The organism is Pseudomonas sp. dw_358 (assembly GCF_018449655.1).
GTDB lineage: Bacteria > Pseudomonadota > Gammaproteobacteria > Pseudomonadales > Pseudomonadaceae > Aquipseudomonas.
Map to the genome: position 1 here is coordinate 1 of NZ_JAAVUX010000011.1, position 169,829 is coordinate 169,829.

Consider the following 169,829-nt stretch of genomic DNA (forward strand, 5'->3'; position numbering starts at 1 on the left):
GCCATTTTCGTCGTACGGTGCCTATCTGGCCACGGAGACTGTTATTCACGCTCCTGCCTTTCTATGCAACGCCCCTTGGCATGGCTATCATGCCTGCCTCATTGTGAGGCGGAACAGGCATGCTGACGTTGTTGAAACTTCTCAAGGATGGAAAATTCCATTCGGGCCAGGATCTGGGCGTCGCTCTGGGGATCAGTCGGAGTGCCGTGTGGAAGCAGCTACAGCTCCTGCAGGCCGAATTGAATCTGCCCATTCACAAGGTGCGTGGTCGCGGCTATCAGTTGGCAGCGCCGTTGTCCTTGCTTGATGTCACGCAAATTCAGGGGGGCTATTGGCCGGTCCAGGTACTCGACTCAGTCGACTCCACCAATGCTGAAGCATTGCGTAGGGTGGATGACGGGTGCCAGGCCCCATTCCTCTTGCTGGCGGAGCGGCAGACCGCTGGAAGAGGGAGGCGTGGACGCAAGTGGGTAAGCCCCTACGGCGAGAACCTTTACTACAGCCTTGTGTTGCGGATTGAGGGCGGCATGCGTCAGCTGGAGGGCCTGAGTCTGGTTGTAGGGCTCGCTGTCATGCGTGCGCTGCGTGAGATGGGAATCCCTCAAGCCGGCTTGAAATGGCCAAACGACGTGCTCGTCGAACGCCGAAAGCTGGCGGGCATCCTGTTGGAGCTGGTGGGCGATCCCGCCGATGTCTGCCATGTGGTGGTCGGAGTGGGGATCAACGTCAATATGCAGGCCACCGAGGAAGTCGATCAGCAGTGGACGTCCATGCGCCTGGAGTCGGGGCATATGGTCGATCGCAATGCGCTGGTAACCTTGCTCAACGCGAGGCTGCACGAGTACTTTGATCGGCATCGGCGGGATGGATTTGCAGCGCTGCAGGGCGAGTGGGAGCAAAGTCACCTATGGCAAAACCGGCCGGTGACGCTTGTCGCAGGTGCGAATCAGATTCAGGGTGTAGTGCTCGGGATCGATGCCCAAGGTGCGTTGCGCTTGCAGGTGGATGGTCAAGAGCGTGTCTACAGTGGTGGAGAGTTGAGTTTGAGGCTGCGCGATGATTCTTGAGCTCGACTGTGGCAACAGTTTTATCAAATGGCGCGTGATCCTGTCCGAAGGCGGCGGTATCTTCGCTGGCGGTACGGTGGACTCGGACCTGGTCCTGCTGGAGGCCCTCAGTCGCCTGTCCGGCCTGGCCCTGCGTCACTGCCGGCTGGTCAGCGTCCGCTCCGAGGAAGAAACCACCCGCGTGATCGAGTTACTGGCGGGGCGATACAGTGTCATGCCGGTCTGTGCAACGCCCAGCGTGACATTGGCGGGTGTGCGAAATGGCTACCTTGACTATGGGCGTCTTGGTCTTGACCGCTGGCTGGCACTGGTGGGTGGCTACCAGCTGGCGCAAGGCAACTGTGTGGTCATCGATTCTGGCACGGCGGTCACTTCTGATCTGGTGTCAGCCTCTGGTGAGCACATGGGGGGCTACATCTGCCCAGGGCTGTCATTGATGCGCAACCAGCTGCGCACGCACACCCGCAAGATCCGGTACGACGATCAGGCCGCCGAGCGCGCCTTGATGTCCTACGCGCCGGGTCGCTCCACTGCCGAGGCTGTTGAACGGGGTTGTGCCCTGATGCTGCAAGGCTTTGCACTGACACAGCTAAAGTTGGCACAGGAATACTGGGGAGATGATTTCGTCGTGTTTCTGGCTGGCGGCGACGCCGAGCGCGTGCACGAAGTAATCCCTCAGGCCAGAGTCGTGCCCGATCTGGTGTTTGTTGGCTTGGCAATCGCCTGTCCTTTGTCCTGAGGTGTTTATGCGTTGGATGTTTCTGTTGTTGCTGATCCTCAACGTGTTCTATTACGTATGGCACCAGCAGGAGGCGCCAATGCAAGCGAAGGAAATCATGTCGCTTTCTCCCTACAAGAGTGGTCAGCAAGACATCCAGCTGCTCAGCGAGTCGAAGAAAGCGGCGGCTGCCAGCCAGGATTGCCTGTACCTGGGGGGCTATCCCACGGCACAACCTCTCGCTGTGCTGGTGCAACGCCTGGCGAATGATAAAATCCCGGCCGTCCAGCGCCAACTCAGGCCAGAGCAGGGCGGTGGTTACTGGTTGCGCTTGGGTGTGCCGGGCGAAGCGTTGCCCGATGAGGGGGTGGTGCAGCGCCTGTCCCGCGATATCAATGACTTGAAACATCAAATAATGCCGTGCGAAGGCATTGCATCGGGCGAATAGTTTGCATAGAATGGCGCCCGCTTCACAGGGATGATGTTATCCCGTTCGGTGTGAAGCACCTGTCGCAAGTAGCTAACCTCAAGATTTTAATGAGAAAATAGCTTGACAGGCCGGTGGCAAGCTGTAAAATGCCGCCACATTAAGGAGGGGTTCCCGAGCGGCCAAAGGGATCAGACTGTAAATCTGACGTCTACGACTTCGAAGGTTCGAATCCTTCTCCCTCCACCATTTAAGCGAGAGCTGCAAGCTCCGCGGGTATAGTTTAGTGGTAGAACCTCAGCCTTCCAAGCTGATGATGCGGGTTCGATTCCCGCTACCCGCTCCACGTTTGCTGTTGTTGCACAGTGTTTTGCTCTTGTAGCTCAGTTGGTAGAGCACACCCTTGGTAAGGGTGAGGTCAGCGGTTCAAATCCGCTCAAGAGCTCCATTACCCCAAAGGCAGATATGTATATATCTGCCTTTGTTTTAATGGTCTGGTACGCGGTAGCTTAATTCTTCCCTGGGGACGGTCTGATGGCTAAGGAAAAGTTCGAACGTAACAAGCCGCACGTCAACGTCGGTACCATCGGTCACGTCGACCATGGCAAGACCACCTTGACCGCTGCGCTGACCCGTGTCTGCTCCGAAGTGTTCGGTTCGGCAAAGGTTGACTTCGACAAGATCGACAGCGCCCCGGAAGAAAAAGCACGCGGTATCACCATTAATACCGCTCACGTAGAGTATGACTCGGCAATGCGCCACTATGCGCATGTGGATTGCCCGGGTCACGCTGACTATGTCAAGAATATGATCACCGGCGCTGCGCAGATGGATGGCGCAATTCTGGTGTGTTCGGCCGCTGATGGTCCGATGCCGCAGACGCGTGAGCACATCCTTCTGTCCCGCCAGGTGGGCGTTCCTTACATCGTGGTCTTCCTGAACAAGGCTGACCTTGTGGATGACGCCGAGTTGTTGGAGCTGGTAGAAATGGAGGTCCGCGACCTGCTGACTACCTATGACTTCCCGGGTGATGACACCCCGATCATCATTGGCTCTGCTCGTATGGCGCTGGATGGTCTGGATGACAACGAAATGGGCACCACGGCCGTCAAGAAGCTGGTAGAGACGCTGGACAGCTATATTCCAGAGCCGGTACGTGTTATCGACAAGCCGTTCCTGATGCCGATTGAAGATGTTTTCTCGATTTCGGGTCGCGGTACGGTTGTGACTGGTCGTATTGAGCGGGGCATTGTCAAGGTTCAGGATCCTCTGGAAATTGTCGGCCTGCGTGATACCACTGTTACCACCTGCACCGGCGTTGAAATGTTCCGCAAGCTGCTCGACGAAGGTCGTGCTGGCGAGAACTGCGGGGTGCTGCTGCGTGGTACCAAGCGCGACGACGTTGAGCGTGGCCAGGTTCTGGTCAAGCCGGGTTCGGTCAAGCCGCACACTACCTTCGAAGCTGAAGTGTACGTGTTGAGCAAAGAGGAGGGCGGTCGTCATACACCGTTCTTCAAGGGCTACCGTCCACAGTTCTACTTCCGGACCACTGACGTGACCGGTAATTGCGAACTGCCAGAAGGTGTTGAAATGGTTATGCCGGGCGACAACATCAAAATGGTTGTTACCCTGATCAAAACCATCGCAATGGAAGACGGTTTGCGTTTCGCCATTCGTGAAGGTGGTCGTACCGTCGGCGCCGGTGTCGTGGCCAAAATTGTTGCGTAAGTAGTTGAATTTGCTTTCTCGGGCCGGCATAATGGTCGGCCTGATTTTGTTTTTAGGTCAGTAGCTCAATTGGCAGAGCGACGGTCTCCAAAACCGTAGGTTGGGGGTTCGATTCCCTCCTGACCTGCCATATTCACTCGGTGGGTGTGGCTTTCTTTTCACAGGATCTTCCTAGATGACTCCCAAGGCTGAAGCCCAAGATACTCGCTTCGATTTGCTCAAGTGGCTTGTTGTAGTCGCCCTGGTGGTGGTTGGCGTGGTTGGTAATCAGTATTACCACTCGTCACCGATCCTGTACCGGGTGCTTGCGCTACTCGTCATTGCTGGTCTCGCCGCTTTTACAGCGCTGCAGACTGCCAAAGGCAAGTCGTTCTTCGTCCTGGCAAAGGAAGCGCGCGCCGAGATTCGTAAAGTCGTTTGGCCGACTCGCCAAGAGACCACGCAGACCACGCTGATCGTAGTGGCGGTCGTTCTGGTCATGGCGTTGCTGTTGTGGGGGCTCGATTCCCTGCTAGGCTGGCTTGTTTCCTTGATTGTTGGCTAAGGGTGTCCCGTGGCTAAGCGTTGGTACGTTGTGCATGCCTACTCGGGTTACGAGAAGCATGTTATGCGCTCTTTGGTAGAGCGTGTAAAGCTGGCTGGCATGGAAGACGGCTTTGGCGAGATTCTGGTCCCCACTGAAGAAGTGGTGGAAATGCGCAATGGCCAGAAGCGCAAAAGCGAACGCAAGTTCTTCCCGGGCTACGTGCTGGTCCAGATGGAAATGAACGAGGGTACTTGGCACTTGGTCAAGGATACTCCGCGCGTGATGGGTTTCATTGGCGGTACTGCCGACAAGCCCGCACCGATCACCGACAAAGAAGCAGAAGCGATTCTGCGTCGTGTTGCTGACGGTAGCGACAAGCCGAAGCCGAAGACCTTGTTCGAGCCCGGTGAAGTCGTTCGCGTTACCGACGGGCCGTTCGCCGATTTCAACGGCACGGTCGAAGAAGTTAACTACGAGAAGAGCCGGATCCAGGTCGCAGTGCTCATTTTCGGTCGCTCTACTCCGGTAGAGCTCGAGTTCAGTCAGGTCGAGAAGGTCTGATTGGAAACGGATCCCATACCCCGCAGGCGTAAGCTGCGGGGTTTTGTCGTCACTGGGATAAAACGCAAAGCAACTGGGGAGCCCAAAAGGCGCCTGTACCCAATAGTGGAGTAGCTCATGGCTAAGAAAATCACGGCTTACATCAAGCTGCAAGTTAAGGCCGGCCAGGCCAACCCAAGTCCACCCGTCGGCCCGGCTCTGGGTCAGCACGGCGTGAACATCATGGAATTCTGCAAGGCCTTCAACGCCCGTACTCAGGGTCAAGAAGCCGGCCTGCCGACTCCTGTGATCATCACCGTTTACAGCGACCGTAGCTTCACCTTCGAGACCAAAAGCACCCCAGCTTCTGTTCTGCTGAAGAAAGCTGCAGGTCTGACCAGCGGCTCCGCTCGTCCGAATACCGTGAAAGTCGGTACCGTGACCCGCGCTCAGCTGGAAGACATCGCTAAAGCCAAGAATGCGGACCTGACGGCCGCTGACATGGACGCAGCCGTGCGTACTATCGCCGGTTCTGCTCGTTCCATGGGCCTCAACGTGGAGGGTGTGTAATGGCTAAGCCGACCAAGCGTCAAAAGGCTATCGCTTCCAAGATCGAAGCTGGCAAGTTCTACAACTTCGAAGAAGCCGCCACCCTGTTGGCCGAGCTGTCGACCGTCAAGTTCAGCGAGTCGTTCGACGTCGCCGTGAACCTGGGCGTTGACCCGCGTAAATCCGACCAGGTCGTCCGTAGCGCTACTGTGCTGCCGCACGGCACTGGCAAGACCGTACGTGTTGCCGTTTTCACCCAGGGCCCGGCTGCTGAAGCTGCTCTGGCTGCCGGTGCCGATCGCGTTGGTATGGACGATCTGGCTGCCGAAATGAAAGGCGGCGACCTGAACTATGACGTTGTCATCGCATCGCCTGATGCCATGCGCGTTGTCGGTCAGCTGGGCCAGATTCTCGGTCCACGTGGTCTGATGCCTAACCCGAAAGTGGGTACCGTAACCCCTGACGTCGCCACCGCAGTCAAAAACGCCAAGGCCGGCCAGGTTCGTTATCGCACCGACAAGAACGGTATCATTCACACCTCCGTTGGCAAGGTTGGCTTCGACGCCATCAAGCTGAAGGAAAACGTTGAAGCCCTGATCGCTGATCTGAAGCGCATCAAGCCTTCCGCGTCGAAAGGTATCTACGTCAAGCGCGTTACCCTGAGCACCACCATGGGCCCGGGCCTGGTCATCGACCAAGGTTCGCTGGACGCGTAAGACCGTTCGAGCGCAAGCGATTGCGCTCGAGCATGCAAGATTGGGGTCCCTGCCTGGCGGGGGCTATCCAAGACCGTAGGCGACGCAAGTCTTAAACCTCAAGCCTACGCAGATGGTGCTCCCGGTTCCTTACCGAATCAGACACCAAAACGACATCCGGCTCCGGCCAGATGAAACGGTAACAAGCAGGAGTTAAACCCGTGGCAATTAAACTCGAAGACAAGAAGGCCATCGTCGCTGAAGTCAACGAGGCTGCCAAAGTCGCCCTGTCCGCTGTCGTGGCTGATGCCCGTGGTGTGACTGTAGGCGCTATGACCGGACTCCGTAAGCAGGCCCGTGAAGCTGGCGTATACGTACGTGTTGTACGTAACACCCTGCTCAAGCGCGCCGTTGAAGGCACTGACTACACCGTCCTCAACGACACGTTCAAGGGCCCGACCCTGATTGCGTTCTCCCACGAACATCCGGGCGCTGCTGCCCGTATTTTCAAGGAATTCGCCAAGGGTCAGGACAAGTTCGAGATCAAGGCAGCTGCGTTCGAGGGCAAGTTCCTCGCAGCTAACCAAATCGACGTGCTGGCAACTCTGCCGACCCGTGACGAAGCCATTTCGCAGCTGATGAGCGTGATTCAAGGCGCTACCAGCAAGCTGGCCCGTACTCTGGCGGCGATTCGCGACCAGAAAGAAGCTGCAGCTGCCTAAGGCACTGCTCGCTGCTTTCAATCAAACGTTTAATTTGATGGCCGCAGAGGCTGTCCCCTAATACAGGATTTACAGTCATGTCCCTGACTAACGAACAAATCATCGAAGCCATCGGCCAGAAAACCGTTCTGGAAGTTGTCGAGCTGATCAAAGCAATGGAAGAGACCTTCGGTGTTACTGCCGCTGCCGCTTCCGCTGGCCCAGCTGCTGGCCCAGCCGCCGTTGCTGAAGAGCAAACTGAATTCAACGTCATCCTGCTCGAAGCTGGCGAGAAGAAAGTCAACGTGATCAAGGCTGTTCGTGAACTGACCGGTCTGGGCCTGAAAGAAGCCAAGGCAGTCGTTGATGGCGCCCCTGGCCAGGTGCTGGAAGCTGTCTCGAAAGACGCCGCTGACAAAGCCAAAGCTACTCTGGAAGAAGCAGGCGCCAAAGTCGAGCTGAAGTAAGCATCGACCTTGCGTCTCCAGCCCGAGCGTCAAGCAAAAGGCTGATGGCTGGTGGCTCATGCCACCGGCCTTTTTCCGTTACTGGCGGTCGATCAGGTCGATGCCGGTAATGCGCAGTAACCACCCGAGGCGGTGGCGCGAATCAAGGGATTCGCAAGATTTTCTGGCTGCTCCCGTCGGGAGGGGCCACAAGCAGGTGACCAAGCTGGGGAACGCTGATGGCTTACTCATACACTGAGAAAAAACGTATCCGCAAGGACTTTAGCAAGTTGCCGGACGTCATGGACGTACCGTACCTCTTGGCTATCCAGCTGGATTCGTATCGCGAATTCTTGCAGGCGGGAGCGACCAAGGACCAGTTCCGTGACGTCGGTCTGCATGCGGCCTTCAAATCCGTTTTCCCGATCATCAGCTACTCCGGCAATGCGGCTTTGGAGTACGTTGGTTATCGCCTGGGCGAACCGGCTTTTGATGTCAAGGAATGCGTGTTGCGAGGCGTGACGTACGCCGTACCTTTGCGGGTAAAAGTACGCCTGATCATTTTCGACAAAGAATCGTCGAACAAAGCGATCAAGGACATCAAAGAGCAAGAAGTCTACATGGGTGAAATCCCCCTGATGACCGAGAACGGTACCTTCGTAATCAACGGTACCGAGCGCGTTATTGTTTCCCAGTTGCACCGTTCGCCTGGCGTGTTCTTCGACCACGACCGTGGCAAGACTCACAGCTCGGGCAAGCTGTTGTACTCGGCTCGTATCATTCCTTACCGTGGTTCGTGGCTGGACTTCGAGTTCGATCCGAAAGACTGTGTATTCGTCCGGATCGACCGTCGTCGCAAGCTGCCTGCGTCGGTATTGCTGCGTGCACTGGGCTACAGCACCGAAGAAGTCCTGGACGCCTTCTACACCACTAACGTTTTCCACGTGCAAGGTGAGAACCTGAGCCTGGAACTGGTGCCTCAGCGCCTGCGCGGTGAGATTGCAGCCCTGGACATCCTCGACAACGCCGGCAAGGTGATCGTCGAGCAGGGTCGTCGGATCACGGCTCGCCACATCAACCAGATCGAGAAATCCGGCTTGAAGACGCTGGACGTACCGCTGGACTACGTCCTGGGGCGTACCACTGCCAAAGCCATCGTGCACCCGGCGACTGGCGAGATCCTGGCCGAATGCAACACTGAACTGTCCACCGACCTGTTGGCCAAGATCGCCAAGGCCCAGGTTGTGCGCATCGAGACGTTGTACACCAATGACATCGACTGCGGCCCGTTCATCTCTGACACGCTGAAGATCGACTCCACCGGCAACCAACTGGAAGCTCTGGTCGAAATCTACCGCATGATGCGTCCTGGCGAGCCACCGACCAAGGATGCTGCCGAGACCCTGTTCAACAACCTGTTCTTCAGCCCTGAGCGCTATGACCTGTCTGCGGTCGGCCGGATGAAGTTCAACCGTCGTATCGGTCGCACCGAGATCGAAGGTTCGGGCGTGTTGAGCAAGGAAGACATCGTTGCCGTGCTGAAGACCCTGGTCGACATCCGCAACGGCAAAGGCATCGTCGACGACATCGACCACCTGGGTAACCGTCGTGTTCGTTGCGTCGGTGAAATGGCCGAAAACCAGTTCCGTGTGGGCCTGGTGCGTGTAGAACGCGCGGTCAAGGAACGTCTGTCGATGGCCGAAAGCGAAGGCCTGATGCCGCAGGACCTGATCAACGCCAAGCCGGTTGCGGCGGCGGTGAAAGAGTTCTTCGGTTCCAGCCAGCTTTCCCAGTTCATGGACCAGAACAACCCGCTGTCCGAGATCACCCACAAGCGCCGTGTTTCCGCACTGGGCCCTGGTGGTCTGACTCGTGAACGCGCCGGCTTTGAAGTGCGTGACGTTCACCCGACGCACTACGGTCGCGTGTGCCCGATCGAAACGCCGGAAGGTCCGAACATCGGTCTGATCAACTCCTTGGCCGCCTATGCGCGCACCAACCAGTACGGCTTCCTCGAAAGCCCGTACCGTGTGGTGAAAGACGCTCTGGTCACCGACGAGATCGTGTTCCTGTCCGCCATTGAAGAAGCCGATCACGTGATCGCGCAGGCTTCGGCGACCATGAACGACAAGAAAATCCTGATCGACGAACTGGTTGCCGTACGTCACCTGAACGAATTCACCGTGAAAGCGCCTGAAGACGTCACCCTGATGGACGTTTCGCCCAAGCAGGTAGTCTCGGTCGCGGCTTCGCTGATTCCGTTCCTCGAGCACGACGACGCCAACCGTGCGTTGATGGGTTCGAACATGCAGCGTCAGGCTGTACCTACCCTGCGCGCCGACAAGCCGTTGGTCGGTACCGGCATGGAGCGCAACGTTGCCCGTGACTCCGGCGTTTGCGTCGTGGCGCGTCGTGGCGGTGTGATCGACTCCGTCGATGCCAGCCGTATCGTGGTTCGTGTTGCCGATGACGAAGTGGAAACCGGTGAAGCCGGCGTCGACATCTACAACCTGACCAAGTACACCCGTTCGAACCAGAACACCTGCATCAACCAGCGTCCGCTGGTCAGCAAGGGTGACGTGGTTCAGCGCAGCGACATCATGGCCGATGGTCCGTCCACCGACATGGGCGAGCTGGCACTGGGCCAGAACATGCGCATCGCGTTCATGGCCTGGAACGGTTTCAACTTCGAAGACTCCATCTGCCTGTCCGAGCGTGTGGTTCAGGAAGATCGCTTCACCACGATCCACATCCAGGAACTGACCTGTGTGGCGCGTGACACCAAGCTGGGGCCAGAGGAAATCACTGCAGACATCCCGAACGTGGGTGAAGCTGCACTGAACAAGCTGGACGAAGCCGGTATCGTTTACGTAGGTGCCGAAGTCGGCGCCGGCGATATCCTGGTCGGCAAGGTCACTCCGAAAGGCGAGACCCAACTGACTCCAGAAGAAAAACTGCTGCGTGCGATCTTCGGCGAGAAGGCCAGCGACGTCAAAGACACCTCCCTGCGCGTGCCGACCGGCACCAAAGGTACGGTCATCGACGTGCAGGTCTTCACCCGTGACGGCGTCGAGCGTGATGCTCGTGCATTGTCGATCGAGAAGAGCCAGCTGGACGAGATCCGCAAGGACCTCAACGAAGAGTTCCGTATCGTTGAAGGCGCTACCTTCGAACGTCTGCGGTCGGCTCTGAAAGGTCAGATCGTCGAAGGCGGCGCTGGCTTGAAGAAAGGCACCGAGATCACCGACGAAGTTCTCGACGGTCTCGAGCACGGCCAGTGGTTCAAGCTGCGCATGGCCGAAGACGCGCTGAACGAACAGCTGGAAAAGGCTCAGGCCTATATCGTTGATCGTCGCCGTCTGCTGGACGACAAGTTCGAAGACAAGAAGCGCAAACTGCAGCAAGGCGATGACCTGGCTCCAGGCGTGCTGAAAATCGTCAAGGTCTACCTTGCCATTCGTCGCCGCATCCAGCCGGGCGACAAGATGGCCGGTCGTCACGGTAACAAAGGTGTGGTCTCGGTGATCATGCCGGTTGAAGACATGCCGCACGACGCCAATGGCACCCCGGTAGACGTGGTTCTCAACCCGTTGGGCGTACCTTCGCGTATGAACGTCGGCCAGATTCTCGAAACCCACCTGGGGCTCGCGGCCAAGGGCTTGGGCGAGAAGATCAACCGTATGCTGGAAGAACAGCGTAAGGTGGCTGAACTGCGCAGCTTCCTGACCGAGATCTACAATGAGATCGGCGGGCGTCAAGAACAGCTCGAGACCTTCACCGACGAGGAAATCCTCGACTTGGCGAAGAACCTCAAAGGCGGCGTGCCAATGGCCACCCCAGTGTTCGACGGCGCGAAGGAAAGCGAAATCAAGGCCATGCTGAAACTGGCAGACATGCCGGAAAGCGGCCAGATGCAGCTGTTCGATGGCCGTACCGGTAACAAGTTCGAGCGCCCGGTCACCGTCGGCTACATGTACATGCTGAAACTGAACCACTTGGTGGACGACAAGATGCACGCGCGTTCCACTGGTTCCTACAGCCTGGTTACCCAGCAGCCGCTGGGTGGCAAGGCGCAGTTCGGTGGTCAGCGTTTCGGGGAGATGGAAGTGTGGGCGCTGGAAGCATACGGCGCGGCATACACCCTGCAGGAAATGCTCACAGTGAAGTCGGACGATGTGAACGGTCGGACCAAGATGTACAAGAACATCGTGGACGGCGATCACCGTATGGAGCCGGGCATGCCCGAGTCCTTCAACGTGTTGATCAAAGAGATTCGTTCCCTCGGTATCGATATCGATCTGGAAACCGAATAACACGTGACGCGAATGGGAGCGGGCCCTTGAAGCCCGTTCCCTGCTCCGCCAGGAGGAAAGGCCTTGAAAGACCTACTGAATTTGCTGAAAAACCAGGGTCAAGTCGAAGAGTTCGATGCTATCCGCATCGGCCTCGCGTCGCCTGAGATGATCCGTTCGTGGTCGTTCGGTGAAGTTAAAAAGCCGGAAACCATCAACTACCGTACGTTCAAGCCTGAGCGTGACGGCCTGTTCTGCGCCAAGATCTTTGGCCCAGTCAAGGACTACGAGTGCCTGTGCGGTAAGTACAAGCGCCTGAAACACCGTGGCGTTATCTGCGAGAAGTGCGGCGTCGAAGTCGCCTTGGCCAAGGTTCGTCGTGAGCGCATGGCGCACATCGAACTGGCTTCGCCGGTTGCCCACATCTGGTTCCTGAAATCGCTGCCGTCCCGCATCGGCTTGCTGATGGACATGACCCTGCGTGATATCGAACGTGTTCTCTACTTCGAGAGCTACGTCGTTATCGACCCAGGCATGACCACCCTGGAAAAGGGTCAGCTGCTGAACGACGAGCAGTACTTCGAAGCCCTCGAAGAGTTCGGTGACGACTTCGACGCCCGCATGGGTGCCGAGGCTGTCCGCGAGCTGCTGCACGCTATCGACCTGGAACACGAGATTGGCCGTCTGCGCGAAGAAATTCCGCAAACCAACTCGGAAACCAAGATCAAGAAATTGTCCAAGCGCCTCAAGCTGATGGAAGCCTTCCAGGGTTCCGGCAACCTGCCTGAGTGGATGGTGCTGACCGTTCTGCCGGTTCTGCCGCCAGATCTGCGTCCACTGGTCCCGCTGGACGGCGGTCGTTTCGCCACGTCCGACCTCAACGATCTGTATCGTCGAGTGATCAACCGTAACAACCGTTTGAAGCGCCTGCTGGATCTGTCCGCGCCTGACATCATCGTGCGTAACGAAAAGCGCATGCTGCAGGAGGCGGTCGACGCCTTGCTGGACAACGGTCGTCGCGGTCGTGCCATCACCGGTTCGAACAAGCGTCCTCTGAAATCCCTGGCCGACATGATCAAGGGTAAGCAAGGTCGTTTCCGTCAGAACTTGCTGGGTAAACGCGTTGACTACTCGGGCCGTTCGGTTATTACCGTAGGTCCGACCCTGCGCCTGCACCAGTGCGGTCTGCCGAAGAAAATGGCTCTCGAGCTGTTCAAGCCGTTCATTTTCGGCAAGCTGGAAATGCGTGGTCTCGCGACTACCATCAAGGCTGCCAAGAAGATGGTCGAGCGCGAGCTGCCGGAAGTGTGGGACGTTCTCGCCGAAGTGATTCGCGAACACCCCGTGCTCCTCAACCGTGCACCGACCCTTCACCGTCTGGGTATCCAGGCGTTTGAACCGGTACTGATCGAAGGCAAGGCGATCCAGCTGCACCCTCTGGTCTGTGCTGCGTACAACGCCGACTTCGACGGCGACCAGATGGCGGTCCACGTACCGCTGACCCTGGAAGCCCAGCTCGAAGCCCGTGCGTTGATGATGTCGACCAACAACATCTTGTCGCCCGCGAACGGTGAGCCAATCATCGTTCCGTCGCAGGACGTTGTACTGGGTCTGTACTACATGACCCGTGAAGCGATCAACGCAAAAGGCGAAGGCCGTATTTTTGCTGACTTGCAGGAAGTCGACCGTGTCTTCCGCGCCGGCGAAGCAGCGCTGCACGCCAAGATCAAGGTTCGTATCAACGAAACCGTGAACGATCGTGACGGCGGCAGTGTGAGCGGCACCCGTATTGTCGACACCACTGTCGGCCGTGCGCTGCTGTTCCAGGTTGTGCCAAAAGGTCTGTCGTTCGACGTCGTCAACCTGCCGATGAAGAAAAAGGCCATCTCCAAGCTGATCAACCAGTGCTATCGCGTGGTTGGCTTGAAAGAAACCGTCATCTTCGCTGACCAGTTGATGTACACCGGTTTTGCCTACTCGACCATTTCGGGCGTTTCCATCGGCGTTAACGACTTCGTTATCCCGGATGAGAAGGCCGCCATCATCGGTGCTGCCACCGACGAAGTGAAAGAGATCGAAAGCCAGTACGCTTCGGGTCTCGTGACCCAGGGCGAGAAGTACAACAAGGTGATCGACCTTTGGTCCAAGGCCAACGACGAAGTGTCGAAGGCAATGATGTCGAACCTCTCGAAAGAGCGGGTTATCGACCGTCATGGCGTCGAAGTCGATCAAGAGTCGTTCAACTCGATGTACATGATGGCCGACTCGGGCGCACGGGGTTCTGCTGCGCAGATCCGTCAGCTCGCCGGTATGCGTGGTCTGATGGCCAAGCCGGACGGCTCCATCATCGAGACGCCGATTACTGCAAACTTCCGTGAAGGTTTGAGCGTACTTCAGTACTTCATCTCCACTCACGGTGCTCGTAAAGGTCTGGCGGATACCGCGTTGAAGACGGCGAACTCCGGTTACCTGACTCGTCGTCTCGTAGACGTGGCGCAGGACCTGGTTGTGACGGAAGTCGACTGCGGTACCGAACACGGTCTGCTGATGACGCCGCACATTGAAGGCGGCGACGTGGTCGAGCCATTGGGTGAGCGCGTACTGGGTCGAGTCATCGCCCGCGACGTGTTCAAGCCAGGCACCGAAGACGTCATCGTGCCTGCTGGCACCCTGGTTGACGAGAAGTGGGTCGAATTCATCGAGCTCAACAGCATCGACGAAGTGATCGTACGCTCGCCAATCAGCTGCGAAACCCGTTACGGGATTTGCGCCAAGTGCTACGGCCGTGATCTGGCTCGTGGTCACCAGGTGAACATCGGTGAAGCGGTCGGCGTTATCGCTGCCCAGTCCATCGGTGAGCCGGGTACCCAGCTGACCATGCGTACGTTCCACATCGGTGGTGCGGCAAGCCGGACCTCCGCGGCCGACAGCGTTCAGGTGAAGAATGGCGGTACCGTCCGTCTGCACAACCTGAAGCACGTCGAGCGTCTGGATGGCAACCTGGTGGCCGTGTCCCGTTCCGGCGAGTTGGCGATTGCCGACGAGTTCGGTCGTGAGCGCGAGCGCTACAAGCTGCCTTACGGCGCCGTGATTTCGGTCAAGGAAGGCGACAAGGTCGACGCTGGCTCCATCGTGGCCAAGTGGGATCCGCACACTCACCCAATCGTCACCGAGATGAAGGGTACCGTGACCTACGTGGGCATGGAGGAAGGGATCACCATCAAGCGTCAGACTGACGAATTGACCGGTTTGACCAACATTGAAGTCCTCGACGCCAAAGATCGTCCTGCTGCGGGCAAAGAAATCCGCCCAGCGGTCAAGATGGTCGGTGTGGACGGCAAGGATCTGCTGCTGCCAGGTACCGACGTACCGGCTCAGTATTTCCTGCCAGCCAACGCCCTCGTCGGTGTGGCGGATGGTGTGCAAGTGGGTGTGGGTGACGTTATCGCCCGTATTCCACAGGAAACGTCGAAGACCCGTGACATCACCGGTGGTCTGCCGCGTGTTGCCGACTTGTTCGAAGCCCGTCGTCCGAAAGAAGCTTCGATTCTGGCGGAAGTCAGCGGCACCATCGCGTTTGGTAAAGAGACCAAGGGCAAGCGCCGTCTGGTCATCACGCCGAATGACGGTACCGATCCGTACGAAGAGCTGATTCCGAAGTGGCGTCACCTGAACGTCTTCGAAGGCGAGCAAGTGAACCGCGGCGAAGTTATCTCTGACGGCCCGAGCGATCCGCACGACATCCTGCGTTTGCTGGGCGTGAGCGCACTGGCCAAGTACATCGTCAACGAGATTCAGGACGTTTACCGTCTGCAAGGCGTGAAGATCAACGACAAACACATCGAGACCATCCTGCGTCAGATGTTGCGTAAAGTTGAGATTGCCGAGTCGGGCGATTCGACCTTCATCAAGGGCGACCAGATGGAACTCACCCATGTACTGGGCGAGAACGAGCGCTTGAGCGCGGACGAAAAGTTCGTGTCCAAATACACTCGGGTCCTGCTGGGTATCACCAAGGCGTCGTTGTCGACCGAATCGTTCATCTCGGCGGCTTCCTTCCAGGAAACCACTCGGGTACTGACCGAAGCGGCCGTGACCGGCAAGCGCGATTACCTGCGCGGCCTGAAAGAAAACGTGGTCGTGGGTCGTTTGATCCCGGCCGGTACCGGTCTGGCCTACCACAGCGAGCGCAAGCGTCGCCGTGAACTGGACAAGCCGACTCGTGTCAGCGCCAGCGAAGTAGAAGCAGCACTGACCGAAGCCTTGAACTCCAGCGGTAGCTAAGCTGAGAGATTCCAGGTAAACGAAAGCAGGGCCCTGGTTGTCTCAACCAAGGGCCCCCGCATCAAGCGGGGGCCGGCGGGTAGGGCAGGCGGGGCTTTGTCTTGACTGGGGCTCAGGGTTTCTTTAGACTCTTGTACCCCTAAATTTGACGGAGCTTGAGCTTCGTCATTTTGCTTTTCTTGCAAGACAATAGCGTCGCAAGACAACAGTGGAGCTAGTAGATGGCAACTATCAACCAGCTGGTACGTCAGCCGCGCAAGCGTATCGTCGAGAAATCCGACGTACCTGCGCTGCAGAACTGCCCGCAACGTCGTGGCGTGTGCACCCGTGTGTACACCACCACGCCGAAAAAACCTAACTCGGCACTGCGTAAAGTATGCCGTGTGCGCCTGACCAACGGTTTCGAGGTTTCCTCGTACATCGGTGGTGAAGGTCACAACCTGCAAGAACACAGCGTGGTCCTGATCCGCGGCGGTCGTGTAAAAGACTTGCCAGGTGTTCGCTACCACACCGTTCGCGGCTCCCTGGATACCTCCGGCGTCAAAGGTCGTAACCAAGGTCGTTCGAAATACGGTACCAAGCGTCCGAAGAAGTAATGGTCGCTCGCGACAAACAGCAATTTTCTATTTTTCTGAGTCGATAAGAGTAAGGTCGGGCGCCCGTCCACAGGGCAGGTTGTTCCGAGCTAACCTGAAGACCGTTTGAGGGCTTATCCATGCCAAGAAGACGCGTAGCAGCCAAGCGCGAAGTGCTTGACGATCCAAAATACGGCAGCCAGATCCTGGCCAAGTTCATGAACCACGTGATGGAAAGCGGCAAGAAAGCCGTTGCCGAACGTATCGTTTATGGCGCGCTGGAGAAGGTTAAAGAACGCAAGAACAGCGACCCCCTGGAAATCTTCGAGAAAGCTCTCGACGCCATCGCTCCGCTGGTCGAAGTGAAGTCGCGCCGTGTAGGCGGTGCTACTTACCAGGTTCCGGTTGAAGTTCGTCCGTCTCGTCGTAACGCCCTGGCCATGCGCTGGCTGGTAGACTTCGCCCGCAAGCGCGGCGAGAAGTCCATGGCCCTGCGCCTGGCTGGCGAGCTGTTGGATGCTGCCGAAGGCAAAGGTGCTGCAGTTAAGAAGCGCGAAGACGTTCACCGTATGGCCGAAGCCAACAAAGCGTTCTCGCACTACCGCTTCTAAATCCAGCGTCATCAACTTTGCGAGGGCTTTATGGCTCGTACAACCGATATCAAGCGCTACCGTAACATCGGTATCGTGGCTCACGTGGACGCGGGTAAAACCACGACCACCGAGCGCGTCCTGTTTTACACGGGCGTAAACCACAAAATGGGCGAGGTGCATGATGGCGCCGCGACCATGGACTGGATGGTGCAGGAGCAGGAGCGGGGTATTACCATTACCTCCGCTGCGACGACCGCTTTCTGGGAAGGCTCCACCAAGCAGTTTCCGAAGCATCGCTTCAACATCATCGATACCCCCGGTCACGTTGACTTCACCATCGAAGTAGAGCGCTCGCTGCGCGTACTCGATGGCGCGGTCGTTGTGTTCTGCGGTACTTCGGGCGTTGAGCCGCAATCGGAAACCGTATGGCGTCAAGCCAACAAGTACGGCGTTCCACGTCTTGTTTACGTCAACAAGATGGACCGTGCCGGTGCCAACTTCCTGCGCGTGATTGGGCAGATCAAGCAGCGCCTGGGTCACACCCCGGTGCCGATTCAACTGGCCATCGGTGCAGAAGACCACTTCGAAGGTCAGATCGACCTGCTGACCATGGAAGCTGTTCGTTGGGACGAAAGCGACAAGGGTACTACCCCTGTCCGCGGTCCGATCCCTGCCGACATGCAGGAATTGGCTGAAGAGTGGCGCAACAACATGGTCGAGGCTGCGGCCGAAGCCACTGAAGAGCTGATGAACAAGTACCTCGAAGGTGAGGAACTGACCGTCGAGGAAATCAAGGGCGCTCTGCGTCAGCGGACCATCGCTGGCGAAATCGTTCTGGCTGTTTGCGGCTCTTCGTTCAAGAATAAGGGCGTTCCCCTGGTTCTTGATGCCGTCATCGACTTCCTGCCTGCACCTGTGGACATTCCGGCCATCAAGGGTTCCGACCCGGATGACGAAGAAGTCGCCATGGAGCGTCATGCAGACGACACCGAGCCGTTCTCGGCTCTGGCGTTCAAGATCGCGACTGACCCCTTCGTGGGTACCTTGACGTTTGCACGCGTTTACTCGGGCAAACTGGAGTCTGGAACCACCGTTCTGAACTCGGTAAAAGGCAAGAAAGAGCGCGTTGGTCGTATGGTGCAAATGCACGCCAACAGCCGCGAAGAGATCAAAGAAGTACTGGCAGGTGACATCGCGGCCTTGATCGGCATGAAAGATGTGACCACTGGCGACACCCTGTGCTCGCTGGAAAAGCCGATCATCCTGGTCCGTATGGACTTCCCGGAGCCGGTTATTTCGGTTGCCGTTGAGCCCAAGACCAAGGACGACCAGGAAAAAATGGGTATCGCTCTGGGCAAACTTGCTCAGGAAGACCCATCTTTCCGCGTCAAGACTGATGAGGAGACGGGTCAAACCATCATCTCCGGCATGGGCGAATTGCACCTGGACATCCTGGTAGACCGGATGCGCCGTGAGTTCAACGTCGAAGCCAACATCGGTAAACCACAGGTTTCCTACCGTGAGAAAATCACCAAGGCCTGTGAGATCGAAGGCAAGTTCGTTCGCCAATCCGGCGGTCGTGGCCAGTTCGGCCATTGCTGGATCCGTTTTGCACCGGCTGACGAAGGTCAGGAAGGTCTGCAATTCGTGAACGAAGTGGTAGGTGGTGTGGTTCCGAAGGAATACATCCCGGCCATCCAGAAGGGTATCGAGGAGCAGATGAAGAACGGCGTTGTTGCCGGCTATCCGCTGATCGGCCTGAAGGCAACCGTGTTCGATGGTTCTTACCACGACGTCGACTCCAACGAGATGGCGTTCAAGGTGGCAGCCTCCATGGCGACCAAGCAACTGGCCTCCAAAGGTGGCGGTGTTGTACTTGAGCCGATCATGAAGGTTGAAGTTGTAACACCTGAGGACTACATGGGTGACGTGATGGGTGACTTGAACCGTCGTCGTGGTCTGATCCAGGGTATGGAAGACACTGTCTCCGGCAAGGTAATCCGTGCCGAAGTACCGTTGGGCGAGATGTTCGGTTATGCGACCGACGTTCGTTCCATGTCCCAGGGTCGCGCGAGCTACTCTATGGAATTCTCCAAATACTCCGAAGCTCCGGCGAACATCGTCGAAGCTATCGTTAAAAAACAAGGCTGATTCAGCCCCTTTAGGCTAGGAGTTAATTGTCGTGGCTAAAGAAAAATTTGATCGTTCCCTTCCGCACGTCAACGTTGGCACCATCGGTCACGTTGACCACGGTAAAACCACGCTGACCGCTGCTCTGACCCGCGTCTGCTCCGAAATCTTCGGTTCGGCCCGTGTTGACTTCGACAAGATCGACAGCGCGCCAGAAGAAAAAGCTCGTGGTATCACCATCAACACCGCGCACGTTGAATACAACTCGCTGATCCGTCACTACGCTCACGTTGACTGCCCAGGTCACGCTGACTATGTGAAGAACATGATCACCGGTGCTGCCCAGATGGACGGCGCGATCCTGGTTTGCTCGGCCGCTGATGGTCCGATGCCACAAACTCGTGAGCACATCCTGCTGTCCCGCCAGGTAGGTGTTCCGTACATCGTGGTCTTCCTGAACAAGGCTGACCTGGTAGACGACGCCGAGCTGCTGGAACTGGTAGAAATGGAAGTCCGCGACCTGCTGACTACCTATGACTTCCCGGGCGACGACACTCCAATCATCATCGGCTCCGCTCGTATGGCGCTGGATGGTCTGGACGACAACGAAATGGGCACTACCGCTGTCAAGAAGCTGGTAGAGACTCTGGACAGCTACATTCCAGACCCGGTTCGCGTTATCGACAAGCCGTTCCTGATGCCAATCGAAGACGTCTTCTCGATCTCGGGTCGCGGTACTGTTGTGACCGGTCGTATCGAGCGCGGTATCGTAAAAGTCCAGGACCCTCTGGAAATCGTTGGTCTGCGTGACACCACCGTCACCACCTGCACCGGCGTTGAAATGTTCCGCAAACTGCTCGACGAAGGTCGTGCTGGCGAGAACTGCGGCGTGCTGCTGCGTGGCACCAAGCGTGACGACGTTGAGCGTGGCCAGGTTCTGGTCAAGCCAGGTTCGGTCAAGCCGCACACTACCTTCGAAGCCGAAGTGTACGTGTTGAGCAAAGAAGAAGGCGGTCGCCACACTCCGTTCTTCAAAGGCTACCGTCCACAGTTCTACTTCCGGACCACTGACGTGACCGGTAACTGCGAACTGCCGGAAGGCGTTGAAATGGTTATGCCAGGCGACAACATCAAAATGGTTGTTACCCTGATCAAAACCATCGCAATGGAAGACGGTCTGCGTTTCGCCATTCGTGAAGGCGGTCGTACCGTCGGCGCTGGCGTCGTAGCCAAAATCATCGCCTAAGTCTCTTTCCGAGATCGCGTCGATGCTTTGAAAAGCCCCCGCTCAGCGGGGGCTTTTTTATTGGGTTGACACCCCAAGGGCGCGTCTATAGAATTGCGCCTCCTTTAATCGGGCGTATTGCGCTCGGTGGGAATAGCAGCCGGAGTCTGAAATCCAATGCAAAATCAGCAAATCCGTATCAGGTTGAAGGCTTTTGACCATCGCCTGATCGACCAATCCACCCAGGAAATCGTGGAAACCGCGAAACGTACTGGTGCTCAAGTGCGTGGTCCAATTCCACTGCCTACCCGTAAAGAGCGGTTCACCGTTCTGGTCTCCCCGCACGTCAACAAAGACGCGCGTGACCAGTACGAGATCCGTACTCATAAGCGTGTTCTGGACATCGTCCAGCCAACGGACAAAACCGTTGACGCGCTGATGAAGCTTGATCTGGCGGCCGGTGTGGAAGTACAGATCAGCCTCGGCTAAGACTCGGGTCTTAGTCGTGTAACGCTCTGAAATGGGCGGCCATAGCGGGTGAAAGCCCCGTACACTCATGAGGTTACAACATGACTATTGGTGTAGTCGGTCGTAAATGCGGTATGACCCGCATTTTTACCGAAGAAGGTGTCTCCATTCCGGTTACGGTCATTGAGATCGAGCCGAATCGCGTCACCCAGTTCAAAACTGAAGAAACCGATGGCTATCGCGCAGTGCAAGTCACTGTCGGTGAGCGTCGTGCTTCGCGTGTGACTGCTGCGCAAGCAGGTCACTTCGCTAAAGCGAACGTTGCAGCAGGCCGTGGCGTCTGGGAATTCCGTCTTGAAGAAGGCGAATACCAGGCTGGCGACTTGATCAACGCTGAACTCTTCGCTGCAGGCCAGCTGGTAGACGTTACCGGTCAGTCCAAGGGTAAAGGCTTTGCCGGTACCATCAAGCGTTGGAATTTCCGCGGTCAAGACAACACCCACGGTAACTCGGTATCCCACCGTGTGCCTGGCTCCATCGGCCAGTGCCAGACTCCTGGTCGTGTTTTCAAGGGCAAGAAAATGTCCGGTCACATGGGCGCCGAGCGCGTGACCGTTCAGTCCCTGGAAGTTGTGCGCGTCGACGCAGAACGCAATCTGCTGCTCGTCAAGGGTGCTGTTCCTGGCGCTACTGGCGGCAACCTGGTTGTGCGTCCGGCAGCCAAGGCTCGCGGTTAAGGGGAAGCTGAAATGCAATTAAATGTTAATGACGCTCAGGCGATCGAAGTTTCCGAACTGACCTTCGGCGGCGAATTCAACGAGACGCTGGTGCACCAGGCAGTCGTGGCCTACATGGCCGGCGGTCGTCAAGGCAGCAAGCAGCAGAAGACCCGTTCCGACGTACGCGGTGGCGGCAAGCGCCCATGGCGTCAAAAGGGTACTGGCCGCGCTCGTGCCGGTACTATCCGTAGCCCAATCTGGCGTGGCGGCGGTACCACTTTCGCAGCTCGTCCTCAGGACCACACGCAAAAGCTCAACAAGAAGATGTATCGCGCAGCACTGCGCTCCATCCTTGCCGAGCTGGTACGTACCGACCGTCTGGTTGTGGTTCAGGATTTCGCTGTTGATGCACCGAAAACCAAAGACCTGCTGAGCAAGCTGAATGGCATGGGTCTGACCGACGTTCTGATCGTGTCCGACGCTGTCGACCAGAATCTGTACCTGGCTGCTCGCAACCTGCCGCACGTTGATGTACGTGACGTACAGGGTTCCGATCCAGTTAGTCTGATCGCATACGACAAGGTGTTGATCACCGTGTCGGCCGTGAAGAAATTCGAGGAGCTGCTGGGATGAACCAGGAACGCGTATTTAAAGTTCTGCTTGGCCCGCACGTTTCCGAAAAGGCTACGGTTCTGGCTGACAAGAAAGGCCAGTTCGTTTTCAAGGTTGCCACTGACGCAACCAAGCTGGAAATCAAGAAGGCCGTCGAAAGCCTGTTCAGCGTGAAAGTAGAGCGCGTCACTACCCTGAACGTTCTGGGTAAAAGCAAGCGCACTGCTCGCGGTCTGGGCAAGCGTAATGACTGGAAGAAGGCAGTTATCTCCCTTCAACCAGGCCAAGATCTCGATTTCAGCAGCAGTGCTGAGTAAGGAAGGGGTGCATCATGGCAATCGTTAAATGCAAACCGACTTCCCCTGGCCGCCGTTTCGTGGTCAAGGTGGTCAACCAGGAGCTCCACAAGGGCGCTCCTCACGCACCGCTGCTCGAGAAAAAATCGAAGACTGGTGGTCGTAACAACAATGGCCGTATTACCACTCGTCACATCGGTGGTGGTCACAAGCAGCATTACCGTCTGGTCGATTTCCGTCGCAACGACAAGGATGGCATCGCTGCCACCGTCGAGCGTATCGAATACGATCCAAACCGTACTGCTCACATCGCACTGCTGCTGTACGCAGACGGCGAACGCCGCTACATCATCGCCCCTAAAGGCGTGAGCGCTGGCGACCAGCTGATTTCGGGTGCGCTTGCCCCGATCAAGCCAGGTAACTCGCTGCAACTGCGTAACATCCCAGTGGGTAGCACGATTCATGGTGTCGAACTGAAGCCTGGTAAAGGTGCTCAGATCGCTCGTTCGGCAGGTGCTTCGGCCCAGCTGATCGCCCGTGAAGGTGTTTATGTAACTCTGCGTCTGCGCTCCGGCGAGATGCGCAAAGTACTGGCTGAATGCCGTGCAACGTTGGGCGAAGTCTCGAACTCCGAGCACAGCCTGCGTTCGCTGGGTAAAGCTGGTGCCAAGCGCTGGCGTGGCGTTCGCCCAACCGTTCGTGGTGTTGCCATGAACCCGGTTGACCACCCACATGGTGGTGGTGAAGGTCGTACCTCCGGTGGTCGTCATCCGGTATCGCCATGGGGCTTCCCGACTAAGGGCGCGAAGACTCGTGGTAATAAGCGTACCGACAACATGATCGTCCGTCGTCGCAACAAGTAAATAGAGGGATACGACAGTGCCACGTTCTCTGAAAAAAGGTCCTTTTATTGATCTTCACCTACTGAAGAAGATCGAAGTGGCGGCGGAAAAGAACGATCGCAAACCGGTGAAAACCTGGTCGCGTCGTTCGATGATCCTGCCACAAATGGTCGGTTTGACCATCGCGGTACACAACGGTCGTCAACACGTCCCCGTTCTCGTGAACGAAGACATGGTCGGCCATAAACTGGGCGAGTTCGCCGGTACCCGCACTTATCGTGGGCACGTGGCTGACAAGAAAGCCAAGCGTTAAGGGGTTAGGAAATGGAAGTAGCCGCTAAGTTGTCGGGCGCTCGAATCTCCGCCCAGAAAGCCCGCTTGGTCGCCGACCAGATCCGCGGGAAGAAGGTGGGCGAAGCGCTCAACCTGTTGGCTTTTAGCAGTAAAAAAGCCGCTGAAATCATCAAGAAAGTGCTGGAGTCGGCCGTAGCCAACGCCGAGCACAACGAAGGCGCTGACGTGGATGACCTCAAAGTCTCCACCGTTTTCGTCAACGAAGGGCGTTCGCTGAAGCGCATCATGCCTCGTGCCAAAGGCCGGGCTGATCGCATCGTCAAGCGGTCTTGCCATATCACTGTCAAGGTTGCTGACAAGTAACGGAGTCGATCAGATGGGTCAGAAAGTACATCCCATTGGCATTCGCCTGGGAATCGTCAAGGAGCACACCTCCGTCTGGTACGCAGACGGTCGGACTTATGCGGACTACTTGTTCGCAGATCTGAAGGTGCGTGAATACCTCCAAGACAAACTAAAAAGCGCGTCCGTAAGCCGTATCGATATCCATCGTCCGGCTCAGACTGCACGGATCACCATCCACACCGCTCGTCCAGGTATCGTTATCGGGAAGAAAGGTGAAGATGTTGAGAAACTGCGTCAGGACCTGACCAAGCAAATGGGTGTGCCTGTGCACATCAATATCGAAGAGATCCGCAAGCCGGAGCTCGACGGTATGCTGGTTGCGCAGAGCGTAGCTCAGCAGCTGGAGCGCCGCGTCATGTTCCGTCGCGCTATGAAGCGCGCTGTACAGAACGCCATGCGCATTGGTGCCAAAGGCATCAAAATCCAAGTGAGCGGTCGTCTGGGCGGTGCTGAAATCGCACGGACTGAATGGTATCGCGAAGGTCGTGTGCCTCTGCACACCCTGCGTGCCGACATTGACTATGCCACCTACGAAGCTCACACCACTTATGGTGTGATCGGTGTCAAGGTTTGGATCTTCAAAGGCGAAGTAATTGGTGGTCGCCAGGAAGAACTGAAACCTCAAGCACCAGCGCCTCGTAAAAAAGCTGCTAAATAAGGGGTACGCCAAATGTTGCAACCAAAGCGTACGAAGTTCCGCAAGCAGATGACTGGCCACAACCGTGGCTTGGCACTGCGCGGTAGCAAAGTCAGCTTCGGCGAGTTCGCCCTGAAAGCTGTCGCCCGCGGTCGTCTCACCGCCCGCCAGATCGAGTCGGCACGTCGTGCTCTGACCCGTCACGTCAAACGTGGCGGCAAGATCTGGATCCGTGTATTCCCGGACAAGCCGGTCACCAAGAAGCCTCTCGAAGTGCGGATGGGTAAAGGTAAAGGTTCCGTAGAGTACTGGGTTGCCCAGATTCAGCCAGGCAAAGTCCTGTATGAAATCGAGGGTGTTACTGAAGAGATGGCGCGCGAGGCTTTCGCCTTGGCAGCTGCGAAGCTGCCTCTCGCCACCTCCTTTGTTAAGCGGACGGTGATGTGATGAAAGCGAACGAACTTCGTGAAAAATCAGCACAGCAACTGAACGAGCAACTGCTCGGCTTGCTGCGCGACCAGTTCAATCTGCGTATGCAGAAAGCAACTGGCCAGTTGGGGCAGTCTCACCTGCTCTCGCAAGTGAAGCGCGACATCGCTCGCGTGAAAACTGTGCTCAACCAGCAGGCAGGTAAGTAATCATGGCTGAAGCCGAAAAAACCGTCCGTACGCTGACTGGCCGTGTCGTCAGCGACAAGATGGACAAAACCATCACCGTGTTGATCGAGCGTCGCGTAAAGCACCCGATCTACGGTAAATACGTCAAGCGTTCGACTAAGCTGCACGCACACGACGAAACCAATCAGTGCAAAACCGGCGACAAGGTTTCCATTCGCGAAACCCGTCCGCTGGCCAAGACCAAGTCCTGGGCCCTGGTTGAAGTTCTCGAACGCGCTGTTGAAGTCTAAGGGCTAAGGGTCGGAGAAATTTTATGATTCAGACTCAATCCATGCTCGATGTGGCCGATAACAGCGGCGCTCGTCGCGTCATGTGCATCAAGGTACTGGGCGGTTCGCACCGCCGGTACGCTGGCATCGGTGACATCATCAAGGTGACCGTGAAGGAAGCAATTCCTCGCGGCAAAGTGAAGAAAGGCCAAGTGATGACTGCTGTTGTAGTCCGCACTCGCCACGGTGTTCGTCGTGCAGACGGCTCCATCATCCGCTTTGACGGCAACGCTGCTGTTCTGTTGAACAACAAGCAAGAGCCGATCGGCACCCGTATCTTTGGGCCAGTGACCCGTGAGCTTCGTACTGAGAAGTTCATGAAGATCGTCTCGCTCGCCCCAGAAGTGCTGTAAGGAGATCCGACATGCAAAAGATTCGTCGTGACGACGAGATCATCGTGATCGCCGGCAAAGACAAAGGCAAGCGCGGTAAGGTGCTCAAGGTTCTCGCTGATGACCGTCTGGTCGTGGGTGGGATCAACCTGGTGAAGCGTCATACCAAGCCTAACCCGATGTCGGGCGTACAGGGCGGTATCGTCGAGAAAGAAGCGCCATTGCACGCTTCCAACGTCGCCATTTTCAACGGCGCAACCAACAAGGCAGACCGCGTTGGTTTCAAAGTTGAAGACGGCAAAAAAATTCGTGTCTTCAAGTCGACCCAAAAAGCGGTTGATGCTTGAACACTGCTAGGTAGAAGACCATGGCACGACTCAAAGAGATTTACCGGAAGGAAATCGCTCCTAAGCTTGTAGAAGAACTCAAGCTGAAGAACGTGATGGAAGTTCCGCGCGTTACCAAAATCACCCTGAACATGGGTGTTGGCGAAGCCATCGGCGACAAAAAAGTCATCGAACACGCTGTTGCCGACCTCGAGAAAATCACCGGCCAAAAAGCCGTTGTGACCTTCGCTCGTAAATCCATCGCGGGCTTCAAAGTCCGTGAGGGCTGGCCGATCGGTGTCAAGGTGACCCTGCGTCGCGATCGTATGTATGAATTCCTGGACCGCCTGCTGGCGATCTCCCTGCCTCGGGTTCGCGACTTCCGCGGCCTGAATGCCAAGTCCTTCGACGGTCGTGGCAACTACAGCATGGGCGTGAAAGAGCAGATCATTTTCCCGGAAATTGATTACGACAAGATCGATGCCCTGCGCGGTCTGGACATTACCCTGACCACCACTGCTCGTTCGGATGATGAAGGTCGCGCCTTGCTGCGTGCTTTCAAATTCCCGTTCCGCAACTGATTGGAGTAGGAAAATGGCCAAGAAGAGCATGAAAAACCGTGAGCTGAAGCGTCAGCTGACGGTCGCCAAGTACGCCAAGAAGCGTGCAGAGCTGAAAGCGATCATCGTGAATCTGAACGCAAGTGAAGAAGACCGTTGGAATGCTTCGGTAGCCCTGCAGAAGCAGCCACGTGACGCCAGCGCTTCGCGCATGCGTAACCGCTGCCGCCTGACCGGTCGTCCGCACGGTGTATACCGCAAGTTCGGCCTGGGCCGTAACATGCTGCGTCAAGCCGCCATGCGCGGTGACGTGCCAGGTCTGGTCAAGGCCAGTTGGTAAGTCGTACCGTCGAGTCCCGGTGATCGGGAGAGCAATCAACCGACCGCCGGTACCTTGCGAATGAATCAAGCCCCTCATGGGGCTTGATTCATTTCTGGGGTGAGTCTAGAATTGCCGGCTCGCCAGAGCCCGGGTTTTTGGACCGGTTTTACTGTCTCGGCGACGTTGTAGCCGTAAAGGCTAATAATTTTTGTATCAGGAGCGTCAAGCCCATGAGTATGCAGGACCCGTTAGCGGACATGCTAACTCGAATCCGTAATGCCCAGATGGCTGAAAAGTCCGTCGTAAGCATGCCGTCTTCCACGTTGAAGGTAGCTGTGGCCAAAGTTCTGAAGGACGAAGGCTATATCGCGGGTTTTCAGGTAAGCAGCGAAACCAAACCGTCGCTTTCCATCGAGCTCAAGTACTTCGAAGGCCGTCCGGTCATCGAAGAAGTCAAACGCGTAAGTCGTCCAGGCCTGCGTCAGTACAAATCCGTTGATGATCTGCCGAAAGTTCGTGGCGGTCTCGGCGTATCCATCGTCTCCACCAACAAAGGTGTGATGACGGATCGTGCTGCGCGCGCTGCCGGTGTCGGCGGCGAAGTTCTTTGCACAGTGTTCTAAGGGGGGATAAGCATGTCTCGCGTCGCTAAGAACCCCGTAAAGCTGCCAGCAGGTGTCGAAGTCAAATTCGTCGGCCAGCAGCTTTCGGTGAAGGGTGCCAAGGGCACTCTTGAACTGAATGTACACTCGTCCGTTGAAGTCGTTGAAGAAGCTGGCGAGCTGCGTTTCGCTGCTCGCAATGGCGATCAGCAGACTCGTGCAATGGCCGGTACCACCCGTGCTTTGGTCAACAACATGGTCCAGGGCGTAAGCCAAGGCTTCGAGCGCAAGCTCCAGCTGGTCGGTGTTGGTTACAAAGCACAAGCTAAAGGCACAGTGCTGAACCTGGCGCTTGGCTTCTCGCACCCGGTGGACTATGAACTGCCGGAAGGCATCACCGCTGAGACTCCTAGCCAGACCGATATCCTGATCAAGGGCATCGACAAGCAGCTGGTGGGTCAAGTGGCCGCTGAAATCCGCGATTTCCGTCCGCCAGAGCCTTACAAAGGCAAAGGTGTACGTTACGCAGACGAAGTCGTCCGCCGTAAAGAAGCCAAGAAGAAGTAGGGCATAGCAAATGACCGACAAAAAAGTTACTCGCCTGCGTCGCGCTCGCAAGGCACGCTTGAAAATGCACGAGCTCGAAGTCGTGCGTCTCTGCGTGTTCCGCTCGTCGCAGCACATCTATGCCCAGGTCATCTCGGCCGACGGCAGCAAAGTCCTGGCAAGCGCCTCGACTTTGGACAAAGAACTGCGTGATGGCGCCACTGGCAACATCGACGCGGCCACTAAGGTTGGCCAGCTGGTCGCCTCGCGTGCGAAAGCCGCAGGTGTCTCGCAGGTGGCTTTCGACCGCTCTGGCTTCAAGTACCACGGTCGCGTGAAAGCGCTGGCTGATGCTGCTCGTGAAGCGGGGCTGGAGTTCTAAGTTATGTCAAATAACGACCAAAAGCGCGACGAAGGCTACATCGAGAAGCTGGTTCAAGTGAACCGCGTTGCCAAGACCGTAAAAGGCGGCCGTATCTTCACTTTCACCGCGTTGACCGTGGTAGGTGATGGCAAGGGTCGCGTGGGTTTCGGCCGTGGCAAGTCTCGTGAAGTGCCAGCCGCCATCCAGAAGGCGATGGAAGCTGCTCGTCGCAACATGATTCAAGTGGACCTGAACGGTACCACCCTGCAGTACGCCATGAAGTCCGCCCACGGCGCCTCCAAGGTCTACATGCAGCCAGCCTCCGAAGGTACCGGCATCATCGCTGGTGGCGCAATGCGTGCCGTCCTGGAAGTCGCTGGTGTTCAGAACGTTCTGGCCAAGTGCTACGGCTCGACTAACCCTGTGAACGTGGTACACGCCACGTTCAAAGGTCTGAAGTCGATGCAGTCCCCGTCGTCCATTGCTGCCAAGCGCGGCAAAAACGTTGAGGAGATCATCTGATCATGGCTACCGTAAAAGTAACGCTGATCAAAAGCATGACCGGCCGCATCCCTAACCACAAACTGTGCGTTAAGGGTCTGGGTCTGCGTCGCATCGGTCACACTGTAGAAGTCCAGGATACTCCCGAGAATCGCGGGATGATCAACAAGGCTTACTACATGCTGCGAGTCGAGGGTTAATCGATGAAACTCAATGATCTGAGTCCAGCGCCGGGTTCCCGTCGCGAAAAGCATCGTCCGGGCCGTGGTATCGGTAGTGGCTTGGGCAAGACCGGTGGCCGTGGCCACAAAGGTCAGTCCTCACGCTCCGGTGGCACCATTGCTCCAGGCTTTGAAGGCGGTCAACAGCCGCTGCATCGCCGTTTGCCAAAGTTTGGCTTCGTTTCGCTGAAAGCCATGGACCGCGCAGAAGTGCGTCTGTCCGAGCTGGCCAAGGTTGAAGGCGACGTCATCACTGTGCAATCGCTCAAGGATGCGAACGTGATCAACCAAAACGTTCAGCGTGTGAAAATCATGCTGTCCGGTGAGGTGGCTCGCGCTTTCACCTTCAAAGGTATCGCCGTCACCAAAGGTGCACGTGCGGCTATCGAAGCAGCTGGCGGCAAGTTCGAGGAATAAATGGCTAAGCAAGGTGCTCTCTCAGCGCTCAGCAAAGGCGGGTTGTCCGAGCTCTGGGCTCGTCTGCGATTTCTGTTCATGGCGATTGTCGTCTATCGAATAGGCGCACACATCCCAGTTCCAGGTATCAACCCGGACCGGCTGGCGGATCTGTTCAAACAGAATGAGGGGACCATTCTTAGCTTGTTCAACATGTTTTCCGGCGGTGCGCTGGAGCGGATGAGCATTTTTGCGCTGGGGATCATGCCGTACATTTCGGCATCGATCATCATGCAACTGATGTCCGCTGTAGCGCCGCAGTTGGAGCAGTTGAAGAAGGAAGGTGAAGCTGGCCGTCGCAAGATAAGCCAGTACACCCGCTATGGCACTGTAGTCCTGGCATTGGTACAAGCGATCGGCATGTCGATCGGTCTGGCCAACCAGGGCGTTTCGTTTTCTGCAGGCATCAGCTTCTATCTGCTCGCCGTATCGACTTTTGTGGCCGGTGCGATGTTCATGATGTGGTTGGGTGAGCAGATCACCGAGCGCGGTGTTGGCAACGGTATCTCGATGTTGATTTTTTCGGGTATCGTCGCCGGTCTTCCGAGAGCAGTAGGGCAGTCTTTCGAGTCTGCGCGTCAGGGCGATATCAACATCTTCGCGTTGGTTGCGATCGGTTTGCTGGCAGTAGCGATCATCGGTTTCGTGGTGTTCATCGAGCGTGGTCAGCGGCGCATTGCCGTTCACTATGCCAAGCGTCAGCAAGGCCGCAAGGTTTTCGCTGCGCAGACGAGCCACTTGCCGCTGAAGGTGAACATGGCCGGTGTGATTCCAGCCATTTTCGCGAGCAGCATCCTGTTGTTCCCGGCTTCCTTGGGGCAATGGTTCGGTCAGTCCCCAGGTATGGGCTGGCTGCAGGATCTCTCTCAGTCGATCGCTCCGGGTCAGCCGTTGAATATTCTGCTGTTTAGTGCAGGGATTATTTTCTTCTGCTTCTTCTATACGGCGTTGATGTTCAATCCGAAAGACGTAGCGGAAAACCTGAAGAAGTCCGGTGCCTTTATTCCGGGCATCCGTCCAGGTGAGCAATCGGCGCGCTACATTGATGGCGTTTTGACTCGCTTGACCATGTTCGGTGCTCTCTACATGATGTGCGTCTGTCTGCTTCCCCAGTTCCTGGTGGTGGCCGCAAACGTTCCGTTTTACCTTGGCGGGACCTCGTTGCTGATCGTTGTGGTGGTTGTGATGGACTTCATGTCCCAAGTACAATCGCACCTCGTTTCGCACCAGTACGAATCCCTGATGAAGAAAGCTAACCTGAAGGGCTATGGCGGCAGCAACAACGGTCTGCTCCGCTGAAGCACCCCCTAAGGTTCGAGGAGTTTGGTGATGAAAGTTCGTGCATCGGTCAAAAAACTGTGCCGCAACTGCAAGATTATCCGCCGCGAAGGTGTTGTTCGCGTCATTTGCAGCGCGGAACCTCGTCACAAGCAGCGCCAAGGCTGATTGTGATTTGTGCTTCAAACCCAGCAGCTAGTGCGCTGCTGGGTTGATTATTTGTTTCTACAGCGATATTATCTCGCGCCCTATTTCTTGGCTTCCGGGGCGTAGGTAGCTGTCAATTGGAGTCCCACTGAATGGCCCGTATTGCAGGCGTTAACATTCCAGATAACAAGCATACTGTTATCTCGCTGACCTACATCTATGGTGTCGGTCGCACCACTGCGCAGAACATTTGCGCAGTTACCGGGGTCAACCCGGCCGCAAAGATCAAGGATCTGAGCGACGAGCAGATTGAATTGCTGCGTGGCGAAGTTGCCAAGTTCAACGTTGAAGGCGACTTGCGTCGCGAAATCAACATGAAAATCAAACGCTTGATGGATCTGGGCTGCTACCGCGGTCTTCGTCATCGTCGTGGTCTGCCGGTTCGCGGTCAACGCACCAAGACCAACGCGCGTACCCGTAAAGGCCCGCGTAAGCCGATCCGCAAGTAATCGCACCAGCGAATCGACAGGAATCTAGTCATGGCAAAACCTGCTGCTCGTCCTCGTAAGAAAGTCAAAAAGACAGTGGTTGATGGCATCGCCCACATCCACGCGTCTTTCAACAACACCATCGTGACCATCACCGACCGTCAAGGTAACGCCCTGTCCTGGGCTACCTCCGGTGGGTCGGGTTTCCGCGGTTCACGCAAGTCCACCCCGTTCGCTGCTCAAGTAGCTGCCGAACGTGCTGGTCAAGCTGCGCTGGAATATGGCCTGAAAAACCTCGACGTCAACGTCAAAGGTCCAGGTCCAGGTCGTGAGTCCGCTGTCCGTGCTTTGAACGGCTGCGGCTATAAGATCGCCAGCATCACCGACGTGACGCCAATCCCGCATAACGGGTGCCGTCCGCCGAAGAAGCGCCGCGTGTAATCAGGAGACGATAGATAATGGCTCGTTACATTGGTCCAAAATGCAAACTGGCGCGTCGTGAAGGCACTGACCTGTTCCTGAAAAGCGGCGTTCGCGCCCTGGAATCGAAGTGCAACATCGAAGCAGCCCCAGGTATCCACGGTCAGCGCCGCGGTCGCCAGTCCGACTACGGCACCCAACTGCGTGAAAAGCAGAAGGTCCGTCGTATCTATGGCGTTCTCGAGCGTCAGTTCAGCGGTTACTACAAGGAAGCAGCCGGCAAGAAAGGCGCAACCGGCGAGAACCTGCTGCAGCTGCTCGAATGCCGTCTGGACAACGTTGTATACCGTATGGGTTTCGGCTCCACGCGTGCTGAATCCCGTCAGCTGGTATCGCACAAGTCGATCAGCGTCAACGGCAAAACCGTTAACGTTCCGTCCTACCAGGTTCGTGCTGGTGACGTGGTCGCGATTCGCGAGAAAGCCAAGAACCAACTTCGCATTGTCCAGGCTCTCGATCTGTGTGCCCAACGTGGCCGCGTAGAATGGGTAGAAGTAGACACTGAGAAGAAGTCGGGCGTTTTCAAGAACGTTCCAGCTCGCAGTGATCTGTCCGCCGACATCAACGAAAGCCTGATTGTCGAGCTCTACTCCAAGTAAGGGCTAGAAAATAGGTGCATCCATGCAGATTTCGGTAAATGAGTTCCTGACGCCCCGCCATATTGATGTGCAGGTCGTCAGTCCAACCCGCGCCAAGATCACTCTCGAGCCTCTCGAGCGTGGTTTCGGCCATACCCTGGGCAACGCGCTGCGCCGCATCCTGTTGTCCTCAATGCCCGGCTGTGCAGTGGTCGAGGCCGAGATTGACGGTGTGCTCCACGAGTACAGCGCCATCGAAGGTGTACAGGAAGACGTTATTGAAATCCTGTTGAACCTGAAAGGTCTGGCTATCAAGCTGCACGGTCGTGACGAAGTGACGCTGACCTTGTCGAAAAAGGGTTCGGGGGTGGTTACCGCTGCCGATATTCAGCTGGATCATGATGTCGAGATCGTTAACCCCGATCACGTAATCGCTAACCTGGCGTCTAACGGCGCCCTGAACATGAAGCTCGTTGTAGCTCGTGGTCGCGGTTATGAACCAGCCGATTCGCGTCAGAGCGATGAAGATGAAAGCCGCAGCATCGGTCGCTTGCAGCTTGACTCTTCGTTCAGCCCGGTCCGTCGTATCGCCTACGTGGTGGAAAACGCCCGTGTCGAGCAGCGCACCAACCTGGACAAACTGGTTATCGATCTGGAAACCAACGGTACGCTGGATCCTGAAGAGGCTATCCGCCGCGCTGCAACCATCCTGCAACAGCAGTTGGCTGCGTTCGTCGACCTCAAAGGTGAAACGCTGCAGCCGGTGGTTGAAGAGGAAGATGAGATCGACCCGATCCTCCTCCGTCCAGTTGACGATCTGGAATTGACTGTACGTTCGGCCAACTGCCTTAAGGCGGAGAACATCTACTACATCGGCGACCTGATTCAGCGCACCGAAGTAGAGCTGTTGAAGACTCCGAACCTGGGCAAGAAATCCTTGACTGAAATCAAGGACGTCCTTGGCTCACGCAGTCTGTCCCTCGGCATGCGCCTCGACAACTGGCCGCCTGCAAGTCTTAAGAAGGACGACAAGGCGACTGCCTGATCGTCGTAATCACCGAACGTCGTGTTTGGTAAGGAATGAACCATGCGTCATCGTAAAAGTGGTCGTCACCTGAGCCGCACTAGCTCGCACCGCAAGGCTATGTTCCAGAACATGGCAGTGTCGCTGTTCGAGCACGAGCTGATCAAAACGACTCTGCCTAAAGCCAAGGAACTGCGCCGCGTTGCCGAGCCGCTGATCACTCTGGCCAAGATCGATAGCGTTTCGAACCGCCGTCTGGCGTTCGACCGTACTCGTTCGAAAGCCATCGTTGGCAAGCTGTTCAACGACCTGGGCAAGCGCTATGCAACCCGTGAGGGCGGCTACCTGCGCATCCTGAAGTGCGGTTTCCGCGCTGGCGACAACGCACCTATGTGCTACGTCGAGCTGGTTGATCGTCCAGTTGGTGGCGTTGTAGAAGCCGCTGAGTAAGACGTTTCAGTCTGTTAAAAAACCGGGCCTTGTGCCCGGTTTTTTATTGGCGTGCTAATTTGTCAAAATCTATCGTGCACAAACAGTTAATGCATTAGCCTCATGCGCGCTCCTGGCGAATAATGTCCGAAAGCCGTCTATACCGGCAGGATCAGCCTGAGAGAGGAAGCCCATGAGCCAGAATACGACCTTGACCACCGCCAGCGGTGCGCCTGTTGCCGATAACCAAAACTCCCGCTCTGCCGGCCCTCGCGGCCCATTGTTGCTGGACGATTTCCATCTGATCGAAAAGCTTGCGCATTTCAATCGCGAAAATATTCCTGAGCGTCGCGTACATGCCAAGGGCTCAGGTGCCTATGGGACTTTCACTGTCACTCAGGACATCAGCCATCTGAGCAGCGCCAAGCTGTTCAATGCCGTTGGCAAACAGACTGAAACCTTTCTGCGGTTTTCTACGGTCGGCGGCGAGCGCGGTTCTGCTGACACCGAGCGCGACCCACGCGGCTTTGCGCTGAAGTTCTACACCGAGGAAGGCAACTGGGACATCGTCGGTAATAACACGCCTGTGTTCTTTATCCGTGATCCGCTGAAATTCCCGGACTTTATCCACACCCAGAAACGTCTCCCTCAGAGCAATCTGAAGAGCGCACAGATGATGTGGGATTTCTGGTCGCATTCCCCGGAAGCGCTGCACCAGGTCACCATCTTGTTTTCCGACCGTGGCATTCCCGACGGTTACCGCCACATGCACGGGTTCGGCAGTCACACCTATAGCTTGATCAACGCAGCCGGCGTGCGGCATTGGGTCAAATGGCACTACAAGACGGAGCAAGGCATCAAGAACCTCGCGCCCGCTGATGCTGCGCGTCTTGCCGGTACCGATCCAGACTACGCCCAGCGCGACCTGTTCGGCGCCATCGAGCGCGGTGATTTTCCGAAATGGCGTGTGTGCCTTCAGGTAATGACCGAGGCTCAGGCTGACGCCCATCATGAGAACCCGTTCGATGTCACCAAAACCTGGTCGCAGAAAGAATTCCCGCTGATCGAGGTGGGGATGCTGGAGCTCAATCGTAACCCGCTCAACTACTTTGCCGAGGTCGAGCAGGCGGCGTTTGGTCCAAGCAACATGGTGCCAGGTGTAGGGCTGTCCCCCGACCGGATGCTGCAAGGCCGTGTGTTCGCTTATGCCGATGCCCATCGCTACCGGATTGGTACCAACCACCAGCAATTATCGGTGAATGCACCGCGCAGTCCGGTCAACACTTACCAGCGCGACGGCTCCATGGCCTTGGGCAGCAACGGTGGTGCAGCGCCGAATTACGAGCCCAACAGCTACAGCAGCGCGCCGAAACAAGACCTCAGCTATGCCGAGCCGGCGCTGGCCCTGCAAGGTGCAGCCGATCGCTGGGATCACCGTGTCGATGGCGATTACTACAGCCACGCAGGTGCATTGTTCCGCTTGATGAGCGATGCGCAGCGGGCGTTGCTGGTGGACAATATTGCCGGGACCTTGGGCAGCGTTTCTGCCGATGTCATCGAGCGGCAGCTCGGGCACTTCAGCAAGGCTGACCCAGCGTATGGAGAAGCAATCGCGCAAGCGATTGAAGCGAAACGCGCTTAAGTCGAAATGATAAAGCGAACCGCCCTCATTTGGGCGGTTTTTCGCTGCCAATCGTCGCAGTTTCCCTCTTTTTTAGCGATTTGCTTTCTTGTTCTTCGTGACCTTATCCACGCCATGGTTCAGACTATGCCTTTACGCACAGGGAGATGTAGAGCAATGCTGGGCCATCCGGAAGTAATCGATTATCTGAACACGCTGTTGCGCGGTGAATTGGCAGCGCGTGATCAGTATTTCATCCATTCGCGGATGTACGAGGACTGGGGATTTGGCAAGCTCTACGAACGCATCAACCACGAAATGCAGGAAGAGGCCGAACACGCAGACGCCTTGATGCGCCGCATTCTGATGCTCGAAGGCACACCGACCATGCGCCCCGACGATCTCGATGTCGGCACCACCGTGCCTGAGATGCTCGAAAGCGACCTGCGCCTTGAATACAAGGTCCGCGCAGCGTTGTGCAAGGGCATCGAGTTGTGCGAGCTGCACAATGACTATGTCAGCCGCGAAATCCTGCGCGTGCAGTTGAACGACACCGAGGAAGACCACACCTACTGGCTCGAGAAGCAGTTGGGTTTGATCAAGCTGACAGGCCTGCAGAATTATCTGCAATCGCAGTTCTGATTTCTGACAGCACAAAAAAGCCCCGACCATGTGAATGGTCGGGGCTTTTTGTTGGCTACGCCTTGTCCCGTTCCAGCAGGGGCTTGAGGTAGTGCCCGGTGTAGGATTGCTTCATCCCTGCCACCTGCTCCGGCGTCCCTACGGCAATGATCTGCCCGCCTTTGGAGCCGCCTTCAGGCCCTAGGTCGACCAGCCAGTCAGCTGTCTTGATGACGTCCAGGTTGTGCTCGATGACCACCACGGTGTTCCCGTGATCGCGCAACCGGTGCAGCACATCCAGCAACTGCTGAATGTCCGCAAAGTGCAGGCCTGTGGTGGGTTCATCCAGGATGTACAGCGTCTTGCCGGTGTCGCGCTTGGACAGCTCCCGCGACAGCTTGACCCGTTGCGCCTCACCTCCGGACAGCGTCGTCGCCGACTGACCGAGCTTGATGTACGACAGGCCGACATCCATCAGTGTTTGCAGCTTGCGCGCCAAGGCTGGCACAGCGTCGAAAAACTCGCGTGCTTCCTCAATGGTCATTTCCAGGGTTTCGTGAATGTTCTTGCCCTTGTATTTGATCTCGAGGGTTTCACGGTTGTAGCGTTTGCTCTTGCACACGTCGCACGGTACATAGATGTCCGGCAGAAAGTGCATCTCGACCTTGATCAAGCCATCGCCTTGGCAGGCTTCGCAGCGCCCACCCTTGACGTTGAACGAGAAACGCCCGGGACCATAACCCCGCGACCGCGCTTCCGGGACCCCCGCGAAAAGCTCGCGGATGGGCGTAAACAGCCCGGTATACGTGGCCGGGTTGGAGCGTGGCGTTCGGCCGATCGGGCTTTGGTCGATATCGACGACCTTGTCCAGATGCTGCAGGCCGTCGATGCTGTCGTGAGCTGCCGCTTCCAGGGTGGTCGCGCCATTGAGGGCGGTCGAACTGAGCGGGAAGAGCGTGTTGTTGATCAATGTCGATTTGCCCGACCCCGACACACCGGTGACGCAGGTCAGCAAGCCGATGGGGATTTCCAGATCGACATTTCGCAGGTTATTGCCGCGCGCGCCTTTGAGCGTCAAGGACAGCTTCTTGTTGCGCGGCGTGCGCTTGGCTGGCACGGCAATCTTCACTCGGCCGGAGAGGTACTTGCCGGTGAGGGAGTCCGGGTGGTCCATGACTTCCTGCGCCGTGCCCTGAGCAACGATGTGGCCGCCATGTACGCCGGCACCAGGCCCGATGTCGACCACGTAGTCAGCGAGGCGGATGGCGTCTTCGTCATGTTCGACCACGATCACCGTATTGCCGATGTCGCGCAGGTGCTTGAGAGTGCCCAGCAAGCGATCGTTGTCGCGCTGGTGCAGGCCAATAGATGGCTCGTCGAGGATGTACATGACCCCGACCAGGCCTGCACCGATCTGGCTGGCCAGGCGAATTCGCTGGGCCTCGCCGCCGGACAACGTGTCGGCGCTGCGGTCGAGCGTCAGATAGTCCAGGCCCACGTTCACCAGAAACTGCAGACGCTCGCGGATTTCCTTGAGAATCTTGTCGGCGATCTCGCCTTTGCGTCCGGTCAACTTGAGCCCGTCGAAATACGATGTGGCGTCGCCGATGGGCAGGCCGGTCACCGCAGGCAAGGTCTTCTCGCCGACCCAGACGTGCCGCGCTTCACGCCGCAGGCGGGTGCCGCGGCAATCCGGGCAAGGCTGGGTGCTGAGGAACTTGGCCAGCTCTTCGCGTACGGTCGCCGATTCCGTTTCGCGGTAGCGACGTTCCAGGTTGGGCACGATGCCTTCGAAAGGGTGGGAGCGCTTGACGATGTCGCCACGGTCGTTCAGGTACTTGAAGTCGACGTTGTGATTGCCGCTGCCGTTGAGCAGCATCTTCTGCTGGTCTGCCGGCAGTTCCTTGAACGGGACCTCGAGGCTGAAGCCGTAATGGGCGGCCAATGAGCCCAGCATCTGGAAATAATAGACGTTGCGCCGGTCCCAGCCACGGATCGCGCCTTCGGCCAGGGTCAGCTCGCCGTTGACCAGGCGCTTGGTGTCGAAAAACTGTTTTACCCCCAGGCCATCACAGGTCGGGCATGCGCCAGCGGGGTTGTTGAACGAGAACAGCTTGGGTTCCAGTTCGCTGATGGCATGGCCGCAGATCGGGCAAGCGAAGCGTGCGGAAAAGATCAGCTCTTCACCGGCTTCGTCGTCCATCGGTGCGACCAGCGCGATCCCGTCTGCCAGCTTCAGTGCCGTCTCGAAGGATTCTGCCAGGCGCTGCTGCAGATCGTTGCGCACCTTGAAGCGGTCGACCACCACTTCGATGGTGTGCTTCTTCTGTTTTTCCAGCTTGGGCAGCTCGTCCATCTCGTGGAGTCTGCCGTTGATTCGCACGCGCACGAAGCCTTGGGCGCGCAGTTCCTCGAAGATGGCCAGGTGTTCGCCCTTGCGCTCGCGAATCACCGGTGCGAGCAGCATCAGCCGGCGCCCCTCGGGCTCGGCGAGCACCAGGTCGACCATCTGGCTGACGGTCTGGGCTTCCAGTGGAATGTCGTGATCCGGGCAGCGGGGCGTGCCGACCCGGGCGTACAACAGCCGGAGATAGTCGTAGATTTCGGTGATGGTGCCGACGGTAGAGCGGGGGTTGTGCGAAGTGGACTTCTGCTCGATGGAAATCGCTGGCGACAAGCCTTCGATGGTGTCGACATCGGGCTTCTCCATCATCGACAGGAACTGCCGCGCATAGGCCGACAAGGACTCGACGTAACGCCGCTGGCCTTCTGCGTAGAGTGTATCGAACGCCAGCGACGACTTGCCCGAGCCCGACAGGCCGGTGATGACAATCAGCTTGTCACGGGGCAGGGTGAGGTCGATGTTCTTCAGGTTGTGGGTCCGAGCCCCACGAATCAGGATCTTGTCCAAAAGCGGCCTCGCTTGGCGGGCATAAAACACGGGAGTATAAGGCTAAATACTGGATGGATGCACACTATCATCCGGAACCATGAAGAAGGCATGACATCTGCGCGGCAAAGCGTCGCCGTATGTGCCGTTACAACTGTGGGACTGGTAGAATCGCCGCCGGTTCACATGAGGTTTTTCCATGCACGATCCCCACAGCGAGCGCATGAGCGGCTCGGAAACCCGCGCCGCCAGCGGGCTGGCCCTGGTGTTTGCTTTTCGCATGCTTGGCATGTTCATGGTCCTGCCGGTGCTTGCCACTTATGGTATGGATCTGGCGGGTGCCACCCCCGCGCTTATCGGCCTGGCCATTGGCGCCTATGGCCTGACCCAGGCATTTCTGCAGATTCCGTTCGGCATCCTGTGCGACCGTATCGGTCGTCGCCCGGTCATCTACGGCGGCTTGATCGTCTTTGCCCTTGGCAGTCTGCTGGCCGCCCAGGCCGACTCCATCTGGGGGGTGATCGCCGGCAGGGTGTTGCAAGGCGCAGGGGCGATTTCCGCTGCCGTGATGGCCTTGCTTTCAGACCTGACCCGCGAACAGCACCGCACCAAGGCCATGGCGATGATCGGGATGAGCATCGGCGTCTCCTTCGCCGTGGCCATGGTGGTCGGCCCGTTGCTGACCCGCGCCTTCGGCTTGTCCGGACTGTTCCTGGCCACTGCCGGGCTGGCGCTCATCGGTATCGTATTGATTGCCTTTGTCGTACCTAAGGCGTCCGGCCCGTTGCATCACCGCGAGTCCGGCGTGGCCAAGGAGGCGATGGCGGCCACGTTGCGCCACCCGGACCTGTTGCGGCTGGACTTCGGTATTTTCGTGCTGCATTCGGTGCTGATGGCCAGCTTCGTGGTCTTGCCGATGGCCTTGGTCGAGCGTGCCGGGTTGCCGAAAGAGCAGCACTGGTGGGTGTACCTGACTGCCTTGGTGATTTCTTTTTTCGCCATGATTCCGTTCATCATCTATGGCGAAAAAAAGCGCAAGATGAAGCGCGTGCTCATCGGTGCCGTGACCGTGCTGATGCTCACGGAATTGTATTTCTGGGAATTTGGCTACTCGCTAAAAGAACTGGTTATCGGTACAGTGGTGTTCTTCATCGCCTTCAACCTGCTTGAGGCGTCGCTGCCTTCGCTTATCAGCAAGGTATCGCCCGCTGGCGGCAAGGGCACGGCGATGGGGGTCTATTCCACCAGTCAGTTTCTTGGCTCGGCCATGGGGGGCATCCTCGGTGGGTGGTTGTTTTCCCATGGTGGCCTGAGCATGGTGTTCATCGGCTGCGCGGTGCTCCTCGCACTCTGGCTGGCGATAGCTGTTACCATGCGCGAACCGCCTTATGTCACAAGCCTGCGCATACCGTTGTCGCCAGAGGCGCAACGCGAAGCAGGTCTGGCCGAGCGGCTCAAGGCCGTGCCGGGCGTAACCGACGCAGTGGTGGTGGCTGAAGAAGCGGCCATCTATATCAAACTGGATGCTGAAATTTTGGACCGCACGTCCGCGGAGCGCCTGATCAACCCGGCCCCCGAGACATGCGAAGCCTAGGAGAACGTTTATGGCCCGTGGGGTTAACAAAGTCATATTGGTCGGTACCTGTGGCCAGGATCCGGAGGTCCGTTACCTGCCCAATGGCAACGCGGTCACCAACCTGAGCCTGGCCACCAGCGAGCAGTGGACCGACAAGCAGAGCGGCCAGAAGGTCGAGCGCACCGAATGGCACCGTGTGTCGATGTTCGGCAAGGTCGCCGAGATCGCCGGTGAATACCTGCGCAAAGGCTCGCAGGTATACATCGAAGGCAAGCTGCAGACCCGCGAATGGGAAAAAGACGGCATCAAGCGCTACACCACTGAAATCGTTGTCGACATGCAGGGCACCATGCAGCTGCTGGGTGGCCGTCCTCAGGGCGACCAGAACGCTCAGGGTGGCGGCAACAACTACCAGCAGTCCGCTCCCCGCCAGCAGGCACCCCGCCCGCAGCAGTCGTCGTCTGCGCCGCAGCAGCAGCCTTCGCGTCCGGCGCCGCAGCAGTCCGCGCCGCAGCCGGCTCCGGATTTCGACAGTTTTGATGACGATATTCCGTTCTAACCTACATAAGACTAAAATGTAAAGGATTTTTGACCTTGGTTTAGCCGAAAGGCCCGGCGTCATTAGTTTTTTTGAGAAGAGAAAGCCCTCTAGGCCGTAAAGCTAGGAGGGTTTTTTTTTGACCGGCGTAAAGGTAAATCTAACTTGACTACACAATATGTGAGTGTAAAGATAAAAGTCTACATAAGAAAATGTAAAGGATTTGGTGTCGAATGGAAGTGAAAACTGTGCGACATCCTTCGGGCCAGAACCTACCTATTTTGCTTGACGACGATGGCTTGCCGATACCACTAGCGAATGAGTGGGCGTTGACTAGGCGCGATCTCAGCCCGAACACGCTCATCAGAAATTTGAGAGAGCTATCGATTCTCTTTGCATGGCTTTTCGCCCTGGGCATTGATCTGAACGCATGTGTTGCTGGCTTACGGATGTTTACTGAGGCTGAACTGTCCGGAAGCTTGTGTGAGCGGCTGCGGATGGCAGTGAAAATTCCTTTTGCTCAAGTGGGGGTCGCCTCTATAAAGCAGAGCCAAAAAGTAGCTGTTTCTCCTCTGACCTATAAGTTACGACTGATCACGGTGCGCCAGTTCCTAGGCTGGTGTTTTCGTATCAAGATGGGCTCCTTGGCCTCTGATGATCCAGCGCTTGTTAGAATCCAGACCCACAAAGACCACGTAGATCAAATATTGGCTAATCAGGAGATCAGCAATCCGCCCCAAAATAAGTCACTCACAAAAGGCCTGCGCGATCATGAGGTGCTAGCTCTTATTTGGTGCGTCGATTTCAGAAACCCAGAAGCTTATGGGATAAATGAGCATGTGAGGTTTAGGAATTTCATCGTTGTGATGATTATGCTCAACTTTGGGCTAAGGCCTGCGGAAGTGCTAACTCTGAGGGTGGATGACATAGAGTTTGGAAGTGTTACAGCGCTAAGGGTTTTCAGGCGTGTTGCTGATCCAGACGACATGCGAAGCCCGCGCCCGAGAGTTAAGCGAAATGGGCGAGATATCGTTGTGCAGGTGCCTACCATCCTGCGATTGATTGAAGAGTATATTGAGGTCCATCGTGAAGCTGTTATGGACCGCTTCGGTAAAGATCATAGCTACTTGATTGTTTCAGACGAGGGCGATCCATTGCATGGGAATAGTGTGTCGAACTACTTTCAGATCATTCGCGAGAGATTTAAAGATCAGTTGCCAGCGAATCTGACCCCTAAGTCTCTACGGCACACATACTCAAGTAAAACAGAGCGTGATATGTCAGAGCGGGGGATTCCTGAGGATGAGCGGAAAATTGTCTTGGCTTATCTTAGAGGCGACAGCAGTACGCGGTCGCAGGAAGTTTATATAAGTGGTGAAATAATTCGCCAAGCTACTGCTGTTCAGTCGAGATATCATGATACACTGATGGAAAGTTTTTTGGAGTATACAAGCGATGGATCAAGCGCTGATGAAACGGCCTGCTGATGTTGAACTATGGGAGCCGATACCTAGTTCAATAATCAGCAGAGATGGGCATGTAGTCGACACAAGTGGGTTAGACTGGTACTTGCCAACGACTAGCAGTCGATCTGCGATCTGTAGGTTTAGCTTTATTAAAAACCTAAAGTTTCGGTATGCGCTAATGCGCTATTGTATCCATGTAATAAGGGTCTCGTCTGCTTCGTATGGCTATAGTGTATGGACTGACTGTTGGCGTTTTCTTCTTCTAGTAAACCCAGAATTTAATACTGCTGATATTGGGGATTTCGAGGTAGAATTAATCCGTCACGTCGAGAGCATGATTGCTAATACGAGACGAGATCACAAGCTCTATCAGATAAGTCGGGTGAAGTCTTGGTATCTCTGGTGTAGCCAATATCTCACTGAACTCGGCTTTAACGCCGAGTATGCTTGGGTATTGGAGGCTCTCAAAATTCCGGGAGGCCCGAAAGGAGAGGCCGTAAAGAATGAGGATGTCGATTCAGGTCCACTGCATCGTATTTATGAGTTGCAGCCGCTTTATAATGCTCTGCACACGACGGCCTGTACTAACATAAATCACTATCAGCAGCGGGCTGCATTAGCCTTGTTTATTGCCCACGGGCGAAACCCAGCAAATCTATCTTGGTTGCGCGAAAGTGATCTTATTAACGTCGCTCCTGGGTTGGATGAGCCTTGCTGGGTCATTAGATATCCCAGAATTAAAAAGAGACTGCTAAACCCAAGAAATGACTTCGTGGAAGTGGCTCTTCCATCGGAATTCGCTCCATATATTTTGGAGTTGATAGAGGTCAATCGATCTCGTCAGCCGAATACTTGGTTAGGTGTCAGTGCAGATGGTTTTGATCGACCTATTTTTTTCAATACTTTAACCAACTCCGCAGCGAAAGCATCAGGTCATCGTGAGGCATTTTTCAATTACGAGAGCGGATATTTTGCTCACATTCTTCAAGATTTTGTATCAAGGCATCGTATCGTTTCTCCGCTGACAAATATGTTACTGCATCTCAGTCCCCGGCGACTTCGGTATACTCTGGCAACAAATTTAGTGAAGGACGGTGCGTCGCAGCGTCAGCTAGCCCAAATTCTTGATCATACTGATCTGCAACATGTGCAGGTTTATTTTGACTTGGCAGGTAATATTGTCGAATTGCTAGATAAAGCACTGATCGGTCCATACGCGCAAATGCTTAATTTCTTTAAAGGTAATTTAATTGTGCCTGGGCAGAAAGCTGTCAACGAGGAAGATGCGGGCAAGCATATTCCGTTTGTCTACGTTGAAGATACTCCAGAGATCGATTTGGGTGTGTGTGGTAAACATTCGCTTTGTTCTTTGCACCCGCCTTATTCCTGCTACAAATGCCCAAAATTTCAAGCTTACCTTGATGCAGACCACCAGACTGTGCTGGAGCATTTGCTCGCGGAGCGTGAAGAGAAATTCCAGTCAGCGGATGCGCGAATAGCTGTTCAGCTTGATGAAATTATCTATGCCGTTGCTCAGGTAGTAGAGAAATGCAAAGAGCTTAATGGGGCATCTATCTAATGCCAAAATTACTCGCATTTTTGAACAAGCTTGAGCTGGATCGTGCCCTAAATTTGAGCAATCTTACCTATAAAGCCAAGATGCTGGGTATGCTTGGGTTTGAGTGCATCGACTGGGATGCGCCTAGTTGGAAGTTCACCGCTGGACCGCTTACCATCATGTCAGCCAAGCGGTCAGGAAATCCCAGTATTTACTTCAAGCATGCCCCGAGCATCGGCGCGCAAGACCTTGAAGGCGATTGGGATACAGTCGCGAAAACACTATTTTGTCTTCGTGCACATCGGTCGAATCAGAAACTTCCAAACCATCAGACATTTGTCGCGGCAGTAGGATATGTAAGTCATATCGTTGGGGGAACACATCGACGCCTATCTCGGCTGATGCCTGAAGATCTTGAAGCTGCATGTCGCTTGATATCAACCCATTACAAAGACTCTACTGCCTATAATCTACATAAGGCGGTAATAGAATTCGGGGCTCATTGCGATGCTAATCAGCTCTGTAACGTTCGATTGGAGTTCAAATATTCAGGGTTGAAGCGCCCCGCGAATGCCGGAGGAGTAGCACATAAGCGCCTGGATGCCCTTGAGAATCTCGAGCAAACCGTAGGGGACCGTATTGTTGATCTTTCAGTTTTCGAGCTAATTGGATCGCTCTATCAAAATGTACCTCGTAACCACAAATATCGAATGTACGTATTGATGCTTGTACTTTTGGCGTGTATTGGAAGGCGGTTCAGTGAGATTGCGACACTACCACTCCAGGAGGTAGGGGCTGACGCTGAAGGCAGGAGATACCTACGTTATTTTTTGATGAAAACCAGCAAAGGCGATAATGCTCATCCGATTGACAGGGCATGGCTGCCTACGGATGCCGTATCGATTGTTGAGGACGTGGTCGCCGAGCTTGCTGATATCACTCAGGCAGCTAGGTCTACTGCGCAGGAGATGCGCATCGTCGGGGGACCTGACCTGCGATGGATCGAGCCGTATGCTGAAGACCATCGATTCTACATAGCCGATTTAGCAACCTTAGGGTTTAGCTTCAATGTTTTGCGCCCTGGAGGTTGGCTGACCCAGAACGGCCTTACATTTCCTGATCCAGATAAGCTGACGTCTCAAGGCATACGTCCAGCTAAGCCATCGCGCTTTACCACTAAGCATGGATTGACTTCATATTGTCAGAGCACATTCGACCCACGTTTGAATGATCCTATTCGAATCGCGACAACTGGTCAGGTCTACTATCAGGAAGATCTGTTCTTCGTACGGTATGCGGGTATGTCCTCCGGGGGCGTGTCTGTGTGTGTGGTTGCTCCAGTGACTCACTCTATGTTCACGACGTTCATACGAGATCATCTTGAGCTGCTAACGTCTGAGTTCGGCGGAGGCAACGTCAAGCCTGATTTCTCAAGCCATGACTTTAGACACACTATCAACACGCTACTGAATGATGGTGGTATGAGCGATTATGTCCAAACAAAGTGGTTTGGTCGGAAATATGCTAACGACACCAAAGCATATCAACACACCTCACGAGAAAAGAGGGCGTTGATTTACCAGGAAAAAATTCGGGAGGGCAAGATTGGCGGAGCTATCGCTGACAAATACATCCAGCTCCCGGTTGAGTACAAAGAGGCATACCTCAAGGCCAAGATCACTGGGGTCCACGAGCTTGGGACCGGCATGTGCACGCGCAATCTCTCGCAATCGCCTTGCCCAAATCATCTCGAATGCCATGCGAAATGCTCGGATTTCTCTTGGGAGAAGGACAATGATGGTAAGAAGGCAGGGGTTGTGAGGGCTTTTGAGATTGAGGTCGTCCAGTACGAGAATGCTGTAACCAAATCCCAATCCAATAGGCAGGGCGAGAGTCATCAATGGATGGCTCATTCTCAGAAGAAAATCGACACTCTCACCGCGATGCTGGGCGATTTTGATATGGACGCTGAAGCCATCAAAGCGAAAGCACTCGGAGCGCAATCATGAGCAAGTTTGCCAAGAGAATGGATGCTGGAGATGTCAAAGCTATCATCAAGGAGTTAGATCGCTGGGCATTAGGTGAGCTGGGTTCTGGCCTGCGGTGGAAGACGCTTGAAGACCAGTTTGGGTTTACACGCCAGGCTTTAAATGGTCGTCTCGAAATCAAGGTTGCCTTCGATGCAGCCAAAGCTTCTTTGGGGGGCGGCCTAGCGTCGAAACAAAAAAATGCGGTGAGGGATGCCGAAGAAATGGTGCTACGAGTTGAGCAGCTCGAAAGGGAGTTACAGGCGTATAAGGATCGCGAAGCCAAGTGGCTGCTGAGGTGGCAGCAGATTGCTTACAACATCAGGGCAAGGTTTGGTGCGCAGATGAGCAGTATTGACAATTCAGAAGGCGCACGAGAAGGGCTACCCAATCAGCGGGTGACTGAAGGTATCCTCAAACAACTTGATCAGCCTATTCCACCGGTAGGTACGCTAGATGCTGAGGATTAGCTCGTGCTGGCCTGCCTCAGCCTGGCTACTTCTGCGCTAGCAGCTAGCTTGGTTTTATGCAACCCTCAAGAGCAGCGAGTGCCGTAAAATCAGAGTACTTAAATATGTATCTAAAAAATCATAACAACCTCGGCTATAGTTTAACAGTCGTAGTAATTATATGTAGATTGGTGCTTCGTTTCTCAAACTGACGTCTGCCATTATTAAACCATAAATTTGGCGTGCCGAGTGTACAGTTAAGGAAGTCAGTGGCTAACAGGTCGCCAAGATCGCGCATATCCACTGGTCTCCTACCCTGTGCCTCCTTGGCGATGCTAGCAAGACACGCGCCGTACCCTGATGCCCTAAAGTCTATAACTATGCCTCCGGGCGTATGCTGTTCCATCAGGGCAGCCTGATCCGCTAGTTGTGATAGCTTATATGTCCAGTTATTTTTTGCTTGAAACGCGAGCCCTTTCATAAATAAAGAGTTGCCGGAATGGTCCAATACCTCAATCTGAAATATGCCATCAGAGCCAAATGATTTTTCTGGAGCGTTAGGCCCCCGGCCTCTAAGCTTCATATATCCTATTTTTACCGATGCCCTATTTCCCCCGTAGTCAAAAAAATGCTCGCCGGGCATGGCCATCGCTTGGCCCAGAGCACCCGTTAATGAATCTTCATCGGCTGCGCCCATATGGTAGCTGTTTTCAGCAGCATGTACAGCACTCCGGTAGTGGGACTGTAGTGTAGAAAAAATTGCTTTTGGTAAATCTGTCAGAGTCTTCAATTTTCTGTAAGTCTATTAAGTTTATGATGTAAATTTTTTCCAACGCAGGCCCTTCTCGGGTGACCTGTATAAGACTGTGGCCGTTAGCATATTCTTATCGATATAAATTTGTCTACTGAATTTTATGCTACGCTTTACGAATTGTACTGAATCCCTTTGAGGCCTAAATGTCAGTAGCTCAGGTAAAAAAAGCGCTCTATGATTTTTCCGTACATAAAACAGGTAGCGCCATAGTTCTCAAAGGTGAGTGGGGAACGGGTAAAACATTTCTGTGGAATCAGGTAATCAAAGCGAATCGTACAGCCTTTGTGCAACCTAGCTACTCCTATGTATCTCTGTTTGGTGTAAATTCATTAACGGATTTAAAAATATCCATTTTTGAAAATACTGTTCCGTGTGTTAAGGCGAACGACGTTACGTCCAAGGATTCTATAATTGCTAATCTCGTAAAGTTAGACTTTAGTGATGCAATGGCTGCTGCCCGAAAGGGGCTTGGATACACGAAGGAAGCCAAAATTCCTTTTGCAGGGAGTATTGCTGGTGTTGTTGAGTCAATACAATATTCAATGATTAGTCAGACGTTGGTTTGTATAGACGATTTTGAACGTCGTGGTGCATCGTTGACTGCTCGAGACGTTTTAGGTTTGATATCGAATATGATTGAAGAAAAAAAATGCTCAGTTATTTTGATTTTGAATGATGGTTCTTTACAGAAAGATGATGAGTTTTTTACTTTTAGTGAGAAGGTCTTTGATTATGAGGTTAACTATGCACCTACATTGGATGAAGCAGCGAGTATTGTGTTTGATTATGAAGATCCTTACTATTTCAAGGTCGTGGAGAATAGTAAAAAGCTAAAGATAAATAATATACGGTTGCTTAGGAAAGTTAAATATTTTTCAGACCTTATTAGGCCTTTTGTAGATGGTAAGCCCAATGAGATTTTGGATGCGGCAACAATGCTAGTTCCGTTGGCTATCTATGCCAAATATTCTGGTAGTGAAAAATCGGTCGATATTGATGATTTGGAAAATTATAAAGGTGGTTTTTCGTTGCATCCGGCTGAACAGAAAGACCTGACTCCCGAACAAAAGGTTGCGGAGGAAAAAAAGCTGGCTAAGCAGGCGTTTCTGCATGGCTATGGATATGGTGAGGCAGATGAGTTTACGTTCGAAATTGTCAAGCTAGTCAAAAATGGCTATGCCGACTCAGATTCACTGTCGCCGCTTATTGATTCCATTTCAGTCACTGTCGCAAAGAATAGGCTGCGGCAAAAAATTATTAGTGCATGGCACACTTTCCATCATGATATTACGATTTCTGATGAGGCGCTTTTGTTGATTTTTGAGACAGCGGTCCGCGATTCCGGAGATATTACCAGCCCATATGAAATTGATGGTGTTCTAGAGATTTTTATCGCTGCTGGATTTGAGGAGCGCGGTAAAACGCTCGTAGACGACTATTTTGAAGTGATTAGAAAAAGCCGCCCAATTACTCACCGGCGTGAGATGTACAAACTCCCTCAAAACTCCTATGTTGTTCAGAGACTGGACGAATATTTTGGTGAGTCAAATAAAATTTGGACGCTCGCAGAGTTGGTAGAGCAGTTTCACGGAAGGCCTGTCACTGGTGAAGTTCTGGAACTATTGAGTGATTTCACGGACGATGAATTTTATGATTATTTCAAATCGTTAAGTCCTCTAAAATTTGTAAGCTACGCAGAGTCATTGCTCTTTTTAGGCTCGCGCACAGGGCTGCCTGCATCTGTGGATTACTATAAGATTGTATTCATCAGGGCTTTTACTGCGTTGCTGCGGATTCACGATGAATCTCCACTTATGGCTTTGAGGATGAATAAGTTCATGGAGTATCGGCAGATGTATGATGAAAAACTTTCCGTAAATCACTAAGTTTCTAGTACTTGGGGGGGGAGTGATTGGTTTAGAGGCTAAAATTTCGAGTTCTGTGAGTTGTATATCATTGCACATGGCAAATACGCCCTGTCAATTTTGCGCTAATCTTTGTCGCCTATGCGTATCCAATTAGGGCCATCTCGACGCGCGTATGCTATGATGGGAGTCTTGTCAATATATTTCATTGGTTGCGCGATCAACAAAGGGCTTGCTGTGATAAGTATCTCCCCGTTCTCTTGTTTGCTGACTGACCGAATAAGGCAATAAATAGTATATCGGTTGGTTCCACCAATTCGGGCTATCGCAGATATGGACATCAGGTATTTAGGTTCGAGGTGCCACTCAATCTTCTTCTTCCGTTTCGAGTAGCGCATAGTTATTGGGGGCGTTGCATGTGAAAAAGGGAGTATTGGTCCTTTTGCACTGACTCCTCCGGTAAAATAGACATAATAGCCTTCCAGGGATTTTAGCTTTTTTGTTTTGGGAAGTGCGGGATCTAAGTCTGCGAAGTCTATCTTAGTTGCAATTATTGTCATTAGTTGCCTGTAATGCTCTGCTTCATGGCTTGATACATAATCGAACAAATATTGCCCTCCAGATATATTGGTTTCAACGTATTTCTGATTGAACGATCCTCTGCTATCAAGAATTTTTAAATTTTGCAAGCTGCTCGTCATTGTAGTCTGAGGGATTTCTCCGAATAATCGAACGCATAGTTCTTCAATTCTATTTACGTTTATATAATCTATCGCGTCATCTCTTATCAGTATACTCCTGGCGGCTCGCTGAGCATTTACTATCTCTACCTGCTGTTCCCATTTTTCTTTCGCTTGCCTTAGGTTGCTTTCACTGATCGTTAGACTTAGGCCCCCTTGGTGTGCTCTGTCGTGATCGTTTGGGCAAAGAACAATAAGGTTGTCGTAGTCGTTATCTTGTGTTTTTTCATACTCGACGATGTGATGGATTACGAAGCCAGCGCTTTGATCGCCTTTGCACACACAACATCTAAAATTACTTCTTTCTAGTAGGGTCTGCACTGTATCAGAATCAATGGGTTGTCTCATTACAGCTTTTTTAAGAAAGATGGCTTCATCCTTCGACATACCATATTTGCCCACGATTGTTTTTTGGCTTGTTGCACGTATATTGGTTACTGTAAGGCCGGCTGCTATGCTTTTATCAGCTAGGTTACTAGGTACCCCATACTTCACTAAGTTCTGGTAAGGTGCTGCACGCATATTTCCGTCCTTGATTTATCTAATTGGTGAGTTTCCTTTAATTCTGATGCTGCCCGTTGCACTAGCACTGACTACTGATGATGAACGTATCGTCTCCGATTCAAGAGTAGGTGTCGAGTGGTACACCTCACTCGGTGATCTACCGTGTCGCATATTTCCTAAGTTATGCGACAGTATGGTCGCTTACGGAAAGTGACCTCATACCTTGTCGCGTAAGTCTGTCGCATATTATGTTACACTTGAGATATAACCTGCGACAGGTCAATCTATGACACATCAAATTGGCTACGCCAGAGTTTCCACCCTAGGCCAAAGCCTTGAGCAGCAACAATCTCTGTTGATCGACCAAGGCTGTGCGAGGATCTTTGAAGAAAAGATCAGTGGAGCTAAGCGTGAGCGTCCAGAACTCAACCGCCTGCTCGATCATCTCAGGCGTGATGACGTCCTGGTTGTGACTCGACTAGATCGGCTAGCGCGTTCTACCTCTGACCTGCTACAGATCGCTGAATTGCTACGAGTAAAGGGAGTCGGGTTAAGGTCGCTCGCGGAGCCTTGGGCTGACACAACCACGCCAGCGGGCAGAATGATTCTTACAGTGTTTGCCGGGATAGCCGACTTTGAGCGCTCTCTGATCGTCGAACGGACTGCTGCTGGACGCGAAGCCGCAAGAGCACGCGGAGTTAAGTTTGGACCCAAGCCGTCCCTCAGCCCTTCTCAGATCGCTCATGCGCGTGAGCTAAGCGATGGCGGGCGGCCCGTGTCTGAGATATGCAGCCTGTTCGGGGTACACCGGTCAACAATTTATCGGGCTATTGGGAGTATTTAACCGTCCCGTCCCGTCCCGATCTCCGCTGGCATCCTTCGGCGAAGCCGATTAAAGGTCACTGTGTCCGTTTGATGTATTTATCGACGCACATTCGACGTGGCGGCTTTGCATCTGCGAGTAGTAACCGATACTCAGGGGGCCGGTTAGCTCATCGATTCGTATTTTCAACTTTAAGGAGCCTGTTAACTGCACCTGACCTGCATCCATTGCGCCTTCCATACGGCAAGCACCTCGTTCGCGGGAATCCTGCGCAGTGCTTGAGCCAGGACGGTGAGGTTGATGCCTTCATGTTTCAGCGCAAACTGAATATGGTCCCCCATTGCACCTTCGGCTGGCGCAACGGACGGTGGCAGCGACAGCATGTCGCCTATCAACGTTAAGCGCTCACAGGCTTGACGACAGCCCATCTGGACGATGAACAGGTCGGCGTTGTCGTCGAACGGAACGCGCCCCTGGGAGGGGCGAAAGCCAAAGACGTTGTTGAAGGCCGCCGGGTTGCGCAGCGAGCCCATCATGTCGCTGCCGTCGGCCACCGGTACCAGATGCAGGGCCAGTGCAGCCGCCGCGCCGCCACTGCTGCCGCCGGCGGTTTTGCTGGGGTCGTAGGCGCAGGCGGTGGCGCCGAACAGGGTGTTGTAGGTTTGTGAACCGAGGCCGAATTCAGGCGTGTTGCTTTTGCCGATGATGATGGCGCCGGCTGTTTTCAGGCGCTCGACCATGATGCCGTCGCGCTCGGGGATGAAGTCGCGGTACAGCGGCGAGCCCAGCGTAGTGGCAATGCCTTGGGTCAGCGACAGATCTTTGACCGCGTGGGGCAAGCCATGCATCCAGCCACGGTAGAGGCCGTGGTCGAGGTCGCGTGCCTCGGCCTGGGCCAGCAGCCCGTCGCTGGGTTGCAGGTTGACCAGCGCGTTGACCTGCGGGTTGAAGCGCTCGATGTGTGCCAGGTAGACCTGCATCACTTCGCGGCAGGAAACCTCGCGCTGGCGGATTTTCTCGGCGAGTTGATGGGCCTCGAGCAGGACCAGTTCGTTGACAGCGGTGTTCCACGGCAGCGCTTCGTAGTCTTCAACTGATGAGGCCGCCGGCAGGCGTTCCGAAGCGTGGCGCGGCCACGCATAAGGTTCTTCGCCGTTGGCAGTCTCGACTAGCCGTCCCTAAGCCCTTCTCAGATCGCTCATGCACGTGAGCTAATCGATGGCGGGCGGCCCGTGTCTGAGCAGTCTATTTGGGGTACACCGGTCGACAATTTATCGGGCTATCGGTAGTACTTAAGCGTTCCGGCATGCACTCCACTGGCACTCTTCGGCGTAGCCGATTTGAGGTCACTGTTGTTGCCGCTGACCGAAAACTGACCCATTAAAGGCTGTTCTGCCGACTGAGAACTGACCCAGGTGTTCAACTGCTTCTGCTCACTTTCCGAGCAGGAGAACACCAAGTGATCAGCATGGAAAAATGATGGGAAAAATTCGGCGGATGTATTTCCGCGACAAGCTGTCGCGTCACCAAATAGCCAAGCGTACCTGATGACCAAGTTTACATCTCCGGGAGAGATCGCTATATTCGGGCCCTGGAGATGGCATTCCTCCACTTACCAACCGCTGCGCCCGTAGCAGCTGATGATGCCTACAGACACCTGATCAATACAGGGCTGTAGGCGTTCGCGCGAAAAATCCCTTTTTGGTCAGGCTCACTTTCCTTTGTGTGGCCGACCTCATGTCAAAACTCAGAAAACCTGAACAACTCGTCCTGCTTCCCTACATCGGGAAATGGCTGGTACTTGCCAGCGCCGTGGCACTTTTGGCGGGATCAGCATCCGCGCTATTTCTGTTCTCCCTCGATCACGCCACTCAATGGCGCGAGACCCACCGCTGGGCCATCTGGCTGCTGCCGCTGGCAGGCTTTGCTGTAGGGCTGGTTTACCACCTGATTGGCAAGCCGGTAGATGCGGGAAACAACCTGCTGATCGACGAGATTCACGACCCGAAGCAAACCGTGCCGCTGCGCATGGTGCCTCTGGTGCTTGCGGGTACGCTAATCTCGCATCTATTTGGCGCATCGGTCGGACGCGAAGGCACCGCCGTGCAAATGGGCGGTGCTCTGGCCGATCAGATAACCCACCTGTTCCGACTGCGCCCCGAAGATCGCCGAATCATGCTCATGGCAGGCATCAGCGCAGGCTTCGCTTCGGTCTTCGGCACCCCGCTGGCGGGAGCATTGTTCGGCCTTGAAGTGCTCGCCATTGGCCGCATGCGCTACGACGCGTTGTTCCCATGCATGGTCGCCGCCATCGTCGCCGATCAAGTCGGGCTGCTCTGGGGCGTCGTGCACACCCACTACGTCATCGGCGAGATCGCGCCCGTGCAGTTCTGGACAGTGGTGGCAGTGGTTGTAGCAGGCATCGTGTTCGGACTCGCGGGGCTGCTGTTCGCCACCGCCACCCATACCCTCGGGGCGTGGATAAAAAAGCTGATTCCCTATTCGCCTTTGCGCCCTGTTCTCGGCGGGATAGTGGTGGCCACGGCGGTGTGGGCACTGGATGCCTATCAGTACGTCGGCCTAGGCATTCCGAGCATCGTCCAGTCCTTTGCAGCCCCCGTTGCGCCATGGGATTGGTTCGGCAAACTCGCGTTTACCGTCGCATCACTCGGCACAGGCTTCAAAGGGGGCGAGGTCACGCCGCTGTTCTACATCGGCGCGACGCTGGGCAACGCGCTTGCGCCGCTGCTACACCTCCCATTCTCGATGCTCGCCGGTATCGGCTTCGTCGCAGTCTTCGCCGGCGCCGCCAACACACCACTGGCGACCATCGTCATGGCCATGGAGCTGTTCGGCCCAGAGATTGCCCCACTTGCCGCGATTGCCTGTATCGCCAGTTATCTGGTGTCCGGCCATACCGGGATCTATCACGCCCAGCGCGTGGGCCACAGCAAACACCGCCATGCCCTACCGGCTGATATCCGTCTTTCGGACATCAATAAATTTCACTCTCAGCGCAACGCCGTGAGCGCCCCGAAAAAAGTCGAGGAGGACGAACCAAAATGAGCAAGTCAGACCCCGATTCATGAAGTAACAGGCGGTCACCTGGGCCTGTTCGAAATGTTACACCCGAGCCTGCTTTCAGTGTGTACAAATCCCAACGCAGCCAAGGCTATCGTTGCGACGCTGTCGCGGGCATCGAGGAGGCTACATGATTTGAATTAACGCTGGGCCTGCTTTGCCTTGAGAGAAGCAATGCAGGGGGATACGAACAGATTTCCTCGGTAAGCACCTATGGTGGTCTTCGCCGCCACCACCAACCACATTACCGCCAACATCAACACCAAAATCACACCCAGAACGTCAAAAAATGCCAAGTCCAAGATCACGCCTAATTTCAGGGTGGTCACGGCGTAGACGCCTAAAGGAAATGTGAAGCCCCACCAGCCCAGGTTGAACGGAATACCACCTTTCGCATATCGAGCAGTGATAAGCAGTGCCAAGAGCATCCACCACAAGCCAAGGCCCCAGAACAAAATGCCAGCGATCAGGCCAATCCCTGCTGCCACGGCTCCAACATTAGCCATGCCGTGAGCGGCAAAGATGGCAGGGGCGTCGCCGCCGATGACCAGCATGCCCAGCGCTCCTGTTCCAATAGGCCCCAGCGATAACCACGATGATGCAGCCATGTTCTCGTGAGGCAATTTATGAAGCGCCAGGCGTAGCACCAGGATCACCAGAATGCTCAAGGCTACAGGGACGGAATAGGCCCACAGCACGTAGCTGGTAATCAGCATATTGAACTGCGCGCTCGCGTCGGCTAAATGTGGAGCGATCACCCCACCACTGGCGGCAGCGACTTCCGCAGCGACAACGGGAAGTAACCACACAGCAGTCATCTGGTCGATGCTGTGCTCTTGCCGCGTGAACATCATGAATGGAATGAGAACACCGCATGCCAGTGCCATGGCGACATCTAGCCACCACAGGCCATGGGCTAATGGTATTAGGGCATCACCCCAGGTCGGTACGCCATACTGCATCAAGCCGTTGATGATGGTTGCCAGCCCCATCGGGATCGTGCCGAAAAACATAGAGACGGTTGAATGACCGAAGATCTGCTTGGCTTCGTTGAAAAAGAAAACCCAACGTGCCGCGTACATAAGCGTAAAGGCACTGAAAAGCACAATGTTGAACAGCCAAAGTGCTTTTCCCGCGTATGACAGCAGCGCGATATCTCCTGGAAGCTGCCCTAACGCCAGGGCCAGGATGCCTGTACCCATCGTGGCGGCGAACCAGTTCGGGGTGAACTGCCGGATCGCTTCCCTTGGATTTGAGAGCGCCGACAGCGGCTGCCCTCCTTGCATTACTTTTGACAAGCTGATGTCTCGCATGGTGCCTCCACGGCGTACTTCATCGGAGCAGTGCCTACAGAATAGCGGGGTGAATTTATCTTGGAAAACGGGTAATTTCTCTATGTCATACCCAATTAATAGGTAAGTTCGTGAAGCTGACTCTCCGCCAGCTCGACATTTTTCGAGGCATCGCTCAGCTGGGCTCGACGACCCGGGCGAGTCTGTCACTGGCTTTGTCTCAGTCAGCTACGAGCGCTGCCCTCCAGGAGTTGGAAAGCGCGCTGGGCACCCAGTTATTTGATCGGGTCGGCAGACGCCTAGTGCTGAATGACAACGGGCAAACGCTTCTACCTCAGGCCATCCGGCTGCTGGAAGCGGCGGCACAAATTGAAGAAGGTTTTCAAAAGGACACGACGGCTCGGATGAGGATCGGTTGCAGCACTACAATTGGCAATTACATCATGCCCCTGCTGATCGAACGTTTGGCTGCGCGAGCGCCGGGCATTCAAGTCGATGTCATCATGGGCAACAGTGCAGATATCGCCAAGCAAGCCGCACAGCTTTCGATTGATATCGGCCTGATTGAGGGGCCGTGCCGCCAACCCGAGCTGACGATTCGTCCATGGTTTGAGGACGAACTAGCGATCATCGCAGCCTCAAATCATCCCCTTGCCGCTCAGGAAAAGGTCACTTCAGACGACCTCAATGCCGCTACCTGGCTGATGCGCGAGGACGGCTCAGGAACTGCTGATGAGGTGCTTCAATGGCTACTTCCCTACCTGGGCGACTGGAGCGACGCTCGCCGGATCGGTAGCTCCGAAGCCATTAAGCGAATGGTCGTTTCCGGCATCGGAATCAGCTGTTTGTCTTACTGGGTAGTGAGCGATGCAATCGCGGAAGGTAAGCTAAGGTTGTTGAACCATGACCTGCCGCCTCATAAACGACAGCTCCACATCGTGCATCACCGCGAAAAATTTATTTCTCGATCTCTCGAAGTCTTCTTACGGACTGTGGAAGACTTTGAGGTGAGTGGGGCTGAAAGGCTCGAAATCACATCCAATTCAGTGTGAGTTTGCTGAACGCTTACCTTGGACGAACCGAGTAGAGCGAAGCACCTCCGAATGCTGCCAGAACTCCTCTAGGTGTCCCCAATCGCGCCCTGGAATCGTGAAGGCCACGTCCACTCAGGCTGTAGGTCATTCGTACCACCCAGGGTGGTTTCGATGAGCACTGAAGTCTAAGCCCCCTTAGGCTAATCAGTGGCGAGTATGGCGATGATAGCCGTAGGCTACCCTCGATTGTAGTACTGCCCTGCTGGCGCATTTCACGCCTTGGGCGTGCTACCTACGGCAAGCTGGGTGCCTTAACCTTAGCCTAAAGTAGTTTATTAGCTGCACAGCTAATGATAGGATTTTGGCTAAGGTTAGCTGGAATGGCAACTTTTGCTGTGCAGCTAAGAAGGCACATGAGGCTAATGTAAATGGATCACTATCATCAACAAGCGGGTGGGGCCGAATTCGAGAACCTTGTCCTAGAGGAGCTGACGAGGATTCTCGGAGAAGCCTTCGGGCATGATGCGACCGTGCGACGTGTAGCGGGTATGCCATTTGCCTCTGCTGCTGACTCCGAGCCAGACGGACTGATTGAAATCCGAACCCCATACAAGACTCTGGTGGTATACGTCGAAGTCAAAAGACACGTCTACCCCCGAGACATTAGGGAAGGCGTTTGGGCGCTAAATAAATACATGCGTTACCAAGACCACTCACATGATGCTATTGGGATGATTGCTGCTGGTTCGTTAAGCCCTGGAGCTAGGGATGAACTGAAAGCCGAGAACATAGCTTTCTTCGATCTGGGGGGCAGTCTTCACCTGAAGCATGAGACTTGGCTTATCAGCATCAATAAGCCCTCTAGACGCCTAAAGAATTACTCACACAGCGTAGATCTTTTCACCGACGCACGGGGGAGCGTAGTCCATGCCCTTCTGATGCACGCAAACGCTTGGCTGACAGGCGCGGAGCTGGCGGAGCAGGCCCAGACCTCTCCGTATACCTGCTCTGTCGTTTTGCAGGAACTGACGTTGCGTGAATGGGTGGAGTCAAGTGGGGGAGGACCTAGTAAGCGCAGAATGCTCATTCGTCCTGAAAAACTTCTAGATGCTTGGGCTGAGCAATGGCAAGAGCGCAAAGAGAAGCGAACGAGGTGGTACACCTTCGTTGAAAACCCTAAGCACATGCTGGCTCACTTAGCAGATCGCATAGATCGCGCCCGAGCCGACTTTCCGTGGGCGTTTACTGGAGCTTCTGCTGCTAATGTCATAGCTCCGCTGCTGACCAGCACTGATGGTGTGGAACTAATTGTGCCTAAAGGCTATGCAGAGAAGATGGCTGACATGGTAGGACTGAAGCCAGTCACCAAGGGGGCAAACGTCACACTCATCGAGCGAGAACCTGCAAGCTTGCTGTATCGCAACAGGCATGCGGGCCATCCAGCATTTTTGGCAAGCGCGTACATCCTGTATTTGGATTTGCTGGATGGCCGAGGCCGCAACAAAGAACTAGCGGAACATATCAGAGAGCATTTGGAGTCATTATGGCAACGGGACTGAAGCCTCGTACAGCGGATGGATACGATCAGGATGTTACCTCGGCATGCGAGAGGACGCTGCTCACGCTGCTGAGCGCCTTCGGGAATCTGAAGGAGACCCTGAGACTTGTCGGAGGTCTTGTTCCTCGCTACCTCACTCCTGCGACTCCTCCAGACGTTCCGATGCATGCAGGCACCTCTGATGTAGACATAGTGTTAAATCTCGAGGTACTGGCTGCTGGCAATGAATACGCCAGCCTCGCGGAACAGCTAAATGCTCGCGGCTTCACCCGCTGGGTCGAAGAGGGACGAGCAGCATCGTGGCGTTGGCGTCGTCGGGTGAGCGAACATATCGAAGTCGTTGTTGAGCTTCTTCGAGACGCAGGTGATGAGGCGCCAGGTAGGTCCATCAGCGTCGACGGAGAACGGGTATCGGCACTGACAATCAAGCACGCGCGAATCGTCCACGACTGGTATCAGGAGAAGGAGATATCTGCCGAACTCCTGGATGGTGATGGAGTGTCAGTAGATGTTGTGCGATTTGCTGATGTACCGGCGTTCGTAATCTTGAAGGCACTGGCTCTGGATCAGCGTCAGGAGAGGAAAGACGCTGCTGACCTGATTCACGTGATCAGATATTCAGGCTCAGTCGAGGAAGTCGCAACACTATTCGTTGAGCGTATTCGTTCAGGTCTGCACCCAGAGGCGGTAGAGGACGGCCTGGCGGCGCTAGCAAGGCGCTTCGGAGATGACCAGCATAGTGAGGGCTTCGAGAAGGTTGGAGCAGTCGCCTACGCGCGTTTTTACGGTGCCGAGGATGAGGATGAGCTTGTGGGGCGGCAGCGCTTTGCCGCTGGGTTGATTCAACATTTGCTGGCCGAGATTGAGACGCAACGGGCAAGAGCCTCATAAGCTGCTCCAAATGGCACAGGGCACTAGGGTAGCCCCGCGTTCCTCAGCTCTTCCAGATCGCAGGTTCCGGGGCGCGGATTCAACGCTAGATACCGCTACGCGGAAGAGGCCAGGGGTATGAAGGCTGCTGAAGGCACAATAATCATCTACCAGGTGAGCAAAGATGCGGACTACTTTCGCTGGCAGCCAAGCTCGGCTTCGACCGCATCGGCTCCTCTGTCTAACCGACCTACAGCCACTGGATTCTTCAGCGCTCGCGCTGCTCCTAGTCGCACCGCGTTTTGTGGGGGTTTGGGGCTGGTCAACCATGCTTCAGGCTTTCAGACTGCCACCACCTGTCTGGCTATCACGGTAGAGCTGCACGGCAGTGTTATAGTGGGAGATTATTTTTGGCTGATTTTTGCAGGACGCATCCGGGAAACGACATATGGCTCTCTACACAGCAGGCTATGAAGGTCTGACCTTTGATGCCTTCTTGGCACACCTCAAGCACGCGCAGATCGACAAGGTACTGGACGTACGGGAATACCCAGTTTCTCGCAAGTCGGGCTTTTCCAAGAAAGCATTTGCTCAGCGCCTGACTGATGCTGGTATTGCCTACGAGCACAGTCCGCCCTTGGGTTGCCCAAAGCCAATTCGTAACCGTTACAAGGTTGACGGGGATTGGGGTCAATACGCTCAGGATTTCAGGGCATACGTCAGAACCCTGAACGACGTGCTGCTGAGCTTGGCTACTGATGCTACGGAGCAGCGTATCTGCATGGTGTGCTATGAGGCAGATCCAAATTACTGCCATCGGAGCTTGATTGCAGAGGCCGTCATGGAACTGGATGCGACCTCTGAAACCCGGCACTTGCCGCTCAAAATAGAGACATTTGCTGATCTGCTTCGTGCGGTTGCTTAGGCGGGTAGATCAGGCTGATGATGAGCCATTGATGGGGAAATCTGTGAATTGTCCCCATCAGGAGCATCAGATCCTTGGAGGGTAACTCTGTCTCCAGCTTATTCCTGAAAGGCGCCTCCCATCCATTCGCACCATGGGCTCGCCTTAGATTCCGATAAAGCTGGCTCGCCTCCCAGTCCACAATCTTATGCGTGCGAACTGTAGGCGCTCCGTCCACTGTACACTCATAGGAGTAGTAAAAATCGAAAGGCACCTTTTCTAGGCGCTTGAGGCTCGACTTTACATCGTCTTGGTCAAACAAACCTGGCTGGCGCTGTAGCTTTTCGAGCTTTTCCAGCTCTTCCTCTGTCCAGGTTTCAGAAGACGCCTTTTTGATATTCAGGCCCAGAATTCTTCCAGGCCGAATCAATCCGAGTGTGACACCAGACTCAAGGCGAGCCTTATCCAAAGACTCGAAGCTGTCGTAGATCGGCAGCTTGTTCAATATCTCGCGACGTTTGCTCCAAGTTTTTTCTGGAGGAACCGTCTCCAGTCCCCTGATCGTATCAACCCCTATCTTGTGGCTTTCTGGCCGATGATCACCGGGGCTTTTCTCAATCGAAGCTTCAATCCACTGCCATTTCGCAAATTTCTGCTCTTCGGTGACCAGGCGAAAAGGGACCGGATAGAGCCGTACCAGAGTGCCGTCCTCGTCTATGCCTGCGACGCACGATGTCTCCGAGTGCGCAGCGCTGGGCGTAGGGTACGTTTTGCACAGAATCAGAATGCGAGCTTTCCTTCTCATGATCGTAAATCCATGTCGTCCATGATGCGAATGTATCGAGATCAGGGCCTAATGGCTACGTGGCATGTGGGAAATTGCATGGTACCTGACCACCTAATTGCGTCTGCACTGACCAGGCATTTGCATTCGATGTGACCACGTGTTTGCATTGCACTTGACCACACGCTCACCTGTTCGATACCTCCTAGAACAACGATGTGGGCGGCATTACCTGCGGCGTGCCGTCGAGAATGCACTCCCAACCCCATGTCCTGAGCGCGGACGTCTTCTTGAATGGGGATTCCATGACCATCCGGACACCCATTCCACCGACATCCGGACACTGATTCCACGCTGATCCGGACACTCATTCCACAAGCATCCGGACACCGATTCCACGGCCATCCGGACACTTTCAGGCAGGCAGCAACGCAGGACTATTCACTACTATCGACCTCTTTTTTCGAAGCGAAGAGGTCGTCGTGGAGCGTTTATCCATGCGTAAAATCCGAGAGGTACTACGCCTAAAGTTCGACGCCGGCCTGTCCGTGCGCAAGATCGCCGCCATCCTCGAACGCCGAATCCACCCTCAGCACGGCTTCCGCGCCTGCCTGGGCATCCTGCGCCTGAGTAAACAGCACGGCGAAGCGCGGCTGGAAGCCGCGTGCCAGCGGGCGCTGGCACTGGGCGCATGCAGCTACAAAAGCCTCGAATCGATCCTGCGCCAAGGGCTGGAGCGCCTGCCGCTGGCCCAGCAAAACCTGCCGCTACTGCCCGACGAGCACATCAACCTGCGTGGCCCGGGCTACTACCACTGACCTGAGAAAGGAGCTTCGAAATGCTACCGAATCCAACGCTCGACAAGCTACAAACCCTGCGCCTGCACGGCATGATCAAGTCGCTGGGCGAGCAACACGCAACGCCCGATATCAATGATTTGAGCTTCGATGAACGCCTCGGCCTGATGGTCGACCGTGAGGTGACCGAGCGCGAAGACGCCCGCCTGACTACTCGCCTCAAAGCGGCGCGGTTGCGCCACAACGCCTGCCTGGAAGACATCGACTACCGCAGCCCGCGTGGCCTGGACAAGGCCATGATCCTGCAACTGGGCGGTGGCCAGTGGCTGCGTGATGGCCTGAACTTGATCATCGGCGGGCCAACTGGCGTAGGCAAAACCTGGCTCGCCTGCGCGCTAGCCCACAAGGCCTGCCGCGACGGCTACAGCGTGCGTTACCTGCGCCTGCCGCGCTTGATGGAGGAGCTGGGCCTGGCCCATGGCGACGGCCGCTTCGCCAAACTGATGGCCGGCTACGCCAAGACCGACCTGCTGATCCTGGACGACTGGGGCCTGGCACCGTTTACTGCCGCGCAACGACGCGACATGCTTGAGCTGCTGGACGACCGCTACGGCAACCGCTCGACGCTGGTCACCAGCCAGATGCCGGTGGACAAATGGCATGCGCTGATCGGCGATCCGACCTTGGGCGACGCGATCCTCGACCGGCTGGTGCACAACGCTTATTGGGCGAGATAATCGATGACATCGTCCCGGCTGGGAGTACCGTCGGCAACGGCTGGCATTGGCCAACCAGCGATTGAACTCCATGCAGAGGGTGAAAACAGCCGGAGTGAATCCCAAGCGTGCCGCCAGGCTCCTCCCGGCGCGGGCTCGGCATCGAGTAACACGTAGGACAGTCCCGTTCGCTTGAGAAAGTACGCGACGCTGAGTGCGGATTGGCCGCCGCCGATAACCACAACATCCAGCTTCCGACTCTGACTCACTGTCGTGCTCCTATAGCCGCTGTAAATCGCCGTGAAGACTCAGACTTTACGTCCATGCTCATCGATAACGACCTGGCCATCCTCTTTGACGAAACTGCCGCGTTGCGGTTGTGGAAGCAAGTCGAGGACAGCTTCCGATGGACGACACAACCGTGTACCCAGCGGTGTCACGACGATAGGGCGGTTGATCAGGATGGGATGCTCCATCATGGCATCAACGAGCTTTTCATCGCTCAGTGATGCGTTGCCCAGTCCCATTTCTTCGTAAGGCGTGCCCTTGATACGCAGCAGGGCTCGCACCTCAATCCCCATGTCCTGGATCAGCCTCACCAGCGTGGCGCGATCAGGTGGAGTTTTCAGGTATTCGATGACGGTCGGTTCTTCTCCGCTGTTCCGGATCAGTTCCAAGGTGTTTCGAGAGGTGCCACATTGTGGGTTGTGATAGATCGTGATCTGGCTCATACAATTCCTTGCCCAGGCATTAAATGGAACGCTGATTGACGCGCTTGGATAACTCTTCGGCGGACTCTTTACGCTCGGAATAGCGATCAACCAAATAGTCCTGACGATCCCGCAACAGCAGCGTGAACTTCATCAGTTCTTCCATCACGTCTACCAGGCGGTCGTAGTACGAGGATGGCTTCATACGGCCTGCCTCATCAAACTCGGTGAATGCCTTGGCGACGGAAGATTGGTTTGGGATGGTGAACATCCTCATCCATCGTCCCAGTACACGCAGCTGATTGACCACGTTGAAAGACTGCGAGCCTCCGCAGACCTGCATTACCGCAAGGGTTTTTCCTTGCGTAGGTCGTACAGCTCCCATTGCTAGCGGAACCCAGTCGATTTGCGCCTTGAACACCGCGCTCATCGAGCCGTGCCGCTCAGGGGAACACCACACTTGTCCCTCTGACCACTGCATCAGCTCACGCAGCTCGGCCACTTTAGGGTGGGTGTCGGGAGCATCATCCGGTAGCGGCAGACCTGACGGATCGAAGATCCTGGTTTCGGCGCCAAACTGCTCCAGAAGACGTGCGGCCTCCTGTGTGACCAATCGGCTGAAAGAGCGCTCTCGTGTCGAGCCGTACAGGAGGAGGATTCGAGGTTTGTGGATCGACAGGGACGCCGGGGTCAGTTGCTCCAACGACGGGATATCGATCAGCTCGGCGTGTACGTTCGGCAATGTGTCTTGCATATAAACTCCTACGGCGGCGCCCAGCGGGGCGCTGCCTCGGTTGATCCTCAAAGCGAACCGATGCGGTTCAGTTCGGCTTTGAGCTGGTCAGTACTCATGGTCTTCAGCGGCAGGGCAAGAAATGCACTGACACGCTCGCGGATCTTGGCGAGCGTGGATTCAAACGCGCCTGTAATCTCGGCTTCCGATCCGGTAGCCTCGGACGGGTCGGCCAAGCCCCAGTGCGCCTTCAAGGCTGGCCCTAAGAAGATGGGGCACACTTCACCCGCTGCCCGATCACAGACGGTGATCACAATGTCTGGAGGCGAGCCTTCAAAAGCCTCCGAAGCCTTGCTGCTCAAGCCCGCCGTCGAAATACCTGCCGCCTCCAGCGTCTGTAATGCCCGTTGATTCACCCGGCCGCTGGGAAAACTTCCAGAGCTGACAGCTTCTACTCCTTCAGGCGCCAGGTGGTTGAAGAGTGCCTCGGACAGAATGCTGCGGCAGCTGTTGTGGGTGCACATGAACAAGACTTTCATCAGACGATTCCTTGATTCAGAAACTAAGGCGCAATGCCAAGGCGGATAAGGTGGCGATGAGGATCGGTAGGGTCAGCACGATGCCGGTCTTGAAGTAGTAACCCCAACTGATCGTTATGTTCTTGCGTGCCAGCACGTGCAGCCACAACAGGGTGGCCAGGCTTCCGATTGGAGTGATCTTCGGGCCCAGGTCGCAGCCGATGATGTTGGCGTACACCATCGCTTGCTGGACGACGCCATCGACCTCGGCGGCATGAATGGACAAGGCGCCTACCAGAACGGTCGGCATGTTGTTCATGATCGAAGACAGCAATGCTGTTAGCAGCCCAGTGCCCAAGGAAGCGCCCCAGACACCGTACCCCGCGAATACGTTCAGGATCTGCGCGATATGGTCAGTCAGGCCGGCGTTCTTCAGGCCATAGACAACCAGGTACATACCCAAAGAAAAAATCACCACCTGCCAGGGCGCCTCTTTGAGCACTTTGCCTGTGTCGATGGCATGTCCACGAGCTGCAAACACGTAGAGAATGAGCGCGCACACCGCCGCAATAGCGCTGATGGGCACTCCCAAAGGTTCAATGACAAAGAAGCCGATCAACAGCAGAGCCAACACCCACCAGCCGGCTACAAAGGTAGCGCGGTCTCGAATGACCTCGCTCGGTTTCTGGAGTTGGTTGAGATCGTAGGTCTTTGGCATGTCTCTGCGGAAAAACCACATGAGCATGGCCAATGTGGCCGCCACGCTGACGATGTTCACAGGCACCATGACGGACGCGTATTCGCTGAACCCGATGCCGAAGTAGTCAGCAGAGACAATGTTGACGAGGTTGGACACCACCAATGGCAGGCTTGCCGTGTCAGCGATAAACCCGGCAGCCATAACGAAGGCCAAGGTAGCAGCGGGTGAAAACCGCAACGCGAACAGCATCGCAATCACAATTGGGGTAAGGATCAGGGCTGCCCCATCATTGGCGAACAGGGCCGAGACGGCAGCGCCCAGCAGAATGATGAAAGCGAAGAGCTTGCGCGTGCTGCCTGCACCCCAACGAGCAACATGCAGCGCGGCCCATTCAAAAAAACCTGCCTCATCAAGCAGAAGGCTGATGATGATGACGGCAATGAAAGTCGCCGTGGCATTCCAGACGATATGCCAGACCTCAGGGATGTCCCCGAGACTGACTACCCCGGTCACTAGGGCGAGCACTGCGCCGAAGGTTGCGCTCCAGCCCACACCAAGACCCTTGGGTTGCCAGATGACCAGCACGATGGTTGCGATGAAAATCAGTACGGCAAGTAGCATTTCAGAAACTCTATTCGGGCGCAGATCAGTTACAGACGGCCTGGTTGATAGGACGGCCATTCATGTCGCACAGACGTTTGGCTTCGGCTTCCAACCATTGCTGGTTCGCGTCCACAACATCTTTCAGGATCGCTGTAACCCACTCGGGCAGCTCGGGATGCAAGCGGTAGTAAACCCATTGGCCCTGGCGACGATCCATCAACAAGCCTGCTGAGCGAAGCAGCGCCAGGTGACGAGATATTTTGGGTTGGCTCTGGTCGAGTGCAGCGGTGAGTTCGCAAACGCACAACTCGCCCTCACTGACGATGAGGAGCGTGATCTTGGTTCGAGTGTCATCGGCCAGACACTTGAACAACGAGGTGGGGGTCATAGGCTCTGTCATAGATCCTCCAGATGTTTGGTCTTGACCAATACGAAAAGCTTGATGCGTTCATGGATGTCATGAAGCGTATGGCGAAAGGCAGCAGGATCAGCGCTGGTGACGGGGTCTGGGAAATCCCAAGCGATGACTTCGCCAGCCCCCGGCATTGCCTGACACTCCCGTGCAGACTTGTCACAGAGCGTGATGACGTAATCGAATTTTTCGTCGCTGAACTCATCGATGGATTTACTGCGCAGTCCAGACGCATCCACCTCGACATTCTCCAAGGCTGCGACCGTCCGGGGATCAACACTGGATGGCTTTGAACCGGCGCTGAACGCTGCGAAGCGTGGGTCGGTATGCCGTAGCAACGCCTCTGCTAACTGGGAGCGTGCAGAGTTCGCTACACAGACAAAAAGCACCTTGATTGGGGCGGACATGGCGGTCTCACTCATATTCGGAAAATCGAATATACGTAATTTCGGATATTCGGTAAAGCGTATGTGCTCGATATCGCCGCCTTCCTGCCTGCTCGGGCGTTGTAGCGCTCAGACTGCCGGATGACTTTTCACCGGAAGGCGAAAGCTGATCGCGACGCAAACCGCGAGTAAGCAACAAAACATGATCAACAGCAGCAATGGGCCAAACGTGTCTAGCACCAATGCCGCCAGGATGGGGCCACACGCCTGAGCGATCAGTACCGGTCGGGCAAGCAATCCCATTCGCGATCCGTACCCCAGGGCACCAAACAAGGCCAGGGGCAGCGTGCCACGGGTAATCGTGAGAATGCCGTTCCCGGCTCCGTAGAGTGCAATGGCGACGAACGCGAGCCATGGCTTCCCGCAGGTCAGCAAGCCAAGCCCGAACAGGCAGAGCACAACGCCGATGCGTGCCGACCATGTGGGATGGAGGTTCCTGCCCATTGCGAACTCAGCGATCCGTGCTGCGACCTGGGCGGGGCCGATGACCATGCCTATCGCCAAGGCAACGGCGGTCACAATCCCCAACTGCTTGAGGGCATCCAGAAGATGTACAGAGATTCCCGATACAACCAGCGCGAGGACAGTCAGCATCGTGCCGATTAGCAGGAACAGAACTCGGGACTGACTTGAGTTGTGGGTAGTGGAAGTAGTGCTTCCAGTCACAACCGCTCGTAAAGGCTGTTTAGCGCTGCCAGGAATCATGAGAGCGTGGATAGGCAGTCCGATGAGCAAATGCGCGGCAGCAATGGATAGGCATGTTCCCCTCCAGCCGAGCCATTCCTCCATTGCCGCAATGGCTGGCCAGCCCAACGTACTGGCGAAACCACCCAGCAAGGTCAATCCGGTGATTGATGTTCGAGCCCCCTCACCGAGAAGCCGACCTAGCGTTGAAAAGGCAGCGTCGTAAAGCCCTGCGGCCATTGCCACGCCGATCAAAGTCCATGCGAAGTAGTACGTCGGCAGGTTTTCAGCAACGCCCATGGTGGCTATGCCCACGGATAAAAGCAGTGAGCTACACGCCATTGCCGCCCGGCCACCATAGCGGTCAATGTGCCGCCCCACTGCGGGTGATGTTGCTCCCGCAACCAACATTCCCCAGGACAGTCCCCCAACAACACTGGTGATTGACCAGCCCGCATCCCTCGCGATGGGGGCCGCGAGAACAGCAGGCAAATAATAGGTAGAACCCCATGCAAGAATTTGAGTGAAACCCATGGCCCAAACGAGCCGGGTGCGATGGGTGGCAGGGTGTAACGACTCAGGGAGGCTCACTCGCCACGCTCGATTTTTGGTTGGTAGTGACAACAAGTTAGCGCGAGAGAATTCTTGCCGTCAACCAGCGCGAGATGAGTTGACGGCTCAGCGCCGCCACCCTTACTGTTGCAGCTAACAACAAATTTGTGACGGTTATGTCAAAGCGCAAAAATGAGCAGTTGAACCAGGATGCCGAGGATTTGTACGAAGCGGTAAACCAGCTTGTGCGCGTCTACCAGTTCCGAGATCGAGACCGAATCTGCTGCTACGACGTTTCGGTTACCCAATGCTATGCGGTCGAAACCCTGGTCAAGCAGGGCGCGCTTCGGCTCCAAGTGCTGGCTGAAGAGATGTTCTTGGACAAGAGCACGGCGAGCCGGGTAATCGATGCGCTCGAACGCAAGGGATATGTGTCACGCGTTGAAGATGATGAAGACCGTCGCGCTGTGAAAATCCAGGCAACTCAAGCGGGGAAAGAACTTTATGAAAAAATCAGAAGCGATCTGGTAGCCGAAGAGCGAGCAATGATCGAAAACCTGTCAGTTGAAGCCAGACAAGGTGCTGTGAGCCTGCTGAGACAAATCACAAGAGCGACCGAAATCCGATGCGGTCTGGCGAATGAGCCTTGTTCGGATGCTATGCAGCGGGACTGAACTCCCTCTTTTTTTCGCAAAATGTTGTCACTACCAACAGAATGGAATCACTCATGCAAATTCGCCGAGCAGAACCTAACGACGCACCGCTGATAGCTGCCATTTACAATCAGGGTATCGAGGAACGAAGCTCCACGTTTGAGACGGCACCTCGCATTCCGAATGACATGATCGAACGACTCCAAAACGCTGGTCGCTACCCCGTGCTTGTAGTGCTTGATGAGAGCAACGAGGTTGTTGGATGGGCAGGCCTCAGTAGCTACCGGGCTCGGGCCTGCTACGACGGCATTGCTGACTTTTCGATTTACATGAGCAGGGATGCTCGGGGTCGCGGACTTGGGAAGCAACTGCTTGAGGCTTTGCTCAAGGAAGCAGAGGCCCTTGGGTTCTGGAAAGTCCTCTCGCGGATTTTCGCGTCAAATCACGCCAGCCTTGCCTTGTGCGAAGCAAGTGGTTTTCGCCAGGTAGGCATCTACGAGAAACACGCCTGTCTGGAAGGTCTGTGGATTGACTGCGTCATTGTCGAAAAGCTCTTTCCTGCCAATCAAACAACCGAAGCACTCGCAGCCCCGTCGATAAGGACTGAAGCAGGCGGTTTGAGCGGTTGCTGATGACTTAGGCTGTCTCCCTAAACATCTCATCTACCGCACCACGACCACTCTGGACTTGCTGGTCAATGCGAATGCAAATGACTGGTCAAGTCCAATGCAAATGGGTGGTCAAGTCCGTGCAATTACGCAGCATGATCAGCCGCCACCTGAATTGTGTATTGATCTCTGAGTGGCTGATCTCTATCACCCTCTCCATAGCTTGAGGGTCTCAGCGGTCTTAGCTTCAATCTGGTCAGCCCGCACACCTCTGCTCAGCACAAACTCTTCCGCGCGAACCGACAGTTCCCTCATCAGGGCATTGGTCTCGTTCACCATTGCTTCCAGCCGCAGAAGGAACGCTTCGAAGAATCCGTCATTGATTGATGCCTTGCGGTTTTCTTCCTGGGAGTTGTGTACCAGCCAATTTCTTTCCTTCACCAGCGCCTCGAATCTGCCGGTGACATCATCGGGTAAGCTTCTGGCTGCGATTAGCTTTTTAACGCTTACCCCGAACGTATCGCGCTGAGCCTTCGCTAGAAGCGCGTTCCCTTTCTCTTCACCCATGCCCTGTTCTGCTTTCTCAGTGAGCACAAAAAACTGGGCGGCGGAGCCCTCCAGCAGTTGAAGGTGCCTGAGAGTCATCCCAATCATTTCGTTCAGGATGCTCATTCTTTCGTGTCTTGACGTCATATCGGCCATAGATGCTCTGTAGGTTGAGGGGCTAACGGCAGATCGCCATTACGTTGCGCAGTATCCCACCACATAGCGCAGACCGTGAGCCATAGCGCTAATGGCAATGTGCTCCTATAGTGGTTGGGTCATCAAGAAAGGGAGGTCAAAATGGCAGCGCACAGTGATGCTACAGGTTACCTTTTAAGTCACCGAGATTCGGTCAATGAAGCGTGGTTTCACGCGATCTGTGAAGCCGCGATCAACTCGAGTGGGGGTGTGCTGTCACCAGATGAGCTAGAGCGCATTTGGAAACTGTTCTGTGGGGTGGAAACCTATGCGCCTGCCGCAGCTACGCCTCCTGCGCTGAAACCGAATGCACGGAATGCGATCCAGCCATTTCATCTGGAAAGCCTGTCTGATTTTTCCGGGTTCAAGAAATTGGGTGGTACACTGAGGCTAGATTTATCCAAGCGTATCACCTTAGTTTTTGGTCGAAATGGTGCAGGTAAATCGAGTCTGTGCCAGGCGTTCAAAATCTTGGCCAATCCTGAAAAACCGAAAGAGCCCCTGAACAACGTTCGCTCTTCTAGCAAGGTACTACCGTCCTTTAGCTATAAGCTACGAGGCAGTCCCGCACAAAATTGGACAGAATTAGACGGATTTGGTGGTCAGGCTCAGGCCCTGAAGTATTTCGACTCCGCAGTCGCATACAAACATATCAACAGCTCTATATCGCCAGAGGCGGTGGTAGAGTTGAGCGCGTTCCGATTAGAGTGCTTCGATTACTTTCGAGAGTATCTGAAGCAATTTCAGGCCTACAGTAGCTCAAAGATTTCCGAGTACCGGCAAGAAGCTGATCGGAATATTGCAGGAATTAAACTAGGCGTCCACGCAACCATAGATACCAACAGTGGGATATTTAAGGATTGGGGGGCTACCAATTGCGAGCCTATGCTTTCCTGGATCGCGAGCGTGAGCTTTGGTGAAGAGAAACGCCAACGAAAATCAGAAAAGCAAGCAAGGCTAGAGCAGCTTAGGGGCGCGACGAGCGTGGAGGGTCAACAAGCACTCACACTGAGGAAAAGCCTCCTAGGCCAAGTAAAACAATCACTGGCAACTTTCGTTCAGAAGTGCGGGGGCTTTTCATATAACGCGTACGGTCAAATTTTGTTTTCAATCCAGCAAAAGCAGGCAGCAAGCGTTGAATTAGCTGGCGCTGTGTTCTCCAAAGAGCTGGATGTGGCTGGCCAGCAAAGACTTCTCTCCGCAGCTGCGGCGTTAAGGCCATTTGTTCCTGCTGACAACTGCCCTTTATGTCGTCAGAAGCTGGAGGGAGAGTCCAAGAATCTCTTCCTGGCATTTCATAATCACCTGATTTCAACGATTCAAACAGAGCTGTCTGCTTTAAATACCAAGCAACAGGCAGAGCAGTCTAAAAAAATAGTTATCGATAGCTATGTGGAGTTGAATTACTCGCAATATTCGAGTGTGCTGAGCGTGGATTTTTTACTAGCGCTATCAGAGCTGATCAAGTCAGTAAAATTCGCGTTGCAAGCACCTATAATTGACCAGGCAGCACTCAATGCTTACTCTCGTTACGTCGAGCTAAATTCTTATCTCGAAGCGGTAAATACAGAGTACAACAACGCAGACTCAGCATTGACGCTAGCGTCGAATGGATTGCAAGCGCTCAATGACGAAATTAAAAATCTAACGACGGAAATTGCTCTCCTAAGCATTGATGAAGCAGCCTGGGCTGTTCGGCCTCAAATCGAGACGATATGCCAGAGCGCGAGTTCCTTTGCTGGTATCGCCAAAACAGTGGAGTCCTACAACTTCACATCACGCCTGTCAGCGCTGACTGCGCGCAAGAAGGATGCACATACAGCGCTCGTACTTGGGTCATTTTTGCCGTATTTGGATGGCGAGTATCGCCGCCTCTGTGGTGCCTCGCTGGACCAAATGGGTGTCCGCTTGGCCAACCAGGGGGCTGATGCCATAGTGCTTCCGAAGATTGGAGATGAACTGGTTCATCGCGTACTCAGTGAGGGTGAGCTGAAGGTTCACGCGCTTGCCTTGTTTATGTGTGAAGCAAGCGTCGCGCCGCACCAGGTTCTAGTTCTTGATGATCCAGTGACCAGCTTTGACTACAACTATATTTCCAATTTTTGCGAGCGCCTGCGTGACTACGCAAAAGAAAATACACAGTCCCAACTGATCGTATTGACACACAATTGGGACTTTTTCGCGAACCTACAAGCTACGTTGAATGGCTCAGGCCTCAGCGGTGCCTTCTCCGTGCAGGTGTTGGAGGACTGTGTGACGGTATCCGAATACGTAGAGAAATGGGATGAGCTATGCGGGCAGATCGATGGCTACATTGGCCCGCAAGTCGAAATCAATCCTGATGAGAAATCCAAGCTTTCTGCACTGCTGAGGCGCCTGGTGGAACGGCTAACGAACGCCTATGTGTTCAACGAACAGCGGCACCAGTACAAAATCAGAACCTTGCAGGTCTCCAACTTTAAGGATTTTGTGAAGCTGGTGCCATTGCTTCCGGCAGAAGCGGACAGGCTCAAGGACTTGTACGCTAATCTGAGTCCGCTTGAGCATGATGATGTGCGGAATTACTATTCCACCAAATCCATCTATCAATTTGGCACTTGGTACGATGAGATCAAGTCGATTAAAAATGCAGTTGAGGGGCGGCGTATCTAATCTGGCAAGTCTTCGTCAGTGCGACCTTTCTTCGTATGTGGAAGATCGCCTATATTTGAAGGACTGTGAGCATGAAAGGAGACAGCCTGGCCCATTCCGCGTAGCGGGTTAAGATGTTGAAGGTTGTCCGAGATTTGCTGAAACCTCTGGCGACCGTGGTCACAGAGTTTTAGTCCCCAGCCTCGGGCCAGACCGGCCTCTGAAGCACTCATATTTCCGCACCACTGGCAGGTGGTATTGGACAGGTGTTCAATTTCCTCTACGAGGTTCTCAAGCTCGTCAGGGGTGAACACGGGAAGCTCAATAGCAAGGTAGCCATTTTTTGGCTTTGCATGCACTGTAATACCATATTTGGCACTCCCCGCCTGCATACGCTTAGGCTGCCGTGCTAAGCCAGCATACCTTCAAAACAGATCAGGACCTTCCTCGACGCCACTGAAAGTGATTTCCGGCGGCTCACCAGGTTGCTGCCAACCCAACTGGTAGAGCAGCCATTGATGCTCACCTTCACGGCGATCTGCGACAAGCAGCAATGTCCAGCCAGTCGACAGTAGCCGATTAGCTTTTTCTTCGCTCGTCGTTCGAGTAAGCCGGGTGGTTTTTACGATGTCTAGAGTCATGGTTTCGCTTTCTTCTTCCGTCCAAGGCACAGATCTTCGGCGGGGGACCTCCTCAATGTCTACTCCACCAAGTGATCCGCCGAGCGCGATGAGCCGTTTCCCGGCCTCCGCGCGAATTGCGGCTTGAATATCGATTTCGGAGTCGAGTAGGCTGTAAAGTTTTTCTACTTCATCACGGGATGGCGTCGGCGAGATACCTGCGCGAATTTCCGACACCCGTCGAGCTACTATTTCTACGTCCTCTGTGTTTTGGAGATGCGCAGTAACAGCTTCTAGTAAATAATATGCTACGTCTATACCTAAACTACGTGTTAATTTGTCAAGGCGCCCTTTGACCTCTGCTGTCAATTTTGTTTTAAACATAAGATAAGTCCCAGTGTCGAACATCTCAGGGCCATACAGCGCGCTATAGTTAGGTTGTGAAAATGTTATTGGGAACTGGCTCGTAATTTTTTTGTGGTTGCCAAGAGGATCGCTCGCTGCAAAATTCTTAGCAGCAGTGGTCCTATGAAAAAGTTTGTCATTAGCAACCCTGTGATTGCTAGGCTAACATGGAATTTAGGTGTGTTTGGTATATGCATGCGTAAAAAATTATCCAGGAAAATAAAAGTATGATTTGATAAGCTTGGAAAGAAAAATCGATATGCGACAGTTGTGCTGAATAGAGCAAAACCGGTAACGAACGTTGTTAGCATACCAAAGCCCAAAAATTTCAGCGCCGCGAGTTTTAGGGGGCAACGATGCTGTCGTCGCATTAGCATGTCGCGACTATCTAAAACACTAAAGCCAGTGCAGGCGATCATGTGCAACCAGAATACAATGAGAAATGATGTCGTCACAGGTTCATACCAAAATTGGGTGTGTTAGATTGACCGTAGCATATTATGCCGTATGTGAATAGGTGCCTGCATGTAGGTCATACATCATCGTCAAATACCAGAGGCCTGGATTTTTCGACGAACTCACCGGCAATTTTATCTGCTAGCTCGTTGAAGCGTTGCTGTACTTCATCCTGTGTAATCTCAGACCGAGCGGCAGCCCTCGCTTGCGATTCTAAGCGACGTGCTGTAGCGCGCTTTTGAGCTAAAAGCTTGAGTTTCAACAGATCATCAAATGTATATAATTGGGCGTCAGTACGATAGTTTTTTATCTCATCATCACTCATCTGGGTGTATCCTCAAGCGTGAGATTTTAGGCTTAAGTAGTTTTTTAAGCTAGTTGCCACTTCTGACAGGTTCGACTCAGGTGCGTAATCGATGATGACATAATAGCCAGAATTAAAAGTTTTAATCAGAATCACATAATCGATGATTTTGAAGTCAGTGATCATCGTGATCCTAACCCTCTCACCGTCGTTGAGCTTTCCGAAAAAATCTGGCCTTGAATGACTCAAGACCCTGGCAAATATGTTCATGGCCTGGAATGTCGCTTCGTACAGATAAGCGGTCGGCGCTATATTTTGGTCTACGCACGTCGCTATAGCTCTGCATAGCATTATGTCTACACCGCAGTTCATGTAAATCTGTACCTCACCATTTCAGTGGCCATGGTTAGCGTGATTTTAATCCGTAAATTTCACCAGCTACGTAGCGACTCGTCTTGACCGCTTTTGAACCAAATTTTATATTTTTCAGATACAGCAACGTTTTGAAAAAGCATTTTTCGCATAGGTGTAATTCGTATTGTTCACCGTTGCAGTCTGAGCCATATCCCCACTCTGATGCTAGCGTACCGAATTGCGGACTGCCATACTTTAATGTGGAAGATTCGCATAGATCGCAAATTACATCTTTGAGGGCCTCGGTTAATACATATTCTTTTATTTTCATGCAGTATTTCGCTTGATTTCATCCCGTACAAAAACGGTGATAGCCTTGTCTATATGCCTGGTGCCCCCGTGCTGACTTCAATCGCAAGCGTCGGACGCGGGTGCGCCGTTTTTTTACTTGGCTCACAATGATTGAGCCGTTGGATACTTTAAGATCCAGTACATCACCAGCTCTGAGGTTCAGTGCTTTCAGTAGGCTAGGTGGAAGATTGAGCATCACACTGGCTCTTCGACTTTTTGCAGGATACAGCTTGAGGAGCCACCGCCCCTTGCAATTTCGGTATTTCCGCAGGCTACTCATCTTTCGATCTCAGGAGTACTAGCTGATCGCACTACGAAACACTCCATGTACAACCTGCGGTCCTCACTCATCTCAGCTATCCCACATCAATGCAGACACCACCCTTACGGGGTATATAATTTCAAACTATTTCCCAACCACTCAGCTTGGGTGAAGGGCGCAACCCCTCTGTCGTCTGTGCCCACCAAAGCTGGACGCCGTTCTTGGACTGGGCGGAGGTGATCCCAACGAGGCCAAAACCGCATGAGGAACTATAGTTCCTGTTCGCCGTTCAGCGCAACCGTTCCAATGCTCAATTTTGAGCGTTGAGAGATGGATTACGAACAGGCCTTCGGTTTGGCATTCGCCCGATTGCGTCAGGCGCGCAAGCTCACTCAGGAAGATTTTGGTTCTGTCGTGACGGATCGTTACATCAGAAAGCTCGAAACTGGTAAAGCTTCCCCAACCATTAGCACCCTACGTGGGCTTTGTAGCGTGCTTGGCGTGAGTCCTGTCACGTTTCTCGCTCTTGTTGAAGCCGAGTATTTCGAGGTTTCGCCGGGTCAGGTGATTTCGCTGGTAACCGAACAGCTTGGTGAGATTGAGCAAGCGCGGAGGTGAGGCCACAGAAGAACCCGCTGGCCGATTGCGCGTAGCGCTTTGCGTACTCTGGGCAGCGAGGCACAGATTCAATTTGGTTTGCTGAGGATGTAAGGTCATCACAAGCCTTGCGGTGGTAAGTGGGTGCATCCACCTCTGGCAATGGTTTCTGCTCCGCTCAGTGCTGAAGAGGGTACTAAGGTCCCCAGATTTTTGCTCAAAGGTATTTTGTAAAACACGGCTTTACACGTTTGATCGAAAGCTCCTGTAATTCAGGGCCTTATGTGGTTTTTTAGTCGCGTTCTTTACGTTTTCATTATGGGAAGATTGACAAAGTGGCGTCATGCCTCGTAAAATAAGGACATTATGGCGTTACTAGATGTTTTTTTATCTTCTCTTATGTGAACTACCCTTTTAGGAAATCGACGACTCGCAATATCAAAACCCGTGGCTCTAGCTGCGGGTTTTTTATGCCCCGAATCTGCTCAGTTACCCCTCGTTCAATACGATCGGTTCGTCAGGTAGTGGTCTTGCCATTGTTGCGGGTAGGCAGCTTGTTGAGCAGTAACCATCGGTTGTTACTGGGCTTCGATGTGATGCAGCTGGCCGCACTGTCCCGGCAGGCTCGGCGCGGCACCCCCTTTATGATATAAGTAGCCGTTTAATCCGACTGGACCTGCCGACTCTATGCGAATGCGCCTTATGCTTTTGGGCGGTGGCAATGCCTTGGGCCAAGCGTTGATTCGCCTCGGTGCGGAGGAAGACATTGGCTTCCTCGCCCCGCGTCCCCCGGAAAGCGGCTGGGACGCCACCAGCCTCACCCAACTGCTGGATGACACACGTCCGGATGCGGTGATCAACCTGGCCTACTATTTTGACTGGTTTCAGGCGCAGACCGTCAGCGAACTGCGGCTGGCCCAGCAAGAGCGGGGTGTCGAGCGGCTGGCCGAGTTATGCCAGCATCACGACATGATCCTGGTGCAGCCCTCCAGCTATCGCGTGTTCGATGGCTCCCGGGCGACCGCCTATAGCGAAAAAGACGAGCCGGTACCATTGGGCCTCCGAGGCCAGGCCCTGTGGCGCATGGAAAACAGCGTTCGCGCGACCTGTCCCAAGCATGTGTTGCTGCGATTTGGCTGGTTGCTGGATGACAGCATCGACGGTCTGCTAGGGCGCTTTCTGCAACGAGCCGAAACGCCACAGGAAATCTTCCTGGCCGATGACCGCCGGGGCAATCCCACCCCGGTGGACGATGCTGCACGGGTGATCATATCGGTGCTCAAGCAGCTCGACTGCCAGGCGCCGCTGTGGGGTACTTATCACTATGCAGGCAACGAGGCGACTACACCGCTGGCCTTGGGTCAGGCCGTGATCAGCGAGGCGTCGAACCTGCATGCGCTGGCGGTTCAGGCACCGGTGGCACAGGCCCATGCGGCCAGCCCGGACGCCGCCGAAGAGCCACAGCATGCGGTGTTGGCCTGCAAGAAAATCCTTCATACCTTCGGCATCAAGCCGCGTGCCTGGCGCGCGGGTTTGCCGAGCCTACTCGACAGATATTATCGCCATGGCTGATGCTCCAGTTTTGATCACCGGCGGTGCGGGCTTCATCGGCTCGCACCTGACTGACGCCTTGCTTGCCCGTGGTTATGCGGTGCGTGTTCTCGATGACCTGTCCACCGGCAAGCGCGAGAACCTGCCGCTGAGCGATGCCCGAGTCGAGCTGATCGTCGGTGATGTCGCCGATGCCGAGCTCGTCCTGCATGCGATGCAGGGCTGTCAGGCGGTGGTGCACCTGGCGGCTGTGGCTTCCGTGCAGGCGTCGGTGGATGATCCGGTGAGGACGCACCAAAGCAATTTCATCGGCACGTTGAATGTCTGCGAAGCCATGCGCCAGGCCGGCGTCAAGCGGGTGCTGTTCGCTTCCAGCGCCGCCGTTTACGGCAACAACGGCGAAGGGCAGGCGGTCAGCGAAGAGACCGCTAAATTGCCATTGACGCCGTACGCATCGGACAAGCTGGCCAGCGAGCAATACCTGGATTTCTATCGCCGGCAACATGGGCTTGAACCTGTACTGTTTCGCTTCTTCAACATCTACGGGCCGCGCCAGGATCCATCCTCGCCATACTCCGGTGTCATCAGCATCTTCTGCGAGCGCGCACAGCAAGGAGTGCCGATCACGCTGTACGGAGATGGCGAGCAGACCCGTGATTTCTTCTACGTGGGTGATCTGGCCAGCCTGTTGCTGCAGGCGCTGGAAAAACCACAGGTCGAGGAAGGCGCAGTCAACGTCGGGCTCAATCAGGTGATCAGCCTGAACCAGCTGCTGGAAACCCTGCGGGCTGTACTCGGCGGTTTGCCGGAGATTCGGTATCAGGACGCCCGCGCCGGCGACATTCGTCACTCGCGGGCCAACAACGCGCAGCTGCTTCAGCGCTTTACCCTCGGCGAAACGACACCGCTGGCGGACGGTCTGGCGCGACTCCTGGGGCGTTAGCGGGTGTTCACCCCGGCCCAGTGCCTGGCGCCGACAAAGATGAAGCGCAGTTGCTGGGTGATCTTGACTTGGGGCGACAGATGCCGGGGCAGAGGATGCTCCGGCGGGTCGATCAATTCGGGCAAGGTCGCGAACACACTCTTGACCACCAGATCCGCCAATACGGCAAGTGCTTCGCCGTCCAGGTGTTGCCAGCGCGGCATCAGTGCCATGTCTGCCGCCAGGTCTGAGCTGATGGCTTCGCGCAGACTGGCCAAGGCCTGACGTACCGCCTTGGAGCCGCCGTACTGTTCACGGGCCAGGAACAGGAATTGGGCGCGATTGGCCGAGACACCTTCCAGAAAGATGCGGACCGACGCTTCGGTCAACCCACCTAGTTCAAATTCATTCTGGCGCACCAGTCGGATCGTTTCGCGAAACGCCTGACCGACTTCACTGACCAAGGCCAGGCCCAGTTGGTCCATGTCTGCAAAATGCCGATAGAAGCCTGTCGGGACAATGCCGGCGGCTTTGGTGACTTCCCGCAAGCTTATGTTGCCGAACCCGCGACCAGAGGCCATCAACTGCCGGGCGGCGTCAAGGAGTGCGTGGCGGGTCTGCTGTTTCTGTTCGGCGCGGGGAAGCATGGTGGCTACGATTGTCGTGGGCGGTCAGTGCGCCACTTTAGCAAATCGGCCAGCTTGGCGTCGAACGCCGCAAAGGCAGGAGCTGGGCGGTCCAAAAAAAACGAAAGCCCGGTTCAGGGGGGAACCAGGCTTTTTTCAGGGCACTCAAGACTTAGCTCTGGTGTTGAGCACGCAGGTAATCCGAGCCGTCTTGGGCCAGACGATTCAAGGTACGGTCCGAGCCGTCTTGAGCCAGACGATTCAAGGTGCGATCCGAACCGTCTTGAGCCAGGCGGTTCAAGGTACGATCCGAGCCATCTTGAGCCAGCGCATTCACGGACTGCGACACGGCCGCCGGTGTGGCGGTCAGCGAAGCGGAGTGCTGGGCAGCAGGGCCGGCAAAGGCATTGGCGGCCAGGACGGAAAGGGTAAGGCTAAGCAGCAATTGGCGTTTCATGATGATGGCGCTCCTTGGGAGGGCAGAAAAGTGGGTACAGGAGCAATATTACTCTTGAAAAATAGATACAAAAGTTCATAAAGGTAATGGTAACAATCGATGAAAATGATGTATGTGGAAAATCGCGGTAAATCAGTTGGTTAGCGCATGGAAAAGCGCACCGAAAGCGGGATTGGAGGCTATTTGACGCACGTGATAGGGGCGTAGCCAAAAAGAACCCTCATTGTGGTCGATGCTTTTCGGCGATCTCGACAAATGAAATTTTCGGTAAAACCACACTGGGTTAAACCCCTCGGCCTTTTGCCAGTCCTAGCTTTGAGTCGTTTGAGCTGTCAGCGACATTTGTCTTTATCAAGGAGCACCGTGCATGACGCGCCCGCGCAAGATCCTGTTATGGGTAGTGGCCATTTTTCTGGTGCTGGTTGCCGCGCTGGTGATAGTGATTGCCACGTTCGACTGGAACAGGGTCAAGCCCACCCTCAACGCCAAGGTGTCCGAGGCACTGCACCGTCCGTTTGCAATCAACGGCAACCTGGCTGTGCAGTGGCAACGCGAGCCGGATGAAGGGGGATGGCGGGCGTGGGTACCCTGGCCGCACTTTCTGGCGGACGACATCACGCTGGGCAACCCGGACTGGTCGCAGACTCGGCAGATGGTGAGCCTCAAGCACATCGAGTTTCGCCTGGCACCCTTGCCGCTGCTGGCAGAACGGGTGGTCATCCCGCGTATAGATCTGACCGAGCCCAGTGCCAATCTGGAGCGGCTGAAGGATGGCCGCGCCAACTGGGTGTTTGATTTCGGTCCGAAAGACCCGAATGCAGAGCCGTCGAAATGGAGCATCGATATCGGCGCGATCAAGTTCGACAAGGGGCACGTGACTTATAACGATCCGATCGTGCAGGCCCAGGTCGATGTATTGATCGATCCCTTGGGCAAGCCGATTCCCTACAGCGATATCGTCGGTACCAGTGCCGCGAAGAAGGTCAGTGATGCGGGCGCGACCGCCCAGGACTATGCCTTCGGTTTCAAGGTCAAAGGCCGCTATAAGGATCAACCGCTCGAAGGCGCGGGCAAGATCGGCGGGCTGCTGGCGTTGCAGGATGCTACCCAACCGTTCCCGGTGCAGGTCGATGTTGCCGTGGGCGACACTCATGCAGCAGTGGCCGGCACCCTGACTGACCCGAAAAACCTCGGGGCGCTGGATTTGCGTCTGCGTTTGAGTGGCACCAGCCTGGGCAACCTGTACCCGCTGACGGGGGTGACCCTGCCAGATTCTCCCGCATACGAAACAGACGGTCATTTGCAGGCACGTCTGCATGATGCGGCCGGTGCCAGCTTTCATTACGAGGATTTCAACGGCAAGATCGGTGACAGCGATATCCACGGTGACCTGGCCTTCGTGGCCAGCCAGCCAAGGCCCAAATTGACCGGCAAGCTGGTTTCCAATCAACTGCTGTTCGCCGACCTGGCGCCCCTGATCGGTGCCGACTCAAATGCCAAGCAAAAAGCTCGGGGTGGGGAGAGCAAACAGCCTGAAGGCAAGGTGCTACCCGTCGAAGAGTTCAAGACCGACCGCTGGCGCACCATGGACGCCGATGTCGAGTTCACCGGCAAGCGCATTGTGCATAGCGACAAGCTGCCGCTGAGTGACCTCTACACCCATGTGGTCCTCGATGACGGCCGTCTGCAACTGCAACCGCTGCGCTTCGGCGTGGCCGGAGGCAAGCTGGACACCCAGATCGACCTCAACGGCCGTGACACGCCTTTGCAGGGCTCGGCGCGGCTGACGGCCCGCGGCTTCAAACTCAAGGAGCTGTTCCCGGGGTTCGCCCCGATGAGCACCAGCTTCGGCGAGCTCAATGGTGATGCGGATATCACCGGCACCGGCAACTCGGTGGCAGCTTTGCTCGGCACATCCAATGGCAATCTGAAGATGATCATCAACGACGGTGCCGTGAACCGCAGCCTGATGGAAATTGCCGGGTTGAATGTCGGCAGTTATGTGGTGGACAAGCTGTTTGGCGAAAAGGAGGTGAAAATCAACTGCGCGGCGGCCGATCTAGGGATCAAGGACGGCTTGGCCACCACGCGGCTGTTCGTCTTTGACACCGAGAACGCCATCGTCCACATCAACGGTACGACCAACTTCAAGGATGAGCAGCTGGACCTGAAGATCGTGCCCGAGTCCAAGGGCTTCCGCCTGCTGTCGCTGCGCTCGCCCTTGTATGTGCGTGGAACCTTCGCCAAGCCGAGCGCCGGTGTACAAGCCATTCCGCTGGCCTTGCGCGGAGCGGGGATGGTGGCGTTGGGTGTAGTCGCAGGTCCGGCAGCCGGGTTGCTGGCCTTGATTGCGCCCAGCGGTGGCGAGCCCAATCAATGTGTGCCGTTGTTACAACAGATGAAAGAAGGCAAGGCGCCAAAGACGGTGCCAGGTGCGTAAGGCTCTCAGCCAAAAATGAAAAGCCCGGGCCAATGGCCCGGGCTTTTTTGTGCGCAACGACTTACAGATCTTTCAAGATATCCGCCATGTCATCGGCGTGCTCTTCTTCCTGAGCAAGAATCTCTTCGAACAACCGGCGGGTGGTCGGGTCTTTCTCGCCGATGTACTGAATGATCTCGCGGTAACTGTCCACGGCAATCCGTTCGGCGACCAGGTCTTCGTAGACCATTTCCTTGAGGGTGGCACCGGCAACATACTGAGCGTGGGAGTTCTTGCTCAAGTTGTCCGGGTTGAAGTCGGGTTCGCCACCCAGCTGCATGATGCGCTCGGCCAGCTTGTCGGCGTGCTCGGCTTCCTGCGCGGCATGTTCGGCAAACTCGCCGGCCGCGACGCTGGCTTTGAGGCCGGTGGCCATATAGTAGTGGCGCTTGTAGCGCAGCACGCACACCAGTTCGGTGGCCAGCGAGCTGTTGAGCAGGCGCAGAATTTCTTCGCGGTCACCCATATAGCCTTCGGTAACGGCGCCATTGTCCACATTCATGCGCGCTCTTTCGCGCAGGGTATTCACATCGGTCAGTTGTACGTTGATCATCATCATCTCCAGGCTTACGGTTCGGCCGTCGCACTCTGTCTGCGCCCCCTGAGTGGAGCGCCCGGCGTGATCGGTATACAACTGTGTGAGTGGCAGCTGGCGGAAAAAGTTTTATCTCGAATCAGCCAGGCTGCCCGCCGGGCATTTACATCGCTTTTTCGTTGGTCTTGCGTTGCTCGCAGGTCATGAAGCCTTTGCTGGCGACATGGCCGCCGCTGTCGAAGCTGACGTAATAGGCTTGCTGATGGCTATCCTGGGTCAGGATATAGTTGTTGCAGGTGCCGGCCGACGAGTTGGCCGTACCATTGACCACGCTGGAGGGAGTACCCCCAATGGTGATCACTTGCTGCATGGTCATGCCGGTTTCCACTTGCTTGACCAAGGGCTGGTTGCGATAAGTGACGAAGTCCACCGGGTTTTCCGGCGTCATCGAGCAGCCTGTTACAGCCGCCAGCACGAACAGTGTTGCCAGAGATTGCTTGATCATGGGTGTCGCTCCTTCGAATTGACCATTAGTGGCCATGTACCCATAGGAGTGCTGTTCGATCGCGGGAGTTCGATGGCAGCCGGGCAATTTGCCATGAAGCATAAGTGTCAGAAATGTTGTCTACACTCACGGCGACGCCGTGCCGCTTCGCACGGTCTTGCCGGAGGTACTCCATGAAGATATTTCACCTGTCGCTTGCATTGGCTGCCGCGTTGTTTTGCACTCAGGGCTTCGCCGCCACTGCTCAACAGAACAAGATGACGGCTTGCAACGCAGACGCTACTGCGAAAAGTCTCAAGGGTGATGACCGCAAGGCCTATATGAGCTCCTGCCTGAAAGCGACGCCGGCGGGGACTCCCCAGCAGCAGAAAATGAAAACCTGTAATGCCACAGCCACCAGTCAGTCGCTCAAAGGCGACGCACGCAAGACCTACATGAGCACCTGCCTGAAGAAAAGCTGAGGGGCGCCGATACCCGTGGGTGTAGGACGCCCACTGGTTCTGCCTGGCGAAGGCTGGCAGACTGCCCATCCTTTCTTGTTGTTTGTGCTTGAGGCTGTATGCCCATCTTTTCCCCGCGTCAGATACTGATCGCCAGCTGGATTCTGTTATTCGGCGGTTTGCTGCTCGTCATCCCCCTACGCCTGTTGCCCAGTTTGCTGGCGGGCCTGCTGGTGTTCGAGCTGGTGAACATGTTGACGCCCAAGCTGGAAGGGCTGATTTCCGGTCGTCGCGCGCGCTGGGTGGCGGTGGCCTTGCTGGGTACGCTGGTAGTGAGTGTGCTGGCGCTGATCTTTGCTGGCGCCATCAGCTTTCTGTTGCACGAAGCAGAAAATCCAGGCGCGTCCCTGGATAAATTCATGGGGGTCGTGGATCGCGCGCGCAGCCAATTGCCGCCGTTCATTGATGCCTACCTGCCGGCCAGTGCAGCTGAGTTCCAAGTGGCGATCAGCGCCTGGCTCAGCAAACACCTGGCGGAACTGCAACTGGTGGGCAAGGACGCTGCGCACATGTTTGTGACCCTGCTGATCGGCATGGTACTGGGGGCGATCATCGCGCTGCAGCAGGTCACCGACAGTCTGCAGCGCAAACCCCTGGCAGCAGCGCTGTTCGATCGGTTGCGTCTGCTGGTCCGGGCCTTCCGCAATATCGTCTTCGCGCAAATCAAGATCGCCGCGCTCAACACGTTCTTTACTGCTATTTTCCTGGCGATCATTTTGCCGTTATGCGGGATCAAACTGCCCCTGACCAAGACATTGATTGTCCTGACGTTCCTGCTGGGGCTGTTGCCAGTGATTGGCAACCTGATGTCCAACACCTTGATCACGGTGGTCGGGCTGTCGCTGTCGATCTGGGTGGCGGTGGCGGCGCTGGGTTATCTGATCGTGATCCACAAGGTGGAATATTTTCTGAATGCGCGGATTGTCGGTGGGCAGATCAGTGCCAAGTCGTGGGAGTTGCTCTTGGCGATGCTGATATTCGAGGCGGCGTTTGGCCTGCCGGGGGTGGTGGCAGGACCGGTTTATTATGCTTATTTAAAAAGTGAGCTGAGAGAGCAAGGGCTGGTCTGAGCCTGAAGCCTCGGTCCTGCGGGGGTAGGCCGTTTGGCCTAGACTCCGTAGCGCTTGCGAGCCTCGATGGCCAGACCGGCGCCGATGCTGCCAAAGATGTTACCCTCCACATGCCGAGCGTTGGGCAACATGGCGCCAACGCTCTGGCGCAGGGCAGGAATCCCGCTCGAACCACCGGTAAAGAACACCGTGTCGACTTGCGCGACGGTGACGCCGGCATCGGTCAGCAATTGCGTGACGCTGCCCCGTACCCGCTCCAGCAGCGCATCAATGGCGGCATCGAACAGTGCCCGGGTCAGCTCCACGCTCAGTTCCGGCTGGATGCGGTCCAGCGGCACCTGCCGGCTTTCGGCGTGGGTCAGCTGGATCTTGGTTTCTTCCACTTCCATGGCCAGCCAGTGGCCGGCACGCTGTTCGATCAGCTTGAACAGGCGGTCGATGCCGTCAGTGTCCTGGATGTCATAGCGCATGCTGCCCAGGGCCAGTTGTGATTTCTGCGAGTACACCGAGTTGATGGTGTGCCAGGTGGCCAGGTTCATGTGGTGGCTGGTGGGCATGAAGGCACCGCTCTTCATGCGGCTGCCATAGCCGAACAAAGGCATCACGCCCTGCAGGCTCAACTGTTTGTCGAAGTCAGTCCCGCCGACGTGCACGCCGCCGGTGGCGAGGATGTCGCTCTCGCGGTCGGCGATGTCACGGCGCTCAGGGGCCAGGCGTACCAGAGAGAAGTCCGACGTACCGCCACCGATGTCGACGATCAGCACCAGCTCCTCGCGATCCAGTGTGGACTCGTAGTCGAAGGCGGCGGCGATCGGCTCGTACTGGAAAGACACTTCCTTGAAGCCGATCTTGCGCGCCACTTCCTCCAGTGTGTCCTGTGCTTCCTGATCGGCGGCGGCATCGTCGTCGACAAAGTGCACGGGTCGGCCGAGCACCACTTCGTCAAACGGGCGGCCAGCATTGTTTTCGGCGCGCTTTTTCAGCTCGCCGATGAACATCCCCAGCAAGTCCTTGAATGGCAGTGCCGTGCCCAGCACGCTGGTGTCATGCTTGATCAGCTTGCTGCCCAGAAGGCTCTTGAGCGAGCGCATCAGGCGCCCTTCGTAGCCTTCGAGGTATTCGCTGAGCGCCAGGCGACCGTAGACCGGGCGGCGCTCCTCGAGGTTGAAAAACACCACGGACGGCAGGGTGATCTTGCCGTCTTCCAGCGCGATCAGCGACTCCTCGCCCGGGCGATGCCAGCCGACAGTGGAGTTGGAGGTACCGAAGTCGATGCCGCAAGCGCGGGCCGCAGATGCGTTTTTCATGTGTTTCGCGGTTCTATGTAAAAACGGTCGCGCAGTGTATGCCAGTTGGCCGCAGAATCAAGGCCGACTGTCACCTTGAAAGCGTCGGCATGATCCCCCATCTACAGATTAAACTTGCAGCGTGCCAGCCCGTCTCAACCACTGAGGCGGGCGCAACGCACTCGCTACCCGTATTGGTGATGACTGGATGGATTTCAAAGACTACTACAAGATACTGGGCGTTGAGCCGACCGCGGACGACAAGGCCATCAAGGCCGCGTTTCGCAAGCTCGCGCGCAAATATCACCCCGATGTCAGCAAGGAAAAAGACGCCGAGAACCGTTTCAAGGAGGCCAACGAGGCCTATGAAGCGCTGAGCAACCCGGAAAAGCGCGCCGAGTACGACGAGCTGCGCAAGTACGGCCAGCACGGCCGCCCGTTCCAGGGGCCGCCGGGTTGGCAAGGGCGTGGCGGCGGCGGCGAGGAAAACGTCGACTTTTCCGATTTCTTCAGCTCGATCTTCGGTCAGGGCGGCGGTGGTCGCGGTGCTGGCAGCCCATTCGGTCGTGGTGGTCAGCGCGCTGCGCCGCGCAAGGGTCAGGACGTGGAGATGACCCTGGCGGTGTTTCTCGAAGAAACCCTCTCGGGTGAGTCCAAACAGGTCAGCTATCGCGTGCCTCATACCAGCGGTGGCGAGACCAAGACCCTTAACGTCAAGATCCCCGCCGGTGTGGCCGATGGCGAGCGCATCCGTCTCAAAGGCCAGGGTGCGCCCGGCAGTGCGGGAGGCGGTGCGGGTGATCTGTTCCTGACGATCAAGTTGGCGCCTCATCCGCTATTCGAGGTTGAAGGCCATGATTTGATCATCCATGTGCCGCTGGCGCCTTGGGAACTGGCTTTGGGTACCAAGGTGGCGGTGCCGACGCTCACCGGACGCATCAACTTGACCATCCGTCCCGACAGCCAGAACGGCCAGCGCTTGCGGGTCAAGGGCAACGGGCTGTCCAACCGCCAAGGCGAGCGCGGCGACTTGTATGCGCAGCTCAAGGTGGTCATGCCGGGTATTGCCGACGAGGCGACTCGAGCACTGTGGGAAGGTCTCTCGCAAAAGGCCGCGTTTGACCCTCGTGCCAACTGGGGGCGCTGAACACCCCGACCCAAGGGGTGCAACCCCCTCAGGTTCGAGGCGGGTCTTCAGCGATCGACGTAGTTCGCTAATATATCCTCAAGCGTGCCCATCTCCAGTTTGATATCGCCTTTGACCAAGGCCGGTGGGGACTTGAGGACCTCGCCCAGATCCACGCTAAAGCGCGTTGGCAGCAGGCGATCAATGTCCTTGACCCTCAGGTGCACCGAGCCGGTCAACTCGGCGACGCCCTTTACGCCCAGATGCGCACCGGCGCGTGTCTGGTCGAGCAGTGCTACCCAGCGCGACGGCACCAGCCGGGCCTGGTGGGCCTTGATCCGTTCGCTGGCGTAATAGATTCGCATCCGCTGGGCGACGGCAGGGTCGACGTGTTGCAGCCCATCCGCGCTGATGCTGGCGGCACAGTCTAACGCCCTGATCTTGATCCCCGCACGCCGGGCCTCGGTCAGCAGCCGGTAGTGACTGAAGCGGCCGACATCCAGGCGGGTGGCCTGGTTGTACAGTTCAAGCAGGCGCTTTTCCAGGGAGATGGGCATGTGCCCGGTTCGCCAATACAGGTCGATCCACTTCTGGTCCAGATCCTTGAGCAGGCCCTCGACAAACAGGGTGTCGACACCCAGGTCCTTGAGTTGTGGCATGTACTTGATCAGCAGTTTCTTGCTGGCAACGCTACCGCGTGACTCGCCAATGATCAGGCCGTACGCATCCGAATACACGGTTTCGAGAAAGCGTGCGGGTCTCATGGCGCTGCTCACCTCAGGGACTGCAGGACGCAGGGCGTACACGCGCGGTACCAGTACATCGAGACTGTTGCGGGCCAGGCTCTGACGCAGGCGCAGCAACTCGTCGCGAGCGTCGCGAAAGACGCTGTCCAGTGGCCCGGTCAGCAGTCGGGCGGCGTCGCGTCCGGTCAGGACTTCGATCAAGGGTTCGTAGTCTGGGCGGGTTTCGTATTGGCGCAACGCGGGCGTGGAGGGTGTGGCATCGACCTCGCGTTCCACCCCTTGCGCGGGCGGCAGTTCGATGGCCACGAACGGCACCCAGCGCCCTCGCCAGTCGCGGCTCACGGGCCAGGCGAGCGCCATATTATCGGTGTCCTGAGGATCAATCACGTACCAGCGATCAAGCCTGTCAACGTAGCGCACCTGCAGTACTTGGCCTTTCATGCGGATGTACTGATGACGGGCATCCAGTGTATAGACGGCTTTAGTGGTGCCGCTGCCTTCAGCGAGCCCGCTGATGTCCCGAGACACGGCATAGGCCTGGTAAGGCAAGGACTCAATGTCGACGCTCGAAGTGGTTGGCAGCTCGTGGCTCTCGAACTCCAGATCGGCGAGCCGGCCATGGTTCTTGCCCGCGCCCTTGAGCAAGGGGAGTTCTAACAGCAAGGTCACGGCATCGAGCAGGGCCTTGCGAAACGCGATCTGGCGTTCCTGGCGGTCCTTGCCGGAGATCGACCTTGCCAAATGCGAGCCGAAGCTCAGGGAGGCCGCACCTATGGTCACCAGCGCGATCAGCGGATCACCCGGCGCCAGCCCGCTGGAAAGGCGCACCAGCGCATCCAGGTCCTCCAGGAACAGTTCGCGGCGCAGCTCGTAGTTCGATTGCAGCAGCAACTCGACGTCATGGTCGAGTCGGCGGCGAACATTCCGCAACAGGAAGGTGAAGACGTCCTGGGTGATTTCCACGCTGTGTGCGTTCAGGTCTGCCTGGCCTTGGGCCCAAGGCCGCGCTTGAATCCGGTTCAGGACCTTGCCCAGCGCCTCGCGGGTTTCCTCGTCCAGCGAGTAGTCTCCAAAATGTCTGAGCAATTGCGCCCTCTGCTGCGGGTCGGCGGCTTCATGGCGGAGCCAGGTGTACATGGCCTGTTGCGAATCGAACCGTTTGAACCAGCTGGGGGGCATGTACAGCACTTCGCTGTCATCGGGGCATTTGATCCGCAGGATATCGGCCGCTTGCTCCTGGCCCAGAGTGAAACTGTAGACCTTGGCAAAAGTGCGTTGCGTATTTTCCGTGTACAGGCTCTGCAACGTCGGAGGCAGTGCCGTGGCGCCTGAGAGCGTGTGGACAATGACTTTGAACGGATCGATGTCCAACACACCGTCGGTATGGGCCCTCCAGGCCTGGCCGAAGAATATCGCCTTGAGCAGCGCCCGGCCGTTGAGGGTCTGTTGTTGCCAGAACAGGTCCAGCTTCTGACGATAGACGGCGCTGAAGTCGTTGCTCCAAAAATCCTGCATGATCGTCGAAGGCAGCAGGGGGACCTCGTTGGACTGATCGAAGCGCGGGCTTTTGTAGACGTGATAGAAGCCGCTGGTGCTGTCCAGGTCAATGGCGTTGATTTGGTCATTGAGGTTGAAGCGGCGCATCACCAGTTCGGTGACCGTCATGCTCCGGTCGGGTGGCCCGTAGTGTTGCCAGCCGCTGTGGCACTGGCCGTTGTTTTGCGCGTTGTCGAAGTGATTCCAGTAAATGTGATCGGGGTTCAAGTTCATCCCGGTGTGTCGCTTGAGCACGCTTTTCGCCCATTCCCGGGCCATAGCGCGTACGTCCGGAAAAGCCTGGTAGTAACGGTCGGCTATCTCGCCGATTTCTTCGAGCGTGAGGGGGTGTTGGTCTGACATGTCTGGCTCCTGAGTAAGGGAGCCAGGACATTAGGCGGCCAGGCGCGGGTCAAGGTGGCAGTTATTTAGGCTATGGCCTGAGCGCACTCAGAACAGAAAATACCGCTGGGCCATGGGCAGAATCTCTGCCGGCTCGCACCACAGCAACACGCCATCGGCCTTGACCTGGTAAGTCTGCGGATCGACCTCGATGTCGGGGAGGGCGCCGTTGTGGATCAAGTCGGTTTTTTTCACGGTACGACACCCCTTGACCACACCGATCTGCTTTTTCAGGCCCAGATTCTGCGGCACACCGGCATCGAACGCTGCCTGGCTGATGAAGGTCAGGCTGGTGGCGTGCAGCGAACTGCCATAACTGGCGAACATCGGCCGGTAGTGGACCGGTTGCGGGGTCGGAATCGAGGCGTTGGCATCGCCCATCAGGCTCGCCGCGATAGCGCCACCCTTGAGAATCAAGGTCGGCTTGACCCCGAAAAACGCCGGGCGCCACAACACCAGATCAGCCCATTTGCCCACTTCGATGGAACCCACCTCATGGCTGATGCCGTGGGTGATGGCCGGGTTGATGGTGTACTTGGCGATGTAGCGCTTGACCCGGAAGTTGTCATTGCCCGGGCCGTCGCCTTCCAGCGGTCCGCGCTGTTTCTTCATCTTGTCGGCGGTCTGCCAGGTGCGCAGCACCACTTCGCCGACGCGGCCCATGGCCTGGCTGTCGGAGCTGAGCATGGAAAAGGCGCCCAGGTCATGGAGAATGTCCTCGGCGGCAATGGTCTCGCGACGGATGCGGCTCTCGGCAAATGCCACATCTTCGGCGATGCTCGGGTCCAGGTGATGGCATACCATCAGCATGTCCAGGTGCTCGTCGATGGTGTTGCGGGTGAACGGACGCGTGGGGTTAGTCGAGCTGGGCAGCACATTGTTGAAACCGCAGGCGCGGATAATGTCCGGCGCGTGGCCGCCACCTGCGCCCTCGGTGTGGTAGGTGTGGATGGTGCGGCCCTTGAACGCGGCCAGGGTGGTTTCAACGAAGCCCGACTCGTTGAGGGTGTCGGTATGGATGGCCACCTGCACGTCGTACTGGTCGGCCACGCTCAGGCAGTTGTCGATGGCGGCCGGGGTAGTGCCCCAGTCTTCGTGCAGCTTGAGGCCGATGGCGCCGGCCTTGACCTGCTCGATCAGCGGCTCGGGCAGGCTTACGTTACCCTTGCCGGTGAAGCCGATGTTCATCGGGAAGCTGTCGGCGGCCTGAAGCATGCGTGCCATGTGCCACGGGCCGGGGGTGACCGTGGTGGCATTAGTCCCCGTGGCCGGGCCGGTGCCGCCGCCAATCATGGTGGTGATGCCGCTCATCAAGGCTTCTTCGATCTGCTGGGGGCAAATGAAGTGAATGTGGGTATCGACACCGCCTGCGGTGAGGATCATGCCTTCACCGGCGATCACTTCAGTGCTGGCGCCAATGGCGATGGTGACATCAGGCTGGATATCCGGGTTGCCGGCTTTGCCGATGGCATGGATGCGGCCATCCTTGAGGCCGACGTCGGCCTTGACGATGCCCCAGTGGTCGATGATCAGCGCGTTGGTGATCAAAGTATCGACCACCTCGGCGGCCAGCAACTGGCCTTGGCCCATGCCATCACGGATCACTTTGCCGCCGCCGAATTTCACCTCTTCGCCATAGGTAGTGAAGTCTTTCTCGACCTCGATCCACAGCTCGGTGTCGGCCAGGCGCACCTTGTCGCCGACGGTGGGGCCGAACATGTCGGCGTAGGCTTGTCTGGAGATTTTCATCGATTGCCCTGGAATTTGTTGGAAGTCGTTAGGACTGGCGCGTTCAGAGATCACCCATCACTCTGCCGGCAAAGCCGAACACCCGGCGCAGCCCGGCCAGCTCCACCAGTTCCACCTCGCGGCTTTGCCCCGGCTCGAAGCGCACGGCGGTGCCCGCCGCAATGTTCAGGCGCATGCCGCGGGTGGGCGCACGGTCGAAGGTCAGTGCGTCATTGGTTTCAAAAAAGTGATAGTGCGAGCCGACCTGAATCGGCCGGTCGCCACTGTTGGCCACGGTGATGGCAAGGGTCCTGCGGCCGGCGTTGAGTTCGATGTCACCGGGCTGGATCTGATATTGGCCAGGAATCATGCGGGTTGTCCCAGAGTCTTGAAGTAAATGGCGGTCGGCTTGTAGCCGCCCTGCGCAGAGGCGCAATAGTTGGGCAGTTCACCCACCCGGTTGTAGTGCAAGGCGCGATAGAACGCTTCGGCGCCGGAGCCCGCCTCGGTGTCGAGGTACAGTAGCCCGCGCTTGTAATGGCGTGCAGCTTGCTCCAACGCTTCCATCAATTGCTGACCGAGCCCCCGGCGCCGTGCGCTGGTGTGCACCAGCAGCTTCTGCACCTCGGCCCGGTTGAGGCCGTTGGGTTTCTGGCACAAGGCGAGCTGGACACTGGCGACCACCTCTTCCTCGCGCACCACCACCCACAGCAGCAGGCTGCCATCTTCCACGGCGTGTTTCACGTCATCGAAGTAGCGTGCCGCCTGGGGCACGTCCAGGTCCGCCATGAATCCCACGCTGGCGCCGTCGGCCACGGCATCGAGCAACAGCGCGATCAGGCCAGCGCGATAGTGGGCAAAGCTCTCGGTATTGACGCGGCGCAGTTGGGCGGGATTCATTGCGGCTTACTCCTTGGAGGGTTCGGCACCGGGGTTGAGCTGCAGTTGCATGAAGGTCAGGTCGAGCCAGCGGCCGAATTTCACGCCCACCTGGGGCATCTGCCCGGTGACCACGAAACCCAGCCGCTCATGCAGGCGGATCGAAGCAGCGTTGCCACTTTCGATGGCCGCTACCATCACGTGTTTACGCGCCTCGCGGGCGCGTTCGATGAGCAGCGTCATCAACTGCGGGCCGATGCCCTGGCCGCGCTGGTCGCTGCGCACGTACACCGAGTGCTCGACGGTATAGCGGTAGCCCTCGAAGGCGCGCCAGTCGCCGAACGAGGCATAGCCCACCACGGTGCCATCGGCATCCACGGCCACCAGGATCGGGTAGCCCTGCAGATGCCGGGCATCGAACCAGGCACGCCGGTTGGCCAGGTCCACCTGTTTCTCGTTCCAGATCGAGGTGGTGTTGAGCACCGCATCGTTGTAGATGTCGCGAATCGCGGGCAGGTCTTCAGGCTGCGCATTGCGCAATATCACACTCATGACTACGCCTCAGGCGATCGGTTGGTGCACGGTGACCAGTTTGGTCCCGTCTGGGAAAGTCGCTTCCACCTGGATTTCCGGAATCATTTCCGGCACGCCTTCCATCACCTGCTCACGGCTGAGCAGGGTGGTGCCGTAGTGCATCAGTTCGGCCACGGTCTGGCCGTCGCGAGCACCTTCCAACAGGGCGGCAGAGATCAGTGCCATGGCTTCCGGGTAGTTGAGCTTCAGCCCTCGGGCCAGGCGGCGCTCGGCCACCAGGCCGGCGGTGAAAATCAGCATCTTGTCTTTTTCGCGTGGAGTCAGGTCCATGGAGCTTCCAGGTCAATCGGCGGTGAATGGAAAATGAGCAAGGGGTCAGGTGGCCCAGATACGCGGCGCCATGGCCTCGCGGCCCAGCAATGCCGGGCGCAGCAGGGTCCACAAGGCAATCAGCCACTCGCGGGCATGCAGCGCCTCGCCCGCCAGGCAGCGGGCCACCAGCAGGCCCGGCAATTGGCTCAGGTCGCCCCGCACTCGGTTAGGCAGTTCACGGCACTGTTGCAGCAAGGTGTCGTCGATTTCCCCCGTTATCAACAGCGTAGCGAAAACCGGCTGGCCGGCCAGGCCAATAGGCGAGTCGAGCAAGCCATCATTGCCTTCGACGCGCTGGCGCTCGTGCCAGAGCAAGTGGCCGTCGCGGGCGATGTCCAGACGTGACTGAAAGTGCCCGAGGTCGAAGCGTTCGCCGGCAGCCGGACGGCCGAGGGCGACCATGTCCCAGTAGAGCAGACGAGCATCGCCTTGCAGGTCGATGCGGGTGGTCAGCTGGGCCTGGGCTGCGCTGTAGACGATGGTCTCCTGGGGCAGCCACTCCAGCGTCCCGCCGGGTGCCACCCGCAGGTTCAGTTGTTGATAGGCCGGGCCTGCCGCGCGGTACCATTTGGCTGCGCCGGGGCTGGTCAATTGTGCCCAGGCGTCGGGGCCTACACTGACGTCGATGTCCAGGCGATCGCCCCCGGCGATGCCGCCCGGCGGGTGAACAATGATGTGCTGGCACACCTCGGGCCCTTCGGCGTAGAGGTGTTTTTGCACCCGCAGCGGACCCTTGTGGCGGCGCTGGACGGGGCGTGTACAGTCGCTGAAGCGGCTGTAGGCCAATTCCAGCTCGGCGTGCCAGCTGGGGGTGAAGACGGCAGTGGTCAAAGGCAGATTCATGGTTTCATCGCAAGACAGGCTCGGGGCAGTTTAAATGGTGACCAGACCGCGTACACCCTCGGCCTCCATGTTTTCACCGCGGCCTTGCTGAACAATTTCGCCCCGGGACATGACCAGGTACTGGTCAGCCAGCTCGGCGGCGAAGTCGTAGAACTGCTCCACCAGCAGGATGGCCATGTCGCCACGGGCCGCGAGCTTCTTGATCACTGCACCGATTTCCTTGATCACCGAGGGTTGGATGCCCTCGGTGGGCTCGTCGAGAATCAGCAGCCGCGGGCGGCTGGCCAGGGCGCGTCCGATGGCCAGCTGTTGCTGCTGGCCACCGGACAGGTCACCGCCCCGGCGGCTTTTCATCTGCAACAGCACCGGAAACAGCTCGTAGATGAAGGCTGGCACTTCCTTGGCTTCGGCGCCCGGAAAGCGCGACAGGCCCATCAGCAAATTCTCTTCCACCGTCAAGCGGCCGAAGATCTCGCGTCCCTGGGGCACGTAGGCGATCCCGGCATGCACGCGCTGGTGAGGTTTGAAGGCGGTGATGGCCTTGCCGTCCCAGTTGACGTTGCCTTCCTTGGACGGGATCAGCCCCATCAGGCATTTGAGCAGGGTGGTCTTGCCCACGCCGTTGCGCCCGAGCAGGCACGTCACTTCGCCGATCTTCACGTCGAAGGACAGGCCACGCAGGATGTGGCTGCCGCCGTAGTATTGATGAAGCTTGTCGACTTGCAGCATGTCTGAATTCTCCTTGAATCTTGCGGCGAGTCAGCGACCGAGGTAAACCTCGATCACTCGTTCATCAGCCTGCACCTGCTCCAGCGAGCCCTCGGCCAATACACTGCCCTGGTGCAACACCGTCACATGGTCGGCAATGGAGCCGACAAAGCCCATGTCGTGCTCCACCACCATCAGCGAGTGCTTGCCGGCCAGGGTCTTGAACAGCTCGGCGGTGAACTCGGTCTCGGCGTCGGTCATGCCTGCCACCGGTTCGTCCAGCAGCAACAGCTGCGGGTCCTGGACCAGCAACATGCCGATTTCCAGAAACTGTTTCTGGCCATGAGAGAGCAGTCCGGCCGGACGATTGACCGAGCTCGTCAGGCGGATGGTTTCCAGCACGCTGGCGATGCGGTCGTGCTGCTCGCCGCTTAGTTTGGCGCGCAGGCTGGCCCACACGGACTTGTCGGTCTTCTGCGCCAACTCGAGGTTTTCGAACACCGTCAGCGCTTCGAATACCGTCGGCTTCTGAAACTTGCGACCGATGCCTGCCTGGGCGATCTGCACCTCACTCAGGCTGGTGAGGTCGAGGGTCTCGCCGAACCAGGCCTGGCCTTCGGTGGGGCGGGTCTTGCCGGTGATCACGTCCATCATGGTGGTCTTGCCGGCGCCGTTGGGGCCGATGATGCAGCGCAACTCGCCGACACCGATGTACAGATTCAGGTTGTTGAGCGCCTTGAAGCCGTCGAAACTGACGCTGATGTCTTCCAGGGTCAGGATCGTGCCGTGGCGGGTGTTCAGTCCCTCGCCTGCGCTTTGCCCCAGGCCGATGGCATCGCGGCTGGTGCCAGCATCGCTGTTGGGCTCCAATACCGGCTCCAGCATGAATTCGGGCGTTGGTGTGATTCTCATTGCTCACCCCTTTTCTTGATCAGGCCGATCACACCCTTGGGCAGGTACAACGTGACAATGATGAACAGCGCGCCGAGGAAGAACAGCCAATACTCGGGAAACGCCACGGTGAACCAGCTCTTCATACCGTTGACCACGCCGGCCCCCAGCAGCGGCCCGATCAGCGTGCCACGCCCGCCAAGGGCGACCCACACGGCGGCCTCGATGGAGTTGGTCGGCGACATTTCGCTGGGGTTGATGATGCCCACCTGCGGCACATACAACGCACCGGCCAGACCGCACAACACCGCACTCAGCACCCAGACAAACAGCTTGAAGCCGCGCGGGTCGTAGCCGCAGAACATCAGCCGGTTCTCGGCGTCACGCAGGGCGGTCAACACCCGCCCGAACTTGCTCGCGGCCAGACGCCAGCCCAGTAGCAGGCTGCCCACCAGCAAGGCGACAGTGAGGAGGAACAGCACCGCACGGGTGCCTTGGGAGGTGATGCTGAAACCCAGGATGCTGCGAAAGTTGGTAAAACCATTGTTGCCGCCAAAGCCGGTCTCGTTGCGGAAAAACAGCAGCATGCCGGCGAAGGTCAGCGCCTGGGTCATGATGGAAAAGTACACGCCCTTGATCCGCGAGCGAAACGCGAAAAAGCCGAACACCAGTGCCAGCAGACCGGGCGCCAGCACCACCAGGCACATGGCCCAGAGGAAATGGTTGGTGCCCACCCAGTACCACGGCAGCTCGGTCCACGACAGAAAGGTCATGAAGGCTGGCAAACCATCGCCGGCGGCCTCGCGCATCAGGTACATGCCCATGGCATAGCCGCCCAGGGCGAAGAACAGACCGTGGCCCAGGGACAGCAGCCCCGCATAGCCCCAGACCAGGTCCAGGGCCAGGGCAACGATGGCGTAACAGAGAATCTTGCCCACCAGGGTCAAGGTGTAGGCTGATACTTGCAGGCTGTTATCGGCCGGCAACAGCGACAACAAGGCCAGCGCCACCAGCAACACCAGTATCACCGCGCCGATGGCCAGGGTGTATTTGGGGCCGGCCTTTTGCGCGGCCGTGATCATCAGTGGCTGGTTCATCAGTCGATCACCCGTCCTTTCAGTGCGAAGAGGCCTTGCGGGCGTTTCTGGATAAACAGAATGATCAGCGCAAGGATGAGGATCTTGCCCAGCACCGCACCGATCTGCGGTTCGAGAATCTTGTTGGCGATGCCCAGGCCGAAGGCCGCCGAGACGCTACCGGCCAGTTGCCCGACGCCGCCCAGCACCACCACCAGGAAGGAGTCGATGATGTAACTTTGCCCGAGGTCCGGGCCGACGTTGCCGATCTGGCTCAGGGCCACGCCACCGAGCCCGGCAATGCCCGAACCAAGGCCGAACGCGAGCATGTCGACCCGCCCGGTGGGCACGCCACAGCAGGCGGCCATGTTGCGATTCTGGGTGACGGCCCGCACGTTCAGGCCCAGGCGCGTCTTGTTCAGCAGCAGCCAGGTCAGCACTACCACGGCCAGGGCAAAGACGATGATGACGATACGGTTGTACGGCAGCACCAGGTTCGGCATGACTTGAATGCCACCCGACAGCCATTCGGGGTTGGCCACTTCGACGTTCTGCGCGCCGAAAGCCAGACGCACGGCCTGGATCAGCATCAGGCTGATGCCCCAGGTGGCCAGCAGGGTTTCCAGCGGCCGGCCGTAGAGGTGGCGAATAATGGTGCGCTCCAGCGCCATGCCGATGCCAGCGGTGACGAAGAACGCCACGGGCAGAGCGATCAAGGGGTAGTACTCGATGGCGCCCGGCGCGAAACGCTGGAACAGCACCTGCACCACATAGGTGGAGTAGGCGCCGAGCATCAGCATCTCGCCGTGGGCCATATTGATCACCCCCAGCAGGCCGAAGGTGATCGCCAGGCCCAAGGCCGCGAGCAGCAGGATCGAACCCAGCGAGAGACCGCTGAAAGCCTCGCCGAGGATGTCGCCGATCATCAACTGGCGCTTGATCTGCACCACGCTGGTTTCCACGGCGGTGCGCACACCGGCGTCGGTCTCGGCGTCGGGGGCCTGCAAGGTCTGCAGGCGGGTCAGGGCCATGGGGTCGCCGGTTTCACCCAGCAAGCGTACAGCCGCCAGGCGTACGGCCGGGTCGGGGTCGACCAGTTGCAGGTTGGCCAGGGCCAGGCTCAGGGCGGCCTTGACCTTCTTGTTCTTCTCGCCAGCGACCTGATGGTCGAGCAGGCCGAGTTGGTTGGGGCGCGCGCCACGTTGCAGTTGCTGAGCGGCAGCCAGGCGGATCGTGTCGTCGTTGGACAGCAGTTGATGGCTGGCCACGGCGGTGTCGGTCAGGCCGCGCAGGCGGTTGTTCAGGCGCAGCTTGCGCACCGGTTCCACGGCGGCAGCGGGGCCGTCGATGCCGACCATTTTGTCGGCGGTTTCGATGAAGGGGTGCTTGTTGTCATCGACGGCCACGCGGCCGTCCTGCAAGGCCAGGAGAAAGTCCAGACGCTGGGGCACGGGCTCAGCGGACCAGGTTTCCAGCAGTGTGGCTTGCTGGCTGGAATCCGCGGTGACAAAGTCGTCGGCGTCACCTGCATGGGCTACCAGCGGCAGCAGCAAGGTGAGGGACAGGAGGAAGCGGGTGAGGGCGCTGGGCATTGGCGGTGTCCTGTGTGCGTCTCTTGATTGCAGCGGGTACGTCCCTATAGGGCCGAGCTTGCTCGGGAACGGGTGGTCGTTCTTCCCGAGCGAGCTCGGTCCTGCAGGGGCGAGGGTCAGCCCTGCGGACAGTGAACCAGGCTTAGTTGCTCTTCACCGCATAGTCAGGTTTCTTGTCGTTGCCTGGGATGTACGGGCTCCACGGCTGGGCGCGGATCGGTTCCTTGGTCTGCCAGACCACGTTGAACTGACCGTTGTCCTCGATCTCGCCGATCATCACCGGCTTGTGCAGGTGGTGGTTGGTCTTGTCCATGGTCAGGGTAAAGCCCGACGGCGCGGCGAAGGTCTGGCCGGCCATGGCTTCGCGAACCTTGTCGACATCGGTGGACTTGGCCTTCTCGGCCGCCTGGGCCCACATGTGGATGCCCACATAGGTGGCTTCCATCGGGTCGTTGGTCACGACGGTGTCGGCGTTGGGCAGGTTGTGTTTCTTGGCGTAGGCCTTCCAATCGGCGACAAACTTCTTGTTGACCGGGTTTTCCACCGATTCGAAGTAGTTCCAGGCCGCGAGGTTGCCCACCAATGGCTTGGTGTCGATGCCGCGCAGTTCTTCTTCGCCTACCGAGAAGGCCACTACCGGTACGTCGGTTGCTTTCAGGCCTTGGTTGGCCAGTTCCTTGTAGAACGGCACGTTGGAGTCGCCGTTAACCGTGGAGATCACTGCGGTCTTGCCACCGGCCGAGAACTTCTTGATGTTCGCTACGATGGTTTGATAGTCGGCGTGGCCGAACGGGGTGTAGACCTCTTCGATGTCGCTGTCCTTCACGCCTTTGGAGTGCAGGAACGCGCGCAGAATCTTGTTGGTGGTGCGCGGGTAGACGTAGTCGGTGCCCAGCAGGAAGAAGCGCTTGGCCGCGCCGCCGTCTTCGCTCATCAGGTACTCGACGGCAGGGATGGCCTGCTGGTTGGGTGCGGCGCCAGTGTAGAACACGTTAGGCGACATCTCTTCGCCTTCGTACTGCACGGGGTAGAACAACAGGCTGTTGAGCTCCTCGAACACCGGCAGCACCGATTTACGGGATACCGACGTCCAGCAGCCGAACACCACGGCGACCTTGTCCTGGGTGATCAACTGACGGGCTTTCTCCGCGAACAGCGGCCAGTTGGAGGCAGGGTCGACAACGACTGGCTCAAGCATCTTGCCGTTGACGCCGCCCTTGGCGTTGATCTCGTCGATGGTCATCAACGCCATGTCTTTGAGAGAGGTTTCGGAAATTGCCATGGTCCCGGACAGCGAGTGCAGGATACCGACCTTGATGGTCTCGGCCGCCTGTACTGTCCAGCTCATGCCCATCGCGGCGATGGACGCCGTCAGAGTGAAAGCCTTGATCAAGCTGCGACGCTTCATTGTGCAATCTCCATTTACTGTGTTTTTTTAGTGGGGCAGATGGCGAACTCTCCGTGCAGGTGTTTGCAAGGGATGTGCCGAAAGGGGGCAGGGCCCCGGCGCCGTCGCAGGCACCGCCGTCAGCGCGCGCAAGGCGCACCGCCGTGGTGCCTCGAAAGTGTTCCTGTGCACGCGCGTGCGTCAGGCTGGTGCGTTATCTGCGCAAATTGCTAGCACAGCTTTGCCGGTGCGCGCCTGGCCCGGGAAAGTACGGCCCTGTCGGCTGTCCAGACGATCAACATGGAGACGCCGACCAGGGGAAAGGCGAGGCCCAGCCCCAGCATGACCACGACGGCGGTCTTCCAGCGAGGGAGGTCGTGTCGTAAAAGGGGCACACCCAGCCCCCCTTGAGGGCGGCGTTGCCACCAGATCACCAGGCCGCTGGCTGCACTGATCAGGATCAACAGGCACACCAGCGCAATGCCCCACTGGTTGAGGGGCCCCAAGAGTTTGCCTTCGTGCAGCATCACGCCCATTTCCGTGGCGCGGGCGACATTTCCATAGTGCTGCCAGCGCACGTCGGCCAGCACCTGGCCGGTGTATTGGTCGATGTGCAGGGTGGCGTCATGCCGTGGGTCGTCGGCGAACAGTGCGACGGTGAACACTCCGGTCGCGGTGGTGGGCAAGGTGATGCTGTAGCCGGGGCCCACGCCCTGCTGCATCGCGGTGTCCATCACGCTTTGCAGGCTGATCTGCGGCGCGGCGGGGCCGACCGGCGTAGCGGCGTGCTGCATGTGCTCGGCGTGGGCGCCCGCCGGCATCGACATGGGCATCGGGGTGTTTTCCATCGCCCATGGCACGGTCTGTCGCGCAGCCTTGTTGAGGCTCTTGGCTTCCAGGTCGGACGTGGGCACGGCGTTCCACATGGCCGCCGGGAACTGGTTCCAGACGTTGGCGAACTGCTTGCCCCAGAAACCGGTCCAGGTCATGCCGCTGAGCAGCATGAACAGTAACAACAGTGAGCCCCAGAAGCCCGCCACGGCATGCAGGTCCCGCCACAGTGCGCGCCCGCGAGCGCGCCAGCGTGGCCACAGTATGCCGCTGGCGCCGCTGCCCCGAGGCCACCACAGGTACAGGCCCGAGACCACCAGCACGATGCCCCAGCCGGCGGCCAGTTCCACCAGGCGGTCGCCGACGGTGCCGATCATCAATTCGCCGTGCAGTGCTCTCGCCACGGCCTGCAAGTTGAACCGGGCATCCTGCTGGCCGAGCACGTCGCCCCGGTAGGGGTCGACGAACACATTCAGCTCGCGCCCTTGCGCCTTGACCCCGAATTGCCCGCTGCGGTCGGCGGCGGCGGGCGGCAGATACTCGCTGATGCTGTCGTGGGGGTAGGCGCGTTGCACGTTATCCAGCAACTGGTCGGCGCTCAGGCGCTGCTCGGCGACCGGCACGATCAGCAACGGGCGATACATCAAGGGGTCCAGCTGCGGCTTGAACAGGTAGATAAGGCCGGTCACGGCCAGCAGGATCATGAAAGGTGCAACGAACAGGCCGGCATAAAAGTGCCAGCGCCAGGCGAGGTTGTAGAACGAGGTTTTACGCGTGCTCACGGGAGCGCTCCGTCAAGGTCGGTCAGGCGAACGCACACTGGCTACGCCGCTCTGGGGAGCGGCGCAGCAGCGTGGCGGGTTCAAGTGGGTTCAGACGTGACGGAGCGAGGGCGGCGCGCGGGTGCGGGCACCGGGAAAGATGGCCTGGCCAGCGTAGCCGGGCTGCGGTGCATCGGCGGTGACAGGGCTGTGGCCGGGCTGCGCAGCGGCGAAGAACATAGCGGTATGCGGCAGCGCGGGCGTGTGGAAGAACAGGCTGCAGTAACCGCACTTTTCCCACAGTGGGTGCAGGGCATGATCGTGGTCGGCGTGCTGCCCGTTCGCGCGGCTCTCGGCGGCCGGCATCGGCATGGACATGTCCATGCTCATGTCCATCGCCATCGCCATCGCCATGGCCGCGCTCGGCGCCATGGGCAGCGACTGGGAGATCAGCGGGCCGATGAACATCATCAGCATGGCGAACACACCCAGCCAGCTGGCGCGTCGATGCGTCAGGTGCTGGCGGCGAGTTCCCCGGTCAACGGCGTTCATCGATCAGCGAGGGTCCACCGGCGGGACCTTGAGCACATCGACATCGACGCTGATGTCCCCGGCCTTTTCGAAGTGCAGCACCAGCGGGAAGTATTGGCCATCGCGCAACGGGCCGTTCAGCTGCATCAACATGATGTGGTAGCCCATGGGCGCAAAGGCCACGCGGGTGCCGGGCGCAACGATGACACCGTCGTCGACCTTCTGCATTTTCATCATGCCGTCCTGATCGACGTGCGCATGGATCTCCGCTTGCCCGGCAATCGGCGTATCGACCCCGAGCAGGCGGTCGGCCCCCATGCCCTGGTTGTCGAGGGTCAGGTAGACCGCAACGGTGGGCGCGTTGGGCGGCAGCTCCTGGGACCAGGGTTGCAGGATGTGCAGGTTGCCGACCGCAAAATCATTGGCGCGGGCAGGCAGTGCGAGCAGTGAAGCCAGGCAAAGCAGGGCGTTGCAGGCATGCCGAAATCGGGTCATGGGGTATCCATCAGGGTGTCGCCAGTGGGCAGGCTTGGCGTGTGCGCCATTAAGCCAGAGGTGATGCCTGGGTGGAAGCTCTTCAGAACTAAATGGCTGGAATGGATCAATGGCGTACGCCAGTAAGAGGCGAATACGATTGTAGATTTGAACTGTCTTGCTTTTCTATCTGGTAGGAGGCGTACGGCTTGCTCATATTTATATGTAATTGAATGTTGCACGGGATTTTTCTTGAGTGGAATCTCTTTATAATCATCGCTCACCAGACAAGCTTGTCAATAGATAGATCTTTTCCCTGAGCAAAGCGCTGGGCTTTCAGAATGATTCGGCGCGAGAGGGCGGCTCTATATGTTGTTTTTTGGTGATCGTGTGGGCGGTAGATTTAATATCGGGCGATGGAAAGCAATGTTATGAATTACGAAATACCTGTGGCTAACTGGGGGGAAATTGAACGTGACCTCAACCATAATGCTGTGCAAATAGGGCAAATGCTGGCTCGGATTGATGACGATGCAAGCCTGGGATGGCAAGGCGGATGGAGTGGGCTCAGCCATCGTATTCACGACGGTCTGGACCATATCTATAATCGCCTCGGTGGACGCCGAGTGGCTTGTCTTCGCGAAGCGCTGGAAGAATCCTATCCGCTTGCCCGGCATATTCTAATCCAACAACTGAAAGGCATTGAAATCTCGCAGGTTGTGGATGTGCTTTTGGATTTGACCAAGCAAGTGGCGATGGTCATGAGTGCGAGCATCGCTGCCGGAGCGCTTGGGGGCGCTGCGGTCGGCTCACTCGCCGGAGGTGTCGGTGCGCTTCCCGGCGGGGTCGCGGGATCACTGGCAGGCGGGCACTTGGGAGGCTGGATGCTTTCGGCGATGGGTCTGAGCGGCCTTGCAAGCTACTTGGTTGTTGGTGGCACCGCCTGGACAGGATTATTGTTTGAAGGCATCACAATGGCGTGGCGAGCACCCGATAAGGATATGTCCCCGGGTACCGATCCTACGGGTGGCGCGGCAGCTCGAGAACACCGATTCGTCCAACAGGCTGCTCATAAACTGGCGCAGGCACAGGAACAAATGGTGATATGGCTCTTGACGGCCGTGGTCAGCTACCTGAGTCGCGGCTCGATCAAGAATAGTCTGGTTGGTATGGCTGATCAGGTCCAGATGCAGTCAGCATTGTTGCTGGCTGAAGTGAAGAATAAGCAGTTCGCAGCTTGGCTGACTAAAAATCAGCATTCTTTGTTGGAAGTGCGCGCATTAAACGCAACTAAGGCGCCCTATAACATCTCTCCAGAAGAGTGGCGATCTCTGGGTAGTTCGACCCTGAAATCGGCCCCGCCTGCTACCGAAGGGGGCACTGGAGGTGGCCTGGTTTTACCTCGGGCCCAGCTGAGTCAGGGTCAGCTACGGGCGATCAGCAAGATTGATAAGATTTTAAAAGGCTTCAAGGACAGTGATATTGAAGGTGCGCTCAAAGATATGGCTGGCCATCCTGTTCCGAAAGCGAACGGTGGATACTGGGATCATATGAAAGAAATGAGTGATATACTTCGGGGGTTGCGAAATCATGCGCAAACACTTAAGGGCTTGAGTGAACCCGTCGCAGTCAATGCGCGTCATCAAGCACTCGCTACTATCCGACGCATTGAGTCGGCCTTGAATGGTGCAGGGATATGACATTTCGTGAATTAGAAGTAGCGCAGGGCTCCAACTGGCAGCCTGAGGCTAATCCATCGTCTCTGACACAGTGGTACTCCACCGTACGCGATGTTCCGCTCTGTGCTTTGGACGTGGGCGATGTCTGTCGTGCGCTTAGACAAGAACTCTACGTGTTGGAGGTATTGCCCCGCGCAGTGTCCTTGCTCACTGATGATGCTTTAGCAGGTGACAGGTACGATGGAGAGCTGATCGCAGCTTTAGCAACTCTGCAGGCCAAGTACTGGCGAGATAATGCAGAGCTTGCTCGAAAGGCGGCATATGCCTTGAGCGAGATAGACGACGGTATAATTGATACTGACTTGAAAAGCGATATTTTTAAGTTTACTCAAGCCCTCAGCGCATAGACTCCAGCAATTCGGCAACCGAATACCACTCCCGGTCGGCCACCGGCAACGCCGGCCTTGCCAGAATCAGCACCGGCAGGCCGCGCTCGCGGGCCACTTGCAGCTTGGGCTCGGTGGCGCCACTGCCGCTGTTCTTGCTGATCAGCACGTCGATGCGTCGGCGGTCGAACAGGACACGTTCCTCTTCCAGCACAAACGGTCCGCGGGCGCCGATGATTTCGCACTGGTGGTTGCCGGGGTAGCTGTCCAGGGAGCGCAGGGTCCAGAACTGGTGGGGCGGAATCTGGTGAATGTGTTGTAGCGGTTCGCGGCCGAGAGTGAACAGCGGGCGCTCGAACGGCGCCAGTGCTTCTACCAGCTCGGGCCAGTCGGCCACTGCCCGCCAATCATCGCCCGGCTGCGGGTGCCAGGTGGGGCGGCGCAATGCCCAGAGTTCGATACCGGCCGCGCGCGCGGCCAGCGCGGCGTTGTGGCTGATCTGGGCGGCGTACGGGTGGGTCGCGTCCAGCAGCAGGTCGATGCGTTGCTCGCGCAAGTAGGCAGCCAGGCCTTCGGCGCCACCATAGCCGCCTACGCGCAGTTGGCAGCGCAGGTCGGTCGGCACGCGGCCGATACCGGCGAGGCTGTAGATATGTTCCGGGCCCAAGGTGCGGGCGATGGCCAGTGCCTCTGTGACACCGCCCAGCAGCAGGATGCGCTTCATGGGGCCACCGCGCGGCTGTCGGCGTGGCCGACGATGCCGCCTTGGCGGTCGATGGCAAATACCTCGACGCTGACCTGGTCCGGCACCACGCTGCGGGCGAAAGCCAGGGCGTGGGCGCACACGGCGTCACCCAAGCCGATGCCCTCGGCACTGGCCATGGCCAAGGCTTGCTGACTGGTGTTGGCCTGGCGGATCTGCGCCTGCAACTCGATGCTGGCGCCGAGGGCCGCGGCCCAGTCGGCCAACTGCTCCAGATCTATGCTCGAATGACGGCTGTGCAGGTCCATGTGGCCAGCAGCGAGTTTGCTGATCTTGCCGAAGCCGCCGCACAGGCTCAGGCGTGCCACGGGCACCTTGCGCAGGTGTTTGAGCACGGCACCGACGAAGTCGCCCATTTCGATCAGGGCAATGTCGGGCAACGCGTAAACCTGGCGCATGGTGTCCTCGCTGGCGTTGCCGGTGCAAGCAGCGATGTGCTGGTAGCCGTTGGTGCTGGCAACATCGATGCCTTGATGGATAGAGGCGATGTAGGCGGCGCAGGAGAATGGCCGGACGATACCGCTGGTGCCCAGGATCGACAGGCCGCCGAGAATGCCCAGGCGCGGGTTCATGGTTTTCAGGGCCAGGGCTTCACCGTTCTCGACGTTGATCGTGACCTCGAAACCGCCGCTGTAGCCGTGCTCGGCAGCCAGCTGCGTGAGGTGCTCGGTCATCATGCGCCGTGGCACTGGGTTGATCGCCGGTTCGCCCACGGCCAGGACCAGCCCGGGGCGGGTCACCGTGCCCACCCCGGTACCGGCGAAAAAGCACACGCCGGGTTCGGCACTCAGGCGAACCTGGCTGTATAGCAGGGCGCCATGGGTGACGTCGGGGTCGTCACCGGCATCTTTCAACGTACCGGCCTCGGCACCGTCGCCCGTCAGCCGGCAGAACTCCAGCCGCAGGGTCACTTGCTTGCCCTTGGGCAGGACGATCTGCACGGCATCACTGGCCACATTGCCCAGCAGCAGGCGCGCTGCCGCGAGACTCGTGGCAGTGGCGCAGCTGCCGGTGGTCAGGCCGCTGCGTAACGGCGCAGGCTGTTCGCCAGTCTCGTCACGCATCAACAGGTTTCACCAGGTCGAGCAGGGTAATGGGCAGGGCCTGGCGCCAGGTGTCGAATTCGCCCAAGGGCTGCGCCTGAGCGATGTGGATGCGGGTCAGCTCGCCGCCGTGGCGTTCGCGCCAGTGGGCCAGAGTCAGCTCGCTTTGCAGGGTCACCGCGTTGGCCACCAGGCGTCCGCCCGGCTTGAGCCTTTGCCAGCAGGCCTCCAGCACGCCTTCGCGGGTCACGCCGCCGCCAATGAATACCGCATCGGGGGCCTCGAGCCCTTCCAGGGCTTGGGGCGCGCGGCCGCGAACCAGTTGCAGGCCGGGCACACCGAGGGCGTCGCGGTTATGTTCGATCAGGGCCTGGCGGCCGTCATCGGCCTCGATGGCCAGGGCGCGGCAGGCGGGGTGGGTCCGCATCCATTCGATGCCGATCGAGCCGCTACCGGCGCCCACGTCCCATAGCAGTTCCCCCGGCTGCGGGGCCAGGCGTGCCAAGGTAACGGCGCGCACATCGCGCTTGGTGATCTGCCCATCGTGGCGGTAGGCGTGGTCCGGCAGCCCGGCCAGACGCGACAGGCGTGGGGCATCAGGGCTGGCGAGGCAGTCGATGGCCACTAGGTTGAGGTCGGCGCCTGGCGGGTGCGGCCAGGCCTCGGCGCGGCCTTCGAGGCGGCGCTCGGTACTGCCGCCCAGGTGTTCGAGCACGGTCAGGCGGCTGGGGCCGAAGCCCTGGCGGGTCAGCTGGCTGGCCAGTGCCCCAGGGCTGTGGGCGTCGTTGCTCAGCACCAGCAGGCGCACCCCGCTGGCCAGATGAGGTATCACGGCTGCCAGCGGGCGGGCGACCACCGAGAGCGTGGTGACTTCCTGCAAGGGCCAGCCGAGCCGGGCAGCGGCCAAGGAAAAGGAGGACGGTGAAGGCAGTACCGTCATGGCATTGCTGTCGACCTGGCGGGCCAGGCTGGCGCCGACGCCGTAGAGCATAGGATCGCCGCTGGCCAGCACACAGACCGGGTCCCCCTGCAAGGCCAGTACCGGCTCCACGCTGAACGGGCTGGGCCACGGCTGCTGCTCGGCGCTGATGCACGGCGGCAGCAAGGCCAGCTGTCGCGGGCTGCCGAACACCCGGTGGGCGCCCAGCAGCGCACGTCGGGCATTCTTGCCCAGCCCGGCATAGCCGTCCTCACCGATGCCCACCACAGTCAACCAGGGCGACATGAATTCTCCTCATGACAACGCAATCCGACCAGCAGGCTTTTCATGCCGCCGAACAAAGCAGGCATAATACCGCGCCTTGCTCCTTCCAGCTTTTTTTCGACGATCTCTGGTGACCTTTTGAACGAGCCCGCCTCGGCTTTCCCCCCGGCTTCGAGCCCGCGCCCCTCGGCTTGTCCGGGGTTGCTGCGGGTTGTCCGGGCGCGCGATGGCGGGCTGTGCCGGATCAAGCTGCCCGGTGGTGTACTGACGGCGATTCAGGCCGAGGCCATCGCCGCCGCGGCCGAGCGTTACGCCAGCGGCGTGATCGAGGTGACCAATCGCAGCAATCTGCAACTGCGCGGGATCGGTGCCGACGCCGAAAAGCTGGCCGAGCAATTGCTGGCGGCAGGCCTGGGGCCTCGTCATGCGGCCGCCGATGACGTGCGTAACCTGATGCTCAGTCCGATGGCTGATCTCGATCCGCAGCGGCTGGCGGACACCGGGCCGTTGGCCGCGCGAATCCTGCAGAGTCTGGAACAGCGCACCGCCCTGCACCAGCTGTCCGCCAAGTTCGCGGTGCAGCTCGATGGAGGTGAGGCACTGACGATGCTCGGGCATCACCACGACCTGTGGTTGTCGGCCATGACGCTGGAGGGGCGAGTGGTCTGGGCCGTCGGCCTGGCAGGCAGCCCGTTGGACGGCAGTGACGTGGCGGTGGCGTTCGAGGATGGGCACGACCTGGTCATGGCGGTGCTGGAGCGGTTTGTGCACCTGGCGACGCCGGAGCAGGGGCGGATGCGGGATCTGGAACAGGCCAGTCGGGGGCTTCGCGGGCTCCTGCAGGAAAGCCCCGTGACGTTTTTGGCCGCGAACTTCGAACGGACCGCCGCTTGCGCCGAGCCGTTGGCTGTTCATTCGCAATCCGAGTCCGGGTGGGTGGGCGTCGGCGCCGGTGCTCCGTTGGGGCGTGTTGATGTGTCGATGTTGCGTGGTCTGGCACGGCTGGCTCGGCAGTACGGCGATGGGCGTATGCGTATGACGCCCTGGCAGGGAGTGCTGCTGACACACGTCCGCCGCGAGGATGCAGCGTCCCTTGTCGAGAAACTGCGCGACCTGGGCCTGTTGCCGGACCCCGCGGCGCCTCTTGCGCAACTGCGCGCGTGCACCGGTTCGGCCGGCTGCGCCAAAGGCCTGGCCGATACCAAGGCCGACGCCCTGCGTCTGGCTGCACGCCTGCCCGTTGCACAGGAGGTGCATTTGAGCGGTTGCACACGCTCCTGCGCCTGTGCCCACAGCGCCGCCAGCACGCTGCTGGCGGTGGGCGAGGGCTTTTATGATCTGTATGTTCGCGACGCCTCGGGCGAGGGCTTCGGCACCCTGCAGGCGCGCCACCTTTCACTGGATGCGGCCGCAGCAAGGCTCGGCTGCTCACGGAGCGACACCCATGATTGAGTACATCCGCGATGGTCAGGAGATCTATCGCAATTCCTTCGCCATCATCCGCGCCGAAGCGAATCTGGTCGGTATCCCCGCCGACCTCGAAAAGCTGGCTGTGCGGGTGATCCACGCCTGCGGCATGGTCGAGGTGGTGGAGGACCTGCGCTTTTCTCCTGGTGCCGGCAAGGCCGGGCGTGATGCCCTGGCTGCGGGTGCGCCGATCCTCTGCGATGCTCATATGGTGGCCGAGGGCGTGACTCGCGCGCGGCTGCCCGCCAATAACCCGGTGATCTGCACCCTCAAACAAGAAGGCGTGCCGGAGCTGGCGCGGGAACTGGGCAATACCCGCTCGGCTGCGGCGCTCGAACTATGGCGCCCGCATCTGGCGGGCGCGGTGGTGGTGATCGGCAATGCGCCGACGGCGCTGTTCTACCTGCTGGAAATGATCGATGCCGGCGCGCCGAAGCCTGCGCTGATCCTCGGGTTTCCCGTGGGCTTCGTCGGGGCGGCGGAATCCAAGGCGATGTTGGCGGCTGATAGTCGTGGCGTGCCTTTTGTCATCATGCAAGGCCGCCGGGGCGGCAGCGCCATGGCGGCTGCAGCGATCAATGCCCTGGCCACGGAGGTTGAATGATGTCGCCTCGTGGACGTTTGCTGGGGCTCGGCGTCGGTCCCGGCGATCCTGAACTGATCACCGTCAAAGCCTTGCGCCTGCTGCGCGAGTCGCCGGTGGTGGCGTACTTCGTTGCCAAGGGCAAGAAGGGCAATGCCTTCGGCATCATCGAGGCGCATCTGCAGGATGCCCAGCATTTGCTGCCGCTGGTGTACCCAGTGACCACCGAGGCGCTGCCCGCGCCCTTGTCCTATGAACAGGTGATCAGCGACTTCTATGACAGCGCCAGCGTCGAGGTGGCGGCCCATCTGGATGGCGGTCGCGACGTGGCGGTGATCTGTGAAGGGGACCCGATGTTCTACGGCTCCTACATGTACCTGCACGATCGCCTGGCCGAGCGCTATGAAGCTCAAGTGATTCCGGGCGTGTGCTCGATGCTGGGCGGTGCGGCGGTGCTCGGGGCGCCTCTGGTCTATCGCAATCAGAGCCTGTCGGTGTTGTCGGGCGTCTTGCCGGCCGATGAGCTCAAGCGACGGCTGGCCGATGCGGATGCGGCGGTGATCATGAAGCTGGGGCGTAACTTTCCCAAGGTCCGCACGGTCTTGACGGAACTGGGCCTGGCCGAGCGCGCGCTGTATGTCGAGCGGGCTACCATGGCCAATCAGAAAGTGGTGGCCCTGGCGGACGTCGATCCGATGTCGTCGCCCTATTTCTCGCTGATTATCGTACCTGGCCAAAGGTGGCAAGGTTGATGGCCCGTCAGACGCCGGCCATCGTCGTACTGGGCAGCGGCAGCCTGGAAACTGCGCGCCGCCTGCAACAGTGCTATCCGGATGCCATGATCCACGGCCTGACGGGACGGGTCGAGGGTGCGGATCGACTCTATGACGAGTTCGGTACCACCTTGCGCCAGTTGTATCGCAACGACACTCCGATCATCGCCCTCTGTGCCGCCGGTATCGTGATCCGGACCCTGGCCAGCGAATTGCTGGAAAAGGGCGCCGAGCCGCCGGTACTGGCCGTGGCCGAAGACGGCAGCGCCGTGGTACCGCTGTTGGGCGGTCTGGGTGGAGTGAATTTGATGGCGCGGGAGATCGCCGCGACTCTGGGCGTGGCGCCGGCCATCACCACCAGCGGCGAACTGCGTTTCGGCACCTGCCTGCTCAATCCGCCTGACGGTTATGCGCTGGCCGACCTGGAGCAAGGCAAGCGTTTTGTTTCGGACCTGCTGGCGGGCGAGAGCGTGCGCATCGAAGGGGCCGCCCCTTGGCTGGACAGCGCCAACCTGCCCCATGACCATCAGGCGCGCCTGAGCATTCATGTGGGCAGTTCGGAACGCGCGCCGTCGCCCCACGAGTTGTTGATCTACCCGCGTAATGTGTTGGTGGCTGTGGGCGCCGACCTGAACAACGCAGTGACAGCGGTGCGCCAGGCCTTGCAGGACCGGAAGCTTGCCTTGCCGGCGCTGGCTTGCCTGGTGGCGGCTCGTAGTGCGATGGCCCATCCGGCATTGGCGCAGGCGGCGGCCGAACTGGGCGTGCCGTTGCGATTTGTCGACGGGCCGGGCGACGCGGGCGAACTGGCCGTTCGGGCCTTGCCGGACTCACTGCCGGTCGTGGCGAACACGGATCTGGCCTTGGTGGTGGCCTCGCAACCCATTGATGCCCGGACCATCGGCCAGCGTCGTGGGCGTCTGGCGGTCATTGGTCTGGGCCCTGGCGCTGCCGACCTGATGGTGCCGGCGGTCAAGACCGAGTTGGCGCAAGCCGATGATGTGCTGGGCTACGAGACCTATGTGCGTATGGCCGGTCCGTTTCGTCCCGACCAGGTGCTGCACTGCACCGATAACCGCGAAGAAATGCAACGCGCCCGGCATGCTTTCGAGCTTGCCAGCCAAGGGCGCTCGGTGGTGGTGGTGTCGTCTGGCGACCCTGGGGTCTTTGCCATGGCAGCGGCGGTACTCGAAGCCTTGCACGAGTCCCATGAAAGTGACTGGCACAACGTCGATGTGCAGATTTTACCGGGGGTTTCGGCCTCGCTCGCGACGGCTGCTCAGGCGGGCGCACCGTTGGGCCATGACTTCTGCGTGTTGTCGCTGTCGGATAACCTCAAGCCTTGGGCGATCATCGAAAAACGACTGGAACTGGCCTGCCAGGCCGATCTGGCGCTGGCCTTTTACAACCCGATCTCACGCTCGCGGCCCTGGCAGTTGGGGCGGGCGCTGGAGATTGTCGCGGCCCATCGGGATGGCATGACCCCTGTGGTGCTGGGCCGTGATATCGGCCGGCCCGGACAGACCTTGCGCACCACCACCCTTGAGCGGTTGACGCCTGATCAGGTGGACATGCGCACCATGGTCCTGGTGGGTTCTTCCACCACCTGCGTCTTCCCGCGAGCAGACGGCGGGAGCTGGACCTACACCCCGCGCTGGTACGGTCAACGGCCTGATTCCTGACCGTGCGAGGCTACCAGTAGGCGGCTTCCCTGTGCCACGGCGCGGGGTGGCCGCCTAAGGTGGCCTGCCGAACCCACAGGGGGTTCGATCTGCAAGGAATCCTGATCATGATAAATCGCTATCCGCTGGCTGACTTGAGCCAATTGGCCCGCACCCTCGATACTGGCGCCGAGGCCTCCGTTGTCGGTAACGCCCTGCTGTCCTTCGTAGGCGGCATGGATAACCAGGCCAAGGAAGACGTGCGCAACAGCTACCTGTTTGCCAGCCTGGCCGCTACCCATCGCTTCCCCAACAACAAGGATGGCGAGGCCTGGTACAACCTGTTCTGCACCATCATGCAGGAGATGGGCTGGTTGTTCGTGACCCGCTCCTACCGCCAAAGCACCAACAGCGATACCACCTTCAGCATGGACAAGGTCGCCATCGACATCCTGCAGGCATCGCTCGCCAATGCCGTACTGCCCGGCGCCACAGCGCTGAACGTACTGAAGACTGCCACTGCATCGGTGACAGCGCTGAAGACCGATGAAGCCACCTCCAAATTCTTCGATCAGCAGGTGCGTCAATCAGACGGTGGCAACTTCGCCGTAGGCTCGACCACCTACAACGAAGGCGGCGACATCATCATGGCGTTGGGCACCGTGACCTTCAACACTCACGTCAACGTCACCAGCGTGTTGTTCACCCACCTCAACATGGCCGACATCAAGACTCATCACGGCAATGCCACCTTGATCCTGAACCAATCGGTGTACAGCTCCGCCCGTGCTCAAGTGGCCGAGGAACTGGGTTCGCGCGCTCTGAAATCCGTGAAGAAATACAGCCTGGGCAACTGAGGCTATTCCCGCCGCCACACCCTGTGTGGCGGCCACCTGATCAGGGAGAACAGGGCATGACTCAATCCAATCAACCGCTAGCATTGTCTGTGGCAACTTTCGCCGCAGAACTTTCTTCACAGGAGAAACAGGACGTCAGTGATTTGCTGTTACAGGCTGACATTTTTGCCAGTATTACCTGGAACCGGCAGGTGTACTGGAAAAGCTGGGCCGATTATCACCGCAACCGAATGCTCAAGCATGGCTGCAAGGAACACGGCGTCATTGCTACCGAGCCGCAGTTCTTGACCCGGCAGGCCGAACTGGAAAAGCCCATTCGCTTGCGTATCGTGGGCGGCGGAGGCTCTCCCCGGATGCCGCAAATGGCAATCGAGGCACTCAACGCTGCCGGTTTTCTCAAATTTGCCCGGGAGTTTCTGCGCAGCGGCAGCGAGATCAGTCAACTGGGCAGCTTTCAGGTGGTGCCGTGCATTCGCGACACCACCGGAGAAGTGCAGGTGTTTGTGTGCGGGCTGCACGTGGCAGGCAAGGTCGATGACCGCAATCGGGAGCTGGTCCTCAGGTTCAACGGCGGCAGCTACACGTTCAGCACCGAGCGTTTTTCCCAGCACCGTGCCCAGGTACGCAAGGATCTCGAACGCTATGCCATGCAGCGGATCCGGCACCTGGAGCTTTAAGGCAATTGCGCTTCGCGCTCGCCGACCCAATGCTCGATCAGCTCGCGCAGCTGTGACAACTCGATGGGTTTGGCCATGTGTCCATCCATGCCCGCCTGGCGGGCGCGCTCTTTGTGCTCGGCGAGAATGTGCGCGGTCAGGGCGACAACAGGGGTACGAACCCGCTGGTTGCCCACTTCCCAAGCACGCAGTTGCTGCGTGGCGCTGAAACCATCGAGGATCGGCATCTCGCAATCCATCAGCACCAGATCGTACCGATTAGCTTTCATCGCCTTGAGCGCTTCTTCGCCATTGCTGGCCGTATCGGGTTCCAGGTTGAGCTTGCCGAGCATGCCGCGGATGACCTTGGTGGAGATACTGTTGTCTTCTGCCACGAGAATGCGGAAGTCACTGGGCACGTCCACGGCCTGGACCAGCGTCGGCGATGCTGCAGGGAATGTCTCGCCTTTGCCGCGCTGGATCAACTCGTCGGCCAGCGTGGTACGCAAGGTGTATCCGGCCACCGGTTTGGCCAGAATGCGTTTGATGCCGGCGTTGCGGGCGATGACCTTGCTCGGCGCGTTGCTGATGCCGGTGAGCATGATCAGGAGGATGTCGTGATTGAGGCTGGGGTCTTCCTTGATCTTGGCGGCCAGTTGCATGCCGGTCATGCCTGGCATGTTCTGATCGAGCAGGACCACGTCGAAATAATCGCGCAGGTGTGCCTTGGTCCGTAGCAGCGCCAGCGCCTCCTTGCCTGACGGCACAGCACTGACATTCAGGCCCCAGGCGCTGCATTGCTGCACCAATACCTTGCGGCAGGTCTCGTTGTCGTCCACCACCAATACCCGCGCGCCGCGTAGCGGACCATCGAGGTCGGCGGCCGGGAGTTCCAGGCGGTGCGGGTCCAACGGCAGGCTCAGCCAGAAGGTGCTGCCCAGCTCACCTTGCTTGGGGTTACCGCTCTTGATCCCGAACTCGCCCTGCATCAGCAGCACCAGTTGCCGAGCGATGACCAGACCCAGGTGCCCCCCCAGACGATTGCTGGCCAGCAGGTCCTTGCTGTGCAGCTCGGTGTGCAGCAAGGCTTCGCGTTCTCCGGGCGGCAGCGGTTCGCCGCTGTCCTGCACGGAAATACGCAGGCGCGAGGCCCCGGCGCGAGGGTCCAGGGCAACCGACAGCAGGATCTCGCCCTGATCGGTCTTCTTCAGGGCATTGTCCAGCAGGCTCAACAGCGCCTGGCGCAGGCGCGTCGGGTCGCCGCTGATGACCCGTGGCACCTGAGGCTGGGTGAAGCTGATGAGCTCGACGTTCTGCTGTTCGGCCTTGGCCCGGAAGATATTCAGGCAGTCTTCCAGCAGTGCGTTCAAGTCGAACTGCACATCATCGAGTTCAATCTGCCCTGACTCGATCCGGGAGATGTCGAGAATCTCGTTGATCAGACCGAGCAGTTCGTTGCCGGCGCTGTGAATCGTCTGCACGTAGTCACGCTGTTTGACCGACAGCGGCGTGCCCAGAAGCAGCTCGGTCATGCCCAGCACGCCGTTCATGGGAGTGCGGATCTCATGGCTGAGCTTGGCCAGAAACTCCGCCTTGGCGTTGATTTCCGCTGTGCTGGCCGCGAGGTCGCGGCTGGTGCTGAAGCGGTGCTCGCGGATGTCACGCAGGCGCTCGCTGAGGGCCATGTTGAGAATGACGCCGCACAGGGTCAGACAGGCCAGCAGATCGAAAATAAGCCATTGCGCCGGAGTGCGGGTCAGCCAGATGAGAGCGGGCACGATCACCAGGCAGCCGAGGTTGCACAGCAACATGCCCAGACTGAAAAGGCGCGCTGGCCGGTTGCCGTGCTGCCATTGCCAGGCCGAGATCCCCAGCATCGTCAGGGTGGTCAAGGCGATCAGCCCATACGTCATCAGGTTCATCGGCAGGCTGCCGAAAAACAGCATCAACAGACCGCTGACGCCGATCACCCCGATCACGCCATAGAGTACCCGGTCCCTGCGTCGACTGGGGTTGGGGGCAAAGAAGCGTTGAGTGAACACCAGCGCGCACACGGCGGCAATCAGCGCGCTAAGATAGGCGCCGGGTGTCTGCGCGGTATGCAGGGCGGTGATCCAGGCGCCGGAGAGATTCATCAGGATCAGCGCGCAGACCACGACCATCAGTTGCGTTGCGCCCAGCCACAGGCTGCTGCTTGAGTTGGCGGCGGCATAGCGGGTCAGGTTATGGAAGATCAGCATCGCCAGGGCACCGAGCAACAGCCCGAACAGCAAGGGTTGGCGCTGATCGGCCGCAGCGACGATGGCCGGTTGCAGGCTGATGGACGGACGCAGCTGATGTTCGGACATCAGGCGCAGGTAGATATCCAGTGGATGATCACTGATCGGCAGCGCCAGCAGATGTGCGCTGTTGGACAAACGAGGTGTGGAGTCCGGGATGCCGACGCCGCTGCGGACCTGCTGCACGACGCGGTCGCCATCGAGCACGAACAGGTCCAGATGAGAGAGATCGGGGGCGAAGACCTTGAGCAACTGCTCGTGAGCGTCCGGTTGCAGCCGATAGTGCAGCCACAGGGCGCTGCCAGGCTCGGCGGCGTTGACGTTGCCGAGCTGGACCGGGGCAAATTGGTTCAGGAAGCGTTCGGAGCGCAGGTCTTCGAGTTGCAGGTTGGCCTGGTCGTCGACGAGGATCGACCAGCCGCTGCCTTGCTCGGCGTGTGCGGTGAGCACAAACAGCAGGGTCAGCAGCCCGATCAGTGATCCTGTGGCAGTCCTGAGCCAGCCCACGGCGAAATCCCTTCGTAGATGAATGCCTTGAGTATAACGATGCATTCCACTGCCGCGTAGCCCGAAGGCTGAACGGCTGCTGCCGGAAACGCTTATGCCTTGCCGCGTTCGCGGGCAATGGCGCGATAGCCGATGTCGGTGCGGTAAAAGCAGCCCTGCCAGTCGATTTTCTCCACCAGCGCGTAAGCGTGTTGCTGCGCCGCATCGACTGTCTCGCCCAACGCCGTGGCGCAGAGCACCCGACCGCCGGAAGTGACCACTTGGCCATCTTGCAGCGCGGTGCCGGCATGGAAGACCTTGCCGGGCAACTCTGCCGCGTCATCCAGGCCATGGATGGCGTCGCTCTTGCGGTAATCTGCCGGGTAGCCGCCAGCCGCCAGCACGACGCCCAGACTCGGGCGCGGGTCCCATTGCGCTTCGACTTTGTCGAGCGCCTGAGCCAGCGCGGCTTCGACCAGCAATACCAGACTCGATTGCAGGCGCAGCATGACCGGTTGGGTTTCCGGGTCGCCGAAGCGGCAGTTGAACTCGATGACCTTCGGGTTACCGGCCTTGTCGATCATCAAACCGGCATAGAGGAAGCCGGTGTAGACATTGCCTTCGTCGGCCATGCCGCGCACGGTGGGCCAGATCACCAGGTCCATGACCCGCTGATGCACTTCGCTGGTAACCACAGGCGCCGGGGAGTAAGCCCCCATGCCGCCGGTGTTCGGGCCGCTGTCGCCATTGCCAACACGCTTGTGGTCCTGGCTGGTAGCCATGGGCAAGACATTCTTGCCGTCGACCATAACGATGAAGCTGGCTTCTTCGCCGTCGAGGAACTCCTCGATCACCACCCGTGAACCGGCCTCGCCAAAGGCGTTGCCTGCGAGCATGTCGCGCACGGCTTCCTCGGCCTCGGCCAGGGTCATGGCAACGATCACGCCTTTGCCGGCCGCCAGGCCATCGGCCTTGATCACGATGGGTGCGCCTTTTTCACGCAGGTAAGCGAGGGCTGGCTCGATTTCGGTGAAGTTCTGGTAGTCGGCCGTCGGGATCTTGTGACGCGCCAGAAAATCCTTGGTGAAGGCTTTCGAGCCCTCCAGCTGGGCGGCGCCGGCGGTAGGACCGAAGCAGTCCAGGCCGCGGCTGCGGAACAGATCGACCACACCTGCCACCAATGGAACTTCCGGGCCGACAATGGTCAGCGCGACATTCTTTTCGGCAAAGTCGGCCAGTTGCTCAAGGGCCAGCACGTCGATAGCGACGTTCTCGCACTTGGCTTCGATGGCCGTGCCGGCGTTGCCCGGGGCCACGAAGACTTTCTGGACGCGGGGGTCTTGTGCGACTTTCCACGCCAGGGCGTGTTCGCGGCCGCCGCTGCCGATGATCAATACGTTCATGTTCTGTAACCTCGAATTCGCAATGCATGACGGGCCGGGCGCCGATCCTTGTGGGCGCAAGGTTCGCCTGCGGTGACCTCTTCGAGGACGCCATCGCAGGGAAGCCTTGCTCCCACAGGTCCGGGTTACGCCGGCCGTTGTCTATCAGTGACGGAAGTGGCGCATGCCGGTGAATACCATCGCGATACCCGCCTCATCGGCAGCAGCAATCACCTCGGCATCACGCATCGAGCCACCCGGCTGGATCACCGCCGTGATGCCCACCTTGGCCGCGTTGTCGATACCGTCGCGGAACGGGAAGAACGCATCCGACGCCATCACCGAGCCAGCCACCTGCAAGCCTGCGTGTTCCGCCTTGATCGCGGCGATACGGGCCGAATTGACGCGGCTCATCTGGCCCGCGCCGACGCCGATGGTCTGCCGGTTGCGAGCATAGACGATGGCATTGGACTTGACGTACTTGGCCACTTTCCAGGCGAAGATCAGGTCATGGATTTCCTGCTCGCTCGGGGCGCGCTGGGTGACCACTTTCAAGTCATCGGCGCTGATCATGCCGATGTCGCGGCTCTGCACCAGGAGGCCGCCGTTGACCCGCTTGTAATCCCAGGCCGCGGCACGGTCCTGGGACCACTCGCCGCAGACCAGCAGGCGAACGTTGGCCTTGGCCGCCACCACAGCGCGCGCTTCTTCGCTGACGCTCGGGGCGATGATCACCTCGACGAACTGACGCTCGACGATGGCACGGGCCGTTTCGGCGTCCAGCTCGCGGTTGAAGGCGATGATGCCGCCGAACGCCGACTCGGTGTCGGTGGCGTAGGCCAACTCGTAGGCCTGGCGAATCCCGCCTTCGGCATCAGGGCTGACGGCGACGCCGCACGGGTTGGCGTGCTTGACGATGACGCAGGCAGGCTTGACGAAGCTCTTCACGCATTCCAGGGCGGCGTCAGTGTCGGCTACGTTGTTGTAGGACAGCTCCTTGCCCTGCAGTTGGGTGGCGGTGGCGATGCCCACTTCGGCTGGCTTGGCTTCCACGTAGAACGCCGCTTTTTGGTGCGGGTTCTCGCCGTAGCGCATTTCCTGGGCCTTGAAGAACTGGCTATTGAAGGTGCGCGGGAATTCGCTGCGGGCTTCAGTGCTCAAGGTCTCGGCGCTCTGGCTCACGGTGCCGAAATAGTTGGCGATCATGCCGTCGTAGGCGCTGGTGTGTTCGAACGCCTTGAGCATCAGGTCAAACCGCTGGGCGTAGGTCAGGCCGCCGTTCTTCAGGCTTTCCAGAACACCCGTGTAGTCGCTGGCATTGACCACGATGGCCACGTCCTTGTGGTTCTTCGCTGCCGAACGGACCATGGTCGGGCCGCCGATGTCGATGTTCTCGATGGCCGTCGGCAGGTCGCAACCGGGCTTGGCCACGGTGGCTTCGAAGGGGTAGAGGTTGACGGCCACCAGGTCGATCGGCTTGATGCCGTGCTCGCTCATGATGGCATCGTCGATGCCGCGACGACCGAGAATACCGCCGTGGATTTTCGGGTGCAGGGTCTTCACCCGGCCGTCCATCATCTCGGCGAAACCGGTGTAGTCCGCCACTTCGACCGCTGCGATCGAATGGTCACGCAGCAGTTTGAAGGTGCCGCCGGTGGACAGGATCTCGACGCCGAGGGCTTCCAGTTCACGGGCGAATTCAACGATGCCGGTCTTGTCGGAAACGCTGATAAGCGCGCGGCGGATCGGCAGGCGGGTGGTCTGATCGGTCATCTCGATTTCCATCTTGAACAGAAGATTCAACAAAAAAGGCGAACCCTGAGGTCGCCTTTTCTGATTTTAAATGGGTGATGTTTACAGCAGATCGTACTGCTTGAGCTTCTTGCGCAGCGTACCGCGATTCAGGCCGAGCATTTCGCTGGCCTTGGTCTGGTTGCCCTTGACGTAGTTCATCACGCTCTCGAGCAGGGGGGCTTCGACTTCCGATAGCACCAGGTTGTAGACGTCCGTGACGGCCGCGCCCTCAAGGTGCGCGAAGTAGTTGTGCAGCGCCTTCTCGACACTGCCGCGCAGGGTCTGACCCTCTTCGCTCGGCGTGTTCAGGTGCTGTTTCAGGTTGACGTTGTCGCTCACGGGCGTTGTTCCACTCACTAAAGTCTCAGTCATCATCGTCATGCGGCCACACCCTCTGCGTCCCTTGTCACCAGGCTCTCATGGCGTTCGCTGAAAAATTGGCGAACGTTGGCGCATTGCTCTTGCGTATCGATCAAAGCGTTGAAGTGGCTGCGAAACTCCTTGGCGCCCGGCAAGGTCGCCAGGTACCAGCCGACGTGCTTGCGGGCAATACGAACGCCCATCACCTCGCCATAGAAGGCGTGCAATGCGCCAAGGTGCTCCAGCAGGATGCCTTCCACTTCAGTCAACTGCGGCGCCGGCAACAAATCGCCGGTTTGCAGGTAGTGCTGGATCTCGCGAAAGATCCATGGCCGCCCTTGGGCGGCCCGGCCGATCAACAGACCGTCAGCACCCGTGGCATCCAGCACGGCCCGGGCCTTTTGCGGTGAATCGATGTCGCCGTTGGCGAAGACCGGAATCGACACCGCCTGCTTGATGGCGGCGATGGTGTCGTATTCGGCTTCGCCGGTGTACAGGTCCGCGCGGGTCCGGCCATGTACCGCCAAGGCGGTAATGCCGGCCTGCTCGGCAATCTTTGCAACGGTGATGCCATTCTTGTTGCTGCGGTCCCAACCGGTGCGAATCTTCAAGGTCACCGGTACATCCACCGCCCCGACCACGGCGTGAAGAATTTCCTTCACCAGGTCTTCATCCTTCAACAGCGCGGAGCCAGCGGCCTTGTTGCAGACCTTCTTGGCCGGGCAGCCCATGTTGATATCAATGATCTGCGCGCCCATCTCGACGTTGGCACGTGCCGCCGCTGCCAGCATCTGCGCGTCGCCGCCAGCGATCTGTACCGAGCGTGGCTCGGGATCGCCGTCATGCAGCATGCGCAGCCGCGACTTGCGGGTGTTCCACAGGCTCATGTCACTGCTGACCATTTCCGACACCACCAGGCCGGCTCCCAATCGTTTGCACAATTGCCGAAAAGGTTGGTCGGTGACGCCCGCCATCGGGGCGAGGATCAGCGAGTTCTGCAGTGTATACGGGCCGATGCGTACCGCCGACATAGGAGTTCCCTGTTGTGGGGGCCGATCTGGGAGTTCGAAAAAGGGAACGCATAATACCCGCTCTCGATGACCGGATAAAGGTCGATTTGGATAAAATCTGAACAGTTATCGCGTTATAACCGGATGCACAACGGGCCCGAAGGTCATTCGGGCGAGCGGAAGCTCAGGCTGTAATTGACGGCCTTGGGCCCTGGATCGAGGATGTCCAGCGCGATGTGGATAGGCGTTTGTGGCGGCATTTGTGCCTGACCGGTCAGATCACCGCCCAAGTATTCCCCGGGTTTGAAGCGACGACTGGCGATCAGCGCGCCGTTAAGGTCGGCGAAGCGCAACTCCAGCAGTGGAAAAGGCTGTGCGAAGGTTGCCCGATTGTAAATGATGGCATCGACCACCAGCGCGCCGCTGAAGTCGGGGTGGCTGCGCACCACCAGGTTGCTGCTCTTGATCAGTGCGATATCCACCTTGGAAGGCACCGTGCAACCTAAATGCGGGCACACCTGCTCGAACCACGGCCGGTAGTCATCCTGGCGCGCCAGTTCGTCAAAGTGATAGGTGACGTACTGCGCTCCGAGGCCCAGGCCGGCCAGCAATGACAACGCGGCCCACAGCAGGCGTCGACCCGTGCGTGCCTGAGGTTTCTCCCAAACGTACTGGGGCGGGTCCTCCAGCAGATCATCCAGCATGGGGTCATGGCGCAGCGAGGGTTCATTACGCGGGGTGGTCGTACGGGTTTCAGTCAGTGGCGGTTCATGTTCCACCACCAGGGCCATGGGCGGATCGACAGCCTCGGGCTCTGCTTCCAGCGGCTGCTCGAGTTCGTCCGGTGCGCTGTAAAGCGCACCCGGCCAAAGGGCTTCGTCGTGCTGTTCTTCGCGGGTGGCACTCAAGCCGTCATCACGGGGCGAGTGCTGGCGTTCGAGGGGGTCCAGGTCCAGTTCGGCTGCGCCGCGCCAATCACGGGGCGGTGGCGTTGCCGCGATGACCGTGTCGACCGGCATCGCCGCAATGGGCGGGTTCTGGCGTGCGGCGCTTTGCTCCAGCAGTTGGCGCGCTGCATTGAAGACCTGCAGGCACGAGCCGCAACGCACAGCCCCCCGGGCCACACTCAACTGATTGTGGCTGACCCGAAAACTGGTCTGGCAATGAGGGCACTGGGTGACGAAACTGTCGGTCATGCGCGAGTCCGGGTTGTACTGGCAGGTATTCTAGGCCGTCTTAACGACGGCGACCACTGATCCGCACCCAGCCGTCGCGGTTGGCGATGGGGTCCAGGTCAAAGTTGGCTGCGTAGGCGGCGGCCACTTCTTCGCCTTGTTCAGCGAGAATTCCCGACAGTGCCAGCAGGCCGCCCGGGCGCACCAGCCCACTCAGTTGCGGCGCCAACGACACCAGTGGGCCGGCGAGGATGTTGGCCACCAGTACGTCAGCCTGCATGGCCGGCATTTGCTCGGGCAGATACAGCGGGAAGCGTTCGGCCGCGATGCCGTTACGGCCAGCGTTGTCGCGGGAGGCTTCGAGCGCTTGCACGTCGATGTCGGTGCCGACGGCATGACGGGCGCCCAGCAGCAAGGCGGCAATGGCCAGGATCCCGGAGCCGCAACCGAAGTCCAGTACGTTGCAATCCTGCAGGGCCTGGCCGTCCAGCCACTCCAGGCACAGGGCGGTAGTAGGGTGGGTGCCGGTGCCGAAAGCCAGCCCCGGGTCCAGCAACAGATTCACCGCATCGGGCTCCGGCGCCGCATGCCAGCTGGGCACGATCCACAGCCGTTGGCCAAAGCGCATCGGGTGGAAATTGTCCATCCAGCTGCGTTCCCAGTCCTGGTCTTCGATGACCTCGGACTGATGCTCGGGCAATGGACTGCCAGTGAGCAGTTGCAGATGGGCAAAGACGCTGGACGCGTCGGTGTCGGCCTCGAACAGGGCCAGCAGATGAGTGTGCGACCACAGCGGCGTGGTGTTCAGGTCAGGCTCGAAGATCGGCTGGTCTTCGGCGTCCATGAACGTGACCGATACCGCGCCGACTTCCAGCAGCGCGTCTTCGTAGGTTTCAGCCTGTTCCGGGCTGATGGCCAGACGAACTTGAAGCCATGGCATGGCGGGTACCTTTGATGATTTCGAAAGCGCGGCAGTTTACGTGAGTAGGGGAGATTTGGCGATTTTTGCCGCAGGCACAAAAAAACCGGCCGGAGCCGGTTTTTTTAACGCCTGGACACTTACTTCTCGGCAGCCAGCTTGTGCTCCAGGTAGTGAATGTTCACGCCACCCTTGCAGAAGCCTTCATCGCGAACCAGGTCGCGATGCAGCGGGATGTTGGTCTTGATGCCGTCGACCACGATCTCGTCCAGGGCGTTGCGCATACGGGCCAGAGCCTCGTCGCGGTCCTTGCCATAGGTGATCAGCTTGCCGATCAGCGAGTCGTAGTTCGGTGGCACGGCGTAGCCGCTGTACAGGTGCGAATCGACCCGTACACCATTGCCGCCCGGTGCGTGGAAGTGCTTGACCGTGCCTGGGCTCGGAATGAAGTTCTTCGGGTCTTCGGCGTTGATTCGGCATTCCAGCGAGTGACCGCGGATGACGACATCGTCTTGGGTGTACGACAGCTTGTTGCCAGCGGCGATGCTGAGCATCTCCTTGACGATGTCGATGCCAGTGACCATTTCCGATACCGGGTGTTCGACCTGGACGCGGGTGTTCATTTCGATGAAATAGAACGCGCCGTTCTCGTAAAGGAACTCGAAGGTGCCCGCACCACGGTAGCCGATGTCGATGCACGCCTTGACGCAGCGAGCGAACACCAGTTCGCGGGCTTTTTCGTCGATGCCCGGTGCCGGTGCTTCTTCCAGAACCTTCTGGTGGCGGCGTTGCAGCGAGCAGTCACGGTCACCCAGGTGGATGGCGTGGCCTTGTCCATCGGACAGAACCTGCACCTCCACGTGGCGTGGGTTGGTCAGGAATTTTTCCAGATAGACCATCGGGTTGCCGAACGCGGCACCGGCTTCGGTGCGGGTCAGCTTGGCCGAGGCGATCAGGTCTTCTTCCTTGTGCACCACGCGCATACCGCGGCCACCGCCGCCGCCAGCGGCCTTGATGATCACCGGATAGCCGACTTCACGGCCAATGCGCAGCGCTTCTTCCTCGTCTTCGGGCAGCGGGCCGTCGGAACCGGGAACGGTCGGCACGCCGGCTTTCTTCATGGCGTCCTTGGCCGAAACCTTGTCGCCCATCAGGCGGATGGTGTCAGCTTTGGGGCCGATGAAGGCAAACCCGGATTTCTCGACCTGTTCGGCGAAGTCGGCGTTTTCAGCCAGGAAGCCGTAGCCAGGGTGAATGGCGGTTGCGCCGGTCACTTCGGCGGCAGCGATGATCGCCGGGATGTGCAGATAGGACAGGTTGGCAGGTGCCGGGCCGATGCACACCGACTCGTCAGCCAGACCCAGGTGCATCAGTTCCTTGTCCGCCTTGGAGTAGACGGCCACGGTCTTGATGCCCAGCTCTTTGCAAGCGCGCAAGATGCGCAGGGCGATCTCGCCGCGGTTGGCAATCAGGACTTTTTCCAACATCGCAGGCTCTCCGCTGGTCAAACGATGGTGAACAGCGGCTGGTCGTACTCAACCGGCTGGCCGTCCTCAACGAGGATCGATTCAATCACACCGCTTGTTTCAGCTTCGATGTGGTTCATCATTTTCATCGCTTCGACGATGCACAGGGTGTCGCCTTTCTTGACGGCCTGGCCGACTTCAACGAAGGCAGGCGAGGCAGGCGAGGATTTGCGGTAGAAGGTACCGACCATCGGCGAACGGGCCACGGTGCCGTTCAGCTTGGGGGCGGCCGGAGCTTCGGCGGCGGCCGGAGCGGCAGCGACCGGAGCGGCGACTGGCGCGGCCATCGGTGCAGGTGCGTAGTACTGCTGGGCAGGGGTCTTGCTGTGACGGCTGATGCGTACGGACTCTTCGCCTTCACGAATTTCCAGTTCATCGATGCCGGACTCTTCCAGCAGCTCGATCAGCTTCTTGACTTTACGAATATCCATCAATCATCAACTCCCAAGGGTCGGTCAGGGGCGTTTAAGCACATTCATGCGCCGGGCGAGCCTGCGGTCGCCGCAGCTGCGGATCACTCCACCGGCCACGGCCGGACAAGCAGGAGTGACGGCGGAAAATTTGCGTTAGTGCACGGTAGAAAGATGCACGTCGCTGAGTGGGATGCTCAACGGCGCGGGTGCGTCACGTCGTGCATGGCCTCGATTGATAAAATCGATTGGAAGATCGCCATTTCCTCATGCCTCTGCGAACGTGGGTTCGATCCGAGCGGGGCGACTATGCCGTAAACTGCGGTCAGCTGTCCAGTTAACTGCAATAGCCGACACGATGACCGATATTCACGCAAAGTTTGTGACTCGGACGCTCAAGGCGGTCATATGTATATTTTTTATCGCCGGTATCGAGGTTATAGACCTTGTTGGCGGTTCGCGCTTGTGAGCTTGCTGGCGAAATCGACGGCGTTTATCTCGCCAATGACCCTGGACCCCTCAACTTCGCTGCCGTTGCCAGCAAAGACCATCAGTGCCGGGGGGCCGAACAGCTTGTAGCGGTCCAACAGCGCGCGCTGTTCGGTGTTGCTCTGGGTCAGGTCGAGTTTCACCAGCCGGTAGCCTTTGAGCAGGCTGCGTACCTGCGGATCCGGCAGCACTTCATGCTCGATCACCTTGCAGCTGATGCACCAGTCCGCGTACCAGTCCAGCAACAGCGGTTGGTTGGCCGCTTTCGCCTCGGCGAAGACCGTCTGTAACTGGTCGTCGCGGGTGATGGTCTGCCAAGCCCCTGCTTCGGCGCCCGCGCCGGTGCTGGCAATCGGTGCCAAGTGGGCAGCGGCGAGAGGTTTGAAAGGGTCGCTGTTGCCACTCCAGGCGCCGTACCAGCAGGCCAGGCCGTAGAACAGTGCCAGCAGCCCGAGGAGTTGCGCCAGGCGCTGACGCGAACTCTTGGGGGTAAACTCCAGAGCACCGAGAAACACGCCGACGCCGACCCCGATCACCCCCAGCAACAGCAGTGTCACCGGGCCCGGCAGGACGCGGCTGAGCAAGCCGACCGCCAGGGCCAACAGCAGCACGCCAATGGCGTTCTTCACGCCGACCAGCCACGGCCCGCTTTTGGGCAGCAAGGCCGCTCCGCCGGTCCCGACCAGCAGCAGCGGTGCACCCATGCCCAGGCCCAAGGCCAACAACTTCAGCGCGCCGCCCCAGGCGTCGCCGCTGGCACTGATATAAAGCAGCGCACCGGCCAGGGGCGCTGAGACGCACGGCGACACCAGCAGGCTGGAGACCACGCCGAGCACTGCCGCGCCCCACAGCGATCCGCCCTTGGCATTACCGGCCAGCCTGTCCAGCCGTGAGCTGACGGCTTGCGGCAGTTTGAGCTCGAACAGGCCGAACATGGCCAGGGCGAATACCACGAAAAACAAGGCAAACGGGATCAGTACTTCAGGCGATTGCAGGCGCGCCTGCAGGTTCATCTGGGCGCCGAACAGCCCCATCAGCGCCCCAAGGGCGGCAAAGCACAGCGCCATCGGCAGCACATAGGCGAGCGATAGACTCAGGCCGCGCCAGCCACCGACCTGACCGCGCAGGACCACACCGGACAGGATCGGCAGCATCGGCAGCACGCAAGGGGTGAAGGTCAGGCCGATGCCGGCGAGAAAAAACAGCAGCAAGTCGCGCCAACCTGCAGACCGGCTGGCCGCTGGCGCGCCAGAGGCTGCGCCGCTGGCGTCTATGGACACATGCTCGGTTTCCGGGGGGTAGCACAGGCCTTTGTCGGCGCAGCCCTGATAGGTCACTGCCAGGTCGAATGGGCGGGAGTCGTTGGCGGGTCGCGGCAGGTCGACATCGATAATGCCGTGGTACACCTCGACATCACCGAAATATTCGTCGTGTTTTTTCTCCCCTTCGGGCAACTGGGGGGCGCCCAGTTTCAGATCGGCGGGGTTGGTGTGGAACTGGAAACGATGGCGATAGAGGTAATAGCCCTCGGCGGCGACAAAGCGCAGGCGCACGTGCTGGGCATTGGCTTCGACGACGCTGAGCTGGAAGGCTTCACGCACTGGCAGAAAATCGCTGCTGTTGTTCAGCGCCCCGCCCAGCACTGCGTTCGGGCGGCTGTCCATGAATCCGGAAGCAGCGACCGGCAGGGCCAGGACCAGTAACAGAAGACAAAGCAGGCGGCGCATAGGGATCTCGCGAAGAGCAAAGCTGCGCATCATATCCCAGTCAGGTTTCGGGTGCAGGGGGAGGGGCGTTACCTTTTATGTCCCGGCAGGCGGTCCTATAGTGATAACTGAACCCGATTGCGCCCCGCCGCCTTGGCCCGATAAAGCGCGGCATCCGCCCGGGAGGCCATGTTCACACCATCGAAGCCAGCATCCAGTTGGGCCACGCCGGCGCTGAAGGTGCAATTGAAGTCCCGTGGCTGCGCCGGGTAGTGAATGTCGGCGAAGCGTTCGCGAATCTCGTCGAGGACCTGTTGGGCGGCTTCCAGGTCGGTATCGGGCATGACGATGGCGAACTCTTCACCCCCGTAGCGACCGATGAAATCCGTCTTGCGCAGGCGCTGTTTGAGAAACAGCGACAGGCTCTTGATGACCCGGTCGCCCATGGGATGGCCATGGCTGTCGTTGACCTGCTTGAAATAATCGATGTCCAGCATGGCGAAACACAGCGGCTTGCCTTCGCGACGCGCGCGGAAGCTGCAATCTTCGAGTAGTTGCAAGATATGGGTGTGGTTGTACAAGCCGGTCAGGCTGTCGCGCACCATCCGCGCCTTGAGATTGCGCGCACGGGCGGCCCGGTTGCGCACGGTGGTAATCAGGTGGCGGGAGCGAATCGGCTTGGTGAGGAAGTCGTCGCCGCCCTCGCTCATGGCATCCAGTTGCTTGTCCAGGTCGTCTTCGGCTGACAGATAGATGATTGGCACACTGACGTAACGGTCGTTGTGGCGAATCACCTTGGCCAGTTCAGTGCCGGTGCAGCCAGGCATGTACATGTCGAGGATGATCAAATCCGGCTGGAAATCAGCCAGCTCGGCCATGGCCTGGATCGGGTCGGTCAGGCTGCGGGTGACGATGCCGGCGCTGTTGAGCAGCCGTTCGGTGTGCATGGCCTGAGCACGAGAGTCATCGATCACCAGCACCCGAAAGGGCTCGTAATGAGCGGAGCAGGTCAGCACCTCGATTTTTTCCAGCAGGCTCGACGCTTCCAGGGTGCCACTGAGAAATTCCTCGCCGCCGGCTCGAACGGCTGCCAGGCGCGTGGGCGTATCGGTTTCATGGCGGCTGAAGAACAGTAGCGGCAGCTTCTGCTCTCGACCTTCTTGAGCCTGCGCCGCCAGGCTCAGACCCATGCCGACGCCGCCAAAGTCCACGTCCATGACGATGGCCGAGGGCTGGCGTTCGAGCATCGAGGCCTGAAACGTACTGACCGAATCCAGTGCCTGGGCATTGAGGCCAAAGAACTCCAGCTGCGTCGCCAGCCGGCCGGCGCGCTCTGCATCCTGTAGCGCCACATATACCGGTTTGCGCAGAGGTGGCAGGTGAGTCTGGTCCAGTTGATCACCGTGGCGCAGGCCGGTACGGGACAGCCGATGCATCAAGCGGTTGAGCTCGTTGATCGAGTCGCTGGTCAGCCGCCCGTGATTGTCCTCGACCCCTTGCAAGGCCGCGCTGATGCCCCGTGCCAGCATCACATGTTTCGGTTGCTCGAAGCGCTCGGCAAAACGTTGCAGGCGCAGGTTGGCCTCGCTGAGTTCAGCCAGATTGGCCGCTGACCATTCGCTGCGGTGCAGGCGCTGCCAGATCTCGAGGATCTGTCGCGCCTGGTGGATGACCCGCTGGGCGAAGTGGTGTTTCAGGCGTTCACGGCTCGGGTCTTCTGGCTCATTCATGGTTGGGCTACTGAGGGATGCCTGGAGGATCTCCAGTGGTGGCTCCATGCTATCACTTCCTGCGAGGGAACCGAATCTCTGGCGCCAGCAAACTGTACCCGGCGGCATGATTAAGGGATGAGCGGTCGCTCGCATAGGCGCGTGCCTCAGCTTGTTCTATAGTGCGTCCCGGACAAGGTGGCCGACGTACGGTCGCGGGCTCTGGGCCGGTTGTTTCGCCGGTCCGCGCACGATGGGCGCGCGCTGCGGTCCAACCGATGAATTCTGTGACTGAAAGGGACATAGCCATGCTGGATTGGAAGAACCGCACGGGCAAGAGCGACGCGAAAGAGCGCGTCGATACTGTTGGTACCGGCACTCGCTCGCGCAGTTACTTTGGCGCTGTACTGTTCAGTCGCGCTGTACTTTCGGTGCTGGCGCTTTATCTGTTGGTCACCGGTGCGCTGGGTTGGTATTGGAGTGAAGAACCCGCCCTGTTCCCGGTGCAGCAGAACGCCCAGATTTCCGCCGAGCGTGATGGCAAGAAAATGGTGGTTGGCTATACCACCGTCGAGACGCTCAAGACCGTGGCCAGCACTTTGCTGGACAAGCCAGGTGGTTACATTTCCAACGACCGTTTTCCGCCAGGTCTGTGGATGGACAACATGCCGAGTTGGGAATATGGCGTGCTGGTGCAGGTCCGCGATATGACTCGCGCCTTGCGCAAGGACCTCGCCCGGTCGCAATCCCAGTCGGCTGAAGATGCGGATCTGGCCAAGGCCGAGCCATTGTTCAACTTCGACAACCGCAGCTGGATCCTGCCTTCCAGTGAATCCCAGTACCAGGAAGGCATCAATGCCCTGACGCGCTACCAGAACCGTCTGGCTGACCCTAGCCAGAACAACGCCTTGTTCTATGCCCGTGCCGATAACCTCAACAACTGGCTGGGGGATGTGGGCACGCGCCTGGGTTCGTTGTCCCAGCGTCTGTCGGCCAGCGTAGGGCGGGTCAAGCTCAACGCCAGCCTCAAGACCGAGGTGGTGGTGCCGGGCCAGGCGCCGGTGGTGGACGAAGAGATCGTAGAAACGCCGTGGATGCAGATCGACAACGTCTTCTATGAAGCCCGCGGTCAAGCCTGGGCGCTGTCCCATCTGCTGCGTGCCGTGGAGGTGGATTTCGCCGACGTGCTGGCCAAGAAGAACGCCACCGTCAGCGTGCGGCAGATCATTCGCGAGCTGGAGGCTTCGCAGCAGCCGGTCTGGAGCCCGATGATCCTCAACGGCAGCGGCTTCGGTATTCTCGCCAACCACTCGCTCGTGATGGCCAACTATATTTCCCGGGCCAATGCGGCAGTCATCGACCTGCGCCAACTGCTCACTCAAGGCTGACCGATGACCATCACTCCACAAGAGGTCGCGCACCGCGCGGCCTCGGATGCCGAAACCATCGCTTGGGTCGACGAGGAAGACGGGCTGCTGGGGGCCTTGCAGCGCAGCGAACTGCGCGAGCGCGGGCTGATCGGCCGCGGCACCTTCATTCTGCTGTTCAATTCGGCGGGGGAGCTTTGCGTGCATCGACGTACCCTGAGCAAAGCGCTGTACCCCGGCTACTGGGACGTGGCCGCCGGTGGCATGGTTCAGGCCGATGAGAGCTATGAAGAGTCCGCCGCCCGAGAACTGGAAGAAGAGCTGGGGGTCATTGGCGTGCCCTTGACTGCCCACGAGCATTTCTATTTCGACCAGCCGGGCAATCGCCTCTGGTGCGCGGTGTTTTCTGCGGTATGGGACGGGCCGTTGCGTCTGCAACCGGAAGAGGTGCTGGAAGCGAAGTTCATGCCGGTCGCCGAGGTCCTGACCCAGAGCCGGACGCTGTCTTACTGCCCGGATTCGCTGGACGCCCTCAAGCGTTTTCTGCAGCCCTGAGGCCTGCCGAAATCTGCATGAATCCGTCGCCGCTGGCGCTACACAGCACGGTTTTTTGCCGTTAAACTGCGCGCCCTATTCATCCTCCAGAGAGGATCGCCGGTGGCCAAGAAAGCCGCATCCTTCGCCGCACTCGGTGGCCTGGTCTTCTCCACGGACTCGGGCCGGCATTGCCCTGAGTGTCGCCAGCCGATCGACGCCTGCGTTTGCAAAAGCACCGCCATCCCCGAGGGCGACGGCATTGCCCGAGTGCGCCGAGAAAGCAAGGGCCGTGGCGGCAAGACGGTCACCACCATCACCGGGGTGCCGTTGCCCCTCGAGGGGTTGAAGGAATTGGCCGCCACCCTCAAGCGCCGCTGTGGAACGGGCGGGTCCTTGAAGGACGGCGTGATCGAGATCCAGGGCGAGCACGTCGAGCTGTTGCTCGCCGAGCTGATCAAGCTGGGTTACAAAGCGAAAAAGTCCGGCGGCTGAAGCGCATTCCTGCCCCTCGCTAAACTTGGCGCTGCCCCCAGGGTCGAACCCTGCACAGACAGCAATCGTCATATTCATTCTCTAGACTGTGTGGACCCATCCCTTGATTCGGTGAGGATCAAAGGCAGGGCCGCAGTATTCGACTTTTTTCATAGGGGACCTCGATGTCCGTAAGACGCACACGCAAAGACGATGGCAGCCAATGGACCGTGGCCGACAGCCGCAGTGTTTACGGGATCCGCCACTGGGGTGCGGGTTATTTCGCCATTAACGAGGCCGGGCGTGTGGAAGTGCGCCCCAATGGGCCGGGCAGTGCGCCGATCGATCTGTTCGAGCAAGTCGACGAGTTGCGCAAGAGTGGCTTGTCGCTGCCATTGCTGGTGCGTTTTCCCGACATTCTGCAGGACCGTGTGCGTCAGCTGACCGGTGCCTTCGATGCCAACATCGAGCGCCTGGAATACCAGAGCCATTACACCGCGCTGTACCCCATCAAGGTCAACCAGCAGGAGGCGGTGGTAGAAAACATCATCGCCACTCAGAACGTCTCCATTGGCCTGGAAGCCGGGTCCAAGCCCGAGTTGCTGGCGGTGCTGGCTTTGGCGCCCAAGGGCGGGACCATCGTCTGCAACGGTTACAAGGATCGCGAGTTCATCCGCCTGGCGCTGATCGGCCAGAAGCTGGGCCACAACGTCTTCATTGTCATCGAGAAAGAGTCGGAAGTGGCGTTGGTGATCGAGGAGGCGGCCGAGCTCAAAGTCAAGCCGCAGGTGGGCCTGCGCGTGCGCCTGTCCTCGCTGGCCTCCAGCAAGTGGGCCGATACCGGCGGTGAGAAATCCAAGTTCGGCCTGTCGGCCGCGCAGCTGTTGTCGGTGGTCGAACGTTTCCGCGCCGCAGGCCTGGATCAAGGCATCCGCCTGCTGCACTTCCACATGGGCTCGCAGATTGCCAACCTGGCCGATTACCAGCACGGCTTCAAGGAGGCCATTCGCTATTATGGCGAGCTGCGTGCGCTCGGCTTGCCGGTGGACCACATCGACGTGGGCGGTGGGTTGGGTGTGGATTACGACGGCACCCATTCGCGCAATGCCAGCTCCATCAACTACGACATGGACGACTACGCCGGTGTCGTGGTGGGCATGCTCAAGGAGTTCTGCAACGCTCAAGGCCTGCCCCATCCGCACATCTTCTCGGAGAGCGGTCGCTCGCTGACCGCCCACCACGCGATCCTGGTGGTGCAGGTCACCGATGTAGAGCGGCATAACGATGAGGTGCCGGAGATCACCGACAAGGAAAGCCTGCCGGAAACCGTGCAGTGGCTGGTGGACCTGCTGGGCCCGACCGACATCGAGATGGTCACCGAAACCTATTGGCGCGCCACCCACTACATGAGCGACGTGGCTACTCAGTATGCCGATGGCAAGATTACCCTGGCTCAGAAAGCCCTGGCCGAGCAGTGCTACTTCGCGGTCTGCCGTCGCCTGCACAACTCGCTGAAGGCACGCCAGCGCTCGCACCGCATGGTGCTCGATGAGCTCAACGACAAGCTGGCCGACAAGTACATCTGCAATTTTTCGGTGTTCCAAAGCCTGCCCGATACCTGGGCCATCGGCCAGGTGTTGCCGATCCTGCCGTTGCACCGTCTGGATGAAGAACCCATGCGTCGGGCGGTCCTGCAGGACCTGACCTGTGATTCGGACGGCAAGATCAAGCAGTACGTCGACGAACAGAGCATAGAGACCAGCCTGCCGGTGCACGCGGTGAACGAGGGTGAAGACTACCTGCTAGGGGTTTTTCTGGTGGGGGCCTATCAGGAAATTCTCGGTGACATGCATAACCTGTTCGGTGATACCGACTCGGTGAACATCTACCAGAACCCCAACGGCAGCGTGTACCACGCCGGTATCGAGACCCACGACACCATCGAAGACATGCTGCGCTACGTGCATTTGTCGCCGGAAGAGCTGATGACCCATTATCGCGACAAGGTGGCCAGTGCCGACATCAGTGCGCGCGACCGGACCCAGTACCTTGACGCCCTGCGTCTGGGCCTGACCCGCTCTTCGTATCTGTCATAAGGTGCTGCGCCGGGCCATCGCGCTCTGCGTCGTTCTACTGCTCGGCGGCTGCTCGCCGCTGGGCATGGTGGACGGGGTCACGCCGAGCAACGGTTACATCCGGGTCGAGGGCCTCGCTTATGGCGATGGCCCACGCCAGCATCTGGACCTGTACCAGCCCCTGACACCCCTGCCGAAGCATCCGGTGGTGGTGTTTTTCTATGGTGGCAGCTGGACCAGCGGTGAACGTGGCCACTACCGTTTCGTCGCTCGGGCCTTGGCCCAGCGCGGGATTCTGGCGGTGATTGCCGACTACCGGCTGTATCCGCAGGTCCGCTACCCGGACTTCCTTCAGGACAATGCCCTGGCTGTGGCCTGGGTGCATCGTCACGTCGCGGCTTACGGCGGTAATCCGCAAGCGCTGTTTCTGATGGGGCACAGCTCGGGGGCGTACAACGCGGCCATGCTTGCGCTGGATGGCTCGTTGCTGCAAGCCGTGGGGCTTTCACCGGCTGATATCCGCGGCTGGATCGGCCTCGCCGGACCTTACGATTTCTTGCCGGTGGAAAACACCGAGGTACGCCCGGTGTTCTTCTATCCGAACACCCCTGCCGATTCCCAGCCGATCAATCATGTGCAGGCCGGTGCGCCACCCGCGCTGTTGATCGCGGCCAATACCGACAGCTATGTCAACCCGGTGCGCAACACTGGCGGACTGGCCAGGCGCTTGCGTGAGGTCGGGGTGCCGGTGGAGGTGCATTATATGGACCGGGTCAATCACATGACCTTGATCGGTGCCTTCGCCTGGCCGCTTCAATGGCTGGCGCCGGTGGTGGATGAGGTGGTGGGGTTCGTCGGGCGCGGCGGTCCTAGGGTACCAACCAACCATCCCGCTTCTGCAACCGCCAGCCCATCAGCCCCAGCGTCACCGCCCGCAGCGCCATGAACAGCAGAAAGCTTATCCACAGCCCATGGTTGCCCCAGCCCATGCTGGCCCAGGCAACCGGCAGGATCATTGCCACGCTTAGCAGCATGCCGTTACGCATTTCCCGACCGCGAGTGGCGCCGATGAACAGGCCGTCGAGCAGGTAACTCCACACCGCCACCAGCGGTAACACCGCCAGGTAGGGCAGGTACGTATAGGCGGTGCTGCGCACGCTGGCAATGTTGGTCTGCATGTCGATGAACAGCTGGCCTTCGAACAGGAACAGGATCGCGAAACCCAGGCTGGCCAGCAGCGACCAGCCACAGGCCACCACCATCGAGCGGCGCAACGCGTCACGGTCTCGCGCGCCGATGGCGTGACCACACAGCGCTTCCACTGCGTGGGCCAGACCGTCCAGCGCCTGGGCGGTCAGTTGCAGGCCGTTCAGCAGCAGGGCATTGGCCGCCACTGTGGCATCCCCAAGGCGCGCACCTTGCACCGTGATCAGCAAAAATACCCCCTGCAAGGCCAGGCTGCGGATGAAAATATCGCGGTTGACGGTCAGCAATGGCCGCCAGTTGTGCCACTGGCGCAGCGCGTCCCAAGCGACCTGACCCGGATAACGGAGCAGCGCCGGGCGGGTCAGCGCCAGGCCGGTCAGCACGCCGACCCACTCGGCGACCACCGAAGCCCGCGCAGAGCCCAGTACGCCCCAGTCCAGCCCCAGAACGAACCAGAGGTTCAGCACAATGTTCAGCAGGTTGGTGACCAGCAGAATGGTCAGCGGGGCCTTGGCATTCTGAGTGCCGAGAAACCAGCCCACCAAAGCATAGGTACCCAGGGCAGCCGGCAAACCGAGCAGTCGAGTGTGGAAAAAATCACGGGTGGTTTGCGCCAGATCCGTGGAGGGTTGCATCAGGCTCAAGGCAAAGTGACTGAACGGCAGGCCGAGCACCCCCAGCAGCAAGGAAAACAGCAGCGCAAGCATCAGCCCTTGGGCCAGCACCTGACGCAGCGCTGCACCATCGCGGCGGCCGGCGGCCAGGGCGGCAAAGCCGGTGGCCCCCATGCGCAGGAAACTCATGGTCCAGGCGAGGAAGGCATACAGGCTGCCGCCCACCGCCACGGCGCCCAGCTGGTGAGCATGGGGCAGGTGGCCGATGACGGCACTGTCCACGAGTGTCACCAACGGCACGGAAATATTGGAAAGGATCATTGGCGCGGCCAGCGCCCAGACCTTGCGGTGGGTTTGGCGGTCGCGCCAGTCGGCGATCAGTCGGGACATAGGGCGCAGGCTCCGGTTAGCCGGCGATTGTACCCTTGATCAGTGAATGATCCAGCTCAACAACCACAGCCCCAGTAGCGCCCAGATTATCCCCAGGATGATCGAAGCACGCATGAACGCGCGCACGGCCGAGTACAGAAAAATCAGGCCCAGGACCAGCCCGACGATGCTGATCAGCGAGGTGTCCATGCCCAAAGTCCGCGACATGCCCTCGACGAAATTGCCACCGGCGTGGGTCAGCAGGTTGAACAACCACCCCAGGCTGTCGACGATAAAGCGGATGACGGCCCCCAGAGCCTGGCCCAGCCATTCGAAAAAGCCATCTACGTGCATGCGTGCTTCCTGTCAGTCACGGCGTAATGCCGTTGAATTCGTGTGTTGGGCCATCAGCCCCGATGGGAGTTCCGCATTGGGGCATGATGGCCAGCACCGCTGAATAACAGGCGCCGCAGGCTTAAGCAAGCCAGAACAGCGAGAGCAGGAACCCGGCCAGCAAAAAAGGCGAGAAGGGCGGGTTGATACTGGTGGCCGGTTCCAAGGGGTGGAACAGCCGGCGGGTCTTGGGTTTGAGCCTTGCCCAGATGCGTGGGCCGATCAAGGCCCAGACCACCAGGGTCAGAATGGCGCCGACGAAGGTGCCGAGCAAGTGCATGCGGTCAGTGGCCAGCGCGAGGCCGGCCAACAGTTTTACATCGCTGGCATCCAATCTTCCCGACCAGTAGCCGGGAGCCGTGATGGCCATGCACAGTGCCAAGGCAAACCCGCCTTCGGCAACACTGGCGCCGATCCAAGTGTGCCCGGTGCCGAACAGCACCAGCAAAGCCAGGGCCGCGCCGCCTAATGTCAGGGTATTGGTGATCCGCCGCTGGCGGATATCCTGCTCGGCGCACAGGGTAAACCACAGAACCAGAACCATGCTTTGCATCGCGAGACGTCCCTTGTGTCTATCCACATTCGAATGCGATCACTCGCTTCTTTCAGGGTAGACGCGTTAGCGGGAGCGGAGTTGCCTTGGCGACAAAATGTTGCCAGGGCGGGCAACATTTTGCGCCGAACGGCATGAGGTCAGTGCGGAGGGTAGGCGGAAAGCACTTGAGCGACGGTTTTTTGAATGATCTCGGTGCGCTCCTGCGGGCCGGCATCGCCGTTGTTGTCGAGCCGCTCGGCGCTGGCGCGCCAGACCAGCTTGCCATCACGGCCGTCGAGCAGATCGACCTGCAGGGTGGCGACCTTGTAGTCGACCGTGCGCGATTCGCTGTAGATCGGCGCTCCCCAGCCAGGTCCCCATGGACCGCCCCAATATCCCCAGCCGGGGCCCTGGCTGACCACCTGCTGCTGGCGGTTATCAACGATCAGCCAAGTCTGCACATCAAGGTCCGCCTTGGTGCCAGGGGTCGCCGGGCGCAGGCCGCGCTGGTCCAGTTGCTCGGCGATGGCCTGACGTATGCGCGCCTCGGTGAGGTCGCTGCGTATACGCGGATCATCCGGGCGGTATTGCAGGGCGGGGGTTTTCCAGGCCCAGGTGCGATAGCCGGCGAAATCCCGGCTGGCATCATAGTCGGCCACCGGGCGGGTGGTCTGGCAGGCACCGAGCAGGAGGCTCAACGAAACGACAGCAGCACGTGCGTACATGGCAGTTCTCCCAGAAGGAAAGAGGCTCAAGCCGGTGGGTAATTGCCGAGCGCCTTGGCAATGGCTTGGCGCAGGGAATCGGCACGTTGACTTTCGCTGCCGGTGCTGGCGATTTCGGCGGCGGCATTCCACAGCGGTTGACCGCTGATGCCGTCGAACAGGCGAATGTCCACGACCATCACATTTTCCACATAGGTGCGGACGACAGGGGGACGGTAATAGTTGTAGGGGCCATAAGGCCCGTAGCCGGGGCCGCCGTAATAGCCATCATCCTGAACCTGACGCACCCGTTGTTCCATGTGCACATCGGCCGACACCCGCAGGTCGGCTCGCGCCCCGCTGCGCGCCGGACGCAGGCCGCGCTGGTCCAGGCCCTGGCTGAGGGACTCGGCCACCTGGGCCGGGTCGATGAGGGTGTTGCCGATGGGCATGCGGTCATTGAACCAGGCCCAGCTGCGGTAGTGCGCCCAGTCCCGCGGAGCCGCCGGATAAGCGCCGGGGTTGTAACCCGGTGGCTGTGTGGCAACGGCAATGGGCGCCGGCACGGGAGCCGGTTGAGCCAAGGCGGGCGCTGGCGGCAACGGGGCCGAGTCGGCCACGTAGGGGTTCGGCGCCTGGCAGGCGCTGACTCCGAGGCACATCAGGGCGAACAGGACGACACGGCAGTGCATGGTTTTCTCCACGGCGGCAGGCCTATGAGGCTGGGCAACAAATCCAGTGCAGGTAGCGTCCCAGACCGGCGAAGGCCGGATGGCGACGGTGGGCCAGCTCCATTTCGATCAAGTCCGCCATGTCGGCGCGACCCTGGAATGGGGCAGGCATGTAGTCATGGAAAACGCGCACACCACTCTGACTCTGAACATGCCAGTGGCCTTCGAGTTGGGTGGCGAGCTCGCGGGGGTCCAGCGGCATTTGCGGCGTCAGGCTTTGCTTCTCGCCGGCCAGGTCATTGCCGCGCAGCTTGCGAAAGTGCCCCTTGAGCAGGTTGCGGTACACCAGTGCGTCGCGGTTGTAGAACGCCAGTGACAGGTGCCCGTCTGTGGCGGTCAACTGGTGCAGTGCTGGCAAGATGGCATAAGGCTCGGCCAGCCACTCCAGTACCGCATGGCACAGCACCAGGTCGTAAGGCATGTCGAGCAGATCGGGCAGTTGCTGCCAGCTGGCGTGCAGGAAGGTGGCGGTCTGGCCGGCGCTTTCGAAACGCTCTCGAGCGCCGTCCAGCATCGGCCTTGCCGGCTCGGCCAGGGTCACGTCATGACCTTGCTGGGCTAGCCACAAGGCCATGTGACCGAGGCCGGCACCAATGTCCAGCACCCGTAGCCGTCGCTCGGGCAGGCGTTCGAGCAGATCGGCCTGGAGCACGGCGAGGCGAATTGCACCCTTGGCGCCACCATAGATCTTGGCGGCAAAACGGGTGGCCAGTTCATCGAAGTGACGGTCTTTCATTTGGCGAAGCGCCGCTCGCTGTCGGCCAGCTTGGCGCGCACGACTTCGTCCATGTCCAGGCCCAGCTCGTTGCACAGCAGCAGCAGATACAGGACCACGTCGCCGATTTCCTGGCCGGCGTGGGCCAGTTCATCGGGCGGCAGCTGCCGGGATTGGTCTTCGGTCTTCCATTGGAAGATTTCCACCAGCTCGGCCATTTCCACGCTGGCCGCCATGGTCAGGTTTTTCGGGCTATGGAAGCCACGCCATTCGTTGGTGTCGCGGATGCGGTGCAGGCGTGCGGTCAATTCGTCGATATTCATGGGCGCTCCTCAGGCGCCTAGCTTCCCGTCGCGCTGCCCGCTTTGCAAGTAAATCAACGGTTATCCGTGGGGCCGTTCAGCTGGCAGCCAGCAAGCTCGACCAGGCGGCGACCAGCAACAGCAGAGCCATCCCCTGATTGAAGCCGCGCTGTGCCCGTGACGAGCGCAATACACGGGCCGAACCCACCCCCAGTAACGCCCAGCAGATCATGCAGGGCACCGCCACGAGGAAGAACATCAGCGCCAGCTGTGCCACTCGCGTGGTCGGGTCGACGGCGCCGAGACTGAAGACGCCCATGACCGCCAACGCCATCATCCAGGTCTTGGGATTGATCAGTTGCAGCCCGGCAGCGCCGATCCAGCCCAGTCGTGGCCCGGTTTCGGCCTGATCCGGGTTGAAGGCGGGCGCGCGAAACAGTCCCCAGGCCAACCAGGTCAACCACAGCACCCCGGCCCAGGCCATGGCTTGCTGGACTCTCGGCATCTGCAACAGTAACTGGCCAAGCCCCGTACCGACCACCAGCACCAGCCCCGCCGCACCGGCACAGGCGCCCAGCACGATCGGCACGGCCGCACGCAGGCCATACCTGGCGCTGTTGCTCAGCACCAGAATGTTGGTGGGGCCGGGGGTGATCGAAGACACAAAGGCGAACAGCAGAAACGGTAGCATGGCAGGCACCGGAGCTTCAGAAGTAAGACGCCATGGTCGTGGCTGCCGGTCTGTCAGTCTGGAAGGTTTGAGCAGCGCTTGCGATACGCTGCCGGAGTCAGGCCATAGGCGCGGACGAACCAGCGGCCCAGATGGCTTTGGTCGGCAAAACCCAGATCGCTGGCCACGTCCGCCGGCCAGGCGCCGCTGGCCAGCTGTCGACGGGCGCGGGCCAGGCGCAGCTGCACCAGATAGGCATGGGGTGGCAGACCGAAGGCGGCGCGAAAGGCCCGGCTCAGGCGAAAGCGATCCACACCGCAGGCGGCCGCCAACTGATCCAGGCCAATGTCGGCGTGGATGTGGGCATGCAGATAGTCGCGGGCGCGCAACGCCACCAGTGGCAGTCTCGGGTCGCTGTCGTCGCGCTGGCGCCAGTGCAGCTGGCGGGCCAATCGACCGAGGAGGGTGTCCAGCGCTGTCTGGCGGACGATGCGAAACTCGCTGTGGTGCAGGGTGCCGAAAGCATTCTGGATGGCCTGGCCCAGCAGCGGATCGTTGACCAGGTTATGGGCAAAGCTCAAGGGGCATTGCTCGGGTGCCTGTTCGAACACCGCGCTCATCTCTCGCTGTAGCCACAGTGGGTCCAGGTACAGCATCCGATAGGAAAAACCCTCGGCGGTGGGGCCCTCACCGTCATGAATTTCTCCCGGCTCCACGAGAAACACCTGCCCCGGTGTGCTGTCATGGCGCGTGCGGCGACAGTTGAACTGCTGCACGCCCTGATCGGTGACACCCACCAGGTAGCTGTCATGAAAGTGCGGATCGTAGGCGTGCCCCTCGCTGAAGCGCGCGTGCAAGGTCTCGATGCCGGTTTCGGCATCCTGCTTGAGGTCGATCCAGTGTTTTGCAGTCATCGCGGGGCCCGGTTCATTGAGCGCAGGATGAATCACCCCTACGGGAACCGTCTAGACGATTTGTGCACACTCAGTGCAACGGTCGCCATTGCCCGACCAGATGCACCCGGTCGTCTTGGCCTTCCACCGAAAAGCGACCCGAAGCACCGGCTGCGCTGGCGTGCAGCCCCACGTCGCTGGGCAGTTGCAAGGGTTGCTCGAACTGCACGGCGATCTCCACATTGGCCACCGGCACATGCTCGCGCAAGGCTGCCAGGGCACGGGCCTTGGTCCACATGCCGTGGGCGATAGCCTGGGGGAAACCGAACATCCTCGCGCTGGCGGCGCTCAAGTGGATCGGGTTGTAGTCGCCGGACACCTTGGCATATTGCCGGCCGCAGTCACTGAGTGCGGCCCAGCGGGCAATTTCGCTCATCGGCAGTTCGCCGGTCACTGGCGGGTTGCTCACCACGGGTTGCCCGGCAATGTGCACGTCGTGGCAGAGCAGGGTGCTGGTTTCTTCCCAAAGCGGGCCCAACGGATCTTGCACTTGCGTGATCAGGTCGAAAAGCGTGCCTTTTTCGTGAGGCGTCAGATTGGCCACGTGGACGCTGACCTGGACACCGCTGATGCCGCCCAACGGGCGTTGGATACGAATGATATTGCGCAGGTGCAGCAGGCCCCGCAGGGGGAATGGAAAGCTTTTGTCGGTCAACAGCTGCAGCTGCATGGCGAAGGCGAGCACGTGAGGATAAGTGGCCGGCAGCAGATTGCCCGCACCGTAGCCGCATACTTTGCGATAGGCCGCGAGTTTTTCGGGATCGGGACGCAGCCAGCAGCGCAGGGCAAGCGACGGCAGTTGCTCTCCACTGACTTTGCGTTTGAGTGCCGCACGGGCATAAAGACCGGCCAGCTGCGCTGGCTGTTCCAGGGTCTGCCATTGGCGTGACATGGTCAGGCTCCCACCAGGCTCTGGCCGCAGACGCGCAGCACCTGGCCGTTGATTGCGCCGCTGCCGGGCTGGGCCAGCCAGGCGACCACTTCCGCGACATCCTGGGGCAGACCACCTTGACCGAGCGAGCTCAAGCGGCGCCCGGCCTCCCGCAAGGCAAAAGGTATCTGCGCGGTCATGTGTGTCTCGATGAAGCCGGGTGCCACCGCATTGATGCTTGCGCCCCGTGCCGCCAGCCGTGGCGCCCAGGCCTGGGCCAGGCCGATAAGCCCGGCCTTGCTGGCGGCGTAGTTGCATTGTCCGCGGTTGCCAGCAATGGCGCTGGTGGAGGACAGCAGGATCACCCGGCCGTCATTGGCCAGGGTGCCGCTTTCGAACAATGCTTCGGTCAGCCGGCTGGGAGCCTTGAGGTTTACCTCCATGACCGAGTTCCATTGCTCGACGCTCATGTTGATCAGGGTCTTGTCGCGAATGATGCCGGCGTTGTGCACGACGATGTCGATACCGTCCGGCAGTGCCTCGATCAAGCGCGGGACGGCATCTTCGGCACAGATGTCCAGGTCGATGGTCTTGCCGTTCAACCGCGCGGCCAGGGCCTGGAGGTCGCTGCGAGCGCTGGGCACGTCAAGCAGGTGGACGCTGGCGCCGTCGCGGGCAAGGGTTTCGGCAATGGCTGCGCCAATGCCTCGGGCCGCGCCGGTGATCAGCGCTTTGCGCCCGGCCAGCGGGCGGGTCCAGTCCTCGACCTTGGCCGCGCCGGCACCCAGGCGCAGGACCTGGCCGGAAACATAAGCGCTTTTGGGCGACAGGAAAAAACGCAGCAAGCCCTCCAACGCATCGCCGCCCTCGTGATCCACGTACACCAGCTGCAGCGTGGCGCCGTTGCGCAGCTCCTTGGCCAGCGAGCGGCTGAAGCCTTCCAGAGCCCGCTGAGCGATCTGTGCCTCAGGGGCGGCTGTCGGACCGGGCGTACGGCCGAGGATCAACAGATGAGCGCTGGGCTGCAGATGGCGGAGCAAGGGCGCAAAAAAAACCCGAAGCTGGTCGAGGTCTTCGAGGGTGACGATCAGGCTGGCATCGAACACCACGGCCTTGAGCGGGACCGGGCTGTTGGTCGACCAGGTGGGCAGGTCAGTGTCGGCGCCGGTCAGGCCCAAGGGCTGTTGGCTCAGTTTGCTGGCAAAGCGGGCGATCTCTGCGCACAAGGGGCCATTGCCGAGCAACAAGGCGCCTTCTATGACCTGCTGGCGGCCGGCCTGCCAGCGCTCCAGCCGCGCCGGTGTGGGGAGGCCCACCGCGCCGGCGATCCGTCGGCCGATCCCCGAGTTGGCAAAATCGATGTAGGGATCGGACATGGGAGGCACTCCAGCTCAATGGTCTTGAACGGTTGACAGGTTCCCGGTCGACTCGTTCGCGCCGGTCGGTCATCTCACGCTGGCGGTACCCTGGGGCTGACCGGCCATGGCGGTGCGCTGGTTGTGTGCATAACTTTCGGCCATCACCGAGCAGACCACCAGCTGCAGCGGGTGGTAGATCATGATCGGCAACAGAATCAGGCCCACGCCGGGATTGCCGGCAAAAATCAGCGCCGCCATGGGCGCCCCGGCGGCCAAGGATTTCTTGGTGGCGCAGAACACCGCAGCCACCTTGTCGGCATGGTTGAAATGCAAGGCTCGCGCGGTGCGGGTGGTGAGTATCAGGATCACCGCCAGCAGGATTGCGGTACCGACGAAGGCGGTGACGATGACCGAGCTGCCCTGTTTCTGCCACATCCCGGAGACCATCGAGTTGGCGAAGGCCGAATACACCAACAACAGAATCACCAGCTTGTCCATGATGCTGGTGTAGCGCTTGTAACGGGCGAAAAACGTGCCCAGCCATGGTCGTACGACCTGGCCCAGCACCAGCGGCAACAGCAGCATGGCGCACAGGTCCAGCAGGGTCGAACCCAGGTCGATACCGCCGGCGCCCGAGCCGACCACCAAACTGACCAGCCAGGGGGTGATGAAAATGCCGACGACACTGGACAGGCTGGCATTGAGGATGGCAGCGGGGACGTTGCCCCCCGCGCTGCCGGTCAAGGCCACCGAGGATGAAATGGTCGAGGGCAGGGCGCACAGATAGAAGAACCCCAACATCAACAACGGCGGAATATGCGCGCCCAGCACTTTGTCACACACCAGCCAGATCAACGGAAACACCACGAAGGTGAAGCCTTGGACCATCGCGTGCAGTCGCCAGTTTTTCAGGCCATGGGCAATCTGCTCGCTGGAGAGGTTGACCCCGTGGAGGAAGAACACCAGAAACACCCCGACGTTGATCACGATTTCCGCGTGCAACGGCCCGCCCGTCGCGCCGTAGCGGGGGAAAAAGTAAGCCAGCAAAGTTGCCAGTAGCATGCCGCAGAGGAACCAGTCGGTTACGACGCGTTTGAGGTGTTTGAAAGCGTGCATGAGAGAGCCTGCGAAACGATTTGTCATGATTGATTCCACAGCCTAACGTAGCGGCTATCCCTCCGTCTTGCGACACAAGGCCAAGCGATGCCGACTAACGGACAATATCAGTTGCAGCGCGCGATCCCGGAACTGCGGGAACTGCCACGACCGCTCTATGCCCGCGCCGAAAGCCTCAGTGCCGGCAGCTGGACGCCTGCTCATCGGCACGACTGGGTGCAGTTTTCCTATGCCATCAGTGGCGTACTGGGGGTGCATACCGATGACGGCAGTTTCTTTGCGCCGTCCCAGTGGGGGGTGTGGATACCGTCAGGCATGGTGCATGAGGTGGTGACGTCCACTCGCGCGGAGATGCGCAGCCTCTACATCAGCACCGAGGCGGCGGGCTGCGCCGGTCAGCATTGTCGGGTGCTGGAGGTGACACCGCTGGCCCGCGAGTTGATCAAGGGGTTTTGTCAGCTGCCGGTTGAGTATCCTCTGGAAGATGGCCCGCAGTCGCGACTGGTGCAAGTCCTCCTCGATCAGTTGGTCAGCCTGCCCGAGGTGGCCTTCTCCCTGCCATTGCCGCGCCATCCGCGTTTGCTGGCGCTGTGCACCGACTTGATCGAGGTGCCCGATGCGGTGGTCACCCTGACCGATTGGGCCCGGCGCCTGGCCATGTCCGAAAAGACCTTGATGCGCCTGTTCCAGCGCGAAACCGGGCTCAGCTTTCGCGGCTGGCGCCAGCGCATGCGTCTGCTGTCTTCCCTTGACGCTCTGGAGGAAGGGCGCAGCGTGACCGCCACTGCCCTGAGCTGCGGCTACGACTCCACCTCGGCTTTCATTGCGGCCTTCAAGACCCTGTTCGGTGCGACGCCAGGAGAATTGTTTCGCGTCTGAAGGGGCTGTCTTTTTCTGCCTCACCCACTCACCTCTTCCTACACCCGCCGTCCTGGCCATCCCATGGGGCCAGTCGGCGCGCTCCCTTAGCGTGCGTTTGCTTTCGCGAATTCACGATATGGAGCGTTTTGAATATGTTTTCTCACACCACCAATTTGTTTTCCCTCAGCCGGCTAAGGGTGGCTGTCGGGCTGGCCTGTCTAGCGGGAGCGCCCGTGATGGCCGCACCCCTGGCGTCGGGTGATTCAGCCGTGATACAGCCCGGTGATGCGCACCAAAGCGGGTTTCTTGAGTCCGGAGCCGCGCGATCGACCTCGACGCAAACTGTGCTCGGTCTGTACAACGCCGCGCCGGTTATCTGGAATGCCGAGACGGTTGGCCTGCGCAGCCGTTTCGACGAGCTGCGTCGCGAGCCCTCGACCACGGGCCTTTGGCTGCGTGCGCAGGGTGCGCGCTACAACGTCAGCCCGGTGGGTGCGACCGGCTACGAGCTGCGCCATGGCGGCCTGACCCTGGGCGCTGATGCGACCCTCAGCGAGCAGTTCACTGTGGGTGTGCTGGTGGGTACCAGTCAGTCGAACCTGGACTTCTCCAAAGGCACCAAGGGCCGTATCGACAGTGCCTATCTGGGCGCTTATGCCGGTTGGGCCGACGCTGACGGTCTGTACGTCGATGCGCTGATCAAGGCCAACCGGTTCAGCAACCGTGCCGATGTGCAGATGAGCGATAGCGTTCAGGCACGCGGTAAATATCACGACTACGGGATCGGCGGTTCGCTGGAACTGGGCAAGCGCTTTGACCTGGCCGAGGGCTGGTACGCCAAGCCCTACGGGCAAATGGCTGCACTGTCTGTCCAGGGCAAGGATTACCGCCTGAGCAACGGCCTGGAGGCCAGCAACAACTCGGTTCGTTCGCTCACCGGCAAGCTGGGAGGCCAGTTCGGCCGGACCCTGGCTATGGCCGGCGGGGGCACGCTGCAACCCTATGTCAAGATTGCCGCCACCCGGGAGTTTGCCAACGGCAATCAGGTCCGGATCAACGACCAGACCATCGACAACAGTTTGGCAGGTAGCGGTGTCGAACTGGGCACCGGATTTGTCGCACAACTGAGCCCGGCCTGGCAGCTGAACGCTGATTTCGACTACGGTCGCGGTGAGCGAGTAGACCAGGCGTATGGCGTCAGCGCGGGTCTGCGCTACGCTTTCTGACCAAGCTGCATGTCCAGACAGCCCGCCCTTGTTGGCGGGCTGTTTGCATCTGTACGTCGCCAATGGTCGGCAATCGTCTCTCGCTATGAGAGGATGCATGCTGAATTCGCGTGTTTGGCCACGAAGGACCCAGAATAAAAGCTGATGAAGACTCCAAAACGCATTGAGCCCCTGATCGAAGACGGTCTGGTGGACGAGGTGCTGCGCCCACTCATGAGTGGTAAAGAGGCAGCTGTCTATGTGGTACGTTGCGGCAATGAGCTGCGCTGCGCCAAGGTCTACAAGGAGGCGAACAAACGAAGTTTTCGTCAGGCGGCGGAGTACCAGGAGGGCCGCAAGGTCCGCAACAGTCGGCAGGCCCGGGCTATGGCCAAGGGCTCCAAGTTCGGCCGTAAAGAGGCCGAGGAGTCCTGGCAGAACGCCGAAGTTGCCGCGCTGTTTCGCCTGGCCGGTGCCGGGGTGCGCGTGCCCAAGCCCTTCGACTTTCTCGAAGGCGTGCTGCTCATGGAGATGGTCTGCGACGAATACGGTGACGCCGCGCCACGGCTCAACGACGTCTCGCTGGAACCGGATCAGGCGCGGGAATATCACGAGTTTCTGATTCGCCAGATCGTGCTGATGTTGTGCACCGGACTGGTGCACGGCGACCTGTCCGAGTTCAACGTGCTGTTGTCGCCGGCTGGCCCGGTCATTATCGACCTGCCTCAGGCTGTGGATGCGGCGGCCAACAACCATGCCTTCAGCATGCTGGAGCGTGATGTCGGCAACATGGCCAGTTATTTCGGCCAGTTCGCCCCGGAGCTCAAGCACACGCGCTATGCGAAGGAGATGTGGGCGTTGTACGAAGCCGGCAGCCTGCACCCGGCCAGCGTCCTGACTGGCGAGTTCGCCGAAGAAGAGGTCGAAGCCGATGTGGGTGGGGTCATGCGCGAGATCGAAGCAGCGCGCCTGGATGACGCTCGTCGCCGGGCCGCGCGGGAAGCCGACGACAGCCCGCCGGGCAAGTCCGACGAGCCACCGCCGCCGCCCTGGATGCAGTGACTCAGTGACAGCCGACGCCGGATGCCAGGTTCATCAGAATCGGACAGTCCGGCCGGTCGTCACCGTGGCAATGGCCGATCAGGTGCTGCAGGGTATCGCGCAAGGTCTTGAGCTCCTCGATGCGCCGGTCAAGGTCGGCCACGTGCTGCCCGGCCAGCGCCTTGACGTCGGCGCTGGCGCGGCTGCGGTCCTGCCACAGGGCCAGCAGCCGCGCGACTTCCTCCAGGGAAAACCCCAGGTCTCGCGAACGCTTGATGAAGGCCAGCGTATGCAGGTCTTCAGGCTGATAGAGGCGGTAGCCGCTGTCACTGCGGTGAGCAGCTGCCAGCAGTCCGATGGATTCGTAATAGCGAATCATTTTTGCGCTGAGCCCACTCTTGCGGGCCGCCTGGCCGATGTTCATGGCTTTCCTCGAGGCAGAAGGTGGGCGGGTTGCCAGCGGTTCAGCCACAGGGCATTAAGCACCACGCTGACACTGGAGAGTGCCATGGCACAACCGGCCAGTACCGGGCTGAGCCAACCGGCGGCGGCGAGCGGTATGCCCACAAGGTTGTAGAAAAATGCCCAGAACAGGTTCTGGCGAATCTTCCCGTAGGTAAGGCGACAGATATCCAATGCGGCCGGCACCAGTTGCGGATCGCTGCGCATCAAGGTGATACCGGCTGTCTGCATGGCCACGTCGGTGCCGCTGGCCATGGCCAGACCCAGGTCGGCGCTGGCCAGCGCGGGGGCATCGTTGATGCCATCGCCGACCATGGCGACCACGTGCTCGCGTTTCAGCGCGTTGATGACTGCGGCCTTGCCTTCCGGCAAAACCTGAGCGTGAACCTGATCGATCCCCGCGGCCGTGGCCACCTTCGCGGCGCTGCCAGCGTTGTCGCCTGTCAGCAGGTGGCAAGCGATGGCCCGGCTTGACAACTGCGCCACGGCTTGCCTGGCGCCGTGGCGAAGGTCGTCACCAAAGGCGAGTCGACCTAAGACGCGCGCCTGCGGCCCGGTTTCGATCAACCAGGAAACGCTGTAGCCGTCAGCCTCCCAGGCGTCAGCCGAGCGGCCAGCGGCCAGTCCGTGCTCTTCCAGCAAGCGGCGATTGCCCAGCGCCAACGCCTGCGACTCGACCTGCCCGGCAATACCGCGCCCGGCCAGCGCCTGGCTGTGGCTGACGGCGGGCACGGACAAGCCTCGACGCTGGCACAGGCTGGACACGGCGCGTGCCAGCGGGTGCTCGCTGCCTTGCTGCAGGGCGCCGGCCAGCCGCACCAGCGAGTCTTCGCTGCCCACGGCTTCAAGGTGAACCACTTGGGGTGCGCCCAAGGTCAGGGTGCCGGTCTTGTCGAACACGACGCAGTCCACGGCTCGCGCGTGTTCGAGGACATGGCTGTCCTTGATCAGAATCCCATGGCGCGCCGCCGCGCCGGTGCCTGCCATGATGGCAACCGGCGTGGCCAGACCCAGCGCGCATGGACAGGCGATAACCAGTACCGACACGGCATTGATGATCGCCACTTGCGCAGCGGCACCGGCCAGCAGCCAGCCGAACAAGGTCAGCAGGGCCAAGGCCAGTACCACCGGCACGAACACCCGGCTGACGCGATCCACCAGTTGCTGGATTGGCGGTTTTTCCGCCTGAGCGTCCTCCACCAGTCGGACGATCCGCGCCAGGGTGGTTTCGCTGCCCAAGGCCAGGACCTTGACACGCAACCGGCCCTCGCCGTTCAGCGCGCCGCCGGTCACCCGGTCGCCGGGCTGTTTGGGCACTGGCAACGACTCGCCGCTGATCAACGCCTCGTTGGCGTGGCTGCGACCCTCGATGATCTCGCCGTCGGCGGCGAAGCGCGCGCCCGGCTTGACCACCAATATGTCCCCAAGCCGCAGGGCCTTGATGGCCACGGTCTCAAGCTGCCCATCGGCCTCGCGCAGCGCTTCGTCACCGGCCAGGCCTTGCAGGTCGCGCAGTGCGCGAGTGGTCTGCTGCCGGGCCCGGGTCTCGAGGTATTTACCCAAAAGCACCAGCGCGATCACCATGGCCGAGGCTTCAAAATAAAGATGGGGCGGGTGGGCACGGGTCAGCCACAGGTAGAGACTCAGGCCATAAGCGCTGGTCGTGCCCACGACCACCAGCAGGTCCATGTTGCCATCCAGCGTGCGCAACGCGCGCCAGGCGGCGCTGTAGAAGCGAGCGCCGATCACGAACTGCACCGGGGTCGCCAGGGCCAGTTCAACCCACGCTGGCCACATCCAGTGCACCCCAAAGGCTTGCAGCAGCATCGGCACCAGCAACGGCACGGCCAGCAGCAGTGCAAGCGTCAGGCTGAGGCGATCATGATGGCTCTTGCGCACTTGAGTGTCGGCCTGCAGCGTCAGAGTGGCCCCGTAACCGGCCCGTTCGATGGCGGCGATCAGGGCCTCGGTCGGTTGTGGCGCGCTGAGCTGCACGTGGACCCGCTCGCTGGCCAGGTTGACGCTGGCCTGCATGACACCAGGGACTTTTTTCAGCGCTCGCTCCACCCTCCCAGCGCAGTTGGCGCAGGTCATGCCGTCAATGGACAGGTCCAGGCTGGGAAGCTTTTGCATGGGGCAACCTCTTCAAATTAGCCCCTAGTTTCAACCTTCACCCCTTGGCAAGGTCAAGCTCAATAAGTCACAGGGGCGGGCTTGAGGTACAGCCCGGCGGTGCTGACCGCAATCCGGTACTTCTGAATGTCCCCGGCCCGCAGCGTGACCTCGGTGTCGGCCGGTTCCTGCATGCCCGGCGAGCAGCCCGGTGCCTGTCCAGGCAGGTAGCTCAAGCGGATCGAGCTCTTGCCCGGCGGCAGGTTGAACGAGGCGGATTGCTCCTGGAACAGCCGACCGATGAGCTGACCTTGAAGATAGATGCCGATCTCGCAACTGCTGGCCACCTCCAGGCGTTCCCGGGAAATGATCAGAATGCCGTAATCCTGCCTGTCCTCGGCGCCCGCCCCGGGAACGATGCCGGCCAGGCCTAAAATGGCTGCAAGGCACAATGCTGACCAGCGCATGGTTAATCTCCTGCTCAGTGGGGGATGAAGGGTGCAACACACTTCAGCTTGGCCGAGGTGCGTGATGATTTCCAGCCCGGCCGAAGTGGGTAAAACTTGACCTTGACCCGATGGTAAGGTCGATTGTGCATTTTTCCATGTTCAGGAGCGAGTCATCATGCAGGAATTCAAGGTGCAAGGCATGACGTGCGGACACTGTGTACGGGCCATTACCTCGGCGATCACCGAGGCCGATCCCCAGGCTCGGGTCGAGGTCGAACTGGCCGGCGGGCGAGTGGCGGTGGACTCGACGTTGGCGGCGCAGGCCTTGATCGAACTGATCGAAGGCGAGGGCTACGCGGCGCATCGGGCATGACGCCGGTCACGCTGCACAGGTAAACTCGGCGGTTTTCCTATCTGCTGTCGCCTGGATACCCGATGAACCTTCGTACCATTCTGATCCTGGGGGCGCTGAGCGCCTTCGGCCCGCTGGCGATTGATTACTACTTGCCGGGTTTTTCCGCCATTGCCCAGGCCTTCGGTACAGACGAACAGCATGTGCAGATCACGCTGGCCGTGTATTTCCTCGGCTTGTCCATTGGCCAGTTGATCTACGGTCCGATTGCCGACCGCTTTGGTCGCCGCGTGCCGTTGCTGGTCGGGGTCACACTGTTCAGCGTGGCGTCCCTGGCCTGTGCGTTCGCGCCAAGCCTGGAGTGGTTGATTGCCGCGCGGTTTATCCAGGCCCTGGGCGGTTGCGCCGGCATGGTGTTGTCGCGGGCCATCGTCAGCGATAAATGCGATGCCGTGGGTTCGGCCAAGGTGTTCTCGCAACTGATGCTGGTCATGGGCCTGGCGCCGATATTGGCGCCCATGTTGGGTGGTCTGCTGGTCAACACCCTGGGCTGGCGCTGGATCTTTGCTTCGCTGACGTTGTTCAGCGCTGGCGCTCTGGTTTGCGTGATTCTCGGGCTGCCGGAAAGCCTGCCTGCCAGCCACCCCCGGCAACCCTTGAGCGGGGCTATCGGGCGCTACGGCCGCTTGTTGGTGCACCCCACCTTTCTGGGCTATGCGCTGACCGGCGCCATCGCCATGGCGGGCATGTTTGCCTACGTGGCGGGTTCACCGTTCGTGTTCATCAAGCTCTATGGCGTGCCGGCCGAGCACTACGGCTGGCTGTTCGGGAGCAATGCCGCCGGTTTCATCATCGTGGCCCAGATCAATGCGCGGCTGTTGGCCAGGCGTGGGCCTGCCTGGCTGCTGGGCAAGGCACTGTTCGTCTATCTCGCGGCCGGGGCCGTGCTGCTGGGCGTCGTGGCGCTGCACACCGCACAGCTATGGCCACTGTTGATCCCGCTGTTTGTCTGCATCGCCAGCCTGGGCTGCATTATCCCCAACGCTTCGGCCTGCGCCATGAGCGGCCAGGGCCGTCACGCGGGCAGTGCGTCGGCCTTGCTCGGTTGCATCCAGTTCAGCGTCGCGGCCGGTGCCGCCAGCCTGGTGGGGGTGCTCTACGACGGCACAGCGCACCCTATGGCGCTGGTCATGACCACCTGCGCGCTGCTGGCGGTCATTATCGGTGTGCTGACAGCGCGCAGGGTGCACCGCGCCCAAGGCTGATATCAGGCGCTGCGTTGTCGGTTGCGTACCGGCAGCGCATGGGGCGCTCGCAGCCGCGCCTGCAAGGTCTCCACGAAGGCGCAGGCCTGCGCTTCGCTGCGGAATGAAACCACGTGCTGGTCCATCCGGACTTGCCACGGGTAGCGGCTGTTCTTGCCGGCGAAGGTTTTGGATTCGGTGATGGCGATTTTCATCGGGCACTTCCTCGGAGTGGGCAAATGTGACCCAGTCTAGCTGCGGATCGAAAAAACGCAGGACCGTATTTTTCCAGGCGATCAACGGTCGTCTTTGGGTCAGACCCTGCCTTGGAAAACCCTTGAATCAAATTCTCCAATGCGCGGCGGTGTAGCTTTCCAGCACCGTTCGTGTAGGCAATAGCCCTGGCGACACGCACTTGTTTTTTTCGTCCCATGCTCTCGAAGCCTTGGCCGTGGGGGCCGCAGCAGATCGCCGCTTTCCTTCGGCACGATTTCCGTGTGGTGAAAAAAGCCGAGGGTTGGCGTAGCGCCGCATGGGCTTGTGAAAACCTCCGCGACCCAGCGAAGCAAACCGTTTGCTCAGCCATATACTGATGCCTGTCTTGTCGATGCAAGCGTTCAACAGGGAGTGAATCCATGCAGTACATACCGAGCATCAGTCAGATCGCCACGTTGCTGGCCGACCCTAAGCGCAGTGCCATGATCTGGGCGTTGATCGACGGCACCGCACGGGGTGCCGATGATCTGGCGCGCCTGGCCGGCCTGAGTCCTTCGTCGGCCAGTGCACACTTGTCGCGTCTGTCTTCCGGGGGCTTGTTGACATTGGAGGCCCGGGGTCGCAAACGCTTCTTTCGCCTGGCCGCTCCCGAAGTGGGCAGGGCCGTGGAAGCGCTCGCCTGTGTCAGTGCCGGACACTCGCCCGCTTCGGTTCCTGCTCAGCCAGGCGCGTCCTTGTCATTGCGTCGAGCCCGCCTCTGCTCGGACCACCTTGGCGGCGAGTTGGCCACCGATCTGTATCAACAGTTGCTGGCGGGAGGCTGGCTGGAGCGGATTGACAACAACCTGATCGTGACGCCCCTGGGGGCTGCCGGATTTGCCCGGCGCGGGATCTTCATCGACGCCTTGGCGACCCGTCAGCGGCAGAGCATGTGCCAGTGCAGCGACTGGAGCGAGGGCCGCCCGCACCTTGGGGGCGCGCTGGGTGCGAGTCTGATGACACTGTTCCAGCAGTCGGGCTGGCTGCGCAGTACGGAATCCAGCCATGTACTGCGTGTCACCGACATCGGGCTGCGAGAGATCGGCCGCCTGGGGCGCTAGGGCCGCCGTCTCGCGGCGGGGTCAACGCACCAGGCGTGCGTCCAGGCTGTTCTGGGCCAGGCGTCGGGCCTGGTCTTGAGTCATCCCCAGGTCGGTGTACAGCGCATGGAAGTTTTCTGTGACGTAGCCGCCGAAATAGGCCGGATCGTCAGAGTTGACCGTCACTTTCACACCGCGCTCGAGCATATCGAGAATGTTGTGCTGGCTCATGTGGTCGAACACGCACAGCTTGGTGTTGGACAGCGGGCAGACTGTCAGCGGGATCTGTTCGTCGATGATGCGTTGCATCAGCCGTTCATCTTCGATGGCCCGCACGCCGTGATCGATCCGCTGGATCTTGAGCAGGTCCAGGGCTTCCCAGATGTATTCCGGCGGCCCTTCCTCACCGGCGTGGGCCACGGTCAACAGGCCCTCTGCGCGAGCACGGTCGAACACCCGCACGAACTTGCTCGGCGGGTGGCCGACTTCGGAGCTGTCCAGGCCCACGGCGACAAAGGCATCGCGAAACGGCAGGGCCTGGTCGAGGGTCTTCTGCGCTTCTTCTTCGCTCAGGTGGCGCAGGAAGCTGAGGATCAGGCCGCTGCCGATGTCCAGTTGCTGTTTGCCATCCTTGAGCGCCTGGCTGATGCCGGTCATGACCACTTCGAAGGGGATGCCGCGGTCGGTGTGGGTCTGGGGGTCGAAGAAGGGCTCGGTGTGGATCACGTTCTGCGCCTTGCAGCGCTGCAGGTAGGCCCAGGTCAGGTCATAGAAGTCCTGCTCGGTGCGCAGCACGTCGGCGCCCTGATAGTACAGGTCGAGGAACTCCTGCAAATTATTGAAGGCGTAAGCGCTGCGCAACCCTTCGACGTCGGCCCAGGGCAGGGCGATCTTGTTGCGTTCGGCCAGGGCGAACAGCAATTCGGGCTCCAGCGAGCCCTCCAGGTGCATGTGCAGTTCTGCCTTGGGCAGCGCGTTGAGCCAATCGTACATAGTCTTTTCTCTTCAGGTGCAAGCGCGGCATTCTACAGGAAGCTGACCGGCAGATCAGTTCGACGGTTCGCCTTGTCGTCGGTAAGCATAGGTATCGGCAAAGCGTGACAACAGAAAATCAGCGCAGGTGGTCGGCGGGTACAAAGGTGGGTGCTCCGGGTCCTGACAACCGGGTAGGCACTGGATCGCAGTGTCCGGGTGCGGCTCGGCGAAAAACGGCATGGAATAGCGATCCACCCCTGACGGGCTGATAACCCGGTGGGGCGTCGACACATACAGGTCGTTGCTCCATCGCGCCATCATGTCACCGAGGTTGACCACGAAGGTGCCTTCGATCGGCGGGGCGTCAATCCACTGGCCGTCGACATTGCGCACTTGCAGGCCGCCCACGCCGTCCTGATAGAGGAGGGTGATGCAGCCATAATCGGTGTGTGCACCAGCACCCCGTTGGGTTTCGGACGTGGCGGTGTGTCGGGGTGGGTAGTGGATCATGCGAAAGACACTGACCGGCTGCTCGAAGCGCTCGTCAAAGAAGGTCTGCGGCACACCCAGGGCGCCGGTCATGGCCCTGAGCAGGGTCTGGGCCAGCGCCTGCATATCCAGATAATGCGCTTGCATCAGCGCTTCCCAGCCCGGCAAGTCGGGATGACGATTGGGTCCGCGCAACGGCTTGCTCACGACGACCTCCGGATGGTCGGCGGGCAGATGCAGGCCCATGTCGAAGGTTTCCTTCAGGTCGCTGGGCAGGGTGGGGTCCAGTTGTTCGGTGGCAATCGCGCCGTAGCCTCGGTGGTGCAGGCTGCGGGTTATGTCGATGTCGAGCTTGCGCGCCAGTGGCAAGGCAAAAAAAGTCTTGGCGGCTGCATTCAGTGCCTCGATGCGCGCGGCGCTGATGGGGTGGCCCTTGATATAGAAAAATCCCCACTGCCGACAGGCTGCGTCGATAGCGCCTGCTACTTGCTGCGCGGCTTGCGGATCGCTCTGGTACAACGGGCCGATGTCGATGATCGGTAAGGCGTTCATGGGCGGTGCATCCTTGGCGATTCGGCTGTCGCGCCGCAGGTGATTGATCCTGCGGCGCCCCAGGTGCTGGCTTATTTCGGCATCTGTGCGGTGATGCCTTCGACGTAGTAGTTCATCGATGCCAGTTCGGCGTTGGTCGCGTTGCTGCCAGCCGGGATTTTTTCGACCCCTGCCTGATCCTTGATCGGTCCGGTGAACGGTTTGAATTCACCGCTCTTGATGCTGGCGATCAGCGTCTCGGCCTCGGCCTTGACGTCCGCAGGCACCACGTTGCTGATCGGTAGCTCGACGGTGCCGTCGTTCAGACCGCCCCAGTAATCCTGAGACTTCCAAGTGCCGTCTAGCACTGCCTGGGTGCTGGCAATGTAGTGCGGAGCCCAGTTATTGACGATCGAGGTCAACACGGACTTGGGCCCGAAGTGCGCCATGTCCGACGCGTAACCCACGGCGTAGACGCCACGGCGCTCGGCGGTCTGAATCGGGGCCGGGCTGTCGGTGTGCTGGAAGATCACGTCCACGCCCTGGTCCACCAGCGCGTTGGCGGCATCGGCCTCTTTGCCCGGGTCGAACCAGGAGTTGACCCAGACCACTTTCATCTCGGTGCCGGGGTTGTACTTGTTCAGGGCCAGTTGAATGGCGTTGATGTCACGGATGACTTCGGGAATCGGGAACGACGCGACGTAGCCGATCTTCTTGGTCTTGGTCATCTTGGCCGCGAGAAAGCCGCCGACGTAACGGCCTTCATAGGTGCGGGCCAGGTAGGTTCCCAGGTTCTTGTCCTGCTTGTAGCCGGTGGCATGCTCGAAGATCACCTTGGGAAACTGCTTGGCGACTTTCACTGTGGGGTTCATGTAACCGAAGGACGTGGTGAAAATCAGGTCGTACTTGTCTTTGGCCATGTCCCGGATGACCCGCTCGGCATCCGCGCCTTCAGCGACGTTTTCCACGTAGCGGGTGGTGATCTTGTCGCCCATCTGCGCTTCCAGCGCCTTGCGGCCTTGCTCGTGCTGATAGGTCCAGCCGTGGTCGCCGATTGGCCCGACGTAGACGAAGCCGACCTTCAGCGGCGCCGCACTGCTGGCCAGGGTGCTCGCCAGACCGATGGCCGCGACCAGTGTCCCGAAGATTTTCTTGAATGGGCGTTTTTGCATGAATCACAAGCTCCGGTTGTTTTTCGAATAATGAGTTGCAGGATGCGGGGCAGGGCGATGCAAAAAACTGACCAACAGGACAGGTCACAGGTTTGTCTGAGCGACCCGTCGCCCAAGATGAAAATAGCGTCAGGTTGCGGTGCAGCCAAAAGGGCAGATGCGATTTCCTGGTGCGAGGGGCGACATTGAACCTCACAAGAGAACGTTTCCCTGCCGTGGCCTGTCTCTACATCATCGCCACCCCCTCGAACTTCACCAGGCCCTCCATGCTCAACACCTTAAAAGAAGAGAAGTTCCTGCTGCTGGCCATTGTCATGACCTGTCTGGCTTATCCGCTCGAGCCGCAGTTGCTGGGCCATGGCCACTCAGTGGCGTTGATCGCCGGCGGGGTGCTGGTGGCGGCCATCATCTGCGCGTCGATGCGGGTGGCCCACCATGCCGAGTTGCTGGCGGAACAGGTCGGTGACCCTTACGGCACCATGATCCTCACCCTGTCGGCGGTGCTGGTGGAAGTGGTGATCCTGGCCATCATGATGAACAACGAACCCTCGCCGACCCTGGTGCGCGACACCATCTACTCGGCGGTGATGCTGGACATCAACGGCATCCTCGGCCTGGCGGCGTTGATGGGCGGGATCAAGCACGGCGAGCAGGCCTACAACGACGATTCGGCCCGCACCTACAGCGTGATGATCCTCACCGCCATGGGCGTGTCCATGGTGGTGCCGGAGTTCATTCCCCAAGGGGACTGGAAGATCTATTCGGCGTTCACCATCGGCGCGATGCTGTTGCTGTATACCCTGTTCTTGCGCATGCAGGTCGGGCCCCACAGTTATTTTTTCAGCTACAGCTATCCACAGAAACGTAAACCCAAGCCCGTCACTGAAGTGGCCGAGCCGCAGACCAGCCGGGTGCAGTCCATCGCGACCCTGGTGTTCGGCCTGGTGGTGATCGGCGCGTTGGCCGAGGTGATGTCCAAGACCGTCGACATGGGTCTGGAAGGCAGCGGCGCCCCGCCGGTGCTGGCGGCAATTCTGGTGGCGGCGATTTCCGCCGCACCGGAAATACTCACCGCGTTGCGCGCAGCCTTGGCCAACCGCATGCAATCGGTGGTCAATGTCGCCCTCGGGGCTTCGCTGTCCACCGTCATCCTGACTGTGCCGGTGATGGAAGCCATGGCCTTGTACAGTGGCCAGCCCTTTCAAATGGCGATGACCCCGGTGCAGACGGTGATGATGTTCATCACCCTGCTGGTGTCGGCGATCAACCTCAACGATGGCGAAACCAACGCCATCGAAGGGATGACTCACTTTGTGCTGTTTGCCACCTTCATCATGCTGTCGCTGCTGGGGCTTTAACCGGCAATCAGTTGCTTGGCCGCCTGGCGGTGATCGGCGATCAACTGGCGCACATCCAGCCCTTCGATCTGGCCATCGACCACACGCCAGCGCCCACCGATCATTACGCGATCGGCGCGGTCGGCTCCACATAGCAGCAGCGCCGACAAGGGGTCATGGCTGCCGGAGAAGCGCAGTTCGTCGAGTTTGAACAGCGCCAGGTCGGCCTGTTTGCCCACGGCCAGTTCACCGACATCACTGCGCCCCAGCAACGCCGCCGAGCCGCGGGTGGCCCAGCCCAGGACCAAGTCCGGGGTGATCTTTTCGGCGCCGTACCGCAGGCGTTGCAGGTACAGCGCCTGACGCACTTCGAGGATCATGTTCGAGCCGTCGTTGGAGGCCGAGCCGTCCACGCCGATGCCCAGCGGCGCCCCGGCGGCGGTCAGTTCCAGGGTCGGACAGATGCCGGAGGCCAGGCGCATGTTCGAGCTGGGGCAATGGCAGATCCCGGTTCGCGCCGCGCCGAGTCGGGCGATTTCGTCCGGGTTGAAGTGAATGCCATGGGCCAGCCAGGTGCGCGGGCCGAGCCAGCCGACACTGTCCAGGTAATCCACCGTGCGCAGGCCGAAGCGCTGCAGGCAGAAGTCTTCTTCATCCAGGGTTTCGGCCAGGTGAGTGTGCAGGCGCACGTCGAAGCGTTCGGCCATGTCGGCCGAGGCGCGCATGATTTCCGGGGTCACGGAAAACGGCGAACACGGCGCCAGGGCAATCTGGATATGGGCGCCGTCGCCACGCTGGTGATAGCGCTCGATCAAGCGCTGGCTGTCTTCGAGTATCACTTCGCCTTGCTGCACGGTCTGTTGCGGCGGCAGGCCGCCGTCGGCTTCGCCCAGGGTCATGGAGCCACGGGTCAACATGGCGCGCATGCCCAGTTCGCCCACGGCTTCGACCTGCACGTCGATGGCATTTTCCAGACCGTCCGGAAACAAGTAATGATGGTCGGCTGCGGTGGTGCAGCCCGACAGCAGCAATTCGGCCAGGGCCACCTTGCTGGCCAATGCCAGTTTTACCGGGGTCAGCCGCGCCCATATCGGATAGAGGGTCTTGAGCCACGGAAACAGCGGTTGATTGACCACCGGCGCCCAGGCGCGGGTCAGGGTCTGATAGAAGTGATGATGGGTGTTGATCAGGCCGGGCAGTACGACGTGCTCGCGTGCATCGAACACCTGATCGCAGGGTTGCGCAGGTGGCTCGCCCAAGGCCAGGACTTGCTCGATTACGCCATCGGCAATCACCAGCCCGCCTCGTGCATCGAGATCGTTGGCCGTGAAGATGGCAAGGGGATTTTTCAACCAGGTACGGATCGCGGGCATGGTGGCCGGCTCCTCTGACAGTGTGTTCAGGTTAGCCAGCTCAGTTTTGCCCTGTCTGCTGATCCAGGGGGCGCCGATCGGAACGGCGCGCCACGTACTCTACCTAATCAATTGCCTGGCTGCCAAGGCTGTCCTAATGACACTGGGGCATACAGGCGGGTACGCAGGGCATCACGGGACAGCAACACCAGCACCACGATGGTCGCCACGTAGGGGAGCATGGCCAACAGGTTGGACGGGATCGCCAGGCCGATGCCCTGTGCTACCAGGTGCAGAATGCTCGCGAGCCCGAACAGGTAGGCCCCCAGCAGCAGCCGCCAGACTCGCCAGCTGGCAAACACCACCAGGGCCAGGGCGATCCAGCCGCGGCCGGCGCTCATGTTCTCGGCCCACATGGGCGTGTAGGCCAGCGACAGATAAGCCCCGGCCAGCCCCGCCATGGCACCGCCGAACAACACTGCCAGGGTCCGCACTCGCAGCACCGGCAGGCCCATGGCGCTGGCCGCTTCGGGGTTTTCGCCGACAGCCTGGATGATCAGCCCCAGTCGGCTCTTGAGCAGCACCCAGGCCACCAGCGCGAAAAGAACAAACGACAGGTACACCAGCAGATCCTGGCCAAAGAGCATGCGCCCGATCAGCGGCAGGCCACTGAGCCACGGGATCATGACCGGCTCGAAACCCAGCAGCGGCTTGCCGACCCAGGCCGCGCCGACGAAGGTCGACAGGCCTACGCCAAAGATGGTCAAGGCCAGACCGGTGGCCACCTGGTTGGCGTTGAACAGCAAGGCCACCACGGCAAACAGGGAGGAGAGCAACATGCCCCCAAGCATGGCCAGCAGCACCCCCAGCCAGAGGTTGCCGGTGCTGAAGGCGACGATAAAGCCGATCACTGCGCCGAACAGCATCATGCCTTCCTGGCCGAGGTTGAGGACGCCGCTTTTTTCGCAGATCAGTTCGCCCATCGCCACCAGCAACAAGGGCGTGCCGGTGCGCACCATGGCGTAGAAAATATTGCTCAGCAGGTCGATATCCATCACAAGGCTCCTACGGTGGCCACCGCATCGCGGCGACGAGCCCAGCGCCGTTTCAGGCGCGGGCGGTAGAGGATCAGCACGTCACAGGCCAGCAGGAAGAACAGCATCATGCCCTGAAACAATTGGGTGATGGCCTGGGGCAGGTTCAGGTCCATTTGGGCGCTCTCGCCACCCAGATAGAGCAGCGCCATCAGCAAGCTGGAGAAGAGGATACCTATTGGGTTCAAGCGCCCGAGAAAGGCCACGGTGATGGCAGCGTAGCCATACCCCGGGCTGACCTGCGGCACCAGTTGGCCGATGGGCCCGGTGACTTCGCAGACCCCAGCCAGACCGGCAAGGGCGCCGCTGATCGACAGCGCTAGCCAGACCAGGCGCTTTTCCCGAAAACCCACGGAAACGGCGGCGCGCTTGTCCAGGCCCAACACCTTGATCTGGAAGCCGATAAAGCTGCGCTGCAACAGCACCCACACGGCTACCAGGGCGAGCAAGGCGAAGTACGCGCCGATGTGAGCGCGCCCGTCTTCGAACAGCAAAGGCAAACGTGCCGAGTCGCCGAACATGGCCGACTCCGGAAAGTTGAAGCCGGCCGGGTCTTTCAGCGGGCCGTGCACGAAGTACAGCAACAGGTTCAGGGCGACATAGTTGAGCATGATGCTGGTGAGGATTTCATTGGCGTTGAAGTGGGTACGCAGCCACGCCGTCAGGCCGGCCCAAAGGGCGCCGCCCAAAGTCCCGGTGATCAGCACCATGATCAGCGCCCAGTGGCTTTGCAGGTCGAGGATGTTGACTGCCAGGGCGCTCCCGGCCAGAGCGCCGATAAGCAGCTGACCCTCGGCACCGATGTTCCAGATGCGCGCCTGATACGCCACCGCCAAACCGAGTGCGCACAGCAGGATCGGCGTCGCCTTGACCAGCAGTTCGGAGAGGCCGTAGAGGTCGCTGACCGGTTTGATCAACAAGGTGTGCAGGGTGATCAGCGGGTCCTGGCCCAGGGCAATGAACAGCAGCGAGCCACAGCACAGGGTCAATACCGCTGCCAGCAGCGGCGAGAACCACAGCATGGTGCGAGATTGCTGGCCGCGGGGTTCGAGAGAAAGCAGCATCGCAGGGCTCCATTATTGGGGTGCAAGGGTAGGGGCGGCGGTGTCGAAGCGACCGGCCATCCAGCCGCCCAGCTCGACCTGATCGGTCTGCGCGGTGGCTTTCAAGGCACTCAGCCGACCGCCACTGAGGGCACCGAGGCGGTCGCAGATCTGGAACAGTTCATCGAGGTCTTCGGAAATCACCAGGATCGCTGCGCCCGCATCACGCAGGGCAATCAAGGCGCGATGAATGGTGGCCGCGGCGCCCACGTCCACACCCCAGGTCGGGTGGGCCGCCACCAGCAGGCGTGGCTGTTGCAGGATTTCCCGGCCCAGAATGAATTTCTGCAAGTTGCCACCGGACAGGCTGCGGGCCGGGCTCAGGGCATCGGGGGTCTTGACTGCGAACCGGCGAATGATTTCGTCGGCCAGTGCGCGGACCTTGCTGCGCTGGATCAGGCCGTGGCTGACCAGGCCCTGTTGAAAGGACGTCAGGAGGGCATTGTCTGCCAGGCTCAATTCCGGCACCGCGCCATGACCCAGGCGCTCGGCCGGGACGAAGGCCAACCCCAGAGCGCGTCGTGCGTCAGGGCGCAGCTGGCCGACGCTCTGGTCGCCGAAGCGAATGCCGTGGGCGGCGCTGGCGCTCAACGTCTGCTCGCCGCTGAGCAGGGCCAGTAATGCCTCCTGGCCATTGCCGGCCACCCCGGCAATACCGACGATCTCGCCGCTGCGCACACTCAGGTCAATCTCCCGCAGCGAGCAGCCGAACGGGTCGGGGTTGGGCCATGACAGCTGACGCACGCTGAGAAAGTCCGCGCTGCCCGTGGCCTTTTCGTACTGCGCCACCAGGCCCTCGGCATCACCCACCATCAACCGCGCCAATTGCAGGTCGCTGCATTCGGCGGGCCGGCAATGGCCTGACACACGCCCACCCCGCAGCACCGTGGCGGTGTGGCAGAGCGCACGCACTTCAGCCAGCTTGTGGCTGATGAACAGGATGCTGCAACCCTCGCTGGCCAGACGGCGCAATGTCACGAACAGCTCATCGGCTTCTTGTGGCGTGAGTACCGAGGTCGGCTCATCGAGGATCAGCAGACGGATGTCCTGCATCAGGCAGCGAATGATTTCCACCCGCTGTCGTTCCCCGATGGACAGGCTGTGGACCAGGCGCTGGGGCTCGACGCTCATGCCGTAGCGTTCGGACACTTCGCGGATTTTCGGGGCCAGTTGGCCGGGTGTCTGTCCGGGCCCCATGGCCAGGGCAATGTTCTGTGCGACGGTGAGGGTTTCGAACAGCGAAAAATGCTGGAAGACCATGCCGATGCCATGGCCGCGAGCTTGTGCCGGGTTGCGCATGCGCACCCTTTCGCCGTGCCAGAGGATCTCGCCGCTGTCCGCTTGGGTCACCCCGTAGATGATCTTCATCAGAGTGCTTTTGCCCGCGCCGTTTTCCCCAAGCAGGGCATGAATTTCCCCGGTGTCGATGCTCAGGTCTATGGCGTCGTTGGCCAGGCAACCGGGATAGCGCTTGCTGATCTGGCGTAATTGCAGGCGCTTTGAGGAAACGGGTGCGGTCATGACGGGCTCGGTCATCAGGGGACTGCGCTGGGTAAAGCAATAACCTGGCCAGAAGGTCAACTTTTGTTGTCGTGCCTCTGTGGAAGCGTATCGAGCCTGCCAAGAGAGTATCGGCCCTTTCGCGGGCGGCGAACGCTCCCGCCGTTTCCGGCGCCGAAACGGGGCAGTCCGCACCAAAAAAAACGCTCAAAAAACAACCAAAGGCTGCGAAGCGGGACTCCCTCTACTGTGCAGCTACACGTGCACGGGTTATCCACAGTTTCGCCCACAGTAAATGTGTGCAAGCCAAAAAAGCAGGTATAAGCAGCGAGACGTTAGTTTCTAGGAGCGATTACAGGCGCCAAGCCGCTGATTGTCGGACACTTTCGGCCTGTGGGTGAACAATTGATCAAATAGTGCACAAACGCCTGAAGGCCCCGTCCTGACTGCGTTGCAGCGTTGTACACAAAGCTTATCCACAGGCAGCTGCACAGTTACCGTGGGCAACTCATGCGTGGGTCTGCAGCCTGATCCGGCCCCGGGACAGGTCCGCCAGTTGCTGCTTCAACGCCTGGATTTTCTCCGCTTCCACAGCGATCAGCAGCTCGACACCGTCGGCAAGGAAGGTTTCCTGTTCAATAACGGCGGCCAGTTCGACAAGACGTTGTTTGACCGGTTGGAACTCTGAAAAAAGGCAGTGGCAGGCGACCTGAACGCGTTGAACAAGCGGTGTCCTTTCCGCGTTCTGCAAGCATTTTGCCGCCCCACCGCCATAGGCTCGGGCCAGGCCGCCGGTGCCCAACTGGATGCCGCCGTACCAGCGAATCACCAGCACCACGACCTGATCGCATTCCTGAGCCTCGATAGCCGCCAGAATCGGCCGGCCCGCTGTCCCGCCAGGCTCGCCATCATCGCTGCTGCGGTACTGTTGGCCGCATTTCCACGCCCAGCAATTGTGGCTGGCGTTCAGGTCGCTGTGCTGGTCGATAAAGGCTTGGGCTTCGGCTGCCGAGGCAATAGGGGCGGCCAAGGTGAGGAAGCGACTCCTGCGAATCTCTTCATGAAATTCGCGGGGGCCGAGCAAAGTAAAAGGCATTCAGGCGCGGTCCGCTGGCAGTGATTTCACAGGGGGGGTGTCAGCCCGCAACCTTTGAGGATGATGCGAATGAGGTTGTCGCCTGCCGTTTCGAAGTCCTGTTTGGTCAGGCGGCTGCGGCCCGTGACCCGGCAGATCTGGGTGGCGAAATCGGCGTAATGCTGGGTGCTGCCCCACAGCAGGAAAATCAGGTGCACGGGATCGACGGGGTCCATCTTGCCCGCCTCGATCCAGTCCTGGAAAACCTGGGCGCGACCGGAGAACCACAGTCGGTAATCCTGGCTGAAATATTCGCTGAGGCATTCGCCGCCGCTGATGATTTCCATGGCAAAAATTCGCGAGGCTTGTGGCTGGCGCCGAGAGAACTCCATCTTGGCGCGGATGTAGCGGGTCAGCGCTTCGGCAGGGTCGTCGTTGGCGTCGAGGTTGTTGAAGGTGCTGTCCCACAGTTCGATGATATTGCTCAACACCGCCACGTACAGGCCCAGCTTGTTGGTGAAATAGTAGTGCAGGTTGGCCTTGGGCAACCCGGCCTTGACCGCGATGGTGTTCATGCTGGTGCCCTTGAAACCATGGCGTGCGAACTCATCTTCTGCCGCCTGAATGATGGTTTCCTCATTCTTCTGGCGGATGCGGCTGGCCGGTTTTCCGGCTGACGTGATGCTGTGGGCGGGGACTTCAAGGGTCATAAGCAGTTCCGAGCGGATCGTGTGGGCGCGACATGTGCGTTCATAACGCACCCATAACGATCTCACAAGGGTTGTCGCAAAAAACTATCAACCGTGGGTTTCGCTCGCGGCAGTTTCCAGGCCCTGCCCATCGGTGGTCGAGCTTTCCCGAGGCTGCGGCAGGATGAGGTTAAGGGCCAGGGCGGTCAGGCCGCCACTGGTAATGGCGGAGTCGAACAGGTTCTGCACCAGCTTGGGCAACAGGTGCAGCAGTTCCGGCTGGGCGGCAATGCCCAGGCCCACGCCGAACGAGGTGGCGATGATCAACATGTTGCGCCGGTCCAGTGAGGTCTGCGCCAGAATGCGCACGCCGGCTGCGGCGACACTGCCGAACATCACCAGGGTGGCGCCGCCGAGTACCGGTTTCGGGATCTGTTGCAGCACCGCGCCAATCGCCGGCACCAGCCCGAGCAGAAACAGTAGCGCGCCGATGTATAGGCCCACGTAGCGGCTGGCCACACCGGTGAGCTGAATCACCCCGTTGTTCTGGGCGAAGGTGGTGTTAGGGAAGGCACTGAAGGTTGCGGCGATCATGCAACTGACCCCGTCACCCAACACACCGCCCTTGAGCCGGGCTATGTAGCTCGGGCCACGGATGGGCTCGCGGGACAGCATGCAGTTGGCGGTGAGGTCACCCACGGTTTCGATGGTGCTGATCAAGTAGATCAAGGCCACCGGCAGAAAGGCGGTCCAGTCGAAGGCGAAGCCGAACTTGAAAGGCACGGGCAGGCTGAGCAGGGGAAGCGCAGGCAGTGCCTGGGGCACTAGCTTGCCACTGAACCAGGCGGCAATGCTGCCGAGCGCCAGGCCTATGATGATGGCTGACAAGCGTATCCAAGGGGTGTTCGAGCGGTTAAGCAGGATGATCACCACCAGCACGAAGGCGCCCAGGCCGAGGTTGGTGGGTGCACCGAAGTCTGCAGCCCCGAAGCCGCCGCCCAGGTCGGTGACCCCGACCTTGATCAGGCTGATCCCGATCAGGGTGATGACGATGCCGGTCACCAGCGGCGTGATGACACGGCGTAACTGACCAATGAAACGGCTGAGCACGATCTGCACCAGGCCGCCAAAGAAGCACACACCGAAGACCATGGCCATGATGTCTTCCGGGCTGCCGCCCCGGGCTTTGACCATGAAGCCGGCGGAAAGCACGGCACCGAGGAAAGCGAAGCTGGTGCCTTGCAGGCAGATCATGCCGGCGCCGATGCCGAACGGCCGTCGTGCCTGAATGAAGGTACCGACACCCGACACCATCAGCGCCATACTGATGAGGTAAGGCATATGAGCGCCCAGGCCCAGGGCGGAGCCGATGATCAGGGGCGGGGTGATGATGCCGACGAAACTGGCCAGCACATGTTGCAGGGCGGCCAGGAGGGCAGCCATGGGTGCTGGCCGGTCGTTGAGGCCGTAGATCAGATCGTTGTTGGTTGAGGGCTCTGGTTGCATGGCTGTCTCGGTGCAGTCTGGATGGCAGATGTCGAAACCATTGCAAAAAGCTGTCCAAGTGATCAGTTACTCTGTGTGTTGTGTCCTCTAAATCTTTTTAAAACAGTCAGTTAAAATTTTCAGTGACGTATCGGTCATCAATCTGGCGTGCTCGCCAGGCTGTCCAGGAAGCTTTCCAGCACCAAATGGGGGCGCCGGCCCTTGCGCGTGACCCAGGACAGACTCAAGTCGTAAAAACGCTCGGTGGCCTTGAGAGCCCGCAGACGGCCCTGTTGTACCCAGAACGTGGCGTAGTGATCAGGCAGGTAGCCGATGTAGCGGCCGGTCAGGATCAGAAAGGCCATGCCCTCGCGGTCCGAAGCGCTGGCGGTGCAATTGAGGGCCTGATAGCGCGCCTGAATGTCCACCGGCAGGCGAAAAGTAGGGGCAATGGCGTCCTGGCTATTGAGCCGCTTGTCGTCGATCTGCCGGTCCTCGGCGTAAAACAGCGGATGGCCTACGGCGCAGTAGAGCAGCGAGCGTTCGCTGTAGAGCGGCTGGTATTCCAGGCCGGATAGCGGACTGGCGGCGGGCACCACGCCCACGTGCAAGCTGCCGTCGAGTACGCCTTGCTCGACCTGGCTGGGGGCGATCATGCGGATCTGGATGCGCACGTCCGGGCCGCGGTCTTTCAACTGGGCCAGGGCGTGGGTGATGCGCATGTGCGGCAGGGTCACCAGGTTGTCGGTCAGGCCGATGTTCAGTTCACCACGCAGGTGCTGGTGCAGGCCGTTGACCTCGGTGCGAAAGTTTTCCAGGGCCCCCAGCAATTGCAACGCGCAGTGGTAGACCTCGCGACCCTCTTCAGTCAGGGAGAAGCCCGCGCGTCCCCGCTGGCACAGGCGCAAGCCCAGGCGCTGTTCCAGGTCGCTCATCTGCTGACTGATGGCCGAGCGGCCGATACCCAGCACGTTCTCGGCGGCGGAAAAGCCCCCGCACTCGACTACGCTGCGGTAGATCTTCAATAGGCGGATGTCGAAGTCGCTGACTTGGGCAAGCGGATCGGGTCTACGGCTCATTGTTTAGTAGGCGCCTGACTAAGGATCGAAAAAGCAGGATTTTCCAGACTTTATCTCCATGACAATTTAGCTGCAACCGACGCTGTCACCACTCTTGAGGGATTGACATGAACATGCCCGAAAACGCCCCGGCCGGAATCACCAGCCAACTCAAGCTGGACGCTCACTGGATGCCCTATACCGCTAACCGCAGCTTCCAGCGTGACCCGCGGATCATCGTCGCCGCGCAGGGCAGCTACCTGACCGACGATCAGGGCCGGCAAATCTACGACAGCCTATCGGGCTTGTGGACCTGCGGCGCCGGGCACACACGCAAGGAAATTCAGGAAGCGGTGTCGCGCCAACTGGGCGTGCTGGACTATTCGCCGGCCTTTCAATATGGCCATCCGCTGTCGTTTCAGCTGGCAGAAAAAATCACCGAGCTGACACCGGGCAGCCTCAATCACGTCTTCTATACCAACTCCGGTTCGGAGTGCGCCGACACCGCCGTGAAAATGGTCCGCGCCTACTGGCGCCTCAAGGGTCAGGCGACCAAGACCAAGCTGATCGGCCGCGCCCGTGGTTATCACGGGGTGAACATTGCCGGCACCAGCCTGGGTGGGGTGAACGGCAACCGCAAGATGTTCGGTCAGTTGATGGATGTGGATCATTTGCCGCACACCTTGCTGCCGGGCAATGCCTATTCCAAGGGTTCGCCGGAGGAGGGCGGGATTGCCCTGGCAGACGAGATGCTCAAACTGATCGAGTTGCACGATGCCTCCAACATCGCCGCGTTGATCGTCGAGCCTATGGCCGGCTCCGCTGGCGTGCTGCCGCCGCCCAAGGGTTACCTCAAGCGCCTGCGCGAAATCTGCGACCAGCACAACATCCTGCTGATCTTCGATGAAGTGATCACCGGGTTTGGTCGCACCGGCTCGATGTTCGGCGCCGATACTTTCGGCGTGACCCCGGACTTGATGTGCATCGCCAAGCAGGTCACCAACGGTGCGATCCCGATGGGCGCCGTGGTGGCCAGCAGCGAGATCTACCAGACCTTCATGAACCAGGCCACGCCGGATTATGCCGTGGAGTTCCCCCACGGTTACACCTACTCCGCCCATCCGGTGGCGTGCGCGGCCGGCCTGGCGGCGCTGGATCTACTGCAAAAGGAAAACCTGGTCCAGCGTGCGGCCGAGCTGGCGCCGCATTTCGAGCAGGTGCTGCATGGTGTCAAGGGTGCGAAGAATATCGTCGACATCCGCAACTTCGGCCTGGCGGGTGCTATCCAGCTGGCCGCCCGCGATGGCGATGCCATCGTGCGTCCCTACGAGGTGTCGATGAAGTTATGGAAGGCGGGTTTCTACGTGCGTTTTGGTGGCGATACCTTGCAGTTCGGCCCGACCTTCAACGCCCAGCCGCAGGATCTTGAACGCCTGTTCGATGCCGTGGGCGAAGCGCTGAACCAGGTCGATTGAATTCTAAGAGGATTTTTCTGCATGAGCACTATTCAACACCTGATCCACGGCGAAATGGTCAACGGCGGCGACCGTACGGCCGACGTGTTCAACCCATCCACCGGGCAGGTTATCCATCAGGTCTCGCTGGCCACCCGCGACACTGTGCAACTGGCCATTGATTCAGCGAAGAAGGCTTTCCCCGCCTGGCGCAAGACGCCAGCAGCCAAACGCGCCCAGGTGATGTTCCGCTTCAAGCAATTGCTGGAGCAGAACGAAGAGAAAATCTCGCAGATGATCAGCGAGGAGCATGGCAAAACCCTTGAAGATGCGGCTGGCGAATTGAAGCGTGGCATTGAAAACGTCGAGTTTGCTTGCGCGGCTCCCGAAATCCTCAAGGGTGAGTACAGCCGCAACGTCGGGCCGAACATCGATGCCTGGTCCGACTTTCAGCCGCTGGGCGTGGTGGCCGGTATCACGCCGTTCAACTTCCCGGCCATGGTGCCCCTGTGGATGTACCCCTTGGCGATCGTGTGCGGCAACTGCTTCATCCTCAAGCCGTCGGAGCGAGATCCCAGCTCCACTCTTTATATAGCCCAGTTGCTACAGGAAGCCGGGTTGCCGCCCGGTGTGCTGAACGTTGTGCATGGCGACAAGTTGGCGGTGGATGCGCTGATCGAGGCACCTGCGGTCAAGGCGCTGAGCTTTGTCGGCTCTACGCCGATTGCCGAATACATCTATAAGGAGGGCGCGGCACGTGGCAAACGTGTCCAGGCCCTCGGCGGGGCGAAGAACCATGCGGTGCTGATGCCCGATGCCGATCTCGACAATGCGGTGAGCGCCTTGATGGGGGCCGCTTACGGTTCCTGCGGTGAGCGCTGCATGGCGATTTCGGTGGCAGTTTGTGTGGGTGACCAGGTCGCCGATGCCCTGGTGGCCAAACTGGTTCCGCAGATCCAGTCGCTGAAGATCGGCGCCGGTACTACGTGTGGGCTGGACATGGGGCCACTGGTTACCGGGCAGGCGCGGGACAAGGTTAGCGGCTACGTCGAAGACGGCGTACGTGCCGGTGCGCAACTGGTGGTCGATGGTCGGGGTTTGAGTGTGGCGGGCAACGAGGAAGGGTTCTTCCTGGGCGGTTGCCTGTTTGATCGCGTGACGCCGCAGATGCGTATCTATAAAGAAGAGATTTTCGGGCCCGTGCTGTGCATCGTCCGGGTCAATAGCCTGGAAGCGGCCATGCAGTTGATCAACGATCACGAATACGGCAACGGCACCTGTATCTTTACCCGTGACGGTGAAGCGGCCCGTCTGTTCTGCGACGAGATCGAGGTCGGCATGGTCGGCGTCAACGTGCCTTTGCCGGTGCCAGTCGCTTATCACAGCTTCGGCGGGTGGAAGCGTTCTCTGTTTGGCGACCTGCATGCGTATGGGCCGGATGGCGTGCGTTTTTACACCCGACGCAAGGCAATTACCCAGCGCTGGCCACAACGAGCCAGCCATGAGGCGTCGCAGTTCGCCTTCCCGAGCTTGTAACGCTGCCAGGAAGCAGCCCGTGAGGGCTGCTTTTGGCTTTTTTGCCGCCTATGACAGTTTTTTGAATTT

Annotated in this window: 168 protein-coding genes, 4 tRNA genes, 5 pseudogenes and 1 riboswitch; of the genes and pseudogenes, 97 read left to right on the plus strand and 80 right to left on the minus strand. The window is 59.0% G+C overall.

From position 1 onward, the window contains the following. The first annotated feature begins 119 nt into the window (after window positions 1–119). The 50 genes from birA to bfr all read left to right on the plus strand — a co-directional run bounded on the left by birA (window position 120) and on the right by bfr (window position 36,632). A complete protein-coding gene (birA, locus tag HB675_RS16495; RefSeq protein ID WP_213879433.1) occupies window positions 120–1,067 on the plus strand; it encodes a bifunctional biotin--[acetyl-CoA-carboxylase] ligase/biotin operon repressor BirA in 948 nt (315 codons plus the stop codon). After that, window positions 1,057–1,806, plus strand: coding sequence for a pantothenate kinase (locus HB675_RS16500; RefSeq protein WP_213879435.1), 750 nt, complete (start codon window positions 1,057–1,059; stop codon window positions 1,804–1,806). The genes birA and HB675_RS16500 overlap by 11 nt, the downstream gene beginning before the upstream one ends. Before the next feature lie 7 nt (window positions 1,807–1,813). Next, a complete protein-coding gene (locus HB675_RS16505; RefSeq protein WP_213879437.1) occupies window positions 1,814–2,233 on the plus strand; it encodes a hypothetical protein in 420 nt (139 codons plus the stop codon). A 143-nt stretch (window positions 2,234–2,376) separates the two neighbouring features. After that, window positions 2,377–2,461 (plus strand) — tRNA-Tyr (locus HB675_RS16510). Window positions 2,462–2,484: 23 nt separating this feature from the next. Then, window positions 2,485–2,558 (plus strand) — tRNA-Gly (locus HB675_RS16515). Between the two features lie 26 nt (window positions 2,559–2,584). Then, a tRNA-Thr gene (locus tag HB675_RS16520) sits at window positions 2,585–2,660 on the plus strand. 86 nt (window positions 2,661–2,746) lie between these two features. Further along, entirely contained in the window at window positions 2,747–3,940 is a 1,194-nt protein-coding gene (tuf, locus tag HB675_RS16525) for an elongation factor Tu (protein WP_213879439.1), read from the plus strand. Between the two features lie 54 nt (window positions 3,941–3,994). Then, window positions 3,995–4,070 (plus strand) — tRNA-Trp (locus HB675_RS16530). Between the two features lie 45 nt (window positions 4,071–4,115). After that, window positions 4,116–4,484 carry a preprotein translocase subunit SecE gene (secE, locus tag HB675_RS16535; protein ID WP_213879441.1) on the plus strand — a complete coding sequence of 123 codons (369 nt, stop codon included), beginning with the start codon at window positions 4,116–4,118 and terminating at the stop codon, window positions 4,482–4,484. A 9-nt stretch (window positions 4,485–4,493) separates the two neighbouring features. Next, a complete protein-coding gene (nusG, locus tag HB675_RS16540) occupies window positions 4,494–5,027 on the plus strand; it encodes a transcription termination/antitermination protein NusG (RefSeq protein WP_008374189.1) in 534 nt (177 codons plus the stop codon). 117 nt (window positions 5,028–5,144) lie between these two features. After that, on the plus strand, window positions 5,145–5,576 hold the full coding sequence (gene rplK / locus HB675_RS16545; protein WP_008374187.1) for a 50S ribosomal protein L11: 432 nt from the start codon (window positions 5,145–5,147) through the stop codon (window positions 5,574–5,576). Continuing rightward, the gene (gene rplA / locus HB675_RS16550; protein ID WP_213879443.1) at window positions 5,576–6,271 is read left to right on the plus strand and encodes a 50S ribosomal protein L1; all 696 of its coding nucleotides are present in this window, start codon (window positions 5,576–5,578) and stop codon (window positions 6,269–6,271) included. The genes rplK and rplA overlap by 1 nt, the downstream gene beginning before the upstream one ends. A 200-nt stretch (window positions 6,272–6,471) precedes the next feature. Continuing rightward, complete coding sequence (gene rplJ, locus HB675_RS16555; RefSeq protein WP_213879445.1) at window positions 6,472–6,972, plus strand: 50S ribosomal protein L10; 501 nt, start codon at window positions 6,472–6,474, stop codon at window positions 6,970–6,972. A 77-nt stretch (window positions 6,973–7,049) separates the two neighbouring features. Then, on the plus strand, window positions 7,050–7,418 hold the full coding sequence (gene rplL, locus HB675_RS16560) for a 50S ribosomal protein L7/L12 (RefSeq protein ID WP_213879447.1): 369 nt from the start codon (window positions 7,050–7,052) through the stop codon (window positions 7,416–7,418). A gap of 218 nt (window positions 7,419–7,636) precedes the next feature. Then, window positions 7,637–11,710: a DNA-directed RNA polymerase subunit beta gene (gene rpoB / locus HB675_RS16565; protein WP_213879449.1), complete on the plus strand. Its 4,074-nt coding sequence runs from the start codon at window positions 7,637–7,639 to the stop codon at window positions 11,708–11,710. 63 nt (window positions 11,711–11,773) lie between these two features. After that, window positions 11,774–15,973 (plus strand): DNA-directed RNA polymerase subunit beta', encoded by a 4,200-nt coding sequence (gene rpoC, locus HB675_RS16570; protein ID WP_213879451.1) that lies wholly within the window; start codon window positions 11,774–11,776, stop codon window positions 15,971–15,973. A gap of 221 nt (window positions 15,974–16,194) precedes the next feature. Next, the gene (gene rpsL / locus HB675_RS16575) at window positions 16,195–16,569 is read left to right on the plus strand and encodes a 30S ribosomal protein S12 (RefSeq protein ID WP_213879453.1); all 375 of its coding nucleotides are present in this window, start codon (window positions 16,195–16,197) and stop codon (window positions 16,567–16,569) included. 119 nt (window positions 16,570–16,688) lie between these two features. Continuing rightward, window positions 16,689–17,159 carry a 30S ribosomal protein S7 gene (gene rpsG, locus HB675_RS16580; protein WP_002555493.1) on the plus strand — a complete coding sequence of 157 codons (471 nt, stop codon included), beginning with the start codon at window positions 16,689–16,691 and terminating at the stop codon, window positions 17,157–17,159. A 30-nt stretch (window positions 17,160–17,189) separates the two neighbouring features. Continuing rightward, entirely contained in the window at window positions 17,190–19,292 is a 2,103-nt protein-coding gene (gene fusA / locus HB675_RS16585) for an elongation factor G (protein WP_213879455.1), read from the plus strand. A gap of 31 nt (window positions 19,293–19,323) precedes the next feature. After that, complete coding sequence (tuf, locus tag HB675_RS16590) at window positions 19,324–20,517, plus strand: elongation factor Tu (RefSeq protein WP_213879457.1); 1,194 nt, start codon at window positions 19,324–19,326, stop codon at window positions 20,515–20,517. A 156-nt stretch (window positions 20,518–20,673) separates the two neighbouring features. Further along, complete coding sequence (rpsJ, locus tag HB675_RS16595) at window positions 20,674–20,985, plus strand: 30S ribosomal protein S10 (protein WP_003186070.1); 312 nt, start codon at window positions 20,674–20,676, stop codon at window positions 20,983–20,985. Window positions 20,986–21,065: 80 nt separating this feature from the next. After that, on the plus strand, window positions 21,066–21,701 hold the full coding sequence (rplC, locus tag HB675_RS16600; RefSeq protein ID WP_213879459.1) for a 50S ribosomal protein L3: 636 nt from the start codon (window positions 21,066–21,068) through the stop codon (window positions 21,699–21,701). A 12-nt stretch (window positions 21,702–21,713) separates the two neighbouring features. Beyond that, window positions 21,714–22,316 (plus strand): 50S ribosomal protein L4, encoded by a 603-nt coding sequence (gene rplD, locus HB675_RS16605; RefSeq protein WP_213879461.1) that lies wholly within the window; start codon window positions 21,714–21,716, stop codon window positions 22,314–22,316. After that, entirely contained in the window at window positions 22,313–22,612 is a 300-nt protein-coding gene (gene rplW, locus HB675_RS16610; RefSeq protein ID WP_002555488.1) for a 50S ribosomal protein L23, read from the plus strand. Before rplD ends, rplW begins: the two co-directional genes overlap by 4 nt. Before the next feature lie 14 nt (window positions 22,613–22,626). After that, window positions 22,627–23,454 carry a 50S ribosomal protein L2 gene (rplB, locus tag HB675_RS16615; protein ID WP_213879463.1) on the plus strand — a complete coding sequence of 276 codons (828 nt, stop codon included), beginning with the start codon at window positions 22,627–22,629 and terminating at the stop codon, window positions 23,452–23,454. Between the two features lie 16 nt (window positions 23,455–23,470). Then, window positions 23,471–23,746: a 30S ribosomal protein S19 gene (gene rpsS, locus HB675_RS16620; protein WP_002555486.1), complete on the plus strand. Its 276-nt coding sequence runs from the start codon at window positions 23,471–23,473 to the stop codon at window positions 23,744–23,746. A gap of 11 nt (window positions 23,747–23,757) precedes the next feature. Beyond that, entirely contained in the window at window positions 23,758–24,090 is a 333-nt protein-coding gene (gene rplV, locus HB675_RS16625; RefSeq protein ID WP_003210077.1) for a 50S ribosomal protein L22, read from the plus strand. 13 nt (window positions 24,091–24,103) lie between these two features. Next, complete coding sequence (gene rpsC, locus HB675_RS16630) at window positions 24,104–24,790, plus strand: 30S ribosomal protein S3 (RefSeq protein WP_027982006.1); 687 nt, start codon at window positions 24,104–24,106, stop codon at window positions 24,788–24,790. Between the two features lie 12 nt (window positions 24,791–24,802). Further along, on the plus strand, window positions 24,803–25,216 hold the full coding sequence (gene rplP, locus HB675_RS16635) for a 50S ribosomal protein L16 (RefSeq protein ID WP_213879465.1): 414 nt from the start codon (window positions 24,803–24,805) through the stop codon (window positions 25,214–25,216). Next, the gene (rpmC, locus tag HB675_RS16640) at window positions 25,216–25,407 is read left to right on the plus strand and encodes a 50S ribosomal protein L29 (protein ID WP_002555481.1); all 192 of its coding nucleotides are present in this window, start codon (window positions 25,216–25,218) and stop codon (window positions 25,405–25,407) included. The genes rplP and rpmC overlap by 1 nt, the downstream gene beginning before the upstream one ends. A 2-nt stretch (window positions 25,408–25,409) precedes the next feature. Further along, a complete protein-coding gene (gene rpsQ, locus HB675_RS16645; protein ID WP_213879467.1) occupies window positions 25,410–25,676 on the plus strand; it encodes a 30S ribosomal protein S17 in 267 nt (88 codons plus the stop codon). A 23-nt stretch (window positions 25,677–25,699) separates the two neighbouring features. Next, window positions 25,700–26,068, plus strand: coding sequence for a 50S ribosomal protein L14 (gene rplN, locus HB675_RS16650; RefSeq protein ID WP_002555479.1), 369 nt, complete (start codon window positions 25,700–25,702; stop codon window positions 26,066–26,068). 11 nt (window positions 26,069–26,079) lie between these two features. Beyond that, a complete protein-coding gene (gene rplX / locus HB675_RS16655) occupies window positions 26,080–26,394 on the plus strand; it encodes a 50S ribosomal protein L24 (RefSeq protein ID WP_002555478.1) in 315 nt (104 codons plus the stop codon). Window positions 26,395–26,414: 20 nt separating this feature from the next. Then, on the plus strand, window positions 26,415–26,954 hold the full coding sequence (rplE, locus tag HB675_RS16660) for a 50S ribosomal protein L5 (RefSeq protein WP_213879469.1): 540 nt from the start codon (window positions 26,415–26,417) through the stop codon (window positions 26,952–26,954). Window positions 26,955–26,967: 13 nt separating this feature from the next. Next, on the plus strand, window positions 26,968–27,273 hold the full coding sequence (gene rpsN, locus HB675_RS16665) for a 30S ribosomal protein S14 (protein WP_213879471.1): 306 nt from the start codon (window positions 26,968–26,970) through the stop codon (window positions 27,271–27,273). Between the two features lie 212 nt (window positions 27,274–27,485). Next, entirely contained in the window at window positions 27,486–27,878 is a 393-nt protein-coding gene (gene rpsH, locus HB675_RS16670) for a 30S ribosomal protein S8 (RefSeq protein WP_213879473.1), read from the plus strand. A 12-nt stretch (window positions 27,879–27,890) separates the two neighbouring features. Continuing rightward, the gene (rplF, locus tag HB675_RS16675) at window positions 27,891–28,424 is read left to right on the plus strand and encodes a 50S ribosomal protein L6 (protein ID WP_043861928.1); all 534 of its coding nucleotides are present in this window, start codon (window positions 27,891–27,893) and stop codon (window positions 28,422–28,424) included. A 10-nt stretch (window positions 28,425–28,434) separates the two neighbouring features. After that, a complete protein-coding gene (gene rplR, locus HB675_RS16680) occupies window positions 28,435–28,785 on the plus strand; it encodes a 50S ribosomal protein L18 (protein ID WP_008374147.1) in 351 nt (116 codons plus the stop codon). A 3-nt stretch (window positions 28,786–28,788) separates the two neighbouring features. After that, a complete protein-coding gene (gene rpsE / locus HB675_RS16685) occupies window positions 28,789–29,289 on the plus strand; it encodes a 30S ribosomal protein S5 (RefSeq protein ID WP_213879475.1) in 501 nt (166 codons plus the stop codon). A gap of 2 nt (window positions 29,290–29,291) precedes the next feature. Beyond that, a complete protein-coding gene (gene rpmD / locus HB675_RS16690; RefSeq protein WP_003176408.1) occupies window positions 29,292–29,468 on the plus strand; it encodes a 50S ribosomal protein L30 in 177 nt (58 codons plus the stop codon). A gap of 3 nt (window positions 29,469–29,471) precedes the next feature. Continuing rightward, a complete protein-coding gene (rplO, locus tag HB675_RS16695; RefSeq protein ID WP_213879477.1) occupies window positions 29,472–29,906 on the plus strand; it encodes a 50S ribosomal protein L15 in 435 nt (144 codons plus the stop codon). After that, window positions 29,907–31,244: a preprotein translocase subunit SecY gene (gene secY / locus HB675_RS16700; RefSeq protein ID WP_213879479.1), complete on the plus strand. Its 1,338-nt coding sequence runs from the start codon at window positions 29,907–29,909 to the stop codon at window positions 31,242–31,244. Window positions 31,245–31,274: 30 nt separating this feature from the next. Then, window positions 31,275–31,391 carry a 50S ribosomal protein L36 gene (gene rpmJ, locus HB675_RS16705; protein WP_002555468.1) on the plus strand — a complete coding sequence of 39 codons (117 nt, stop codon included), beginning with the start codon at window positions 31,275–31,277 and terminating at the stop codon, window positions 31,389–31,391. 131 nt (window positions 31,392–31,522) lie between these two features. Continuing rightward, on the plus strand, window positions 31,523–31,879 hold the full coding sequence (gene rpsM, locus HB675_RS16710; RefSeq protein ID WP_213879481.1) for a 30S ribosomal protein S13: 357 nt from the start codon (window positions 31,523–31,525) through the stop codon (window positions 31,877–31,879). Between the two features lie 30 nt (window positions 31,880–31,909). After that, a complete protein-coding gene (gene rpsK, locus HB675_RS16715; protein ID WP_002555466.1) occupies window positions 31,910–32,299 on the plus strand; it encodes a 30S ribosomal protein S11 in 390 nt (129 codons plus the stop codon). A 17-nt stretch (window positions 32,300–32,316) separates the two neighbouring features. Then, the gene (rpsD, locus tag HB675_RS16720; RefSeq protein WP_213879483.1) at window positions 32,317–32,937 is read left to right on the plus strand and encodes a 30S ribosomal protein S4; all 621 of its coding nucleotides are present in this window, start codon (window positions 32,317–32,319) and stop codon (window positions 32,935–32,937) included. Window positions 32,938–32,959: 22 nt separating this feature from the next. After that, window positions 32,960–33,961: a DNA-directed RNA polymerase subunit alpha gene (rpoA, locus tag HB675_RS16725; RefSeq protein ID WP_213879484.1), complete on the plus strand. Its 1,002-nt coding sequence runs from the start codon at window positions 32,960–32,962 to the stop codon at window positions 33,959–33,961. Between the two features lie 42 nt (window positions 33,962–34,003). Then, window positions 34,004–34,390 carry a 50S ribosomal protein L17 gene (gene rplQ, locus HB675_RS16730; RefSeq protein WP_213879486.1) on the plus strand — a complete coding sequence of 129 codons (387 nt, stop codon included), beginning with the start codon at window positions 34,004–34,006 and terminating at the stop codon, window positions 34,388–34,390. Between the two features lie 172 nt (window positions 34,391–34,562). Further along, window positions 34,563–36,011, plus strand: coding sequence for a catalase (locus HB675_RS16735; protein ID WP_213879488.1), 1,449 nt, complete (start codon window positions 34,563–34,565; stop codon window positions 36,009–36,011). A 156-nt stretch (window positions 36,012–36,167) separates the two neighbouring features. Continuing rightward, window positions 36,168–36,632 carry a bacterioferritin gene (bfr, locus tag HB675_RS16740; RefSeq protein ID WP_213879490.1) on the plus strand — a complete coding sequence of 155 codons (465 nt, stop codon included), beginning with the start codon at window positions 36,168–36,170 and terminating at the stop codon, window positions 36,630–36,632. Window positions 36,633–36,687: 55 nt separating this feature from the next. Here bfr and uvrA read toward each other — a convergent pair whose 3' ends face one another. After that, a complete protein-coding gene (gene uvrA, locus HB675_RS16745) occupies window positions 36,688–39,522 on the minus strand; it encodes an excinuclease ABC subunit UvrA (protein WP_213879492.1) in 2,835 nt (944 codons plus the stop codon). 178 nt (window positions 39,523–39,700) lie between these two features. Between uvrA and HB675_RS16750 the strand changes: the two genes are divergently transcribed. From HB675_RS16750 to HB675_RS16775, 6 genes are all read left to right on the plus strand, one after another. Next, entirely contained in the window at window positions 39,701–41,095 is a 1,395-nt protein-coding gene (locus tag HB675_RS16750) for an MFS transporter (protein WP_213879494.1), read from the plus strand. A gap of 10 nt (window positions 41,096–41,105) precedes the next feature. Beyond that, window positions 41,106–41,636 carry a single-stranded DNA-binding protein gene (locus tag HB675_RS16755; protein WP_213879496.1) on the plus strand — a complete coding sequence of 177 codons (531 nt, stop codon included), beginning with the start codon at window positions 41,106–41,108 and terminating at the stop codon, window positions 41,634–41,636. A 212-nt stretch (window positions 41,637–41,848) separates the two neighbouring features. Beyond that, a complete protein-coding gene (locus tag HB675_RS16760) occupies window positions 41,849–43,102 on the plus strand; it encodes a site-specific integrase (RefSeq protein ID WP_213879498.1) in 1,254 nt (417 codons plus the stop codon). 313 nt (window positions 43,103–43,415) lie between these two features. After that, on the plus strand, window positions 43,416–44,660 hold the full coding sequence (locus HB675_RS16765) for a site-specific integrase (RefSeq protein ID WP_213879499.1): 1,245 nt from the start codon (window positions 43,416–43,418) through the stop codon (window positions 44,658–44,660). Next, entirely contained in the window at window positions 44,660–46,648 is a 1,989-nt protein-coding gene (locus tag HB675_RS16770) for an integrase (protein ID WP_213879502.1), read from the plus strand. The genes HB675_RS16765 and HB675_RS16770 overlap by 1 nt, the downstream gene beginning before the upstream one ends. Beyond that, window positions 46,645–47,136 carry a protein kinase gene (locus HB675_RS16775; protein WP_213879504.1) on the plus strand — a complete coding sequence of 164 codons (492 nt, stop codon included), beginning with the start codon at window positions 46,645–46,647 and terminating at the stop codon, window positions 47,134–47,136. Before HB675_RS16770 ends, HB675_RS16775 begins: the two co-directional genes overlap by 4 nt. 133 nt (window positions 47,137–47,269) lie before the next feature. Here HB675_RS16775 and HB675_RS16780 read toward each other — a convergent pair whose 3' ends face one another. Further along, a complete protein-coding gene (locus HB675_RS16780; RefSeq protein ID WP_213879506.1) occupies window positions 47,270–47,905 on the minus strand; it encodes a hypothetical protein in 636 nt (211 codons plus the stop codon). A 167-nt stretch (window positions 47,906–48,072) separates the two neighbouring features. Here HB675_RS16780 and HB675_RS16785 point away from each other — a divergent pair, with 167 nt between their 5' ends. Then, window positions 48,073–49,815, plus strand: a complete 1,743-nt coding sequence (locus tag HB675_RS16785; protein ID WP_213879508.1) for a P-loop NTPase fold protein — start codon at window positions 48,073–48,075, stop codon at window positions 49,813–49,815. A gap of 104 nt (window positions 49,816–49,919) precedes the next feature. Here HB675_RS16785 and HB675_RS16790 read toward each other — a convergent pair whose 3' ends face one another. After that, the gene (locus HB675_RS16790) at window positions 49,920–51,056 is read right to left on the minus strand and encodes an HNH endonuclease signature motif containing protein (RefSeq protein ID WP_213879510.1); all 1,137 of its coding nucleotides are present in this window, start codon (window positions 51,054–51,056) and stop codon (window positions 49,920–49,922) included. A 268-nt stretch (window positions 51,057–51,324) separates the two neighbouring features. Between HB675_RS16790 and HB675_RS16795 the strand changes: the two genes are divergently transcribed. Beyond that, window positions 51,325–51,882, plus strand: coding sequence for a recombinase family protein (locus HB675_RS16795; RefSeq protein WP_213879512.1), 558 nt, complete (start codon window positions 51,325–51,327; stop codon window positions 51,880–51,882). A 401-nt stretch (window positions 51,883–52,283) separates the two neighbouring features. On the opposite strand, the pseudogene HB675_RS16800 reads toward HB675_RS16795, so the two are convergent. Together HB675_RS16800 and HB675_RS25755 are read right to left on the minus strand one after the other, a co-directional pair. After that, a pseudogene (locus tag HB675_RS16800) lies at window positions 52,284–52,937 on the minus strand (amidase family protein); the annotation flags it as partial. Further along, a pseudogene (locus HB675_RS25755) lies at window positions 52,920–53,033 on the minus strand (transposase domain-containing protein); the annotation flags it as partial. The pseudogenes HB675_RS25755 and HB675_RS16800, both read right to left, overlap by 18 nt. 412 nt (window positions 53,034–53,445) lie before the next feature. Further along, window positions 53,446–53,518: riboswitch (Fluoride riboswitch) on the plus strand. 80 nt (window positions 53,519–53,598) lie between these two features. Here HB675_RS25755 and HB675_RS16805 point away from each other — a divergent pair. Further along, the gene (locus tag HB675_RS16805) at window positions 53,599–54,927 is read left to right on the plus strand and encodes a voltage-gated chloride channel family protein (protein ID WP_213879514.1); all 1,329 of its coding nucleotides are present in this window, start codon (window positions 53,599–53,601) and stop codon (window positions 54,925–54,927) included. A gap of 155 nt (window positions 54,928–55,082) precedes the next feature. Here HB675_RS16805 and HB675_RS16810 read toward each other — a convergent pair whose 3' ends face one another. Then, the gene (locus tag HB675_RS16810) at window positions 55,083–56,255 is read right to left on the minus strand and encodes a TDT family transporter (protein ID WP_090361400.1); all 1,173 of its coding nucleotides are present in this window, start codon (window positions 56,253–56,255) and stop codon (window positions 55,083–55,085) included. A gap of 110 nt (window positions 56,256–56,365) precedes the next feature. Between HB675_RS16810 and HB675_RS16815 the strand changes: the two genes are divergently transcribed. The 4 genes from HB675_RS16815 (at window position 56,366) to HB675_RS16830 (ending at window position 60,621) form a co-directional block, all read left to right on the plus strand. After that, window positions 56,366–57,286, plus strand: coding sequence for a LysR family transcriptional regulator (locus tag HB675_RS16815; protein WP_213879516.1), 921 nt, complete (start codon window positions 56,366–56,368; stop codon window positions 57,284–57,286). A 410-nt stretch (window positions 57,287–57,696) separates the two neighbouring features. Next, complete coding sequence (locus tag HB675_RS16820; RefSeq protein WP_213879517.1) at window positions 57,697–58,827, plus strand: type IV toxin-antitoxin system AbiEi family antitoxin; 1,131 nt, start codon at window positions 57,697–57,699, stop codon at window positions 58,825–58,827. Beyond that, complete coding sequence (locus HB675_RS25965) at window positions 58,812–59,717, plus strand: hypothetical protein (protein WP_256737588.1); 906 nt, start codon at window positions 58,812–58,814, stop codon at window positions 59,715–59,717. Before HB675_RS16820 ends, HB675_RS25965 begins: the two co-directional genes overlap by 16 nt. Window positions 59,718–60,144: 427 nt before the next feature. Beyond that, the gene (locus tag HB675_RS16830; protein WP_213879519.1) at window positions 60,145–60,621 is read left to right on the plus strand and encodes a DUF488 domain-containing protein; all 477 of its coding nucleotides are present in this window, start codon (window positions 60,145–60,147) and stop codon (window positions 60,619–60,621) included. On the opposite strand, the gene HB675_RS16835 is transcribed toward HB675_RS16830, so the two are convergent. Beyond that, a complete protein-coding gene (locus HB675_RS16835; RefSeq protein WP_256737589.1) occupies window positions 60,578–61,405 on the minus strand; it encodes a hypothetical protein in 828 nt (275 codons plus the stop codon). The two genes, HB675_RS16830 and HB675_RS16835, sit on opposite strands and share 44 nt — an antisense overlap. A gap of 536 nt (window positions 61,406–61,941) precedes the next feature. Between HB675_RS16835 and HB675_RS16840 the strand changes: the two are divergent. Continuing rightward, window positions 61,942–62,202 (plus strand): annotated as a pseudogene (locus HB675_RS16840) (IS21 family transposase); the annotation flags it as partial. 20 nt (window positions 62,203–62,222) lie between these two features. Then, a pseudogene (istB, locus tag HB675_RS16845) lies at window positions 62,223–62,906 on the plus strand (IS21-like element ISPsy14 family helper ATPase IstB); the annotation flags it as partial. Here the strand turns inward: istB and HB675_RS16850 are convergent. The 8 genes and pseudogenes from HB675_RS16850 to HB675_RS16885 form a co-directional block, all read right to left on the minus strand. After that, window positions 62,906–63,166 (minus strand): annotated as a pseudogene (locus tag HB675_RS16850) (FAD-dependent oxidoreductase); the annotation flags it as partial. The pseudogenes istB and HB675_RS16850 sit on opposite strands and share 1 nt — an antisense overlap. A 39-nt stretch (window positions 63,167–63,205) precedes the next feature. Further along, on the minus strand, window positions 63,206–63,628 hold the full coding sequence (gene arsC, locus HB675_RS16855) for an arsenate reductase (glutaredoxin) (RefSeq protein ID WP_213879523.1): 423 nt from the start codon (window positions 63,626–63,628) through the stop codon (window positions 63,206–63,208). A 19-nt stretch (window positions 63,629–63,647) separates the two neighbouring features. Then, a complete protein-coding gene (gene arsH, locus HB675_RS16860; protein ID WP_213879525.1) occupies window positions 63,648–64,361 on the minus strand; it encodes an arsenical resistance protein ArsH in 714 nt (237 codons plus the stop codon). Between the two features lie 47 nt (window positions 64,362–64,408). Then, window positions 64,409–64,879 carry an arsenate reductase ArsC gene (locus tag HB675_RS16865; protein ID WP_213879527.1) on the minus strand — a complete coding sequence of 157 codons (471 nt, stop codon included), beginning with the start codon at window positions 64,877–64,879 and terminating at the stop codon, window positions 64,409–64,411. Window positions 64,880–64,895: 16 nt separating this feature from the next. Beyond that, window positions 64,896–66,179 carry an arsenic transporter gene (locus HB675_RS16870; protein WP_213879529.1) on the minus strand — a complete coding sequence of 428 codons (1,284 nt, stop codon included), beginning with the start codon at window positions 66,177–66,179 and terminating at the stop codon, window positions 64,896–64,898. Between the two features lie 25 nt (window positions 66,180–66,204). Then, window positions 66,205–66,561: a metalloregulator ArsR/SmtB family transcription factor gene (locus tag HB675_RS16875; RefSeq protein WP_120124552.1), complete on the minus strand. Its 357-nt coding sequence runs from the start codon at window positions 66,559–66,561 to the stop codon at window positions 66,205–66,207. Beyond that, a complete protein-coding gene (locus tag HB675_RS16880) occupies window positions 66,558–66,980 on the minus strand; it encodes an arsenate reductase ArsC (protein WP_213879531.1) in 423 nt (140 codons plus the stop codon). Before HB675_RS16880 ends, HB675_RS16875 begins: the two co-directional genes overlap by 4 nt. A gap of 108 nt (window positions 66,981–67,088) precedes the next feature. After that, entirely contained in the window at window positions 67,089–68,237 is a 1,149-nt protein-coding gene (locus HB675_RS16885; RefSeq protein ID WP_218626576.1) for an MFS transporter, read from the minus strand. Window positions 68,238–68,431: 194 nt separating this feature from the next. Between HB675_RS16885 and HB675_RS16890 the strand changes: the two genes are divergently transcribed. Continuing rightward, window positions 68,432–68,929, plus strand: a complete 498-nt coding sequence (locus HB675_RS16890) for a MarR family transcriptional regulator (protein WP_213879535.1) — start codon at window positions 68,432–68,434, stop codon at window positions 68,927–68,929. 53 nt (window positions 68,930–68,982) lie between these two features. After that, on the plus strand, window positions 68,983–69,540 hold the full coding sequence (locus HB675_RS16895; RefSeq protein ID WP_213879537.1) for an arsinothricin resistance N-acetyltransferase ArsN1 family A: 558 nt from the start codon (window positions 68,983–68,985) through the stop codon (window positions 69,538–69,540). A gap of 183 nt (window positions 69,541–69,723) precedes the next feature. On the opposite strand, the gene HB675_RS16900 is transcribed toward HB675_RS16895, so the two are convergent. Beyond that, window positions 69,724–70,188: a hypothetical protein gene (locus HB675_RS16900; protein ID WP_213879539.1), complete on the minus strand. Its 465-nt coding sequence runs from the start codon at window positions 70,186–70,188 to the stop codon at window positions 69,724–69,726. A 171-nt stretch (window positions 70,189–70,359) separates the two neighbouring features. Between HB675_RS16900 and HB675_RS16905 the strand changes: the two genes are divergently transcribed. Then, entirely contained in the window at window positions 70,360–72,909 is a 2,550-nt protein-coding gene (locus tag HB675_RS16905; protein WP_213879541.1) for an AAA family ATPase, read from the plus strand. A 404-nt stretch (window positions 72,910–73,313) separates the two neighbouring features. Here the strand turns inward: HB675_RS16905 and HB675_RS16910 are convergent, their stop codons facing one another. Further along, window positions 73,314–73,892 carry a hypothetical protein gene (locus tag HB675_RS16910; RefSeq protein WP_213879543.1) on the minus strand — a complete coding sequence of 193 codons (579 nt, stop codon included), beginning with the start codon at window positions 73,890–73,892 and terminating at the stop codon, window positions 73,314–73,316. Window positions 73,893–74,445: 553 nt separating this feature from the next. Then, on the minus strand, window positions 74,446–74,694 hold the full coding sequence (locus tag HB675_RS16915) for a hypothetical protein (protein WP_213879545.1): 249 nt from the start codon (window positions 74,692–74,694) through the stop codon (window positions 74,446–74,448). 1,276 nt (window positions 74,695–75,970) lie between these two features. Between HB675_RS16915 and HB675_RS16920 the strand changes: the two genes are divergently transcribed. From HB675_RS16920 to HB675_RS16930, 3 genes are all read left to right on the plus strand, one after another. Next, window positions 75,971–76,258, plus strand: a complete 288-nt coding sequence (locus tag HB675_RS16920) for a helix-turn-helix transcriptional regulator (RefSeq protein ID WP_213879547.1) — start codon at window positions 75,971–75,973, stop codon at window positions 76,256–76,258. Window positions 76,259–76,924: 666 nt separating this feature from the next. After that, window positions 76,925–77,809, plus strand: a complete 885-nt coding sequence (locus tag HB675_RS16925) for a sugar nucleotide-binding protein (protein ID WP_213879549.1) — start codon at window positions 76,925–76,927, stop codon at window positions 77,807–77,809. Then, window positions 77,802–78,731, plus strand: a complete 930-nt coding sequence (locus HB675_RS16930; protein ID WP_213879551.1) for an NAD-dependent epimerase/dehydratase family protein — start codon at window positions 77,802–77,804, stop codon at window positions 78,729–78,731. The genes HB675_RS16925 and HB675_RS16930 overlap by 8 nt, the downstream gene beginning before the upstream one ends. Here HB675_RS16930 and HB675_RS16935 read toward each other — a convergent pair. Together HB675_RS16935 and HB675_RS16940 are read right to left on the minus strand one after the other, a co-directional pair. Further along, complete coding sequence (locus tag HB675_RS16935) at window positions 78,728–79,357, minus strand: TetR family transcriptional regulator (RefSeq protein WP_213879553.1); 630 nt, start codon at window positions 79,355–79,357, stop codon at window positions 78,728–78,730. The two genes, HB675_RS16930 and HB675_RS16935, sit on opposite strands and share 4 nt — an antisense overlap. A 151-nt stretch (window positions 79,358–79,508) precedes the next feature. Then, entirely contained in the window at window positions 79,509–79,793 is a 285-nt protein-coding gene (locus HB675_RS16940) for a hypothetical protein (RefSeq protein WP_213879555.1), read from the minus strand. Window positions 79,794–80,160: 367 nt separating this feature from the next. On the opposite strand from HB675_RS16940, the gene HB675_RS16945 reads away from it, so the two are divergent. Further along, entirely contained in the window at window positions 80,161–82,233 is a 2,073-nt protein-coding gene (locus tag HB675_RS16945) for an AsmA family protein (protein ID WP_213879557.1), read from the plus strand. A 61-nt stretch (window positions 82,234–82,294) separates the two neighbouring features. Here the strand turns inward: HB675_RS16945 and HB675_RS16950 are convergent, their stop codons facing one another. Together HB675_RS16950 and osmE are read right to left on the minus strand one after the other, a co-directional pair. Beyond that, window positions 82,295–82,825 (minus strand): ferritin-like domain-containing protein, encoded by a 531-nt coding sequence (locus tag HB675_RS16950; protein WP_213879559.1) that lies wholly within the window; start codon window positions 82,823–82,825, stop codon window positions 82,295–82,297. 145 nt (window positions 82,826–82,970) lie between these two features. Beyond that, the gene (osmE, locus tag HB675_RS16955; RefSeq protein WP_213879561.1) at window positions 82,971–83,312 is read right to left on the minus strand and encodes an osmotically-inducible lipoprotein OsmE; all 342 of its coding nucleotides are present in this window, start codon (window positions 83,310–83,312) and stop codon (window positions 82,971–82,973) included. A 173-nt stretch (window positions 83,313–83,485) separates the two neighbouring features. Here osmE and HB675_RS16960 point away from each other — a divergent pair, with 173 nt between their 5' ends. Beyond that, window positions 83,486–83,773 carry a PsiF family protein gene (locus HB675_RS16960; protein WP_213879563.1) on the plus strand — a complete coding sequence of 96 codons (288 nt, stop codon included), beginning with the start codon at window positions 83,486–83,488 and terminating at the stop codon, window positions 83,771–83,773. 98 nt (window positions 83,774–83,871) lie between these two features. Next, window positions 83,872–84,882: a hypothetical protein gene (locus tag HB675_RS16965; protein WP_213879565.1), complete on the plus strand. Its 1,011-nt coding sequence runs from the start codon at window positions 83,872–83,874 to the stop codon at window positions 84,880–84,882. Window positions 84,883–84,920: 38 nt separating this feature from the next. On the opposite strand, the gene HB675_RS16970 is transcribed toward HB675_RS16965, so the two are convergent. Further along, entirely contained in the window at window positions 84,921–86,189 is a 1,269-nt protein-coding gene (locus tag HB675_RS16970) for an Hsp70 family protein (protein ID WP_213879567.1), read from the minus strand. A gap of 187 nt (window positions 86,190–86,376) precedes the next feature. Between HB675_RS16970 and HB675_RS16975 the strand changes: the two genes are divergently transcribed. After that, the gene (locus HB675_RS16975) at window positions 86,377–87,315 is read left to right on the plus strand and encodes a DnaJ C-terminal domain-containing protein (protein ID WP_213879569.1); all 939 of its coding nucleotides are present in this window, start codon (window positions 86,377–86,379) and stop codon (window positions 87,313–87,315) included. Window positions 87,316–87,362: 47 nt separating this feature from the next. Here the strand turns inward: HB675_RS16975 and HB675_RS16980 are convergent, their stop codons facing one another. The 16 genes from HB675_RS16980 to HB675_RS17055 all read right to left on the minus strand — a co-directional run bounded on the left by HB675_RS16980 (window position 87,363) and on the right by HB675_RS17055 (window position 102,869). Then, window positions 87,363–89,939 carry a membrane-targeted effector domain-containing toxin gene (locus HB675_RS16980; RefSeq protein WP_213879571.1) on the minus strand — a complete coding sequence of 859 codons (2,577 nt, stop codon included), beginning with the start codon at window positions 89,937–89,939 and terminating at the stop codon, window positions 87,363–87,365. An 87-nt stretch (window positions 89,940–90,026) separates the two neighbouring features. After that, window positions 90,027–91,727: an urease subunit alpha gene (ureC, locus tag HB675_RS16985; RefSeq protein WP_213879573.1), complete on the minus strand. Its 1,701-nt coding sequence runs from the start codon at window positions 91,725–91,727 to the stop codon at window positions 90,027–90,029. Window positions 91,728–91,770: 43 nt separating this feature from the next. Further along, the gene (locus HB675_RS16990; protein ID WP_213879575.1) at window positions 91,771–92,076 is read right to left on the minus strand and encodes an urease subunit beta; all 306 of its coding nucleotides are present in this window, start codon (window positions 92,074–92,076) and stop codon (window positions 91,771–91,773) included. After that, complete coding sequence (locus HB675_RS16995; RefSeq protein ID WP_213879577.1) at window positions 92,073–92,606, minus strand: GNAT family N-acetyltransferase; 534 nt, start codon at window positions 92,604–92,606, stop codon at window positions 92,073–92,075. The genes HB675_RS16990 and HB675_RS16995 overlap by 4 nt, the downstream gene beginning before the upstream one ends. A gap of 6 nt (window positions 92,607–92,612) precedes the next feature. Continuing rightward, window positions 92,613–93,137, minus strand: coding sequence for a GNAT family N-acetyltransferase (locus HB675_RS17000; protein ID WP_213879578.1), 525 nt, complete (start codon window positions 93,135–93,137; stop codon window positions 92,613–92,615). Between the two features lie 9 nt (window positions 93,138–93,146). Next, window positions 93,147–93,449: an urease subunit gamma gene (locus HB675_RS17005; protein ID WP_213879580.1), complete on the minus strand. Its 303-nt coding sequence runs from the start codon at window positions 93,447–93,449 to the stop codon at window positions 93,147–93,149. Window positions 93,450–93,494: 45 nt separating this feature from the next. After that, entirely contained in the window at window positions 93,495–94,334 is an 840-nt protein-coding gene (locus HB675_RS17010) for an urease accessory protein UreD (RefSeq protein ID WP_213879582.1), read from the minus strand. 30 nt (window positions 94,335–94,364) lie between these two features. Next, on the minus strand, window positions 94,365–95,063 hold the full coding sequence (urtE, locus tag HB675_RS17015) for an urea ABC transporter ATP-binding subunit UrtE (RefSeq protein ID WP_213879584.1): 699 nt from the start codon (window positions 95,061–95,063) through the stop codon (window positions 94,365–94,367). A gap of 30 nt (window positions 95,064–95,093) precedes the next feature. Beyond that, complete coding sequence (urtD, locus tag HB675_RS17020; RefSeq protein WP_213879735.1) at window positions 95,094–95,948, minus strand: urea ABC transporter ATP-binding protein UrtD; 855 nt, start codon at window positions 95,946–95,948, stop codon at window positions 95,094–95,096. Window positions 95,949–95,950: 2 nt separating this feature from the next. Next, window positions 95,951–97,030: an urea ABC transporter permease subunit UrtC gene (gene urtC, locus HB675_RS17025; protein WP_213879586.1), complete on the minus strand. Its 1,080-nt coding sequence runs from the start codon at window positions 97,028–97,030 to the stop codon at window positions 95,951–95,953. Beyond that, window positions 97,030–98,601 carry an urea ABC transporter permease subunit UrtB gene (urtB, locus tag HB675_RS17030; protein ID WP_213879588.1) on the minus strand — a complete coding sequence of 524 codons (1,572 nt, stop codon included), beginning with the start codon at window positions 98,599–98,601 and terminating at the stop codon, window positions 97,030–97,032. Before urtB ends, urtC begins: the two co-directional genes overlap by 1 nt. Before the next feature lie 142 nt (window positions 98,602–98,743). Next, window positions 98,744–100,009, minus strand: coding sequence for an urea ABC transporter substrate-binding protein (gene urtA, locus HB675_RS17035; protein ID WP_213879590.1), 1,266 nt, complete (start codon window positions 100,007–100,009; stop codon window positions 98,744–98,746). Window positions 100,010–100,218: 209 nt separating this feature from the next. Beyond that, entirely contained in the window at window positions 100,219–101,601 is a 1,383-nt protein-coding gene (locus HB675_RS17040) for a PepSY domain-containing protein (protein WP_213879592.1), read from the minus strand. A gap of 90 nt (window positions 101,602–101,691) precedes the next feature. Next, complete coding sequence (locus HB675_RS17045) at window positions 101,692–102,132, minus strand: DUF2946 domain-containing protein (RefSeq protein WP_213879594.1); 441 nt, start codon at window positions 102,130–102,132, stop codon at window positions 101,692–101,694. Between the two features lie 3 nt (window positions 102,133–102,135). Further along, window positions 102,136–102,606 carry a copper chaperone PCu(A)C gene (locus HB675_RS17050; protein WP_213879596.1) on the minus strand — a complete coding sequence of 157 codons (471 nt, stop codon included), beginning with the start codon at window positions 102,604–102,606 and terminating at the stop codon, window positions 102,136–102,138. After that, the gene (locus tag HB675_RS17055; RefSeq protein WP_213879598.1) at window positions 102,603–102,869 is read right to left on the minus strand and encodes a hypothetical protein; all 267 of its coding nucleotides are present in this window, start codon (window positions 102,867–102,869) and stop codon (window positions 102,603–102,605) included. The genes HB675_RS17050 and HB675_RS17055 overlap by 4 nt, the downstream gene beginning before the upstream one ends. Before the next feature lie 147 nt (window positions 102,870–103,016). Between HB675_RS17055 and HB675_RS17060 the strand changes: the two genes are divergently transcribed. Then, window positions 103,017–104,285: a DUF6861 domain-containing protein gene (locus tag HB675_RS17060; RefSeq protein ID WP_213879599.1), complete on the plus strand. Its 1,269-nt coding sequence runs from the start codon at window positions 103,017–103,019 to the stop codon at window positions 104,283–104,285. Continuing rightward, window positions 104,282–104,671: a contact-dependent growth inhibition system immunity protein gene (locus HB675_RS17065; RefSeq protein ID WP_213879601.1), complete on the plus strand. Its 390-nt coding sequence runs from the start codon at window positions 104,282–104,284 to the stop codon at window positions 104,669–104,671. Before HB675_RS17060 ends, HB675_RS17065 begins: the two co-directional genes overlap by 4 nt. On the opposite strand, the gene HB675_RS17070 is transcribed toward HB675_RS17065, so the two are convergent. From HB675_RS17070 to cbiE, 3 genes are read right to left on the minus strand one after another with little or no spacing between them, the layout of a single operon-like run. After that, on the minus strand, window positions 104,661–105,374 hold the full coding sequence (locus tag HB675_RS17070; protein ID WP_213879603.1) for a cobalt-precorrin-6A reductase: 714 nt from the start codon (window positions 105,372–105,374) through the stop codon (window positions 104,661–104,663). The two genes, HB675_RS17065 and HB675_RS17070, sit on opposite strands and share 11 nt — an antisense overlap. Next, complete coding sequence (locus tag HB675_RS17075) at window positions 105,371–106,477, minus strand: cobalt-precorrin-5B (C(1))-methyltransferase (protein ID WP_213879605.1); 1,107 nt, start codon at window positions 106,475–106,477, stop codon at window positions 105,371–105,373. Before HB675_RS17075 ends, HB675_RS17070 begins: the two co-directional genes overlap by 4 nt. Continuing rightward, window positions 106,470–107,681: a precorrin-6y C5,15-methyltransferase (decarboxylating) subunit CbiE gene (gene cbiE / locus HB675_RS17080; RefSeq protein WP_213879607.1), complete on the minus strand. Its 1,212-nt coding sequence runs from the start codon at window positions 107,679–107,681 to the stop codon at window positions 106,470–106,472. The genes HB675_RS17075 and cbiE overlap by 8 nt, the downstream gene beginning before the upstream one ends. A gap of 42 nt (window positions 107,682–107,723) precedes the next feature. On the opposite strand from cbiE, the gene cobG reads away from it, so the two are divergent. The 6 genes from cobG (at window position 107,724) to HB675_RS17110 (ending at window position 113,678) form a co-directional block, all read left to right on the plus strand. Continuing rightward, window positions 107,724–109,112: a precorrin-3B synthase gene (gene cobG, locus HB675_RS17085; protein WP_213879609.1), complete on the plus strand. Its 1,389-nt coding sequence runs from the start codon at window positions 107,724–107,726 to the stop codon at window positions 109,110–109,112. Further along, window positions 109,105–109,731, plus strand: a complete 627-nt coding sequence (locus HB675_RS17090) for a precorrin-8X methylmutase (RefSeq protein WP_213879611.1) — start codon at window positions 109,105–109,107, stop codon at window positions 109,729–109,731. Before cobG ends, HB675_RS17090 begins: the two co-directional genes overlap by 8 nt. Continuing rightward, window positions 109,728–110,462, plus strand: coding sequence for a precorrin-2 C(20)-methyltransferase (locus tag HB675_RS17095; RefSeq protein WP_213879613.1), 735 nt, complete (start codon window positions 109,728–109,730; stop codon window positions 110,460–110,462). Before HB675_RS17090 ends, HB675_RS17095 begins: the two co-directional genes overlap by 4 nt. Continuing rightward, window positions 110,462–112,165: a precorrin-3B C(17)-methyltransferase gene (gene cobJ, locus HB675_RS17100; RefSeq protein ID WP_213879615.1), complete on the plus strand. Its 1,704-nt coding sequence runs from the start codon at window positions 110,462–110,464 to the stop codon at window positions 112,163–112,165. Before HB675_RS17095 ends, cobJ begins: the two co-directional genes overlap by 1 nt. A 107-nt stretch (window positions 112,166–112,272) precedes the next feature. Further along, on the plus strand, window positions 112,273–113,001 hold the full coding sequence (locus tag HB675_RS17105) for a hypothetical protein (protein ID WP_213879617.1): 729 nt from the start codon (window positions 112,273–112,275) through the stop codon (window positions 112,999–113,001). A gap of 56 nt (window positions 113,002–113,057) precedes the next feature. Then, on the plus strand, window positions 113,058–113,678 hold the full coding sequence (locus HB675_RS17110) for a hypothetical protein (protein WP_213879619.1): 621 nt from the start codon (window positions 113,058–113,060) through the stop codon (window positions 113,676–113,678). On the opposite strand, the gene HB675_RS17115 is transcribed toward HB675_RS17110, so the two are convergent. From HB675_RS17115 to HB675_RS17165, 11 genes are all read right to left on the minus strand, one after another. Then, the gene (locus HB675_RS17115) at window positions 113,675–116,443 is read right to left on the minus strand and encodes a response regulator (protein ID WP_213879737.1); all 2,769 of its coding nucleotides are present in this window, start codon (window positions 116,441–116,443) and stop codon (window positions 113,675–113,677) included. The genes HB675_RS17110 and HB675_RS17115 overlap by 4 nt on opposite strands. Window positions 116,444–116,535: 92 nt before the next feature. Further along, a complete protein-coding gene (gene purD, locus HB675_RS17120) occupies window positions 116,536–117,825 on the minus strand; it encodes a phosphoribosylamine--glycine ligase (protein WP_213879621.1) in 1,290 nt (429 codons plus the stop codon). Window positions 117,826–117,969: 144 nt separating this feature from the next. After that, window positions 117,970–119,577, minus strand: a complete 1,608-nt coding sequence (gene purH / locus HB675_RS17125; protein WP_213879624.1) for a bifunctional phosphoribosylaminoimidazolecarboxamide formyltransferase/IMP cyclohydrolase — start codon at window positions 119,575–119,577, stop codon at window positions 117,970–117,972. Between the two features lie 81 nt (window positions 119,578–119,658). After that, entirely contained in the window at window positions 119,659–119,979 is a 321-nt protein-coding gene (gene fis, locus HB675_RS17130) for a DNA-binding transcriptional regulator Fis (RefSeq protein ID WP_008368706.1), read from the minus strand. Next, window positions 119,976–120,989 (minus strand): tRNA dihydrouridine synthase DusB, encoded by a 1,014-nt coding sequence (gene dusB, locus HB675_RS17135; RefSeq protein ID WP_213879626.1) that lies wholly within the window; start codon window positions 120,987–120,989, stop codon window positions 119,976–119,978. The genes fis and dusB overlap by 4 nt, the downstream gene beginning before the upstream one ends. A gap of 143 nt (window positions 120,990–121,132) precedes the next feature. After that, window positions 121,133–122,164, minus strand: a complete 1,032-nt coding sequence (locus HB675_RS17140) for a DUF3426 domain-containing protein (protein ID WP_213879628.1) — start codon at window positions 122,162–122,164, stop codon at window positions 121,133–121,135. 40 nt (window positions 122,165–122,204) lie between these two features. Continuing rightward, window positions 122,205–123,083, minus strand: a complete 879-nt coding sequence (gene prmA, locus HB675_RS17145; RefSeq protein WP_213879630.1) for a 50S ribosomal protein L11 methyltransferase — start codon at window positions 123,081–123,083, stop codon at window positions 122,205–122,207. A 119-nt stretch (window positions 123,084–123,202) separates the two neighbouring features. Next, the gene (accC, locus tag HB675_RS17150; RefSeq protein ID WP_213879632.1) at window positions 123,203–124,549 is read right to left on the minus strand and encodes an acetyl-CoA carboxylase biotin carboxylase subunit; all 1,347 of its coding nucleotides are present in this window, start codon (window positions 124,547–124,549) and stop codon (window positions 123,203–123,205) included. Window positions 124,550–124,566: 17 nt separating this feature from the next. Beyond that, window positions 124,567–125,019, minus strand: coding sequence for an acetyl-CoA carboxylase biotin carboxyl carrier protein (accB, locus tag HB675_RS17155; RefSeq protein ID WP_213879634.1), 453 nt, complete (start codon window positions 125,017–125,019; stop codon window positions 124,567–124,569). A 416-nt stretch (window positions 125,020–125,435) separates the two neighbouring features. Beyond that, on the minus strand, window positions 125,436–127,214 hold the full coding sequence (dsbD, locus tag HB675_RS17160; RefSeq protein ID WP_213879636.1) for a protein-disulfide reductase DsbD: 1,779 nt from the start codon (window positions 127,212–127,214) through the stop codon (window positions 125,436–125,438). 95 nt (window positions 127,215–127,309) lie between these two features. Next, entirely contained in the window at window positions 127,310–128,923 is a 1,614-nt protein-coding gene (locus tag HB675_RS17165; protein WP_213879638.1) for a PleD family two-component system response regulator, read from the minus strand. Between the two features lie 287 nt (window positions 128,924–129,210). On the opposite strand from HB675_RS17165, the gene HB675_RS17170 reads away from it, so the two are divergent. From HB675_RS17170 to HB675_RS17190, 5 genes are all read left to right on the plus strand, one after another. Further along, window positions 129,211–130,290: a DUF2333 family protein gene (locus HB675_RS17170; RefSeq protein WP_213879640.1), complete on the plus strand. Its 1,080-nt coding sequence runs from the start codon at window positions 129,211–129,213 to the stop codon at window positions 130,288–130,290. 3 nt (window positions 130,291–130,293) lie between these two features. Further along, complete coding sequence (locus tag HB675_RS17175) at window positions 130,294–130,824, plus strand: NUDIX hydrolase (RefSeq protein WP_213879642.1); 531 nt, start codon at window positions 130,294–130,296, stop codon at window positions 130,822–130,824. Window positions 130,825–130,926: 102 nt separating this feature from the next. Further along, window positions 130,927–131,298 carry a translation initiation factor Sui1 gene (locus tag HB675_RS17180; protein ID WP_213879644.1) on the plus strand — a complete coding sequence of 124 codons (372 nt, stop codon included), beginning with the start codon at window positions 130,927–130,929 and terminating at the stop codon, window positions 131,296–131,298. Between the two features lie 164 nt (window positions 131,299–131,462). Continuing rightward, a complete protein-coding gene (speA, locus tag HB675_RS17185; protein WP_213879646.1) occupies window positions 131,463–133,373 on the plus strand; it encodes an arginine decarboxylase in 1,911 nt (636 codons plus the stop codon). A gap of 1 nt (window position 133,374) precedes the next feature. After that, window positions 133,375–134,298: an alpha/beta hydrolase gene (locus HB675_RS17190; protein ID WP_345945775.1), complete on the plus strand. Its 924-nt coding sequence runs from the start codon at window positions 133,375–133,377 to the stop codon at window positions 134,296–134,298. Here the strand turns inward: HB675_RS17190 and HB675_RS17195 are convergent. The 12 genes from HB675_RS17195 to HB675_RS17250 all read right to left on the minus strand — a co-directional run bounded on the left by HB675_RS17195 (window position 134,222) and on the right by HB675_RS17250 (window position 143,889). Then, window positions 134,222–135,562 carry an MATE family efflux transporter gene (locus HB675_RS17195; protein ID WP_213879648.1) on the minus strand — a complete coding sequence of 447 codons (1,341 nt, stop codon included), beginning with the start codon at window positions 135,560–135,562 and terminating at the stop codon, window positions 134,222–134,224. The two genes, HB675_RS17190 and HB675_RS17195, sit on opposite strands and share 77 nt — an antisense overlap. Before the next feature lie 39 nt (window positions 135,563–135,601). Beyond that, entirely contained in the window at window positions 135,602–135,895 is a 294-nt protein-coding gene (locus HB675_RS17200) for a hypothetical protein (RefSeq protein WP_213879650.1), read from the minus strand. 121 nt (window positions 135,896–136,016) lie between these two features. Next, window positions 136,017–136,487, minus strand: a complete 471-nt coding sequence (locus HB675_RS17205) for a prepilin peptidase (RefSeq protein ID WP_213879652.1) — start codon at window positions 136,485–136,487, stop codon at window positions 136,017–136,019. Between the two features lie 140 nt (window positions 136,488–136,627). Continuing rightward, entirely contained in the window at window positions 136,628–137,194 is a 567-nt protein-coding gene (locus tag HB675_RS17210; RefSeq protein WP_213879654.1) for a DUF4136 domain-containing protein, read from the minus strand. A gap of 26 nt (window positions 137,195–137,220) precedes the next feature. After that, window positions 137,221–137,865 carry a DUF4136 domain-containing protein gene (locus tag HB675_RS17215; RefSeq protein WP_213879656.1) on the minus strand — a complete coding sequence of 215 codons (645 nt, stop codon included), beginning with the start codon at window positions 137,863–137,865 and terminating at the stop codon, window positions 137,221–137,223. A gap of 22 nt (window positions 137,866–137,887) precedes the next feature. Continuing rightward, on the minus strand, window positions 137,888–138,640 hold the full coding sequence (locus HB675_RS17220) for a methyltransferase domain-containing protein (protein WP_213879658.1): 753 nt from the start codon (window positions 138,638–138,640) through the stop codon (window positions 137,888–137,890). After that, window positions 138,637–138,942 (minus strand): MazG-like family protein, encoded by a 306-nt coding sequence (locus tag HB675_RS17225; RefSeq protein WP_213879660.1) that lies wholly within the window; start codon window positions 138,940–138,942, stop codon window positions 138,637–138,639. The genes HB675_RS17220 and HB675_RS17225 overlap by 4 nt, the downstream gene beginning before the upstream one ends. Before the next feature lie 76 nt (window positions 138,943–139,018). Further along, window positions 139,019–139,612 (minus strand): LysE family translocator, encoded by a 594-nt coding sequence (locus tag HB675_RS17230; protein ID WP_213879662.1) that lies wholly within the window; start codon window positions 139,610–139,612, stop codon window positions 139,019–139,021. Between the two features lie 53 nt (window positions 139,613–139,665). Then, on the minus strand, window positions 139,666–140,505 hold the full coding sequence (locus HB675_RS17235) for an AraC family transcriptional regulator (protein WP_213879664.1): 840 nt from the start codon (window positions 140,503–140,505) through the stop codon (window positions 139,666–139,668). Between the two features lie 70 nt (window positions 140,506–140,575). Further along, a complete protein-coding gene (locus tag HB675_RS17240; protein ID WP_213879666.1) occupies window positions 140,576–141,436 on the minus strand; it encodes a MaoC/PaaZ C-terminal domain-containing protein in 861 nt (286 codons plus the stop codon). Window positions 141,437–141,438: 2 nt separating this feature from the next. Next, window positions 141,439–142,791, minus strand: a complete 1,353-nt coding sequence (locus tag HB675_RS17245; protein ID WP_213879668.1) for a 3-oxoacyl-ACP reductase — start codon at window positions 142,789–142,791, stop codon at window positions 141,439–141,441. Window positions 142,792–142,860: 69 nt separating this feature from the next. Next, window positions 142,861–143,889, minus strand: a complete 1,029-nt coding sequence (locus HB675_RS17250; protein WP_213879670.1) for a bile acid:sodium symporter family protein — start codon at window positions 143,887–143,889, stop codon at window positions 142,861–142,863. Between the two features lie 87 nt (window positions 143,890–143,976). Here HB675_RS17250 and HB675_RS17255 point away from each other — a divergent pair, with 87 nt between their 5' ends. The 3 genes from HB675_RS17255 (at window position 143,977) to HB675_RS17265 (ending at window position 147,017) form a co-directional block, all read left to right on the plus strand. Beyond that, window positions 143,977–144,768: a helix-turn-helix transcriptional regulator gene (locus tag HB675_RS17255; protein WP_213879672.1), complete on the plus strand. Its 792-nt coding sequence runs from the start codon at window positions 143,977–143,979 to the stop codon at window positions 144,766–144,768. A 218-nt stretch (window positions 144,769–144,986) separates the two neighbouring features. Beyond that, window positions 144,987–145,976 (plus strand): autotransporter outer membrane beta-barrel domain-containing protein, encoded by a 990-nt coding sequence (locus tag HB675_RS17260; protein WP_213879674.1) that lies wholly within the window; start codon window positions 144,987–144,989, stop codon window positions 145,974–145,976. 144 nt (window positions 145,977–146,120) lie between these two features. Continuing rightward, window positions 146,121–147,017, plus strand: a complete 897-nt coding sequence (locus tag HB675_RS17265) for a PA4780 family RIO1-like protein kinase (RefSeq protein ID WP_213879676.1) — start codon at window positions 146,121–146,123, stop codon at window positions 147,015–147,017. Window position 147,018: 1 nt separating this feature from the next. Here the strand turns inward: HB675_RS17265 and cueR are convergent, their stop codons facing one another. The 3 genes from cueR to HB675_RS17280 are packed head-to-tail and all read right to left on the minus strand — an operon-like array spanning window position 147,019 to window position 150,037. After that, a complete protein-coding gene (cueR, locus tag HB675_RS17270; protein ID WP_213879680.1) occupies window positions 147,019–147,420 on the minus strand; it encodes a Cu(I)-responsive transcriptional regulator in 402 nt (133 codons plus the stop codon). Then, window positions 147,417–149,591 (minus strand): heavy metal translocating P-type ATPase, encoded by a 2,175-nt coding sequence (locus tag HB675_RS17275; RefSeq protein WP_213879682.1) that lies wholly within the window; start codon window positions 149,589–149,591, stop codon window positions 147,417–147,419. Before HB675_RS17275 ends, cueR begins: the two co-directional genes overlap by 4 nt. A gap of 59 nt (window positions 149,592–149,650) precedes the next feature. Continuing rightward, the gene (locus tag HB675_RS17280; protein ID WP_213879683.1) at window positions 149,651–150,037 is read right to left on the minus strand and encodes a hypothetical protein; all 387 of its coding nucleotides are present in this window, start codon (window positions 150,035–150,037) and stop codon (window positions 149,651–149,653) included. Between the two features lie 157 nt (window positions 150,038–150,194). On the opposite strand from HB675_RS17280, the gene HB675_RS17285 reads away from it, so the two are divergent. Beyond that, window positions 150,195–150,392, plus strand: a complete 198-nt coding sequence (locus HB675_RS17285; RefSeq protein ID WP_213879684.1) for a cation transporter — start codon at window positions 150,195–150,197, stop codon at window positions 150,390–150,392. Window positions 150,393–150,454: 62 nt separating this feature from the next. Beyond that, window positions 150,455–151,636 carry a multidrug effflux MFS transporter gene (locus HB675_RS17290; protein WP_213879685.1) on the plus strand — a complete coding sequence of 394 codons (1,182 nt, stop codon included), beginning with the start codon at window positions 150,455–150,457 and terminating at the stop codon, window positions 151,634–151,636. 2 nt (window positions 151,637–151,638) lie between these two features. On the opposite strand, the gene HB675_RS17295 is transcribed toward HB675_RS17290, so the two are convergent. Continuing rightward, on the minus strand, window positions 151,639–151,830 hold the full coding sequence (locus HB675_RS17295) for a hypothetical protein (protein ID WP_213879686.1): 192 nt from the start codon (window positions 151,828–151,830) through the stop codon (window positions 151,639–151,641). A gap of 420 nt (window positions 151,831–152,250) precedes the next feature. Here HB675_RS17295 and HB675_RS17300 point away from each other — a divergent pair, with 420 nt between their 5' ends. Then, complete coding sequence (locus tag HB675_RS17300) at window positions 152,251–152,931, plus strand: helix-turn-helix transcriptional regulator (RefSeq protein WP_213879687.1); 681 nt, start codon at window positions 152,251–152,253, stop codon at window positions 152,929–152,931. Between the two features lie 21 nt (window positions 152,932–152,952). Here the strand turns inward: HB675_RS17300 and HB675_RS17305 are convergent, their stop codons facing one another. The 3 genes from HB675_RS17305 to HB675_RS17315 form a co-directional block, all read right to left on the minus strand. After that, on the minus strand, window positions 152,953–153,903 hold the full coding sequence (locus HB675_RS17305; protein ID WP_213879688.1) for an adenosine deaminase: 951 nt from the start codon (window positions 153,901–153,903) through the stop codon (window positions 152,953–152,955). 54 nt (window positions 153,904–153,957) lie between these two features. Then, on the minus strand, window positions 153,958–154,926 hold the full coding sequence (locus tag HB675_RS17310) for a 2-oxoglutarate and iron-dependent oxygenase domain-containing protein (RefSeq protein ID WP_213879689.1): 969 nt from the start codon (window positions 154,924–154,926) through the stop codon (window positions 153,958–153,960). Window positions 154,927–154,997: 71 nt separating this feature from the next. Continuing rightward, on the minus strand, window positions 154,998–156,077 hold the full coding sequence (locus tag HB675_RS17315; protein ID WP_213879692.1) for a BMP family ABC transporter substrate-binding protein: 1,080 nt from the start codon (window positions 156,075–156,077) through the stop codon (window positions 154,998–155,000). A 266-nt stretch (window positions 156,078–156,343) separates the two neighbouring features. On the opposite strand from HB675_RS17315, the gene HB675_RS17320 reads away from it, so the two are divergent. Further along, entirely contained in the window at window positions 156,344–157,435 is a 1,092-nt protein-coding gene (locus HB675_RS17320; RefSeq protein WP_213879741.1) for a calcium:proton antiporter, read from the plus strand. Here HB675_RS17320 and HB675_RS17325 read toward each other — a convergent pair. The 8 genes from HB675_RS17325 to HB675_RS17360 all read right to left on the minus strand — a co-directional run bounded on the left by HB675_RS17325 (window position 157,432) and on the right by HB675_RS17360 (window position 166,791). Further along, complete coding sequence (locus HB675_RS17325) at window positions 157,432–158,787, minus strand: 8-oxoguanine deaminase (protein ID WP_213879694.1); 1,356 nt, start codon at window positions 158,785–158,787, stop codon at window positions 157,432–157,434. The genes HB675_RS17320 and HB675_RS17325 overlap by 4 nt on opposite strands. Before the next feature lie 107 nt (window positions 158,788–158,894). Then, window positions 158,895–159,821 (minus strand): ABC transporter permease, encoded by a 927-nt coding sequence (locus tag HB675_RS17330; RefSeq protein WP_213879695.1) that lies wholly within the window; start codon window positions 159,819–159,821, stop codon window positions 158,895–158,897. Further along, a complete protein-coding gene (locus HB675_RS17335; RefSeq protein WP_213879697.1) occupies window positions 159,821–160,924 on the minus strand; it encodes an ABC transporter permease in 1,104 nt (367 codons plus the stop codon). The genes HB675_RS17330 and HB675_RS17335 overlap by 1 nt, the downstream gene beginning before the upstream one ends. A 12-nt stretch (window positions 160,925–160,936) precedes the next feature. Beyond that, window positions 160,937–162,484 carry an ABC transporter ATP-binding protein gene (locus HB675_RS17340; protein WP_213879700.1) on the minus strand — a complete coding sequence of 516 codons (1,548 nt, stop codon included), beginning with the start codon at window positions 162,482–162,484 and terminating at the stop codon, window positions 160,937–160,939. Between the two features lie 487 nt (window positions 162,485–162,971). Beyond that, a complete protein-coding gene (locus HB675_RS17345; RefSeq protein WP_213879702.1) occupies window positions 162,972–163,559 on the minus strand; it encodes a YigZ family protein in 588 nt (195 codons plus the stop codon). Between the two features lie 26 nt (window positions 163,560–163,585). Continuing rightward, on the minus strand, window positions 163,586–164,248 hold the full coding sequence (locus HB675_RS17350) for a TetR/AcrR family transcriptional regulator (protein WP_213879704.1): 663 nt from the start codon (window positions 164,246–164,248) through the stop codon (window positions 163,586–163,588). A gap of 87 nt (window positions 164,249–164,335) precedes the next feature. After that, entirely contained in the window at window positions 164,336–165,733 is a 1,398-nt protein-coding gene (locus tag HB675_RS17355; protein ID WP_213879706.1) for a nucleobase:cation symporter-2 family protein, read from the minus strand. A 137-nt stretch (window positions 165,734–165,870) separates the two neighbouring features. After that, window positions 165,871–166,791 (minus strand): LysR family transcriptional regulator, encoded by a 921-nt coding sequence (locus tag HB675_RS17360; protein ID WP_213879725.1) that lies wholly within the window; start codon window positions 166,789–166,791, stop codon window positions 165,871–165,873. A gap of 107 nt (window positions 166,792–166,898) precedes the next feature. On the opposite strand from HB675_RS17360, the gene HB675_RS17365 reads away from it, so the two are divergent. After that, window positions 166,899–168,245 (plus strand): aspartate aminotransferase family protein, encoded by a 1,347-nt coding sequence (locus HB675_RS17365; protein ID WP_213879727.1) that lies wholly within the window; start codon window positions 166,899–166,901, stop codon window positions 168,243–168,245. A gap of 21 nt (window positions 168,246–168,266) precedes the next feature. Then, window positions 168,267–169,760, plus strand: coding sequence for a CoA-acylating methylmalonate-semialdehyde dehydrogenase (locus tag HB675_RS17370; RefSeq protein WP_213879729.1), 1,494 nt, complete (start codon window positions 168,267–168,269; stop codon window positions 169,758–169,760). Window positions 169,761–169,829: the final 69 nt, after the last annotated feature.

What these genes read in the sequence shown, in the direction of transcription:
- birA (WP_213879433.1), top strand. Translation starts at nt 120, where the DNA reads ATGCTGACGTTGTTGAAACTTCTCAAGGATGGAAAATTCCATTCGGGC.
- HB675_RS16500 (WP_213879435.1), top strand. Translation starts at nt 1,057, where the DNA reads ATGATTCTTGAGCTCGACTGTGGCAACAGTTTTATCAAATGGCGCGTG.
- HB675_RS16505 (WP_213879437.1), top strand. Translation starts at nt 1,814, where the DNA reads ATGCGTTGGATGTTTCTGTTGTTGCTGATCCTCAACGTGTTCTATTAC.
- tuf (WP_213879439.1), top strand. Translation starts at nt 2,747, where the DNA reads ATGGCTAAGGAAAAGTTCGAACGTAACAAGCCGCACGTCAACGTCGGT.
- secE (WP_213879441.1), top strand. Translation starts at nt 4,116, where the DNA reads ATGACTCCCAAGGCTGAAGCCCAAGATACTCGCTTCGATTTGCTCAAG.
- rplK (WP_008374187.1), top strand. Translation starts at nt 5,145, where the DNA reads ATGGCTAAGAAAATCACGGCTTACATCAAGCTGCAAGTTAAGGCCGGC.
- rplA (WP_213879443.1), top strand. Translation starts at nt 5,576, where the DNA reads ATGGCTAAGCCGACCAAGCGTCAAAAGGCTATCGCTTCCAAGATCGAA.
- rplL (WP_213879447.1), top strand. Translation starts at nt 7,050, where the DNA reads ATGTCCCTGACTAACGAACAAATCATCGAAGCCATCGGCCAGAAAACC.
- rpoB (WP_213879449.1), top strand. Translation starts at nt 7,637, where the DNA reads ATGGCTTACTCATACACTGAGAAAAAACGTATCCGCAAGGACTTTAGC.
- rpsL (WP_213879453.1), top strand. Translation starts at nt 16,195, where the DNA reads ATGGCAACTATCAACCAGCTGGTACGTCAGCCGCGCAAGCGTATCGTC.
- rpsG (WP_002555493.1), top strand. Translation starts at nt 16,689, where the DNA reads ATGCCAAGAAGACGCGTAGCAGCCAAGCGCGAAGTGCTTGACGATCCA.
- fusA (WP_213879455.1), top strand. Translation starts at nt 17,190, where the DNA reads ATGGCTCGTACAACCGATATCAAGCGCTACCGTAACATCGGTATCGTG.
- rpsJ (WP_003186070.1), top strand. Translation starts at nt 20,674, where the DNA reads ATGCAAAATCAGCAAATCCGTATCAGGTTGAAGGCTTTTGACCATCGC.
- rplC (WP_213879459.1), top strand. Translation starts at nt 21,066, where the DNA reads ATGACTATTGGTGTAGTCGGTCGTAAATGCGGTATGACCCGCATTTTT.
- rplD (WP_213879461.1), top strand. Translation starts at nt 21,714, where the DNA reads ATGCAATTAAATGTTAATGACGCTCAGGCGATCGAAGTTTCCGAACTG.
- rplW (WP_002555488.1), top strand. Translation starts at nt 22,313, where the DNA reads ATGAACCAGGAACGCGTATTTAAAGTTCTGCTTGGCCCGCACGTTTCC.
- rplB (WP_213879463.1), top strand. Translation starts at nt 22,627, where the DNA reads ATGGCAATCGTTAAATGCAAACCGACTTCCCCTGGCCGCCGTTTCGTG.
- rplV (WP_003210077.1), top strand. Translation starts at nt 23,758, where the DNA reads ATGGAAGTAGCCGCTAAGTTGTCGGGCGCTCGAATCTCCGCCCAGAAA.
- rpsC (WP_027982006.1), top strand. Translation starts at nt 24,104, where the DNA reads ATGGGTCAGAAAGTACATCCCATTGGCATTCGCCTGGGAATCGTCAAG.
- rplP (WP_213879465.1), top strand. Translation starts at nt 24,803, where the DNA reads ATGTTGCAACCAAAGCGTACGAAGTTCCGCAAGCAGATGACTGGCCAC.
- rpmC (WP_002555481.1), top strand. Translation starts at nt 25,216, where the DNA reads ATGAAAGCGAACGAACTTCGTGAAAAATCAGCACAGCAACTGAACGAG.
- rpsQ (WP_213879467.1), top strand. Translation starts at nt 25,410, where the DNA reads ATGGCTGAAGCCGAAAAAACCGTCCGTACGCTGACTGGCCGTGTCGTC.
- rplN (WP_002555479.1), top strand. Translation starts at nt 25,700, where the DNA reads ATGATTCAGACTCAATCCATGCTCGATGTGGCCGATAACAGCGGCGCT.
- rplX (WP_002555478.1), top strand. Translation starts at nt 26,080, where the DNA reads ATGCAAAAGATTCGTCGTGACGACGAGATCATCGTGATCGCCGGCAAA.
- rplE (WP_213879469.1), top strand. Translation starts at nt 26,415, where the DNA reads ATGGCACGACTCAAAGAGATTTACCGGAAGGAAATCGCTCCTAAGCTT.
- rpsN (WP_213879471.1), top strand. Translation starts at nt 26,968, where the DNA reads ATGGCCAAGAAGAGCATGAAAAACCGTGAGCTGAAGCGTCAGCTGACG.
- rpsH (WP_213879473.1), top strand. Translation starts at nt 27,486, where the DNA reads ATGAGTATGCAGGACCCGTTAGCGGACATGCTAACTCGAATCCGTAAT.
- rplF (WP_043861928.1), top strand. Translation starts at nt 27,891, where the DNA reads ATGTCTCGCGTCGCTAAGAACCCCGTAAAGCTGCCAGCAGGTGTCGAA.
- rplR (WP_008374147.1), top strand. Translation starts at nt 28,435, where the DNA reads ATGACCGACAAAAAAGTTACTCGCCTGCGTCGCGCTCGCAAGGCACGC.
- rpsE (WP_213879475.1), top strand. Translation starts at nt 28,789, where the DNA reads ATGTCAAATAACGACCAAAAGCGCGACGAAGGCTACATCGAGAAGCTG.
- rpmD (WP_003176408.1), top strand. Translation starts at nt 29,292, where the DNA reads ATGGCTACCGTAAAAGTAACGCTGATCAAAAGCATGACCGGCCGCATC.
- rplO (WP_213879477.1), top strand. Translation starts at nt 29,472, where the DNA reads ATGAAACTCAATGATCTGAGTCCAGCGCCGGGTTCCCGTCGCGAAAAG.
- secY (WP_213879479.1), top strand. Translation starts at nt 29,907, where the DNA reads ATGGCTAAGCAAGGTGCTCTCTCAGCGCTCAGCAAAGGCGGGTTGTCC.
- rpmJ (WP_002555468.1), top strand. Translation starts at nt 31,275, where the DNA reads ATGAAAGTTCGTGCATCGGTCAAAAAACTGTGCCGCAACTGCAAGATT.
- rpsM (WP_213879481.1), top strand. Translation starts at nt 31,523, where the DNA reads ATGGCCCGTATTGCAGGCGTTAACATTCCAGATAACAAGCATACTGTT.
- rpsK (WP_002555466.1), top strand. Translation starts at nt 31,910, where the DNA reads ATGGCAAAACCTGCTGCTCGTCCTCGTAAGAAAGTCAAAAAGACAGTG.
- rpsD (WP_213879483.1), top strand. Translation starts at nt 32,317, where the DNA reads ATGGCTCGTTACATTGGTCCAAAATGCAAACTGGCGCGTCGTGAAGGC.
- rpoA (WP_213879484.1), top strand. Translation starts at nt 32,960, where the DNA reads ATGCAGATTTCGGTAAATGAGTTCCTGACGCCCCGCCATATTGATGTG.
- rplQ (WP_213879486.1), top strand. Translation starts at nt 34,004, where the DNA reads ATGCGTCATCGTAAAAGTGGTCGTCACCTGAGCCGCACTAGCTCGCAC.
- HB675_RS16735 (WP_213879488.1), top strand. Translation starts at nt 34,563, where the DNA reads ATGAGCCAGAATACGACCTTGACCACCGCCAGCGGTGCGCCTGTTGCC.
- bfr (WP_213879490.1), top strand. Translation starts at nt 36,168, where the DNA reads ATGCTGGGCCATCCGGAAGTAATCGATTATCTGAACACGCTGTTGCGC.
- HB675_RS16750 (WP_213879494.1), top strand. Translation starts at nt 39,701, where the DNA reads ATGCACGATCCCCACAGCGAGCGCATGAGCGGCTCGGAAACCCGCGCC.
- HB675_RS16755 (WP_213879496.1), top strand. Translation starts at nt 41,106, where the DNA reads ATGGCCCGTGGGGTTAACAAAGTCATATTGGTCGGTACCTGTGGCCAG.
- HB675_RS16760 (WP_213879498.1), top strand. Translation starts at nt 41,849, where the DNA reads ATGGAAGTGAAAACTGTGCGACATCCTTCGGGCCAGAACCTACCTATT.
- HB675_RS16765 (WP_213879499.1), top strand. Translation starts at nt 43,416, where the DNA reads ATGATTGCTAATACGAGACGAGATCACAAGCTCTATCAGATAAGTCGG.
- HB675_RS16770 (WP_213879502.1), top strand. Translation starts at nt 44,660, where the DNA reads ATGCCAAAATTACTCGCATTTTTGAACAAGCTTGAGCTGGATCGTGCC.
- HB675_RS16775 (WP_213879504.1), top strand. Translation starts at nt 46,645, where the DNA reads ATGAGCAAGTTTGCCAAGAGAATGGATGCTGGAGATGTCAAAGCTATC.
- HB675_RS16785 (WP_213879508.1), top strand. Translation starts at nt 48,073, where the DNA reads ATGTCAGTAGCTCAGGTAAAAAAAGCGCTCTATGATTTTTCCGTACAT.
- HB675_RS16790 (WP_213879510.1), bottom strand. Translation starts at nt 51,056, where the DNA reads ATGCGTGCAGCACCTTACCAGAACTTAGTGAAGTATGGGGTACCTAGT.
- HB675_RS16795 (WP_213879512.1), top strand. Translation starts at nt 51,325, where the DNA reads ATGACACATCAAATTGGCTACGCCAGAGTTTCCACCCTAGGCCAAAGC.
- HB675_RS16805 (WP_213879514.1), top strand. Translation starts at nt 53,599, where the DNA reads ATGTCAAAACTCAGAAAACCTGAACAACTCGTCCTGCTTCCCTACATC.
- HB675_RS16810 (WP_090361400.1), bottom strand. Translation starts at nt 56,255, where the DNA reads ATGCGAGACATCAGCTTGTCAAAAGTAATGCAAGGAGGGCAGCCGCTG.
- HB675_RS16820 (WP_213879517.1), top strand. Translation starts at nt 57,697, where the DNA reads ATGGATCACTATCATCAACAAGCGGGTGGGGCCGAATTCGAGAACCTT.
- HB675_RS25965 (WP_256737588.1), top strand. Translation starts at nt 58,812, where the DNA reads ATGGCAACGGGACTGAAGCCTCGTACAGCGGATGGATACGATCAGGAT.
- HB675_RS16830 (WP_213879519.1), top strand. Translation starts at nt 60,145, where the DNA reads ATGGCTCTCTACACAGCAGGCTATGAAGGTCTGACCTTTGATGCCTTC.
- HB675_RS16835 (WP_256737589.1), bottom strand. Translation starts at nt 61,405, where the DNA reads ATGAGAAGGAAAGCTCGCATTCTGATTCTGTGCAAAACGTACCCTACG.
- arsC (WP_213879523.1), bottom strand. Translation starts at nt 63,628, where the DNA reads ATGAGCCAGATCACGATCTATCACAACCCACAATGTGGCACCTCTCGA.
- arsH (WP_213879525.1), bottom strand. Translation starts at nt 64,361, where the DNA reads ATGCAAGACACATTGCCGAACGTACACGCCGAGCTGATCGATATCCCG.
- HB675_RS16865 (WP_213879527.1), bottom strand. Translation starts at nt 64,879, where the DNA reads ATGAAAGTCTTGTTCATGTGCACCCACAACAGCTGCCGCAGCATTCTG.
- HB675_RS16870 (WP_213879529.1), bottom strand. Translation starts at nt 66,179, where the DNA reads ATGCTACTTGCCGTACTGATTTTCATCGCAACCATCGTGCTGGTCATC.
- HB675_RS16875 (WP_120124552.1), bottom strand. Translation starts at nt 66,561, where the DNA reads ATGACAGAGCCTATGACCCCCACCTCGTTGTTCAAGTGTCTGGCCGAT.
- HB675_RS16880 (WP_213879531.1), bottom strand. Translation starts at nt 66,980, where the DNA reads ATGTCCGCCCCAATCAAGGTGCTTTTTGTCTGTGTAGCGAACTCTGCA.
- HB675_RS16885 (WP_218626576.1), bottom strand. Translation starts at nt 68,237, where the DNA reads ATGGGTTTCACTCAAATTCTTGCATGGGGTTCTACCTATTATTTGCCT.
- HB675_RS16890 (WP_213879535.1), top strand. Translation starts at nt 68,432, where the DNA reads ATGTCAAAGCGCAAAAATGAGCAGTTGAACCAGGATGCCGAGGATTTG.
- HB675_RS16895 (WP_213879537.1), top strand. Translation starts at nt 68,983, where the DNA reads ATGCAAATTCGCCGAGCAGAACCTAACGACGCACCGCTGATAGCTGCC.
- HB675_RS16900 (WP_213879539.1), bottom strand. Translation starts at nt 70,188, where the DNA reads ATGAGCATCCTGAACGAAATGATTGGGATGACTCTCAGGCACCTTCAA.
- HB675_RS16905 (WP_213879541.1), top strand. Translation starts at nt 70,360, where the DNA reads ATGGCAGCGCACAGTGATGCTACAGGTTACCTTTTAAGTCACCGAGAT.
- HB675_RS16910 (WP_213879543.1), bottom strand. Translation starts at nt 73,892, where the DNA reads ATGTTTAAAACAAAATTGACAGCAGAGGTCAAAGGGCGCCTTGACAAA.
- HB675_RS16915 (WP_213879545.1), bottom strand. Translation starts at nt 74,694, where the DNA reads ATGAGTGATGATGAGATAAAAAACTATCGTACTGACGCCCAATTATAT.
- HB675_RS16920 (WP_213879547.1), top strand. Translation starts at nt 75,971, where the DNA reads ATGGATTACGAACAGGCCTTCGGTTTGGCATTCGCCCGATTGCGTCAG.
- HB675_RS16925 (WP_213879549.1), top strand. Translation starts at nt 76,925, where the DNA reads ATGCGAATGCGCCTTATGCTTTTGGGCGGTGGCAATGCCTTGGGCCAA.
- HB675_RS16930 (WP_213879551.1), top strand. Translation starts at nt 77,802, where the DNA reads ATGGCTGATGCTCCAGTTTTGATCACCGGCGGTGCGGGCTTCATCGGC.
- HB675_RS16935 (WP_213879553.1), bottom strand. Translation starts at nt 79,357, where the DNA reads ATGCTTCCCCGCGCCGAACAGAAACAGCAGACCCGCCACGCACTCCTT.
- HB675_RS16940 (WP_213879555.1), bottom strand. Translation starts at nt 79,793, where the DNA reads ATGAAACGCCAATTGCTGCTTAGCCTTACCCTTTCCGTCCTGGCCGCC.
- HB675_RS16945 (WP_213879557.1), top strand. Translation starts at nt 80,161, where the DNA reads ATGACGCGCCCGCGCAAGATCCTGTTATGGGTAGTGGCCATTTTTCTG.
- HB675_RS16950 (WP_213879559.1), bottom strand. Translation starts at nt 82,825, where the DNA reads ATGATCAACGTACAACTGACCGATGTGAATACCCTGCGCGAAAGAGCG.
- osmE (WP_213879561.1), bottom strand. Translation starts at nt 83,312, where the DNA reads ATGATCAAGCAATCTCTGGCAACACTGTTCGTGCTGGCGGCTGTAACA.
- HB675_RS16960 (WP_213879563.1), top strand. Translation starts at nt 83,486, where the DNA reads ATGAAGATATTTCACCTGTCGCTTGCATTGGCTGCCGCGTTGTTTTGC.
- HB675_RS16965 (WP_213879565.1), top strand. Translation starts at nt 83,872, where the DNA reads ATGCCCATCTTTTCCCCGCGTCAGATACTGATCGCCAGCTGGATTCTG.
- HB675_RS16970 (WP_213879567.1), bottom strand. Translation starts at nt 86,189, where the DNA reads ATGAAAAACGCATCTGCGGCCCGCGCTTGCGGCATCGACTTCGGTACC.
- HB675_RS16975 (WP_213879569.1), top strand. Translation starts at nt 86,377, where the DNA reads ATGGATTTCAAAGACTACTACAAGATACTGGGCGTTGAGCCGACCGCG.
- HB675_RS16980 (WP_213879571.1), bottom strand. Translation starts at nt 89,939, where the DNA reads ATGTCAGACCAACACCCCCTCACGCTCGAAGAAATCGGCGAGATAGCC.
- ureC (WP_213879573.1), bottom strand. Translation starts at nt 91,727, where the DNA reads ATGAAAATCTCCAGACAAGCCTACGCCGACATGTTCGGCCCCACCGTC.
- HB675_RS16990 (WP_213879575.1), bottom strand. Translation starts at nt 92,076, where the DNA reads ATGATTCCTGGCCAATATCAGATCCAGCCCGGTGACATCGAACTCAAC.
- HB675_RS16995 (WP_213879577.1), bottom strand. Translation starts at nt 92,606, where the DNA reads ATGAATCCCGCCCAACTGCGCCGCGTCAATACCGAGAGCTTTGCCCAC.
- HB675_RS17000 (WP_213879578.1), bottom strand. Translation starts at nt 93,137, where the DNA reads ATGAGTGTGATATTGCGCAATGCGCAGCCTGAAGACCTGCCCGCGATT.
- HB675_RS17005 (WP_213879580.1), bottom strand. Translation starts at nt 93,449, where the DNA reads ATGGACCTGACTCCACGCGAAAAAGACAAGATGCTGATTTTCACCGCC.
- HB675_RS17010 (WP_213879582.1), bottom strand. Translation starts at nt 94,334, where the DNA reads ATGAATCTGCCTTTGACCACTGCCGTCTTCACCCCCAGCTGGCACGCC.
- urtE (WP_213879584.1), bottom strand. Translation starts at nt 95,063, where the DNA reads ATGCTGCAAGTCGACAAGCTTCATCAATACTACGGCGGCAGCCACATC.
- urtC (WP_213879586.1), bottom strand. Translation starts at nt 97,030, where the DNA reads ATGAACCAGCCACTGATGATCACGGCCGCGCAAAAGGCCGGCCCCAAA.
- urtB (WP_213879588.1), bottom strand. Translation starts at nt 98,601, where the DNA reads ATGCCCAGCGCCCTCACCCGCTTCCTCCTGTCCCTCACCTTGCTGCTG.
- urtA (WP_213879590.1), bottom strand. Translation starts at nt 100,009, where the DNA reads ATGAAGCGTCGCAGCTTGATCAAGGCTTTCACTCTGACGGCGTCCATC.
- HB675_RS17045 (WP_213879594.1), bottom strand. Translation starts at nt 102,132, where the DNA reads ATGAACGCCGTTGACCGGGGAACTCGCCGCCAGCACCTGACGCATCGA.
- HB675_RS17050 (WP_213879596.1), bottom strand. Translation starts at nt 102,606, where the DNA reads ATGACCCGATTTCGGCATGCCTGCAACGCCCTGCTTTGCCTGGCTTCA.
- HB675_RS17060 (WP_213879599.1), top strand. Translation starts at nt 103,017, where the DNA reads ATGAATTACGAAATACCTGTGGCTAACTGGGGGGAAATTGAACGTGAC.
- HB675_RS17065 (WP_213879601.1), top strand. Translation starts at nt 104,282, where the DNA reads ATGACATTTCGTGAATTAGAAGTAGCGCAGGGCTCCAACTGGCAGCCT.
- HB675_RS17070 (WP_213879603.1), bottom strand. Translation starts at nt 105,374, where the DNA reads ATGAAGCGCATCCTGCTGCTGGGCGGTGTCACAGAGGCACTGGCCATC.
- HB675_RS17075 (WP_213879605.1), bottom strand. Translation starts at nt 106,477, where the DNA reads ATGCGTGACGAGACTGGCGAACAGCCTGCGCCGTTACGCAGCGGCCTG.
- cbiE (WP_213879607.1), bottom strand. Translation starts at nt 107,681, where the DNA reads ATGTCGCCCTGGTTGACTGTGGTGGGCATCGGTGAGGACGGCTATGCC.
- cobG (WP_213879609.1), top strand. Translation starts at nt 107,724, where the DNA reads ATGCCGCCGAACAAAGCAGGCATAATACCGCGCCTTGCTCCTTCCAGC.
- HB675_RS17090 (WP_213879611.1), top strand. Translation starts at nt 109,105, where the DNA reads ATGATTGAGTACATCCGCGATGGTCAGGAGATCTATCGCAATTCCTTC.
- HB675_RS17095 (WP_213879613.1), top strand. Translation starts at nt 109,728, where the DNA reads ATGATGTCGCCTCGTGGACGTTTGCTGGGGCTCGGCGTCGGTCCCGGC.
- cobJ (WP_213879615.1), top strand. Translation starts at nt 110,462, where the DNA reads ATGGCCCGTCAGACGCCGGCCATCGTCGTACTGGGCAGCGGCAGCCTG.
- HB675_RS17105 (WP_213879617.1), top strand. Translation starts at nt 112,273, where the DNA reads ATGATAAATCGCTATCCGCTGGCTGACTTGAGCCAATTGGCCCGCACC.
- HB675_RS17110 (WP_213879619.1), top strand. Translation starts at nt 113,058, where the DNA reads ATGACTCAATCCAATCAACCGCTAGCATTGTCTGTGGCAACTTTCGCC.
- purD (WP_213879621.1), bottom strand. Translation starts at nt 117,825, where the DNA reads ATGAACGTATTGATCATCGGCAGCGGCGGCCGCGAACACGCCCTGGCG.
- purH (WP_213879624.1), bottom strand. Translation starts at nt 119,577, where the DNA reads ATGACCGATCAGACCACCCGCCTGCCGATCCGCCGCGCGCTTATCAGC.
- fis (WP_008368706.1), bottom strand. Translation starts at nt 119,979, where the DNA reads ATGACGATGATGACTGAGACTTTAGTGAGTGGAACAACGCCCGTGAGC.
- dusB (WP_213879626.1), bottom strand. Translation starts at nt 120,989, where the DNA reads ATGTCGGCGGTACGCATCGGCCCGTATACACTGCAGAACTCGCTGATC.
- HB675_RS17140 (WP_213879628.1), bottom strand. Translation starts at nt 122,164, where the DNA reads ATGACCGACAGTTTCGTCACCCAGTGCCCTCATTGCCAGACCAGTTTT.
- prmA (WP_213879630.1), bottom strand. Translation starts at nt 123,083, where the DNA reads ATGCCATGGCTTCAAGTTCGTCTGGCCATCAGCCCGGAACAGGCTGAA.
- accC (WP_213879632.1), bottom strand. Translation starts at nt 124,549, where the DNA reads ATGTTGGAAAAAGTCCTGATTGCCAACCGCGGCGAGATCGCCCTGCGC.
- accB (WP_213879634.1), bottom strand. Translation starts at nt 125,019, where the DNA reads ATGGATATTCGTAAAGTCAAGAAGCTGATCGAGCTGCTGGAAGAGTCC.
- dsbD (WP_213879636.1), bottom strand. Translation starts at nt 127,214, where the DNA reads ATGCGCCGCCTGCTTTGTCTTCTGTTACTGGTCCTGGCCCTGCCGGTC.
- HB675_RS17165 (WP_213879638.1), bottom strand. Translation starts at nt 128,923, where the DNA reads ATGAATGAGCCAGAAGACCCGAGCCGTGAACGCCTGAAACACCACTTC.
- HB675_RS17170 (WP_213879640.1), top strand. Translation starts at nt 129,211, where the DNA reads ATGCTGGATTGGAAGAACCGCACGGGCAAGAGCGACGCGAAAGAGCGC.
- HB675_RS17175 (WP_213879642.1), top strand. Translation starts at nt 130,294, where the DNA reads ATGACCATCACTCCACAAGAGGTCGCGCACCGCGCGGCCTCGGATGCC.
- speA (WP_213879646.1), top strand. Translation starts at nt 131,463, where the DNA reads ATGTCCGTAAGACGCACACGCAAAGACGATGGCAGCCAATGGACCGTG.
- HB675_RS17195 (WP_213879648.1), bottom strand. Translation starts at nt 135,562, where the DNA reads ATGTCCCGACTGATCGCCGACTGGCGCGACCGCCAAACCCACCGCAAG.
- HB675_RS17200 (WP_213879650.1), bottom strand. Translation starts at nt 135,895, where the DNA reads ATGCACGTAGATGGCTTTTTCGAATGGCTGGGCCAGGCTCTGGGGGCC.
- HB675_RS17205 (WP_213879652.1), bottom strand. Translation starts at nt 136,487, where the DNA reads ATGCAAAGCATGGTTCTGGTTCTGTGGTTTACCCTGTGCGCCGAGCAG.
- HB675_RS17210 (WP_213879654.1), bottom strand. Translation starts at nt 137,194, where the DNA reads ATGTACGCACGTGCTGCTGTCGTTTCGTTGAGCCTCCTGCTCGGTGCC.
- HB675_RS17215 (WP_213879656.1), bottom strand. Translation starts at nt 137,865, where the DNA reads ATGCACTGCCGTGTCGTCCTGTTCGCCCTGATGTGCCTCGGAGTCAGC.
- HB675_RS17220 (WP_213879658.1), bottom strand. Translation starts at nt 138,640, where the DNA reads ATGAAAGACCGTCACTTCGATGAACTGGCCACCCGTTTTGCCGCCAAG.
- HB675_RS17225 (WP_213879660.1), bottom strand. Translation starts at nt 138,942, where the DNA reads ATGAATATCGACGAATTGACCGCACGCCTGCACCGCATCCGCGACACC.
- HB675_RS17230 (WP_213879662.1), bottom strand. Translation starts at nt 139,612, where the DNA reads ATGCTACCGTTTCTGCTGTTCGCCTTTGTGTCTTCGATCACCCCCGGC.
- HB675_RS17235 (WP_213879664.1), bottom strand. Translation starts at nt 140,505, where the DNA reads ATGACTGCAAAACACTGGATCGACCTCAAGCAGGATGCCGAAACCGGC.
- HB675_RS17240 (WP_213879666.1), bottom strand. Translation starts at nt 141,436, where the DNA reads ATGTCACGCCAATGGCAGACCCTGGAACAGCCAGCGCAGCTGGCCGGT.
- HB675_RS17245 (WP_213879668.1), bottom strand. Translation starts at nt 142,791, where the DNA reads ATGTCCGATCCCTACATCGATTTTGCCAACTCGGGGATCGGCCGACGG.
- HB675_RS17250 (WP_213879670.1), bottom strand. Translation starts at nt 143,889, where the DNA reads ATGCACGCTTTCAAACACCTCAAACGCGTCGTAACCGACTGGTTCCTC.
- HB675_RS17255 (WP_213879672.1), top strand. Translation starts at nt 143,977, where the DNA reads ATGCCGACTAACGGACAATATCAGTTGCAGCGCGCGATCCCGGAACTG.
- HB675_RS17260 (WP_213879674.1), top strand. Translation starts at nt 144,987, where the DNA reads ATGGCCGCACCCCTGGCGTCGGGTGATTCAGCCGTGATACAGCCCGGT.
- HB675_RS17265 (WP_213879676.1), top strand. Translation starts at nt 146,121, where the DNA reads ATGAAGACTCCAAAACGCATTGAGCCCCTGATCGAAGACGGTCTGGTG.
- cueR (WP_213879680.1), bottom strand. Translation starts at nt 147,420, where the DNA reads ATGAACATCGGCCAGGCGGCCCGCAAGAGTGGGCTCAGCGCAAAAATG.
- HB675_RS17275 (WP_213879682.1), bottom strand. Translation starts at nt 149,591, where the DNA reads ATGCAAAAGCTTCCCAGCCTGGACCTGTCCATTGACGGCATGACCTGC.
- HB675_RS17280 (WP_213879683.1), bottom strand. Translation starts at nt 150,037, where the DNA reads ATGCGCTGGTCAGCATTGTGCCTTGCAGCCATTTTAGGCCTGGCCGGC.
- HB675_RS17285 (WP_213879684.1), top strand. Translation starts at nt 150,195, where the DNA reads ATGCAGGAATTCAAGGTGCAAGGCATGACGTGCGGACACTGTGTACGG.
- HB675_RS17290 (WP_213879685.1), top strand. Translation starts at nt 150,455, where the DNA reads ATGAACCTTCGTACCATTCTGATCCTGGGGGCGCTGAGCGCCTTCGGC.
- HB675_RS17295 (WP_213879686.1), bottom strand. Translation starts at nt 151,830, where the DNA reads ATGAAAATCGCCATCACCGAATCCAAAACCTTCGCCGGCAAGAACAGC.
- HB675_RS17300 (WP_213879687.1), top strand. Translation starts at nt 152,251, where the DNA reads ATGCAGTACATACCGAGCATCAGTCAGATCGCCACGTTGCTGGCCGAC.
- HB675_RS17305 (WP_213879688.1), bottom strand. Translation starts at nt 153,903, where the DNA reads ATGTACGATTGGCTCAACGCGCTGCCCAAGGCAGAACTGCACATGCAC.
- HB675_RS17310 (WP_213879689.1), bottom strand. Translation starts at nt 154,926, where the DNA reads ATGAACGCCTTACCGATCATCGACATCGGCCCGTTGTACCAGAGCGAT.
- HB675_RS17315 (WP_213879692.1), bottom strand. Translation starts at nt 156,077, where the DNA reads ATGCAAAAACGCCCATTCAAGAAAATCTTCGGGACACTGGTCGCGGCC.
- HB675_RS17320 (WP_213879741.1), top strand. Translation starts at nt 156,344, where the DNA reads ATGCTCAACACCTTAAAAGAAGAGAAGTTCCTGCTGCTGGCCATTGTC.
- HB675_RS17325 (WP_213879694.1), bottom strand. Translation starts at nt 158,787, where the DNA reads ATGCCCGCGATCCGTACCTGGTTGAAAAATCCCCTTGCCATCTTCACG.
- HB675_RS17330 (WP_213879695.1), bottom strand. Translation starts at nt 159,821, where the DNA reads ATGGATATCGACCTGCTGAGCAATATTTTCTACGCCATGGTGCGCACC.
- HB675_RS17335 (WP_213879697.1), bottom strand. Translation starts at nt 160,924, where the DNA reads ATGCTGCTTTCTCTCGAACCCCGCGGCCAGCAATCTCGCACCATGCTG.
- HB675_RS17340 (WP_213879700.1), bottom strand. Translation starts at nt 162,484, where the DNA reads ATGACCGCACCCGTTTCCTCAAAGCGCCTGCAATTACGCCAGATCAGC.
- HB675_RS17345 (WP_213879702.1), bottom strand. Translation starts at nt 163,559, where the DNA reads ATGCCTTTTACTTTGCTCGGCCCCCGCGAATTTCATGAAGAGATTCGC.
- HB675_RS17350 (WP_213879704.1), bottom strand. Translation starts at nt 164,248, where the DNA reads ATGACCCTTGAAGTCCCCGCCCACAGCATCACGTCAGCCGGAAAACCG.
- HB675_RS17355 (WP_213879706.1), bottom strand. Translation starts at nt 165,733, where the DNA reads ATGCAACCAGAGCCCTCAACCAACAACGATCTGATCTACGGCCTCAAC.
- HB675_RS17360 (WP_213879725.1), bottom strand. Translation starts at nt 166,791, where the DNA reads ATGAGCCGTAGACCCGATCCGCTTGCCCAAGTCAGCGACTTCGACATC.
- HB675_RS17365 (WP_213879727.1), top strand. Translation starts at nt 166,899, where the DNA reads ATGAACATGCCCGAAAACGCCCCGGCCGGAATCACCAGCCAACTCAAG.
- HB675_RS17370 (WP_213879729.1), top strand. Translation starts at nt 168,267, where the DNA reads ATGAGCACTATTCAACACCTGATCCACGGCGAAATGGTCAACGGCGGC.